Below are 215,155 nucleotides of genomic sequence, written 5' to 3'. Positions count from 1 at the left end.
TGCATCGACCGCACACGAGCCTTGAGGGCCTCACACCGAACGAATTTGCAACCCGGTCACGAATGGACCACAACGTGAACAGCGCTAGCCTATGAATGGGTACATTCAGGGGAGCACGTCACAAGCGGTAGGCTTCATGTTTCTTTTTCAAGCCCGTCAGCTTCGAAAAATCGATGAGTTGGTTTCGGCCTTTGACTTCCTCGAGTCATGCGATGAAGGATTTCGAGCGAAGGTTTTCGAACCCTATGACACCCCTGAACTGCTTGTAGACATTGACTTGCTTATATCCGGCGCGTGGCTAAAGGAGCATGACGCGAACACGATCGACCCAAGCGCACATGCCGCCGCCTACGCACATATGGAACATCTTGCGATTGGGTGGGGAAGGCGCGATCTTGCAGTCGCATGCAGAAAGTACCAAGCAATAATTCTTGACGAGTACGGAAATGACAAAGATGCTGCGTTGTCTCTTCTCGATAAAGGATTAAACGCTTATGGCTCGACGAGTTCCGAGCTTATTCGTGCAAAGGCAAAGGTTCTTTATCGAGCGAACGATCATCAAGCCAGCTTGGAACTGTCCAGCACACTTATCGAGGGCGACGCGCCTCTCAGTGAAACTGAAAAGGCCTTTCTTGGCAGGGAAGCTGCTATTAGTGCGGAGAAGCAAGGCGACTTCAACGTAGCAAGACGCTACTATTTGTTCGGAGCAGTTGCTGCAGAGGCCTGTGGCGTGTCGGACATGATGCCCATGCATATTGGCCTCCTCGCAGATGCAGCTCTGGCTAGTTGGCATGCAGGCGACCGAGAAACTTGTTTGCGTGAGGTGGGGGTCGTGCTGAAAAAGCTAGCGACGCTAGACTCCAAGAGTTCCCTCAGAGCTGCACATTGTCACGCGGTCTCCAGGCACATACTTCTTTGGCTCGATCAAGAAGCCACAGGTGAAGTGCGCTGTATTGCCAACGATGAAATTCCACGAATTTATCCTGGCCTAGTCAGCAACCCAGAGCCGCATCCAGATATCGGAAAGCGCTTCTTACCCGCTCTGGAACTATCTTGGTACATGCTCGCCCAGATTGAAAATCATTGTTTGCTGGATGTCGGCATCACGCGAGGAATTGATGCTCATCTTCCCAAGGGGCCAGTACGGGAAGGGCTAATCCTCCTGACAGAAGGAAAGCTGTACAAGGCGTTTCACACGAGAAACGTCGAGTTGTTTCTCTCAACGCTTGCAGAGACTGTTGCTGAATTTGCGCTTTCCACCATGATTGGTGGAAAGGAAAAAAGCTTCGACGTCGAAAATATTACCTATGGGGCCTTTCCGTCACCAACTGTCGAAGAAATGGACGCCTTAGCCACGTTGACTGAGCAACAAATACTTTCTTTTGCAGCTACGTGCTTTCTGGACAATGACGCCGCGAGCTACGATAGATTGATGACTGCGCTGGCTGCTCCAGAAGGATTTACAAGACGGGACGAACTGGTCGAATGTTTGGCAGGCAGAGCGAATGGAACTGACTACTACACGCGCTATGCAAGCCTTCTTTCTGATGGTCGGAAGACACTCGACCAAGCCTCGCCGCTCTCTCCGAGTCAAGTGTTCGAGCTAGCACTCAAATTGATCGAGACGGGCAAGCTGGCTGGCCAAATTCGTCTTTTATCAAAACAAGCCCTGATTTGGTTGGAGGGGAGGTGGGGCTTCATATGGGAGAGACAAAGATTTCTTCTACGGCAGCCATCGCTTCATGAACGAGACATATCAGATGCATGGGAGCAATATGAACCAAACGAAACGGCGAAGATACTAGTTATCCTTCTTGCAACCTTACCGACACTCGGCATCTCAAATCAAAGCGAGATTAGCGTCGTGCTCGAGGATATGTTGAAAGCGGAGCGTCAATCCATCGCATCCAAGCCCACGCTCGCTGCAACCCAGGATGCAACCCCCGGGCGCTTCAAGCGTGGGCACACCCATAGAGCTACAATCCTAAACGACTGAAATTTAAAGAGAAATTTGGTAGCGGAGGAGGGACTCGAACCCCCGACACAAGGATTATGATTCCTCTGCTCTAACCGGCTGAGCTACTCCGCCCCGTTCACGCCGCGAGGCGGCGCGGTGTCCGGGCAGGCCCGAACCGCAAGGTTGGGCGGATATAGGGTCGCCGCGGCAAGCCTGTCAAGCAAGCTTTCGCCCGCGACGGCGACCGCGGGCGAATTTTTGTGGCCAGGGCGGGCGGCGGCCCGTGGGCTGGGTCTTCGAACCGCTTGTCCGGCCCCTTGTCCGGCTCGGCCGGCGGCGCTCGCGCGGGCAGGGCGGCCTTGCTGCCCCGCGCGCGGCGGCAGTGGACGTGGCCGCGATCGACGACGTCGCAAGCGAACCGGCCGGCGGCGGGCGCCGCGCCCCAGGGGATGGCGGCTCGGCCGGGCCGGTGGCCGGCGGTTTGCGGGAAGCGGGAGAGGGCACGGGCGGGCGAGGTCCCGCACGAGGGAAGACCATAATTTCAAACTTGACTAGTCAACTAGTCTATTTTACCGTGATGGCATGAAACCGATGGCCGCCAGCACGCCCCGCTATCTCGTCCTCGCCGAAGAGCTGCGTGCGCGCATCGAGGGCGGCGTCTTGAAGCCGGGCGATCGGCTGCCGAGCGAGGCGCAGCTTTGCGCGACCAACGGCGTCAGCCGCGGCACCGTCGTACGCGCCATCGAGCAGCTTGTCTCGCAGGGCTTCGTCACCCGACGCCAGGGCGCGGGCAGTTTCGTCGCCAACCGCTCGCTGCACCGCAAGGCCGGCCATCTGTTGAGCTTTTCCCAGACCGCGCGCCAGGACGGGCACCGCTCCGAGCAGCGCCTGCTCGCCTTTCGCCCGGCAGACGACGCCGAGGCGCAGCAATTCGGCGTCGCCGCGCCGGCGCGCCGGCTCGAGCGCGTGCGCCTGATCGACGGCGAGCCGTGCGCGGTCCATGGCTCGGTGATCCCGGCCGCCGTGTGCGAGCGCATCGGTCTTGCCGGCGACGGCGCGGCCGCGTTGCTTAAGGATCCGGACTTTTCGCTCTACGCCCGTTTCGAGGCCGCCGGCCTGGCGGTGCGCGAGGCGCATGAGCGCGTCACCGCGCGGCTGGCGACGGCGGCGGAATGCGCCGTGCTCGCCGTGACCGCGCCGAGCCCGGTCATGGTCGTGTTCCGGACCAGCTACGCGGCCGACAATCTTTTGGTCGAGGCCGTCGAAGCGGTCTATCGCGCCGATTTCTACACCTATGACACCCATCTGGTCCGTGGCGAGCGCCATGCCGGCTCCGGCCTGCGCATCGTCGCTGCGGGAGCGGATTTCTGAACCAAAGGTTGGAGCCAATGGAAAAGGGGAATTTTATGAAAAATCTGACGAAACTGCTTGCCGTGTCGACCGTTCTGAGTGCCGTCGCCGCCCCGCAGGCGGGGGCCGCCGACGTGGCGCCGGCCGCGCTAATCATCGCCCAGGGCGGTCTCGGCGACGGCTCGTGGAACGACACCGCCTATGCCGGCTTCAAGGCCGGGCTCGAAAAGACCGGCGTCGAGGGCCGTCCGATCGAATCCAAGGATGTCGTCGCCCAGGGCGAGGAGATCATGCGCCGCGCCGCCGATGGCGGCTTCGGATTGGTCGTCAGCCTGGAATGGATCCACGGCGAGCCGATGCAGAAGATCGCGCCCGACTATCCCGACACCAATTTCGTCATCATGAACCAGACCCGCGAGGGCGCCAATCTCGCCTCGGTGGTGTTCGCCGAGCATCAGGGCTCCTATCTGGCCGGCGCGCTCGCCGCCCAGGTCACCACCGACACGTCGATCGAGGGCATCAACGCCGATCCGGTGATCGGCGTCATCGGCGGGGTCAAGTCGCCGGGCATCGACAAGTTCATCGTCGGTTACATCCAGGGCGCCAAGGCGGTCAATCCGGATATCGACGTCAAGGTCGCCTATGCCGAATCCTTCGGCGATCCGGCCAAGGGCGAACAGCTCGCCAAGGCGATGTTCGCCGAGGGCGCCGACATCGTCTATCAGGTCGCCGGCGGCACCGGCATCGGCATCATCGAGGCGGCGAAGGCGGAGGGCCGCTACGCGATCGGCGTCGACACCGACCAGGATTCCATGGCGCCCGGCCATGTGCTGACCAGCATGGTCAAGCGCGTCGACGTGGCGGTCGAAAAGATCCTCGAGGACTATGCCGGCGGGGCGTTTCCCGGCGGCCAGGTGCTGACCTTCGGCCTGAAGGAGAACGGCGTGGCCTTGTCCGACATGGAGCACACCAAGGACCGCATTCCCGCCGCCTATCTCGCCAAGGTCGAGGAATTGAAGGCCGGCATCGTCGACGGTTCCGTCGAGGTCTGGGACGTGACCGAGAAGGGCTATCCCGACTTCTACAACTGATCGATCGCCGTCTGGGCCGGGCGTGCGACGCCCGGCCATTCTTCCCGTTGCAAAAAGCCCGGTAAACCGTTTTGGCCGACATCCGAAATCATAGCACCGCGCCGGTGGCCGTGCGGCTGGGCGCGCGCGACGTCGCCAAGAGCTACGGCGCCGTGCGGGCCAATAGCGGCATCACGCTGGAGGTCGCGCCGGCCGAGATTCATGCGATCGTCGGCGAGAACGGCGCCGGCAAGTCGACCCTGATGCGGCTCTTGCAGGGGCTCGAACAGCCCGATGCCGGCAGCATCGTCTTCAACGACCGGCCGATCCGGCTGCGCGACCCCGAGCAGGCGCTCGGTCTCGGCATCGGCATGGTGCACCAGGAATTCATGCTGGCGCCGGAACTGACCCTTTTGGAGAATTTCGTCCTCGGCCACGAGCCGGTGACGGCCGCGCTCCCGCTCGGCCGCCGCATCGACTGGCGCGCGGCGCGCGCGGCCGGCGATGCCCTGGCGGTCAAGACCGACCTGGCGATCGACTGGGACCGCCGTGCCGGCACCGCGCCGGTCCACATCCAGCAATATACCGAAATCCTGCGGCTCTTGCAGCGCGGCATGAAAGTGCTGATCCTCGACGAGCCGACGGCGGTGCTGGCCCCGCAGCAGGCCGACGACCTGTTCACGCTGCTGCGTCAATTGCGCGATCAGGGCACGTCGATCGTCTTCATCAGCCACAAGCTGCGCGAGGTGATCGCGCTCGCCGACCGCGTGACGATCATGCGCCGCGGCCGGGTTGTGGCCTCCTCCCGCATCGACGAGACCGACATCGACACGATGACGCGCCACATCGTCGGCGAGGCCGCGTCTGTCGCACCGCCGGCGGCCGCTGTGCGCGCCGCTGCCGGCGCGCCGGTGCTCGATGTGACGGGGCTGAGCGCGCCAGCGATCGCGGGTTCCCATCCGGTCCGTGCGGTCGATCTTCAGGTGCGCTCCGGCGAGATCGTCGGCATGGCTGGTATTGCCGGCAACGGCCAGGACGAGTTCATCCAGTGCGTCGTCGGCCTGCGCAAGCCGTCTTCGGGCGCGGTGGGCCTTAACGGGCGCGCGCTCGCCGGCCGCGACAATGCCGATTTTCGCGCCGCGGGCCTCGGCTATATCAGCCCCGACCGGGCGCATGAGGGCCTGGCCAAGAGCGCGTCGATCGAGGATAACGTCATGGCTGCGAGCCAGCGCGCGCCGGCCTTCCGCCGCGGTCCGTTCCGCCGCCTGGGCGCCGTGCGGGCCGAGGCATTCCGCCGCCTGTCCCAGCTCAAGGTGCGATTCGGGCGCCTGTCCGATCCGGTCGCCAGCCTGTCGGGCGGCAATCAGCAGCGCCTCGTCTTTGCCCGCGAGATCGCGACCGAGCCGGCGCTGCTCGTCGTCGCCCAGCCGACGCGCGGGGTCGATCTCGGCGGCATCGCCGCCATTCATGCGATCCTGCGCGACTTCGCAGCGCGCGGCGGCGCCGTGCTTCTGGTGTCGGAGGAACTCGACGAGCTGATCGCGCTGTCCGACCGTATCGTGGTGATGGCAGAGGGCGCCATCGTCGGTGAGATCGCCGACGAAACCGCGACGCCGGAGGCGATCGGCCGGCTGATGCTGCAGCAAGACAGTCACGGGGAGGCGGCCAATGGCTGATGCAACCGCGGAGCCGGGGGGCGGCCGGCCGAGCCTGATGCCGGCGCTCGAACGCATGGCCGGCGACATTGCGCGCTTCGCGCTGCCGGTCCTGTTCGCGTTTTTCGTCGGCGCGGTGGTGCTGGCCTTCATCGGCGAAAACCCGCTCGACACCTACGCGCTGATGCTGTCGGAGGGTTTCGGGTCGTCGCGGCGCATTGCCGCCACCCTGTCGGCCGCGACCCCGCTTCTGTTCACCGCCGTTGCCACGGCGATCTGTTTTCGCTCCGGCGTCTTCAATGTCGGCGTCGACGGCGCTTTCGTGCTCGGGGGGCTGGCGGCGGCCGCCGCCGGCGCCCTTTTGCCGGTGGCGTTCGGCTGGTCGATCGCGCCGCTCGCCATGGTGGCCGCGATGGCGGTTGCCGGGGTCTGGCTCTACGTGCCGGGCCTGTTGCTGGCGCGGCTCGACGTCGACGAGGTGGTGTCGACGCTGATGCTCAACTTCATCGCACTGGGCCTGTCCGGCTTCCTGGTCAACACGCTGCTCTTGTCGGAAACCTCCGGCAACAACACCACCGACACCATTCACGACGTGGCCGAACTTTCCAGGCTGATGCCGCCCTCGACGCTTCACAGCGGCTTTCTGATCGGGCTCGCCTGCGTTGCCGCCTATTGGGTGTGGGCGCGCTGGACACCGGCAGGCTACGAGGCCAAGCTGGTCGGCCTCAACCCGCGTTTCGCGCGTGCCGTCGGCATTGCGATCCCCGCCTCCATCGTCCTGGTGATGGCAATCTCGGGCATCGTCGCCGGGCTCGGCGGCGCCAGCCACGCGCTCGGCCAGGTGCACAAATTCTCCGACGGCTTTTCCGCCGGTTACGGTTTCACCGGCATGGCGGTGGCGCTGCTTGCCCGCAATTCTGCCTTCGGCATCGTGTTCGGGGCCGTGCTGTTCGGCGCCTTGGCCTCGGCCGGCACCACCATTCAGCTGTTTTCCGACGTGCCGCTCGACATCGTCAACGTGATCGAGGGCACGGTGATGATCTTCGCGGTGATGGAACTGGGCCGCCTGTCGCTGCGGCGGGGACGGGCCTCATGATGCAGATTGCCGAACAGGTTCTGGCCGCCTCCGTCGTGCTCGCCACGCCGATCCTGCTTGCCGCCATCGGCGGGCTGGTCAACCGCCAGGGCGGCATCGTCAACATCGCGCTGGAAGCCAAAATGCTCGCCGGCGCCTTCGTCGCCGTCATCGTTTCCTCGGCCACGGGCTCCTGGGGTGTCGCGGTCCTGGCCGCGGCCCTCGTTTCGGCGGCGATCGGTTATCTGTTTTCGCTGACGATCACCCGCGCCCGCGCCAACATGATCATCGCCGGTCTCGGCCTCAACGTGCTGGTTGCCGGTTTCGTCGGCTTCATCATGAATGTCGGCTTCGACGCCAGCGGCACCTTGCGCATGCCCGATGTGGAATTGCTGCCCAAATTGCTGCCCGATTCCGTCGCCGCGCTGCCGCTCGTCGGCGAGGTGCTCGCCGATCTCGACCCGCTCACCGTCTTCGCCTGGCTGAGCGTGGCGGCCCTGCCGTTCCTGCTTGCCAATACGCGTCTCGGCCTGCGGCTGCGCGCGGCCGGCAACGCCCCGCACGTCGCTCGCGCGGTCGGGCTGCGCGAAAAGTCGCTGCAGGATCTGGGCACCGCCTTCGCCGGGTTCTATTCGGGTCTTGCCGGCGCGCACCTGGCGTTGGCCTCGATCGGGCTGTTCAACGAGGGGCTGACGGCCGGCCGCGGTTTCATCGCGCTCGCCGCCTTCTACTTCGCCCGCAACCGTCCGGTCGGCACGGCGCTGGTGTGCCTGTTTTTCGGTTTTCTCGATGCGACCCAGATCCGCCTGCAAACGGTGGGCCTGCCGCCGCAACTGATCGGCACCCTGCCATACGCCATGGTCATTCTCGGCCTGTGCCTGACGGCCTGGAACCTGAAAAGAAAGGCGCAAGCATGAGCGAGCCCGCACTGATCGTCATCGACATGCAGAATTCCTTCCTGCATCCGAAAGGGGAAAATTACTATCCGGCCGCGGGCGAGACCATTGAGCCGGTCCGTCGGCTTCTGGACGCCGCCCGCACCGGCAAACGCCTGATCGTCCACACGCTCGACCGCCATCGCCGTGGGCTCGTCGACTTCGAGCAGAAGCGCCTGCCCGAGCATTGCCTCGAAGGTGGTTTCGACGCCGCCTATTTCGAGGGTTTCGGTCCGCTCGCCGACGCGCCGCGCGAGGTCGAGATCGTCAAGCGCCGCTACAGCGCGTTCTTTGCCACCGATCTCGGCCTGATGCTGCGCGAAAACGGCGTCGAGACCGCGATCATCTGCGGCGTCAAGACCAATGTATGCGTGCGCGCGACCTCCCAGGACGCCTTCGCCAACGGTTTTAGGGTGGTGGTGCCGCGCCAGGCCACCAACTCCAACCGCGCCAATCTCCAGGCAGCCTCGCTGGAAGACATCGACCGCTATCTCGGTCATGTCGTCGAGCTCGACGAGGCGCTGTCCCAGCTTGCCGGCGGTTCCGATGGCTGAGGTGGTCATCACCGGTTATGCCAGCCTCGATTACCCCGCGCTGCTCGACGGCACGGTGGCGGGCGACAGCACGACGCAGATCCGCTTTCGCGATCCCGGTGCCTGGCCGCGGCTCGGCGGCTCGCCGGCCTATGCCGGTGCGGCGCTGGCGCGCGGCGGTCATCGGGCGACCCCGATAAGCTGGGTCGCTTCCGACCAGGCCGGCGATACCTATGTGCGCATGACCGGAGAGGCGGGCATGGCGACCGACGCCCTTGCCAGGATCGACGCGCCGCGCTCGCCGATCTCGCTGATGCTCTACCAAGCGGACGGGACCTCGATCTGCCTCTACGATCCCGGTTTCGCCGGCCGCGAGGCTTTGACCCCGGTGCAGTGCCAGCACCTCGCCGAGGCGGCGCACGTGTGCGTGACGGTCGGGCCGGGGCATCTGCTTGCCGAAATCCTCGATCTCGTCGGGCCGGACGCGAGACTCTACTGGGTGGCCAAGAACGACCCGACCTGTTTCACGCCGGCCCTGTGCGCACGGCTTTCGGCGCGCGCGAGCGTCATCTTCTGCAACCAGGCCGAACGCGCCCTGATCACAGCCGGTACCCGCGAAGACGCGATCGTGATCGAGACGATGGGCCGGCGCGGCTATCAGGTCGGCGTCGATGGGCAAAGCCGTTTCGTCGCCGCCGATCCGGTTTCCGTCTCCGATCCGACCGGCGCCGGGGACACCTTCGCCGGCGCCTTCATCGGCGCATATTTGAAAGACGGCGATCCGCACGCCGCCGCGCAGGTCGCGGCCGAGGCGACCCGGCAGATGCTCGAGGTCCGCGGTCGCGCAGAAAGGAGCCTTTCATGAAATCGGCCTGGTATCTGGGCTATTCGCAAGCCGATGTCGGCGACAGGGCGTTGCTGGCCGGCGATCCCGACCGGGTCGACCGCATTGCGCTGTTGCTCGACGACGCCCGGCCGATGCCGGTCAAGCGTGGCCTCAAATCGGTGACCGGAACCTATGCCGGCAAAAAGGTGACGGCGGTCGCCTTCGGCATGGGCGCGCCGATCGCCGCCGTCGTGCTGCACGAACTGGCCGATCTCGGCGTCAAAAGCTTCATGCGCATCGGCACGGCGATGTATTTTGCGCCGGTCGCGCCCGGCGATTTCGTGCTCAGCGACCGCATCGCCTGTTTCGAAGGGACATCCCGGTCCTATGTCAACGATGTCGAGGCGCAGCGCGCCGACGCGGGCCTCAACCGCGCGGTGGCCACGGCGGTCGCAGCCGGCGACGCTCAACTCCACACCGGCACCTTCGCCACCTTCGACGCGTTTTATCGCGACATGTTCGCGCTCGATGCACCGACCCAGGCGCGGGTCGATGCCAATCGCGCCATGCTCGCCGAGCGCGGTGTCGTCGCCGCCGACATGGAGACTTCGGCGCTGGTCAATGCCGCGGCTGCACTCGACGTCCGCTTCACCAGCCTGTGCGTTGGCACGGTCGACGGCGTGACACGCGCCAAGCTGGAGCCGGAGGCGATGGCCGCCGCAGAGCACCGGCTGTTCACGACCGCGCTCAGCGCCATCACATCCCTTTAAACGCGGCCGGCTTGCCGGCCCGCCAATCGATCCAACGGAGCTTCGCATGACCACGATTGCCCAAAACTATTTCGCGCTCGTCATCGAGCGGCTCAACACCGTGATGGAAACCCAGGCCGAGGCCATCGAGGCCGCCGCCGAAATCTGCGCCGAGGCGATTGCCCGCGACAAGCTCGTTTTCACCTTCGGCACCGGCCACGGCTCGTTCGCCGCCATGGAGATGTTCCCGCGCACCGGCACCGTCACCGGCTTCCGGCCGATCGTGGAAAGCACGATGATCTCCTTCCACCGCGTGCTCGGCGACGGTGGCGCGCGCCAGTACCGTTTCATCCACAGCCGCGAAGGCTATGGCGACGCGATCCTGGCCTCGCACCAGCTTGACGGGCAGGACGCCATGCTGATCTTTTCCCATTCCGGCCTCAACGCCGTGACGCTCGACATCGCCGTCGGCGCCAAGGCGCGCGGCATGAAGGTGATCGGCGTGACCTCGGTGCCGCATTCCTCCAGCACGCCCTCGCGCCATAGCTGCGGCAAGCGCCTGTTCGAGCTCGCCGACGTGGTCATCGACACCGGCGTGCCCAAGGGCGACGCGTCGATCCGCATCGACGGTGTGGAGGGCGCGGTGGGCGCCACCTCGACCTCGATCGCGATCGCCGTCGGCCAGGCGATCAACGCCGCCACTGCCGAGAAACTGGCCGGGCGCGGCGTCAAGCCGTTCGTCATGGTTTCGCCCAACACCACCGAAAAGGCCGCCGCCGACGCCCAGAACGACCGCAACTACGCCGAATTGTGGCGCCGCCTGAAGGCGCGCTGAACCGGCGACAGCAACCAATCGGGATAATGACCATGCAACGCGGATTTTTCATCGCCGGGCAATGGCGGTTCTTCGACGATGCCGAGCGTTTCGACATCGCCGAGCCCGCAACCGGCAAACCGGTCGGCACGACGCTGCTGGCCGCCGAGACCCATATCGACCAAGCCGTCGAGGCAGCCGTTGCCGCCGCGCCGGTGATGGCGGAAATGGCGGCCAGCGAGCGCGCGGCGATCCTCGAGCGCACGGCCACGCTGATGATCGAGCGCGAATACGACATGGCGGTGCTCCTGACCCGCGAGCAGGGCAAGCCGGTCGCCGACAATATCAAGGAGATCCGCTTCGGCGCCGAGGTTCTGCGCTATTATGCCGGCGAGGCGGTGCGCCTCGGCGGCTCGTTGCGGCCGGCCTCGGCGCCGGACATCCGCAATCTGGTGACCCGCCACCCGGTCGGCGTCTGCGCGGCGATCGTGCCGTGGAACTATCCGGTCGACCTTTATTGCTGGAAGGTGGGCCCGGCAATCGCCGCCGGCTGTCCGCTGGTGGTCAAAAGCCCGCACGAGACGCCATTCGCGATCGGCATGTTTGTCGACTGCCTCCACGAGGCGGGCCTGCCTGCAGGCGCGATCGCCGATCTGCCGGGGCTCGGCCCGGTCGCCGGCGCCGCCTTGTCGCGCCATCCCAAGATACGCATGATCTCGGCCACCGCCTCGATCGCGGCCGGCCAGGACATCATGCGCAACGCCGCCGGAAATCTGAAGAAAGTCAGCCTCGAACTCGGCGGCCATGCGCCCTTCATCGTCATGCCCGACGCCGACATCGAGGCGGCGGCCAGGGCCGCCCACCGGCGCGGCTTTTCCAACATGGGCCAGATCTGCATTACGGTGAACCGCATCCTGGTGGCGCGCGAGGTGCATCGCGATTTCGCCGACTGCCTGGGCGCGCTCGCCGAGGCGACCGAACTCGGCAATGGGCTCGAGGACGGCGTCGCTTATGGACCGGTGCTCAATCCGTCCGTCATCCGCCGCGTCGAGGCGCACAAGAAGGACGCGCTCGACAAAGGCGCGACCCTGCTTGCCGGCGGGTTCGCGCCCAAGGACGGCGCCTTCGGCCACGGTCATTTCTATCGCCCCACCGTGATCGACAACGCGCCGCTCGACAGCATGCCGATGAGCGAGGAGACCTACGGCCCGCTTGTCGGGATCGCGCCCTTCGACGGCGTCGAGGACATGCTGGCGATGGCCAACGGGCTCGAATACGGGCTTGCCGCCTATCTCTATGGCGGCGATCTCGGCCGGTTGTGGGCGATCGCCGAAAAGCTGGAATTCGGCGCGATCGGCGTCAACGTCAACGACACCAGCGAGCTGCAGGCGCCGTTCGGCGGCTGGAAGATGAGCGGCATGGGGCGTGAGCTCGGACCGGAGGGCCTCGACGCCTTCCTGGAAACCAAACACCTCAAAATGCGGCTGCCCGCCGCGTTCTGAGGGCGTTGCGCGTTCGAAGCCTGCGTTTGGACACGAGGCGCGGCCGGTTCCGGTCGCGCCTTTTTGTATGCGCGGCCGCGCTCGACTCCGGCCGGCGGGCCTGATTATATGTAAATGCACATAATTGTGACCGGCCGTGCAGAAAGCCCGCCCGGAACAGTCGAGGGAGGATCATCATGAAAAAGCTTCTGGGCGTCGTGGCGACGCTCGCGCTTGTCGGTGCGGGCGGTGCGTTCGCGCAGTCGGACGGCCTGGCCGATGCCGTCGAGCGCTCCAAGACGATGGTGCCGAGCCCGCCCTGGGGCGAGGGCGACCAGGTCGGCATGGCCAACGCGCTCGGGCAGGGAACGTGGCTGCGCTGTGCCGCGCACCTGGCCGCGCCGGACGCCAAGGCCTACGAATTGTCGCACGAACGCTCCAACACCATGCCGTTGTCGCCGTTCGGCGTGCCGCTTAAATATGTTTACCGCCCGACGGTCGGCATCCCCGGCACCCTGCACGCCTTCAACGGCGAGCAGGTCGAAAGCGGCGAGCCCGGCGCGCAGGGCACGCAGATGGACGCGCTCGGCCATTTCGCCATCCTGCCCAAGGCCTGGGACGGCCAGGGCGAATTTCCGGCCGGCACGGCGCAGTATTATGGCGGCTACAGCCAGGACGAGGTCAAGCCGGCGCCGGATTCGCCGCTGCTCAAGCTCGGCATCGAGCACGTGCCGCCGATCGTCACCTCGGCCGTTCTGCTGGACGCCAAGGCGCACAATGGCGGCGAGGCGCTGGGCGCCGGCGACCGGGTGACGACCGCCGATATCAAGGCGATGCTTGAAAGCCAGGGGCTGTCCGAGCGCGGCATCCTGCCCGGCGACGTGGTCTACATCCACACCGGCTGGAGCGAGAATTGGCAGGACCCGGCCGGCGATACGCCCTATTACGGCATGGGCCCGGGATTGGCCTATGACGCCGCGCAATATCTGGCCGAAAAGCGCATCGTGCTGCTCGCCCTCGACAATCCCTTTACCGACCCGGTCAACGATGGCGCGCTGCAAGGCAAGGCGGGGCCGCCGGAGGGCGTGCCGGATGGACAGCCTTTCGCCATCCATAGCTTCAATCTGGCCGAGGCCGGCATCCACCAGATCCAGAACGCACGGCTCGGCGACCTGGCGGCCGACAAGGTGTGGACCTCGTGCACGATGATCCTACCGCTGCGCTCGCGCGGCGGCTCGGGCTCGCCGGTGCGGCCGGTCTCCATCGGCGTACCGGGCGCGTGAACTTGAAAGCGGATAGCGGTTCCTGAAAACCGCGTCGCAACAAGACGATAGACGACGATGGTGATTCACTGCATCACCGTCGTCGTGCAGGAGACGAACCTCAGGGCCGGCGCGGAACGATCCGTGCCGGCTGGCCTGGTGCCTCGTCCTTGGCGATATCGTAATTGTCGAGATTACGGGTCATGCGGCGCACCGCCTTTTTCAGCTCCGCCTTCTCCCGGTCGGAAAACCCCATCACCACGCGCTCGGCATGGGCAAGGCTCATGGCACGCACCTTCTCGTAGGCAAGGCGTCCGTCCTCCGTCATCGATACGGTGACGACACGTCCGTCGGGACCGCCGCGCTCGCGCCGCACCAGCGATTGCTGCTCCATGCGCATCACCAGCCGGCTCAGCGTCGACTGCTCGATCATCGCATAGTCGGCAAGATCGTTGATGGTGACCGCGCGCGCCGAATCCAGCACCGCCAGAACGCGCCAGTCGGAGATGCCGAGGCCGTAGGCGCGCAGGTCGCGGTTCAGCATCCGGCTCATCCGGAAGCCGAGCCGGTTGATGAGATAGGGCAGGATGTTTTCCAGCAGTACGGTCCGCCGGCCGCTGTCCGGCTGCGCGTCCGTCTGTTCCGGTTCCGATCGCTCCCGCATTGAAAATCCTGACTACACCTGACCCACGGGGCTCCGACTAGTCGGCTTTGACGCGCGCCGCAAGCGTGTCGCCGGTTTCCGCGAAGGAGCGCACGGTTTCGATGGCGCCGTCGAGGGCGCTGCCATCTTCGTCCTTCAGCGCGGCCTCGCGCAGCCGGCGCAGCCAGTCGCCGCCGTCGTCGCGCGGCGCAAGCAGCGGCACCGTCGCCAGGACCCGGTCGAATTTCGACAGGCCGCGCTGATGCGTGTCGCTGTACCCCTTGATCAGGCGCCGGCATGCGACGATCTCGACCGCGAGGGCATAGTTTTGCGGCGCCATGTGCAGCGCCTGGGTCAGCCATTCGTCGATATGGGCGGTTTCCTTGGCATGGCGCAACAGCCGCCGCCGCCAGCGGCGCAGTCCGGCGAGCGTAAACAAGACGGTGAACCAGATCAGGGAATCGGTGCGCACGCGCCGGCCGCGATTAACCATCCGGTCGAGCCCGGCGAGCAGGCGCGGCCGCGCCTCGACGAACCGGCCGAGGCCCGCCGGCAGCATCGAACAGACCTCTTCGCCGCGCGGGTGCATGAATTCGGTCACCTGCACGAGCGCGTCCGCGGGCGCTTCGACTTCCCGCCTGATGCGCGTGAAGCGGTCGGCCCGGGTCTTGCGGTCGGCGACGCGGATCACGTCGTCATAGGCCATCGCGTTGGCGACATGCTTGGCCGCCGTGACCGACAGCGCCCATTCCCGGCCATCGGCTCCGGTAGCCTTGTCGACCGCCAGCACCGCGTCGAGTCGTTCGAGATAGGCCGCGCCATAGGCGAGATCCTGGAAATCGACCACCTTGGCGAGTCCGCGCGTGGCCATGTCGCGCATGGCATGCGGATAGGCCGCAATCCGCTCGCACAGGTCGCGCCAGCGTTCGAGCAGGTGCGCCGGTCCGCTGGGCGCGGCCATTCCCGCCACCGCCTGCGGCGCATCATCGGCCGCATTGGCCGTTGCGTCCGCATTGCGCGCCCGCTCGAAAGCGGTTTCGAAAGCGCGCAGGCTGGCCTCCACCCCGCGCCCGCCTTTGCGGATCGCGGCCTCGAACGCGGCCCGCTCGAAGGGCAGCGCGCCCGACCCGGCGAGCGCGCCGTACAGGCTCGCCGAAATCATCGTGCCGGCCTCGGCGGCGATCTTGTCCATGTCGAAGCCGATAAACCGCTTGGCCGCCTCCTCGACGGTGGCGAGCACCGTGTCGCCGTCGGCGATGCCGTTGCCGGCGACGATCTTTTCCGAGACGGCGAGCATGCGGTGGGTGGAGGCGATCAGCGTGGTGCGGTCGGGCGTGACCAGGCCGCGTATCACCGCGCGTCCGGCCTCCATCAGTTCGGCGGCGATCACGATGTCGACGTCGCCGGGCGAGGGCATCAGCGCCAGCACCGGCAGCCTGTCGCTGCGCGGCGTCATCTCGATGCTGTAGATCGTGGCGCCGGTGCGCTGGGCGACGCCGGGCACCGAGGTGGTCTGCACCGCATAGCCGCTTTCCTCGGCCGCCTGGACGATCCAGTCGGACAGCACGCCGCCGCCCTGGCCGCCGACGGCCAGGATGGCGAGCTTGACGATGTGCGGATCGGCAATCGGGATTGCCGGGGGCGCGTCGGGACCGATGGCAATAGTCATGCTGCGGCGTCTCCGGCGAAGGTCAGGCGGCGGCGCTGGCGCCAGCCGGCGAGCGCGCGGGTGGCGCGCTGCCGCAGCCGCGTCATGGCACGCTCCAACCGGGTGGGATTGCGGATGACGTCAGCCCGGTAGAAGGAGGGGCACAGCACGGCGGCGTCGGCGACCTCGCCGCAATTGCCGCAGCCCACGCAGGTTTGGTCGATCGCGGCGACGGGATCGTCGCGCAGCGGGTCGTCGAGCGTCTTGACGCTGAGTGAGGGGCAGCCCGACAGCCGCATACAGGCGTGATCGCCCGTGCACACGTCCTCGTCGACGCCGAAGCGCGGCTTGACCACCCGCTTGCCGTCCTTGACCGCCTTGGCCATCAGCGGCTTTTCGCGGCGCTGGCGGTTGAGCATGCATTCCGACGAGGCGACGATCACCTTCGGCCCTTTTTCCGGCGTCGTCAGTGCTTCGGCCAGCGTGTCGCGCATCTTGCCGACATCGTAGGTGCGGTCGATCTGGCGCACCCATTTGACACCGACCCCCCGGACCGCGTCGGCGATCGGATGGTTGGTCGATTTTGAACGGTTCTCGGCCCTCGACGACAGCACGTCCTGCCCGCCGGTGGCCGCGGAGTAATAGTTGTCGACGATCAGAATGACACCGTCGGCCTCGTTGTAGACCGCGTTGCCGATGCTCGACGACAGGCCATTGTGCCAGAAACCGCCATCGCCGATGATCGAGATCGGCCGTTTGCCGCCGCCGCCGTGAAAGGCGGCATTGGAGGCCGGGCCGAGGCCGTAGCCCATCGTGGTGCCGCCGATCTCGAACGGCGGCAGGATCGAGAACAGGTGGCAGCCGATATCGGCGGCGATCTGATGCTTGCCGTGCTCCTGCTCGACCAGTTTCATGGCCGCGAAGATCGGCCGTTCCGGGCAACCGGTACAAAAGCCGGGCGGGCGCTGCGGCACGATCTCGGCCAGCTCCGGCGCGGGCTGCGGCTCCCGCGGGCGGTTCGGCGCCCGGTGCTCGGGCGCCAGCATCTCGGGGCCGTTTTCGCGCAGGAAGCGGCCGACGCCGTCGAGCATGACCTGGCCGGTATATTCGCCGGCCATCGGCAGCGCCGTCTTGCCGATCACGCGGGTCGGGGCGCCGCCGGCATGCAGCATGGCGCCGATCGCCTGCTCGATATAGTTGGGCTGGCCCTCCTCGACGACCAGCACCGCGTCCTTGCCGGCGCAGAACGCCGCGATCTCGTCGTCGATCAGCGGATAGGTGACGTTGAGCACGTAGAGCGGCACCTCGGTGTCGCCGTTAATGTCGGCGAGGCCCAACCGTTGCAGAGCGCGCACGACGGAGTTGTACATCCCGCCCTGCAATATGATGCCGACCTTGCCCGCCTGCGGCCCGAAAAATTCGTTCAGGCCGCGCTCCTTGATGAAGGCCTGCGCGACCGGCCAGCGTTTAGTGATCTTTTCCTGCTCGTGGGCGAAGGCGGCCGGTGGCAGGACGATGCGGTCGGTCTGGCGGCGCGGAGCGTCGACAGCTTCGCGCACGGTCAGCGGCGGGCGGCGGTTGGCCTTGGTCTCGAACGCGCCATAGAGGTGGCAGGCGCGAATGCGTACCTCCAGCATCACCGGCGTGTTGGTGGCCTCGGAAAGTTCGAAGCCGTCCTCGACCGCCTTTACGATCGACGGCAGGTTGGGGCGCGGATCGAGAAGCCATATCTGCGATTTCATCGCGAAGGCGTGGCTGCGCTCCTGCATGATGGAGGAGCCTTCGCCGTAATCCTCGCCGACGATGACCAGCGCGCCGCCGGTCACCCCGCCCGATGCAAGATTGGCGAGGGCGTCGGAGGCGACGTTGGTGCCGACCGTCGATTTGAAGGCGACCGCGCCGCGGATGGGGTAGTGCACCGAGGCGGCCAGCATGGCGGCGGCCGCCGATTCCGATGCATTGGCCTCGTAGCGTACGCCGAGCTCGGCCAGAATGTCCTGCGCGTCGGCGAGCACGTCCATCAGGTGGGAGATCGGTGCCCCCTGATAGCCGCCGACATAACCCACGCCGCATTGCAGCAGCGCCTTGGTGATGGCGAGGATGCCTTCGCCATGAAAGGTTTCGCCGTCGCCCAGACGCAGCTTCTCGACTTCCTTGGCGAAGGAGCGTTCAGCCATCGGTACGACCTCCCCTGTGATCGGTAGGAAGAATTATATTCATCTGCATATATTATTGCCTCTCGCGAAGGCCGGGTCAAACCGGTTGCCGGATCGTTTCCGCTCAGCGCCCGAGTTGGGCCGGCAGCCAGGTTCCGAGCGCAGGAAAGGCGAGCACCAGGATCAGCACGATCAGCTTGGTGATCACGAACGGCGTCACCGCGACGTAGATATGGCGCATCTTGATCCAGCTTGGCGACACACCCTGCATGACGAACAGCAACAGGCCGAACGGCGGCGTCAGAAGCGCGATTTCCATGGTCAGCAGATACATCACCCCCAGGATCAAATCGTCGATGCCGACGGCGCGGGCCAACGGCACGAAAACGGGGATGGTGACCATCAACATGCTCACCTGGTCGACGAAGCAGCCGAGAAAAAGCAGGATCAGGATCATGCCGATCAGGATCTGCAGCGACGACAATTCCATCGTCTGGATCAGGTTGATCAGGCCGTTGGTCGCGCCGCTGAAGGACAGGATCTGGCTAAAGGTCTGGCTGGCGGCGATGATGAACAGGATCATCACCGACAGTTTTACCGTTTCCATCACCGCCACCGACAGGTTCTTCAGGCTGAGCGAGCGGTAGCCGGCGCCGGCCGCGACCGCCGCGATGCAGCCGAGCGCGGCCGACTCGGTCGGTGTGGCGATCCCGGCCAGCAGGCTGCCGATGACGACGACGAAGATGCCTGACAGCGGCAGCACATGGGTGACGAACGGCTTCCACCGCTCCCAGGCCGACATCGGCGGCAGCTCGTCCTGGGGGGCGAGTTCCGGCCGTAGCAGCGCCGACACGACGATGATGGCCACGAAGGCGAGCGACAGGATCAGTGCTGGAACGATGCCGGCGACCAAAAGCCCGGCGATCGAGATGCCGGCCAGGCTGCCGACCAGTACGGCCAGTGCCGAGGGCGGGATCAGCATCGCGATCGCGCCGGAGGCCATGATCGGCCCCAAGGCGAGCGTGGGATGATAGCCGCGCTTGAGCATGGAGGGCAAAAGCGTCGAGCCAAGCATGGCGGTGTTGGCGATGGTCGAGCCCGACAGCGCGGCGAAGATCGTGCCGGCGAATACGGTCACGATCGACAACCGGCCGGGAATACGCGTCACCACGCGTTCGACCGCGTCGATGGCGCTGTGGGCGACTCGCGTCTGGAACAGGATCTCGCCCATCAGAATGAACAGCGGGATCGGCGTGAGCTGAAAGCTGGTGATCGACTGGACCGAGTTGCGTGCCATCTGCACCAGGCCGATCTCGCCGCCGAGAATGACGAACGCGCCGACGAGGTTGACCGCGATGAAGGCGAAGGCGACCGGCAGGCCGGCGGCCAGCAGCGCGACCAGACCGCCGAGCATCAAGAGCAGGATCAATGGCCAATCCATGCGCTAGCGCTCCATGCGGCCGTCGCACGACGCTCGGTCTGAAAGACCGGTCCCGTCCGTCGCGCTGCGCGCCGCATTCGCCGCGAACCGAACTTGAATCATTTTGTGCATGAAAGACCCTAAAGCCCTGTCGCGCTGCGTTTTTCGGGGGCAGTGCCAATCCTGAGCGCGAAGCCGATCGCCAGCAGCAGGGTGCAGGCTGCCGGTGCGGCGAACGTCATCCATTCGGGCACGACGATGATGCCGCGCACCATCGAGCCGCGCTGCAGGGCGCTCGTCAGGGCCTGCAGCAGATACCAGGAAAACGCGGCCGAGACCGCGGCGCCGACGACGTTCATGACCAGGTCGAGGCGCAGCCGCGTGCGCGTCGGCAACAGCATGACCACCAGGTCGACCGCCACATGGGCATTCTTCATCAACACCCACGGCGCCGCCAGGAAGGTTGCCGCCGCGATGCCGTGCTCGGTCATGTCGGTCAGGCCGTGGATAGCGCTGGTGCAGCACGTCCTCAGCGCCACGTCGAGCGCGATCGCGAGAGCTATGGCGGCGAGAATGGCGCCCGCCGCGATGGCGAGCGCCTGGACCACGATCCGATAAAGCGATGTCAGTGCCCGCATCGGCGCCGATCCGTCGACCGATCCCGGTCAGAAGCAGGCCTTGAGCTTGTCGACCGCCTCGGCATTGATCTCGGCGATCGCTGCCCAGCCTTCGTCCTGCGCCGCATTCAGCCAGGCTTCGCGGTCGGCGCCGGAGAATTCGATCACCTCGATACCGGCTTCGGCCTGCGCGGCGGCCTCCTTGGCGTTGATGTCGAGATTGTCGGCGTTCTTGGCCTCGATCCACGCTGCCGCCTTTTCCAGAAGCGCCTTTTGCTCGTCGCCGAGCCCGTTCCAGGTGTCGAGATTGACGATCACGTTGACGTCGACCTGATAGAAACCCGGATCGACCCGGTATTTCGTCTGCTCGTCCCAGCCGAGATCGAGCACGCCCTGGATCGGCCAGCCATAGCCGTCGATCGCGCCGCGCTCGAGCGCGGTATAGACTTCACCCGGCGCGGTGCGCACCAGATTGGCGCCGAGCGCCTTGAACATCGCCTGATAGACCGGCGTGGTGCGGATGGTCAGGCCGTTGAGGTCCGGCTTCTCGATCGGCTTGGTCAGATAGAGGTGGAAATTGACGTTGTCGCCGGTGCGCGCCAGATATTTCACGTTCATCGCCGACTGGTGCATCTCGTCGATGATGTCGTAGCAGCCGTTTTCCCGCTGCTCCTGGATCGTGTTGGTGGCGAGCTTCAACGCGTCGCCTTCCGGCAGCAGGTTTGTGTAGAAGGCGGCGGTGTTGTTGGCCAGGTCGACGACGCCCGAAGACACCGCGTTGCCGAGCTCGAAAGGCGGCACCGCCTCCGGTCCGCCGACCACGTTGATCTGCAGCACGCCCTTGCCGTTTTCGTTGACCCAGTCGACGAAGGCCGCAAACGGCCGCGCGAAGGTCGTTCCGGTCGCGAAGGCGCTCGCCGCCTTCAAGGTCACCTCTTCGGCTGCGGCCGAGCCGGCCAGCATCGCGAAGGCGGCGGTCAGTGCGAGTGTCTTTTTCATGCTTTCCTCCCTGCGGTCCGTTTGGACCAAATTATATTCATTTACATATTTGTTAGTGAGGCTCCGCGCGCCCGTCAACCATGCGCGGCGTGTTGCCGGCGAAATTCGCACGGCGCGCGTGTCGTCCGGCCCGGCCGGTCGTGACGCAGGGCGGGGCCTGGCGACCGGGGCAGGGCGGGCCTGTCGGCGGGGCGTGAAGGGCGGTGTGCCGTCTGTCGGTTCAGTCGGTGTCGGGCGCGCGCTTGCGCAAGAGATAGGTGTCCATCACCCAGCCCGCCTTGTCGCGGGCGGTCGCGCGGGCCTGTGAAATCGCATCGGCCTTTTCGCCAAGCGGTCCGGCGATTGCGCTTTCGCTGTCGGTACCCAGATTGGCGCCCCAGTAGATGTCGACATTGTCCGGCGGCACGCCGCGGAAGGCCTGCACGCCGTCGAGCATGACGACGACGCTGTCGGCGTCGGCGGGAAATTTTTCCGACAGGCGTCGGCCGGTGGTGATGTGGACCGGACCGCCGATCGTATTCAACGGAATCCGGTGTTGCGCCGCCAGGGCCTGGACGCTGGTGATGCCGGGAAAGACCTCGTACTCGAAAGCGATGCGGCCGCGCCGCGCCAGGTGGTCGACAATGCGCAGCGTCGAATCGTAGAGCGAGGGATCGCCCCACACGAGCAGCGCCGCGCAGCCGTTCTCGTCGAGTTCCTCGTCCAGCAGCCGTTCCCAGGTCACCCCGATCGCTGCGTGCCAGTCGTCGACGCTTTGCCGGTAGGACGGCTCGGGCTCCGCGCGTTTCGGTACCTCGTAGCCGACCTCGCGCCAGTTCTCGCGGGTCATGAAACGCCGGCAGATCTCGCGGCGCAGTTCGGCGAGCCCGTCCTTGCCCTGTTTGGCTGGGATGAAAACGACCTCGGCCCTGTTCAGCGCCTTGATCGCCTGAACCGTCATCTGGTCCGGGTCGCCGGCGCCGATGCCGATCACAAGAAGGGTGCGCATGATACCAGGTCCTCCGTCTCAGCCGTCGGAAACGCCGGCCTCGGCGAAGGTGGCCATACCCGCGTGACAGGCGGCCGCCGCGTGCAGGATCATGAGCGCCACGCAGGCGCCGGAAGCCTCGCCGAGCCGCATGCCGAGATCGAGCAGCGGCGACAGCCCGACCGCCTCGAGCAGTCGCCGGTGCCCGGCCTCGGCCGAGACATGGCCGGCGACGGCGTGCGCGAGGCCGCGCGCATGCAATCTTCCAAGCGGCGCGGCGGCGGCGGTGCACACGAACCCGTCCAGAACGACGGGAATGCGGTGATGCCGGGCTGCAAGCGTCGCGCCGAAGATCGCAGCCAGTTCGCGCCCGCCGAGCGCGGCGAGCAGACCGAGCGGGTCGTTGCGGCGCTCGCCATGCCGGGCGAGCCCCGCGTCGATCACGGCAGCCTTGCGTTGTAACCCGGCGTCATCGACGCCGGTGCCGCGTCCGGCCCAATCGGCGCCGGTGCCGCCGAACAGCGCCGCGGCCAGTGCCGCGGCCGCGGTCGTGTTGCCGATCCCCATTTCGCCGAGCGCGATCAGGTCGGCGTCGGGCGATACCGCCGCGTAACCGGTCGAGACCGCGGCGAGAAACGCGGCCTCGTTCATCGCCGGAGCTCCGGTGAAATCGGCCGTTGGCGTGTCGATTGCAAGCGGCACCACTGTCAGTCCCGCGCCGGCGGCATGGGCGAGCTGGTTGATGGCCGCGCCGCCGGCGGAGAAGTTCGCCACCATCTGTGCGGTCACCTCGGCCGGAAAGGCCGAGACGCCGCGCGCGGTGATGCCGTGCGAGCCGGCGAACACGATCACCTCGACCCGGTCGAGTCGGGGTTTTTCGCGCCCCTGCCAGCCGGCGAGCCATACCGCCATGTCCTCCAGCCGGCCGAGACTGCCGGGCGGTTTGGTCAACTGCCCCTGGCGCGCCCGCGCCGCCTCGTCGGCACCGGGATCGGCTTCGGGCAGGTCGCGGCAGGCGGCCTTGAGATGGGCGAGCGTGGAAAAGCCGTTCATGAAAACTCCCGTGGGCCTCAGGCGAGCATGGCGCAGGCGGTCACCAGCACGATGATTTCGCCGCCCTGCTGCAGGGCGCCCAAAACATCGCCGGTGCGTCCGCCGATCTGGCGCATGGCGATCCGCCGCAGACAGAAGACCCACAGCGTGAGCGCCAGGGCGGCCATGACCGCACCGGCAAGGCCCAGCAACAGCAGCGCCACCGCGCCCAACAGGGCGGCGATCTGGACGGTGCGCGTGTCGACGTCGCCGGCGCCGGCCGACATTCCGTCGTGGCGCGCATTCGGCACCAGGCGCATGAAGGCAGGCAACAGCGCGCGCGAGGCCATGTGCGCGGCGATCAGGCCGGCAAGCGCCTCGCCGGGCGTCACCAGCGCGGCGAGAGCAAGCCAGCGTGCGATCAGGCTGAGCGTGAGCGCGCATACGCCATAGGTGCCGATGCGGCTGTCGCGCATGATGGCGAGTTTTGCCTCGCGCTCGCGTCCGCCGCCGAAGCCGTCCGCGACATCGGCAAGCCCGTCCTCGTGCAGCGCACCGGTGACCACGAGCATCGCACCAAGCGCCACGAGTGCCGCGATGTCGGTGAAAAGGCCGAGCCACAGCGCGACGACGAAGGCCAGCCAACCGGTCAGCGCGACCGCCAGCCCGGCCAGCGGTGCGGCCCACAGGCTTTGCGACAGCGAGCGCCCGGCATCTGTCGCAAAGGGAACCGGCAGGCGTGTGAAAAAGCCGAGCGCGGTTGCCATATCGGCCAAAATCTCGTCCGAACGGGGAAGTCCCGCCATTGTCAGGCCCTCGCGATCGCGTGAAAGAACGTGCCCGTGACGGTACCGCGCCGCGCGCCCGATAGGCCGAGCGGATTGCCGGCGCCGTCGGCGATGTCGGCCAGGGCCTCGTCGTCGCCCGCCTGGGTGACGCGCGCGTAATGAAATTCGTGACCGCGCACCGTGTCGCCGGCCCGACCGATGGCGCAGTCGCAACGCAGCCGCGCCTGCCGATAGCCGAGATTGATCTTGCGCTTGGCGAAGCTGGTTTCGTGGCCGAGCAGGCCGAGCATGGCGTGGCCGGCACCGTCGGCATCTTCGATTGCCCGCCCGAGCACCATGAAGCCGCCGCACTCGCCATGGACGGGCCTGGTCGCGGCGAAGGCGTGCATGCCGTCCCTGAAACGGGTGGCCGCGCCAAGTTGGGCGGCGTGCAACTCCGGATAGCCCCCGGGCAGCCAGCAAGCATCGGCGGTTTCGTCCGGTGCCTCGTCGGCGAGCGGCGAAAACGGCAGGATGTCGACCCCGTCAGCGTGCCAAGCAGCCAGCACATGCGGGTAGACGAAAGAAAACGCCGCGTCGCGGGCAATCGCGACCCGCTGTCCGGGCGGAGGCAGGTTCGCTGCGGCGTCGCCGTCGGAAGCAGGCGCGAACGGGCCGGCAAGGTCCATGACCCGGTCGAGATCGATCGATTTTTCCATCGTGTCGGCCAGCCGCTCGATAAAGGCGTCGATGGCCGCGTGCTCGCTTGCCTGCACCAGGCCGAGATGGCGTTCCGGCAACGTCATTTCGGGATTGCGGTAGATGACGCCCACCACCTCGATGCCGATATCCTCCAGCGCTTCGCGCACATAGGTCTCGTGCCGGGGACTTGCGACCTGGTTGAGGATCACGCCGGCGATCCGGACCTGCGGGTCGTGGCTGGCAAAGCCGCGCGCGATCGCGGCGGCGGTCTGCGACTGGCCGGACACGTCGAGCACCAGAAGCACCGGCACGCCGTAGCGCCGCGCCAAATCCGACGCGGCACCCGTGCGGCCGGGCTCGGCGCGGATGCCGTCGAAAAGCCCCATCGCGCTTTCCACGATCACCAGATCGCCGCCATGCGCGGCCGTTCCCGTCAGCGCGTCGAGCAGGGCGGGCGGCATCGCCCAACTGTCGAGATTGACGCCGGGTCGTCCCGTGGCGGCCGCGTGGAAGCCGGGATCGATATAGTCCGGTCCGGATTTGGCACCCCTGACGGCGATACCGCGCCGGCTGAGGGCGCGCAGCAGGCCTATGGTGACACTGGTCTTGCCGGAACCCGAGCGGGCGGCGCCGATGATCAAGGCGCGCGCGGTCATGCGCTTTTGACCAGCTTGACGAACTGACCGAGTTCGGCGCGCATCGACACGATCTCGCCGACCACGATCAGCGCCGGCGAGGCGATGCCGCAAGTGGCCGCCTCGCGCGCGATTGCGGCCAATGTCGACACCAGCACGGTTTCGCCCTCGGTCGTGGCGGCCGCGATCACCGCAGCCGGCGTCGTCGCCGACAGGCCGCCCGCCATCAGGGCCGCGGCAATCGTCTCGAGCCGTCTCAGCCCCATATAGACCACGATCGGCTGGCCGGTGCGGGCGAGCGCCGCCCAGTCGAGATCGTCCGGCGCGCCGGCGGCGTGGCCGGTCGCCAGGATGATCGCCTTGTTCAGGCCGCGCATGGTGGCGGGAATGCCGGCGCTCGCCAGGGCGCCGAAGGCGGAGGTGACGCCCGGCAGGATGCGGAACGGGATTCCGGCCCGGGCAAGCGCCATTGCCTCCTCGCCGCCGCGTCCGAACACGTAGGGGTCGCCGCCCTTCAGCCGCAGGACGCGCTTGCCCCGGCCGGCGAGCGCGATCAACAGCGCGGTGATGTCGTCCTGTGGGGTCGAGGGCTTGCCGCCGCGCTTGCCGACGAAATGCAGGTCGGCATCTTGCGCCGCCTTGAGGATCGACGGGTCGACCAGCGCGTCGTAGACGATCGCGTCGGCCTGGGCGAGCGCGGAAACCACGTCGAGCGTAAGCTGGCCGGCATTGCCCGGGCCCGCCCCGGCAAGCCAGACCTGGCCGACCTTGAACTCGACGATTTCGGGCGCCAGCCGGCCGATCGCGTTCTCGATGCTCATATCGCCTCCCGTCCCCTGAAACGGCGCTGATAGGCCGCGTCGTATAGCGCGCTCTCGCGGAAATCCTCGGCCGCCAGGCCGGGACCGACAAAGATGATCGCCGTGCGTTCGATCGGGTCGTCGGCGATTTGGCGTGCGATTGTGGCGAGGCTGCCGCGAACGATACGCTCCTGCGGCCAACTCGCATGCGCCACCACCGCCACCGGGCAATCGGGGCCGTAGAGCGGGGTCAGTTCCGCCACCACCCGGTCGAGCGCATGGATGGCGAGATGGATGGCCAGCGTGGCGCCGCTCGCGCCGAAAGCCTGCAAGCTCTCGCCCGGCGGCATCTTGGAAGCGCGGCCCGAGACGCGCGTCAGCACCAGGCTTTGCGCGACCTCCGGTATGGTCAGCTCGCGCCCGAGCGCCGCGGCGGCGGCCGAAAAGGCCGGCACGCCGGGCGTGAGTGTATAGGCGATGCCCCTTTTGTCGAGCCGGCGCATCTGCTCGGCGACGGCGCTCCACACCGACAGATCGCCCGAATGCAGGCGCGCGACGTCCTGGCCCTTGGCGTGCGCGTCGACGAAGGCGGCCTCGATCTCGTCAAGCGACAAGGGCGCGGTGTCGCGCACCAGCGCGTCCGGCGGACAATGCTCCAGAAGAGCAGGCGGCACGATCGAGCCGGCGTAGAGACAGACCGGACAGCGCGCGATCAGGTTGCGGCCGCGTACCGTGATCAGGTCGGCCGCGCCGGGGCCGGCGCCGATGAAGTGCACCGTCATGGCCGGCCTCCGGCTTGCGCGACGGCGCAGGTCACCGCGCCGAAAATCGTGCGCGGCGCGAGCAGTTTCGCGCCGGGGCCTGCGGCCGCCAGCGCTGCCGCCTCGGCCAGCGAGGACGATCCGCTCGCCTTGCGCGAGGCGGCCGAGCGCGTCACCAGCGCCGGTTCGACGGCGGCGAGCGCCGGCCCGTCGACCAGAACCACCGTCCGCTCGATCCGTGCGCCGGCTTCGCCGATAGCGCGTTCGTCGCGCTTCATTGTCCCGGTCGCAAGCATGTCGGGCATCGTGCCGGACAGCCCGGCCCGTGTCATGCCGGCCTCGACCGCGGCCAGAACGTCGTTGGCCGACACCCCGCGTCGGCAGCCCAGACCCGCCACGATCATGGCTTGCTCCATGTCCATTGCACGATCGGCATGGCCGGCCGCCAGGCCGTCATCGTGCCGACCGCTCCGGCGCGTTCCACCGACAGCCTGGTCAGGGTGCCGCCGTGGCGCACGCGCAATGCCAACAGCCGGGCTTCCATCTCCAGGGTCACCGCGTTTGCGACCAGCCGTCCGCCCGGTTTCAGCGCCTTCATTGCCGTTTCCATCACGCCCGGCAGCGTGCCGCCGCCGCCGACGAAGACCGCATCGGGCGGTTCCAGGCCGGCAAGCGCGTCCGGCGCAGCACCTTCCGCCACCGCGAGCGCCGGCACACCGATGCGCCGCGCATTGTGGCGGATGGTTTCGGCGCGGGCCGGATCGGATTCGACCGCGACCGCGCGCATGGCCGGATCGGCCAGCATCCATTCGATCGCCACCGAGCCGGACCCCGCGCCGACATCCCACAACAATTGGCCGCGCAGCGGGGCCAGCGCCGACAGGGTCAGCGCGCGGATCTCGCGTTTGGTGATCTGGCCGTCATGCACGAACAGCGCGTCGTCGAGGCCGGCGGCGCGCGGCAAAAGCCTGGCATTGGCGTCGGCCACGGGCTCGATGGCGACCAGGTTGAGCGGGTTGATCGTCTCGGGCAGGGCCGCGCCGGCGTTGAGTGTCGTGATCCGCTCCGCCGGGCCGCCGAGCGCTTCGAGCACGGTCATCCGTGATCGGGAAAACCCGTCGGTCCGCAGCAATTCGGCGATCTCTTCGGGGCCGGTCTCGTCCGAGGTCAGCGCCAGGACGCGCCGGCCCGGCTGCAGCAGCGGGCGCAGATAGTCGACCGGACGGCCGTGCAGCGATACCGTATCGACGTCCTGGAGCGCCCAGCCCAGCCGCGCCGCCGCCAGGCTGAATGCCGAGGGCGCCGGCAGCACCGTCATCTCGCGGGCCGGAAGATGGCGCGCCAGCGTTGCCCCAACGCCGTGGCAGAAAGGATCGCCCGAGGCGAGCACGCAGACCTCTTGACCGCGCAGCGCGCAGACCGCCGCCATTGCCGCATCGAACGGCGAAGGCCAGGAGTGGGCGACACCGGCGATCCGACCCGCGGCGAGCTTCAGGTGCCGCCGGCCGCCGAAGACATGTTCGGCCGTCGCGATCGCGCGCAGCGCCTGCGGCGCGAGCCCGTCGAGCCCGTCTTCGCCGATGCCGACGATCGTCAGCCAGCGTTTTTCGGTTGAGCTGATCGGGCGTGGATCGCTAGATGGCATGATGCAGCACCATATCCTGATCCTCGGCGGAACGGGCGAGGCGCGAAATCTGGCCGCGCGGCTCAAGGGCCGATGCCGGCTCACCCTGTCGCTCGCCGGCCGCACCCGCAATCCGCCAGAGCAGCCCGTGCCGGTGCGTGTCGGCGGCTTCGGCGGCGCGGCCGGCCTTGAGGCATGGCTGCGCCGCGAAGGCGTGACCGTGCTGGTCGACGCGACCCATCCCTTCGCCGCGCGCATCACCGCCAATGCCGCCGCGGCCGCGCGCGCCGCCGGTGTTTCCTTGATTGCGCTGCGCAGGCCTGCCTGGCAGCGGCATGATGGCGATCGCTGGCGCGAGGTCGGCACGGTCGCCGAGGCGGTTGCTGCGCTCGGCACCGCGCCGCGCCGCGTGTTCGTCGCGCTCGGACGCCAGGAACTGGCGCCGCTTCTGTCCGCGCCGCGGCATTTTTATCTCGTGCGCAGCGTCGACCCGGTCGAGCCGCCGCTGGCATTGCCCTCCGTCGCGTATATGCTCGCCCGTGGTCCGTTCGCCGAGGACGGGGAAGAAGCGCTGTTCCGGCGCTACGGCATCGACGCAGTGCTTGCCAAGAATAGCGGCGGCGATGCGACCTACGCCAAGCTTGCCGCCGCCCGCACGCTCGGCATCGAAACCGTATTGGTACGCCGGCCGCCGGTTCCCGCAGACGGCATCACCGTCGCGAGCGTGGACGAGGCGGTACGGGCGCTGGCTCATTCCGTGCCCGCCCTTTCCGCAACCGTTTCCGCCGAGCGCGGCGCGTAGACGAGAGCCGGCCGGCCGGGCCGCTCGATCAGCCGCGTTTCGGCCGATCCGACGATGATGCAGGTCGCCATGTCGGCTTTGGCCGGGTCGGCCTCGCCGAGCGGCATGACGGTGATGGTCTCGTCCGCCCGCCCGGCCGCGCGCCCGAAGATCACCGGCACATGCGCCGGCAGATGCGCGCGCAACAGTTCGAAGGCGCGGCCGAGCTGCCAGGGCCGGGCACGGCTGATCGGGTTGTAGAGCGCGATCACGAACCCGGCCTCGGCCGCCGCCGCCAGTCGGCGTTCCACCAGCGTCCAGGGTTTCAAATTGTCGGACAGGGAGATCGCGCAGAAATCATGGCCGAGCGGCGCGCCGGCCCGGGCCGCGACCGCCAGCATGGCGGTGACGCCGGGCACGACGGTGAGATCGATCGAGCGGTAGCGCGCCGGGCCGGCTTCGATCGCCTCGCAGACCGCCGCCGCCATGGCGAAGACGCCGGGATCGCCGCCCGAAACGACCGCCACCGCGGCACCGCCGGCCGCCATGTCGAGGGCCGCGCGCGCGCGCGCCAGCTCCTCGCGATTGTCGGAGGCGTGGCGCTGCTGGTCTTGCCGCAGCGAAAGCCGGTCGAGATAGGGTCCGTAGCCGAAAAAATGCCCGGCCTCGGCGATCGCCGCGCTTGCTTCCGGCGTGGTCTGGGCCGGATTGCCGGGTCCGGTGCCGATCACGAACAGCCTGCCGGTCATGCGCGCCCCCGCCAGCCCGGTATCAACACGATGGAAAAATACGGCGCTTGCTCGTCGTCGCCCTTGTCGGCAAGCCGTGTTGCGTGCCCATTTTGCATCGTCGCGCGCTCGACGTAAAAGGCGTTGTCGAGCCGGCCGGCATGTTCGAGTGCGCGGCGGATTTTGGGCAGGTTGCGCCCGACCTTCATGATCACGGCGGCGTCTGTGTCGGAAAGCCGGCGCGCAAGTTCGGCCTCCGCCATCGTGCCGGGCAGCACCGTCAACACGTCGTCGCCCTGGGAGATCGGCAGCCCGGTCTGCGACCATGCGCCGGACATCGCGGTGACGCCGGGGATGATGTCGGCCCGGTAGCGTTCGGCCAGCCGCACGTGCAGATGCATGTAGGAACCGTAAAAGAGGGGATCGCCCTCCGACAGCACCGCCACGGTCTGGCCGGCGTCGAGCCGTTCGGCGACGCTGGCAGCGGCCTGTTCGTAAAACCCGTCGATCGCGCGGCGATAGGCGGCCTCGGTCTTGTCGATCTCGGTCGTGACCGGATAAAGCAGCGCCAGTTCGGCGACGTCCGGCCGCAACAAGTCGGCCACGATGCGCCGCGCATTGGAATTGTTGCCGCGCTTGGCGAAATGCGCCACCACGTCGGCGTTTTCGAGCGCGCGCACGGCCTTGACCGTCAACAGTTCGGGATCGCCGGGACCGGTGCCGACGCCGATCAGTCGGCCTGGGCGGGGAGAGGTCACAGGCCCGCCCTCGCCAGCGCGTTGATGCAGGCCGCCGTCATCGCGCTGCCGCCCAGCCGGCCGCGCACGATCGCATAGGGGATGTCGAACGCGTTCGCCGCCAGCGCGTCCTTGGATTCGGCTGCGCCGACGAAGCCGACCGGCATGCCGATGATGGCGGCGGGTTTCGGCGCGCCGGCCGCGATCATGTCGAGCAGATGAAACAGCGCCGTCGGCGCATTGCCGATCGCCACCAGCGCGCCGTCGAGCCGGTCGCGCCACAATTCCAGCGCCGCGGCCGAACGCGTGTTGCCGATCTGTCTTGCAAGGTCGGGGGTGCGTGCATCGCGAAGCGTGCACACCACGGCATTGTCGGCCGGCAGCCGTGCCCTCGTCACCCCGTGCGCCACCATTTCCGCGTCGCACAGGATCGGCGCTCCGCCGGTCAGCGCGGCCCGCGCGGCTTTGACGAAACCCGGCGCGAAGGAAAATTGCGCGGCCGCCTCGACCAGCCCGCAGGCGTGGATCATGCGCACCGCGACGTCGGCCTCGGCGTCGGAAAACCGGGTCAGGTCGGCTTCCTCGCGAATGATCGCGAAGGAGCGTTCGTAGATCGCATTGCCGTCGCGGATATAGTCGGTCGTTGTCATGTCGGGTCCCGGCGAAGCCAAGTGGTAAGCGTGGAGGCGTCCTGGCGGGCCAGGAAGGCGGCGGCGGATTCGTTCGTCTTCCTGTGGCGCGCGAAGGCCGCCGTCAAGCGTGCGAATGCGTCGGCTTCTTCTCCGGCCGCGACCTTGCCGCGCATTTCGTATGCGCCGGCCCTGTCGGCGGTCAGCATGCGGGCCGCGTCGCCACCGAGAAGCGTCCAGCCCGGTCGTGCCGGCTGCGCGCAGCGTTTGGCGCAACCCGAAAGATGCAGCCGCAGCGAGCCGTCCAGCAGGCCGGCCGCCGCCTCGCTGATTGCGGCTGCGGTCTCACGGGTCCGGTAACGGCCGGCGGCACAGGCCGGCCGGCCGGCACAGGCGACGATCGACAGGCGCGGGTCGCTGGGCTCGACGACGAAGCCGAGTTTTTCCGCAGCCTGCCGCACGGTCGAAATCTTGGCGTCGGCCGGCGCCGGCAACATCAGGCCGCGCCCCGGTGCGAAGCGGATTTCGGCAATGCCGGCGCGTTCGGCCGTTGCCGCGAGGCCGGCGAGGGCGTCCGCATGGGCCTGGCCGAAGGCCAGCGCGACGCCCAGGGCGACGCGATCGTCCTTCAGCGCAAACCGGCCGACCGGCAGGGAGGCGGCGGGCGTCCTGGCATCGGTCTCGGCTGCTTCAGCGATGGCGAGGCCGCGCAGCGTGCCTGCAAGCTCGTCGGGCGCGAGATCGCGCCCGCGCGCAGCACCTCCCTTGGCGGCGATCGCCTCAAGCAGCGTCACGATCGCGGCGTGGGCGGCCTCGTCCGTCACAATGCCGAGCACCCGCGCGCGTGCCGCCGTGCCGCCGACCGCAAGCCGCCAGGAGTTCGCATCCAGCGCCGTCAGGCGCAGATCGGCGATCAGGTCGCCGAGCGTCAGGACCCCGCCGCCATCGACGATCACCGAAATTTTCGGGGCCAGTTTCGGCGCCAGGCCGGCGGCGGCGATACCGGCGCGGATCTTTTCTGCCAGCGGGCGCGGATCGGCGGCTTCGCTCGGATCGAGACCGGCGAGCGGCCCGGTTTCGACCGGCACGCCGTCGCGTACGGCGATGCCGAGCCGGTCGACGGCGGCGGCGAAATCGCCAGCCGAACTGGTGGTCAATCCTCGGATCTGCAGGCTGCCGCGCGCCGTCACCTCCATCATCGCGTTGCCGAAGCGCGCCGCTGCCTCGGCAAGGCCGGCAAGCTGGACCGGGCTCACCCCGCCCTGCAAGGGCTGCAGCCGGATAAGCAGCCCGTCGCCGGTTTCCATCGGTACGGCCAGGGACGGGCAGGCGCCGCGCCGCGGGGACGCGTTCATGCCGCCTGCTCCCCGGCGCGTGCTTCCGCGATCAGAGCGGCGAGATCGTCGTCGATGGCGTTGCGGCGCGGATGCCACAGGCCGCGCCGGCGCGCGTCGGCGAAGCGCTGGGCGATCGCGCGCGCGGCGGCCGGGTTTTCCCTGAGCAGGAACGCGCGCACCTGTTCGTCGCCGAGATAGGCCTCGTGCACGGCCTCGATCAGGCTGCCCGGTATCGCCGCCGTGGTCTCGGCAAAACCGACCAGACGATCGACCGTCTCGGCGAATTCGGCCGCTCCGCGCGGGCCATGGCGCATCTGGCCGGCAATGAAGCGCGGATTGACCGCGCGTGCGCGCACCACGCGCGTCACCGCCTCCGCCACCGAACGGGCGCGCGGCCTAGCCGGATCGGTGGTGTCGAGCGCGATCAGGTCGGCCTTGTTGCCGAGCGCGGCCGCGGCGGCGGCGAAACCGCCGATGAAGGCGACGTCGGCCGAGCCCTCGAGAATGTCGCGCCCCGGATCGTCGCCGGTATGGATCAGCAGTGCGGCGTCGGCCACGCGTTCGGCGAAGGCGCCGGGCACCGCCACCGCCTCGCCGTCGGCGCCGCCGAACGCGTGCGAGGTCGCCTCCAGAAACGCCTTGCCGATCTCGGCACGCTCGGCCCATGCGCCGCCGGCAAGCAGGCCTTCGATGCCCGCGCCATAGGCGCCGGGCGAGGAGCCGAAAATCCGCTGCGGCCGTGCGCCGCCATTGCGGCTAGCCTCGGCGAGCGGATTGTCGCCGGCCGCCTCCTCGCGCGCGGCCACCGCGACGACGGCGGCGTCGAGCAGCGCGATCTGGGTCGCGAACATGTCGCGGAACAGGCCGGAAATACGGAAGGTGACGTCGACGCGTGGCCGCCCCAGGCGCGCCGGCGGCAAGACCTCGATGCCGGTCACGCGGCCCGTGGCGGCGTCCCACTGCGGCCGGCAACCCATCAGCGCCAGCCCCTGCGCGATCTCCTCGCCGCCGGTGCGCAGGCTGGCGCTGCCCCACAGATCGATCACCAGCGAGCGCGGCCAGTCGCCGTGATCCTGCAAGTAGCGCCGCAGCACTTCCTCGCTGGCCAGCCGCCCGAGTTCAAAGGCGGTCGGCGTCGGCATGGTGCGCGGATCGGCGGTGTAGAGATTGCGGCCGGTCGGCAGCACGTCGGTGCGGCCCCGCGCCGGCGCGCCGGCAGGGCCGGCCGCGACATGGAGCCCGTCGAGGGCTGCGATCAGCGCGTCGCGTTCGGCGCCGGCGCTGCTTTGCCGGATCGGTTCGTCGTCGAGTGCGGCCGCGCGGCCATAGATGTGCAGCCCGTCCTTGACGGCGAAATCCTTCAGGTCGCACAGCCAGGCGTCGATCTTCATCAGCGCGGCGTCGGGATCGTCGCCCTCCGCAACGCCGGCTTCCGGGGCAAGACCGTTGCGTGCCGCCATCTCCACGATCAGCCCGGCCAGACGGTCGCGCCGGCGCCGGTCGAGCCCGTCGGCCTGGGCGTATTCGTCGACGAGGCGCTCCAGTTCCTGCTGCTCGGGCGACAGGCCGGCACCGGTTAAAGGCGGTGGCAGGTGGCCGATGGTGACGGCCGCGATGCGGCGCTTGGCCTGGGCTGCCTCGCCCGGATTGGAGACGATGAAGGGATAGATCACCGGCAGGCCGCCGGTCACGATTTCGGGAAAGCAGGCGTTTGACAGCGCCACTGTCTTGCCCGGCAGCCATTCGAGCGTGCCGTGCGCGCCGACGTGGACAAGCGCGTGGCACCCGTGCCGCTCCCGCAGCCACAGCCCGAAGGCGAGCAGGTCGTGGCGCGGCGGCAGGGCCGGGTCGTGATAGTCGGCGCGGCGGTCCTCGGCGCGTCCGCGATCGGGGGCGAGCGCCACCGTGACATTGCCGAACGTCGCGGCGCGAAAGCCGAAATCCTCCGATCCGTCGGCGGGCGAGGGCCCCCACGCCGCCTCCACGGCCACACGCGCGGCCTCGGGCAGGGTTTCGAAATGGCGCGCATAGGTCTTGGCCGACACGGCCTTTTCGCCACGTTCGATCAGCCGCAGCAGCTCGCGCGACGTTTCCGGAATGTTCTTAACGTCATAGCCGGCCGCCTTAAGGTCGGCGAGCATGGCCAGGACACTGCCCGGCACGTCGAGCCCGACGGCGTAGCCGGTGCGCCCGGCCGCGCCCGGATAATCGGGGATCAGGATGGCGATGCGGCGTTTTGCGCGCGGCGTCGCCTGAAGCGCCAGAAAGGCGGCGATCCGGTCGGCGAGACCGTCCACACGGTCGGGCTCGGGCCGGTTGACCTGGCCGCGATAGGCGAGCGCGTCGCCGCTATCGACAGCGTCCTTGAAGGAGATCGCCCCGGCGAGGATGCGCCCGTCGAGTTCGGGCAGGACGACATGTATGGCAAGGTCGGCAGGCGCCAGACCGCGCGCGCCGCTCTGCCAGGCTTCGCGCCGCGTCGTGGCGATCACCGCCTGGAACACCGGCACGCCGAGCGCGTCGAACAGCGTTTCGGCGCCGGGTTCCGCACCGCTGGCAAAGGCCGTCGTGGTGACGATGGCGCGCGCCGCCTGCTGCCGCGCCGTATCGGTCAGGAAGGCGCGGACCGCCGGATCCTTCAGGCTGGAGACGAACAGCGGCAGGGCAAACATCCCGCGCGCGGCCATCGCCTCGAAAAGCCGGTCGATCGGCGCGACGTCCTCGGCAAGCAGCATCGAACGGTAAAACAGCAGCGGCACTGTCGCCGCGCCGTCCGGCCGCGCGGCCAGCGCGGTCGCGGCGTCGACCGCGCCGAGGCCGGGACAATAAAACCCGGCCTTGGGCAGCGGTGTCGCCGGTTCGACCTCGATGTCGTGACCGGCGTGCATCGCCATCCGGCGCAGCAGCGCGCGCATGTTCGCCGTCCCGCCCTCGCGGAAATAGGCGAGCAGGCCGGCCTGCTCCTCGGCAGCGATCGTCGACAACGCGGCGAGCCGCTCGTCGGTCTCGCGGCACTCGCCCGGCAACAGTGCCAGCGCGATGCCCCTTTTACGCGCGATCTCGGCCAACCGGTCGCAGCCGTAGCGCCACCAGTCATAGCCGCCCAGAAGCCGCACCAGGATCACTTTCGCCCGGGCGGCGACGCTGTCGAGCCACAGATCGACCGACATCGGGTGGCGCAACTCGCGCAGGCTGGCGAGCCTCAGCGACGGCACCGCCTCGCCTTCGGCCCGCCAGGCGGCGGCCAGCGCCGAAAGATCGCTGTCGGTGAACGACAACGCCACCATGTCGGCCGGCGCCTGGCGCAAGTCGACCGGCTCGATCAGATCGTCGAGCGTCGCGGAACTGGTGGCGAGGATGTGCATCGCGCTGCGGTTCGTCCTCCTATGCCGCCAGGGTCTTTTCGATCGCCTCGCGATCCAGGCCCTTGAGCCCGATCACCACCAGGCGCGTGCCCTTGGCTTCGTCCGGGCCCCAGGCGCGGTCGTAATAATGCGACACGCGCGGTCCCACCGCTTGCACCAGCAGGCGCATCGGCTTGCCCTCGACATGTGCAAAACCCTTGAGCCTCAGCACGCCGGCATTTTCCGCCGCCGTCGTCACCCGGCGCGCCAGCGCGTCGGGATCGGAAATCGCGGGCAGCTCGATCACATGCGTGTCGAAATCGTCGTGCTCGTGGTCGAGCATGCCGTCATGATGCGTGCGCCGGTTTTCGATATCGTCCTCGACCGCCAGCCCCAGCCCGAGCAGCACGGAGGCATCGACCTTGCCGTTGGCGGCCGGCACGATTTTAACCGCGCGCGCAAGGTGGCGCTCCACCGCCGCGCGGGCGCGGCCGGCCTGATTTTCGTCAAGCAGGTCGTTTTTTGACAAAATCACCAGGTCGGCGCAGGCAACCTGATCCTCGAACACTTCCTCGACCGGATCGTCGTGGTCGAGCGTTTCGTCGGCCGCGCGCTGGGCGGCGAGCGCATCCATGTCCGCGGCGACCCGGCCGTCGGCGAGCGCCGGCCCGTCGACCACCGCCACCACGCCGTCGACGGTCACCCGCCCCTTGATCGCCGGCCACTGGAACGCCTGCACCAGCGGTTTGGGCAAGGCCAGGCCGGAGGTCTCGATCAGGATGTGGTCGACTTTCGGCTCGCGCGCCAGGATCTGATCGAGCGCCGGCACGAAATCGTCGGCGACCGTGCAGCAGATGCAGCCATTGGCCAGTTCGAGCACGTTTTCTTGCGGGCAGTTCTCGATGCCGCAGCCTTTCAGGATTTCGCCGTCGATGCCGACATCGCCGAACTCGTTGACGATGATGGCGATACGCCGGCCATTGGCGTTCTCGATCAGGTTGCGGATCAGCGTCGTCTTGCCGGCCCCGAGGAAACCGGTGACGACGGTGCAGGGGACGCGGTCGGCGGAAGCAGTCATGATGAAACCTTTTGGGTTGCGGCAGGGGCGATGGCGGTTGCGGGCGGCAATCTGGAGACGACCCCGCGCTTGAGACATTCGGGCCGTCCGCGCCAGGGCATGAGCCCGTTCTCGGAGGTCTGGAAGAGCTTGGCTCCGGCCACCAGGTCGGCCCCGTTTTCGACCGCGAGGTCGCCGAACACGTAGCTCCAGGCCCCCTCGCGCAACAGCGCCGCGCTCAGCCGGCGCTTGCAATTGCCCAGGCATTCGATCTCCACGATCCGGATGCTGGTATCGTCGCTGGCCGCGCGTGCGGCCTCGGCGAGAAAATGTCCCGGACGCGGCCGGTCGTCGGCGCCGTCCGCGCCGCGGCATGAACTGCACACAAGGATTGTCGCTGTGGCGGGCGTCGGCGCGTCTGCCGTTGCGGCCGGGTCCGTGGCGGACGAATCAGTCCTGTCGTCGAAAGTCAATCGTCGAACTCCTTGCCCGGGTCACCCGCCGGACGGTTAGGATTGCTGTTGCGACGGCAGGTCTCCTGGCTTGCGGGTCGCCGCACCGCGCCGCCTTCCCGGACAAATCCAGTGGCAATCGACGCGAAGCTCGCCGCTCACAGTTGCGGGGACAGCCGCGGAGTTGAAGCCGGTCGCTTCGCACCGCGTTCCCTCTTAGCCCTTCCGCGTGGAAGGGAACCGTCAGGCCGGCATTTAGGCCGCGAGCGCCGGGACTGTCAATCCAAGCTGCGCCAGGCGGCTTGCCGCCGCGTCTCGACTGTAGGAACCTGTCATTTCCGGCTGGATCGCAACGGACGCACACCATGGAAGACCTGATCGGGTTCCTCGTCGCCGGCTTCGTGCTGACCGGCAGTCCGGGTCCCAACACGCTGAGCCTCGCCGCGACAGGCGCCGCGTTCGGTGCCCGGCGCGGCCTCGGCTACATGACGGGACTTCTCCTCGGTATGGTGCTGGTCATGGGGCTGACGGCGAGCGGGGTGATCGCAATCGTCCTGGCCGTGCCCGCGCTCGGGCCCGTGGTGACGGCCGCTGCGGCGGCCTATTTCCTCTATCTCGCCTGGCGTATCGCCAACGCGCCGCCGCTGTCGGAGGCGCGGCAGACAAAACCGGCGCCTTCCGCCGGCGACGGGATCGTGCTTTCCCTGCTCAACCCGAAGGCCTACGCGGCGATGGCGGCGATGTTTACCGGCTTCGTATTGTTTGCCGGTTCCTCCACCGTCGACGCGTTCATCAAGGCCGGATTGCTGCTTGTCATCCTCACCCTGGTCAATACGGTCTGGCTCGCCGGCGGTGCCCTTCTGACCCGAGTTCTGCGCGAGCCGCGGCTCAACCGCATTGTCAACGTCGCCTTCGCCGCGCTGCTGATCCTGTCGGTGGTGCTCGCGCTCAGCATCTGAGCGCGAGCACCACCGACGGCCGGTCCCGGGCCGTGATGTCGGCATCGGGACAGCGGAGCGGGTGAATTGAGGTTTGCGCCCGTTTCGATTTGCGTTATGTTTCCGATCGTCGATGGTTCCCGAGGGAAGAAGGGAATGCGGTGCGGGCCTCGTGCCCAAATCCGCGGCTGCCCCCGCAACTGTAGGCGGCAAGCTCCACCCCACAGGCCACTGAAGCGCTGCTTCGGGAAGGCGGGCAGGGAGCGTCGAGCCGCAAGCCAGGAAACCTGCCGTCGTCGCGAACGCAATGCCAAGGCCCTCGGGTGGAGGGCGAAAGGACAGGACATGAATTCGAACACCACGACCTTGGGCGCACCCGTCTCGACCCGATCCCGGGCCATGCCGTTAGCGATGGCCGCGCTACTCGGGCTTTTTGTCGTCGCGGTTTCGGGCTTCGCCCCGATGGAGGCGGTCCACAATGCCGCCCACGACTATCGCCACTCCATGGCATTTCCCTGCCACTAACGGATTGTTCGACATGTCTGATCTTCGCAACGTCGTGTTCGTCGCGGCGCTCGCCGGACTTTTGGCCGGGCTCGTGCTGACGGCCATGCAGATCTACGCGACCGTGCCGCTGATCCTCCAGGCCGAGACCTTCGAGGGCGCTGGCGGCGACCATCATGGCGAGGCCGCCGTCTCCGAGGCGGAGGATGGCGTGGAAGCCTGGGCGCCGGCCGACGGAATGGAACGAAACCTCTATACGGCACTCGCCGCCATCGTTACCGGTGTCGGATTCGGGCTTTTGCTGGTCGCGGCGTCGGAACTCGCCGGTGGCATCGCCGGCTGGCGTCAGGGTCTCGTCTGGGGTTTTGCCGGTTTCGCCGTTTTCACCCTGGCGCCCGGCCTTGGCCTGCCGCCCGAATTGCCGGCCATGCCGGCTGCCGATCTTGTTGCCCGGCAGATATGGTGGATCGCCACCGTGGCCGCGACCGCGGCCGGCCTGGCGCTGATCGCGTTTCGCGCCTCGGCCGTGTGGGCGGTGGTCGGGGTGGCGCTGATCGTCGCGCCGCATCTGATCGGCGCGCCACAGCCGGTCAGCCACGAATCGCCGGTTCCGGCCGATCTGCATCACCGCTTCGTCGTTGTCGTCACCGTCACCAACCTCGTCTTCTGGCTGGTGCTGGGCGCGGCCGTCGGTGCGCTGCGGCCGCGCTTTTTCGGCCAGGCCGACAATTCGCGGACAAGCTTTGCCTGACAAAGGACGGCTGATCCTGGTGCTTGGTGGTGCGCGCTCGGGCAAGAGCGCGCACGCCGAAACGCTGATCGAGGCGCAGCCGGCGCCTTGGACCTATCTGGCGACCGCGCAGGCCTTCGATGCCGAAATGAGTGAGCGCATCGCCACACATCGGGCCCGGCGCGACCGGCGTTGGTCGACGCACGATGCGCCGCTCGATCTTGTCGGGGCTTTGGCCACGCCGGAGGCCGAAGGGCCGGTTCTGGTCGACTGCCTGACCTTGTGGTTGTCGAACCAGATGCTGGCCGGCCGGGACGTGGAGACCGAGACCGCCGGTCTGGTCGCCGCGCTTGCCGCCCCGCGCGGGTTTTGGGTCGCGGTCGCCAACGAGGTCGGCCTCGGCATCGTGCCGGACAACGCGCTCGCCCGCCGTTTTCGCGACGCGGCCGGGCGCCTCAACCAGGCGGTCGCGGCCGTGGCCGACGAGGTCGTTTTCATGGTCGCCGGACTGCCGATGCGGGTGAAATAGATGAAACAAGTCAGCGAAACCGAGGCCGCGCGCCATCGCGCAAAGATGGAGAAGCGCAAGGCCGTTCAGGACGCCGAAGTGGCGTCGAAAAAGATCGAAAAGGGCCTGCTGATCGTCAATACCGGCCCGGGCAAGGGCAAGTCGACGGCGGCCTTCGGGCTCGCGCTGCGCATGCTCGGCCACGGCCGCAAGGTCGGCGTCGTCCAGTTCGTCAAGGGCGCATGGCACACCGGCGAGAAGGACGCGCTTTTGACCTTCGGCGACAAGGTGGAATGGTATGCGATGGGCGAGGGCTTCACCTGGGAGACCCAGGACCTGAAGCGCGACGTGGCCGCTGCCGAGGCCGCCTGGACCAAAGCCGAGGCATTGATGGCCGATCCCGAAATCGGCCTCGTCATTCTCGACGAGCTCAACATTGCCCTGCGCTACGACTATCTCGACGTGGAAAAGATTGTCGAGGCGCTCAAGGCCCGGCGCGACGATCTGCATGTCGTCGTCACCGGTCGCAACGCCAAGCCCGCCTTGGCGGAGGCCGCGGACCTCGTCACCGAGATGGGGCAGGTCAAGCATCATTTCGCCGCCGGCGTGAAGGCGCAAAAGGGTATCGAGTTCTAGCAATGTCTGTTTGTCGGGCCCGCGAGACGCCGCCATGACGGCCCGTGCGCTGATGTTCCAGGGCACCGGCTCCGATGTCGGCAAGACGCTGGTCGTGGCCGGCCTGGCGCGCGCCCTGACCAAGCGCGGCCTGCGCGTACGTCCGTTCAAGCCGCAGAACATGTCGAACAACGCCGCCGTCACCGCCGACGGCGGCGAGATCGGCCGCGCCCAGGCCTTGCAGGCCCGCGCTGCCGGCGTGACGCCCAGTGTACACATGAACCCGGTTCTGTTGAAGCCGCAGGGCGAGACGGGCGCGCAGATCGTCGTCCAGGGGCGGGTCCGGGGCACCGCGCGCGCGGCCGACTATCAGGGCGTCAAGCCCAGTCTGCTGCCGGCCGTGCTCGACAGTTTCGCGCGTCTGAAGGAAGAGGCCGATATCGTGCTGGTCGAAGGCGCCGGCAGTGCCTCCGAAACCAATCTGCGTGCCAACGACATCGCCAATTTCGGCTTCGCGCGCGCCGCCGACGTGCCGGTGGTGGTGATCGGCGATATCGACCGGGGCGGCGTCATCGCCAGTCTGGTCGGCACCAAAGCGGTGATCGATCCGGCCGACGCCGCGCTCGTCGTCGGGTTTCTCGTCAACCGTTTTCGCGGCGATCCGGCCTTGTTCGTCGACGGCATCAACGAGATTGCGCGGCGTACCGGCTGGGCCTCCTTCGGGCTTTTGTTGCATTTTGCCGACGCCAACCGCCTGCCGGCGGAGGACGCGCTGGCGCTGACCGGCAAGGATCGCCGCGGCCGCGCCGGGGGGCGGGTGAAGGTCGCGGTGCCGATCCTGCCGCATATCTCCAATTTCGACGATCTCGACCCGCTCGAGGCCGAACCCGACGTGGCGTTGACACGGTTGTGGCCAGGCATGCCGGTTCCCGGCGATACCGACTTGGTGCTGCTGGTCGGTTCCAAGTCAACGATCGCGGATCTGGCCGCCCTGCGCGCGGCCGGCTTCGATGTCGATATCGCGGCCCACCGCCGCCGCGGCGGCTTCGTGCTCGGCCTGTGCGGCGGCTACCAGATGCTCGGCCGCACCATCGACGATCCGGACGGCGTCGAAGGGCAGGCAGGACGGGTGAAAGGCCTCGGTTTGCTCGAGGTCGACACCCGCCTGACAGGCGAAAAGGCTTTGGTCGAGGTGCGTGGCGACACGGCCGACGGCGTGCCTTTCCACGGTTATGAGATGCATATCGGCGTCACCGCAGGACCCGATGCCGCACGGCCGTTCGCCGCCATCGCCGGTCGGGCCGACGGCGCGACCGCACCCGACGGTCGCGTCGCGGGAACCTATGTACACGGCCTGTTCGCCGACGATCGCCAGCGCGCCGCCTGGCTGGAGCGTCTCGGCGGCGGCGCATCCGGGCTCGATTACGAGGGCGGCGTCGAAGCCGCGCTCGACGGTCTGGCCGACCACATGGAGGCCCATCTCGACATTGACGGGCTGATCAAAAATGCGCGCTGACCAAGGCGGCGAGCGCGCCGGTCAACAGGATCAACAGCCCGTCCGCCCACCGGTAAAGGGTAAGCGCACGGCGAATATCTGTCGCGTCGGCGCTCCGACGGCCGCCTTGGCCCATCACCGCGTCGTCCACCACATGTCCGCCATAGGAGCGCGGGCCGGCGAGCGCCAGGCCGAGCGCGCCGGCCATCGCCGCCTCCGGCCAGCCGGCATTGGGCGAGCGGTGGTTTTTCGCGTCGCGCCGGACCGCCCGCCAGGCGTTGCGTCCGGACATGGATGGCAGAAGGGCCGCGGCCGCCACCAGCGCCAGTGCCGTCAGCCGCGAGGCCGGCAGGTTGATCAGATCGTCGAAGCGGGCGGCGGCGCGACCGAAGTCCTCGTGGCGCGGTGTGCGGTGACCGATCATCGAATCGGCCGTGTTGACCGCCTTGTAGACCGCGATGCCCGGCAAGCCGGCGAGCGCGAGCCAGACGAGCGGCGCGGTGACGCCGTCGGAGAAGTTTTCCGCCAGACTCTCGATCGCCGCGCGGCTCACCCCGGCCTCGTCGAGCGTGTCGGGATCGCGCCCGACGATCTGCGACACCGCCGCCCGTCCGGCGTCGAGGCCGCCGGTTTCCAGCGCGCCGGCGACGGCCGCGACATGATCGTCGAGGCTTTTTTGCGCGATCAGCGTTGCCGCCAGGCAGGCAGCGAGCGCGAGGGCTATGGAGGCGGGCAGGGTCATAAGCAGCGCCTGCAGGCCCAGCCCGGCGCCGCCGGCGAGCAGCGCAATGGTGACGAGCGCGGCCAGCCCGGCATGCCGGCGACGCGCCGGACTGTCCGTCTCCCGATTCCAGCGCCGGTCGAGACGGTCGATCAGCGCGCCGATCCAGGTCACCGGATGGCCGATCGCCATGAACAGGCGGTCGGGATAGCCGGCGGCCCGCTCGACAAGCAGCGACAGAAAGGCGATGGACAAGAACATGGCGTTGCAACGGGCTGAAAAAAACGCGGTTTGCGATCATGGCGGCAGCCTCGACGCGGCCCGGGCGCTGTTTCCCGATGCGCCGCGACCGTGGGTCGACCTGTCGACCGGCATCAACCCGCACGCCTATCCGCTTTTCGACCTGCCGGCCACCGCTTTTTCGCGCCTGCCCGAGCCGGGCCGGATCGCCGAACTGGCACGCCTTGCCGCCGGCGCCTATCGCGCCGGGCCGGATGCCGCCGTTGTGGCCGCGCCCGGAACCCAGGCCTTGCTGCCGCTTGTGATGCGGCAGATCCCCGCCGGCCGGGCCCGCGTGCTCGGACCGACCTATGCCGAACATGGGCGCTGCGCGCGCCTTGCCGGCCATGCGGTCGAGGAGGTGAGCGATGTCGATGCGCTCTACGACGCCGATCTTGCCGTCATCGTCAACCCGAACAATCCGGATGGCCGCGTCGTCGCACGCGAAACCCTGCTCGCGCTCGCCGGCCATATGCACGCCAAGGGCGGTTTGCTGGTGCTCGACGAGGCGTTCATGGATGTCGGTCCCGCCGCGCATTCTCTCGGCGACGCCTGCGGGGAAGGCGGGGTCGTCGTGCTGCGCTCGTTCGGGAAATTTTTCGGCCTTGCCGGCATCAGGCTCGGCTTTGCACTCGGCGCGCCGGACCTTGTGGCCGGATTGGCCGCTACGCTCGGGCCCTGGGCGGTCTCCGGCCCGACGCTCGAGATCGGCCTGCGGGCGCTGGCGGACCAGGCCTGGCAGACGCGGATGCGCGCCCGGTTGGGGGCCGAGCGTGCGCGTCTCGACGCCGTGCTTGCCACAGCCGGGATCGAGCCCCGCGGCGGCACCGCGCTTTACGCCTTCCTGCGCGATCCGGCCGCGCCGGACCTGTTTGCATGGCTGGGCGCGGCCGGCATTTTCACCCGCCGCTTCCAAGCCCGGCCGGATTGTCTGCGGATCGGCCTGCCCGACGACGACGCCTGGCCACGGCTCGAGGCCGCGCTTGCGGCATGGTCCGCGCGAAACCAGCAAACCGATCCGGCCAAGGAGGCAAAAAAATGATGATCTGGGTCTGCCCCCTGTCGCGTCTCGGCGAGACGATCAGCGCGACCGGCGCGCGCCGGCTGTTGACGCTGCTCAAACACGGAACCCCGTTCGACCGGCCGGCGCCGATCGCCGCCGATCAGCACCTTTTGCTGTCGATGCACGACATCGTCGAGGAAGCGCCAGACATGGTGGCGCCGGCCAGCGCGCATGTCGAAAGCCTGATCGAATTCGGCAGGGGTTGGGATCGGGCCACGCCACTTGTGATCAACTGCTTTGCCGGCATTTCGCGCTCCACCGCCTCCGCCTACATCATCGCCGCCGCCTTGGCGCCCATGCGCGGCGAAGCCGAACTCGCCCGCACATTGCGCCGTCTCTCGCCCTCCGCGACGCCGAATATCCGGCTGGTCGCGCTGGCCGACGAAATTTTGGGGCGCGACGGCCGCATGGTCGAGGCGGTGCGCTCGATCGGTCGTGGCGCCGATGCCTTCGAGGGCGCACCGTTCGCCCTGTCTGTCGACAGCTGAGCCCTTGCGGTTTATGGCGCGGGGTCGGCAAAGGCCGCAATGCGCTGTACCAGCGCGCGTGGCACGCGCAGCCCGTCGCGGTCCGCCGCCGCAACGCGTTCGCGCCGGGCGCGGCCTGGAATATGGATGCCCTCGGCCTCGAGCCGTGCGGCATGGTCGCTGAGCCGGGCAGCGAAGCCTTGACCGAACGCGGCCGGGTCGACCGCCAGCACGAACAGCCCGGTTTGCGGAGAGTCTGGCCCCTGCGTGATCGATGGCGCGTCGAGCGACCAGTTGGCGCCGGTCAGTCCGGCCGCAAGCACTTCCACCATCAGCGCGATATTGGCCCCGCGCGCGCCGCCAAACGCCAGAAGCGCGCCTTCGATCGCCGCGCGGGCGTCCGTTGTCGGCCGGCCCCGGCCGTCGATCGCCCAGCCTTCTGGAATCGATTCGCCCCGTTCGGCGGCCTGCCGCAGCTTGACATAGGCCGTCTGGCTCGACGACTGGTCGATCAGCAGCGTGTCGTCCCCACCAAGCGGCGCGGCGAAGGCGAGCGGGTTGGTACAGTAGACCGGCCGCCGGCCGCCCGCTGCGGTGATCAGCGCCGGGCCGTTGGCGGCGGCCAGTGCGACCAGGCCGGCTTCGGCGAGTTGCTGGGCGAAATAGCCGAGCGCGCCGCAGGTAAAGGCGTTTTTTTGCGCAAAGATCCCCAGGCCGGCCGTGCGCACGGCGGCGATCAGCCGGTCGCGGACGAGCGCGTAGCCGTAATGCGCCGTACCCCGGCGGGCGTCGACATGGAAAATCGACGGCAGCGGCCGTTCGATCGCCGGCTCGGCCCGGCCGTCGATCCGGCCCGCGCGCAGGGCGTCGAGATAGAATTCGAAATGCCCCAGGCCGATGGCGCTGTTGCCTGCGGCTTCGGCGGCAACCGTCGCCCGGGCGAGCGCGGTCGCGGCTCCGTCATGGGCGCCGGCGCCGAGCGCGGCCTCGCGGCACAGGGTTAAGCACTCGGCAGTCGTCAGGATCATGCTGGACATTGGTCTGCTCGCGGCGGATTCGCTGTCGCGACTATCGGCCGGCCGGATCCCGAAGGGTAGGGGGCATGTGGACGAAGGCGCGCATTTCGGCGCGTCTTCACTCGTGTGATGCCGCAACGATTGACATTGCCGGCATGGGGGTACTAGCTCCGCGCACCGAAGCGTGCGGGAAAAATGCTGTCCATGACCAATGTCGCTCTTACCGGTCTGGCCCGTGATCTTGCGCGGCGGGCGGATGAAGGCCGACCCGTGCGCGTCGGCGTGATCGGCTCCGGCGAGATGGGGACCGACCTTGTCACCCAGGCCATGCTGATGCGTGGCATCGAGGTCTGCGCGATCTCGACACGCAGGCCGCATACCGCGCGCGATGCGATCCGCATCGCCTATGGCGACGAGGCGATGGCGCGCGAAGCCGGTACGGCTTCGGCCGCCACGGCGGCGATCGAGGCCGGCAGGATCGCGATCACCTCCAACGAATTGCTCGTCACCAACCCGCTCGTCGACGTGGTGATCGATGCCACCGGCAAGCCCGGCGTCGCCGCGGATTTCGACCTGATGGCGATGGAGCACGGCAAGCACGTGGTGATGATGAATGTCGAAGCCGACGTCACCATCGGCTGCCTGCTCAAACAGGAGGCCGACCGGCTGGGCGTCGTCTACACGGTCGGCGCGGGCGACGAGCCGTCTTCGTGCATGGAACTGATCGAATTCGCTTCCGCGCTCGGCTATTCCATCGTTTCGGCCGGCAAGGGCAAGAACAATCCGCTCAACCACGACGCCGTGCCCGACGACTATGTCGAGGAGGCGACGCGGCGCAACATGAACCCGCGTATGCTGGTGGAGTTCGTCGACGGGTCCAAGACCATGGTCGAGATGGCCGCGATCGCCAACGCCACCGGTCTGGTACCGGACGTTCCCGGCATGCACGGGCCGCGCGCGGACCGAGACGAGATGGTCAAGGTGTTGATCCCCCGGCAGGACGGCGGCATCCTGACGCGCAAGGGCGTGGTCGACTACACGGTCGGCAAGGGCGTCGCACCGGGCGTCTTTGTCATCGTCGAGGCGACCCACCCACGTATCATCGAGCGCATGGACGACCTGCATATCGGCACCGGTCCCTATTACAGCTTCTTCCGGCCCTACCATCTGACCTCGCTCGAAGTTCCGCTGACGGCGGCGCGCATCATGCTGACCGGCAAGCCCGACATGGTGCCGTTGCCGCGTCCCGTGGCCGAAGTCTGCGCGCTCGCCAAGCGCGATCTCGCCGCCGGCGAGGCTTTCGATGCGATCGGCGAGACCTGCTACCGCTCCTTCACCATGACGGTGACCGACGCGCGCGCCCAAAACGCGGTTCCCGTCGGCCTTCTCGAGGGGGGCAAGGTTTTGAAGTCGGTCAAGAAAGGCGAGTTGCTGACCACCGACAATGCCGCGCCGGATCCGAGCACGCGGCTTTATGCGCTGCGCCAACGTCAGGACCAGATGCTGTACGGATAACAAGCGGCCGAAAACCGGGATTCGGGCCCCGATAGGCGCGGCCCGAGCTGAAAATCAAAAAGTCTTGACCGTTTTGGCGCGGGTTTTGCTTCAGGCCTGTGTGCGATGGCGCGCGGCGATGTTTGCGTGTCCGAATGAGGGAGCACGACGGTCAAATGAACCAGAACGACACGGTGGCCCGTATCAGGGCGACACATCGCAGCGCTGCCAAGGCCAATATTCGGCTCGAAACGCTCGATTCCTGGCGCGGCATTTGCGCGTTGCTGGTGGCCGTGATGCATTTTCCGGCCTCCGGCCCGCTCGGCGAAAGCCTGGTCGTGCGCAACGCCTATCTGTTCGTCGACTATTTCTTCGTGCTGTCGGGCTTCGTGATCGCCTATGGATACGGCGCCAAGCTGGCCGAGGGGGTCGATTATCTGCGGTTCGTCGTTCTGCGCATTGGCCGGATCTATCCGCTCCATGTTGCCGTGCTTGCCTTGTTCGTCGCCTTCGAGGCGCTGCGCTGGAGCGTTCCGGCACTGGCCGGAAACGGCCCGGCGCCGTTTACCGACGGCAACAGCCCGTCCGAATTGCTGACGAGCCTCGCCCTTCTCAACGGCATGGGGGTCGATAGCCGGCTGACCTGGAACGGTCCGAGCTGGAGCATCTCGGCCGAGTTCTGGACCTATATTCTCTTCGGCGGGCTTGTGGTGCTGCTCGGGCGCCGCTCCTGGATCGCGCTGGTTGTCGCCGTCGTCATCGGTCCGGTGGTGCTCTACCTGTTTTCGCCCGACTATATGGACGCGACCTGGGATTTAGGTTTCGTGCGCTGCGTCTACGGGTTTTCGCTCGGCGCGCTGCTTTATTTCGCGGCCGGCTCGAAATTGCTGTCGGCCAAGGCGGGCCTGGCGGTACGGCCTGGCGTGGGCGCGGTGGCCGGCGCCAGCGCGCTCGAACTCGCCGCCATCGTCATGGTGGCCGCATTCGTCGCTGTTGCCGGCGACAATGCGGCCGGCATCGCGGCGCCGTTCGTGTTCGCGCTCACCCTATGCGTCTTCGTTCTGGAAGGCGGCATGATCAGCCGACTGCTCAGAACCAGGCTGTTTCTGTGGCTGGGGGCGCTCTCCTACGGCATCTACATCGTGCATATTTTCGTTCAGGCGCGGATGATCAATCTGGCCAGCATCGTGGAGAAGGTCGTGGGGCTCGAGCTGATCGGCACCTTCGAGATCAACGGGCAGGATTTTTACGGTTTTGGCCTCAACGGGCCGGTTTTCGGGACGCTGATGGTGGCGGCGATGATCGTGGCGGTGGTGGCCGTGGCGCTGATCGCGCATTTTGTGATCGAAAAGCCGTTCCAGCGGCTGTCGCGAAAACTCGCCGATGCCCATGTCGGGCACAATCGCACCGCGCGCGCGGTCGGCGGCGCCGTCGCCGCGCCGGTGTTTTTGGGCGCGCCCGTGCGCCCGTAGGGGGAGTTGGCAAAATCGGGTGGCGGGAGCGCCGCCCGGCTATTTCCCGAGCTCGACGGAACGGTCGCGCGCCGCCTCGACAGCCTCGGTGATCAACGCGCGAAGGCGATCCTGGCCCATCAGAACCTGCAAGGCGGCGGCTGTGGTGCCGTTCGGGCTGGTGACCTGTTCGCGCAGGAGGCCGGGTTCGGTCTCGCTTTCGGCTGCCAGCGAGGCGGCACCGAACACGGTCTGCATGGCCAGCAGCTTCGCCGCCTCCGCGGGCAGGCCGACCCGCTCGCCGGCTGCGGTCAGACATTCGATGAAATGAAAAACATAGGCCGGCCCGGAGCCGGACACGGCGGTCACGGCGTCCATCAGGCCTTCGTCTTCGAGCTTCAGCACCCGGCCGCTGACCGAAAGCAGGTCGGCCAGAAAGGTCTCGGCGTCCGGCGCGACCTGCGCGTTGGAGACCGTTACCATCATGCCCTTTCCGATCGCGGCGGGCGTGTTGGGCATACAACGCACGATTGGCGTTTTTTCGCCCAGCAGCGCTTCGAACAACGCAATGCCGATGCCCGCGGCGATCGACACGAATGTCGTGCCGCCGGTCGCGAAACCGCGATAATCGGCTACGACGCTCCGCATCACCTGCGGCTTGACCGCGAAGATAATCAATTCGGGCCGCAAGCCGGCCTGCAAATGAGAGACGTGCTCGGCCACGGCCGCGCCGGTTTGCGAGGCGCGTTGGCGCAGGGTTTCGTTCGGTTCGACGACGGCGATGTCGCCGGCGGCCAGCTTGCCCGATGCCAGCCAGCCCGTAAGCATGGCATGACCCATATTGCCGCATCCGACCAGCACTACTTTCACAGCCACTTGTGATCTCCTCCGGCAGACCCGGCCGCCGCTTCTTCTGGGTGAGGGCCGCAGCAATGCCGTATCGGGCCAGCCGGCGCAACCGGCAATTTCCGCACTCAGCCGGCCGACGAGGAGGGAAACCTGACACGGGCGGCCATGCGCAAGCCCAGGCATGCCATGAGGAAGAAAAGCCAGACCGGATCCACCCGGCGCAGGAAAAAACTTTCGAGGAATGCGTTCAGCGAGGTGAACAGCAGGATCATCATGAAGAAGTCGGACAGGTAGATGTTCTCTTTCAGGCGCGGCGTGCGCATATAGTCCACAAGCGGCACGATCCAGAACGCCATCAGACAGGCGGCCAGCGCCGGCAGTCCCATCAGGACGGCGATGTCGAGATAGCCGTTATGGCCGTGGACGGAGCCGCGAATATCCCAGTCGCGATCGAAGGGTTGCTCCATGAAATAGATGAAAGGCGTGCCCCAAAAGCTCTCATAACCGTAGCCGAACCACGGCTTCTGCGCGATCATGCCGCCGAGAAAGTCCCAAAGGGCCGTGCGTCCGGTATAGGTGAGGTCGGGGGCGACCTGCTGGACAAGGTCTTTCAGCGGCCCGATGAAGACGATCCCCAGCGTCGCCAGCGTTGCTCCGACCATTGTCGTCAGGAAAATCAGCGGCGTCAGGAAGCGCATGCCGACAATGCCCGGCAGGGCGACGAGCACGATCGACAGCGGCACCAGGCCGGCCGTCGTCTTCGAGCCGGTGTTGACCATGAAGATCATGGCAAGCACCAGCAACGTCCCCCCGGCCCAGCGTCGGCCGCGCCGGAAGGCGTAGAGCCCGGCAAAGCTGAGACAGGCCATGACCGGCCCGGCAACGTTCTTGTGCGAGAACGCGCCGCGCCAGAGTCCGGCATGTTGCGGCTCGACGCCGGCTCCCGAGTGGACCGCGGTGCCCGGAAACAGCGCCAGTCCGGCATAGCTGAGCAGGACCGCCGCCAGGCCGGCGACGAGCAGCACCGTCGTAAAGGACTCGGCGTCGCGCGGCAGCACCAGCACGGTGACGATCACCAGCACGCCGATCGCGGTGAAAAGCGCCGCGCGCGCCGCCGAGGGCGGGTCGATGGCGTGCAGGACCGAAAGCGCCAAAAACCCGAACACGATCAGCCACCACGGGCTGAGCATCATCGCCACCACCTTGCGGTCGGTGAGGGTTAGAAGCGAAAATATGGCAAGCAGTCCCAGCGAGCCGAAGCCGATCTGGTTGACGATATCGCCGCCCTCGGCGGCCGGCCCTTCGGGTTGGAACGGGCGGAACGAGATCAGCACGATCGCCAGCACGACGGTCGCCAGCACCGTCGAGATCTGGCGTAGGGTCGTGCCGTCGAGCGGCGCGAACTCAGTTTTTTTCAGCCTGTCTGTATTGCTCATTGGCATAGCCGAATTCGGCGAGAACGCGCCCGAGCGCGACGTAGATGGGGTAGGCGCCGATGGGAAACGAACCGGTGCGCGCCAGGTTCAAGACGCCGCGCAGCGGCGCTGCGCAGAGCAGGGCGAGGCTCTTGGCCGCCACCCGCACGGCGCCGAGCCGATCGCCGGCCCGCCTGCGTTTTTCCACCAGCGTCGAGATCACGCCGTTGCGCAGCGAACGCGCCCTGATCCAGTCGCTTTCCAGACGGCGCGCCGGAATGGTCTCCATGACTGGTGCCTCCGCGCACCATGCGAGCCTGAACCCTTTGCGCGCCGCCCGGCTGAGGAAATCCGAATCGCCGCCGCCCATGAAATTGAAAGCCGGCTCCAGGAACGGCCGCTCCATGGCGTCGAGCACGCGGCGCGAGACAAGCAGATTGCCGGACGAGTAGAGCGCTTCCACTGCCCGCGTCTCGCGATAGGGTGGCGCAAACACCGGGTGATCGGCCCAATGGTCGTTTCCGGTTCCCTCGAAGACCGGCACTTGCGGGCCGCCGACAATGTCTACCCCCAGCCTTTCGGCGGTAGCGACCATGGTCTCGAGCCAATCCGGGCCGGCGATTTCGTCGTCGTCGATCACCAGAACGTGGCTCAGATTGGCAAAGGCGGCCAGCGCGGTCGACCAGCCGGCATTGTAGGCGCTGCAATTGCCGCGCTCCTCCGCCACGATCAAAAGCCCGTTCACCGTGCCATTTTCGAACAGCGGCGCGGCCGCGTCGGCCCCGGCGTGCCGTTCTGCGTCATTTTCCATCACGATCAGCGCGAAGCCGCGTTCGGTGTTCTGGGCGGCGACGGAGCGAATGGTGTCCAGCACCTGTTCGGGCCGGCGAAAGGTCGGCAGGGTGACGGCGATTCGTACCTTGTCCGGCTCGAGTCCGGGCGATTGCGCGACGAGCCGGACGTTTTCGACAGTGGCGAGCGCTTGCATGCTGAGACCTTGGCCGTCCGTTTCGTTCATAAAGCGCGTTGCCTGTTAACGTATGGTTAAGCACTGCGGTGGTTTTGCCGTGCCGTAGCTGCCGTTTTGCCGTCACAAGGCATGTCCCTTGCCTGCTTAAGCAAGACTTCACCGGAGGCTGCTAGGCTCACATTCAGGTAAGCGACATGCATTTGGTTTTTGTTACATCACTCGTCCCCGACGGCGCGCCGACGACCGGCTACGAGATCGCCAATGCCGCGATCATCGCCGCCTTGCGCCGCGCCGGCGCCCGGGTCACCGTGCTCGGCTATACCTGGCCCGGCAAGGCTCCGTCGGACCCGCACAACACCGTCGCGCTCGGATCGGTCGATGTGCGCACCCAGGGCGCGCCGGCGATCCAGAAAATGAAGTGGTTGGCCGGCGCGATGGCGTCGGGCCTGACGGTGTCGTCGGCCAAGATGCGCGCCGCGTCCGAACGGGAACTGCGCGCGGCGCTGAAGCGGATCGGCCCCTTCGACGCCTATGTGCTCAACGCGGTTCAGCTTGCCGGCGCCTACGAGCATCTTTTCACCGACAAGCCGTCGATCTTCGTCGCCCACAATGTCGAGTTTCGTTCCGCTCTGGAAAACGCGGCTGCCGCGCGCGACGTGGTCCAGCGCGCGCTTTTCCGCCGCGAGGCGCGCCTTTTGCGGGCTGTGGAGGAACGGCTGTGCCGGCAGGCCCGCTTTGTCTTCACGCTCGCCGAGCAGGACCGCGAAGCGCTCGGCGTGACCGGGCCGCGCTCGGGGGCGCTGGCGCTGGTGACGCGGGACGAGCCGCCGCGGCCGCGCTCGCGTGAAATCGCCTTCGAGGCCGGCATGATCGGCACCTGGAGCTGGGAGCCGAACCGTATCGGCCTGGACTGGTTCCTGCGCGAGGTGTCGCCACGCCTGCCTGCCGGCTTCCGTGTCAGGATCGCCGGGCACGTGCCTGCGGGGCTTGGACGCGTGCCCGCCGGCGTCGAATTCGTCGGCCGGGTTCCCGATGCGAGCGACTTTGTGCGCCAGGCCGCGGTGGTACCGCTGATCGCGCAGGCCGGAACCGGCGTCCAGCTCAAAACCATCGAGACCTTCGAACTGGGGCTGCCGTCCGTGGCGACGTCGCGTTCGCTGCGCGGCGTTTCCTATCTGCCGTCCAATTGCACGGTGGCCGACGATCCGGACGCGTTCGCTGCCGCCTTGGTTGAGCGTGCGGCCGGGCAGGTCGAGGCTCTCGACGGCTCGGCTTTCCACGCCGGTCAGATACGCGCACTCGACGCCGCCATCGCCACGGGGCTGGACGCGCTCGGTGTTGCCCGGGGCGAGGTGGCGGCATGAGCATGCAGTCCCTCACCACGGCGGTCGAAAACCCTTCGCAGCAGCGGCGGAAGGATATTCTCGGTGTTAACGTCGCGCCCTTCGACCGGGCCGAGGCGATCGCCTTCCTGGCGCGCCGCATCCGCGAGCGGCGTTTCACCAAGATCGGCTTCCTCAACGCTCATATCGCCAACGTCGCCAGCACCGATGCGCGCTTCGCTGCCCTGTTGTCCGATTTCGTGGTGCTGGCGGACGGCGTCGGCGTCGATGTGGCGGCGAAGATCCTCTACGGCGCCCCGTTCCCCGCCAATCTCAACGGCACCGATTTCATTCCCGCCTTCCTGAAGTCGCAGCAAGAGCCGCTGACGATCGGGCTGCTTGGAGCGAGTAGGGACAATGTCGAGCAGGCGGCCGCGCGCCTGCAAGCGATGATGCCGCAACATCGCGTCACCGTCATTCACGACGGGTTTTTCGATACCGCGGCCGAAGACGAGATCTTGGCGCGTCTTGGCCGGTTGCGCCCCGATGTGCTTCTGGTGGCGATGGGCGTGCCGCGCCAGGAATACTGGATCGACGGTCGGCTCAGCGCGGACCATTGCACTACCGCGTTCGCGGTCGGCGCGCTGTTCGACTTCTTAAGCGGCGCGGTCCCGCGCGCGCCGTCATGGGTGCGCTGGCTGCGCCTGGAATGGCTGTTTCGGCTCGGCCTGGAGCCTTCGCGCCTGTGGCGTCGCTATATCGTCGGCAATCCGCTGTTTTTGTTTCGGGTCCTGATGCAAAGATTGCGGCGTGCGGGGCCGGCTGCGTGAACGTGGCCGTCCATCCGCGGAACGAGGCGCCGGCCGCCGCGCAAGCCGTGGGCACCAGCGCGCTGGTGACGGCCAGCTATGCGCCGGATTTCGAGCGCTGCCGTCTATTGTGCGAAACCATCGACCGCCACGTTACCGGCCACAGCCGGCACTACATCCTGGTCGCGCATGCCGACGTACCGCTTTTTCGCGCGCTCGAAACCACCAACCGGGTGGTGATCGACGAGCGCGATATCCTGCCCGCCTGGCTGCGGGTGGTGCCCGACCCGACCAGCCTTTTCCGGCGCAAATTCTGGCTGTCGATGCGCACCAAGCCGTTGCGCGGCTGGCATGTGCAGCAATTGCGCCGCATCGCGATCGCCGCCCACGCCGACGAGGACGCGCTGGTCTATTGCGATTCGGACGTGGTGATTTTGAAGGATTTCGACTGCGCTCGCTTCTGGAAGGACGGGCAGGTGCGCCTGTTCCGGCGCGACGACGCGCTTCGCGGTCCTGTGGACGGCGATCAGAAAATCTGGTCGGAAAACGCAGCGAGGGTACTCGGTATCGAGGCCCCGGCGGTCGCGCCGCACGACTATATCGCCACCTTCATCGCCTGGCGGCGCGACGCGGTCGTGTCGATGTGCGAGCGGATCGAGCGCATCAGCGGCCGCCATTGGGTGGCGGCGATCGGCGCGGAGCGGAAATTTTCCGAATGCATGATCTACGGGCGTTATGTCGACGAGGTCATCAAGGGCCGCGGCCATTTCCTCTCCGGCGAGGAACTGTGCCGGGTCTATTGGCGCGGCCCGCGCCTGACGTCGGCGACGGTGCGGGCCTTCGTGGACGGGATGGATCCAGGCCAGGTGGCGATCGGAATGCAGTCTTTCATCGGCACCGACATGGACCTGATCCGCGATCTGGTGCGCGCCGCAGAAGGCCGCTAGCTTGGCTTGGCCCCGGTCGCCGTTGCCCCGTGCGTCAAGCGCGTTTTGCCGGCCGTCTTAACGCGCTATAGGTCAGCGTCGTCGAAGCAAGATAAAGCACCGCGAAAGCGGCGTTCAGCATCAGCACCAACTGCTGGGCGTCCGGCCCGTTAAGCAGCAGATAACCGAGCACGAGCGCTTTGGCCCCGGCCAGAAGCGCTAGGTTTATGGCACGCAACAACATCTGACCGCGCGCGAACAGCAATTCGGCCTGATATTCGATCAGGTTGCGCAGCCCTGGCACCGCGAGCGCGAGAATGACCAGTGGCGCGGCCTGCGATACGTTCTTGCCCAGGATCGTCGGATAAAAATGCAGCACCAGCGCAAGCGCGGCCAGCCCCAGCGTGGAAACGGCTAGGATGCCGGCTTCGAAGCCGACGCGCAGCCACAGTTTCGACAGCGTTTCGGGGGCGCGCATCACCCGTTGCACGAGCAGCATGGTGAACGTGCGGATCGGGATCGCGGTCAGGTCGACCAGCCGCATGACGATCGCGTAGATGCCGGCAAGATGCGGCCCGCCCAGAGCGAGCACCAGCAGCTTGTCCAACTCCATCTGCAGATAAAACAGAAGTTCCGCACCCGCCACGTAGAGCGCGTCGGCAAGCCGCGACCAGTAGAGTGCCGGCCGCAGCCGCAGCCGCTGGCGCGGCCAGAAGAAGACGAGCGCGATCGCCAGACAGATCCCGTTCGCCGCCAGGTAATAATAGACCCAGTCGCCGAGCGTGGGCGTGGCCGCAAAGGCGAACAGCGCGGCTGCGGCCGCGCGCAGCGCCGTTCCGGAAATTACAAGCACGGCCGCGGCCGCGAAGCGGTTCAGCCCGTTATTGACGATAACCACCGTCTCGACCAAACGCCAAAGCAGCGCCTCGGACACGATCACCAGCGCGAAGGTCGCAAGCGGCAGCTCGCCGGCAAAGAAAATCGCGTGCGTGAGCCAGCTCGCGGCCGCGAGCGCGGGAAGCGACAGCGCCGTCATCAACAGGAACCCGCCGGCGAAGGTGCCCAGCAGGCGCGGTTTGACGGTCGCTATCCGATAGAGCGAGGACACGAAGCCGAAACCGACGATGCGCGACAGCATCACACCGGCGGCCGAGGCGGTGGCGAAGAGTCCGAACTCGGCGATCGACAGGGCGTTGGCCAGCACGACGAAGTAGAGCAGCGAGAAGACGAGGCGACCGAGCGAACCGCTCACCGCCGTCAGGTAGTTGCGCACCAAGGCGGTTCGCGAGGTCAGAAAATCGGAAATGCGGTCCATCGCACCGGCCCTGGCGGCGGTGGCGTCGATGCCGGATTGCGGTGCCATAGGCCCTGGTGTCCTGCCTTTTCGAAAGCAGCGTATCGATGAAACATTAACGTGCGGTTTTGTCGTCCTGCGCGCTGCCGTGAAACCGGCTCCATGGGGGCGTTAAAAATTAAGCAAATTAACTTTTTGTTTCCCATGGCTGTTTAGCGTGCCTTAACGATTGGCGCCGGCGGGCGTTGCAACTTATCCGAGACGTGCGAACCGATGCCTGCATTCGACCACCGCGACCGCAAGAAGCGAAAAGGGTCTCTCCTGGCCCTTGTCGATCCGCAGGCGGACGCGTCGCGTGCGCAGGGCGCGACCGCCGGCCGCAAGCCGGCGACCTCTTCCGACGCCCCGACGGTGTCCCCGGCCGAACGCCACGAGGTCGCGCGCTCGAGCCGCGAGGCGGGCCATAGTTCGCTGATCCAGGCTTTGGCCTCGTCGCGCGCGTCCACCGCCTCGGAGGCTAAGGCGACGATCGGGGATGGGCCGCGAACGAACGAGGAGCGCGACGCCAGGCCCGAGTGGCCGCAGCGCCGGGCCGGCGGCGTAGACGCGCCTGGGGGCGAGACCTACAGGGGGGCGCCGGCCGACGGTCCGGATACGACAAACGCCTCCCGGCGTCGGGGCTTCCAGCCTGTCTCTTCAGTCGACGACGGCGATTCCCAATGGCGGCCGCTGATCGATCCGATGGCCGTTATCGGCGGCGTCTTCAACTCGAAAGGCCTGATAGCCGCCACGACGGTTTGCGGGGCGCTGCTGGGCGTGTTCATCGCCTTGTCGACGCCGAAGGAGTACCAGGCGATCGCCGAGATGCTGGTCGACCCGCGCGACATCAAGTTCGTCGACCGCGATCTGACGTCCGGCGGCCTGCCGTCCGACGCGACCCTGGCGCTGGTGGAAAACCAGGTGCGGGTCATCCTTTCCGGCACCGTGATGAACAAGACCGTCGCCAGGCTCAATCTGGTCCAGGATCCCGAGTTCAACGGCGAGGGCGGTGGCGGCGGCCTGGGCAGCCTGTTTTCCGGGCTGACATCCCTGATTTCGTTCTCCGGCGGCGGCGGCGAGGGGGCAAATGCCAACCGCCATGCGATAACGGTGGAGAACCTCTACAGCGCCGTCGATGCCGAGCGCGGCGGCAAGACCTTCGTCATCTCCATCGCCGCCAAATCGCAAAGCCCGCAGAAGGCGGCCCTGATCGCCAACACCGTCACCGAGGTGTTCCTGGAAGCCTACGGCGATTTGCAGTCCGGCACGGCCGGCAAGGCCTCGGACGAACTGTCGTCCCGATTGTCAGAATTGCGCGCCGGAGTCGAGGAAGCGGAACGCAAAATCGAAGCCTTCAAGGCCGAAAACGACATCGTCGACGCCCAGGGTCGCCTGATCAGCGACGATGAGATCATCAAGCTCAACGACCAGCTCACCACCGCGCGCGCCCGCACGCTTGAACTCAATGCGCGTGCGGAGTCGGCGCGTTCGATCTCGGTCGATACCATCTTGACGGGAAACTTGCCCGAGCAGATCAACTCTCCGGTTCTGACCGAAATGCGGGCGCAATATTCGACCCTTCGCCAGGAGGCCGACCGGCTCGGCGCCAAGCTCGGCCCCCGGCATCCAGAACGCGCCGCGGTCGAGGCCCAGCTTGCCAGCGCGCGTCAGCAGATCTCGCAGGAACTGCGCCTGGTCGCCCAGTCGATCCAAGTCGACCTCAAACGGGCTGTGCAGCTCGAGCAGGAACTGGCCGCGCGTCTTGCGCAGCTCAAGGCGCGCCAGGCCAATCTCAGCGACGAGTTGGTGACGGTGCGCGAGCTGGAACGCGAAGCCGCCGCCAAACGGGCCGTGTACGAGACGTTCTTGATGCGCGCCCGCGAGACCGGGGAGCAAAAGGACATCAACGCCGTCAATATCAGCGTGATCTCCGAAGCCACGCCGCCGCTCGAACCGACCGGCATGTCGCGCAAGACGATGACGGTACTCGTCACGATGTTGGGATTTGGCGCCGGCGTTGGACTTGGCGCGGCCCGTGGCGCCTATGACAGTTTTCGCGCCACTCTTGGCAGCAGAACGTCCGCCGCGCCCGACCGGACGCCTGCCCCCGTCTCGCCGGCGCCGCGCCACGCGCGAGCGCCTATCGAGCGGCGGCGCGAGGAGGGCGACGAACCTGAAGACGATGGCGCTCTCGCCCCAACAACCCAGTCGCCGCAGCCCGATGTTGTAGAGGCTTCCGGCTCCGAGTCCCGTCACCGCGAATCCAGTGCAACCGAACCCGTCGCCGCCGCGACGGAGACCGCCGAGGAGGCAGATATGCACCGAATGCCGGACTATTCAGCTTGGCAAACATCACGTTCGCCTGAAACGGCCGACAATGCTCACGGCCCTCAAGGGCCCTATTGGTACGACCCGGCCACCGGCGCTCATTATCCCGCGCCCGGCTCGGCCTATGGCTGGCATCCGGCTTTCGCCGGCGAGCCCGGTTCCGCGTCCGCCGCGCCGATCCATAGCTCCGCGCCGCAATCCTATCATCCTTGGGGCCCGGCCGGACCTGGCTATCCGCCCGCACCGCCGGCCTATTGGGCCCACCCGGCGCCGCAGACGGTGCCCTACTGGCCCGTTCCGCAGCATCATGCCCCGTCGTGGCAGCATCAGGCGCCGCCGCAGGCAGGCCCGGCCGACAGGGGGCCTGCGCCCCATGCCGACGCCGCTGCTCGCCCCGCCATGGACACGCCCGTCGAGGCACAGGAGCATGACAGCGCGGCAATCAACGAAATCCGCGAGAGCCTGCGCGAGTTCCGCGAAGCCCTGCGCGAGCTCAGTGAGAATCGCGGCCGCCGTCGCTTCATCTGACGGCTTTCGCGTTTACGGCACGCCGCGACGCAATGGCAGGTATCGTCCGTGCCGATTGTCGCATAAAGCTCCCGGATCGAATGGATTCGGGGGAGCGTCGAATGGCCGAACTGATAGAGGGGCGCAAGGTCGCGGACGAAGTCGTCGCGACCGTGAAGGAGGGGGCTGAGAGCCTGCGCGCGCAGGCTGGCGTCGTGCCTGGCATCGCGGTGGTGATCGTCGGTTCCGACCCGGCCAGCCAGGTCTATGTGGCCTCGAAGTCCAGAAAGGCCAAGGAATGCGGCTTCCATTCCGTGCAGCACGAACTGGCCGAGGACACCGATGAAGCAACGCTTCTTACTCTGATCGCCGACCTCAATGCCGACCCGGCCATTCACGGCATTCTGGTTCAACTGCCCTTGCCCGCTCATATCGATGCGGGTCGTGTCATTCAGTCGATCGACCCGGACAAGGATGTCGACGGCTTTCATTTCATCAATGTCGGCAAGCTCTCCACCGGCGAAACAGATAGCGCCTTCGTGCCGTGTACGCCGGCCGGCTCGATGATCCTGACGCAGCGTGTGCGCGGCCACGATCTGTCTGGCCTCAATGCCGTCGTCGTTGGCCGCTCGAACATAGTCGGCAAGCCGATGGCCAATCTGCTTTTGGCGGCCAACGCAACCGTGACCATCGCCCACAGCCGGACCCGCGATCTCGCTGCGCTGTGCCGCACGGCCGACATTCTCGTGGCCGCGGTGGGCCGGCCGCAGATGGTCGAGGGCGACTGGATCAAGCCGGGCGCCACCGTGATCGATGTCGGCATCAACCGGATTCCTGCGCCCGAGAAGGGCGAGGGCAAGACGCGTCTGGTCGGCGATGTCGACTTCGAGGCGGCTTGCGCGCAGGCCGGGGCGATCACGCCGGTGCCGGGCGGCGTCGGACCGATGACGATCGCCATGCTGATGGCCAACACGCTGGTCTCGGCCTGCCGGCGCGCCGGCGTCGCCGCGCCGTCCTTCTAGCGGCCGCCGCCGCGTCGACAGGGCGCGCGCAGCGGCGGGGGCCGGTGCGGCAATGCTTGTAATTCGGCCGTATCCGGAGTATGGAGCCGACCGAATCCCGAACAATCGAAGCTGAAAGGGGCATTGATGGCCCGCGTCACCGTTGAAGACTGTATCGATAAGGTCGAAAACCGTTTCGAGCTGGTACTCCTGTCCGGTCACCGCGCTCGGCAGATTTCCCAGGGCGCGGCGATCACGGTCGATCGCGACAACGACAAGAACCCTGTCGTGGCGCTGCGCGAGATCGCCGACCAGACGCTGTCGCCCGGCGATCTGAAGGAAGACCTGATCCACTCCCTGCAAAAGCATGTCGAGGTCGACGAGCCCGAGGCGGACGAGCCGGCCGTGATCGAGCAGGACGAGGCCGCGTCGCCGATCGCCGAGGCGGCGCCGAGCGAGGACGAGCCGGTTTCCTTCGACCGGATGAGCGAAGAAGAGCTTCTGGCCGGCATCGAAGGCCTGGTTCCGCCGGAGAAAAGCGACGATTTCTGATGGCGAGGCGTCTTGCCCCCTACCGGGGGCGGCCGCTCGTGTATAATTATGACATGCGCCGTGTCGCCGCGGCGCATGTTTCGTTTGCGGAGCCGGCCTGACGATGATGCGCCAGTATGAGCTTGTCGAGCGTGTGCAGCGCTACAAGCCCGACGTCAACGAGGCGCTTCTGAACAAGGCCTATGTCTATGCCATGCAAAAGCATGGCCACCAGAAGCGTGCCTCCGGCGACCCGTATTTTTCGCATCCGCTCGAGGTCGCCGCGATTCTGGTCGACATGCATCTCGACGAATCGACCATCGCCGTTGCCCTGCTGCACGACACGATCGAGGACACCACCGCCACACGTCAGGAAATCGACGAGCTGTTCGGCAAGGACATGGGCAAGCTGGTCGACGGTCTGACCAAGCTCAAGAAGCTCGACCTCGTTTCCAAGAAGGCCGAGCAGGCGGAAAATCTGCGCAAGCTGTTGCTGGCCATCTCCGAAGACGTGCGCGTGCTGCTGGTCAAGCTGGCCGACCGGCTGCACAATATGCGCACGCTTGACCACGTGCCGGAGCACAAGCGCCTGCGCATTGCCGAGGAAACCATGGACATCTATGCCCCGCTGGCCGGGCGCATGGGCATGCAGGACATGCGCGAGGAGCTCGAGGAACTCGCCTTCAAGCATATCAATCCGGGCGGCTATCGGGCGGTGACCGAGCGCCTTACGGAAATCTTCGAGCGCAATCGCGGCGTCATCGGCGAGATCGAGTCCGCCCTGTCGGCGCTGTTTGCCGAATACGACATCAAGGCGGAGGTGAAGAGCCGCCAGAAAAAGCCCTGGTCGGTGTTTCGCAAGATGGAGACCAAGGCGCTTTCCTTCGAGCAGCTTTCCGACATTTTCGGCTTTCGTGTGCTGGTCGACGGCGTGGAGGATTGTTACAGGGCGCTGTGCGCCATCCACACCACCTGGTCGATGGTGCCCGGCCGCTTCAAGGATTACATCTCGACGCCGAAGCAGAACGACTATCGCTCCATCCACACCACCATCGTCGGGCCCTCTCGCCAGCGCGTGGAACTGCAGATCCGCACCTACGCCATGGACCGGGTCGCAGAATATGGCGTCGCGGCCCATTCCATCTACAAGGATCTCGGCAGTAAGCCGAACGGCGCCGGCCATGCGATCTCCACCGAGACGAACGCCTATGCCTGGCTCCGCCGCACCATCGAGGCGTTGTCGGAAGGCGACAATCCCGAGGAATTTCTGGAAAATACCCGGCTGGAGATGTTCCAGGACCAGGTGTTCTGCTTCACGCCCAAGGGCAAGCTGATCGCCCTGCCGCGCGGCGCGACACCGATCGATTTCGCCTACGCCGTCCACACCGATGTCGGAGACACCTGTGTGGGCGCCAAGGTCAACGGCCGCATCATGCCGTTGATGACGGAGCTCAAGAACGGCGACGAGGTCGACATCATCCGTTCCAAAGCGCAGGTGCCACCGGCGGCCTGGGAACAGGTGGTCGTCACCGGCAAGGCGCGCTCGGCCATCAGGCGCGCCACGCGCGCCGCGATCCGCAAGCAATATTCCGGCCTCGGCACGCGCATCCTCGAACGGGCCTTCGAGCGGGCCGGCCACACCTATTCGCGCGATCAGTTGAAGCCGGTGCTGCACCGCCTGGCGCGCAAGGACATCGAGGACGTGGTTGCGGCGGTCGGACGCGGCGAGTTGTCCTCGCCCGACGTGCTGCGCGCCGTGTTTCCCGACTACAAGGACGAGCGCGTGACCGCGGCGCCGCGCCCGCGCGAGGAAGGCTGGTTCAACCTGCGCAACGCCGCCGGCATGCTGTTCAAGATTCCCGGCCGGTCGGCCAAGAAGGAGGACGCGCAGAAGCGCAAGAAAAAGCTCTCCGAGGACGGCGCCCTGCCGATTCGCGGCGTCGCCGGCGACCTTCCCGTGCGTTTCGCTCCCGAGGGCGCGGTTCCGGGCGACCGCATCGTCGGCATCATGCAGCCGGGCTCCGGCATCACCATCTACCCGATCCAGTCGCCTTCGCTGACCGCCTTCGACGACCAGCCGGAGCGTTGGATCGACGTGCGCTGGGATATCCTCGAAGGCACCAATGAACGCTTTCCCGCGCGCATTTCGGTCACCGCGATCAACGAGCCGGGGTCGTTGGCCGAAATCGCCCAAGTGATCGCCTCCAACGATGCCAACATCCACAAATTGTCGATGGTGCGCACCGCCCCCGATTTCACCGAAATGGTGTTCGATCTCGAGGTTTGGGACCTCAAACATCTCAACCGGCTGCTCGGGCAGTTGCGCGACACGCCGTCCGTCAGCGAAGGACATCGTGTCAACGGCTAGGGTGATTGCGCCCGACGACGAACCGCACAGGGAGCGCGTGCCGGCGCTGTGACGGATATCGATGTTGGCGATGCCACATTGCGGGGCTATATCTTTGTTAAGCGGGTGATGGGATGGTTGCCTGGCCGGGTTGGGCCCGGCGGCGGCGTTCGGACATGGTTCCGATCCCGATTTCCGCGAACGAGCCGGGGTGGTTGATCGATGTTGTTTCGGCGTAGAAAGCCGGCGGACATGTGGGAGCGAACACGCACATTCGTGTGGCCGCGTCGCTCTTTCTGGCGCTCGGCCCAATACTACGTCAAACGCGTCCTGCGCCTTAATGCGACGCCGCACGCCATCGCCGCCGGCATCGCCTCGGGCGTGTTCGTCTCCTTCCTGCCCTTTCTCGGGTTTCATTTCGTTTTCGCCGCCGTGTTCGCCTGGCTTCTCGCCGGCAATTTGCTTGCCTCGGCGATCGGAACCGCCATCGGCAATCCGATCACCTTTCCGCTTATCTGGGCCAGCACCTTCGAATTCGGCAGCTTCCTTCTCGGCAGCGGTCAGCCCGGAGCCTCGGCGACGATCCATTTCGGGCGCATGCTGCGCCATCTCGAATTTTCCCAGCTCTGGGACCCGCTCCTGAAACCGATGACGGCCGGCGGCATCCCGCTCGGCATGGCATTCGCGCTCGGTTTTTACCTTGTGACCCGCTGGGGCGTGGCCGCCTTTCGGCGCCAGCGCCAGCGTCGCCTCGCCGAGCGGGCCATGCGCCGCGCCGTACGGCCGGCCGACGGGGCGGTTGCGCGCGGATGATTGTCGGTCTCGGGTCCGATCTGATCGACATCCGTCGCATCGAACGCTCGCTCGCGCGCTACGGACGACGCTTCACGCAGCGCATCTTCACCGAGACCGAGCGAACGAAATCGGAGGGGCGCAAACACCGCGCGGCTTCCTACGCCAAGCGCTTCGCGGCCAAGGAGGCCTGCGCCAAGGCGCTGGGGACGGGGATCGCGGAGGGGGTGTTCTGGAACGAGATGGGCGTGGTCAATCTCGACGGCGGCCGCCCGACCATGGAGCTTACCGGCGGCGCGGCGGCGCGGCTGCGCATGATTTTGCCACCGGGCCACGAGGCGCGGATCCACCTCACCATCACCGACGACCATCCGTTGGCCCAGGCGTTCGTGATCATCGAGGCGGTTCGTGCCGAATAAGTGCCACGATCGCGATGTTTGCCGCAGGCGGCCGGGCAATGCCGTTGCTCCGCGCCGCGCAAGCCGATAAGACCGGTCGGCTGACTGATTTGAGGACAAAATGAGCGTGGCTGACAAATCGCGGAAAAAATCTGGCGGGCTGGGCGAGACTGTCAACGTCATCGTCCAGGCGCTGCTGTTGGCCCTGGTGATCAGGACATTTCTGTTTCAGCCGTTTTCGATTCCGTCCGGGTCGATGCGCCCGACGCTTCTGGAGGGCGACTATCTCTTCGTGACCAAATGGGCCTATGGCTATTCTAGGCATTCGCTGCCGTTTTCGCCCGGTCTGTTCGAAGGCCGCATCTGGGACGGTGCGCCCGAGCGCGGCGACGTGGCGGTATTCAAATATCCGCCCAATCCGGCGCTCGACTACATCAAGCGCGTCATTGGCCTGCCGGGCGACCGTATCCAGATGCGCGAGGGTCAACTTTACATCAATGGCGAGCCCGTGGTTCGCGAAAAGACCGGCCAGATCGACAATCCGGACATCACCGAGGTCAACCGCCCGGTCGATGTCTATCGCGAGACCCTGCCCAACGGCGTCTCCTACGATACGCTGGACGTGACGCCGAACGGCATCAGCGACGACACGCGCGAATTCGTCGTGCCGGACGGACATTATTTCATGATGGGCGACAATCGCGACAATTCCGCCGACAGCCGCGTGTTCGGCTTCGTGCCGGAGGAAAATCTGGTCGGCCGCGCCAACATCATCTTCTTTTCCATCTCCGGCGGCGCCAGCCCGCTCGAGATTTGGAAATGGCCGAGCCAGATTCGCCCGACGCGCCTGTTCAACATGATCAGATGACGGCCAGAAAACGCTTTTCCGGGCCGGCGTTGGTCGACGCGCTGCGTGAGCGCACAGGGTATGCTTTCAACGATCTCGAGCGGCTCGAGCGCGCGCTGACGCATTCGAGCGCCCGGCGCCGGTCAGGTGCGGATTACGAACGGCTCGAATTTCTCGGCGACCGCGTGCTCGGGCTGGTCGTGGCCGATCTTCTGTTTCACGCCTTCCCCGGCGCGCCCGAGGGGGAACTGGCGCTTCGGCTCAACGCGCTGGTCAGCGGCGAGGCCTGCGCCGAGGTCGCCGAGGAGATCGGCCTGGCCGATTTCATCCGCGCCGAATCGGGGCTCAAATCCGCGTCGGGGCGCAAGGGGCGCAGCACCCGCGCCGACGTCATGGAAGCGCTGATCGCCGCGATCTATCTCGACGGCGGGCTCGATGCTGTGCGGCCCTTCATCCTGAGATATTGGGAGCCGCGCAGCCGCAAGGCGCAAGGGGCTGAGCGCGATGCCAAGACCGCGTTGCAGGAATGGGCCCACCAGGCCGCAGGCACGACGCCGGCCTACCAGCTTGACGGCCGCGAAGGCCCCGATCACGAGCCGCTGTTCACCGTCAGCGTCAGGGTCGGCGACCTTGCCCCGGCCAGGGGCAGCGGCCGCGCCAAGCGCGAGGCGGAGCAGGCCGCGGCTGCCGCGATGCTGGTGCGCGAGGGCGTATGGGAAAAGACGGAACCGGCACAGTGACCGAAAACACCGAACGCACCGGCACGTCGACGCATTCCGGCTTCGTGGCGCTGGTGGGCGCACCGAATGCGGGCAAGTCGACGCTGATCAACCAACTGGTCGGCACCAAGGTTTCGATCGTCACCCATAAGGTGCAAACGACGCGCGCGATCGTGCGCGGCATCGCCATTCACGGCAATGCCCAGATCGTGTTCGTCGACACGCCCGGCATCTTCAAGCCGCGCCGCCGCCTCGACCGGGCGATGGTCAGCACGGCCTGGGGCGGGGCCAGGGACGCCGATATCGTTGTGGTCATGATCGATGCCGAGCGTGGAATCAGAGGCGACGCGGAGGCGCTGCTCGACCGGGTCGGTGAAATCTCGCAACCGATGGTGCTGGTTCTAAACAAGGTCGACCGGGTCAAGCGGGAGACCTTGCTGGCACTGGCCGCGGCTGCGAACGAAAAGGCGGCTTTCTCGCGCACCTTCATGATCTCCGCGCTGACCGGCTCGGGCTGCGACGATCTGCTCGACTACCTCGCCGAAACCCTACCGCAAGGCCCGTGGTATTATCCGCAGGATCAGATTTCGGACCTGCCGATGCGTCAGCTCGCCGCCGAGATCACCCGCGAAAAGCTCTATCTGCGCCTGCATCAGGAACTGCCCTATTCCTCGCATGTCGAAACCGAGACATGGGAGGAAAAGCCGGACGGCTCGGTGCGAATCGAGCAGGTGATCTATGTCGAGCGCGACAGCCAGAAGAAGATCGTGCTCGGTCACAAGGGCGAGACGATCAAGGCGATCGGCAGCGCCGCGCGCAAGGAAATCGCCGAGGTGCTGGAGCAGAAGGTGCACCTGTTCCTGTTCGTCAAAGTGCGCGAGAACTGGGGCGACGACCCGGATCGCTATCGCGAAATGGGGCTCGACTATCCGGGCTGATCGCGCCGGCATCAGTTAATCTATGTTTATGTTAAATTGATCGCCATCGTCCTTTGCCGGCGGCGCGATCGATGACGAGTGAATGGTTTTACCTGGTCCTGACCTGCGTGCTGCTTGCCGTGCTCCGGATTCCCTTCATCTACTGTCAGGCGACGCATGTGGCTGATTGATGCCGAAGGAATATGTCGAGGACCGCCACGCCGAGGTGCTGGGCTGGATACGCCGCGCCGACCGCGACCATCTCAATCTCGTGGAACAATAGGGCACCTTCGCCGGGCTGGTCGTCGTCGCCCTCCTGGTGCTGGTCGTCTACGCGATCGATCTTCTCGTCAGCTTCGAATGGGCTGCGGCTTCCGTCGATTGACCGGCCCGGCCGGTCTTGCCTTCCGGATGAAATCGGTTCACGCATCGGCAATGGAATGGCGTGACGAGGGCATCATCATCGGTTCGCGCCGGCACGGCGAGACCAGCCTCATTCTGGAGGTGATGACGCGCGCCCATGGCCGACATCTCGGTCTGGTGCGCGGCGGGCGTTCGCGCAAGCAGCAGCCGCTGCTGCAGGCGGGAAACCGTGTCGAACTGGCCTGGCGGGCACGGCTCGACGAGCATCTCGGCACCTATCAGGTCGAGGCGTTGGAACTGAACGCGGCCCGGCTCCTGTCGGGCGCCTGCGCCGTCTACGGTCTGCAGACCCTGTCCGCGCATCTGCGGCTTTTGCCCGAGCGCGACCCGCATCCCCGGCTTTTCGAGACGCTGGGCGTGATCCTGCGGCATCTCGACGACGAGGCCCTGGCGGCCGAACTGATCGTGCGTTTCGAACTGCTGATCCTCGACGAACTCGGTTTCGGGCTCGATTTGTCGCGCTGCGCGGCCACCGGCGCGGTCGAGGATCTGGTCTACGTTTCGCCCAAATCCGGGCGCGCGGTGTCGCGCCTGGCCGGCGAGCCTTATGCCGACCGGCTACTGCCGCTGCCGGCATTCCTGCACGCGCGGGCCGGACGCGGCGGCGATCCCGACGCGGTCGAGGCCGCGTTCCGCCTGACCGGCTATTTTTTCACCCGGCATGTCTACGAGCCGCGCGGCATCGCGCCGCCGCAGACCAGGGCCGGTTTTTTGGCGGCGCTCAGGCGAAGCCGGGCCGCGACGGCTGTCGCAGTGAACGAGGAGACCTGAATGAGCGCGGTGGAACTGTATCCCGGTCACATCTCTCCGCTCGGTGTCGGCACGATCCCGCACGAGGATATCGAAAATCACACCGGGCTGGAGCTTCTGCAGCGTATCGTCGACGGGGCCTATCCCGCGCCGCCGATCGGCGCGACCTTGAATTACGGCCTGGTCGAGGTCTCCGAGGGGCGCGCGGTGTTTCGAGGCGTGCCGAGCGAGCGCCATCTGAACCCGCTCGGCGGCGTCCATGGCGGCTGGGCGGCGACCTTGCTCGATTCGGCCCTGGCCTGTGCTGTACAGACGCTGCTGGCCAAGGGCGAGGCCTACACGACCGCCGAGTTCAAGGTGAACCTGACCCGCCCGATCACGCCCGGGACCGGCGAGGTGGTCTGCGAGGGCGTCGTCGTGCACAAGGGCCGCACGCTGGCGGTTTCCGAAGCCAAGCTTCTTGACGCCAGCGGCAAGCTTCTCGCCTTCGGCACCGAAACCTGCTCGATCTTTCCGGCGCGCAATCTGCGTCCGCGCTGATTTCTATTCGGCCGCGGCCAGTCCTGGCCGCTCGACCGCCTGTTCCCTGATCGGCCAGTGCACGATGGCCGCGAACAGGCCGAGCGCGACACCCAGCCACCACACCGCGTCATAGGAGCCGTAGAGGTCGTAGAGATAGCCGCCCAGCCACACGCCCAGGAACGAGCCGATCTGGTGCGACAGGAAGACGAACCCGCCCAGCATGCCGAGATGGCGGGTGCCGAACATGATGGCGACCAGCGCGTTGGTCGGTGGCACCGTCGACAGCCACAACAGCCCCATGACGATGGCGAACACGACGACGCTCGCCGGCGATTGCGGCAAGAGCAGAAATGCCGTCACCAGCACCGAACGGCCGATATAGATCCAGGCCAGGAAGATCGGCTTGGAATAACGTTGGCCGATGAAGCCGGAGGCGAGCGAACCGATAATGTTGAAAAAGCCGATCAGGGCGAGGGCAATCACCGCGTAGCGGGCCTCGATGCCGATATCGGAAATATAGGCGGGAAAATGCGCGGTGATGAAGGCGACCTGGAAACCGCAGACGAAGAAGCCGGACACCAGAAGCAGATAGCTGTGATGGCCGAAAGCCTCGCGCAGGGCCTGGCCGGTCGTCTGATCGATCTCGGCCTGGCTGTTGCTGCCGCTCGACGAATTGCCGCGCAAAGGAATCGCCAATAGCGGAATGGCCAGCATCATCACGCTCATGACGACCAGCGTGTCGTGCCAGCCGTAGGCGTCGATCAGCCCCTGGCTCAGCGGGGCGAACAGGAACATGCCGGCCGAGCCGGCGGCGGTGCCGATGCCGAAGGCGAGGCTGCGGCCCTCCGGCGGCACATTGCGGGCAAAGGCTGCCAGCACGATGCCGAACGAGCCCGAGGCGACTCCGAGCCCCACCAGCAGGCCACCGCCGATATGCAGCATGGTCGCGCTCTCGGCGCCCGCCATCAGATAGAGCCCGGCGGCATACATCGCGCCTGACAGGGCGAGCACCCGCCAGGTGCCGAATTTGTCGGCAATTGCGCCGAACAGCGGCGTGCCCAGCCCCCAGGCCAGGTTTTGGATCGCCATTGCCAGGCCGAACGTGGTGCGGTCCCAGCCCTTTTCGGCCAGCATGGGCAGTTGAAAAAAACCCATCGCCGAGCGCGGGCCGAAGGTCAGCGCCGCGATCAGGCCGCCGCAAATGATGATGAGCCAGGGCAGGGCGGACCGACTCGCGGCGGGACTGGACGGAATGGCCATGTGGGGAGAGCTCCTGTTCGCATGGATTTTACCGATCGGCCGGGTTCATTCCAGCGAATAGAGCGCGTTATGTAGATCAATTTTTTTGATGAAAGGCGCGGGCGCTTGGTGGCGCGCCCGGCACCGCTAGGGATCAGTCCTTGTCCTGACCGATCAGGTGCACGTCGCGCTGCGGGAAGGGAATCGAAATACCCTTGTCGTCGAAGGCGAGCTTGGCGGCCTTGGTCACGTCGAGCTTGGTCTGGAACCAGTCCGGCGTCTTGGTCCAGTAACGCGCCGTCACCGCCACCGCGCTGTCGCCGAGTTCGCTGACGAACGTGGCCGGTGCCGGTTCCGAAAGCACGCGCTTGTCGCCGTCGATCAGCCCGGCCAGCGTCGCCTGGGCCAGGTCGATGTCGTCGCCGTAACCGATGCCGATCGTCACGTCCGCCCGGCGCAGCGCGTTGCGCGTATAGTTGGTGACCGGCGAATTCCATAATTCGCTGTTGGGGGCCAGCACGAACAGCCCGTCGACCGTCTTCAGCTCGGTCGCGAACAGCCCGATCTCCACGATGGAGCCCGAAACGCTGCCGGCATCGACATATTCGCCGACCCGGAACGGCCTGAGCACCAGCAGCATGATGCCGGCTGCGATGTTCTGCAGGGTGCCCTGCAGGGCAAGGCCGATGGCCAGGCCGGCGGCGCCGAGCGCGGCCAGGATGCTGGCGGTCTGGACGCCGAATTGCGCCAGAACGGCGACGACGGTGATGACCAACACGCCGTAGCGTGCCGTCTTTGACAGGAACTTCTTCAGCGTCTCGTCGAAGCCGCGCACCCCGCCCAGCCCGCGATAGGCCGAGCGTTCGACCACCCCGGCGACGATGAAGCCGGCGATCAGCAGGATCACCGCGCCCAGGACCGAGAAGGAATATTCGACGGCGAGCGCGCCCGCCTGCTCCAGCCCGGCGCCGAGCGCCGCCATCAGGCCGGTTGCGTTTTCTCCGATCGTGTCCATGGGTGTCCTTCGCGACTGTGTGATTTGGCCGGCATTAGACCGGATCGCGTTCCGGCTTGAAAGGCCGCCCGCTACAAAAGCGGCACGCGCCGCCAGGTCGCGCGATACCGGGGTTTCTCGCTTGCGAGCGGCACCGCTCGTCCACAGGTTTCGCCACACTTCCGTCGCAATTCGGGCGCGTTGGCAGTCCTCAGCCTGCGCCGCATGACGACCCGGTGCAGGCGGCTCCAAGGGCGGAGCCACCGGGTCGCCCATGGATCAAGACGCAGGCATGTCTTCGCGCGTTCGCCCGGCCGTTGGCGCCGATATCGATGCACTGGTGGCTATCGAGCAGGCCGCTTTTGCGGGCGATCGGATATCGCGCCGTTCCTTTCGCCAGTTGATCGAACGCGAGACCGCGGCCGCCTTTGTCGCCGAGGTGGCAGGACGCGTCGCCGGTTATGCGATGGTGCTGTTTCGCAAGGGGAGCGGCGTTGCCAGGCTCTATTCGATCGCGCGGGCCTCCGATCGGCCCGGGCTTGGGCCGCTGCTGCTCCAGACGGCGGAAAACGCGGCCTATGACCGCGAAAGGCTCCTCCTGCGGCTCGAGGTGCGCGAGGACAATCACCGGGCGATCGCACTCTACAGGCAGAACGGCTATCGCCGCATCGGCCGCGAACCCGGCTATTATCATGACGGCATTGCGGCGCTGCGTTTCGAAAAGACGCTGCGCGGCGCGCATCCGCCGGTAACCGGCGTTCCCTATTACCGGCAGAGCTGGGACTTCACCTGTGGGCCGTGCTGCCTGATGATGGCCGCCGGCCATTTTCTGCCCGGCTACGAGGCCGACCACACCGCCGAACTGCGGCTGTGGCGCCAGGCGACGACGGTGTTCATGATGTCGGGCGCCGGCGGCTGCGAACCGTTCGGCCTGGCGGTGGCCGCGCACGATGTCGGCCTGTCTGCCGAAATTTTCGTGTCGGCCGTCGGTCCGCTTTTCCTGCAATCCGTGCGCAGCCACGAAAAGCGCTCGGTGATGGAAGTGGCCCAGGCCGATTTCCGCCGGCGCGCCGCGGCCCTCGACATTCCCACGCACACGCGCGCCTTTTCGCTGGACGATATCCGCGCCTGTCTGTCGGGCGGCGGTCTCGCGATGGTGCTGGTGAGCGGGTATCTGATGTTCGGCCAGAAGGTGCCGCACTGGGTGCTTGTCATCGCCGACGATGGCACGCATGTCACGATCCACGATCCCTGGGTCGAGGACGAGCGCGGCGAAACCATGACCGACGCGGCCGGCATCCCCGTGCCCTACGCGATTTTCATGCGCATGGCGCAGTTCGGCAGCGACGGGTTGCGCGCCGCGGTGATGCTCAAACGGCACGAGGAACGATGAGCTGGGTCATTCTCACGGGCAGGCGCAACGACCTCGGCCCGGCCGCCACGCCGCACAAGATCATCACCAACCGCGATTACCTCGCCCATCCGGCGCTGTTTCGCGGCCAGCGGCCGAAGGTCATCAACCTGTCGAACAGCTATGCCTATCAAAGCCGCGGCTACTACGCCTCGTTGCTCGCTTCCTCGCGGGGGCATCGCGTAATCCCCTCGGTCGAGACGATCATCGACCTGTCGGAGCGCAAGCTCTACGAAAACGCGCTGCCGGAACTCGAACAGGCGCTGAATCGGTGCCGCAAGGAGCTCGGCGGCATGGTGCCGGCGCGACTGACGGTGTTCTTCGGGATCGCGCCGACCAAGGCGACCGACCGCTTCGCGCGCCTGCTGTTCGATTGGTTTCGGGCGCCGGCGCTCGAGGTGACGATCGAGGATCGTGCCGGCTGGGCGGCGATCCGCAAGATCGGCTTTCTGCCGCTGGCCCGCATGAAGCCGGACGAGCAGGCGCGCTTCGTCGCCTGCCTGGCCACTTATACCGGCCGTGAGTGGCGCGAGACGAAATCGCGGACGGTGGCGCGCTACACGTTCGCCACGCTGATCGACCCCAACGAGGAGCTGCCGCCCTCGCAGGTGGCCTCGTTGCGCCACTGGGCGAGGGTGGCCGCCAGGATGGGGGTCGAGGTCGAGCCGGTGACGAAGAAGGATCTGGCTCGTCTTGCCAACTATGATGCGCTGTTCATCCGCGAGACGACGGCAATCTCCAACCACACCTACCGTTTCGCCCGGCGCGCCCAGCAGGAGGGCATGCCGGTCATCGACGACCCGTTGTCGATGATCCGCTGCACCAACAAGGTCTATCTCAACGAGCTGATGGAGCTCAACAAAGTACCGGTGCCGCCGACGGTGATGATCGCAAGCCTCGCCGATCTCGACACCGCCGCGAGCCGGCTCGGCTTTCCGCTGGTGCTGAAGATCCCTGACGGCGCCTTTTCGCGCGGGGTGAAAAAGGCGGCCGACGAGCGTGCGCTCAAGGAGCTTGCCGGCCATTGGCTGCGCGAATCCGACCTTCTGATCGCGCAGAAATTTCTGCCGACCGAGTTCGACTGGCGCATTGGCGTGCTCGGCGGCAAGCCTCTGTTCGCGGTCCAGTATCTGATGGCGAAAAAACACTGGCAGATTGTCAATCACGACCGCAGGGGCAAACCCGTTCAGGGCGGGTTCAAGGCCTTCACCCTGCGCGACACGCCCGCCGGCGTGATCGATGTCGCCGTGCGCGCGGCGCGCTGCATCGGCGACGGGCTCTACGGTGTCGACCTCAAGGAAACGCCGGACGGCGTGTTCGTCATCGAGGTCAACGACAATCCCAATCTCGACCATGGCTGCGAGGACGCCGGCGAGAAGGACGCAGTCTGGACGCGTCTGACGCAGTGGTTTCTCGATCGGTTGGAGCGATAGGCCAGGTTCCGGATCGTGGCAGCGTGCCGCTGGCTTCAGCCGGCCTCGATCGCCTCGAAACGCGCCACGAACGCGCGTTGCGCTTCGCTTGCCGGTTTCGGCGCGAGGTCGAGCATGGCGGCCGTAAAGCCGCGCGGCCGGCCGAAAAACTTCGCCGCCTCGCTTTCGGAAAACCCCGCCAGTTCCGTCGCCTCGAAATAGGCGGCGATCTGGTCGGCGCGCTTGATGGCTTTTCTCAGCGTCTCGGGCAGTTTCGCCGGCAGGCCGTAGCGCAGATGAATAGCCGCCTGGATGCGGTTCTCCACCTCCTTGTAGCCGCCGCCCACGACGGCCTTGAACGGCGAGATCATGTCGCCGATCACATATTCGGCGCCGTCATGCAGCAGGGCGGCCAGGCGCGGGCTGCGCCCCTGCCGGCCAGGGGTCTGGGCGAGGATCGCTTCCACCAGCAGCGAGTGCTGCGCCACCGAAAAGGCGTGGTCGCCGTGGGTCTGCCCGTTCCAGCGCGCCACGCGCGCCAGCCCGTGGGCGATGTCGACAATCTCGATGTCGAGCGGCGAGGGGTCGAGCAGGTCGAGCCGGCGTCCCGACAGCATACGTTGCCAGGCGCGTCCCGGCGCGCTGGCGGTCACTGCGCGGCTCCATCGGACTTCGGTTCGGGAAAGGAAAAATCCATGCCGGGCGGGATTTCTAGCGTCACCGCGACGTCGCTGGCGCTGATCGCCGTGCCGGCGTCGATCGCCGCCTTGGCCCGGTCGATGCGTACAATCGCCAGGCCGTTTTCGCCGGCCACCGAGCCGAGCGTGCCGATCGCGCGTCCATCGGCGGTCACCGGCGTGCCGGGCGCAGGCAGCGGCGACCGCGCACGTGCGATCAACAGGCGCCGCCGCGCGGTGCCGCGATGTTGCATGCGGCTGACCACTTCCTGGCCGACGAAACAGCCTTTGCGCAGCCCGACCCCGCCGTTCTGGTCGAACAGGACGTCATGCGGAAAGGCGTCGCCGAGCGTGTAGTCGGCGCCGTTTTCGGCCACGCCATGCTCGATCCGCAGCCGCGTCCAGGCCTCTTGCCCGGTGTCAGCCGGCGCGTCGGGCGCGGCGTGGTGATAGCGCCGTACCACAAGTTCTGCGGGGAAGCGGCTGTCGTCGAGCGCGCCTGAATCGGTTTCTAAACCAGGTGACTCAAGACGTGAGCCGTCCGAATCATTTTGCCAGGAAACAAGCACAGGGCATTGATCCTGTTTGGTTATCTCCACCTTGGCGCGAAGCTTGTAAAGCATCAGACGGCGCAGGAAATCGTCCGCGATGTCGGCGCGGCACTCCAGCACGAACCCTTGTTCGCCATCGCGGGCGATCAGGAAGTCGAACAGGATTTTACCCTGCGGGGTCAACAGCGCACCGGGTTTTGCCGCGCCCTGACCCAGCGAGGTCAGATCGGGCGTGACCACGTTCTGGAGCAGGGTTTCGGCGTCGGCACCGGCCACCGTAATCAGGGCGCGGTCGTCAAGACGGATAATCGGCATCAACAAAATCGGCCTGTGATTGAATACCCCGCCTAGGTAGGCCGGGCCGGCCGGAGGGGCAAGGGGAGAGCAGCGGCCCGGCCCGCCGGGGCACGCCCCGCTAGCCGTCGGTTTTGGCGTTGCCGCGTCGGCGCAATTGTGCTGCCAGATTGCGCAGGCGTTCCGCACCCTGGGCGCTGAGCCCGCCGCCGGCATAGTCGCGGCGCACGGCCTGTTCCAGGTCGTCGGCGATCGTGTCGAGCGTCGTGGTGTCGCGCAACGCCGGATCGTGCAGCTCGAACAGGTTGATCCAGCGGTCTGTGCCGCGGCCGAAATGCATCAGCCGATCGAAATAGACGTCCGGGTCGCGCCTGGAAAAGGCACCGGCGATCGCGGCCAGGATGGAAAGCGGGCTCATCACCACGTCGCGCAGCCCGTCGGCGAAGAGTTTTATCTGGAAGACGGCGACGCGGCGAAGCATGCCTGCGCGCGAGCGGCCGCGTTGAAAGCTATGTTCGAAAGGCGGAGCGAGTTGGTCTCGCGCGCTCATCACGGTTCTCCCTCTTGCCTTGTCATATGGGTGCGCCGGCACCGCTTGCAAGGCGCAAGGGCTCAGTCGCCGGCCACGAAAAACACCCAGCGGCCCTCCGGGGTGATGCCGACGCGATAGAAATTATAGCCACCGAAATTCTTCATGTCCTCGTAGTCGCCGGCGGTGACGAGCTCGAACAGTTCCACCCGCTGCGGTGGCGTCAGCGCGTCGAGCGGCATCGAGAAGAAGTAGGGCCAGACATAGATCTCGTTCGGCGTGCCGGCATCGAGATGGACGTAGCCGGCATCCAGAACTTCGAGCAGGATGGCGAGGATTTCCTGGCCGTCGGCATCGCCCGACGCCTGGCGCAAAAAATCGATCGGATCGCCCTCGACGGCGCCGAAGGAAAGCTGGGTGCCCTTCGGGCCCGGACCGATCAGCGGCCTCAACGCCTCCAGGTCGCCGCTGCGGCAGGCCGACATGATCAGCCCGTGCATGCGCCGTACCGGTTCGGGCAGCCGGTCGAGATCGTAGAGGATCTCCGGAAGCGCCTGGTCGTCAGCGGCAGCCTCGGTGCCGTCATCCTCGCCCGGAACCTCCGGTTGCGGTGTCTCCACCGTGTCCGCGGGCGTGTCGGGCAATGGAAAGCGCTCGATCGGGTCGGGCAGGGGAACGGTTTCGACCGGCTGGTCGGCGGGCCCGGCCTCATCGCCCGCATCCTCGGGCGCCGGGTCCGGCATCTCATTGCGTTTGAGTTCGCTGAGCGCCACCTTTGCGCCGACCGTGACTGCGGTCGCGCCGGCCTCGGCTTTTGATGTCGCAAGGCTCATGCCCGCGGCCGCCAGAAGCAGCGCCAGCGCCCATCGCCTTTTCGGTCCGGCCCATGATCGTCCTGTCGATGCGCTCAGCATGCGGTCTGGATCGCCTGGCTTGGTCCTTGTCCCGGACGAGGCGTCAGTGGCAGGAGCGGGAATGTTCGAATTCGCCGCTGACCACTTTTTCGCGAATCTTTTCGATCAGTCCGAGCGCGACATCCTCGTTACAGGATCGCAGCAATTCCTCAAATGCCGTGGTCAGCGCCGCCTCGGCGATGATCTCCGGCTCGATTCCGGCCGAAAGGCCCTCGGCCCAGGCTTCCGTCTGACTTTCGATCGCGGTCAGGCGCTTTTCTTCGCGAATCAGCGCGTCAATCTCGCCGCTGCCGTGTTCCATGTAGCATTCCACCCTTTCAGCGGTGCGCCGAATCGGCTCCGCCGGCCGTCGTCCCTTAATGTCCCGTTAATCTTTTAGCATATGCGGAACGGCTTGCACGCCGCGCTTGCGGAAAAAGTTAACGGAGCCTTAATTGCCGAACATTGCCGCGGTATCGCGCGACAACGCCTCGCCCTCCTTCATGTAGCGCTCGATCGCCGCCATGGTCGATTCGGTGCAGGTCACATGCGTCTCGGCGAAGGAACGGTAGCCGCGATTGAAGCGCGCGACGAAGCGGGCCCGCTTGTCCGCGGATGGATTTTCGCTCGCCAGCAGCGCCTCCATCTGCTCGCGCCACAAATTGCCCGTCTCTCCGCACAGATTGCGCAGATAATGCAGCGAACCCAGCACCTCGGCGAGCCGCAACAGCCGCTCTTCATACGGCGCGTCGACGGCGCGCGCCGGTATGGCCGTCAGTGTCGAAAGCGCCAGAACGGCGTAGAGAAGGGCGGTTGTCACGCGCATGGTCATCGATCCTGGCCGCTGATTTTGTCACCAGCAAGACCGGCCGCCACGCCGGTTCCCGCCAGCATGGCGTCGACGGCGCTGCGCATCGACGGCGGCATGGCAAGCGCGCGCGCCTCGTAGAGCGAATACCAGCCGACCGTTTCGGCATCGTCGGCCGCGACCGCCTCGCCGCCGGCATAATCGGCCGCAAACACCGTCAGTCGGAATGTCGATGGGTGGTCGCTGGCCGCCGGCAGGTCGACGACCTGGTGCACGACGAGCGCACCCGCCGAAAGCCCGGTTTCTTCCCTCAGTTCGCGCCGCGCGGCTTCCTCGAGCGTCTCGCCGGCCTCCACCCGGCCGCCGGGAAAGGCATAGACGCCCTTCGACGGCGCGCGTGCGCGCCGCACCAGCAACAGCCGGTCGCCGCGCCTGAGCGCGACCGACACGGCCAGTATGGGCGCTTCAACATGTCTCATGGCCGCAACAGGTAGCCGTCCGCGCGCCGCCGCGCAATCTGTGCCGGCGCCGGCTTGACGCGGGCACCGCCGGCGGCGACCCTGTCGCCATGTGTGGACGGTTTGCATTGACGGCGACGCTCGACGAGGTCGAGACGTTTTTGGGCGTGGCCGGCGGCGAGGATTTCCCGCCGCGCTACAACATCGCCCCGACCCAGCCGGTCCTGGCCGCGCTCGCCGGCCCGCCGCGCCAGCCGGGTTCGAACCTGCCCGACAGGCAGGCGCTGCTTGTGCGCTGGGGGTTCATTCCTGCGTGGGCCAAGAACCAGACGGACCTGCCGCTGCTCATCAATGCGCGCTCGGAGACCGCGGCGGAAAAAAACACCTTTAAGGCCGCCATGCGCCATCGCCGGGCGTTGATCCCGGCCTCCGGCTTTTTCGAATGGAAGCGCCGGGACAAGGCAAAGGCGCAGCCTTATTTCGTGCGGCCGCGCGAGGGCGGGCTGGTCGGCTTTGGCGGGCTGATGGAAACCTATCTCGATCCCGGCGGATCGGAACTCGACACGGCGGCGATCCTGACCACGGCCGCGAACGCTAAGATCGCCGATATCCACCACCGTATGCCGGTGGTGATCCGCCCTGAGCATTTTTCGCGCTGGCTCGACTGCCGCTCTTACCGTCCGGCCGATGTCGCCGATCTTCTGAGCCCGGTCGAGCCCGGCTTCTTCGAGGCGATCCCGATTTCCGACAAGGTCAACAAGGTTGCCAATGCCGGCGCGGATATCCTGGAACCGGTCGCGCTTGCGCCCGCAACCGGCCTTGGCGAGGCGCCCGCTTCGCCCGCTCAGGCCGCGGGAGCCCAACTCGACCTGTTTTGACGGCGTCCGCGCAAGGCGCGGTGGCGCGTGGCTAAGCCGTCCGGCCGGTGGCCGAAACGCCGTTGTTCTCTTTCGCCTTCAGGCAGATCAGGGCCGCCAGAACGGCCGCCGGGCCGATGGCGCGATACTTGCTGGTGAGTGCTTGATCCTCGGCGCGCTGGCGTTCGCGTTCGGCTTCGATCGTGGTGCGTGGCATGGCGTTTTTGAACCTGTCTCGTTCTCGTTCGCGGCAACCGCTGAACGGCCGCCACTTGGGTCTCGATTGCGACCGAAACGTGGCAGTTGCCGCTCTGTTTCCCAGGGTGCGGTGATTCCGCTTAACGGAGGGTTTCTTGCGGGCCCACTGTTGCGTTCCGACAACATGTCCGGCGTCGGCGGCGCGCCAATTCGTCTTGACGGTGGGCGTCGCGGGGGCGATAAAGCCGGCCATGAAAACGCTTGGCGCCATTATCGGCATCTGCATTTGTGGCTAGCGCCCCGCTGGCCCGGTCGTTTTCGTTCCTCTTCACGGTTGAGAAAAACGCCCCGGCCAGTCGGCGGGCGACGGATTTCGGGTAGCGGCCGGCCGGTTCCGGCGGCCGGTGGTGAAGGAAAAACGCATGTCTGAGGCCTTTCGCGGACTACGCCTCTACAACACGCTGAGCCGGGAGAAGGAGGATTTCATCCCCCTCGATCCGGACAATGTGCGCCTTTATGTCTGCGGGCCGACGGTCTACGATTTCGCCCATATCGGCAATGCCCGCCCCGTCATCGTCTTCGACGTGCTTTACCGGCTGCTGCGCCATCTCTACGGCGCCGACCACGTCACCTATGTGCGCAACATCACCGACGTCGACGACAAGATCAACGCGCGCGCGTTGCGCGATTTCGGCGCGGAGATCGGCGCCGGCCGGCTGAGCCTCAATCAGGCGATCGGCAAGGTGACGCAAAAGACGGCCGACCAGTTTCACGAGGACGTCAAGGCGCTCGGCTGCCTCGAGCCTGATTTCGAACCCCGCGCGACCGAATTCGTACTGCCGCGCGACGACGGCAAGACCGACATGGTCGGCTTGATTCAAACGCTCATCGAACGCGGCCATGCCTATGCGGCGAAAGGCGAAATCCTGTTCGATACCGCCTCCATGCCCGATTATGGCCGCCTCTCGCGGCGCAGGCTGGAGGACCAGCAGGCCGGCGCGCGCGTGGCGGTCGAGGCCCATAAGAAGACCCCGGCCGATTTCGTGTTGTGGAAACAGTCGTCCAGCGACGAGCCCGGCTGGGACGCGACCTTCGTCATCGACGGCGCGCGCACGACCATTCGCGGCCGGCCCGGCTGGCACATCGAGTGCTCGGCGATGTCGGCGGCCTATCTCGGCGAGGTCTTCGACATTCACGGTGGCGGGCTTGACCTGATCTTCCCGCATCACGAGAACGAAATCGCCCAGTCGCGCTGTGCCCACGGCACCCAGGCGATGGCGCGCTACTGGATGCATAACGGCTTCCTGCAGGTCGAGGGCCGCAAGATGTCGAAGTCGGAGGGCAATTTCGTCACCATCCACGATCTGCTGCACACCGAAAAATTCGGCGGCCGCAAATGGCCCGGCGCGGTCTTGCGGCTCGCCATGCTGATGACCCATTACCGCGAGCCGATCGACTTTTCCGTGCGTAAACTGGAGGAAGCGGAAGTGGTCCTGATGAAGTGGAATACTTGGACAGAAGGAGTGGACCGAGCCCAACTTCATCGTAGTTACGATCAAACAGAGCCGCTGCTATCAAATTATGTCGAAGGGATTGTTCGGTTGCTATCCGACGATCTGAATATGCCGGCCGTAATCTCTGACATGCACAGCAACATCAGTATGGGGCAGGGCCTAACTGGTGGAGGTCCAAATTCGCTTGCTGCTTCTCTGATTCTCCTCGGGTTTGAGAGTCTGGTAGGCGCACGATGGCCCGCATATGAGATGCGACTGGAACTGGGGGAGCTGAAAGCGGCTGTCGAACGCCGCCTCGCCTTCATCCGCGACAAAAACTGGGCCGAGGCCGACCGCATCCGCGAGGAACTGGCGGCTCAAGGCATTCAGTTGAAGGACGGCAAGGACCCCGAGACCGGCGAGCGCGTTACCACCTGGGAGGTGAAGCGGTGAGGGCGGCGTTGAGGCGTGGAGGAGGCACGCGATGAGCCTCGACAACAAGCCGGTCTATGCCGGCGGCTGCCAGTGCGGCGCGGTGCGCTTTCGTGTCGAGGGCGCGCTCGGCGAGGCGTCGGTGTGCCATTGTCGCATGTGCCAGAAGGCGAGCGGCAATTTTTTCCTGCCGCTGGTGTCCGTGCGCGCCGCCCGGCTCGAATGGACCCGTGCCGAACCGAATCGGTTTCGTTCGTCCAATCACGTGCGGCGCGGCTTTTGCGAAAAATGCGGCACGCCGCTCACCTACGAGGCGCCGGATGGCGTGGCGCTCGCCATCGCCGCCTTCGACCAGCCCGAAGAGATCGCGCCCGTCGTCCAGTGGGGCGTGGAGGCCAAGCTGCCTTACGTGGACGCCCTGCGCGACCTGCCCGGCCGCACGACGCTGGAGGATGAAGCAGCCGGCACGTTCCTGCACGAAATCGCCTCCTTCCAGCATCCCGACCACGACACCGAAACCTGGCCGCCGGAGGACGAGCGATGAGCGATCCCATTACCGGCGGTTGCCAGTGTGGCGCGGTGCGGTTTCGCGCCGGCGGTCTCGGTCGCGCTTCCTTGTGTCATTGCCGCATGTGCCAGAAGGCGTTCGGCGGCTTTTACGGGCCGCTGGTGACGGCGCTGGGGCTCGAATGGACACGTGCCGCCCCGGCGCGGTTCGCAAGTTCCAATCTGGTCCGGCGCGGCTTCTGCCAAAAATGCGGCACGCCGCTGAGTTATGAATATGATGGCGGCGTCGAGATCGCCATCGGTGCGCTCGACGATCCCACGCTGGCCGCACCCGTTGTCCAGTTCAACCCGGCCGACAAGCTGGCCTTCGTCGAAACGCTTCACGGCTTGCCGTGGCGGGTCGCCGGCGAAAGCCCGGCCGCCGAGGCTTTCATGGCTTCGGTCGAAAGCCACCAGCATCCCGACCGCGACACCGAAACCTGGCCGCCGGAAGGTTCGTCATGACCGCGTTGCGCATGCTTTATCCCGAGATCGAACCGTTCGAAACCGGACGGCTCGATGTCGGCGACGGCCATGGCATCTATTGGGAACGCGCCGGCACAAAGGGTGCCAAACCGGCCGTCTTCCTGCATGGCGGGCCGGGCGGCGGCATCGCGCCGGCGCATCGGCGCCTGTTCGATCCGGCCCGCTACGACGTGCTGTTGTTCGACCAGCGCGGCTGCGGTCGCTCGACCCCGCACGCCTCGCTCGAGGCCAACACCACCTGGCATCTGGTCGCCGACATCGAACGGTTGCGCGCGATGGTTGGGGTCGAAAAATGGCAGGTCTTTGGCGGTTCCTGGGGCTCCACCCTGGCGCTCGCCTATGCCCAGGCCCACCCCGGGCGTGTTTCTGAACTGGTTCTGCGCGGCATCTACCTGCTGACCCAGGCCGAGCTTTCCTGGTATTATCAGTTCGGCGTGTCGGAAATGTTTCCCGACAAGTGGGAGCGGTTCGTCGCCCCGATCCCGCAGGCCGAGCGGGCCGACATGATGGGCGCCTATCGCAGGCGCCTGACCGGCGCCGACCGGGCCGCGCGGATCGAGGCGGCCAAGGCCTGGAGCCTGTGGGAAGGCGAGACGATCACGCTCCTGCCCGAACCCGCCACCAGCGGCAAGTTCGGCGAGGACGATTTCGCGCTCGCTTTCGCCCGTATCGAGAACCACTATTTCGTTCATGGCGGCTGGCTCGACGAGGGACAGTTGCTGCGCGACGCCGGCCGGCTCGCCGACATTCCCGGCGTCATCGTCCACGGCCGCTACGACATGCCCTGTCCGGCCAAAAACGCCTGGGCCTTGCACAAGGCCTGGCCGCGGGCCGAATTCCATCTGGTGGAGGGCGCCGGCCATGCCTTCTCCGAACCCGGCATTCTCGACCGTCTTATCCGCGCCACCGACAGTTTTGCGGACAGACCATGACGCCGCGCCACGCGGCCCTGTTTCGGACATCTGATATGACAAAACAGCGCATCTATCTCTTCGACACCACGCTCCGGGACGGCCAGCAGACGCCCGGCATCGACTTTTCGGTCGAGGACAAGATCGCCATCGCCGCGCTTCTGGATGATTTCGGCATCGACTATGTCGAAGGCGGCTATCCGGGCGCCAACCCGACCGATACGGCGTTTTTTGCCGAAAAGCGTACGGTCCGCTCGGCCTTCGTCGCCTTCGGCATGACCAAGCGGGCCGGCGTCTCCGCCTCCAACGATCCGGGGCTGGCGGCGCTGATCGCCTCGGCCTCCGACGCGGTCTGTTTCGTCGCCAAGAGCTGGGACTACCACGTGCGCGTCGCGCTTGGCTGCACCAACGAGGAAAATCTCGACTCGATCCGTGCCTCGGTCGCCGCGGCGGTCGCCGCCGGCAAAGAGCCGATGCTTGATTGCGAGCATTTCTTCGACGGTTACAAGGCCAATCCCGACTATGCGCTCGCCTGCGTCCGGGCGGCCCACGAGGCCGGTGCGCGCTGGGTGGTGTTGTGCGACACCAATGGTGGCACTCAGCCGGCCGAAATTCGCGGGATCGTCGAAAGCGTGATCGCCGCCGGCATCCCCGGCGATCGGCTGGGCATTCATGCCCATGACGATACCGGGCAGGCGGTGGCCAATTCGCTGGCCGCGATCGAGGCCGGCGTGCGCCAGGTGCAGGGGACGCTGAACGGTATCGGCGAGCGCTGCGGCAACGCCAATCTGGTCTCGCTGATCCCGACGCTGATGCTCAAGCCGGTCTACGCCGACCGCTTCGAGACCGGCCTGTCGACCGAAGCGCTCTCCGGCATTTCGCGTCTCAGCCACGCCTTCGACGAATTGCTCAACCGCGCGCCGGAGCCGCAGGCCCCTTATGTCGGCGCGTCGGCCTTTGCCACCAAGGCCGGCATCCATGCCTCGGCGCTGTTGAAGGAGCCGCAGACCTATGAACACGTGCCGCCGGAGGCCGTCGGCAATGCGCGGCGCGTCATGATCTCCGACCAGGGCGGCAAGGCGAATTTCATCGCCGAGCTGAAGCGCCGCGGCATCGCGGTCGCAAAGGACGATCCGCGTCTTGACACGTTGATCGCGCTGGTCAAGGAGCGGGAGGCGTCGGGCTATGCCTATGAAGGCGCGGACGCCAGTTTCGAGCTTCTGGCGCGGCGTACGCTCGGCCGGGTGCCGGACTTTTTCGCGGTCGATTCCTTCCGCTGCATGGTCGAACGCCGTTTCGACGCCAACGGCCAGTTGAAGACCGTGTCGGAGGCAATCGTGCGCGTGACGGTCGATGGCGAAACCAAGCTCTCGGTGGCCGAGGGGCACGGGCCGGTCAACGCGCTCGACATCGCGCTGCGCAAGGATCTCGGCATTTTCCAGAACGAGATCGCCGACATGGAATTGGTCGACTACAAGGTGCGCATCCTCAACGGCGGCACGGAAGCGGTGACCCGCGTGCTGATCGAATCGCATGACGGCGCCGGCGCGCGCTGGTGGACGGTGGGTGTGTCCGACAACATCATCGACGCCTCTTTCCAGGCACTGATGGATTCGATCGTCTACAAGCTGATCAAGAATCGCGAAGCGCAAACCCTGGCCGCGGCACAGTAGGCCAGAAGCGGTTTCACCGCTGATCCATGCGGACATGCCGTTGACCGCGCGTGGGGTCAGGGCGCATAGCACCAATATGACAGTCGACACGGCTCCGGCCGAAAACGCCGCCGCGCGCGGTTTTGCCTTTGCCTTCAGCGCCTATTTCCTGTGGGGGCTTCTGCCGCTCTACCTCAAGCTGGTGGGCCATGTTCCGGCTGTCGAGGTGCTCGCCCACCGTGTCCTCTGGTCGGTGCCGCTCGCCGGCATGGTGCTGATCCTGCTCGGCCGAACCGCCGATGTGAAGGCCGCCCTGCGCTCGCCGCGCACGCTCGCAATGGCCACGCTCACCGCCGCCCTGATCTCGGTCAATTGGGGCGTCTATGTCTGGGCGATCGCGGCCGAACGCACGGTCGAGGCCTCGCTCGGCTACTACATCAATCCGCTGGTCAGCGTGCTGATGGGAGCGGTGTTCTTGAAGGAGCGGCTGTCGCGCCTGCAGATGGTCGCCATCGCGCTCGCCGCGGCCGCCGTCGCGTTGTTGACGGTCAGAGCTGGCGGCCTGCCGTGGGTATCGCTGGTGTTAGCCTTCTCCTTCGCCGTCTACGGCTTTTTCCGCAAGACGCTGCCCATCGGGCCGAGCCAGGGTTTTTTCCTCGAAGTGATGGTGCTGTGTCTGCCCGCGCTCGCCTATATCGCCTGGCTGGCCATGCGCGGCGAGGGGCATTTCGTGCTGACGGCGCCGGCCGACATGCTGTTGCTCGTCGGCTGCGGGGTGGTCACGGCCGGGCCGCTGATGCTGTACGGTTTCGGTGCCAAACTGTTGCGGCTGTCGACCATCGGCATCATGCAATATATCGCTCCGAGCATGATCTTCCTGCTCGCCGTGTTCGTGTTTGGCGAACCCTTCGGCGAAACCCGTCTGCTGGCCTTCGGCCTGATCTGGATCGCGCTGGCGCTCTACAGCTGGTCGATGTACCGCGATCGCGGCACGCCGGCATAGGGAACGCGCCCGGCTTCACGCCGCCTCCGGCTACAAGCCTTCCCGGACGGGGCTGAAACGCTAGAGTCGGTTGATCACCTGGCGGTCGCCGCGCGCGTCCTGGCCTGCCGACGTTTCGGCGACCAGTGTCGGGACGATGTCGTCGACCCGGTCGATGACCAGCGGCCGCACGCGGTCGCCCGTATGGACGAAACCTTCGGCGCGCATATGGTCGAGCAGCGCCAGCATCGGATCCCAGAAGCCGTCCAGATTGGCAAACACGATCGGTTTGGAATGGCGCCCGAGCTGGGCCCAGGTCATGATCTCGACGATTTCCTCCAGCGTGCCGATGCCGCCGGGCAGTGCCACGAAAGCGTCGGATTTTTCGAACATGATATGTTTGCGCTGGTGCATGTCCTCGGTGGTGACGAGTTCGTCGAGCTGGGCAAGGGCGTCTTCGGTGGCCTCCTTGTTCATCAGAAAGCGCGGGATGATGCCGGTCACCTTGCCGCCGGCGCCCATCGCGCCGGACGCGACCGCGCCCATCACGCCCTTGGCGCCGCCGCCATAGACGAGGCGCAGGCCGGCCGCGCCGATCGCTCCGCCGAGCGCCGCCCCGGCCTCGACATAGCGGGCGGAGCTGCCTGCAGATGAACCACAATAAACGCAGATCGAATGAATGCTTTTCATGGTCGCGATTGGTGATCCCCCGGGCTTCGCGGGTCAAGTGCCGCATGCCGTTTTTCTTGTCGCACCGCGGAAAACAGGATAAATCGTCCCTAATCGGCAAAGGACCGCACTCACGATGGTGATTTCGCCGCTCAAGGCGCTTCTGTTTCTGACCGGTGTCTCCGCCGCTGCCGTGTCGACCGCCTATATTAGCGGCGCGTTCGACGGTTTCTTGAAGGAGCCGCCGGCTATGGTCGCGGCCCTGCCGGATGATGGCGCGGCTGCAAAGGCCGATCGCACCGCAAACCGGAATGGGCCCGCCAAGGATGCGCCCTCGGCCGGTCCGGACGTTGAGGGCGAGGCGCAAGCTCCTGAAAACAAAGATATTTTGCCGCCGAGTTTCGATCTGGTTCGTGTCGAGCCGGACGGGTCCGTCGTTTTTGCCGGCAAGGCCGCGCCGGAAGCTTCGGTCGAGATCATCGCCGGATCGCGGGTGATCGCCAAGGCGACCGCGAGCCTGGAGGGCAACTTCGCCGTCATCCTCGACGATCCGCTCGAGCCGGGGAACTACCAGATCGTGCTGCGCTCCACGACGCCCGACAATGTCGTCGCCACCTCCGTCGAAACCGCGGTGGTCGCGATTCCGGAGACCGAATCAGGGCAGGTTCTGGCGCTGGTGGAGGAGCCGGGCAAGCCGAGCAAGCTGATCACCGTGCCCGAGGGTACGGCGACCGAGGACGCAACGGAAGGGGAGGAGGCGACCGATCTCGTCGCGCCCGAACCCCCTGTTCAGGACCCGACGCGGGCGGAGGAGGAAATCGCGTCCGAGCAGCCGGCGCCGGAGGTGCGGACCGACGCGCCGGCCGACGCGGATGCCCAAAATGAGCGTGCGGCGACGCAGGCGGACGAGACGCCGGCCGAAAACGATGGTACCGAGCCCGCCGATCCGCCGGCCACCGCCGACAGGCCTGATGCCGCGGCGGAGGAGCCGGTCGCGGTGGCGGCAGCCGATCGCGCGTCCGAGATGGCCGAGGACGTTGAAGCCGCGGACCCCGCCGAAGCCGCGGACCCCGCCGAGGCGGCGGTGGCACTGCCAGCCGATGAGAAGCCCGCGCCCGCCGATAAACCCGCCGACAAGGCTGCGCCGCAGGTGCGGGTCGAGGCCGTCGAGATCGAGGGGCGTCAGGTCTTCGTGGCCGGCACGGGCGCGCCCGGTCTGATCGTCAGGGTCTATGCCAACGCCATCCTGCTCGGCGAGACGGAAGTGTCGGCCTCCGGCCGTTTCCTGATCGAGACCGAGCGCGATCTGCCGGTCGGCGACTATATCGTGCGCGCCGATCTGCTCGATGATGGGGGCCGCAAGGTCGTGGCCCGCGCCGCCGTGCCGTTCCAGCGCGAACCGGGCGAGGCCGTGGCCGCCGTGGCGCCTTTGCCGTCCGAGGCCGAGAACCCCGCCGAGACGGCACGTGCCGAAGAGGCGCCCGTCGTCGACGAGCCTGCCGATGCGCCGGCGCAGCGGCCGCAGGCGACGGCCGAAACCGTGGCGCCCGCAGCCAACGGCGAAACCGCGGCGGACCAGGACGGCGACGCCGGCGAGGCAGTCGTTGCGGCGCACACCGAACCGGCAGCGCCCGCGGTCGAGGAGGTGCTGGCGCCGAAGCTGCAATCGGTACAGAGTGCGGTGATTATCCGCCGCGGCGACACGCTTTGGCGGATATCGCGGCGGGTCTATGGTCGCGGCGTGCGTTATTCCACGATCTATCTCGCCAATGAGGACCAGATCGAAGATCCCGACCGTATCTGGCCGGGGCAGGTGTTCCGCGTTCCGGATACGTCGGATGACGGTGAAGAAGCCGACATGCAGGCGCTCGAGGACCAGATGACCACGATCGAGGCTAGCGGCGGAGCGACGACCGCCGTCGAATAGCGACGCGGTCGGTCAGAACCTTGCGCCGGATGAATTCATCGTTTATCGTCGATATACGATGAATAATCTCGACATTCCCGGCGCCCCGGCCCGCGTGCAGCGCGATCTGCCTGAACTCGCCGCCGGCTTCGCGGCGCTGGCGCACCCGGCGCGGCTGCGCATTCTGTGTCATCTGGCCTGTCGGGAAGCCTGCTGTTGCCGCGAGATCGTCGATGCGTTCGATCTGGCGCAGTCGACCGTCTCGCAGCATCTCAAAGTGCTGGTCGATGCCGGTCTGGTGCGGTACGTCCCGGAAAACCGCCGCTCGCGCTACATGGTCGATCGGGACGCGCTGGCGCGCCTCGAGGGGCGGATGTCGACCTTTCTGTCCTCGTGCTGTGCCTGAACCCGGCGCGGTCGCAATTCCATCCAGGGAGCCTTGATTGGCCGACAAAACCGTTTCCGCCGATTCCGGCGCCACGCTGAAGACCCTGCGCAATCTGTGGCCCTACATGTGGCCGGCCGACCGCGCCGACCTGAAAATGCGTGTGGTGTGGGCGAGCTTTTTCCTGGTCGCGGCCAAGCTCGTGCTGCTGATGGTGCCGTTCTTCTTCAAATGGGCCACCGACGCGCTCGCCGGCGACGGGGGCGAGCCTTCTTATCTGCCGGCGTTTCTGCTCGCGCCGGTGATGCTGGTCGTCGCCTACAATGTCGTGCGGCTGGTGCAATGGGGCTTCAACCAGCTCCGCGATGCCCTGTTTGCCAGGGTCGGTCAGCATGCCGTGCGCCAGCTCGCCTACAAGACCTTCGTGCATCTGCACGCCTTGTCGCTGCGTTTTCATCTGGAGCGCCGCACCGGCGGCCTGTCGCGGGTTATCGAGCGTGGCGTCAAGGGCATCGAGACGATCGTGCGCTTCACCATCCTGAACACGGTGCCGACGATCCTGGAATTCGCCCTGGTGGCGGTGGTGTTTGCCTTCGTCTACGGCCTTGCCTATGTCGCCGTCATCGCCGCCACCGTGTGGGCCTATACCTGGTTCACGGTGCGCGCCAGCGACTGGCGGATCGCCATCCGCAAGGAGATGAACGACTCCGACACCGACGCCAACACCAAGGCGGTCGATTCGCTGCTGAATTTCGAGACTGTCAAATATTTCAACAACGAGGCCATGGAGGCGCGCCGTTTCGATCGCTCGATGGCGCGCTACGAAAGTGCGGCCACCAAGACCTGGACCTCGCTCGGCTGGCTGAATTTCGGCCAAGGTGCCATCTTCGGCGTCGGCATGACCGTCATCATGGTGATGTCGGCGCGCGAAGTGATCGCCGGCACGCACACGATCGGCGATTTCGTGTTCGTCAACGCCATGCTGATGCAGCTTTCCGTGCCGCTCAATTTCATCGGTTTCATCTATCGCGAGATCCGCCAGGGGCTGACCGACATCGAGCAGATGTTCGACTTGCTCGACGTGCCGCAGGAAATCAGTGACCGGCCCGGCGCGCACGACCTCGCTGCAGGGCAGGGCGCGATCCGCTTCGAGGACGTGCGGTTTTCCTACGACGCAAGCCGGCCGATCCTCAAGGGCATCAGTTTCGAGGTGCCGCCGGGCAAGACGGTGGCCATCGTCGGCCCGTCGGGTGCGGGAAAGTCGACTATCTCGCGGCTCCTGTTCCGCTTCTACGACATCCAGGAGGGCCGCATCACCGTCGATGGCCAGGATGTGCGCGACGTTACCCAAAAGAGCCTCAGGGCCGCGATCGGCATGGTGCCGCAGGACACGGTGCTGTTCAACGACACCATCGCCTATAATATCCGCTACGGCCGCATCGATGCCACCGACGAGGAAGTGCGCAAGGCGGCCGAACTGGCGCAGATTTCCGGTTTCATCGAGCAATTGCCGGGTGGCTACAAGGCCATGGTCGGCGAGCGCGGCCTAAAACTGTCCGGCGGCGAAAAACAGCGCGTCGCCATTGCCCGCACGATTTTGAAGGCACCGCCGATCCTGATCCTCGACGAAGCGACGTCGGCGCTCGACACCCATACCGAGCAGGAAATCCAGGCGGCGCTCGATCTGGTCAGCCAGGGTCGCACCACATTGGTGATCGCCCATCGCCTGTCGACAGTGATCGGCGCCGACGAGATTATCGTCCTCAAGGACGGCCTGATCGCCGAGCGCGGCACCCACCGCGCCCTGCTTGATGCCGGCGGGCTCTACGCGGCGATGTGGGACCGCCAGCGCGAAGCGACGGAGGCCGAGGAGCGTTTGCGCCGCGCCCGCGAGACCGACGAGATGGGTGTCGTGGTGCGCCGCCGCACGCCGGAAATCGATCCCGTCCGCGATTGACGCGTCTCACGCGCCGCGTTGCGGGCGACGGGTGTTTCGGTTAAGCCTCCGGCTCTGACGAAACCGGAGCCAGTCGACGGCGATGAGCCTGCAGCAATCGATCCGCAACGCATTCGTGCCCGTGCATCGCGAGGGCTGGCCGTTCATCGGCGCCTTCGCTGGCGCGGCGATCGTTCTCGGCGTGTTTTCCACCAGCCTGTTCTGGATAGGCGCCATTCTGACGGCCTGGTGCGCCTATTTCTTCCGCGATCCCGAGCGCGTCACCCCGGTCGACGACCGTCTGGCCATCAGCCCGGCCGACGGTATCGTTTCGGCCGTCGGGCCGGCCGTTCCGCCGCGCGAGCTTGGCCTGGGCGCCGGCGAGATGCTGCGCATCTCCGTATTCATGAACGTCTTTTCCTGCCACGTGAACCGGGCGCCGGTACGCGGGCGGCTGTCGCGCATCGAGCACCGGGCCGGCAAGTTCCTGAATGCCGAGCTCGACAAGGCGAGCCAGGAAAACGAGCGCAACGGGCTCGTCATCGAAAGCCCCCACGGCAGCGTGGCCACCGTGCAGATCGCCGGCCTGATCGCGCGCCGTATCGTTTGCTGGGCCGAGGAGGGCACCGACACCGCCGTCGGTGAACGCATCGGCCTGATTCGCTTCGGCTCCAGGGTCGACGTATTCCTGCCGGAGGGCGCGGTGGCGCGCGTGGCGATCGGCCAGACGGCGATCGCCGGCGAGACGGTCATCGCCGAATTCGGGGCGCCGCGCGTCGCGCCGCTGGTCAGGGTGTCCTGACCGGTGCCGTTTACCGGCAAATCGCACGATGGGAGCGGGCACAAGACGCCCGATCCGCGCGGGCCGGGCATCCGCGAGATCCCGTTGCGCATGGTGGTGCCCAATCTGGTTACCGTGCTTGCGATTTGCGCCGGTCTGACCGGAATCCGCCTTGCCTTTGAACAGCGCATCGAACTGGCCGTGGCGATGGTGCTTCTGGCCGCTTTCCTCGACGGCGTCGACGGCCGCGTGGCGCGTGCCCTCAAGGCGACCTCGAAATTCGGCGCGGAAATGGATTCGCTTGCCGACATCGTCAATTTCGGCGTCGCGCCCGCCTTGGTGCTCTATGCATTCCTGTTGGACGGCGCCGGCGCGCCGGGTTGGATCGCAGCGCTCCTGTTTGCGATCGCCTGCGGCCTCAGGCTGGCGCGCTTCAATGTCATGGACCACGATCCCAACCGCGCCTCGGGCTGGCGGGCCGGCTATTTCGTCGGTGTGCCCGCACCGGCGGGCGCCATGCTGGTGCTCCTGCCGGCCTATCTCAGCTTTCTCGGTGTCGAGCACGGCGCCGTCTTTGCCGGTCTTTCCAGCGTCTTCACGCTGCTGGTCGCCTGTCTTCTGGTCAGCCGCGTGCCGGTCTGGTCGGGCAAGAATGTCGGCCGCGTCCGCGGCGACGTGGTCATGCCGCTGATCCTGGCGATCGTGTCCTACGTGCTGCTTTTGATCAATTATCCCTGGCATACGATGAGCGTGACCGCCATCGCCTATCTCGCCTTCATTCCGCTGAGCTGGCACTTCTACCGGCGCCGCGAAGCGCGCGAGCGGGCCACGGAACCCGCCTGACACGGACGCACTTTGCCGCGTCGCATCGTTTTCTCCCCGCAAGCAACAAGGAGTTTTGCAATGTCCATTCGTCGTCTCGAGCCCGGCAAGCGCATGAGCCAGGCCGTCATCCACGGTAACACCGTCTATCTGGCCGGCCAGGTTGGGACCCCGGGCAAGAGCGTCGCCGACCAGACCAGGGATGCGCTCGCCGCCGTCGAGCGTCATCTGGCCGCGGCCGGATCCGACAAGTCGAAGATCCTCCAGGCGACGATCTGGATGTCCGACATGCGCGATTTCGCCGCCATGAACGAGGTCTGGGATGCCTGGGTCGATCCCGAGAACCCGCCGGCGCGCGCCACCGGAGAGGCACGGCTTGCGACCGCGCAGCACCTGGTCGAGGTGATCGTCATCGCCGCGCTCTGAACCGGGCCATCGGCCTGGCGTTCAGCCAATACCAGCAAGGGCGGCCCAGCGGCCGCCCTTCGACGTTTCAGGCCGCGCGATATTGCGGCGTCGAGGCCAGATAGCGCGCATAGGCGTCGGCGTTCGGCGGGGCGAGGTTTTCGGCCACCGGATTGCGCTTCTTCTTGCGCGCGCCCATGTCCGCCAGCAATTCGTCGAAATGCTTGAAGTGATAGGGGGCCACGCACAGGCCGCCATAGACACCGGCCGCCGGCCGTTCCGTGCGCTTCCATTGAAGCATCATGTCGATATTGCGGTTCATCTCCTCGGCGCTCGGCTGATGGGCGAGCATGCCGTCGGCATAGCGCACCAGCCAGTTGGCGGCGAGTTCGGCGCAAAGCACTGTACAGAAGGAGGAGTTGAACCCGACAAACCCCATGTCCGGCAGATCCGGATTGGCGATGATGCGATAGAGCCGGTACTGGCCGTCGGGCTCGACCAGCTTCTTGCGGTATTCCTCCGGCAGGAAGGGCACGCCGAGCTTCCAGCCGACGGCGAGGATCGCCATGTCGGCGGCCACCCGCTCGCCCCCGGTCAAAACCACCGTGCCGGGCTCGTAACGGTCGAACGTGCCCTGCACGGCGCGGATACGGCCGTCGGCGACCATATCGAAAAAGCCGGGCGTGACGATCGGCACCGAGCAGTTAATGCCGCGTTCGATCGGCTCCTTGGGTCTCAGCCCGGTTTTCTTGAGCTTGAGCTGGATCGACAGGAGGCTTTCCAGTGCCCGCCAGTTGGCCCACACGAACGGTTTGGCGAGCGCGTGATTGAGCCTGGCCATCGTCGACTGGCCCCAGCCGGGAAACATTTTTTCCTGCGCCCGGATGTAGAGAATGCGCTTGAAGTTGATCAGCCCGCCGATGAAGTAGGGCACGCGCCACACCGTCTCCAGATAGACGATCGTGACCGCTTCCGCGCCCGACTTGACTGCGTTGACGGCGATGTCGGTGGCCGATTTGGAAAAGCCGAGCACCACCACCTTCTTGCCCTTGAGCATGGCCGGATCGGTATAGTCTGACGAGTGCATCACCTGCCCGCCGGCTTCCACGAACGCGTCCTGGCCGGGGTGGGTCAGAATGTTTTTTTCCGAAAACTGGCCCGTACAGACGGCGACGAAGTCGAACGTCTCCGTTCCGGCCGTGCCGTCGGCGCCTTCCAGAGCCAGCGTCCAGCCCTTGCGGCCGTCGGCGCGCCGCTCCATGGCTGCAACACGCGTTTCGTAGCGGATCAGCGGTGTCAGACCGTTCTCGTGGGCGTAGTCGGTCAGATAGGCGTGGACCTGGGGTCCCTTCGGCCATTCCGGATAATGGTCCGGCATCGGCTTGCCCGTATAGCGGTAAAGATCCTTCGGGCTTTGTGTCTGGACGTCTGGGTAGGAACGCGACGGCTCCCACACCCCGCCCAGCGCGTGGCTGCGCTCGATGACGGTGACGGCATGCCCGCGCTCCTTGAACGCCTTGGCCGCGGCCAAGCCGCTGACGCCCGCGCCGATAACGGCGACTTTCTTCTTCTCGACCATGGTGGTTCCCCGGATTTTGGGCGGTCCTTTGGCCACGGCTCCGCCGGCGGCGCGCCATGCACGCCGCGGGCGACCGTTTCCGGCGGCCGCCGCCTTTGCTGCCCGTAAGGTTCAGTCGTTGGCTTCGGGAGGAAGGAAGTCGACCGCGTGTTCGGCGGAGATTTTCACGACTTCGTCCGGGTCGCTCAGGTCGTGCAGCCGGTTGAACAGCGCTTCGAGTTCGCCGGCCGGCGACACCCAGAACAGCGCCCGCGCGGGCTTGTCCGACTTGTTGAAATAGCCGTGCGGAATGCCGCGCGGCATGCGCACCAGATCGCCAGCCTTGGCCTTGGACCATTCGCCGTCGAGTTTCAGGTCGAGTTCGCCTTCCTGGACCAGAATGAACTCGTCCTGGGTCGGATGGATGTGGACCGGCACGAACTGGCCCGGATCGCTGTTGGTTTCGAAGGCGAATGTGGACGCGCACGACGCTTTCGGAAAATAGACCTGGCCGAGAATGTTCCAGGTGGTGCCGTTGAAGCCGGTGCCGTTGCGCGTGATGCCCTTGTCGAGGTCGTCAGCCATATCGTTCTCCCATTGTGTGCGAGAAGGCGCCTTCAGCCGGACGCCTGTGTTCTCGTTGTCAGATTAGGCACGACCGGCGTACGATTTCTGTCCGGATTGCGAGCCGACTATCCAAAAAACGAAAAAAACGCTCCGCTGCGGCCGAATGAAGCGACGAAAACTTGGATGGTGGCCCAACGATGCTACACTGTTCGGATGAGGGCTGAAGAAGGTTCCCGCCACGCGCCTCCTCTTTCCGGTCACGTCCTGTTCGAGACGGTCGACCTGGACTGCGCGCGCGAACGGGTCGCGCGGATTTTTTGCAATCATCGCCTGGAGATCGTCGGCGACGGCGCCGCCTTTCACGCCACCCAGCACCATGCGCCCGGCAGCATGATCTCCCTTAATTACATCAGCTACGGCGCCGACGTGATGATCGATCCCGGCGCGCTGGACAGTTTTTACCTGATCCAGATGCCGATCGCCGGCGCGGCGACCATCTGCAACGGGCGCAAGCAGTTCCTGACCGGGCTGGAGACGGCCTCGATCCTCAATGCCGATCTCGAGACGCGCATGCATTGGTGGCGCGGCTGCGGACAATTGCTGGTCCAGATTCGCAAGGCGCCGTTCATGGCTTTCGCCGAACGCCTATGCGACCGTGCGCTGCCCGGACCGATCATCTTCGATCCGCAGATCGATTTCTCCCGTCCCGAAATGCGCGAATGGCGCCGGCTCGCCGAGCGGCTTTTCCAGGCCGCCGAATGCGGCCCAGGCTGGACGACCGGACTCCAGGCCGCCTACAACGAGCAGCGCTTGCTGGAGACGTTCCTGCGCGGCCAGCCGAGCAACATGTCGATCTTTCTCGAACACGGACCGGAAGGCGCTACACCGCGCCATCTGCGCCGGGCCGAGGAATTCCTGCGCGCCAATTGCCATCGCCCCATCACCCTCCTCGACGTCGCCGAGGCGGCCGAGGTGACGCCGCGTACGCTGCAGCTCGCCTTCAAGGCGCGCCACGGCCTGTCGCCTATGCACGCCCTGCAGCGCGAGCGCCTGCGGCGGGTGCGTTTCGATCTGCAGCAAGGCGGCGATGGCGTATCGGTCACCGACATCGCGCTGAAATGGGGATTTTCCCATCTCGGCCGGTTTTCCGCCGCCTATCGCCGCGAATTCGGCGAATTACCACGCGAAACCACGCGGCGGACTGCGGCTTCTTCGTAAAAATAGATGGTTTTGGCTCGAAAATAGATGTTTTTCTGGCTCGGTCGCGGTCCGTATCTGTGACCGTCGGACGACACGGGAAAATATTCGCCGGGTGATCTCGCCGACACGTTTGCGGTTTCGCGCCCGATCGTCTACCGGGCCTTCGGCGGTCGGCCGGAGAACCCGGCGTGGCGGCCACGCGGTGCCATCGTCTTTGTTCAATTCCGTCAGTGCAGCATGAACAATCGTTACGCAAGACTCGCGTCCTGGGTCTACAATCTCGACAAGCCGGTCGGCCGTTCGTTCGGCGACGTGGAGTACTACCGGCAGCGCCTTGAGCCGTGCCGGGGACCCGTTCTCGAGCCCGCGGTGGGGAACGGCCGCGTTTTCGTTCCGCTCCTGGAAGCCGGGTTTGCGATGGAGGGCTTCGATGCGTCGGACGAGATGCTGGCCTATTGCCGCGATGAATGCCGAAGGCGCAACCTGTCCGCCCGGCTGACCAGGCAGACTTTTGCGGATTTTCGTTACGAGAGCGCGTTTTCGGCGATCATCGTCCCCGCCGGGTCGTTTCAACTGGTCACGGATGTGGTCGTGGCGACTGCCGTATTGGAGCGGTTTTTCGACCATCTGGCTCCCGGCGGAAAATTGCTGCTGGATCTCGACCCGGTCAGTGCTTTTCTGGAACCGGCCGGCTCGGTTCGAAGCTGGACGACGCCGGATGGCGATCTGCTGACGCTTACCGAACAACGGGTCGAAACGGACTGTGTCGCGCAGACCACTCTCGCCCATCTGCGCTACGATCATTGGCGCGACGGCCGTCTGCTGGCGAGCGAACTCGATTTGTTCAAGCTGCGGTGGTGGGGTGTCGGGGAATTCTCCCTGTTTTTGCAGGGTGCCGGTTTCGTCGACGTGGTGGCATCGGGCAATTACCAGCACGGGCGACGACCGCGCAACGGCGACGACAGCATCAGCTTCGAAGCCTACCGGCCGGCATAGCGGCGTCGCCGCGCCGGACCTGCTCCGACTGCCCGTTGGTTACCCATCGTGGCAAGGCCCGAATTTTTTTGAGGGCACCGTGAACCTTTCGCCGCGTCGCGACGACCAATCGATATTGGCAACGCACAAAACGGAGGGACGACATGTCTGCCAAACTCTTCAAACTGACCCATCTCTTCACCGCGACCGCGATCCTGGCCGGCTCGCTGGCTGCGACCGACATCGCGTCCGCCCGCGACGGTGGTGGCCCCGATCGCAGCTATTCGAGCACGATCGAGATCGGCGACAAGCCCGCCGCGGCGCCGCAGAAAAAGGAAGCCAAAAAGCCGTCGAAGCCGAAGAAAAAGCGCAATGGCTTTGACGATCCCGCCAAAATCATCCAGATGGGCGGCGCGCCGCGCCGGGTCGGGCTGAGCGTGATCGGCGGCGTGGTCGGCGATTTCTCCTGCACCGTCGTGTGGTGCATTTTCGACAAGGGGTTTGGCATGGATACGCGCTACACCCCCGGCGATGTGACGCGCCAGGTGCTCGGCGGCAAGCCGGCCAAACGCGCCCGCCGCGTCAAGCAGGAGGTCGAGCACGACAAGGCGAATTGCCGGCAATGCCAGCGCGAGGCCGAAGGCGAGCGCCGTCTGGCTGCCTGGCGGGCCAAGCAGAAGGCCAAGCGCGACGCGGCGATGAAATATTGGCGCGAAAAGGCGCAGAAGCGCGAGGAACTGCACCGTCGCTATGGCTCGAACGGCTACACGCGGTTCGGCGGGGACTACCAGATGCAGCTCGGCCGCTGATTTGAAGACAGCGCCGCGACGAGGCCCCGGACGGCGCATCCGGGGCCTTTTTATGCTCTGCTATGTGCAAGGCCCGAAAACGGTCAGTCGGTCGCGAAGCAGTAAAACAGGCCGTCGCCGCCCGTACTCCGCAATGCCTCCTGGCTGCAGCCGCGCGAGGGATGCGATGAATTCCAAGATTTCGACGGCGCGTCGTCGCGCAAACCCATGCGGTCGTGATGGCCGACGATCGCCTGGCCGTCGCCGCTGGCCGTCCAGTTCGCGCAGGTCGCGGCCGCCGCCGTACCGTCGGGGTTGGAGCCGGTCAGGATGTCGTGCCGATTGGGCTGGTCGCCGCGGCCGTTTATCGCGGCGCCGTTTTCGTCGAGCCCGGTCTGCTTATTGATCGCGTTGGCGTCGCTATGCAGCGCGGCCACGTTGTCGGCGATCTTGTCGCCCTTGGCGTTGTACCATGGGCCGGTGCCGATGCGATCGCGCGCGTTTTCGGCGTCGGTCGACAGATAGGCGCGCCAGGTCTTGCCGGTTGCGCCCGCCGCCGCGGCCAGGCTGGCGCAATGCGCGTCCGCGCCGGCGAGCCCGCCGAGATCCGCGCCGTTGCCGGGGCCGGCGCTGGTGATGAAGAAACTCATCGCGTTGTCCTGCGCCTGCGCGCCGGCCAGGGTGGCGAATGTCGAGATGGCGACTGTCAAAACCAGGCGTTTCATGGCGTTCCTCCGCACACGGTGTTGCGCCCCCGGATCAGTGTCCGGCGGCTTCCCGTGCAGCGCCAGTCACGTTCGCGTGTAGGAGAGCCTGCCTATTGCGGCTTCTGCCAGGCGGTGAAACGGCCGAGTTCGACATCCCAGATCTTTCCGGTCTCGGTGATGTCGAGGCCGGCCAGCGGCACGATTTGCGCAGCCACCTCGGTCGGATGCGGCAGGGTGTCGGGATCCTCGCCCGGCATTGCCTGTGCCCGCATGGCGGTGCGCGCCACGCCGGGATTGACGATATTGACCCTGAGCGGCGTGTTTTTGGTTTCGTCGGCCCAGGAACGCGCCAGCGCCTCGACGGCGGCCTTCGAGGCCGCGTAGGGGCCCCAATAGGCGCGCGCCGAATGCGCGGCCCCCGACGACAGCACGATCGCCCGTCCGGCGTCGGCGGCGCGCAGCAGCGGGTCGAGCGAGCGGATCAGCCGCCATGTCGCGGTCACGTTGAGCGTCATCACCTTCTCGAACACCTTGGCCTCGACATGGCCAATCGGCGCAACGACGCCAAGCACGCCGGCATTGGCGACCAGAATGTCGAGCTTGCCCCAGCGTTCGTGGATCGCACCGCCGAGCCGGTCGATACCGGCCATGTCGGCCAGGTCGAGCGGCACCAGCGTTGCCTCGCCCTTGCCGGTACGAGCATGCTCGGCCTTGATCTCGTCGTCGAGCTCCTCGAGGCCGCCGACGGTGCGCGCGACCGCGATCACGTGCGCGCCGGCCGCCGCCATCTGCTTGGCGATATGATAGCCAATGCCGCGCGAGGCGCCGGTGACGAGCGCCAGGCGCCCGGTAAGGTCAGGGGAGGAGGTCACGTCGGGGCTGCTTCTCTTAGAATTGCGCGCGCGAGGCGAGGATGGAAAGCTGGCGCACATTGTCGGCGCCCTCGTGATCGAGCAGCCGGGTCGGGTAGTCGCGCGTGAAGCAGGCGTCGCAGAATTGCGGGGCCTCGCTGTCGCGCGCGGCCTCGCCGACCGCTCGGTAGAGCCCGTCGATCGACAGGAAACCCAGCGAATCGACCCGGATGAAATCGCGCATTTCCTCGATCGACATGCGCGAGGCGAGCAGCTTCGCCGTCTCCGGTGTGTCGACGCCGTAAAAACACGAGGCGCGCGTCGGCGGCGAGGCGATGCGCATATGCACTTCCTTGGCGCCGGCGTCGCGCACCATCTGCACGATCTTCTGCGAGGTGGTGCCGCGCACGATCGAATCGTCGACCAACACCACCCGCTTGCCCTCGATCGTGCGCCGGTTGGCATTGTGTTTCAGCTTCACGCCCATGTGGCGGATCGAATCGCCCGGCTGGATGAAGGTTCGACCGACATAGTGGTTGCGGATGATGCCGAGCTCGAAGGGCAGGGTGGCCGCCTGGGCAAAGCCGATCGCCGCCGGCGTGCCCGAATCCGGCACCGGCACCACCAGATCCGCTTCGACCGGGCATTCGCGCGCCAGTTCCATGCCGATATTCTTGCGCACGTCGTAGACGTTGCGGCCCTCGACCGAGGAGTCCGGCCGCGCGAAATAGACATATTCGAAGATGCAGAAGCGCGGCCGCACCTCGCCGAACGGAAAATGGCTTTCCACGCCCTTTTTGGTGATCACCACCATCTCGCCCGGCTTGATGTCGCGCACGAAACGCGCCCCGATAATGTCGAGGGCGCAGGTCTCCGATGCGAGAATCCATGCCCCGTCGAGATCGCCCAGCACCAGCGGGCGGATGCCAAGCGGGTCGCGGCAGCCGATCATCTTCTTCGACGACAGCGCCACCAGCGAGAACGCGCCCTCGAGCTGGCGCACGGCTTCGGTGAACCGGGCGTTGAAATCCTTCTCCTGGCTGGTCGCGACCAGATGAAGCAGGGTCTCGGTATCCGAGGTCGACGAGAAAATCGCGCCCTGTTTCTGCAGGTTGCGCTGCACGGTCATGGCGTTGGTGATGTTGCCGTTATGGGCCACGGCAAAGCCGCCATCGGCCAGTTCGGCAAATAGCGGCTGGATGTTGCGGATGCCCGAGCCGCCGGTGGTGGCGTAACGCGTATGGCCGATCGCGCGGTTGCCTTTCAGGCTGTCGATCACCGCCTGCTTGGTAAAGGTGTCGCCGATCAGTCCGACATGGCGCTCGACGTGGAACTGGCTGCCGTCGAAGGAGACGATGCCGGCCGCCTCCTGGCCTCGGTGCTGAAGCGCGTGCAGGCCGAGCGTGACGATCGCCGCCGCGTCCTGGCGCCCGAATATGCCGAACACGCCGCATTCGTCGTGGAAATGATCGTCCGCTTCCGCGGCCGCGCTCCGCTCGCGCTCATCCCCGCCAACGGGCCTCGCAAGCATGTCCGTCATGACAGCCGCCTTTCACTTGACCGATACGCGGTGCCGTCCGCGTTGCCGCCGGCTCGACTGTGGCCGGATGTTCAGCCGTCGTCGCTGCTGGTGATCTTCTTCAGGATCGAGTTTTCCGGATCGTCCGGAAGCAGCGTCTGCAGCCTTTCGCCGATTCCTTCAAGCAACGGCAGCGACTTGGCTTGCGCCACCCAGGTCGGTCGGTTTTCGCCGACCAGCCAGTTGAAGAACAACAAGGCGACCGCGATCACCAGAATGCCGCGTGCGGCGCCGTAGACGAAACCGAGCGTGCGGTCGAGGGCGCCAACGCGACTGTCTATGATGAAGTCGGCGATCTTCATCGTGATGACCGACACGACGATCAGCGCGACGAAAAACACGATCGCCGCCGCCGCCGCAAGAGCGATCTGCGCATTGTCGATATAGGGCGTCACGTAAGGCAGCACCAAGGGATAGAAGAAATAGGCCGCCGCCGCGGCCGCCGCCCAGGACGCGATCGACAGGATTTCGCGCGAAAAGCCGCGCACCATGGCCAGCACGGCCGACACGAGTGTGAAACCGATTAGGATTCCGTCAAGCAGCGTGATCGGCATCAGAGTTCCACTCCCAGTGACCCACGGGCGTCCGTTTGAAGCAAGGTGTCAATCCTCGTCGCGTCCTCGTTTCGAGCCCGCGATCCGGGCCACCAGATCGGCAAGCGCGCCGGGCTGGAAGGATCGCGCCGCGATGCCCCCGGCGATATCTCCGCTGCCGGCGGGCATGACCGCTTGGGCAAAGCCGAGCTTCTCGGCCTCCTTCAGCCGCTGCTGCGCATGCGCGACAGGTCTAACGGCGCCCGAAAGGCTGATTTCGCCGAAATAGACACAATCCGCGGGAAGGGCAAGCCCGACCAGCGAGGAAACCAGCGCCGCGGCGACCGCGAGATCGGCGGCCGGCTCGGAAATGCGATAGCCGCCGGCGACGTTGAGATAGACGTCATTGGTGGAAAACCGCACGCCGCAATGGGCCTCCAGCACCGCGAGCACCATGGAAAGCCGCGGAGAATCCCAGCCGACCACGGCGCGGCGCGGCGTGCCGAGCGGCGAGGGAGCCACCAGCGCCTGGATTTCCACCAGTACCGGCCGGGTGCCTTCCATGCCGGCAAACACCGCCGCGCCCGGCGCCTGGGCCGTGCGCTCGCCCAAAAACAGTTCGGACGGGTTGGAGACCTCGCGCAGGCCCCGGTCCGACATTTCGAACACGCCGATCTCGTCGGTCGGGCCGAAGCGGTTCTTAACCGTTCTGAGGATGCGATAGTGGTGCCCGCCTTCGCCCTCGAAATAGAGCACCCCGTCGACCATATGCTCGACGACGCGCGGACCCGCGATCTGGCCATCCTTGGTGACGTGGCCGACAAGCACCACGGCCGCGCCGGTCGATTTGGCGTAACGGATCAGCGCCTGGGCGGAGGCGCGCACCTGGGTGACGGTGCCCGGCGCGGAATCGGCCATGTCGGTCCACAGCGTCTGGATCGAATCGATGATCAGAAGGTCCGGCCGTCTGCCCTCTGCGATGGTGGCCAGAATATCCTCGACATTCGTTTCCGCCGCCAGTTCGACCGGCGCATCGGCGGCCTGCAGGCGCTGGGCCCGCAGCCTGATCTGGGCCACGGCTTCCTCGCCCGAGACATAGACCACGCGGTGGCCCTGGCGTGCCAGCGCGCCGGCGGCCTGGGTGAGCAGGGTCGATTTGCCGATGCCGGGGTCGCCGCCGATCAGCAGCGCCGAGCCGCGCACGAAACCGCCGCCGGTGGCCCGGTCGAGCTCGTCGATGCCCGAAGCGATGCGCGGCGCGTCCTCGATCTCGCCCGAAAGTGTCGTCAACGCCACCGCACGGCCGGGGCGCGCCTTGCGCGTTGCGGCCGGCCCTGAGCCGATGCCGCCCGAGGTCCCTTCCTCGACCAGCGTGTTCCACTCGCCGCAGGCGTCGCATTTGCCGGCCCAGCGCGAATGCACGCTGCCGCAATTCTGGCAGATGAACTGGATGCGCGCGCGCGCCATCAGTTCCCGTCTCCGTTCGTGCTGCTTTCAGCCGCCGGCCCGATATAGGTGCGGTGGTGGCGCCGGCCGAGCCCGGTCAACAATTCGTAGGAGATCGTCCCGGCCGCCGTCGCGGCTTCCTCGATATCGACGTTCGGGCCGAAGAACTCGATCCGGTCGCCGACCGTGAGCGCCCCGTCCTCCACGTCGGTGATGTCGAACATGGTCATGTCCATGGTGACGCGGCCGAGCACGGGCACGCGCCGCCCGCCCGCGAAACCGTGCCCGCCGCCGGTGACCTCGCGCAGCGGCACGCCCGCGCCCGACAGCGCGCGCGGCAGGCCGTCGGCATAGCCGGCCGCGCAGATCGCAACACGGCTGTCGCGCTGCACCACCGCCGCGGCGCCGTAGCTCACCGCCTCGCCGGCGCGCGCCTGGCGGATTTGCACGATCCGCGCCTCCACGCACACGACCGGTTCCAGGCCCGTTCCCGACAATCCGCCGTAGAGCGCGATGCCGGGCCTGATCAGGTCGAAATGATAGGCGCTGCCAAGCCCGATCCCGGCCGAATTGGCCAGGCTCGCCTCGACGCCGCCAAAGAACCGACGAGCCGCCGTGAACGCGTCGAGTTGGCGTCGGTTGAGCGGATGGTCGGGATGGTCCGCAGCGGCGAGATGGCTCATCACCAGCACGGGATTGAGGGCGCCGGTCAGCGCATTTTCCTCTGCCAGCGTCTTGGCCTGCTCGAGCGTCAGTCCGAGCCGGTTCATGCCGGTGTCGACATGGATCGCGCACGGATGGGCAACGCCATCGGTGTTGCAGAACCCTTCCCAGATCGCCGTTTCGCGGCGCGAATTGAGCACCGGGATCAGCTTCGCTTCGGCATAGGCCTGGGCCGCCTCGCGGCCGAACAGCCCGCCGAGGACGAAGATCCGGGCCTGCGGGGCCGCCCGGCGCACCGCGCGGCCTTCATCCGGCCAGGCGACGAAAAACGTGTCGCAGCCGGCTGCGGCAAGCGCGGGGACGGCCTGGGCGATTCCGATCCCATAGGCGTCGGCCTTGACCACGCCGGCCGTGCGCGCCGTCGGGGCCTGGGCCGCCAGGGCGCGGTAATTGTGCTGCAGCGCGCGCAAATCGATGGTGGCGAACGCGCCGGCGAGCCGGGCGTCGGTCCCGGTTTCGTGAATGCTGATCGTGTCTGACACTTTTTAACTCGAATTAACTCGAAACGCCGGCCTACTCGAAACGCTCGGGAAGGCGATCTTCCTCGGCCAGGTCGGAGAAGCGCGTGAACTGGCCCTCGAAGGCGAGTTCCACGGTTCCTGTGGGGCCGTGGCGCTGCTTGGCGACGATCAGTTCGGCCTTGCCCTTCACCCGCTCGAACTTCATCCGCCACTCCTCGTATTCGGGCGTGCCTTCCTCCGGCTCCTTGTTCTGCATGTAATATTCGTCGCGATAGACGAACAGCACCACGTCGGCATCCTGCTCGATCGAGCCCGATTCGCGCAGGTCGGCGAGCTGCGGGCGCTTGTCGTCGCGGTTTTCGACCTGGCGCGAGAGCTGCGACAGCGCGATGATCGGCACCTGCAGTTCCTTGGCCAGCGCCTTCAGCCCGGTGGTGATCTCGGTGATTTCCTGGACCCGGTTCTGCGCCGCGCGCGCGCTCGTGCCCTGCATGAGCTGAACATAGTCGATGACGATCACGTCGAGGCCGCGCTGGCGCTTGAGGCGTCTGGCGCGGGCGGCGAGCTGGGCGATCGAGATGCCGCCGGTCTGGTCGATATAAAGCGGGGTCTTTTCCATCATCTGCGAGCAGGCGACGAGCTTTTCGAACTCGGTCTCCGTGATCTCGCCGCGGCGGATCTTCGACGACGAGATTTCCGTCTGCTCGGAGATGATGCGGGTGGCGAGCTGTTCGGACGACATTTCGAGCGAAAAGAAGCCGACCACGCCGCCATTGGCGGCCTTGAACGAGCCATCGGCCTGCTGCGCCGGCGTGTAGGCGGCGGCGACGTTGAAGGCGATATTGGTCGCCAGCGACGTCTTGCCCATCGCAGGTCGCCCGGCCAGGATGATCAGGTCGGAGGGCTGCAGCCCGCCCAGTCGGCCGTCAATATCGCGAAAACCCGTCGAGATGCCCGAGAGATGGCCGTCGCGCATATAGGCGGCGTTGGCCATGTCGATCGCGGTCTTGACGGCGTCGGTAAAACTCTCGAAGCCGCCATCGTAGCGTCCGGTTTCGGCAAGCTCGAACAGGCGGCGCTCGGCGTCCTCGATCTGGTCGGCGGGCGACATGTCGACCGGCGCGTCGAAGGCGATGTTGACCATGTCCTCGCCGACCGTGATCAGCGCCCGGCGCGTGGCCAGGTCGTAGATCGCACGCCCGTAATCGGAGGCGTTGATGACCGTGACGGCCTCCGCGGCCAGGCGCGCGAGGTAATGCGCCACCGTCATGTCGCCGACTTTTTCCTCCGCCGGCAGGAAGGTCTTCATCGTCACCGGGTTGGCGGTCTTGCCCATGCGGATCAGTTCGCCCGCGACCTCGAAGATCTTGCGGTGCAGCGGCTCGAAGAAATGACCCGGCTTCAGGAAATCCGACACCCGGTAGAAGGCGTCGTTGTTGACCAGAATCGCGCCGAGCAGCGCCTGCTCGGCCTCGATATTGTGCGGCGGCTCGCGATAGAGCGGCGTTTCCGGCGCGCCGAGCTTGTGGACTGCTTCTGCCATGATTCCCTTCGGCCCCTGTCGGCCTTTCGGTACCAGAACCGGTTAACGAATGGTGAAGTAAAAGCGTTCACCGCACGCAATTCACACGCGTCCACAGGACAATTCGCGCGGCGCGTCACAAACTGATTGACCGAATCACATTCTACCACCGACGGCCGCCGGCTTCCCGTTTGCGCCGTGGCGCCGGCAGGAACTACGACGGCGTGCGCTTGCGCTTTTGCGCGGCGGCCGGGTCGGGCGGTCGGCGCTCGTCGGCATCGGCCAGCCTGTCTTCGGCGACGCCGATATAGTCGCGGGTCACCGGCAGGGTGTCGTTGCGGCGTGTGAGCTGGATCTGGAACACCATCAGATCCTGCCAGCGGAAACCGGCCTCCGAGCCGGCGAGATAAAATTCCCACATCCGGCAGAACCGTTCGTCGTAAATCTCGCGCACGCGGTCGCGGTTGGCGGCAAAACGCTGGCGCCAGTGCTTGAGCGTCTCGGCGTAATGAAGGCGCAGTATCTCGACGTCGGTGACCTGCAGGCCCGAGCGCTCGATCGCCGGCAGCACTTCCGAGAGTGCGGGAATGTAGCCGCCGGGAAAAATATGCTTGCGGATGAAGGGCGTGGTCGTCGATGGCGGCCCCGAGCGGCCGATCGAGTGCAGCGCCATAACGCCGTCCGGTTTCAGGATCGTCGCACACTTGTCGAAGAAGGCGCGGTAATGATTGACGCCGACATGCTCGAACATGCCGACCGAAACGATGCGGTCGAAGCGCTCGCCGAGCTTGCGGTAGTCCCTGAGCTCGAAATGGGCCCGGCCCTCCAGCCTTTCCTGCTGTGCGCGCTCGGAGGCGATCGCCAACTGTTCCTCCGACAGGGTGATGCCCAAGACGTCGACATCGAAATTGCGGGCGAGATAGAGGCCGAGCCCGCCGAAACCGCATCCGATGTCCAGCACGGTCTGTCCGGGCGTGAGCGCCAGCTTGGCGGCGAGGTGGCGTTTCTTGGCCTCCTGGGCCTCCTCGAGCGTCATGTCCGGCCGCGCAAAATAGGCGCAGGAATACTGCAGGTCTCGATCGAGAAAGAGCTGGTAGAGTTCGCGCGAAAGGTCGTAGTGCCGGCGCACGTTGCGTCGGGCGCGTTCGGTCGTGTTGAATTGCTGCAACCGCCTCAGCCCGTGCCGGAAACCGTCGGCCATCCGGGTCCACAAGGCGCCGACATCCAGGGTCGGGGAGTTTTGGTAGATCACCTGCAAAAGGTCGAGCAGATCGCCTTCCAGAAGGTCGATCTCGCCATTCATGTAGCTCTCGGGCAGGGCGAGCACCGGGTCGAAGGTGATGGCGCGCTCGGCATGGGCGGAATGGATGGCGACCGTCACGCGAGGTCCGCTCTGGTCGCCGAACGAGGCCGACCGGCCCCTGTGGTCGATCACGGTCAGATTGCCCGTCCGGATCAGACGTTCGATAAGGCTGCGCAAAAACACGTTCATGGGAGCAGCACCTCCCGCAACAGTCACTTTGGATCACCCGTACCCGAGAATGTGGGAACAGCCGTCCTTCGATCAAGAAAAAATGCCCGGAATTCGCATCCCGGGCATTGATCCTGAACGGTTTTTTTTCTGTATCAGACCGTTTGATCGCCCTCGTCGAACCCTTCGCCGTCCTCGTTCGGGTCGAAGAAACTGTCCGGGCGAGCGTTTTCGTTGATGTCGTCGCCGTAGATCGCTTCCGCCGAATCCAGCTTCTCGCCGGCTGCCTGGCGTTCGGCCTCGTCGGTGGAGCGCGCGATGTTCATGGTCACGGTCACCTCGACTTCCGGGTGAAGCGCAATGATGACGTTGGTCAGCCCGATCGCCTTGATCGGCTGGTTGAGCTCGACCTGGTTGCGATTGACCGAAAAGCCCTCTTCGGCCAGCAGGTCGGCGATGTCGCGCGGGGACACCGAACCATAGAGCTGGCCGGTTTCGCCGGCCGCACGCACGATGATGAAGGACATACCGTCGAGGCGCTCGGCGATCTTTTCGGCTTCGGACTTGCGCTCCAGGTCGCGCGCTTCGAGCTGGACGCGCTGGCTTTCGAACTTTTTCTTGTTGGCTTCGTTGGCGCGCAGCGCCTTGCCCTGCGGCAGCAGGAAATTGCGGGCGTAGCCGTCGCGCACCTTGACTGTTTCGCCCATCTGGCCGAGCCGTGCGATGCGTTCGAGAAGAATGACTTCCATCGTATCAATCCTTGTTTCGGGCGCCTTTGCGGCGCGGGCCGGATTGCGGGAAGCCGAATGGCGGCATGGTCGCCGTCCTGTCGCTGTCCTGCCATCCGGCAGTTAGGGGCATGGGCCCCAGCCCGGGATTTTCGTTCGATCCGTCCGTACCGCGCCCGTCGCGGGGGACTGGCGCCGCCTGGCGGCGGCGCCGAGGAGCCTTAGCGGACCACGTAGGGCAGAAGGCCGAGGAAACGCGCGCGCTTGATCGCCTTGGCGAGTTCGCGCTGCTTCTTCTGGCTGACTGCGGTGATGCGCGAGGGCACGATCTTGCCGCGCTCGGAAATATAGCGCTGCAGCAGCTTTACGTCCTTGTAGTCGATCTTCGGCGCGTTGGAGCCGGAGAACGGGCAGGTCTTGCGCCGGCGATGAAAGGGGCGCCGGGTCGGGATCTGGTTGATGTCGACCATTGTCGTGCTCCTTAGGACTGTTCGCGCGGCCGGCGCGGGCCGCGATCGCCACGGCCGCCGAAGCGGTCGCCGCGATCGTCGCGGTCGCGCTTCTGCATCATCGCCGAGGGGCCTTCCTCATGCGCGTCGACGCGGATGGTCATGAAGCGCAACACGTCTTCCGACAGGCCCATCTGGCGCTCCATCTCGTTGATGGCGGCAGCCGGTGCGCTCAGGTCCATGAGCGTGAAATAGGCCTTGCGGTTTTTCTTGATGCGGTAGGTCAGGGACTTCAGTCCCCAGTTTTCCACCCGGCCGACCGATCCGCCATTGGCTTCCACGACACCCTTGTACTGTTCGACAAGCGCGTCGATCTGCTGCTGCGACAGATCCTGCCGGGCAAGGAACACATGTTCGTAAAGAGCCATTGTTTCTTTGCCTTTCTTCCGTTTCGCTCTCCCGGCAACCAGCGGCTAAGCCTCTGCGACTTGTCTTTGCCCGCTCTGGCGGGAGAAGAAAGGCGCATGGTCGAGACGGTCGAGAGCGGAGACACGGGAGGCGGAAGGCCTTTTGCCTTCACACGCGGAGCGAATTTTCAAAGGAAATGCGCGCACGGCCCTCCGTTCAGCCCCCAACTGGACCGGCAGAGTGAGCGCGCTTATACAGGTTTTTGCCAATCTGGCAAGCGCAGGTAGTGTCTCAGTTTGAAATCTGACGCCGCGCACGCGGTTGTCGCACCCCGGCCCGAACTCCTATATGCTTACCGGAAAGCATGGGAGGCGATATGGACAAATATGAAGTGTCTTGGGGCCCCGAAGGCGAAGCGCCCACACGGACAGAGATCGTAACAGCTGAAGGCCACGAGGACGCAATCAAAAAGGTTCTGGAGCCGTTCAAAACGGACCCACACTCTGTTGACGCCCAAATTTGGAACGTCAAATCCCGAAAGGTTTCCGATGCCGACCGGACCTAAAGGTCAGAAGCGCCCCGCCGACGTGATTGGCAATGCCGTGAAGGTCATGCGCATTGCGACCGGTGAGGACGAAGACGAAACGCCAGACGACGGCAAGGACGCCGCCGCGAAGGAACTCGGCGCTAAGGGCGGCAAGAAGCGCGCCGCCAATCTGTCACCGGAGCGGCGCGCGGAGATCGCCCGGAAGGCTGCTGAAAAGCGATGGGCCAAGAAGCCCTAACTCCTTCGGCGGTCACTTAGAGAGACAACGTTCCCCTGTGAGCCACCAATCCCCGGCTTAAGGACGGGTTCCGGTCGTTCATGCACGGGCGCACCCAACGTGCCCACTGGGAGATCGGCAATTTCCTCGAGATCGTCTACCGGGAATGGTAGGGCAGCGCGGATATCGGCTACTGTTTGGACCTTTTCGTTCAGTAGCATCTCGAAGCTGCGGCGGATTAGATAGGGTTCCTCCTTCTCTGTCTTACCGTCAAAGGGTTCGCCTTTCCTCCATCCGCGCCGAGTGTAATTCATCCACATCCGCTTGGACTGGAAGTCGTCCAAAATATCCAGCGAACTCAAGCGCATGATCATTGCCGCAACCGATGTGCCCCATCGTTCCTTGAGACTAACCATACCGTCCAGCGTTGGCGCATAAAGCTCGTCCAAGAAGTCCTGCTCAGGAAGCAGCATGAAGCTAGCAAACGCATCTGCCTGTTTTTCCAGAAGCTTATACGTCGCTCTGTTGTTCAGGTGCGCATGGGTGACGTTCCGGTGAAAAAGGATGTGGGCCAGCTCGTGCAACGCATCAAACCGTTGCCGCGCGGCACTCGCTTTGTCGCGTGACAGCATGATGAACGGGATGCCGAACTTGTCCGACCATTGCGAAAAGGCATCGACCTTTTCTGCATTGACGTGAATCCGCGAAACCAGAATGCCGCTGGCTTCAACTCTCTCCAGAACGTCGGGAAGCGGGCCACGCCGAACGTTCCATTCACTCCGCAGGGTATTTGCCGCATCCTCAACAAAATCACGAGAAATGCTCAGCGGATCGCTGGGCACATCAAAATCCACCAAATCGAGCGCGGGGAAATCGAAGAAGTCGCCCAAATAATCAACGACTTCTTTGAGCCAATCCAACCGAACCGACGCCCTATCGAGATCGCCCGCCTGCGCGGTCAGCTTGGACCGCCAGAAAACAGGCCGACTATCATCGAAGCGCTGGGCAAGGAAAAAGTATTGCCTCGGAATCCCAAGGGTTGAAGAGAGCTTGTCTACCGTCTCATGGCGCGGCGTCTGATGACCGTTTTCATACTTGCTGAGCGATTGAACGCTAACATGGATCATGCTGGCGAGATCACTGGCAGTGATGCCGCGCGCGCGTCTAGCCTCGCTGAGACGAGTTCCAACAAATCCTGTAGCTATGCTCATGCTTTTTTCGAACCCGCATCCTTGTCCCGCCTCCAAGTCGGAACCGTGCGGTCCTCCTTCTTAGCTTTCTCGTCTGCCGGATACAGGGCAATGATCTCAGGAACGCCAACAGAGAGTGCCCATGACTTCATGGTACGATCCGGAACGCAAAACATGAGTGTGCCGAGCTTCTGCTCGTCCTCACTGAACCGCCGCCCAACCGGCGTGTGGGCAAACAGCGCATAGAATTCCTTCGCGGAGTAGATCTCGGCAGAATCATCAAGCGGCAACCTAGGACAGTTTGCTGCTTCCGCAAGCGCATCCCTGAATTTCGCCGGCTGCGGCAAATCGCCAGCCCTCGGCACGTATGATTGCGTCAAGCCAAAAGCCCCAGCCGTGACGTAGGTATGATGCCATTTGTTGTAGGGCAATTCCTTTGCAGTGACGTTCAGACCGTGGGCCGCGGCGGCTTCGTGCAGTTCCCAATCGATCCGGAAACACCGATCCTGATTCAGTTTGAATATCCGCTGCTCAGCTAGAGTGGTCACATTGTGGGCCACGGCCGAAAACTCTTCGAGATATGCCCGCCGGATACGATCCAAGGCCTCCATCAGAAACGCCTTCGGAAAACTCCTCGTAGCTTGCGCGAGGATGTGTTGGCGCATCTGCTCTTCGTCCGTAGCCATTCCGACATGCCCTTGTGCGATTTGCCTGAAGCGTCGAAATTTGTTTATAGCTTAAAGTCTTTGGCGTCAATAGGCGGATTGGCTTAAACAATATGCTTGACACTAAGCATAAAAGTTCACATATTAAAGGCGTGAACAAGCTGCCCCTGAAAACCCGCGTCCAAATTCTCTCTATGCTCTGCGAGGGATCGTCCATGCGCTCGATCTCGCGCGTTGCGGACGTGTCGATCAACACGGTTTCAAAGCTGCTGGTCGATGCCGGCATGTTCTGCGCCGATCTGCACGACCGCGAAGTCCGCGACGTAAAGGCAAAGCGCGTCCAGTGTGACGAAATCTGGTCGTTTGTCGGCGCGAAGGCGAAGAACGTTCCGAACATGAAGCAGCCCGTGGAAGGCGCTGGCGACGTGTGGACCTGGACCGCACTAGACAGCGACAGCAAGCTGATTGTCTCTTGGCTCGTCGGCGGGCGCGACAGCGACTATGCGTTGGCGTTCATGGATGACGTTCGCGACCGCCTTGCCAATCGCGTCCAGCTTACGACGGACGGTCATTCGGTCTATCTTAATGCGGTCGAAGAAGCGTTCGGCGCTGATATCGACTATGCAATGCTGGTGAAGCAGTACGGCGAGCCGGAAGGCTCCAAGCGGTCGCCTGAACGCCGCTACAGCCCCGCTGTGTGCACTGGCGCAAAGAAGACCCGCATTGAGGGATCGCCCGACCCGGTGCACGTCAGCACGTCACATGTGGAGCGCGCCAACCTGACGATGCGCATGGCCAACCGCCGCTTTACCCGCCTGACGAGTGCGTTCTCGAAGAAATTCGAGAACCACGTGCACATGGTCGCGATCTATACGGTCTGGTACAACTTCATCAAGATGCACAAGACGCTGCGCATGACGCCTGCAATGGCCGCTGGCGTGACCGACAAGCTCTGGTCGATGGATGATCTGGTCGCGATGATGGACGCCGTTGCGCCAAAGCCGGGACCGCGCGGGTCATACAAGAAACGGAAGTCAGCAGCATGAAGAAGTTTGCCTCAGAAATTTATGCCGCAGTTCGTTCTGGCCGGCTCCGCGAGCCGTTCAGCGCAAGAGAGGTCAAGGCCGCCTGTCCAGGTTGGGCCGACAACACATATCGCGTATTTCTATCCAAACATGCCGTTGGCAACGGGAGAACGACCGAGCTTTTTGTTCGGATCGCCCCCGGTCGTTACCGGCTCATGATTTCAAACTGAGACACTACCCAAGCGCGGGCGTCTAGCCGGCAACGGTATATAGGCCGATCGTGTAGGCGACGTAGGCGGCCAGCATGACGAAGCCGGTGGTGCGGCCCAGCCGGTCGCGCAAGACCAGCATCGCGGCGAAGGCGAGACTGATCGCGAGCACCAGCGGAACGTCGACCTGCCAGAACCGTTCGGAGATCGGCAGCGGCGCGACCAGCGCCGTCACGCCCAATATGCCCAGTATGTTGAAAATATTCGATCCCACGATGTTGCCGATGGCAACGCCCGCCCGGCCGCGCCAGGCGGCCACCACCGAGGTCGCGAGTTCGGGCAGGCTGGTGCCGATGGCGACGATCGACAGGCCGACCACGGCTTCCGAAACCCCGAGCGCCAGGGCGATGGCGCTGGCGCCCTCGACCAGCAGATCGGCACCCACGAACAGCAGCGCCAGACCCGCCGCAAGCAGCGTGGCGGCGAGCCAGGCCGGTTTTTTCGGCGCGACCACGACGCTGCCGCCATCGGCTTCACCGCCGTTCCGGCTGGCACGGTAATGAGCGTAGAGATAGGCGACCAGAAACAGCACCAGCAGCAGGCCGCCCCAAGTCGGCAGCACGCCAAAGGCGGCAGCCAGCAACAGCAGCGCCGTGGCGATAAGCATCAACAGCACGTCACGGCGCACATCCGCGCCCCAGCCGCCGGACGGGGCGAGCACCGCCGTCACGCCGCCGATCAGAAGCAGGTTGGCCATGTTGGACCCGACGACATTGCCGATGGCGATTTCGGGCCGGCCTTTCAGGGCAGCCTCGACGGAGACCAGCAATTCCGGCATCGACGTGCCGAATCCGACCACGGTGAGGCCGATCACCAGTTCCGTGACGCCGAACCGCCTGGCCGCCGAAACCGCGCCGCGCACGAGAAGTTCGCCGCCGCCGAACAACAGAATGAAACCGACGATGACGAAGACGATATCGCGCACGGACGAGCATTTCCCCTGTTTGCCGCCAAGCCCCTTGCGCGGTCGCGCTAAGATGGGGAGGGCGATCCGGCCATGCAAGGCCGCTTGCCGTCGGCGCGCGGCCGGGCGGGGGGCTGGATCATCCGATTTTCTTTTGCGCGCCGCCGACGATCGTGCAAAACGGCGGCAAGGGAACGCAGAAACGCCGAAACGAGCCGGAGGAGAAAACAACATGCCGATCGTCAACCGGATTGCCGAGTTTCATCAGGATGTCACCGCGTGGCGCCGCGACATCCACGCCCATCCCGAACTGCAGTTCGATGTCCATCGCACGGCGGCGCTCGTCGCCGACAAGCTCAAGTCATTCGGGGTCGACGAAGTCGTCACCGGCATCGGGCGCACGGGGGTGGTCGGCGTCATTCGTGGCCGCAAGACGGAGTCCGGCAGGACGATCGGCCTGCGCGCCGACATGGATGCCCTGCCGATCCAGGAGGCGGTCGAGCGGCCTTACAAGTCCACGACGCCGGGTGTCATGCATGCCTGCGGCCATGACGGCCACATCGCCATGCTTTTGGGCGCGGCGCGCTACCTTGCCGAAACGCGCAATTTCGATGGCACTGCGGTGGTCATCTTCCAGCCCGCCGAGGAGGGCGGCGGCGGTGGTCGCGTCATGGTCGAGGAAGGCATGATGGATCGGTTCTCGATCGACGAGGTCTACGGCATGCACAACGCGCCGGGGATTCCGTTCGGCCAGTTCGCGCTCAGGAGCGGCTCGATGATGGCCGCGGCCGACATGTTCGTGATCGACATCGAAGGCGTGGGCGGGCATGCCGCGCGCCCGCAGCGCTGCATCGACACCACGCTTGTCGGCGCGCATATCATGACCGCCTTGCAGTCGGTCGTGTCGCGCAGCGTCGATCCGGTGGAGGCGGCGGTGATCTCGGTGACGACGTTCAAGGCGGGCGACGCCTTCAACGTCATTCCGCAGACCGCGCGGCTCACCGGCACGGCGCGCACCCTGTCGCCGGAAGTGCGCGACCTTCTGGAAGAACGCATGGCGCAGGTGGTCGAAAACACCGCCGCCGCTTTCGGCGCCAAGGCCACGCTCGACTATCAGCGCCACTACCCGGTCTTGTCCAACCATGCCCGCGAGGCCGGTTTCGCAGCCGACGTGGCGCGCCAGGTGGCCGGCGACAAGGTCGACACCGAAACGCCGCAGGTCATGGGCGGCGAGGATTTCGCGTTCATGCTGGAGGCGCGGCCGGGCGCCTTCATCTATCTTGGCCAGGGCGACACCCAATATCTCCACCATCCCGAATACGATTTCGACGACGAGATCATCCCGATCGGCTGCTCCTACTGGGCAAGGCTGGTGGAGACCGCCTTGCCGGCCGGCTGAGAAGGGATCGCCCCGGCGCTCCCGCTCGCGGCCTCCTGGTGATTGTCTGCCCGGCCTTGACTTCGCGGTCCGTCCTGCCGCACAGGCAGCGCGAGACAATCGAAGGGGAGATACCGCCCGATGGCGATCGCATTCACCTTTCCCGGCCAGGGTAGCCAGGCCGTCGGCATGGGCCGCGAGCTGGCCGAGGCCTTCCCCGAGGCCCGTGCCGTCTTCGAAGAGGTCGACGAGGCGCTGGGCGAGAAGTTGTCGACGCTGATGTGGGAGGGACCGGAGGACAGGCTGACGCTGACGGCGAACGCGCAGCCGGCGCTGATGGCCGTCTCCATCGCCGCCTTGCGCGCCATGCAGGCGCGCGGGCTGGTGCTGGAGGACAAGGTCGACTATCTCGCCGGCCATTCCCTGGGCGAATATTCGGCCTTGTGTGCGGCCGGCGTCTTCTCGCTTGCCGATACCGCGCGCCTGCTGCGTATCCGCGGCAATGCCATGCAGGCGGCGGTGCCACCGGGCGAGGGTGCCATGGCGGCGATCCTGGGCCTGGACGACGCCGAGGTCGAAGCCGCCTGCCAGGCGGCCGGCAACGGGGTTTGCCAGATCGCCAACGACAATGGCGGCGGCCAGATCGTCATCTCCGGCGCAAAGGCGGCTGTCGAAGCCGCAGCCGCGCTGTGCACCGAAAAGGGCGCCAAGCGCGCCATCATGCTGCCGGTTTCCGCGCCGTTCCATTCCGCGCTGATGGCGCCGGCCGCCGAGGCCATGCGCACGGCCCTGGCCGAGGTGGCGATGCAGGCGCCCGCCATCGCGGTGGTGGCCAACGTCACCGTCACCCCGCTCACCGATCCTGACGAGATCGCACGGCGCCTGGTCGAGCAGGTCACCGGCCGCGTACGCTGGCGCGAGACGGTGGAGTTTTTCGCCGGCAACGGCGTGACCGGGCTTTACGAGATCGGCGCCGGCAAGGTGCTGTCGGGGCTTGCCCGCCGCATCGACCGCACGCTGGCGACCGCCAGCGTCGGCACCCCGGCCGATATCGACGCGGCGCTCGCCGCCTTGTAACGAACCATCGCGGCCACGCCCTGCCGGCCGCGCGGGCTGGCCTCGGAGCCCAGCAGGAGACGAACCATGCTTGATCTCACCGGCCGCAAGGCCCTCATCACCGGCGCTTCCGGCGGCATCGGCGAGGCGGTTGCCCGCCTGCTGCACGCCCAGGGCGCCAATGTCGGCTTGCACGGAACCCGTGTCGAAAAGCTCGAGGCCCTTGCCGGCGAGCTCGGCGAGCGTGTGACGATCTTTCCGGCCGATCTGTCCGACCGCGCTGCCGTCAAGGCGCTGGGCCAGAAGGCCGAAGCCGAACTCGACGGCGTCGATATTCTCGTCAACAATGCCGGCATCACCCGCGACGGCTTGTTCGTGCGCATGTCGGACGACGACTGGGATGCTGTTTTAGAGGTCAATCTGACCGCCGTCTTCCGCCTGACGCGCGAACTCACCCATCCGATGATGCGCCGCCGCTTCGGCCGCATCGTCAACATTACCTCCGTCGTCGGCGTCACCGGCAATCCCGGCCAGGCCAATTACTGCGCCTCCAAGGCCGGCATGATCGGCTTCTCGAAATCGCTGGCGCAGGAAGTGGCGAGCCGTAACATCACCGTCAATTGCGTGGCGCCCGGCTTCATCGAATCGGCGATGACCGGCAAGCTCAACGACAAGCAGCGTGACGCGATCATGGGGGCGATCCCGATGAAGCGCATGGGAACCGGCGCCGAGGTTGCCGCTGCCGTGGCCTTTCTCGCCTCCACCGAGGCGGCCTATATGACGGGACAGACCCTGCACGTGAACGGCGGCATGGCGATGATTTGAGCCCGCCGCGCCGTTGATTCGGCCGTCGTCGTCCGCGGGCGCCGAAATGGCGGCAATGCGCTTCTTTGCGGCGTGTTTTCGCCTTTGCCGGTCCGGGTTTTCATGGTATGCGGCCCGGCAAACTGGCGATCCGGGCACTGTCCGCCGTGCGTTTTGCGCCGGTTTTTTGTCCGGAGAAGCCGTGGCCGGTCATGCCGGCGTGGCGCGATCTTTCAACTTGATTAGCGGGCATCCTGCCGCTAACGAAGACCAACTTGAACCGAAGTCGAGGGTTTCCAAATGAGCGACACCGCAGAGCGCGTCAAAAAAATCGTTGTAGAGCATCTTGGCGTTGAAGCCGACAAGGTCACCGAGGGCGCGAGCTTTATCGACGATCTTGGCGCGGACAGCCTGGACACCGTCGAACTGGTCATGGCCTTCGAGGAAGAGTTCGGCGTGGAGATCCCCGACGACGCGGCCGAGACGATCCTGACCGTGGGCGATGCGGTCAAGTATATCGACAAAGCCTCCGCCTAACGGCAGCCTTCGGGCAATTCCGCAAAATATCCGTGGTGGTTGAGTGATGAGACGAGTCGTCGTCACGGGAATGGGTCTCGTTTCCCCCTTCGGGGTGGGCGTTGAGCATTCCTGGCGCCGTCTTTTGTCGGGTGAAAGCGCGGCACGGCGGGTCGAGCATTTCGAGACCGACGATCTGCCGTGCAAAATCGCCAATGTCGTTCCGCGGGGCGACGGCAGCGATGCCACGTTCAATCCCGACCATGTGCTCGAGCCCAAGGAACAGCGCAAAGTCGGCGATTTCATCCTCTACGGCATCGCCGCCGCCGACGAGGCGCTGAAGGATTCGGGCTGGGCGCCGAAAACGCCGGACGACCAGAACGCCACCGGCGTGATGATCGGTTCCGGCATCGGCGGCGTCGAGGGCATCGCCGAAAACGCACTCATCCTGCGTGATCGCGGCCCACGCCGCATCAGCCCGTTCTTCATTCCCGGCAATATCATCAATCTGGTTTCGGGTCAGGTCTCGATCCGGCACGGCCTGAAGGGGCCGAACCATGCCGTGGTCACGGCCTGTTCGACCGGAGCGCATGCGATCGGCGACGCGGCGCGGCTGATCGCCTACGGCGACGCCGAGGTGATGCTGGCCGGCGGCGCGGAAGCGCCGATCAACCGTTTGTCACTCGCCGGCTTCGCGGCCTGCCGGGCCTTGTCCACCGCCTACAACGACACGCCGCAAAAGGCCTCGCGTCCCTATGATCGCGACCGTGACGGGTTCGTGATGGGCGAGGGGGCCGGCGTGGTCGTGCTTGAGGAACTGGAGCACGCCAAGGCGCGCGGCGCGCGGATTTACGCCGAAATCATCGGTTATGGTCTAAGCGGCGACGCTTTCCATATCACCGCCCCGTCCGAAGACGGCGACGGCGCCTATCGCTGCATGAGCGCGGCTCTCAAACGCGCCGGCCTGACGCCCGGCGACGTCGACTATATCAACGCGCACGGCACCTCGACCATGGCCGACACGATCGAGCTGGGCGCGGTCGAGCGCCTGGTGGGCGATGCGGCCTCGGGGATCGCCATGTCGTCGACCAAATCCTCCATCGGCCATCTTCTGGGCGCGGCCGGGGCGGCCGAGGCGATCTTTTCCATCCTGGCTATCCGCGACAACAAGGCGCCGGCGACCATCAATCTGGAAAATCCGTCCGTCGAAACCGCGCTCGATCTGGTGCCCAATCGGCCCAAGGACCGGACGATCGATGTGGCGCTGTCGAACTCTTTCGGCTTCGGGGGCACCAATGCTTCGCTCGTTTTCCGCCGCCATGATGGCTAAACGGCTGCGCCGGTCGTCAATTTTGCCATATTCATCGCTAGTCCTTGCAACGTCCCGGCGGGACGGCGTCGGGTTTTGGCATAACGGAGAAGCGTGACGGCCGATGACTACGGAACCGGCGAACGAAACCACTTTCGGCAACAGGAACGAGGCGCCGAAGCCGATCGTGCCGAAATCCGCGAGCGAAGCGCTGCGTCCCGAACAGGGCACCCCGCCGCCGCGGCGCTCGCAGGGCTCGCGCAACCAGGTCGTCGTGTTCATGAATTTCGTCATGTCGACGGTTATCTTCGTGGTTCTGGTCGCCGGTCTCGCCGTCTATCTGGGCAAGCGAGAGTTCGACAGTCCCGGTCCTGCGCAAAGCACCGAGATGGTGCTGGTCAAGCCGGCAACGAGCGTTTCGGAGATTGCCTTGATGCTGGAGCGGCGCAATCTGATCAGCGACCGCAACGTGTTCCGGCTGGGCGTGAGGGCCGCCGGCGCCGACGACGCCCTCAAGGCGGGCGAGTATGAGATCAAGGCCGGCGCCTCCATGCGCGACATCATGGATCTGTTGGTCAGCGGACGCTCGGTGCTCTATTCGCTGACCGTTCCCGAGGGACTGACGGTCAACCAGGCCTTTGATCGGATCGCCAAGCACGAAGCGCTGACCGGCGAGATGCCGGCCGAGCTGCCGCCGGAAGGCGCGCTGGTTGCCGACACGCAGCGTTTCACGCGCGGAACAACGCGCGCCGAACTGATCGAAAAGATGATCGCCGACCAGAAAAGCCTGGTCGAAGAGGTTTGGGAACGCCGCGTCGAGGGCCTGCCGCTGGAGACGATCGACGAATTCGTGACACTCGCCTCGATCGTGGAAAAGGAGACCGGCCGCGCCGACGAACGGCCGCGCGTTGCCGCGGTGTTCATCAACCGGCTGCGGCGCGGCATGCGGCTCCAGTCCGATCCGACGATCGTCTACGGCCTGTTCGGCGGCGAAGGCAAGCCGTCCGACCGGCCGATCTACCGCTCCGACATCGACAAGCTGACCCCCTACAACACCTATCTGATCGACGGGCTGCCGCCCACGCCGATCGCCACGCCCGGCCGCGCCGCGCTGGAGGCGGTCGCCAACCCGTCAAAGACCGACGAGTACTATTTCGTGGCCGACGGCACGGGAGGGCATGTGTTCGCCAAGACGCTGGACGAGCACAATGAAAACGTTGCGCGCTGGCGCGAGATCGAGAAGAAGAGACGGGACCAGGCGGACGAAACCGGTCAGGACGGGACCGGCTCGAACTGACCTAACGCCGGGGGGCGGGGGGAGTGATGGCGCTACAAAGCATGACGGGCTTTGCCCGTGCGGCGGCCGATCGGGACGGCACCGCCATTTCCTGGGAGGTGCGTTCGGTCAATGGCCGCGGCCTCGACGTGCGCCTGCGGCTACCGTCCGGCTTCGAACGGCTCGAACTGCCGGCCAAGCAGGCGGTGCAGCGCCGGTTCTCGCGCGGCAACGTCCAGGCCACGCTGGTCGTCAGCCGGCAGCCGGGGCTGGCGCAACCCGTCGTCAACGAGGCCTTCCTGCGCGATGTTGCCGGCCTTGCCCGGCGTCTGGAAGAGCAATTCGGCTGCTCGCCGGCTTCCGCCGACGGGCTGCTTGCGCTGCGCGGCGTGCTCGACATCCCGGACACGGTCGAGGACGAGGAGGGGCGCGAAGCCCTCGACGCGGTCATCATGACCGCGTTCGACAGCGTATTGGAGGATCTGGAGGCCGCGCGTCTGGCGGAGGGCGAACAGCTCGCCGTCGTGCTCGAAGACCACGTCGCCGCGATCGAGAAATACACCCGCGATGCCGAAGCCGATCCCTCGCGCGAGCCGGCGGCCATTCGCGAGCGTATCGCCATGCAGGTCGGATTGCTGCTCGACGCGGCCTCCGGCCTCGACGAACAGCGTCTGCACACCGAAGCCGCCCTTCTGGCCACGCGCGCCGACATCCGCGAGGAGCTCGATCGCCTGAAAGCCCATGTCGCGACGGCGCGGCAATTGCTGAAGAAAGGTGGCGCTGTCGGGCGCAAGCTCGATTTTTTGGCGCAGGAGTTCAATCGCGAATCGAATACGCTGTGTTCGAAGTCCAATGCGACGTCGGTCACCGCCATCGGGCTCGAACTGAAGGCCGTCGTCGATCAGTTTCGCGAACAGGTTCAGAATCTGGAGTAGCCCATGGGCGCCATGCAGCCCGCCTTGTCAATTCGCCGTCGCGGCTTGATGCTGGTTTTGTCCTCGCCGTCCGGCGCGGGCAAGTCGACGATTGCGCGCAGCCTGCTCGAAAACGATGGCGGGCTGGAATTGTCGGTCAGCGTGACGACCCGACCGCGGCGCGGCAGCGAGATCGACGGCGTGCATTATCATTTTCTGTCGACGCGGGATTTCGAGCGCATGCGCGACACCGATGCGCTGCTGGAATCCGCCGAGGTGCACGGCAATTTCTACGGTACGCCGCGCGAGCCGGTCGAGATCGCCATGGATGAAGGCCGCGACATGCTGTTCGATATCGACTGGCAGGGCGCCGAACAGCTCAAGGCGACGATGCCGGCCGACATCGTATCGATCTTCATCCTGCCGCCGTCGATGACCGAACTGAAATCGCGATTGCGCCGGCGAGCGGAGGATTCCGACACCACCATCCAGACCAGGCTCGAGAATGCGCGTTCCGAAATCGAACATTGGCGCGACTACGACTATGTCGTGGTCAATGACGATCTCGATCGCGCCTACGCCGCCGTGCGCGCTATCGTTGTCGCCGAACGCCTGAAACGCGATCGCCGGCCGGGCCTGTTCGATTTCGTCAGCGGGCTGCTTGACGAGCGGACCGAATAATAGGGCCGGCTCAGCCCTCGAGCGCGTTGGCCAAAGCGACGAACTCCGCGATCGACAGGGTTTCGGCCCGCCGCGTCGGCTCGATCCCGGCCTTTTGCAGCAGCGTTTCGCCACCGAGCGCCTTCAGGCTTTGACGCAGCATTTTTCGGCGTTGGCCGAATGCGGCCTGGGTGATCCGCGCAAGTCGCTTGGCCTCGCATGCCAACGGCGCGGATCGCGGTGTCAGGTGGACAACCGCCGAGGTGATCTTGGGCGGCGGGGTAAAGGCCTCGCGCGGCACGGTGAAGGCGATTCGGGCCGAGCTGCGCCAGCCGGCGAGAACGCCGAGCCGTCCGTAGGCACTTTCACCGGGCATTGCCACGATCCGCTCGGCGACCTCACGCTGAAACATCAATGTCATCGAGACGTAGAATGGGGGCCAGGGCTCGACGGTGAGCCAGCGCACCAACAGCTCGGTACCGATATTGTAGGGTAGGTTGGCCACGATCCGTACCGGCCCGGCACCTGCCGCGAGTGTGGCGAAATCGGTCCTGAGCGCATCACCGGCAACGATCTCGAGCCGGCCCGGATAGTGGCGCTCAATTTCCTGAAGGGCCGCTAGACAGCGTTCGTCGCGCTCGATGGCGATCACCCTTTTGGCCTCATTCGCCAGAAGCGCCCGTGTCAGCCCGCCGGGACCGGGGCCGACCTCGATCACCGTGGTCCCGGAAAGGTCGCCCGCTGTGCGTGCGATCTTGTCGGTCAGGTTGAGATCGAGCAGAAAATTCTGGCCGAGCGATTTTTTCGCAGCAAGCCCGTGCTGCTGGATGACCTCGCGCAGGGGAGGCAGGCCGTCGCGCGTCATGCAGCCTTATGTCCGGCTTCCGTCGTCGCCAGTCGCGCCGCCAGGTGCAGCGCGGCAACGAGACTGTCGGCGCGCGCTGCGCCCGTGCCGGCGATCGCGAAGGCTGTGCCGTGGTCGGGAGAGGTACGCACGAAAGGCAGGCCGAGCGTGACATTGACCGTCTTGTCGAAGGCCAGCGCTTTGGCCGGTATCAAGGCCTGATCGTGATACATGCAAAGCGCGGCGTCGTAGCTGTGCCGCGCCTCGGCGTGAAACAGCGTGTCGGCCGGCAGCGGACCGCGCGCGTCGATCCCTTCCGCACGCAGCGCGTCGACTGCGGGCCGCACGATGTCGATATCCTCGCGGCCCATTGCGCCGTCTTCTCCAGCATGCGGGTTGAGCCCGGCCACCGCGAGGCGCGGGCTGGCGATGGCGAAACGACGCGCCAGGTCGCCGGCCGTGATTTGGCCGGTTTCCACGATCAGCGCCGTCGTAAGCCGGGCCGGGACGGCGGCGAGCGGGATATGGATGGTGACCGGCACGGCGCGTAGTTCCGGCCCGGCAAGCATCATCACCGGTCTGGCCGGCATGCCGGTAGCTTTTTGCGCCAGATGGGCCAGAAACTCGGTATGGCCGGGAAAGGCGAAACCGGCGTCGTAAAGCGGCTTCTTGGCGATCGGTCCGGTGACGATCGCGCCGGCCGCGCCCGAAAGTGTGTCGGCAACGCCACGTTCGATCGCCTCGATGATGCCGGCGGCATTGGCCGAGGACGGCGCGCCCGGCCTGTCGGTCAGACGGTTGTGGAGCGGCACGACCGGTAGCGCCGTTTCGAAGTCGCCCGCCGCCGAGGCGGGGTCGGACGGCTTGAAACGGATCGACAGACCCAAGCTGCGCGCGCGCACGGCAAGCTGCTCGGCATCACCCAGCACATAGAACGGCGGCAGGGCATAGTGCGCGCGCGCAGCCCAGGCCGCCAGCGCGATATCGGGTCCGATGCCGGAAGGATCGCCGCATGTCAGGGCAAGCGGGCGTCGCTGTTCAGCGCTCAATGATGCTGGCTTTCTCGCGCAGTTCCTTGAGATATTTCTCGGAAAGCTCGGCCGCCTTCTTGTCGAGTTCGCCTTCGTTTTCGAACACCATCTGGGCGACGCGGTCATCCGAAATCTCGCGCGTGCTGCAAATGCCGATGAATTCAACACCGCGCTCGGTTTCGCGGATCTTGGTCGCCTGGCCGGGTTTGGTTTCCAGGATCAGGCTCTTCCAGTCCGGCGGCAGTTCCGGCGCGATCACCCGGCCCAGGTCACGGACGGTAACGTCGACGAGGCCCTTGGCGAACTCACGCGTATTCTGGCAGTTGTTGAAGCGGCCGCGCATGGCGTTGGCTTCCTTCTTGCGCCGGCTGAGCAGCGATTTGCGTTCGGCCGAAGGGATGACGAAAATCACCTGCTGCAGCATATACTCGGTCGCCGTCGGCTTGTTGCCGCCATCCTGCAGCATGCGATGGGCCGCGTCCTGCTCGGTGAGGCGTTCCGTCGCGCGGAACCGGGCGCCCAGCGCCCGGTTCCAGCCGATCTGGGAGCGGATGAAGTCCTTGAAATGGCTCTTCGTCACGCCCGATTGGGCCATGATCTGATCGAGCTGGCTTTTCGACAGCTTGTTGCCGGAGGCAAACCGTCCATAGGCCGCGTCGACATCGGCATCGGGAACCCGGATGTTGAGTCGGTTGATCTCGATATTCTTCAGCGTCTGCTCGATCATCTCGTCCGAGGCATTGGCCGAGCGGCGTTGCAGCCGCAAAAACGCCTTGCGCCGGGCGATATCGTAGCTCGTCACCGGCACATTGTTGACGATGTAGCGGATTTCGCTCGCTTGCGCCGGTGTCGTGGCCACGCTGGCCAGACAGGTCATGAACCCGAAAAGCAGGATAAAGCCGGTTCCGGCGATCCGATTCAATGCAGGTCGCATGGCTGAGCTCCGTGTCTCATTCTTTCGCGGTCCCTCTTGGGGGGCCTTCGGTGTTCTACCCCACAAATGTCGTGCTTGGCCTATACGGCGAAAGCATGACGAACGGGCCCGCATCAGTTTGTGCCGAACGCATTCGTAGACGTGGACGTTCCGAAATCTCCGAGCGTGCGGAACGAGATATTGAAGCCGAACCCGTAGGACACGTCCTTGGAGATGGTGTTTTGCGTGCGCGAGAACGTCATGCCGTAGGTGAAGCACTCGTCGTCATAGAGGAACCCGAACGAGCTGTTGGCAAGCGTCGAGGAGGCGAGGTCATAGGTGCCCGAAGCGTAAACGCTCCAATAGTCGTGCAGGCGCGCCCGGCCGCCGAGCGTCACCTCCTGGCGATCCTGCGGGAAACCGTAGAGCGGTTGCGCCTGGATGAAGGTGTAGCTTGCGTTGATACTATGGCGGTCGATCGGGATGGACACGCTGGTTTCGGCACGGCGTACTTCAAGGCTCTGTTCGTCGAAGCGGCCGCCGGCACTGAAGACCACGCCGCCCGGCGAGGCGAACCCGGCCATGGCGACGAAGTCGGACACGTCCGTTTCCAGGCCCGAATAGGCACCCACATTGACCAGGTCCGGCGCGGCGAACGGATTGCGTCCGGCCAGGTGATAGGACTGGCCGACGATCGCGTTGGCCGTCCAGCCGTTGGCGAAGCTGCCCGAATAGCGCAGGCCGAGATTGGCGCGGGTGCCGCTTTCGATCAGGTCGTAGCCGGAGAATTTGTCGCGCTCGAACAGGGTCGAGGCGTCGAAGACCAGGCTTTGCGCGTCTTCGTTGGGAATGCCGAGCGTCGAGCCGTAGCCGACATCCGGCCGGACGAAAAGCTGCGCCATCGGTTCCAGCACATGGCTGGCACTCGACGTGGAGAACAGGATCGGCCAACGCGCCTCCAGGCCCGCCGTCGCCATCGCACGGAAATAGGACGAGCGTATATCGGCCGCCACGGCACCGTAGGCGGTGCCGTCATGCGTATAAGCGGCACCGGTCAGCCCCCCGGTCATGGCCGCGATCGCAGCGTTCGAGCCGGCGCTCGCGTCCACGCCGATACCGTCGGCGCGTGCATGCAGAAGCGGCGTCACCAGCAGGCCGCCCGACGTCACGATGGTTTTCTTCCACTCGGCCTCGGCCGTCACGCGGCCGGACCAGCCGCGTATGCCGGGCAGCGCCGGCCTGCCGGGCAGGAAATCCCGCCGCATACGGCCCACGACCTGGGTGTTGACGTCGAAGCTCAACTCGCCGCCGGCCACCGGCTCGTCCACCGTATAGGCATAGTCGAAGGACGGCAGTACCCAGGGTTGCCGCGGATCCCGCGCCGACGGGTGCGCGGCCGGGAGCACTTCCTGAGCCTGGAATTTGTAGAATCGGAGGTCGAAATAATTGCGGTCGTTGAGGCCGGTCAGATAGATTTCGTTCCGGCGTATCGCCTCCGAATAGCCATCCAGCAGATAGGTGTTGGCGAAGTTCGGATCGGACTGCACCAGAACATCCCAACCGAACGTCCAGCGGGGATTGATGGTGAACTTGCCCTTGGTGCCCGCCATGAGGCGGGTCTTGACCGTTCTGTCGACATAGCCCGGTTTGAACGCGGTCGGCTGCTTCTGGCTGATGCCGGCGATTTTCAGCGAATACTCGCCAGAATTGAATTTCTGGCGCCAGTCGGCTTCGGCCATAAAGCCCTGGCGCGAATAATATGTGCTTTTCACCGTCAGGTCGTAGGTCGGCGAAAAGGCGAAGAAATAGGGTAGCGTGACGCTGGCGCCCAACTCGCTCTTGAAGCCGATGCCGGGAAACAGGAAGCCGCTTTTGCGCTTCACGCTCGAATCGGCCATCTCGAACGCCGGCAACTGCGCGATCGGCAGGCCGAAAAACTCGAAGCGCGGTCGCTGGAAGCGGATCGTTTTGGCGTCCTTGTTCCAGATGATCTTGCGCGACTTGATTCGCCAGATCGGCGCCTTGTCCGGCTTGTCCTCGCATGGTTCGCAGGCCGTGTAGATGCCGTTGACGAATGTGGTCACGGTGCCGGCTTTGCGCTCGGCGCTTTCGGCGCCGAAATAGGTCTTCTCGGCCGTTTCCACGCTCAGGGCATTGATGAACCCGTCCCGGAAATCGTCGGTGACGTCGATATGATCGGAAAAGATCCGGTTGCCGTCACGGTCGACGATTTCCACGTCGCCGTCGGCCACCAGACGGCCCGTGGCCTGATTGTAGATCACGCGGCGGGCAACCATGCGGTTGCCGCCGTAGTCGATCCGCACCGACCCCTCTGCGGTCACCGTCTGGTTGATATTGTCGTAGATCAGCGTGTCGGCTTCCAACAGGAGCTGGTCGGCGGGGCCGACGCTGACATTCAAGCCGTCCAGGGACTGTGCTTGGGCGCGCGGAATATCGACGATGCCGGCAAGACACAGCAGGGCGAGCGCCGTGGCGCTTGTGCCAAGGCGGATGCGTGGGTGCCCGTCACCGCTACCCCTCCTGAACCCCACTAACCGTCCTCCTTGTGCAGCAGGAACGTTACCCCGAACAATGCTGCAATAACCACAGGCAACCACGCCGCAACGATCGGCGGCACGATACCCGCGCTGCCGAACGCCTTGACCAAGGTCGAGACGACATAAAGCAGAAAGCCGGCGAGGATGCCACCCAGAATCAGGGTGCCGGATTGGCCGAGCCGGACAAATCGCATCGAAACCGTTGCCGCGATCAGCGTCATTGCGACCAGTAGTGGCGGAAGTGCCACAAGTGAATGATAATGCATCGAAAAAGCGTTAACGGAATAGCCGTACGCCTTGGCGGTTTCGATCTTTCTGCCGAGTTCGTAAAACGGCGTGGCCTCCGGCCGTGCCAGCCGCTGCTCGACGAATTCCGGCCGGAGATTGGTGAGGACCCGCGCGTTTTTGACGCTTTCGGGTTTGGCGCCGGATTTGAAGCGGCGAACCTGTTCCAGTTCCCAATAGCCGTCGCGCAGATAGGCGCGTGCGGCGTCCTGCCGCTCAATGATGTTGCCGTCTTCGCCGATGCGGATGAAGACGGCGTCGGACAGCGTAAGCCCGCTGTTGAGGACCGCGCGGGCGCCGACGATCGTCTGGCCTTCCTCGGTGCGCTGGCGCAGCCAGGGTGCCGAGGCCGCCGACACGACATTCGATTCGCCCGAGCGCAGCGTCGTTTCGATCTCCTCGACCTTCGCGAGCCCGTTGGCGGCGATCGGGTTGAGCGCGATGATCGTCGAGAGACCGAACAGGAACGCCCCCACGCAGATCGGAAACAGGAACTGCCAGGCCGAAACGCCGGCCGCGCGCGTGACGACCAACTCGTATTTCCTGTTGAGCGAGATCAGTGTCGTCATCGCCGAAAACAATGCCACGAAGGGTATCGTCTGCTGCAGCACCATCGGCACCCGAAGCGCGCTCATGGTCATGCCCAATTGCAGTGAATAGCCGGGCAGGCCGCTGAACCGGCTCGATTGCTCGGTGAAGTCGATGATGAAGACCAGCGCGAAAATACCGGCCAGGAACCAGCCGGTGATGACGAGATAGCGTCGGAAAAAATACTGCCCCAGCGTCCAGCCGATCATCCGCTGCCCCTTTCCAGGGAGTGACGGGTCCCGGGCCAGCGCAGGGCACGCGCGCGCATGCGCAGTGCCGTAAAGAAATGCGCCAACCGATCCAACCAGGAGGCCGGCAATTCGAGGGTTTTGCTTGCGGCGATCAGATAACAGGCAAAAGCGGCGTTCAAGATCGGCACCGCGTAGATCAGGGGCACGAAGGCGGTGACGGTTTCGGCCTTGTTGGCGACGAAATATCCCTCCCAACGCACCAGAAGCGCAATCGAGATCGCGGTGACCATCGGATGGATGCGCGCCTGGCGGTGCGAGCGCGCGTCGCCGGCAGCCGCCAGCGCCAGCAACGCAAACACCAGCGAATAGCTCCATTCCGAAAGGCGGCGGTGAAGCTCTGCGTAGAAGAAGGGCGGACTCCATTGCAGGTAGGCGTCGTTCGGATCCGGGTTGAACAAATAGCCGAGCGTGCGGTCCTTCGGCCAAATCTGGACCGTCTTGCCCGTAGGCGCGAATTCCGAGAGGTCGAACGCATAGGATGCAAAACGGACCACCGAAACGTCGCCGCCTGGTGTCTTGCGGTGCACTTCGCCGTCGATCATGAACAGGAACTGCTGGTCGCCGCGTTGCTGAACCTCGCCTTGTTTAGCGTAATAATAAAGATCGAGGTCCTTCTTGCGCGAATCGGCGACGAATATCCCGCCCATCCGTCCGTTCGGCAGGCGTTCGGCGACCTGGACGAAGAGGCCCTCCTGAACCTTGCGGAAGTTGCCTTCCTGGATGACGGAGGACAGCAGGTCGGCATGGGCGCTGGCCACCAGAGTGCGGGTGCGTTGTCTGGCCGTCGGCTCGACCCAGTTGTCGACCGCGAACGAAAGCGCGCTTGCCAGTGCGGCCAGAACCAACATCGGCTTGAGGATCGTGCCGCGCGAGCTGCCGGCCGCGGCAATTACGGCGAGCTCGGAATCCTGATTCATCGCCGATAGGGTCTGCGAAATTCCGATGATGATGGCGAACGGCATCACGACCGGTATCACGGTCGGCAAGAGCAGCGTGGCCAGCTCGAGAAACGTGCCGGCGGTCTGGCCGCTGTCGGTGACGATGTTGACCCGTGCGAGAATCTGCGTGGTCCACGCCATGGCGAGCGCAACCAGCAGCGCCGCGCCCGAAATCTTCAAGGCGCGGTAGAAGATGTATCTCTCGACGAGTTTCATCGCGAAAGCGGTGCGTCCCTATGATTCGCGCGCGTCACGCTTCAACCCCGCCGAGCAAATTAGGCGCCCGTCGGCCTTCACACAAGCGCATGCTGCGGGCTGTTCGTCCCGGTCCCATACACGATGGTGCGCAATCAGGGCTAAAAAATAGCGAAGGAGCGCGGTTAACGATCGGTAAAACGGCTTGTTTTCCGCGCCGCGCTTGCCAGGCAAAGCCGGACTTTTTAGGGTCGGTCCGCTTTCATCGTCGCGCACGCCGCGCCCCTCCGGCCATTCGGGAACATCCATGCCTCACGCACCCAAGATCAGCTTTGCCAAGTTTTCCGCGCCCAAGAAGGGGGCGGTGGTGGTCGTCGTAAATGACGACAATGCTCTCGGCGACCAGGCGCGCGCCCTGGACGCGGCCGGTATCGTGCCGAAGGCCGCCAATATTGCCGAGTTCAAGGGCAAATTGGCCTCTGTTCTGGATGTGCTGACACCCGAAGGCACGCCGTTCGACCGCTTTGCCGTCGTTGGCGCGGGGCCGCTCGACAAGCGCGACGAAAAGGCCTGGATGCGTATCGGCGGTGGCGCGTGGTCGCTGGTGAAGAAATCGGCCGATGCCGCCGTCATCCTCGACATGAAGGACGAAGAACCGGATGCCGACGCGGCGGCAGCCTTCGCGCTCGGGCTGATGCTGCGCGCCTATGGCTTCGACAAATACAAGACCCGCAAGGACAAGGACGAGGGCGCCAAGGACAAGCCGGTGCGGGTGACGATCCAATGTGCGAACCCGTCCAAGGCGCGCAAGGCGTTCGCTTCCGTCGAGGCCGTCGCCGGCGGCGTCAACCTGGCGCGCGACCTGGTCAACGAACCCGCCAACGTGCTCGGACCGGTCGAGTTCGCCGATCGTGCCAAGGCGCTGGAGGCGCTCGGGGTCAAAGTCGAGATTTTGACCGAGAAGGAGTTGAAGAAGCTCGGCATGGGTGCGCTTCTGGGGGTTGCCCAGGGCTCGGCCCGCCCGCCGCGTCTTGCCGTGATGCAGTGGAATGGTGGCAAGGCGAAGGACAAGCCGGTCGCCTTTGTCGGCAAGGGGGTGGTGTTCGATTCGGGCGGCATCTCGATCAAGCCGGCCGCAGGCATGGAGGACATGAAGGGCGATATGGGCGGCGCGGCCGCGGTTGCCGGCCTCATGCACACGCTGGCCGCCCGCAAGGCCAAGGCCAATGTCGTCGGCATTGTCGGGCTGGTCGAAAACATGCTCGACGGCAACGCCCAGCGGCCGGGCGACATCGTCACCTCCATGTCGGGCCAGACCATCGAGGTGCTCAACACCGATGCCGAGGGCCGCCTCGTGCTGGCCGACGCGCTGTGGTACTGCAACGAGCGCTTCGCGCCGCAATTCATGGTCAATCTCGCCACGCTTACCGGCGCCATCATGATCGCGCTCGGCCAGGAGCATGCCGGCCTGTTTTCCAACGACGATGCGCTCGCCGAGCATCTGTCGACGGCGGGCACGGCGACCGGCGAAAAATTGTGGCGCATGCCGCTCGGGCCCGAATACGACAAGCTGATCGATTCCAAGAACGCCGACATGAAGAATATTGGCGGCCGTTTCGGGGGAGCGATCACCGCCGCGCAGTTCCTGCAGCGTTTCGTCAAGGAAACGCCCTGGGCGCATCTCGACATTGCCGGCACCGCCATGGGCTCGCCGTCAAACGACATCAATCAATCCTGGGGATCGGGTTTCGGGGTCCGGCTGCTCGACCGTCTGGTCAGGGACAATTACGAGGCGTGACGGAGGTTCTGTTCTACCACTTGACCGATTCGACCCTCGAGGACGCCTTGCCCGGCCTCCTCGAGCGGTCTCTGGCCCGCGGCTGGTCGGTGGTGGTCCAGACCGGAAGCGAGGAGCGCCGCGACGCGCTCGACCAGCATCTGTGGACGTGGCGCGACGATTCCTTCATCGGCCACGGAACCGATCGCGAGCCGAATGCGAGCGACCAGCCGGTGCTCTTGACCACCGGCCCGGACAATCCCAACGCAGCCGCGATCCGGTTTCTGGTCGACGGCGCCGAACCGCCGGCACTCGACGGTTACGAGCGCGCGGTGATCATGTTTGACGGCCACGATCAGGCGCATGTCGAGGCCGCCCGGCGTCACTGGAAGGCCGTCAAGGCGGCCGGTCACCAGGCCACGTATTGGCAGCAGACGCCGGAACGGGGCTGGGAGCGCAAGGCCTGACGGACGATTTCGAGCGCCGCCGAGAGGCGGCCAGAACCCGGGTGAACCGGCGCGACGACGCCAAGTCGGCGGCCGGATCCGATCGGCAGGATTTTTTCGAAGCGGTCTATGAAGAGGCGGGCGGCGATGCCGCCGGTGTTCCCTGGGCCGATCTCGCGCCCAAGCCCGAACTCGTCGACTGGCTGACGGACAATCCAGGCAATGGGCGGCGGGCGATCGACGTCGCCTGCGGGCTGGGCGACAATGCCGAGGCGATCGCGGCGGCCGGATACCAAACGCTCGCCTTCGACGCCTCGCGCACGGCGATCGAATGGGCTCAAAAACGTTTCCCCGGCTCGCCGGTCGCCTATCGCGTCGCCGACCTCTTCGATCCGCCGGGCGACTGGCTGGCCGGCTTCGATCTCGTGCATGAGTGCTACACCGTCCAGTCCGTCGCGCCGGCCATGCAGCGCGACCTCATCGGTGCCATCGCGGCTCTGGTCGCGCCGGGCGGCAGGCTTTTGGTCTATACGCGGCTGCGCCCGCGCGACAGCGTGCCGGACGGACCGCCCTGGCCGCTGACGCTCGACCAGGCCGGGCGTTTTGCCGAGTTCGGCCTGCACCGCGAGCACGAGAACCGTTTCGAGATCAGCCGGCCCGGACGTACGATCCCGCATCTGTTCGCCACCTGGCGCAAACCCTGACATGCGGCAGGGGGAGGCGCGCCGGCGCCGTTGTGGACATTGATTTTCCCGCATGCCAAACCGCCGCGGCGGGGGATATTGCGATGCGTTTTTTCTTCCTGATCATTCTTGTGGCCGGTATCGCGCTCGGGATCGGCTATCCCTGGGCGGTCGACAACGTCTCCGGCTACGAGATCGGCCGTTACAAGGTTTATGATCGCGCGTCGGGCTTTGAGCCTGCCGAGGTGGCGCTCGCGCCGTCTGAAGCCCCGGTTCGGGTCCTCGTCGACCTGACCGCCGCCGGCGAGTTCCGGCCGAGTGACAGGCTCACCGTGCTTACCGTCACCGCATCGACCGGCGGGGCGACCGTTTTCGCCGAGACCGTGACCTTCCTTGGCGTGCCGCCGCGCCCCGACAGTCCGCAAGTCGCCGGCTACGTCTATCGCGACGAGGTCGGCATCATCGATCCGGTGAACGGCGACGCGCGTTATATCTTCACAGTCGGACCGGGCGACGCCGACGGCATCGTGATGGCGCGCGTCGAACTGGTTCTGCGCGCCGGCGCCTTCGATCTGGATCCGCGCGCAGTTCCCGCCGGTTACATCCTGATGGCGGTCGGCTTCGTCGGCCTGGTGGCGGCGTTTCGGTTGCGCGGCCGCAAAAAAACCGCCGCGGACAACGGCAAGACACGCCGTTGGGGGCGGGGCAAGGACGACTGACGGCCGCGCGTCGGCGATGCGGTCGGCTCAGATCGCGTCGAAATTGCCCGAGCGACCCTTGCCGGCCGAAAACCGCGCCGCCCCGTCTGCACCTTCCGATCGGAAGGCGGCGGCGCTTTTCCATTCATTGGCGAGCGCCGGCGCTTGGTCGAGCGACCATTGCTCCAGCGCGGATTTGCGGTCGGCGCGCATGCAGGCCTGCGGAAAGCGCGCGATCTCGGCCGCCAACGCGAGAGCGGTTGCACGTGCCTCGCCCTGCTTGCACAGCCGGTTGGCAAGCCCGATCGCCGCGCATTCGGCCGCGTCCACTTTGCGGCCGGTCAGGATCAGGTCCATGGCCCGGCCATGGCCGACGATGCGCGGCAGGCGTATCGTGCCGCCGTCGATCAAAGGCACGCCCCAGCGCCGGCAATAGACCCCCATATAGGCGGTTTCCTCCATCACCCGCAGGTCGCACCACAGCGCGAGTTCCATGCCGCCGGCCACCGCCGCGCCGGAAATCGCCGCGATCAGCGGTTTCGACAGCGAAAGCCGGGTCGGTCCCATCGGCGCCTTGCGCGGCTGGTCGTCGCGTCCGTCGAAGGACGCATCGAGATCGTGGGTGGCGAACCATTCCTCGTCCATGCCGCCGGCAGCATGCTTGAGGTCGAATCCGGCGCAGAAGTTTCCACCGGCGCCCGTCAGAACGGCGACCTTCTGACTGTCGTCGCGTTCGAAGGCGATAAAGGCGGAAAACAGAGCCTCGGCCATCGCCGGATTGACGGCATTGCGTGCCTCGGCACGGTCGATCGTCACCACGGTGATCGCGCCGTCGCGTTCGGTCCTGATGTTCATTGCGCCATCCCCTCCTCATACTGTGCCGACAGCGTCAGCCACAGTTCTTCGTGGCGGGCGAGCTGGTCGGCAAGTTCGGAGCGCTCCTTGCCGAGTGTCGCCACCTTGGCGGAATCTCGCTCGTAAAGCGCAGGGTTGGCAAGTTCGTTCTCGATCGCCTCGAGACGCTTGCGCGTGCGGTCGATCAGTCCTTCCGTGGCCTTGATCTGCTTGGCGACCGGTTCCAGGGCGCGTCGGCGTTCGGCCGCCTCGCGTCGCTTCTCCGCCTTGGAGGCCTTGTCGGCCTCGCGCCGGTCGCGCCGGTCGCTCGTCCCGCCGGTCACCAGGCTTCGATAGTCGCCGATGTCGCCCTCATAGGGCGCGACGGTGCCGTCATTGACCAGCCACAGCCGCTCGGCGGTGGCCTCGATCAGATGGCGGTCGTGCGAGATCAGGATCACCGCGCCCTCGAAATCGTTCAGGGCCTCGATCAGCGAATGGCGTGAATCGATGTCGAGATGGTTGGTCGGCTCGTCGAGGATGAACAGGTTCGGACCTTCGATGGTGGCCAGCCCCATCAAAAGACGCGCCTTCTCGCCGCCGGACAGATCTTTGGCGGGCGTGTTCATCTTTTCCGTCGCCAGGCCCATCTGCGCGACCCGGGAGCGCACCTTGGCCTCGGGCAGGGCGGGCAACAGACGGCGCACGTGCTCGATCGCGTTTTCGTCCGGGCGCAGATCGTCGAGCTGATGCTGGGCGAACATCGACACGTTGAGCTGCGGTGCGAGTGTCATCTTCCCGCCGTCGAGCGTCAGCCGACCGGCGAGCAGCTTGGCGAAGGTCGACTTGCCGTTGCCATTGGCGCCCAGAAGCGCGATGCGGTCGTCCTCGTCGATACGCATCGACAGGTTTTTCAGGATCGGTTTGCCCGGCTGGTAGCCGACCGAGCCGTTTTCGATCGCCACGATCGGTGAGGCGACCTTGCGCTCCGGCGCGGGAAAGGAGAATGGCCGCACGGTCTGGTTGACCACGGCCGCGATCGTGCCCATGCGCTCGAGCGCCTTGAGACGCGACTGGGCCTGGCGCGCCTTGGAGGCCTTGTAGCGAAAGCGCTCGACAAAGGCCTCCATGTGCTTGCGCTGGGCGTCCTGCTTGGCGCGCGCCTTTTCCTGCAGCGCCTGCTTTTCGGCCAGTTGGCGTTCGAACTGATCGTAGCCGCCGCGCCAGAAGGTCAGCTTGTGCTGGTCGAGATGCACGATCGAGTTCACCGCCCGGTTGAGCAGATCGCGATCATGGCTGATCAGCAGCACCGTATGCGGGTAGCGCGTCAGATAGTTTTCCAGCCACAGCGTGCCTTCCAGGTCGAGATAGTTGGTCGGCTCGTCGAGTAGCAGCAGGTCCGGCTCGGCAAACAACACCGCGGCGAGCGCGACGCGCATGCGCCAGCCGCCCGAAAACGACGAGGCCGACCTTTTCTGCGCCGCCTCGTCGAAGCCGAGCCCGGCCAGAATGGTCGCCGCGCGCGCTTCGGCCGAATGGGCGTCGATATCGGCCAGCCGCATGTGGATTTCGCCGATCCTGTGCGGGTCCGTCGTGGTGCGCTCCTCGGCCAAGAGCGCGGTGCGCTCCCTGTCGGCCGCCAGAACGATGTCGATCAGCGGCTCTTCGGTCCCTGGCGCCTCCTGCGCGACCTGGCCGATGCGGGCGTTTTTCGGCAGCGAGATCGAGCCGCTCTCGATCTGCGCCTCGCCGGTGATGGCGCGAAACAGGCTTGTCTTGCCGGTGCCGTTGCGTCCCACCAGGCCGGCCTTCGCACCGCCGGGCAGCGAGAGCGAGGCGTGGTCGATGAGAAGGCGCCCGGCAATGCGCAGCGAAAGATCGTTGATGGTAATCATGGCCGCGGGGTTGTGGCCGAGCGCGCGCGCGGATGCAAGGGGGAAGACATCGCATGCAATTGGCGCGGCGATGCCGTCAGGCGAATTCCCGCCCGTCCTCTGTGCGCTGGAAATAGATCATGTCGAGCGAGGGCGGCGTTCTTCCCAAGAGCGACAGGATGGCGTGGGCGTGGCCGCGATGGTGGGTTTGGTGGTTGAAGAAATGGGCCATCGCCGGCGCCAGCCTCTGGCTGACCGTCTTCATGTCGGTGACGGTGACATAGGTGAAGCGGCCGGCGAGCGCGGTGTCGGAGAGGCTTTCCACCCAGGCGCTGATGCGTGCGTCTTCGGCCTCGCGCGCCAGGCGCAGCGGCGTCAGGTTCGGATGGATGATGGCGTCGAGCGACTTCGGCGCCTCGCCCTGGGCGGTGAAACGCTTCATCCAGATACGGTCGGCGACCAGGATGTGGTTCAACGTGCCCAGCATCGATTTGAAGAACACGCCGGTGTCGTGACCGAATTCGGCGTCGGTCAAATCGGCGGCCGCGTCGTAGAGCGTGGCGTTTGCCCAACGATTATAGGCCGCCATCATGCGAAAATGCCGCTTCATCGGTTTCTTTCCGGTGACGAATGATCGAAAGTCCCTCCTAGCACCGGTCCGGGAGCCACTCCATGGCAATTCTGCTCTATGAACTCGTCGGCGCCGATCCGGCGCGCCCCTTCAGCCCGCATTGCTGGAAGGCGGCGATGGCGCTCGCCCACAAATCCCTGCCGTTCGAAAGCGTCGCGACGCCGTTCACCAAGGTCGCCACGATCGAAAACGGCTCCGGCAGAACGGTGCCGTTGATCCGCGACGGCGACAGGCTCGTCGGCGATTCCTTCGAGATCGCGCTTTATCTGGAAAAAACCTATCCGGATCGCCCGACGCTGTTCGGCGGTGCCGGCGGTCAGGCGATGGCGCGGTTTTTCGAACGCTGGACCCAGACGGTCGTGCACGGCTTCATCGGCGGTGCGCTGCTTGCCGACATCAATGCCTGTCTGGCCGCGCCGGACCAGGCCTATTTTCGGCGCTCGCGCGAGGCCCGGTTCGGCAAGACCCTGGAGGAGGCCGGCGCCGACAGGCACGAAGGCCTGCAGGAATTTCGCAGGCAGTTGGAACCCTTGCGCGCCACGCTTGCCGTCCAGCCTTTCCTGGGCGGGCAGGGACCGCTCTTTTGCGACTATATCGTCTTCGGCGCGTTCCAATGGGCGCGTGTCGTTTCGTCGTTCCAACTGCTTGATGCCGCAGACCCCGTCGCTGCGTGGCTCGAACGCTGCCTGGCGCTTCACGACGGCCTGGCCGGACGCGTGCCGGCGGCTGCTTGAACGGCTCTTGGCAAGGCGCGGGGCGGCTTGTATAGAGCCGCGACCTTCCCCGCATCTTTCAAAGGAACATTCGATGGCGATCGAACGCACTTTTTCCATGATCAAGCCCGACGCGACGCGTCGCAACCTGACCGGCGCCATCACCGCCATGCTCGAGGAAGCCGGCCTGCGCGTCGTCGCCTCCAAGCGCGTGTGGATGAGCCGTCGCGAAGCCGAGGGTTTCTACGCGGTGCACAAGGAGCGCCCGTTTTTCGACGAGCTGTGCGAGTTCATGTCGTCGGGTCCGACCGTGGTCCAGGTTCTGGAAGGCGAAAATGCGATCGCCAAAAACCGCGAAGTGATGGGCGCGACCAATCCGGCCGATGCCGCCGAGGGCACGATCCGCAAGGTTCATGCCCGTTCGATCGGCGAGAATTCGGTGCACGGCTCGGATGCGCCGGAAACCGCCGCGCAGGAGATCAAATACTGGTTCTCCGACATCGAGATCGTCGGCTGAGGCCGAGTGCCCGTCAGTCCGTAGACCGAAAAGACCGGCCGCGCGCCGGTCTTTTTTTATGTTCGCTCCGGTGTTCATCGGCCGATACGGTCACGCCTGTGCCCGCAAGGCGTCGTCTACCGAGGCGGCGGTTTCCGGCGCGCGCGCGAATTCCAGGAAAGCCGTTTCGGGCATGGCGGCCGCGTAGAGATAACCCTGGAACAGGTCGCAGCCGAACGCATACAGAAACGCTTCCTGGCTGCGGGTCTCGACATGTTCGGCCACCGCATCCAGACCGAGAGTGTTGGCCATGGCCAGGATAGTGCGCACCAGCGCGCGGTCGCCATCCGAGTTTTCGATATCCCGCACGAAACTGCCGTCGATCTTGACCTCGTCGAAGGGCAGCGATTTCAGCCGGGCCAGCGACGAATAGCCGATGCCGAAATCGTCGAGCGAAAAGCGCAGGCCGCTGCTCTTCAGCGCGTTCATCCGGTTGGCGACGAGCGTCTGGTCGGTCGCCATCACGTGTTCGGTGAATTCGATCGTCAAGCGCGAAGCCTCGATCGCGTGTTCTTCGAGCAGGTTTTCGAGGAAAGATACGAATTGCGGGCCGGAGAACGACTGCACGCTGACATTGAGCGACAGGCCCAGCCCGGCCGTTTCGGGGTTTTGCTGCCAGCCGGCGAGTGTTTTCACCCCGCTTGCCAGCACGAAACGGCAAAGCTGATGCGTTAATCCGGCTTGTTCGGCCAAGGCGATGAAGCGGTCCGGCGGCACCATGCCGAGCCGCGGATGGCGCCAACGCAACAGCCCTTCGGCGCCGGCGACGCGCCCCTCGCGGTCGATCTGCGGCTGAAACTGCAGCTCCAGCGTCTTCTCCTCCAGGGCTCGGCGAAAATCTTCCAGCAGCGTGAAACGCTCCTGTTCGCCGTTCATCCAGCGTTCGTCGAACAGCGCCAGGCCGTCGCGTCCCGCCCCCTTGGCCTGATACATGGCGATGTCGGCGCGCTTGAGCAGGTCGTCGCCGGCCGTGTCGTGTTCGCCGAACACGACCACGCCCATGCTGGCGGACGAGCTGTGGCGTAACTCGCCGCGCTCGAAGGGGCGTCTCAGTGCCGATAGCATCTTGTTGCCGGCTATGATGGCCTGCGACGCCGCGGCGGCCTCGCTGTCGCCCAGCCCGTCGAGAATGACCACGAACTCGTCGCCGCCCATGCGGGCGACGGTATCGGTCTCGCGCACGCATTGGCGCAGGCGGCTGGATATCTCGACGAGATAGTCGTCACCGATATCGTGGCCCTGGGTGTCGTTGAGCGACTTGAAATTATCGAGATCGATGAAGAACAGCGCGCCGGGCTTGCGCGTACGCCGGCAGGTCTTGGCCGAGCGCGCGATGCGCTCGGCCAGGAGGCGCCGGTTCGGCAGTTTGGTCAGCGGATCGTAGAAAGCCAATTCTTCGATTTCGAGCGCCTGGCGCTTGCGCAGCGAAATGTCCGACACGTAGCCGTGCCAACTCACCTGGCCGTCGTTCAGCCGTTCCGGCTTGGCGCTCATGCGCAGCCATTTTTCCTTGCCGGTCGCGGTGGTGATGCGAAATTCGTGATCGAGCGGCTCCATCGTGTCGTAGGAGGTGCGGAAGGCGCCGAAATAGGCTTTGCGGTCGTCCGGGTTCACGAAACGGGCAAAAAGCTGGCGCCCGGCGGTAATTTCCTCGATCGGGACCTCGAGCAGGTTTTCGAAACCGTCGCTCAGATAGTTGACCGTGATATCGAAACTGCGGCCCCTGACGATCTGAAACAAGCCGCCCGGCAGGTTGCTGGTCAGCTTCTGGAACTGTTCTTCCAGCCGCAGGCGCGTGACCGTTTCGGTGATCTCGCGCACCGAGCCTTCGTAATAAAGCGGCCTCCCGGTGCGCCGGTGATGGACGATCCGTGCCGATTCCGTGATCCATATCCGTTCGCGCGTCTTGTGCCGGTATATTTCCGATACGAAATCCTCGACATAACCGTCCCGTTGCAGGATCTCGCGGAACTCGTCGCGCCGCTTCGGATCGACATACCATTCCGAGGCGATGTTCTTGACGGCGGCGAGCAGTTCCGCCTCCGTTTCATAGCCGTTGAGCTTGACGAGCGCCCGGTTGGCGCTCAATTGCCGTCCGTCAAGGCTGGAGCGGTAGATGCCTTCGGACAGGTTTTCCACCAGGCTGGACAGGTTGCGGTGTTCGTCGCGCCACTGGCGGCACCGTCCGCGATAGTGAATGACGGCCGCGGTCAGGCCGGCCAGGCATGCGGCCGCGCCCGCGGTCGCGGCGGGAAGCATGAAGCCTTCTATGGCGCTGAAATTCTCCAGCAAATTCGCAGATCCCCGTCCCGTGCGCGTCATTATTGTTTGATCGCACCGTAAAAAGTCGGGGTTGCAAAAGGTCTAATCGGCAGAAAACTTCGCGCTTATGATTAAGCGCTGCTTAGCGATCCGCGGCAGAAGGCTCGCGCCACCGCTGCGTAGCCTCGTCGTCGATGTCGCGCGCCTCCACCCAACCTCCCTCGGAGCCGTCGCTGCGGTGTTCCTTTTTCCAGAACGGAGCGCGGGTTTTCAGGAAATCCATCATGAAGGCGGCCGCGTCGAAGGCAGCCTGGCGGTGCCGGGAGGCGGCAAGCACGGCGACGATATTGTCGCCGGGGCGGACCTTTCCGTAGCGGTGGATGACCCTCAGTCCCGAAAGCGGCCAGCGCTCGACCGCCTGGCGGGCGATACGGCGGATTTCGGCGTCGGCCATGCCCGGATAATGTTCCAGTTCGAGCGCGGCCAGCGTGCCCGCCTCGTCGCGGCACAGGCCGGTGAATGTGACGAGCGCGCCGATATCGGTGCGGCCCGCGCACAGTGCGGCGCTCTCGTGGGCGAGATCGAAATCCTCGCGCTGGATGCGCACGGCCGGTTCGATCGGGGCGCTCACCGCCTTACCCGCCCGTCATCGGCGGAAACAGCGCGATCTCGCGCGCGCCCTCGATGCGCGCGTCGTGAGCGACATGTTCCTGATTGATGGCGACACGGATCGCCGAGGCGTGCTTGAGGGCGGTTTCGTATTCCTCGCCGCGGCCTGCAAGCCAGCTTAGCAGGCCGGCCACCGTGACGACGTCGTCAGGCAGGTCGACCTCCTCCTCGGCGTGTCCGATCCGCTCGCGCACCCAGGCGAAATAGACCAGTTTCATGGCGCGGCCTCAATCGATGATGTGTTTCAAACCGGCGCGGAAATAATCGTAGCCAGTATAAAGCGTCACCAGGGCCGAAATCCACAGCAGCGTGATACCGATCTCGATCGTATAGGGCAGCAGTTTCGCGCCCGCCGGTCCGGCCAGCAGGAAGCCGATCGCGATCATCTGGATGGTGGTCTTCCATTTTGCCAGCCGCGTCACCGGCACGCTCACCTTCAGTTCGGCCAGATATTCGCGCAGGCCCGAGACCAGGATTTCGCGGCACAGGATGATGATCGCCGCCCACAGCGACCAGCCATGGATGGTGCGCGCGGGATCGGCGGCCAGCAACAGCAGGCAGGTCGAGACCAGAAGCTTGTCTGCGATCGGGTCGAGCATCCTGCCGATATTGGAGGTTTGTTGCCAGATGCGCGCCAGGTAGCCGTCCAGATAGTCGGTCACGCTGGCGGCCATGAACAGGCCGAGCGCGCTCCAGCGGGCGAAGTCGCTGGAACGCAGCCGGCCTTCCAGGAAAAAGCACAGCACGATCAGCGGCACGGCGAGGATGCGCCCGTAGGTCAGGATGTTCGGCAGGTTGAAAGCGCGGTTGGACATGAAATGGCAACACCGTTAAACCCGCCCACTCAAACCAGAAGCGGGCGCTCGCGGTCAACATCGCGGAAAGGGCGCGCGCGCACAATGGGCCAAGGCGACGCGGGTCATCCCCTGTCGTGGAAGTGATCGTAAATCTGCCTGGCCATGGCCTCGGAAATGCCGTCCACCGTCATCAGGTCCTCCACGCCGGCCCGGCTCACCGCCTTGGCGGTGCCGAAATGGTGCAGCAAAGCGCGTTTTCGGGCCGGTCCGATGCCACCGATCTCGTCGAGGGGGTTCTTCACCATCTCCTTCTTGCGCCGGGCCCTGTGGGAACCGATCGCAAAGCGATGCGCCTCGTCGCGCAGCCGCTGGGTGAAATAGAGCACCGGATCGCGTGGCGGCAGCATGAAGGGCGGCCGCCCGTCGACGAAAAACCGCTCGCGCCCAGCCTCGCGGTCGACACCCTTGGCGACGCCGATCGCGGTAACGCGCTCGGCGATGCCCAGTTCGGCGAAGACGGCGCGCACGGCGTTCATCTGGCCCTGGCCGCCGTCTATCAGCACCAGATCGGGCCAGGCGGGCAGGCCGTCGGCCAGGTCCTGCGTTTCGGTCTCGGCCCCGGCCTCGTCCGGCCGCTCCTTCAAAAGACGCGTGAAGCGCCGCGTGAGCACCTCCCGCATCATGCCGAAATCGTCGCCGGGTGCGATATCGGTCGAACGGATGTTGAACTTGCGGTAATGCGCCTTGGCAAATCCCTCCGGGCCAGCGACGATCATCGCGCCGACGGCGTTGGTGCCCATGATGTGGGAATTGTCATAGACCTCGATGCGCCGCGGCGGGGTTTCCAGGTTGAAGGTCTCTGCCAGCCCCGTCAGCAGGCGCGCCTGCGAGGAAGTTTCGGCCAGCCGGCGCCCGAGCGCCTCGCGTGCGTTCTGCAGCGCGTGGTCGACCAGGTCCTTCTTTTCGCCGCGGCGCGGAACGCCGATCGTCACCTTGCGGCCGGCCTTGGCCGACAAGGCGGCGGCCAGCAGGTCCTGCTCTTCGACCGCGTGGGTGAGCAGGATCGCGCGCGGGCAGGGCTTGTCGTCGTAAAACTGCGTCAGAAAGGCGCCGAGCACCTCCTGCGGGCCGAGCGCGGGGTCGGCCTTGGGAAAATAGGCGCGGTTGCCCCAGTTCTGGCCGGTGCGGAAGAAAAACACCTCAATGCAGCTTTGCCCGCCTTCCTGATGGATGGCGAACACGTCGGCCTCCTCGACCGATTGGGGATTGATGCCCTGATGGCTCTGGACATGGCTCAGCGCCGACAGTCGGTCGCGCAGCACGGCCGCGCGCTCGAAATCGAGCCGTTCCGCCGCCTCCTGCATGGCCGCGGAAATTTCAGCCTTCACCTTCTGGCTCCGGCCGGACAAGAAGGCCTTGGCCTCGTCCACCAGCGCGGCGTAACCCTCGTCGCTGATCTCGCCGGTGCACGGCGCCGAGCAGCGCTTGATCTGGTGGAGCAGGCAGGGGCGGGTGCGGCTTTCGAACACCGAATCGGTGCAACTCCTGAGCAGGAAGGCCCGCTCCAGCGCGTTGATCGTGCGCCCGACCGCACCCGCCGAGGCGAAGGGACCGAAATACTCGCCCTTGCGCGAGCGTGCGCCGCGATGCTTGAAGATGCCGGGTGCGCGATGGTCGCCGGTGATCAGAATGTAGGGAAAGGATTTGTCGTCGCGCAACAGCACGTTGAAGCGTGGCCGCAGGCGCTTGATGAGATTGGCTTCGAGCAGCAACGCCTCGATCTCGGTGCGGGTGACGACGAATTCCATCGCGGCCGTCTCGCGCGCCATGCGGGCGATGCGGTTGGTATGGCCGCGGCCCTGGGCATAATTGTTGACCCGCTTCTTGAGATTGCGCGCCTTGCCGACGTAAAGCACGTCGCCGGCGGCGTTCATCATCCGATATACGCCGGGGGCGTTGGGCAGCCGCTTGACGAATTCGCCGATCAGTTCGAGGCCGCTCTTGTCGCCGGTGTTTTCCGCGCCGGAGGTCCAGTCGATCGGCCCGCTGGCGATCGCGGCCGCCGCGATCGGTTCCTCATCGCGGCTTTCGCCGGACGGGTTGGCGGGATCGGGATCGTGTCTGGATGTCATTCGCGCATGCCTGTCACATCGGGTGTCTGCCAGGCAAGATGCTGGCCGCCGTCGAGCGCGATCATCTGGCCGGTTATCGACGGTGTTTGCCACAAATAGCGTATCGTGGCGCCGAACTCCGTCAGCAGAGGACCGCGCTTGAGCGGCAGCGCGTCGGTCTGGGCGCGAAAGTCGGAGACGGCTTGGCGCGCGTTCTTCAGTGTCGGGCCGGGGCCGATCGCATTGACCCGGATACGCGGTGCCAGGCCTTGGGCCATGGTTCGCGTCGCCGTCCACAAGGCCGATTTCGACAGCGTGTAGGAAAAGAATTGCGGTGTCAGCTTCCAGATCCGCTGGTCGATGACGTTGACGACGAGCCCGTCGCCGTCGGCGGGCAATGCCTTGGCCATGGTCGAGGTCAGCGCCACCGGCGCTTTCAGGTGCAGGGCAAAGTGCCGGTCCCATCGTTCCCAGTCGGGATCGGCCGGACTGTCGTCGTCGAAGGCGGAGGCGTTGTTGACCAGCAGGCGCACCGGCCCAAGCGCATCGGCGGCCGCGGCGATCAACCCGGCACCGGCGTCAGGGTCGCACAGATCCGCCGGCAGCACGACGGCTTTTCCGCCGGCCCGGCCGATCGCGTCGGCAAGCCGGTCGGCCTCCTCGCGGGCGCGGTTGCAGTGGATGGCCACACCAAACCCGTTGGCGGCGAGGTCCTCAACGATCGCCGCGCCGATGCGCCTGGCGCCGCCGGTGACAAGGGCTGTTGGCCCGTTTTCGGCCATGGGTCCGTTCACTCCCGTTAACACCGCCGAAATATATGCGGCAAAATTACGATTGAAAGGCGCACTGTCGTCGCGTCCACCTTTCCATATCGTGGCCGGCCACAACGGTTCGGCCTGTTCGCCAGAAGTTTTTCTGTAGCAATTTCAATATGATGATGCGGTATCTTGAATCACCGTTTGCGCCTTGCCGGGCGCCTGTTGCTGAAACGTCACGTCAAATTTCGGCCGCATAGCGGCCAGCCAATGACCAGATTTTCGGTACCTTTCAGCCAGATTCAAACCCGACATTCGCCGCAGCCGGACCCGCCCGTTCCTCCCACACGGTCCGGTGCGCGTTCATGCGGGGGAAGACGGTCTCGTCCTCCGCCGAGTGACCAAGGAGAGAAGATGATGCGTACCAAAACCAATCACGCCCGCTCGATCGCCGCTGCGGTCGGAGCCGTCGCCCTTTTCGGCGTTGCGTCGGCCCAGGCCGCCGACGTCATTGACCAGACGCCGGTGGCGCCGCTGCCGGTCGAAGAGGTGCCGGTCTACACCTGGTCCGGCGGCTATGTCGGTGCCTATGGCGGCTATGGCTTCAGCGGCCGTACCCGCGCGCCGGGCAATTCCATCAATACCGACGGTTTCCAGGGTGGCGCCTTCGGGGGCTGGAACGTTCAGGAAGGCATGTTCGTCTACGGTGCGGAAGCCGATATCGGCTATAACGGCAACGAGGGCACCAATGCCGGTCTGACATCGCAGTCGGGCGTCGACGGCACGCTGCGCGCGCGCCTCGGCGTCGCGTTGAGCGACCGCGTGCTGGTCTACGGCACCGCCGGTGGCGCCGCAGGCCGGCTCGAAGTGTCCGACGCGACCACGTCCGACACCAACACCATGCTGGGTTGGACGGCCGGCGTCGGCACCGACATCAAGCTGACCGACCGGATTTTCGCGCGCGGCGAATACCGCTATGTCGACTATGGCGACAAGGACTTTTCGCTGTCTGGCGGCCCGACCTCGATCGACGCCAGCGAGAACAAGATTCTGTTCGGTCTCGGCATGAAATTCTGATCCGAACGGCAGCACGAAACCAAAACAGACCGGCCGGGCGTTTCGCGCCCGGCCTTTTTGCGCCGGGCAGGCATTGCGCCAATGGCTGGCGCGATTTGCAGGCTTCGCCGGTTTTGGAACAACGCGCCTTGGCAAGGTGGCCGTGCAGAACTGCCCGGCCGTGACGCCCGCGTTACGACGCGGCAGGCAGCAGCGCGGCCAGGTCTGGATATTTGTCGTCGAACCGTTTCATCCAGTTCTTCAGCCTGGTCCGCCCGCGCATCCAGTCGGTGCCGAAGCGCAGTTCCAGATAACCGAGCACCGCCCTGATCGCGATATGGCCGCAATGGATGCGTCGCCCGAGTTTCGGCGGCTCGGCATTCAACCGGTCGAGTGCCCGCTCCACCTTCGCCCATTGCCGGTCGAGCCAGGGTTGGTGCACCTTGTCCGGCGGATGGAAGCGCCGTTCGTAGACGTGGGCCAGCAGGCAGTCGGTCATGCCGTCGGCCAGCGCCTCCATGCATTCGGCCTCGGTGCGTTTAACAGCATTGCGCGGAAAGACCGCGTTCTTGGAAATCCGGTTCAAATATTGGGTGATCGCGCGGCTGTCGTAGAGCGCGAACCCGTCTTCGGTCAAAAGCACAGGGATTTTGCCGAGCGGATTGGCGTCGATCAGAAGATCGGGTTCGGCGCCGGTGTCGACCGGTACCGCCTCGAACGGCACCTGCGCCAGCGTGGCTGCCATGCGAACCTTGGCCGAATAGGGCGAGGGCGGAGCGTAAAGAATGCGGATCATGACGGTGTCGGCCTCGTGATTCTTCGTTGAAACGGTCCGCTGCGCGTGCGGGCGCTCAACGCACGACCCGGCAGCGGCCGTCATAGACCTTCCAGCGGTCGAAGCCCGACACGCAGAATTCCACGCCGTCGCCGATGCCCGCGAAACCCATTCCGTCCTCGATCAGGTACCAGATAGTCCGCCGTCGCCCGTCCGACAGCACCGCCGTCGCCCCGCAATAGCGGCGCGCGATCGGCCTGTTCTCGCGCCAGGGCAGGTAACGCCGCTCGTGCACGCGCCGAAAGTCGACGATCTCCACGTCGGGCAGATTTGGCACGTGGCGGACCTGGTGGCGGAATTTCGTCGTGATGCGCGACAGGATGGCGCTGTCGCCGCACGCACGTGGCGTCAGATCGTGGGCGCTTGCCGGAACGGCCCACATCAACACGCCCGCAAGCAGCGACAACGCAAAACCGATGCGGACGGGTCGGACCATTCTCGTTACTCCGAGTCGGGCTGGACGGGAGGCGCACTGTGATGAATAGGCGTGGCCTGGTCAAGCTGCGCCGGGCCGTGTTGTCGGCTCCGGCCGTTGTGATAGGCTCCGCACCAGGCTGTCTTTCGGGACGGTTTTTTGGGGGGACGCGATGACGGAACCGGCATCGGCCGTGCTGGAACGCCTGTTTCGGGCGCTCGAGGCGCGGGACAAACAGGCCGCGCTGGCCTGCTTTGCCGAGGACGCCCGGCTGTTCGACCCGCATTACCCCAGCCCGCAGATGAACGGCCGCGCCGAAATCGAAGCCGGTCTCGACTGGGGCTTGTCGGTCATGCGCCAGTTCGGCTTCACCACCATCCATTTGTTTGAGGGGCGCGACGCGGTGAGCGGCGCCGTGGAGGTCGACACCAGCCACGTGCTGAAAAACGGTCAGGCGCTGAACTTTCCGCAGGTCTTCGTCTTCGAGACACGCGACGGGTTGATTTCGCGACTGCGCGCTTACGAGCCCTACGGGCCGAACGGTCTGGGCGGTATCTTTCTCGGCGTTGCACGGCTGCGGCGCAAGCTGTTCGGCTGACGTCTCAGTCCTCCCGCGCCGCGTCCTCACCGGCCAGATGCTCGATCCGCCACGACGCGGTGTTGTCCTCGGCGAGCAGCACGGCCAGGGTCGGTAGAATGGTCTGCATCTCCTCCTCCAGCAGAAAAGGCGGGTTGACGACCACCAGGCCGGACCCGTCGAGCCTGGGTTCGGGGGAGGGGCCGCGCACCGACAAGGAGACGTCGAGAATGCGCGCAATCCCGGCGTGGCGCAGGCGGTCGCGAAAGCGCGCCACCGCGGCGTGGTCCTTGATCGGATACCACAGCGCGTAGATGCCGCCCGGCCAGCGCCGATAGGCCTTGGCAAGGCCGTCGACGATGCGGTCGAACTCGCCTTCGCGCTCGAACGGCGGATCGACCAGAACCAGCCCGCGCTTTTCCTTCGGCGGCACATGCGCGCCGAGCGCCAGCCAGCCGTCGAGTTCGATGACCCGCACCTGGTAGTCGCCGTCGAAGCGCGTTTTCAGCGCAAACGCCTCCTGCGGATGCAGTTCGATCGCCGTCAGCCGGTCGCGGCCGCGCAGCAGGTGGCGCGTGATTTCCGGCGAGCCCGGATAAAACCGCAGCGGCTCGGCCGGGTTGAGCGCCGCCACGGCCTCGAGATAGGGCGCGAGCAGGGTTTTCGCCGGCTCGGCCAGGTCGGCCTGCGCCAGTTTGGCGATGCCGTTGCGCCATTCGCCGGTCTTCTGCGCTTCTTCCGAGGACAGATCGTAAAGGCCCGCGCCGGCATGGGTGTCGATCACCCGAAACGGTTTGTCCTTGCGCTTGAGATAGTCGAGGATGCGCGTCAGCACCGCGTGTTTGACCACGTCGGCGAAATTGCCCGCGTGATAGCCGTGGCGATAGTTCATACGCTCAACCCGTCTTCATAAACGCACCACCGTCGGCGTTGTCGACGGGGTGGACCGATTCTTTTTCGCCGGGATGGCTGTTGTCCAACCGCCAAACCCGGTAGTTTTGCGGCATGAACCAGCACGCCAAGATCGCGATCGGCCACACGGCCTGCCCGCACGACTGCCCCTCGACCTGCGCGCTCGACGTGGAGCTTCTCGACAGCGGCCGCATCGGCCGCGTGCACGGCGCGCGTGACAACACCTATACCGCAGGCGTGATCTGCGCCAAGGTCGCGCGTTACGCCGAACGCGTCCACCATCCCGACCGGCTTTTGAAGCCGCTGGTGCGCGCCGGCGCCAAGGGCGAGGGCGCTTGGAAGGAGGCGAGTTGGGAGGCCGCGCTCGATCTGGTGGCGGAAAAGTTCCTCGCCGCCGAGGCGCGTTTCGGCAGCGAGACGGTCTGGCCCTATCAATATGCCGGCACGATGGGGCTGGTGCAGCGTGATTCTATCCATCGTCTGCGTCACGCCAAAAAATATTCCGGCTTCTTCGAATCGATCTGCACCAATCTCGCCTGGACGGGTTTCGTCATGGGCGCGGGCGCGCTGCGCGGCGCCGATCCGCGCGAAATGGCGAAATCGGACTGCGTCGTCATCTGGGGCACCAACGCTGTCGCCACTCAGGTCAACGTCATGACCCACGCCATTCGCGCGCGCAAGGAACGCGGAGCCAAGATCGTGGTGATCGACGTCTACGACAACGCCACCATGAAGCAGGCCGATCTCGGCCTGGTGCTCAGGCCGGGCACGGATGGCGCACTCGCCTGCGCGGTCATGCATGTCCTGTTTCGCGACGGCCTTGCCGACCGGCCCTATCTGGAAAAATACACCGACGATCCGGCCGGGCTCGAGGCGCATCTGGCCTCGCGCACGCCGCAATGGGCTGCCGCGATTACCGGTCTCACGGTTGACGAGATCGAGACTTTCGCCCGGCTGGTCGGCACCACCAAACGCAGCTTTTTCCGCCTCGGTTACGGTTTCGCGCGCCAGCGCAACGGCGCCGTCAACATGCATGCCGCCCTGTCGATCGCAGCGGTCACCGGCGCCTGGCAGTACGAGGGCGGCGGCGCCTTTCACTCCAATTCGGGCATTTTCCGGCTCGACAAGACATTGTTGGAGGGGGTGAAGCTTGCGGATCCGCGCATCCGCATGCTCGACCAGTCGCAGATCGGGCGCATCCTGACTGGGGATGCCGAGGCGCTGCGCCACGGCCCGCCTGTCACCGCGATGCTGATCCAAAACACCAATCCGGCCAATGTCTGCCCCGAGCAGCGGTTGGTGAAACAAGGTTTCCTGCGCGAGGACCTATTTGCCTGCGTGCACGAGCAGTTCATGACCGAGACGGCAGCGCTTGCCGATGTCGTCCTGCCGGCCACCATGTTCCTCGAACATGACGACATCTATCGCGGCGGCGGCCATCAGCACATCATCCTCGGCCCGAAACTGATCGATCCGCCCGCCGGGCCGCGTCCCAATCTCGATGTCATTGAGGGCCTGGCCGAACGGCTCGGCGTCGCCGACCGTCCGGGCTTCGGCATCAGCGCGCGCGCTCATATCGACGTCATGCTCGCCAAGCGCGGCCTGGGCGATTTCGACGCTCTCGCCGGCGGGCGCTGGGTGGACCTGCAGCCGGACTTCGACACCGCCCATTTCCTGACCGGTTTCGGCCACGCGGACGGAAAATTCCGTTTCCGGCCCGACTGGACCGGCACGGCCGCTCCCGCCAAGCCGCCGAAATCTCTGGGCGCTTTCGGGCCGCACGACAGGCTGCCCGTCTTTCCCGACCATGTCGGTGTGATCGAGGAGGCGGACGACACCCATCCCTTCCGGCTTGCGACATCGCCGGCGCGTTCGTTCCTGAATTCCAGTTTTTCCGAGACCCCGAGCGCGAAAAAGCGCGAAGGGCGGCCGGAAATCATGCTTCATCCCGACGACGCCGCCGAAATCGGCATAAAAGATGGAGACCGCGTCGAGATCGGCAATCCGCGCGGCGAGATCGTGCTGCACGCCAGGCTTTTCGGCGGCGTGAAGCGTGGGGTCGCTGTCGCGGAAGGGATTTGGCCCAATGCCGCGCATGAGCGCGGCGAGGGCATCAACGTCTTGACCGGCGCCGATGCGCCCGCGCCCTATGGCGGGGCGGCGTTCCACGACAATCGCGTGTGGATCCGGCCGGCCGGCTGAGCTTTACTTCGCCGTCAGTCGGCCGATGCCGCCCTTGGCCTGGAACTGGCACCGCGCTTGCGCAGATGATAGGTCAGCGCCAGTTGCAGGCAGTGGCGCAGTTCCGCCTCCGGCAGTGCGTCGTCGGACCCAAAATGGAGGGCGCGGTTGCCGACGCAGCGCAGCGTCGACGGATAGAGCTCCGAAAAGCGTTCCACCAGGCCGGTATGGCAGATGAAATAAAGCGCGTATCCGTCCTGATCGCCGAGCGCGCCCAGGCGAATCGTGCTGCCGCTGCGCGAACGCGTGGTGAGATAGGCCGGCTGGCCCCATTTCAGCGTCTCCTCGAGCGCGCCGACGCCTTCGGTAGTCGCGGCGGTTTCAAGGATGAGGCGTCGAAGATGCAGCAGCCGGTTTCGCAAGGCAGGCGGCCATGCCGCGAAGACCGCGCGCACCGCATCGTCTGCAATCGGCGGCGTTGTCGTCGTGTCGGTCATCGACCCTCGTCCCCTGTGCTGCGTTGGATCGGGTGCGGTTCCTCCTCGCCCGAAGCTCCGGCCGCCTCAGGGCGTGAAGCGGGCCAGGTGCTCCAGATCGGCGATCGCGGCAGGCTCGGACTGTGGCGGCGCCGGCGAAAAAAGTTGCGCCTCGGGATCGCCATCGTCAGTGCCGGAAAACACCGCCCTGCCGTCGCGCATCGACGCCTGTCCGCGCGCCACCATCGCCAGTGCCATCGCATAAAGCTTGTGCTCGGCCAGAAGCACGCGCACGGCCAGCGAATTTTCGCTGTCGCTCGACAACACCGGCACCGCCGCCTGGGCGATGATCGGGCCGTCATCCATGGTTTCTGTGACGAAATGGACGGTGCAACCGTGGAGGCGCACGCCTTGCGCCAGCGCTCGGCGATGGGTGTTCAGGCCCGGAAAGGCCGGCAGCAGGGACGGGTGGATGTTGATCATCCGGCCTTCCCAGGTCGCCACGAAGCGGGGCGTCAAAAGCCGCATATAGCCGGCCAGGCAGACGATGTCGGGCTTGTATTCGCCGAGCGCGCGGCCGATTTCGGCCTCGTGCGCGGCCCGGTCGGCATAGTCGCGATGCGGGATCGCGACCGTTTCGATACCGTGTCCGCGGGCGATCTGCAGGCCGGCCGCGTCCGGCTCGTTGCTGATCACCGCGACGATCTCGGCCGGGAAGTCGGCAGCGGCCGCCGCCGCGATCAGCGCTTCCATGTTGGAGCCGCGCCCGGAGATCAGGATGGCCACACGCCGGCGCGCCCTCATAACGCGATCGTCCCGCGATAGATCACGCCGGCATCGCGCCGCGGCACGATCCGTCCGATCGAGGTCACGGTTTCGCCGGCCTGGTTGAGCACGGCGGCGACCTGTGCGGCCTGGCCGGCCGCTACCACCGCGATCATGCCGATCCCGCAATTGAAGGTGCGCAGCATTTCTTCATCGGCCACGCCGCCCTCGCGCTGCAGCCAGCCGAACACCGGCGGTGCATCGATCGCGTCCAGGTCGATCTCGGCCGACCAGTCCCCGGTCAGCACACGCGGAATGTTGTCGGGAAAGCCGCCGCCGGTAATGTGGGCCAGCGCCTTGATGCCGTGCGTGCCGCGCACCGCGTTCAGCAGCGGCTTGACGTAGATCCGGGTCGGTTCGAGCAGCGCCTCGGCCAGCGTCCGCTCCGGCGCGAACGGGGCGGGCGCGTCACAGGCCAGGCCGGCCTTGTCGACAATCCGGCGCACCAGCGAGAACCCGTTCGAATGCACGCCCGACGACGACAGGCCCAGGATCACGTCGCCCTCGGCAATGTCGTCGGTCGGCAGCAACTGGCCGCGTTCGGCCGCCCCAACCGCAAAACCGGCCAGATCGTAGTCGCCGTCGCGGTAAAGGCCGGGCATTTCCGCGCTTTCGCCGCCGATCAGCGCGCAGCCGGCCTGGCGGCAGCCGGCCGCGATGCCCGAAACGATCGCGGCACCCTGGTCCGGGTCGAGCCGGCCAGTGGCGAAGTAATCGAGGAAAAACAGCGGTTCGGCGCCCTGCACGACGAGGTCGTTGACGCACATCGCCACCAGGTCGATGCCGACCGTGTCGTGAATGCCGGCCTCGATCGCCACTTTCAGCTTGGTGCCGACCCCGTCATTGGCCGCTACCAGCACCGGATCGCTGAAGCCGGCGGCCTTCAGGTCGAACAGGCCGCCGAAACCGCCGATCTCGCCGTCGGCGCCGGGGCGCCGCGTGGAGCGGACCAGCGGCTTGATCTTGTCGACCAGGGCGTTGCCGGCGTCGATGTCCACGCCGGCCTCGGCGTAGGTGAGACCGTTCTTGCCCTGGCTCATGGCGTTTCCCGTCGCTTCGGCCGCCGGCACGTCGCCGCCGGCGGACCCTGTCAGGCGGCTCTTCGCATGAAGGCGCCCGGGCTGCAAGGCCGGCCCCGGCCCGCCCGCCGCCATCAACGGATTTATCCCGTGCGGCGCTCCCGGCTTGAAGGCCGGTCCGAAACCGTCCATCTATCGGCACGAGATTTCGCGACCGGTCCGGAGAGCCATCGTGACCATACCAAATGTGATCACCATTCTGCGCTTTTTTCTGGTGCCGGCCGTGGTGTTCGCGCTGCTGACCGACAAGATGGGTTGGGCGTTGGCCGGCTTCGTGATCGCCGGCGTGTCCGATGGGGTCGATGGTTTCATCGCCCGTCAGTTCGACCAGCGTTCCGAGCTTGGCGCCTATCTCGACCCGATGGCCGACAAGCTGCTCTTGGTGTCGGTTTTCGTCGTGCTCGGCTACATGGGCGAACTGCCTCTATGGCTGGTGATCGCGGCGGTCTCGCGCGACGCGCTGATCGTGGCGGCGGTGCTGTTGTCGACCATCATGGGCAATCCGGTCGAGGTAAAGCCGCTTTTCGTCTCCAAGGCCAACACCGCCGTCCAGATCGTTCTGGCGGCGCTGGTTCTGGCGGAACTGGCCTTCGACGGTCAGGCCGGCGCGCTGCGCGGCGCACTGGTCATTGTCTCCGGCCTCTTGACCCTGGCTTCGGCTGCGGCCTATCTCGTGGCTTGGCTCCGGCACATGAACGATTATGGCGAAAGCGCGAACCCAGGCGAGTGAGAACCACAACGAGGCGTACCGCGTCGCGGCCGCCTCGCTGCGTCGTCAGGTTCTGTTCTGGATGATCGCGGCCGCGCTGCTGATCCTGTTCCTGCTCATTTTCAGCTCCATCCTGCTGCCCTTCGTCGCCGGCATGGTGCTGGCCTATTTTCTCGATCCGGTCGCCGACAAGCTGGAAAGCTACGGCCTGTCCAGGCTTGCCGCCACCATCGTCATCCTGATCGGGTTTCTGCTTGCCTTCGTGCTGGCGCTGATGGTGATCGTGCCGATCCTGGCGACTCAGCTCGCCGATTTCGGCGCCAAGCTGCCGGACTATTTTTCGCGCCTTCAGTCCCTGGTCATGAACATTGACCCGGCCTGGCTGGAACGCACGATCGGCGTCAATTCGCAAAGCCTGCGCGAGGCGCTGAGCTCGCTGATCAGTTCCGGCGCCGGCTTTTTGACCGGGCTGTTCCAGTCGTTGTGGTCGTCGGGCATGGCGATCATCAACATTGCCGGCCTTCTGGTCGTCACCCCGGTGGTCGCCTTCTACATGCTGCTCGACTGGGATCGGATGATCGAGACCGTCGACGGCTGGGTGCCGCGCGAGCATGTCGGCACGGTGCGCCAGCTCGCCACAGACATCAACACCGCCACCGCCGGCTTCCTGCGCGGGCAGGGCACTTTGTGCCTCATCCTCGGCGTCATGTACGCGGTCGGCCTGACGGTGGTCGGGCTCAATTTCGGCCTGCTGATCGGTCTGGTCGCCGGGTTGATCAGTTTCATTCCCTATATCGGCTCCCTGGTCGGTCTGACGCTGTCGGTCGGGGTCGCCTTCGTCCAGTTCTGGCCGGATTGGATGATGGTGGCGGCCGTGGCCGCGATCTTCTTCGGCGGCCAGTTCATCGAGGGCAACATTTTGCAGCCCAAGCTGGTCGGCAAGAGCGTCGGCCTGCATCCGGTCTGGCTGATGTTCGCGCTGTTCGCCTTCGGCACGCTGTTCGGCTTCGTCGGGCTTTTGATCGCCGTTCCGGCCGCCGCCGCGGTGGCGGTGCTGGTCCGCTTCGCGCTCGCCCGCTACCTCGCCTCGCCCATGTATCGGGGCCATGGAACGTCCGGCGAGTGACCGGCCGGGTTTGAGAATGTCCGCTACGCCTCCACCCCGGCAATTGCCGCTCGATCTCGGCCATCGGGCCGACTATTCGCGCGATCACCTGATCGTTTCGGACGCCAACGCGGCCGCGGTCGCCATGATCGACCGCTGGCCGGACTGGCCCGCGCCGGTGGTCGTCTTGGCGGGGCCGACCGGCTCGGGCAAGACGCATTTGGCCGATATCTGGAGGGCGCGGGCGGCCGCTATCGCGCCGGCGGTCGGCGATATCGCGGCGGTCGATCCGGCCGTGCTCGCCGAGCGCCCCATCCTGGTCGACGGCATCGCGCCCGGCGCCTTCGACGAGACGGCGCTGTTTCACCTGATCAACGCCGTACGCGCGGCCGGATCGAGCCTGCTTTTGACCTCGCGTCATTTCCCGGCGGCCTGGGGCATCGGGCTTGCCGATCTCAACTCCCGCCTGAAGGCGGCGACGCTGGTCGAGATCGGCGAACCAGACGATAGGCTGCTCGCCGGCGTCATCACAAAACTCTTCGCCGACCGGCAAATCGAGATCGAGCGCCATGTCGTGCAGTATCTGATTGCCCGCATCGAGCGGTCGCTGTCGACCGCGAACCGGGTGGTCGAGCGGCTCGACCGCGCCGCGATGGAGCAGAAATGCCGGATTTCGCGGGCGCTGGCGGCCCAGGTGATCGGCGCCATCGACGCCGGGCAGGGCGGGCTCGACCTGTGAGTGCGGCGGGCCGCGCCGCTGCAAAAGCGGTTGCGGTCGGCGCGCGACCTGTGTATCCCACGGCCTCCGTCGGGTCGCGGAGCGTAGCGCAGCCTGGTAGCGCATCTGGTTTGGGACCAGAGGGTCGCAGGTTCAAATCCTGCCGCTCCGACCATTTTTTCAAGGTACGACCCGGGTTCGGCCCGCATGATTGACGGCCGCTCCGGCCGGAGACCGGATGCCGATCTTGCCACGGCCGGCAGATCGCGCGCCGCGCGGGCTTGGCAAACGGCCTGATTCTGGCTAGGGCAGTGCCGACAGTCGCATTCGCGTCAAAAAGCAGGAAACACCGATGTCTGCCCGCATCTACAGCCCGGCCAAGACCGCCATGCAGTCCGGCAAGGCCAAGACCGGACGCTGGATTCTCGAATTCGAGCCCGAAAAGCCGCGCAAGATCGATCCGCTGATGGGCTATACCAGCTCGGCCGACATGAAGAGCCAGATCAAGCTCTCCTTCGAGACCCGCGAAGAAGCCGTCGCCTACGCTAAGAAACAGGGCGTGGCCTTCCGCGTCGAGGAGCCGAAGGAACTGCGCCGGCGCCAGATTACCTATGCGGAGAATTTCCGCTATGACCGCAAGACGCCCTGGACGCATTGAGGTGTTCACGCTGCGCGCGGTGCGGCCGTGCGCCGCGACGGTCCCGTAGCTCAGCTGGATAGAGCACCGGCCTTCTAAGCCGATGGTCGCAGGTTCGAGTCCTGCCGGGATCGCCAGCTATTTCATGTACGACCCGGAGAGATAGGTAACAGATTGTACCTAAGACATGGGTGACAATCTCGAGCCGAACGGGTTGCCGATGGTCTGCAAGGTTCTCTGTTCCAGGTCGATATATCCCACATCATAGTGCATGAAGCTGACGAGCCAAATGCCGTCGTCGACTTCTTTAATGCCGAGCCTCTGGCCGGCGTGCACGGCCGAGACGTTGATCTTCTTTCTTGCCATGCAGATGCGGCCGCATGCGGTGACGAGGATGTCCCTGTCGTGGAAGGGGTAGTCCGCCTCCGGCAGGCCACGATAGGCTCTTGAAGCGGGCGTGTAGCGTTCGGCCGGCGTCTTCATGGCGAGCGCCTCGTGGGGGCGCTCTTCGTTGAACTCGCTGACGATCGATCGAAGCGGTCCTGCTGCTGGAGCACGTTCATGCCCGGCGGGCGCGCCGTCTCGGCCTTGAGGGTCCGGTGCATGCGCTCGTGACGGCCGTTCTGTTGCGGGTGGCCGGGCCTGATGCGCTCGATCGCGGTACCGAGCCTCAGTCACCACACCGACAGCTTCGACAGATTGTAGAGCCCGTTGGGCGACGCAAACGGCAGGCCGTTGTCGCTGCGGATGGCGGCGGGCAGGCCGCGCTCCTGGAACAGGCGCACGAAGGCCTCGATGACCGGAGCCTCCCTCGTGCTCTCAAGGGCTTCGCAGCAAAGGATCATGCGCAAGGCCTGGTCGCTCACCGTCAAAGGGTAACAGGTGCGGCCGTCGCCGGTCTTGAACTCGCCCTTGAAGTCGGCGCACCATAGATCGTTGGGTGCCGCCGCCTGCGACAGCACCGTGCCCTCGGCCTTGAAGCGCCGCCGCTGACGGGCGCGCTTGACCAGGCCATGGCGGTCGAGCACGGCGTGCACCGTCGACTTGGCGGGAATGCGAACCTCGCCCGCCAGCCTGCGCACCAGCAACTCCCTGATCTTCCTGGCGCCCCAATGCGGCTTGCCGCGCTTGGTCTCCACGATCAGCCGCTCGATCTGGTCGGGCAACTGGTTGGCGTAGCGCACCGGACGCCGCGAGCGGTCGCAAAGCGCCTCCAGCCCTTCCTGACGGTAGCGGTCCCAGATGTTGTAGCCGGTCTTGCGCGAGATCCCGAACTGGCGGCACACATCGCTCATCCCTTCCCCATCGAGAAGGCGAGCCACAAAGCGTAGACGTTCTTCCATAACCGAACTCTCTCTCCACGGCATCAACACCTCCGGCAAAGCCAAAAGTGTTACCCATGTGTCCGGTACAAAACGTCACCTATCTCTCGGGTCGCTCAGGTCGCTCAAAGGCGGCGAACTGTGGCACCCCGAGTACTACCTCAATAGCCGTGAAAGCATTCGGATTCACCACCACTCCTACAGCCGGCCCGCTATCCGCGAGTTTTGCATGGTTCGCCGAGGGTTATTAGATGGAATCACCGTTCAATAACGTAGCGTTGTATCCATCCCATTTGTCGTCCGAGACCGCGACTGCTTTCGGGGCTGTCGTCGCTGGATACGATTAATTTCCAGTTACAATGTTGATGGCGGGTCTTACGAGCAGCCGTGCAAATTCATGAACCTGAACGAGATCGCGCGGGAAGAACTCGTCAAGCGCAAGGCATCTAAGGAAATCCCGGAAGACCAGGAAATCGTGGAAGTACTCGGCGACATCTACTTGATTACATTGATATGACTGACTAAGAATTTCTCTTTCGATAAACAGAAACCGGGCGGCGGGGCGTAATCCTCATTCTGTCCGGCCCGCGTGGAGCGAGAGAGTGTCGAAGGCAGAAGTTATAGATTTTTGGGACCGTGCATCGTGCGGCGAAGAACTGTATCTTAGCGAGGGCGACTACCAAGCCCAGGCTGACGAGCGATATAGGCTTGAGCCCTACATCAAAACTTTCATCGAACCGGAAAGGTGGAGCGGCGCAAAAGTTTTGGAGATTGGGGTGGGGCTGGGCGCCGATCACCAACTGCTTGCCGAAAGTGGAGCGGTTCTATCGGGCGTCGATTTGACGCCGCGCGCGATCCAGCATACGAAGGAACGGTTTCGGCGTCTTGGACTCAAATCGGACCTGCGCGTCGCTGACGCCGAGAACTTGCCGTTTGAAGACGCGACATTCGACATGGTGTATTCGTGGGGCGTCATCCACCACTCCCCAGACACCTACAAGTCCGTCCGCGAGATTTTCCGAGTTCTGAAGCCGAACGGCACCATGAAGGTGATGATCTACCACAAGTGGAGCCTGATCGGGCTGATGTTGTGGCTTCGCTACGGCTTGGCGATCGGGCGGCCATGGCGGTCACTCGATGATATCTACGCCTGTCACCTCGAAAGTCCCGGCACCAAGGCGTATTCGCGCCGCTATGCGCGCGAAACCTTGTTCATGAACACGCCCGGCCTCAAGATCGCGACCCTTCTGACGCATGGCGACTTGCTGGAAAGCGAGGCCGGCCAGCGCCACCGCGGCGCGCTGCTGACGCTGGCCAGGAGATTGTGGCCGCGCTGGTTTTTCCGGAGGTTCTTTCCCGATAGCGGTCTGTTCATGCTGATCGAGGCGCGGAAGTACGCTTTCGGCGATCCACATCCCCTCCCAGAATTATCTGACGCGCCGAGATGACGGCAGGCAAGACGAAGAACGCGAAACCGTGGGCGTATGTCAGGGCTCCTAGGAACGGAACCTGGGTGAAATAGTAGGCCAGCAGCGAAACGGCGATCCCGATTCCGACGAAGGCAGGTCCCGAACCGGTGGCTATCAGCGCCGAGCCGGCCCCCAGCGTCAGTCCGACGACAATCAGGATGAGAACGGAATAGGCAAGGCCGGCTTCGCCGTAGGCAGACACATGCGCGGCGGCGGGGGCAAAACCTCCAACCCATGTCACGCTCGGATACATCGCGTCGAAGATCTTGCGTGGCAGCACACATGACGGTGCAGGAAGAAGCGGTAAGCTGTTAGTCTCAATGCCGCAGCGTTCACGCGGGTCGGCAAATACCGCGACATAGAACGGATACGCCGAACCCATTCGAAAGATGACGCTTTCAGCAGTGCTTTTTGCCGCCCAAGCATATCTGGCAGCCCATGAGAAATCCGAGATTTTTGGACCAGTAGGCAACGCGGGCGCCTCAGGCTTTGGCGGCACCGTTTTTACGTTTTTCGGCTCTCCAGAAGGCGACTCGGCCTCGTGGGGCGCGGGTGGGGCGGGCTTCGGCTTATCATCGATATTTGGCGACGCCGGCGCTGGGGCTGGTTTTGGCGCTTGGGCCGCGACCTCCGGTTTGGGTGTATCGACTTGATCTCCTTCGACATAGAATCCCCCGATAAGGCTTTGTAGCGACAGGAACGTACCTACCGCCGCAACGGCGATGACTGGCAGTAGGAGCCAGCCGCGTCGGGAGAAAATCACCGCCAGACCCATCATGCCAAAGTAGATTACCAAAGGAAGTTTCATATAGATTGAAAAGGTCAAATAATAGCAGGCTGCGAAAGTACCCAGCAGGCCGACGAAATCGACCCAGGTCCATGTTCTGAGCAGTTTGGCGAGAAAGAGCGCCGAGCACATCGGCAAGATCGCATAAACCACCGCATAAAACAGAAAGCCGGCCGCTTCGATAATCGCTACGCGGCGCGCGATGAAGGCCGGGTAGCTCAATTCTTCAAACAGCAGGCCCGGCACCCAGTGGCCGATCGAATAGAGCGTCCAGAAGCAGTAGAGAAACCCCGTCGCTGAAAGAAGGAGCAGCGAGGTGGAAGATATGTCGGCTCTTGCGTTTGGAGCTGCCGAGCGGGTCATTCTGTATCCTACCAAGCCTGCAGCCGGAACCACGGCGAAGGGCAAGAGCAGCAAGGCCCAATAGGTGGGGGAGCCGATGTGGGCGGCTACGTCGTCCGGCAGCCAACCCGTGAAGCTCCGCATCGCCTGCTGACCCTCGGGCATTGTGGCGAGCACTGCGCCAGCGCCTGTCAGTACTGACCAGGCTCCGAAAAAGATGAGAAACGGCAAAAGCACGATCGCGCGTTTCATCATGCTAGCACTGATCCTCTGTTTCCGCGGTGGCGCGCAAATTACCCATCCCGATTGCGTCTGACAATATCCGAGAGAGAAGATCAAGATCTGCAATTATACGGCGGCTCTTCCGGCTATTATGAAACGGAATTTTGCGACGAAAACGGGGCGATATTCTAAACGAAAATGTTCGATGACACGGGCTGCGCGTTTCCCCGCCTCCAACAGGAGCGGCAGGCACCGCGGCGATGAATGTGGGATATTCCGTCTTCAAGCTCTGGTTACGGCGTCCGCCGTTCAGCCCGATCCGGCCGCCGCCAGCCCGCGCTGGAGGTCGGCCTTGATGTCGGCGACGTCCTCGAGCCCGATCTGCAGCCGGATCAGCGGGCCGCCATAGTCTTTCTTGGCCACCGTGCGGTCGCCGAGCCAGACATGCACGGCGAGGCTTTCGTAGCCGCCCCAGGAATAGCCGAGCCCGAATAGGGTCAGCGCGTCGAGAAAGGCATGCGCCTTTTCCGTGCCGCCGCCATCGAGCACGATCGAGAAAATCCCGCTCGCACCGGAAAAGTCGCGTTTCCAAATCGCGTGGCCGGGATGGCTTTCGAGACCGGGATGCAGCACCCGGGCAACGCCGTCGCGGCCTTCCAGCCAGTGCGCGAGTTCGAGCGCGCTCTGCTGGTGGCGTTCGAGCCGCACGCCCATCGTGCGCAGGCCGCGCAGCACCTGGTAGACGTCGTCGGGGCCGGCGCAGGCGCCGAGCGTGTGATGGGTCGCAAGCAGCTTGGGCCAGTGTTCGGCATTGGCCGACACGGTGCCCAAGAGCACGTCGGAATGGCCGGCGGGATATTTGGTCGCGGCATGGATCGAAATGTCGACGCCGTGCTCGAGCGGGCGAAAATAGACCGGCGTCGCCCAGGTGTTGTCCATCATCACCACAGCACCCCATTGCTTGGCCGCCTTGGCGATCGCGGGAATGTCCTGCATCTCGAACGTGTTGGACCCCGGCGCCTCGGTGAACACCACGCGCGTGTTGGACTTCATCAGCGAGGCGATGCCCGCGCCGATCTCCGGCGCGTAATATTGCACCTCGACGCCGAGCCGGGTGAGCATCGTATCGGCGAAATTGCGGGTCGGATGGTAGACGGAATCAACGATCAGCACATGATCCCCGGCCGACAGGAAGGTGAGGAGAGGCACCGTCACCGCCGCCAGGCCGGAGGGTACGACGATCGTGCCGGCGGAGCCCTCGAGCGCGTCGATCGCCTCGGCCAGCGCATCGCTGGTCGGCGTGCCGCGCGTGCCGTAGGTGTATTTCTGATCGCGCGCGGCCATGGTCGCGGCGTCGGGGAAAAGCACCGTCGAGGCATGTACGACGGGCGGGTTGACGAATCCGAAAAAGTCGCGCGGATCGTTCCCGCAATGTGTCAGGAGGGTGTTGATCCCCGGCGTCGGCGTCTTGGTGTTCATCGGTCCTCGCATGGGTTGCGACCGTGCAAGCCTTAGTCGCGGCGCGGGCGTGAGGCAATATCGCAGGCCGGCTGAACCAAGGATTGCCCCGCGCTGGCCTTCCCGACGCCGCCAAGGCTTGTCAGGCCGGCGCCGTTTGGTGCATGGCTGGCCGCGCGGACAGGAACCGCGTTGCGCGAAATCGGCAAAAAGGAAAAAGAATCCGGATGACACGAGGTGCAGGTGCGTATTGGGCCTATCTGCGCGAGGCGCATGACCGGTTCTGGGCGCCGCCGCTCAGGCAGGACGGGGCCTCGGCCTGGTCCAACCGCATGACGCTTGTCGCGGTCGTCGGCGTCTACGCCATCTTCCTGCTGCATTTTTTGGATTCGACCCTAATCGACTATGTCCGCAGCACCAGCCCGGTCTTCGTCGATCTCAGCGCCAGGTTCACCGACGTCGCCAAGTCGACGGTCTATCTCGTCGTCGCGCTGGCGGTATTTTTGCTGGCCGGGGTGGTGGATTGGCGCCGGGCCGAACGGAAATGGAAGCCGGTCTGGGCGAAACTGTCGGGCCAGGCAGGTTTCGTGTTCCTGGCCATCGCGGTCTCCGGCCTCTTTACGAATCTGGTCAAACTGATCGTCGGCCGTGCCCGGCCGAAATTCCTCGACACGCTCGGTCCGGCCCATTTCGATCCGTTTTCGCCCGGTTACGATTTCGCCTCCTTTCCGTCCGGCCACGCCCAGGTGGCCGGCGTCTTGACCATGGTTTTGCTGCTGTGGTTTCCGCGCGCCGCCGTCGCGATTTTGCCGCTCGGGCTGATCCTGGCTTCGATGCGCATCGGTGTGGCCGCTCACTACCCGACCGACGTCGTCGCCGGCTTCCTGGTGGGAACGCTTTACACGCTGTTCCTGGCGCGCTGGCTGGCCTTGCGCGGCATCGTGTTTCGCCTGCCGCCGGGGCGTTTTTGGCCCCGTCCGCGTTTCCGCAAGGCGTTCAGGAGCCTGTGGTCGCGCCCGGTTCGTGCCGGCTCGCCGTTTCGCGGATGAGTTGTAGGACCCCGGTTGAGCCAAAAACCGCTTCGCAGACCCTCCAACGGTTTCTAATCCTGCCATTCACCCTTGACCAAAAGGTCAGAATGGCCTTCGATGCGCCGGTGAGCGGGAGGTGCAGAACAACGTCCGTCGACACGGCGTTGGTCCGGGTGGGTTCCGGGCGAAATGCTCAGCTTCCGAGAGGGAAAAACAACGGGGATCGAGACCCCGGGAAAACAGAAAAGGGTTCCATTATGACAGCCAAACTTCTGACCGGCGTATTTGGCGCGGCGGTTCTCGGGCTCGCCGCATCCGCAGCATCCGCCGCCACGCTCGACGACGTGAAGTCCAAGGGCTTCGTCCAGTGCGGCGTCAATACCGGTCTTGCCGGTTTCGCCGCCCCCAACGACCAGGGCGAATGGTCGGGCTTTGACGTCGATATCTGCAAGGCGGTCGCCGCGGCCGTTTTCGGCGATGCGACCAAGGTGAAGTACACGCCCACCACGGCGAAGGAACGCTTCACCGCGCTGCAGTCCGGCGAGATCGACATGCTGTCGCGCAATACCACCTGGACGCTCAGCCGCGACACCTCGCTCGGCTTCAACTTTGCCGGCGTCAACTATTATGACGGCCAGGGTTTCATGATCAACGCCAAGAAACTGCCCGGCGTCAATTCCGCGCTGCAGCTTTCCGGCGCTTCGGTCTGCGTGCAGACCGGCACCACGACGGAGCTCAATCTCTCCGACTATTTCCGTGCCAACAAGATGGAATACAATCCCGTCGTGTTCGAAAAGCTCGAGGAGGTCAACGCCGCCTACGATTCGGGCCGCTGCGACGTCTACACCACCGATCAGTCGGGCCTGTATTCGATCCGGCTGACCTTGTCGGCGCCCGACGATCACGTGGTGCTTCCCGAGATCATCTCCAAGGAGCCGCTCGGCCCGGTCGTGCGCCAGGGCGACGACCAATGGTTCGACATCGTCAAGTGGACGCTGAACGCGATGATCATCGCCGAGGAACTCGGCATCACCCAGACCAACGTTGACGAGATGAAGGGATCCGACAATCCCGAGATCAAGCGCGTGTTGGGCATGGAGCCGGATTCCACGCTCGCGGCCGATCTCGGTCTCGACAAGGAATGGGTCGTCAACGTCATCAAGGCGGTCGGCAATTACGGCGAGAGCTTCGAGCGCAATATCGGCCAGGACAGCCCGCTCAAGATCGCCCGTGGCCTGAATCAGCTCTGGACCAAGGGTGGCATCCTCTACGCTCCCCCGATCCGCTGATCTTTTCCTGGACCACCGGGAGGCGCTCCCACGTGCCTCCCGGCTATCAGGGTCGGGAGGGATCAGATGGCCAGTCAGGACACTGTCCGCGACGACGGCGTAGCGAAGGCCTCGTTGCTTTATGACCCGAAGGTTCGCGGGATCGTCTTTCAGGTCCTCGTCTTCGTAGGGTTGTTCGCGTTCGTCTACTGGATCGTGGGCAACACGATCGAGAATCTCCAGCGTTCCAACATTTCCTCCGGGTTCGGTTTTCTGAGCGGGCGCAGCGGCTTTGACGTCGCCACCAGCCTGATTGCCTACGATTCGGATTCCACCTATGGCCGCGCGCTCGTCGTCGGCCTGTTGAACACCCTCGTCGTTGCCGTTCTCGGCATCTTCACCGCCTCGCTGATCGGCTTCCTGATCGGTGTCGGACGCCTGTCGCGCAACTGGCTGGTGCGCAAGATCTGCACGGTCTATGTCGAGGTGTTCCGCAATATCCCGCCGCTGCTGGTGATCTTCTTCTGGTATTTCGGCGTCCTGTCCGTGCTGCCGCTGCCACGCGATTCGATCGGCCTGCCCTTCGGCTCCTATCTCAACAGTCGCGGCTTTTTCTTCCCCCGGCCGGTCTGGGGCGAAGGCGCCTGGCTGATCGCCCTGGCCTTGGTGGTGGCGCTCGCCATGATCTTTTTCGTCAGGCGGCGCGCAGTCGCGCGCCAGATGGCGACCGGCCAGCAATTTCCGGTTTTATGGACCTCGCTCGCATTGCTTGTCGGCCTGCCTCTTTTGGCATTCGCGCTGACCGGCTTCCCGCTCAGCTTCGAGTTTCCGCAATTGTCGACCTTCAATCTGGTCGGTGGCATTTCGGTGAAGCCCGAATTCCTGGCGCTCTATCTCGCCCTGTCCTTCTACACCGCCTCCTTCATCGCCGAGATCGTGCGCGCGGGCATTCTCGGCATCAGCAAGGGCCAGACCGAAGCGTCCTATGCCTTGGGGCTGCGGTCGGGAACGACATTGCGCCTCGTCATCATCCCGCAGGCTTTGCGCATCATCATTCCGCCGCTGACCAGCCAATATCTGAACCTGACCAAGAATTCGTCGCTGGCGATCGCGATCGGCTATCCCGATCTGGTCGCCATCGGCGGCACGATCCTCAACCAGACCGGCCAGGCGATCGAGGTCGTCGCCATCTGGATGGTCGTCTATCTCGGGCTCAGTCTTGCCACCTCGGTATTCATGAACTGGTTCAACGCCCGTATGGCGCTGGTGGAGCGGTAACATGCAGGAACACGACCTTTCCTTCGTGCGCGCCGAACTCGTCGCCAACCAGCCGGCGCCGAGAGGCGAGAAGGGGTTCGGCCACTGGCTGCGCAAGAACCTGTTCGCAACCCCGTTCGACGGCGTGCTGACGGTTCTGGCGCTGCTGTTTATCGCCTATTCGTTGCCGCCGCTTTTGAACTGGGCCTTCGTCGACGCGCAATGGACGGGCAGCGACCGCTCCTTCTGCGCCACCGTGGCCCAGGGCGGCATCCAGCCCGATGGGTGGTCGGGCGCCTGCTGGGCGTTTGTCGGGGCCAAGTTCCAGCAATTCCTATACGGGCGCTATCCGCTCGACGAGCGCTGGCGCGTTGCCCTGACCGGCCTCATGTTCGTGCTCTTGATCGTGCCGCTGCTCATTCCCCGCGTGCCGCACAAGGCGCTCAACGCGGCCCTGCTTTTCGTCGTGTTTCCGGTCGTCGCCTTTTTCCTTCTGGTCGGCGGCTGGTTCGGCCTGGACTATGTCGAAACGCCGCTGTGGGGCGGTCTGATGGTCACGCTGGTGCTGTCCTTTGTCGGTATCGCCGTCTCGCTGCCGCTCGGCATCGTGCTCGCGCTCGGCCGGCGGTCGCACATGCCGGTGGTCAAGATGATCTGCGTCATCTTCATCGAGACCGTGCGCGGCGTGCCGCTGGTCACGGTACTGTTCATGGCCAGCGTCATGCTGCCGCTCTTCCTGCCGGCCGGCGTCACCTTCGACAAATTCCTGCGTGCGTTGATCGGTGTGGCCCTGTTTGCGTCGGCCTATATGGCCGAAGTGGTGCGCGGCGGCCTGCAGGCGATCCCCAAGGGCCAGTACGAGGGGGCGGATTCGCTCGGCCTCGGCTATTGGCAGAAAATGGGCCTGATCGTTTTGCCGCAGGCGCTCAAGCTGGTCATTCCCGGCATCGTCAACACCTTTATCGGGCTCTTCAAGGATACAAGCCTGGTCTACATTATCGGCATGTTCGATCTTCTGGGCGCCGTGCGACAGAACTTTTCGGATGCCACCTGGGCTTCGCCGCAGACACCGATGACGGGACTTGTTTTCGCGGGTTTCGTCTTTTGGTGCTTCTGTTTCGGCATGTCGCGCTACTCGATCTTCATGGAAAGGCTTCTCGACACGGGTCACAAACGATAACCGAGATCCACGGCCACGAATGACAAAAAAGGGGAAACTCGATGGCTAGCGAAAATGCTGTCGGCGCCGAGGAGATCGCCGTCGACAGGTCCAAAATGCAGGTGTCCGACACGGACGTGGCGATCGAGATCGTCGGCATGCACAAATGGTACGGCGAGTTCCATGTGCTCAAGGACATCAATCTCAAGGTCATGCGCGGCGAGCGCATCGTGGTCTGCGGCCCGTCCGGTTCGGGCAAGTCGACGATGATCCGCTGCATCAACCGCCTCGAGGAGCACCAGAAGGGCAAGATCGTCGTCGACGGCATCGAGCTTACCAACGATCTGAAGAAGATCGACGAGGTCCGCCGCGAGGTCGGCATGGTGTTTCAGCATTTTAACCTGTTCCCGCACCTCACCATTCTGGAGAACTGCACGCTGGCGCCGATTTGGGTGCGCAAAACCCCGAAAAAGGAGGCCGAGGCGACGGCCATGCATTTCCTGGAGCGAGTCAAGATCCCCGAGCAGGCCGACAAATATCCCGGACAGCTTTCCGGCGGCCAGCAGCAGCGCGTGGCGATCGCGCGCTCGCTGTGCATGAACCCGCGCATCATGTTGTTCGACGAACCGACTTCGGCGCTCGATCCGGAAATGATCAAGGAAGTGCTGGACACGATGGTCGGCCTCGCCGAGGAGGGCATGACCATGATCTGCGTCACGCACGAGATGGGGTTCGCGCGCGAGGTCGCCAACCGGGTTATTTTCATGGATCAGGGCCAGATCGTCGAGCAGAACACGCCCGACAAGTTTTTCGACAACCCCCAGCACGAGCGCACGAAACTGTTCCTGAGCCAGATCCTGCATTGATTGGCCGGATCTGATGGTGCGCGGGGACGCCGGCCGCTCCCCACCGGTCCGGCTCAGCCCGAGGACTGCGTGACGTCCTGGCCGTAGAGCCAGTCGAGGTCGGCGGCCAGGCGCGTGCCGGAGCGTCGTTTGAGCACGAAATTGCGCACCAGCGCCACCGGCCCGGATGCGTTCCAGGCAAACCGGTTGAGCGCACCGCGTTGCTCGACGCGCAGCACCCGCGGCCGGCGCTCGGTTTCGTAAATTTGCAGGGCCAGCGGGATGTCGTCTTCATGGCGCGCGACGATGCCGGCCAGCACCTCGGCGTCCTCGATCGCCATTGCCGCGCCCTGTGCGGCGAACGGGGTCATGGCGTGCGCGGCATCGCCGATCAGCGCGACGCCTTCCGGGCGGGTCCACGGTCCCTTGGCGTCGACGACGTGCAGCGGCCAACTCGTCCAGCTTCCCGCATTTTCCACGAGTTCAAAAAGCGGTTTCGCTGCCCCGCTCACGGCATTTCTCAAGACGGTGGAATCGGTGCCGGCCGCCCAGCTGAGGCTTTGCGCGTCGCCTTTCGTCACCGCCACGAGATTGACCGCTGCTCCGGCGCGGATCGGATAGGCCACGATGTGAAACTGCGGATGCAGGAAGGCCGTTACCACGTTCGCGCCGATCAGCCGATCGGCAAAGCCCGTGCCCGAGCCGCGCCGCAGAGTCGTGCGCCAGGCGATGAGCCCGGTGAAGGAATCGTCCATGCCGTCGAGCGCGATCCCGCGCAGCGTCGACCACACGCCGTCGCTCGCAAGCAGCAATCCGCCGCTGGCTTCGTCGATCGCGCCGTTGCGGTCGACCGACAGCGTGATGCCGTGTGCATGAAAGGCGGCGTCGCGTACGGCCGCCCCAGTCGTGATGGTGATGTTGGGATCCTGCTCGGCGCGCGCCAGAAGCGCGCTTTGCAGGTCGGCGCGATGGACGGTCAGATAGGGCGCGCCCCAGCGCCGCTCGGCGGCCTGTCCGAGCGGGACGCGGCCAAGCTCCACGAGCCCGCGCGCATCGCGCAACACGACGGCCTGTGGCCTGACGGCGGCCGGCAGAAGCCGGTCGAGCACGCCGAGGCGGCGCAGAAGCCGTGTCGCGTTGGGCGAAAGCTGCAGTCCGGCGCCGATCTCGGCGAAACCTGGTGCCCGCTCGAAAAGCCGCACCGAATAGCCGCGCTTTGCAAAGGCAATCGCTGCCGTCAGGCCGGCAATGCCGCCGCCGGCCACGAGCACCTGAAGCGATGGCGGGGAGGTCTTCACGGGGAAGACCGCCTCGTGCTCACGCCGCCTGCGGGCGGTAGAAACAGCCTGCCGGGCTGGTGTCTTCCGCGTTCAGCGCGGCGTTGAAGCGATAGAGCGTCGAGCAGTACGGGCAGACCAGTTCGTCCTCGTCGCCCATGTCGAGAAAGACATGCGGATGATCGAAGGGATCCGACGCGCCGACGCACATGAATTCCTTCACGCCGATCTCGACTGCCGCATGCCCGGCGTCGTTCTGGAAGTGCGGGATGGAATGGCCGGCCATCTGTCTGCTCCTCAAGGATCTTTCCGCTGCGCGTGACACGCGCCTCGCCTTTGTATCATATTCGGCGTATTTGCAAGGCTGGCGTCCGGCGCGCGCACGCCGGCGGCGCGCCGGAAAACTGGCAATGAATCGCCGCCCGTGCAACATGAAATCGAATTGAGTGCGGTGATGAACGAACTAAAGCCCGTCCACAGCGAATTCCAGCAGGACGTCTCGACCGTCGCCGAGCTGGGCGAGGACACGCCCGAGCGGTTCGTCAATCGCGAGTTTTCCTGGTTGCAGTTCAACCGCCGGGTGCTCGACGAGGCCCAGAACCCGCGGCACGCGCTGCTCGAGCGGGTGCGGTTTTTGTCGATCTCGGCCGCCAATCTCGACGAGTTCTTCATGGTCCGGGTCGCTGGGCTCGCCGGCCAGGTCCGTGAGGGCATTGCGTTGCGCAGTCCCGACGGGCGCACGCCCGAGCAGCAGCTCGAGCAGGTGTTGCGCGAGGTCGAGCGTCTCCAGAACGACCAGCGCCAGTCGCTCGCAACGCTGATGGAGCTCCTGGAGACGGAGAATATCGAGGTCGTGCGCGGTGCCGCGCTGTCGCCGGCGGAAAAGGCCGTGCTGGAGGAACATTTCCTCGAATCGATCTTTCCGGTGCTCACCCCGCTGTCGATCGATCCGGCCCACCCGTTCCCCTTCATTCCCAATCTGGGTTTTTCGATCGCCTTGCAGTTGTCGCGGCGCAAGGACGGCGCGGAGATGACGGCGCTGTTGCGCCTGCCGGTGGCGCTGAAGCGTTTCATTCGCCTGCCGGCGGAGCGTCCCGACGTGCGTTTCATCACGCTCGAACAGGTCGTGGGCCTGTTCATCGACCAGCTGTTTCCGGGCTACAAGGTCACGGGGTCGGGCACGTTCCGCATCATTCGCGACAGCGATATCGAGGTTGAGGAGGAGGCCGAGGATCTGGTGCGGCTGTTTGAGACCGCGCTCAAGCGGCGCCGGCGCGGCTCCGTGATCCGCATCGAATTCGAACGCGAGATGCCGGCTGCGCTACGCGATTTCGTCGCCGGCGAACTCGGCGTCCTGCCTGGCCGCATCAGCGTGTTGGAGGGGCCGCTGGCGCTGAGCCAGATTTCGGAGATCGTCTCGGTGCCGCGCGACGATCTGAAATTTCCGCCCTACAATCCGCGTTTTCCCGAGCGTATTCGCGATCATGGCGGCGATTGCCTGGCCGCCATTCGCGAAAAGGACATCATCGTCCACCACCCCTACGAATCCTTCGACGTGGTCGTTCAGTTTCTGCGCCAGGCCGCGCAGGATCCCGAGGTTGTGGCCATCAAGCAGACGCTTTATCGCACGTCCAACGACAGCCCGATCGTGCGCGCCCTGATCGACGCGGCGGAGGCCGGCAAGTCCGTCACCGCGCTGGTCGAGCTCAAGGCACGCTTCGACGAGGAGGCCAATATACGCTGGGCGCGCGACCTCGAGCGCGCCGGCGTGCAGGTCGTCTTCGGTTTTCTGGAGTTGAAGACCCACGCCAAGATGTCGCTGGTCGTGCGGCGCGAGGACCAGAAACTGCGCAATTACGTGCATCTGGGCACGGGCAATTATCACCCCATCACCGCACGCATCTACACAGATTTGTCCTATTTCACCTGCGATCCCGAGATCGCGCGCGACGTGGCGCAGGTGTTCAATTTCATCACCGGCTATGCCGAGCCGGATCGCGAGATGCGGTTGGCGATCTCGCCCTTCACGCTGCGCGAGCGCATCCTGCACCACATCACCGACGAGGTCGCGCATGCGCGCGCCGGCCGGCCCGGCCAGATATGGATGAAGATGAACGCGCTGGTCGACCCCGCGATCATCGACGCGCTTTACGGTGCCAGCCAGGTCGGCGTCGAGATCGACTTGGTTATTCGCGGCATCTGCTGCCTGCGGCCGCAGGTCGCCGGCTTGTCGGACAATATCCGTGTCAAGTCGATCGTCGGGCGCTTTCTCGAGCACAGCCGCATCTTCTGCTTCGGCAACGGCCACGGCCTGCCTTCCGACGAGGCGGTGCTGTATTTCTCGTCCGCCGATCTGATGCCGCGCAATCTCGATCGGCGCGTCGAGGCGCTGGTGCCGATCACCAACCCAACTGTGCATGAACAGGTGCTCGACCAGATCATGCTGGGAAATATCATGGACAACCAGCAGAGTTTCGAAATATTGCCGGACGGAACGTCGCGCCGCATGGCGCCGGAAGACGGGGAAGAGCCCTTCAATGCTCAGGAATATTTCATGACCAATCCAAGCCTGTCCGGGCGCGGAGACGCGCTGAAATCGAATGCCCCGAAACGCATCGTCCAGCATGGTCGGCGCAAGAAGGCCAGGCAAGCCCCTTCCTGATGATCGTGACATCCCAGGGGCGGCTTCAGGACCGCCATCCGCTTTCGGTCATCGATATTGGCTCCAACTCGATCCGCTTGGTCGTCTACGAGGGCATCGCCCGGGCCCCGACCGTTTTGTTCAACGAAAAGATGCTGGCCGGGCTCGGCAAGGCGATCGTGTCGACCGGCCGTCTCGACAGCGACGCGGTCCGGCGCGCGGTCGACGAACTGCGCCGTTTTCGTGCGCTGTCTGAGCAGGCCGGTGCGGAAGCACTTCACGTCATCGCCACCGCGGCGGCGCGCGAGGCCGAAAACGGCGCCGATTTCATCGAACGCGCCGAAACCATTCTCGGCGTGCCCATCCAGGTCCTGAGCGGCCGTGAGGAAGCGCATTTTTCCGCGCTCGGCATCATTTCGAGCTTCTATCAGGCCGACGGCATTGCCGGCGACCTGGGCGGTGGCAGCCTCGAACTTGTCGACGTCAGACGCGACACGATCGGCGACGGCATCACACTGCCGCTCGGTGGGTTGCGCCTGCAGGACATGTCCAAGGGCTCCGTCGCCGCTGCGGCACGCATCGCGCGGCGCGAGATCGCGCGGGCGACATTGCTGAAGGGCGGGGAGGGGCGGAATTTCTACTGTGTCGGCGGCACCTGGCGAAATCTCGCCCGGCTGCACATGCACGTGACGGACTATCCGCTGCACGTGATGCACAATTACGAGATGGATGTCGACGGCTCCGCCGCCTTTCTCAAGCGCGTCGCGCGCGGTGACATCGACAAGATGAAGGGCATCCAGCACATCTCGAAAAACCGTCGCGCGCTTCTGCCTTACGGCGCGGCCGTGCTTCAGGAAATCATCCGGGTGATGAAACCCGGCAAGATCGTCATTTCCGGCCTCGGCGTGCGCGAAGGCTATCTTTATTCGCTGCTCGGCGAAAACGCGCGCCGCTCCGACCCGCTTCTTTCGGCGGCCGAGGAACTGGCCGTGCTGCGCGCCCGTTCCGTCACCCATGCCCGAGAACTCGCCGACTGGACCGGCACGGCGTTTGCGGCTTTCGGGCTCGAGGAAACCGAGGAGGAGGCGCGCTACCGACGCGCGGCCTGCCTACTGGCCGATATCGGCTGGCGGGCCCATCCCGACTATCGCGGGACCCAATCGCTCAACATCATTGCCCACGGCTCCTTCATCGGGGTCAGCCACCCGGGGCGTGCCTATATCGCGCTGGCCAATCTCTACCGGCACGAAGGTTTGTTCAACGACGCTGCCGCGCCCGAAATGCGCGCTCTGGCCACGCCGCGCCTATTGGAGCGCGCGCGGATGCTGGGCGGGTTGCTGCGCGTCGTCTACCTGCTCTCGGCCTCGATGCCCGGCGTCATTCCCAAACTGCGCTGGGTGGCCAACGGCAAGGATGGCCTGGCGCTCGAAATCCCCAGGTCGCACGGCGCCTTGATGGGCGAACGGCCGGAGGGGCGGCTTCAGCAGCTCGCCAAGCTCAGCGGCCGTCCGCTGGAACTGCGCCTGGAGAGCGAGGATGAACCGCGCTAAGGCGCTTGTCCTGCCTCGACCAAAAAGGGCTACCCAAGCCGGGCCCTTTGGGGCGGGGCAGTCCCGAAGCCTGAGCCGAGATGCGCCTCAAATCGGCCCGACCGTTGAGAGGCGCGCCACGGGAGCGCGGGTTACGGCTCGAAGATGGCGACTTTCCTGTCCTCGAAGCGTAGAGCGAGTTCGCCGCGCACCAGCTTGAGGGCCGTTTCGCCGAACACTTCGCGCCGCCAGCCATGCAGGGCCGGCACGTCGGCCTGCGTGCCGTTGGCCGCTATGCGCTCGATATCGTCACCCGAGGCGAGCATTTTCGCCGCCACGCCCTGTTTCTCGGCGACGTGCTTCAAAAGCACCTTCAACAGCTCGACCGCGGCACCCGTGCCCTCCGGCAGTTGCTGCTGTTTGGGCAGGCGCGGCATCTCCTCGCGCGGCAGCGCCAGGGCGGCATTCACCGCCTCCAGCACGCCGGCTGCCGCGCTCGAGCGTTCCCAGCCCTTCGGGATCGTGCGGAGCCGCGCCAGCGCGGCCTGGTCCTGCGGCTGCTGGACGGCGATTTCGCTGAGCGCGTCGTCCTTGAGAATGCGTCCGCGCGGCACGTTTTTCTCGCGTGCCTCCAGTTCCCGCCAGGTCGCGACCGATTTCAACACGGCCAGCTCGAGCGGCTTGCGCAGACGCACGCGAAGGCGTTTCCAGGCGTGTTCCGGGTCCGGCGCATAAGTCTCGCGGGTGGTCAGGACCTGCATTTCTTCGTTCAGCCAATGGGCGCGGCCCTCGCGGTCGAGCTCGTCGCGCAGATGGCGGTAAACGTCGATCAGATGGGTCACGTCGGCCAGCGCGTAGGCGAGCTGGCGCTCGGTCAGCGGGCGGCGGCGCCAGTCGGTGAAGCGCGACGACTTGTCGATGCGCTCGCCGGTGATCTTCTGGACGAGCTGTTCGTAGGACACGCTGTCACCGAAGCCGCACACCATGGCCGCGACCTGGGTGTCGAAAAGCGGCTGCGGCACCAGATCGCCGCGATGCACAACGATCTCGATGTCCTGGCGGGCGGCGTGAAACACCTTGGTGACGCGCTCATTGCCCATCAGATCGAAGAAAGGTCCCAGATCGATACCGGGAGCGAGCGGGTCGACGAGTGCCGTCATGCCCGGCGCGGCCATCTGGATCAGGCACAATTCCGGCCAGAAGGTGGTTTCGCGGATGAATTCGGTGTCGACGGTGACGAAGTCGGACTTCGAAAGGCTTGCAACGGTGTCGGCGAGCTCGGCCGTGGTCGTAATCACATGCATAACCGGTCTTTAGTGCCGTTTATCGTCAGATGGAAGCCGTTTGATGGAATGGTTTTGACCTTCGGGCAGCCTGAAGTCCCCGGCGTGAAGGCGATGCGGGCGGGCAACGTGATGATGCGGGACCCTTTATGGGCCGTCGTCGCCGTGGCGCGCCTCGTCGCGGCGCCTGGCCAGCCGGGCGAACGCCGTCGAGGTTCGCAACAGCGCGGTGAAGCGGCTTCGCTGCTCGGCCGGAACGCTTCCGCGCGTCAGCATGCGGTGCACGATGATCGCGATCAACGCGGCATAGATGACGGCGGAAAACGCGAACAGATAGCGCGGGCCGAACCATTCCATAGCGGTCGAGGCGGCATAGGGGCCGCCGATCGCGCCGAAAGAGTAAAACAGCATCAGTGCCGCGTTGACGAGCACGAACTCGTCCTTGCCGGCGCGATCGTTGGCGTGCGCGGCCGACAGCGAAAACAGCGGCATGGCGAAGGCGCCGAAGATGAAAACCAGCACGAAATTGGCGAACGGCCCGGCGCCGGCGAAGAACACCAGCGCCAGCGCGGCGCCCAGCGCGCCGGCGGCGGTCATCAGCAGCACCGCGCGCCGTTCCCACCGGTCCGACAGGTAGCCGAGCGGGTACTGGATCAGCGCGCCGCCGACGATGCCGGCGCTGACGAAAGTCACCACATTGGTGACCGACATGCCGATCTGTTCGGCATAGACCGGGCTCAAGGTGCGAAAGGCGCTGTTGGTGATGCCGACCGCCACGCAGCCGATCACCCCGACAGGCGAGATGCGCCAGACCCGGCCGAGATCGAGCCGGACATCGGCGGGCGGGACGGGGTTCGAGCGGTCGCCGAGCGAGACCGGCACCAGCGACAGCGTGATCATGATCGACATCACCGCGAACACAGAAAACCCGTCGGCGCCGAAGACCGGGATCAGGAATTGCGCGCCGGTGACGGCGCCGATGTCGATGATACGGTAGAACGCCAACACGCGCGCCCGGTCGCGGTTGGCGACGCCGGAATTGAGCCAGCTTTCGATGACGGTAAACAGCCCAGCGAAGCAGAACCCGCTGGCAAACCGGATCGCCGACCAGGTGGCCGGATCGATCATCAGCACAAGAAGCAGGGTTCCGGCCGACGCGATCGCGGCCAGCGCGGAAAAGGCGCGCACATGGCCCACCGCCTTCATGATGCGCGAGATCGCCAGGCAGCCGAGCAGGAAGCCGCCGAAATAGGCCGTGCCCATCAGCCCGATGGTCGACGGCGTGAAGCCCTCCTGCGCGCCGCGCAGCGCGATCAGCGTGCCTTGCAGCCCGTTGCCGCCGAGCAGGATGCCGGCGGCGATCAGCAACGGAATGAGGGGGCGGATGGAGGACATGGACCGCAGGTGCGGGAGGAATCGGACGCCAGTGATCATGCCGCGATTTTGCGCTGCCCGTTAGTGCCAATCGGACCTATTCGGTTGCGAAAACGTCACGTCATGCGCTTTGGCCGGGTCGGGTGTCAGTCGGTGGCCTCGGCATCGGCCAGCATGCCGTCGACCAGATGGATGCGCCGGTCCATGCGCCCGGCCATTTCCATGTCGTGGGTGACCACGAGCACCGTCTTGCCCTGTTCGCGCACCAGCGCCTGCAGGATCGAAAACACCTGCTCGGAGCTTTTCGAATCCAGGCTGCCGGTTGGTTCGTCGGCCAGAAGCAGCGCGGGATCGTTGGCGAGCGAGCGTGCCACCGCGACCCGCTGGCGTTGGCCGCCGGAGAGCTGGAACGGTTTTTTGTGCACATGGTCTTCGAGCCCGAGCGAGGCGAGCAGGGCCTCGGCGCGGTCGTTTATCTCCCCCCGCGTCAACCGGCCCAACTTGCGCATCGGGATCGCTATATTGTCGCGGGCGGAGAATTCCGGCAGCAGGAAATGGAACTGGAACACGAACCCCATCTTGTCCAGCCGCAGCCGCGCGCGGGCGGCCTCGTCCATCTCGCCGCAATTACGTCCGTCGACACTCAGCCGTCCGGATGTCGGCAAATCGAGCAGGCCGAGCAGGTAGAGCAGGGATGATTTGCCCGATCCGGACGGGCCGGTGATGGCGACGAACTCGCCCGGATCGATCGAAAGGCTGACATCCTTGACCAGCGTGACCGGTACGGTCTCGGGCAGGATGCGGGTCAGCCCGTCGGCCTCGATCAACGCGCTCATGACGCCCCCCGGATGATGTCGACCGGATTGAGCCGCGCCGCGCGCCGGGCCGGCAGGTAGCCGGCAACCGCCGCCGAGCCAAGGGCGAAGACGCTGGCGATGGCGTAGTGCAGCGCGCTCCAGGCGATCGGCAGATTGGTGATTTCCTGGCCGCCGGCGTCGAGTTCGAAACGCACCGAGGCGAGCGCGGTGGTCAGCGCGAAGCCGAGCGCCCAGCCGAGCGCGGAGCCAGCCCCGCCGATCGCCAGGCCCTCGATGATGAACATGCGCTGCATGTCATTTTGCGAAAATCCCAGCGATTTCATGATGGCGATGTCGCGCGCCTTCTCGTGGGTGATGGTGGACACGATGTTGAAAATGCCGAAGCCGGCCACAAGCATGATCGCCGCAACGACCGTGTACATGATGACGTTGCGCACGACGAAAGCCTCCATGATGCCCTCGCTGGCCTCCTGCCAGGCCACCGCCTTGTAGCCCAGTTCGGCCTCGATGCGTCGGGCGATCGGCGGCGATGAGAACGGGTCGTCGAGCTTGACGCGGATATCGTTGATGGCGTTGGCGCGTTCCGACAGGATCTGCGCGTTCTTCAGAAGAATATAGGCTTCGCCCTCGTCGCGCGCGGTCGTGCCGGTGTGGAACAGGCCGACGATGCGGAACGCGCGCGACAGGCCGGTCGACGACACCGCCGAGACCGTGTCGCCGAGCCGGGCGCCGAGCTTGTCGGCCATGCGGTCGCCCATGACGATGTTGTTGCCGCCCGAGCCGAGCGCGATGAAACTTCCGGCGACGAAATCGCCGACGATCGGCGAGACCGCCCGTTCGGTTGTCGGGTCGACCCCAACGATTGAGGCGCCGGCCTCGCGTCCGACGTAACGCACCACACCCTGCGTTCTCAGGCTTGCCGAATAATGCCCGGGAAGCCAGGCGTCGAGCCAGGCCATGGCGGCGGTGGGATTGATGATGCCGCGCCGGTCGTCGGGCGGTCTCAACCCGGATATCTGCGCGGCGGCGAAGCGGTCCTCGGCCGGCTGGCGTTTCGAGGTCCGGCGCTCGTCGGTGATCTGCACATGCGGCATGGTGTCGATCAGTTGCTCGACGAAATCGTCCTGACCGCCCTGCATCAGGGCGGCCATGGCGATGGAAAAGCCGACCCCGACGGCTACCCCGATCACGGCGACGAAGGTCTGGCGTCCGCGCCCGACAATGTGCGTCAGCGCGATGTCGAGGATCAGGCGCATCAGCCGCCCGCGCCGGCCCGCACGCGCTGGCCGTCCTCGATCGCCTCCGGAAAGGGCGAGATCACGCGCGCCGCCTCGTCGACCCCGCCGAGTACTTCGATGTGGGTCGTGCCGCGAATGCCGGTTTCGAGCGCTTTTTGGCGCGCCGTGTCGCCCTCGACCACGAAAGCCGTGTCGTCGCTGACGGCCAGGGTCGGCAAAAGCAGGGCCTGGCGCGACACTCGCACCACGATGTTGACGTCGACCGACATGCCGATGCGCAGCGGCGTGACGGCGGGCAGGGCAAGGCGCACGCGGTAGGTCTTGGTCACCGGATCGCCCTTTGGCGTGATGCTGTCGACCGTGGCTTCAAGCGTGCGGCCGGCGAAGGCGTCGGCGCGCAGCAGCGCCTGCTGACCGGTCTCCACGCGTGGAATGTCCTCCTCGTTGACCTCGGCCACGATGATCAGCGGCGAGGGGCGCCCGACCCAGAACAGCACCATTCCGGGTTCGCCGATTTCGCCGACCTCGGCATCCTGGCGCAGAACCACGCCGTCGCTGGGAGCGGTCAGCACGTAGTTGGCGATCCGCGCCTCCTGGCCGGCGATCAGCGCTTCGAGCTGCGCGACCGCCGAATGCGCCCGGTCGAGTTCGGTCTGGTTGACGACATTGCGTTCGACCAGCAGCGCGATACGGTCGCGCTCGGCGGCCGCCAGCGCATGGCGCACCTTCAGTTCCGCAAGCACGGCGGCGGCCTCGGTGTCGTCGAGGCGCACCAGCTCGTCGCCCTCGGCGACGCGTTCACCCTCGCAATTGCACACCCACACGATGCGCTCGCGCACCAGCGCCGTCACCTTGGCCCAGTTCCGCGGCTCAACGATGCCGGCGGCGTAGACGATCTCGGCGGCGTCGCCGCGCGTCGGTGACACGGTTGCGACCGCAAGCGGCCGCGACCAGTACCAGTAGGCGCCGAACGCGACTGCGGCGGCAACCGCCAAAAGACCAAGGATACGGACGGCTCTCACGATGGCTTCTCCGGCAGGCGACCCTGTATTGATACGCTATTCTAGCTCTTAACAGGCCAAACCCTATTGTGGGCACTCATCATGCGCACCCGGGCGATGCCTTGATCTGAGACAAGTGACCGGGCCCCCGTCGGCTGTTGGGAACGCCCACCGGCCCCCGGGCTGCCCCGTCGTCACCTTGACAAAACGCCCCGCCCATGCGCTTTTCGCGCCACTTTCCGGACCAGGCGGCGCAACGCCGGTCCCCCATGAATCCACAGACCGGAATTTCCCTCATGCACCGCTATCGCAGCCACACCTGCGCCCAACTGAGAAAAGCCGATGTCGGCGCGGCCGTTCGTCTTGCCGGATGGGTTCACCGCGTCCGCGACCATGGCGGCCTGTTGTTCATCGACCTGCGCGACCATTTCGGCCTGACGCAGATCGTCGCCGATCCCGATTCGCCGTCGTTCAAGACGGCCGAGACGGTGCGCGGCGAATGGGTGATCCGCGTCGACGGCGAGGTCAAGGCGCGTACCGAAGACACCGTCAATGCGAACCTGCCGACCGGCGAGGTGGAGATTTTCGCGCGCGACATCGAGGTGCTGTCGCAGGCCAGGGAACTGCCGCTGCCGGTCTTCGGCGAGCCTGACTATCCCGAGGACATAAGGCTGAAATACCGTTTCCTCGACCTGCGTCGCGAGACCCTGCACAAGAACATCGTCGCGCGCACGAAAATCATCGCCGAGATGCGCCGTGCGATGGGCGAGGTCGGCTTCACCGAATATTCGACCCCGATCCTGACCGCGTCTTCGCCTGAGGGCGCGCGCGACTTCCTGGTTCCCTCGCGCCTGCACGAGGGCCAGTTCTACGCGCTGCCGCAGGCGCCGCAGATCTACAAGCAGTTGATCATGGTGTCGGGCTTCGACCGTTATTTCCAGATCGCGCCCTGTTTTCGCGACGAGGATCCGCGCGCCGACCGCCTGCCGGGCGAGTTTTACCAGCTCGATCTCGAAATGAGCTTTGTCGAGCAGGAAGACGTGTTTTCGACCATGGAACCGGTCATGCGCGGCATTTTCGAGAAATTCGCCGACGGCAAGCCGGTGACGGACGTTTTTCCGCGCATTCCCTATGACGAGGCGATGCGCAAATACGGGTCCGACAAGCCGGACCTCAGAAACCCGATCGAGATGCAGGATGTGTCGGAGCATTTCCGCGGCTCCGGCTTCAAGGTCTTCGCCAACATCCTGGCCAATGACGACAAGGCCGAGGTCTGGGCGATCCCGGCCAGGACCGGCGGCAGCCGCGCCTTCTGCGACCGGATGAACTCCTGGGCCCAGGGCGAGGGCCAGCCGGGCCTCGGCTACATCTTTTGGCGCAAGGAAGGCGAGGGGCTGGAAGGTGCCGGTCCTATCGCTAAAAACATCGGGCCTGAGCGCACTGAGGCGATCCGCACCCAGCTCGGCCTCGAAGACGGCGACGCCTGCTTCTTCGTCGCCGGCAGCCCGAAGAAATTCGCCGCCTTCGCGGGCAGCGCGCGTACCCGCGCCGGCGAGGAGCTGAACCTGGTCGACCGCGACCGTTTCGAACTCGCCTGGATCGTCGACTTCCCGTTCTACGAATGGAACGAAGAGGAAAAGAAGGTCGATTTCGGCCACAACCCCTTCACCATGCCGCAGGGCGGGCTGGAGGCGCTGGAAAACGCTGAGCCGCTGTCGATCAAGGCCTACCAGTACGATCTCGTCTGCAACGGGTTCGAGATTGCATCGGGCGGCATTCGTAACCATCTTGTCGATGTGATGGTCAAGGCGTTCGAGATCGTCGGCTTCGACCGCGCCACCGTGGAGGAGCGTTTCGGTGGTCTCTACCGGGCGTTCCAGTATGGCGCGCCGCCCCATGGCGGCATGGCTGCCGGCATCGACCGCATCATCATGCTTCTGGTCGGGGCGAAGAACCTGCGCGAGGTGACGATGTTCCCGATGAACCAGCAGGCGCAGGACCTGCTGATGGGCGCGCCGTCGCCCGCCATGCCGCAGCAACTGCGCGACCTCAATCTGCGGGTGGTTGCGCCACCGAAGGAGTAGCGATCGCTTGCACACGGACTGGCGTATCGTCGCCGGGTTTCCCGAAGTGCTCCGCGGCCAGGCCGCGGCGCTCTATTTCGAGGCCTTTTCCGGCAAGATCGGCGGCGTGCTTGGCCGCGACGGCCGCGGCGAGCGTTTCGTCGCCTCGGTGATCGATCCGGCGTTTTGCCTGTCGGCCGTCAGCGGCGACGGCGCCACGCTGCTCGGCATTGCCGGCTTCAAGACAAAAGACGGCGCCATGGTCGGCGGCGGCCTTGCCGAGATGGCGGCCGTCTACGGCTGGGTCGGCGCGGTGTTGCGTGGGGTCTTGCTGTCGGCGCTGGAGCGCGACCTGGCCGATGGCCAATTGTTGATGGACGGCATCGCCGTTGCCCCGCAGGCGCGTGGCCTCGGCATCGGATCGGCGCTGCTCGATGCGGTCTGCCAGCACGCGCTGAAGTGCGGCGTTGCCGAACTGCGCCTCGACGTGATCGACACCAATCCGCGCGCCAGGTCGCTTTACGAGCGCAAGGGGTTTGCGGCTGGCCCCACCAGTCAAACCGGCCTACTGCGCCATGTTTTCGGGTTTTCGTCGGCCACGACCATGGTTCGGACGCTGGCGTGATGGGGGCGGCCGGCAAACACGGTCCGCGTATTCTCTTGACCGGGTTCGGTCCCTTTCCGGGCGCTCCGGTCAATCCGACCGAGGCTTTGGTCGCGGAACTGACCGCTGCGCCGCCGCGCTTCGACATCCCATGCACGCTGCGCATGGCGGTACTCGACGTCGATTATGCCACGATCGCCACCCAGCTCTCGGCCATCGGCCGCGATTTTTTGCCCGATATCGCCATTCATTTCGGGCTGGCCGCGGAGTGTCGCGGCTTTCGCCTCGAGCGCCTGGCCCGCAACAGCCATGCCGGCGCGCGCCCCGATCGGGCAGGCGGCCTGCCGGACGCCGAACGGATTTGCGCCGGTCCGCCGACGCTGTCCTCCAGCCTGCCGCTCGCGGCGATCGCCATTGCGCTCGGCGGGCACGATCTTCCGGTCGAATGGTCTGACGATGCCGGCGGTTATTTGTGCAACACGGTCTTTGCCCTGTCGCGCGCCGGGGTCTGCGACGGGCTCGATCCGGCGATGAGCGGTTTCGTCCACGTGCCAATGGCGGGCGAGGGGTCGCAATTCCGCCTGACGCCTGTTGCTCTGCGCGATGGCGCATGCGTGATCGTACAGACCTGCCTGCAGCATTGGGCGTCTGGCCGGCGCGGCCAATAGCGACAGGTTTGCAGGCTGCGGGACGTGCGCAGCCCAAGCGGCGGCAGATGTCAGCATTTTTGCCTCTGCGCGTGCGGAAATCGCCTGCGTCTGCTATAGGCGTCTGCCCGCGATGCGGCCACCCGGCCGTCTTGTCTCAGGATCCGGACCGGCCCCATGAACGATGTCTCGCCCGCGGGCAAACAGCCTCTTGACGATACCGCCGCGCAACCCGCCATATCCGCGCGCGGCCTGGTCAAGCATTTCGGTGCCGTGCGTGCGGTCGACGGCATCGACCTCGACGTGCCGCGCGGCATGATCTTCGCCGTGCTCGGCCCCAACGGTGCCGGCAAGACGACGCTGATGCGCATGCTCGCCACGCTTTCGCGGCCCGACGCCGGGACGGCGAGCGTTCTCGGCCGCGACCTGGTGAACGAACCGGCCGAGGTGCGCGCCGTCATCGCCATGACCGGTCAGTTCGCCTCGCTCGACGAGGATCTGACCGGCCGCGAGAACTTGTTGATGCTGGCGCGTCTGTGGGGCTTTCGCGGCCGCGCCGCCAAGTCGCGCGCCGACGAGCTTCTGGACGCCTTCGAGCTCGCCGATGCCGGTCACAAGCAGGTCAAGGATTATTCGGGCGGCATGCGACGCCGGCTCGACATCGCCGCGTCGCTGGTCGTCACGCCGGGCGTGCTGTTTCTCGACGAGCCGACCACCGGCCTCGACCCCAAGGCGCGCAAGGCGGTCTGGCGCATGATCCGCGGTCTGGCGGATGCCGGCGTCACCATTCTGCTGACGACCCAGTATCTGGAGGAGGCCGACCAGCTCGCCGCCCGCATCGCCGTCATCGATCATGGCCGCAAGATCGCCGAAGGCACCAGCCGCGAACTGAAGGCGCAGACCGGCTCCGGGTTCTTGCATGTCGCGCTCGCCGACCGCGAACGGCTCGACGAGGCCGCGCGGCTGTTGGAGGCCCGCTTGGCCAGCCCGGTCCAGACCAGCGTGGAGGGCGCGCAATTGTCGGTTATGGCCGGCAGCGCCGAGATCGCCAGCCAGGCGATCGCGGCACTGATTGAAGCGGGGATCGAGCCGTCCGATTTTTCCATGGGCCAGCCCAGTCTCGACGAGGTGTTTTTCGCGCTCACCGGACAGGGTGTGGAGAGCGATCCGGTAGTGGAGGACGAGCGATGAGCCGAACCCGTGCCCTGGCGGCCGCCTTGCATGGCGTTGAGCGTCCGCGCCGTCCCTCGGCATTTTCCAATGCGCTGGTCTTTGCCTGGCGGGCGGTGTTAAAATTCAAGCACGTGCCCGAGCAGCTTTTCGATCTGGTGATGACGCCGATCATGTTCACGCTGCTGTTCACCTTCGTGTTCGGCGGCGCGCTCGCCGGCTCGACCGGCGATTATCTGCAGTTCTTTCTGCCCGGCATCCTGGTGCAGACCGTGGTCTTCAACGCGGTCTATTCCGGCATGGGCCTGTCGACCGATCTCGGCAAGGGTCTCTTCGACCGCTTCCGCTCGTTGCCGGTCTGGCCGCTGGCGCCGTTCGCCGGATTGATGGTCGGCGACATGCTGCGCCATCTGATCGCCGCGGCGATCATTTTGACGATCGGGCTGATCCTCGGCTATCAGCCCGAGACCGGTATCGTCGGTGTGGCGGCTTCCTTCGCGCTGTTGGTCGCGATCGGCTTCGGTACGGGCTGGATCTTCCTCGTCCTCGGCCTTTTGATCCGCACGCCGACGACGGTGATGACCGTCGGCTTCACCTTCCTGTTCCCGGTCGTGTTCGCCTCCAACATCATGGTCGATCCCGCCACCATGCCCGGCTGGCTGCATACCTTCGTCGATATCAACCCGGTTTCCTTGATGACGACGGCGATGCGCGGTCTGATGAACGGCGGCGTGACGGTGCACGAAATCGGCCTGGCGCTGTTTGCGCCGGCGCTCCTGACCGTCGTGCTGGCGCCGACCACCTTGTGGCTCTACATGCGCCGGTAAGACCGGACAAAAAGACGGCCCGGCACAGAATGCCGGGCCGTGTCGGTTCGGTTTCGAGAACCGCCTTTATTCGTTTGCGGTGATTTTCAGGCCGAGCTGCTGCGGCAGCGCCTGCGGCGCGGTCATCGCTCCGGCCGCGACCATGGCGAACGGCAGCGGGTTCTGCGGTGCCACGCGCACTTCGAGGCTCTGCGGATCGTCGAGGAACTTGCCTACCGCCGCGGAGACCGCCGCCGTCAATTCGGGATTGTTGAGCTGCGCCATGGCGAAGGGCAGGACCGCCTTGGCCTGGTTGACGATGTCGGCCGGCTTGGCGCCCTGCTGCGCGGCGACGAATTCGAGCGTCTTTTGCGTCAGCGTGTCGTCGTCGAAGCGCAAGGTGGCGCCGTTGAGCGTCAATTGCTGCATCAGGCCGAGCATGGCCATGCCCTGCGCCGACTGGTCCTGGCCTTCGTTTTCAGCCATTTTGGCCTGAATGTCGCGCAGCGCCTTTATGAATTCGGCCGTGTAGCCGCCAATGTCGAAGGTCATTCCGATCGTGCCGGCCTGATCGACGGCGATGTCGTACTGGTCGAGTACCATGCGCCCGTCGGTCGGGGACCACGAGCCGGACAGTTCCAGATAGCCGTTGATGGTTTCGTAGCCAAGCGCTTGCACGACGGCCTTGGCCTGGGGATCCTCGATCGTGGTCAGGTCGGCGGTGAATTTTTCCGCGGCGCCGCTGAATTCCAGTGGCGCATCGTCGCTGAGCGGCGACATTTCCACATGAAGCTGCTCGAGCGTGAACAGCGGCCGGCCTTCCCGCGTCACTCTCAGAAGGTTCATGTCGGCACTTTCATAAGCCCCGACCATGGCGGCGATGCTGTCGTCGCCGACGGCCGGCAATTCGAGGCCGGTGACGCTGATGCCGTCGATGGCCACGTCCACGTCTTCACTGGAGAAGGCGTAGGACGGCATCGCCAGGGTGCCGACGACGATCGTGTCCCCGTCCTCGCTGATGTCGGCAAGCTCGATGTTGCCGAGCGGCAAGGCCTCGTCGGTACCGGCAGGTTTGACCGTGACGCCCTGCAACGTCATCCGCGTGCCGTCGCCGGCAATGTTGCTCCAGGATGCCTCCACGCCCTGTTTTTCCATCATCGCCTTGAGGCGCGCCGCCACCTCGTCGGCATCGGCGGCCAGGGCTGTGTGCGGCATGTAGGCCGCCATCAGTCCGGCGCAGGCCAAAATGTGGGGGCGTAGACGTGGGTAAGACATGAATTTGTTCCCTGAGTTGGCTCGATGTCCCTTTGTGCCAATCTACGGCGAACAAATGGACCGGATAATGTCAAAATGCGGAAAACGCCGCGATTTCAGTGAATTTGCTCACTTTGGACGATATTCGACCGCACGGCCATAGGTTTGCGCGGATTTCGCAGATGGATCGGAGAGCGCTTATATACCGGGAAAGCTGGGGGCATAAAGCCGTTCCGGCGCGCGCCCACTTGCCCGGCGATACCTACTCCATTAACCGGAAAACATGGGAAAAAGCCTGATTCCGCCCGGTGGCGATGGCGGTGACGCGATCGAGCCCGTCGACCTCAAGAACGCGCTCGAGGAACGCTACCTCGCCTATGCGCTGTCGACCATCATGCATCGTGCCTTGCCGGATGTGCGCGACGGGCTGAAACCCGTCCATCGCCGCATCATGCATACGATGCGCCTGCTGCGGCTCAACCCCGAGCAGGGCTTCGCCAAATGCGCCCGCATCGTCGGCGAGGTGATGGGCAAGTTCCACCCGCATAGCGACCAGGCGATCTACGACGCGCTGGTGCGTCTGGCCCAGTCCTTTTCCATGCGCTACCCCTTGGTCGACGGCCAGGGCAATTTCGGCAATATCGACGGCGATAGCGCGGCGGCGATGCGCTATACCGAGGCGCGCATGACCCAGGTGTCGCCGCTGCTTTTGGAGGGGATCGCCGAGGACGCGGTCGACTTCAGGCCCACCTACAACGAAGAGGAGGAGGAACCGGTCGTTTTGCCGGGGGCTTTCCCGAACCTGCTCGCCAACGGTTCCTCGGGCATTGCCGTGGGCATGGCGACCTCGATCCCGTCGCACAACGTTGCCGAGATTTGCGACGCCGCGCTGCATCTGATCGACAATCCTCAGGCGAGTGTTGCCGAGCTGCTCAAATTCGTCGAGGGACCGGATTTTCCCACCGGCGGCGTCATCGTCGACGACCGGGCCTCGATCCTCGACGCCTACGAGACCGGCCGTGGCGCCTTCCGTGTGCGCTCGCGCTGGCACCAGGAGGACCAGGGGCGCGGCACCTGGATCGCGGTCGTCACCGAAATCCCGTTCGGGGTTCAGAAGTCGCGGCTGATCGAAAAGACCGCCGAACTGCTCTTGGCTCGAAAACTGCCGCTGCTTGAGGATATTCGCGACGAAAGCGCGGAGGATGTGCGCATCGTCCTGGTGCCCAAGAGCCGCACGGTCGATCCCGCGCTGCTGATGGAATCGCTGTTCAAGCTGTCGGAGTTCGAAAGCCGCTTTTCCCTCAACATGAACGTCCTGACGCGCGGGCGGGTGCCCAACGTCCTGTCGCTCGCCGGGGTGCTCAGGGAATGGCTGGACCACCGCAAGGAGGTTCTGGTTCGCCGCTCGCGTCACCGGCTGGGCGAGATCGAGCGGCGGCTGGAGATTCTGGCCGGCTATCTGATCGCCTACCTCAACATCGACGAGGTGATCCGCATCATCCGCGAGGAGGATGAGCCGAAAAAAGTGATGATGGCGCGCTGGGATCTCACCGATACCCAGACCGAAGCGATCTTGAACATGCGCCTGCGCGCTCTGCGCAAGCTCGAGGAGTTCGAGATCCGCAAGGAGTTCGACCAGCTCACCGACGAAAAGGCCAAGATCGAGGCCTTGCTCGCATCCGAGGCCAAGCAATGGCGTACGGTGGCCTGGGAAATCGGGGAGATCCGCGAGACATTCGGACCCGAAAAGAACCCCGATCTCGGCAAGCGGCGTACCACCTTCTCCGAGGCTCCCGATCACGACCTGTCCGACATTCACCAGGCGATGATCGAAAAGGAGCCCGTCACCGTCGTGGTGTCGGAAAAGGGGTGGCTCCGAGCGATGAAGGGTCATTTGTCGGACCTGTCCAGCCTGTCCTTCAAGGAAGGCGACAAGCTCAAGCTCGCCTTCCACGCCCAGACCACCGACAAGGTGCTGATCTTCACCACCGGCGGCAAGTTCTACACGATCGGTGCCGACCGGCTGCCGGGTGGGCGCGGCCACGGCGAGCCGGTGCGCATCATCGTCGACATGGACAACGACCAGGCGATCGTCACCGCCTTCGCCCACGATCCCGCGCGCAAACTGCTTTTGGCATCCTGGGCCGGCAACGGTTTCGTGGTGCCGGAGGCCGAAGTCGTGGCCAACACCCGCAAGGGCAGGCAGGTCATGAACGTCAAGGCGCCGGACGAGGCAAAGCTGTGCGTTCCCGTCTCCGGCGACCATGTCGCCGTCGTCGGGGAAAACCGCAAGCTGCTGGTGTTCGCGCTCGACGAGGTGCCCGAACTCACCCGTGGCAAGGGCGTGCGCCTGCAAAAATACAAGGATGGCGGCATTGCCGACATCAAGACCTTCGCCATGGAGGAGGGCTTGTCCTGGAAGGATTCGGCCGACCGCACCTTCACCCGTGTCCGCGAGGAGTTGACGGAGTGGATGGGCGCGCGCGCCGGGGCCGGCCGCATGGCGCCGAAAGGCTTTCCGCGCACCGGAAAATTCGGCTGAACGCGGCGCGCTGTCGCCGGTACGTTTCCGCGGGTCCAGGACAGAACGCCGCCGCGCGCGGCGGCCACGGTGCAGCAAAACGCCGCCCCGCGCCCGGCGTCTTTTTCGCCGCGGGGCGTTGCGGGCGGTAGCCGGTCTCGGCTAGTAAGGCCGGCAGACCGAAGGCCCGGACGCGCGTTGCCGTCAGGCCCGGCGCGAATTTCCGAACCAATGACGGGCAATCTTGCGAGGCGACCACCAGGGCCGATGATCCAGACGCCGTATTATCTGATCGACAAGTCGAAGCTCTTGCGCAACCTCGAAAAGATCGCCCATGTGCGCGAACGCTCGGGTGCGAAGGCGCTGCTGGCGCTGAAATGCTTCGCCACCTGGTCGGTCTTCGATCTGATGCGCGACTACATGGACGGCACGACCTCGTCGTCGCTCTACGAGGTCAGGCTCGGCCGCGAGAAATTCGGTGGCGAGACCCACGCCTATTCGGTTGCCTATGCCGATCACGAGATCGATGCCGTGGTCGGCCATGCCGACAAGATCATTTTCAATTCGATCGGCCAGCTCGACCGGTTCGAGGCGGCCGCCGCCGGCATTGTGCGCGGCCTGCGTCTCAATCCGGGCGTCAGCAGTTCCGGTTTCGACCTCGCCGATCCGGCGCGGCAATTCAGCCGGCTCGGCGAATGGGACGCCGAGCGCATCGCCGCCGTGCTCGACCGCGTTTCCGGCTTCATGATCCACAACAACTGCGAAAACGCCGATTTCGCGCTGTTCGATCGCATGCTGGGCGAGATCGAAACCCGCTTCGGCGAACTGCTCGGCCATGTCGACTGGGTCAGTCTCGGCGGCGGCATCCATTTCACCGGCGAGGCCTATCCGCTCGATGCTTTCTGCGACCGCCTGTCGGCGTTTGCCGACCGTTTCGGGGTCCAGGTCTATCTGGAGCCGGGCGAAGCTGCGGTGACGAACTCGACCACGCTCGAAGTGTCCGTGCTCGACACGCTGTTCAACGGCAAGCACCTGGCGATCGTGGATTCCTCGATCGAGGCCCACATGCTCGACCTCTTGATCTACCGCGAGCGGGCCACGATCCGCCCCGATTCCGGCCCGCACAGTTACATGATCTGCGGAAAGTCCTGCCTGGCCGGCGATATTTTCGGCGAATTCCGCTTCGAGAAGGAACTGTCAATCGGCGACCGGATTTCGATCCAGGACGCCGCCGGCTACACCATGGTCAAGAAAAACTGGTTCAACGGCGTGAACATGCCCGCGATCGCCGTGCGCCAGCTCGACGGCAGCGTCGATGTCATCAGGACGTTTTCGTTCGATGACTATGTGGCCAGCCTGTCCTAACCGACACGCCGGCGCCTCGGCGCCGGATCATGTTTGTTTCCAACGATGGAGTTGAACGCGTCAGGATGAAAAAGAATGTCTTGATCGTCGGCGCCGGCGGCGTCGCCCAGGTGGTGGCTCATAAATGTGCCCAGAACAACGATGTGCTCGGCGATATCCATATCGCCTCGCGCACCGTGGAAAAATGTCAGGCCATTATCGACAGCGTGCGCGAAAAGGGCAGCCTCAAGCAGGACGGCGTGCTCGAGGCGCACGCGCTCGACGCGCTCGACGTCGCGGCCACCAGGGCGCTGATCGAGAGCACAGGCGTCCAGATCGTCATCAATGTCGGCTCTGCCTTCGTCAACATGTCGGTGATGTCGGCCTGTCTGGAAACCGGCGTGGCCTATCTCGACACGGCCATCCACGAGGATCCGGCCAAGGTCTGCGAGACGCCGCCCTGGTACGCCAACTACGAATGGAAGCGGCGCAAGGAGTGCGAGGACAAGGGCGTGACCGCCATTCTCGGCGTCGGTTTCGATCCGGGCGTCGTCAACGCCTATGCAGCGCTGGCCAACAACGAGTATTTCGATCGGATCGACTCGATCGACATCATCGACGTCAATGCCGGCAGCCACAATCGCTGGTTCTCGACCAATTTCGATCCCGAGATCAATTTCCGCGAGTTCACCGGCCAGGTCTGGTCGTGGCAGGACAGCAAATGGACCTCCAACCAGATGTTCGAGGTTCGCAAGGTCTGGGATCTGCCGGTCGTCGGCGAAAGCCAGACCTTTATGACCGGCCATGACGAGATCCATTCCCTGTCGCAGAACCTGAACGTGCCGGACGTCCGTTTCTGGATGGGCTTCGGCGAACGTTACATCACCGTCTTCACCGTGCTGAAGAATCTCGGCTTGTTGTCGGAACAGCCGGTGACGACCGCCGAGGGGCTCGAGGTGGTGCCGCTCAAGGTGGTCAAGGCGGTGCTGCCGGATCCGGCCTCGCTGGCGCCGCACTACACTGGCAACACCTGCATCGGCGATCTCGTCAAGGGCGAGAAGGACGGCAAGCCGCGCGAGGTCTTGATCTACAATATCTGCGATCACAAGGCCTGCTACGAGGAGGTCGGCAGTCAGGCGATTTCCTATACTGCGGGCGTGCCGCCGGTCGCCGCCGCCATGCTGATCGCCGACGGCACCTGGGACGTGCAGAAAATGGTCAATGTCGAGGAACTGCCGCCGCAGCCCTTCCTCGGCCTGTTGAACCGGATCGGCCTGCCGACGCGGCTGCGCGAGGGCGACAAGGACGTCGCGCTCGATTTCTAGCCGCTCAGGTCCTGTCCGGATAGGACGTCGGATCGCAGAAACGATTCGAAATCAGTCTGTTCGGACGCTGCGCTGATTCGGTTCTTGAACGCAGCGGCCCCCTAGCGAACCGCCGGCCATGAGCCGGCGGTTTTTTTCTGACGCCTCACGATGCCGTGGTAGTCGTTGCGCCGGACTGTTCGAGCAAGGTTCGCAGCGGTCCGGTCTCGCCGGCGCGCATGCGTCCGTCCTCGCGCACGAACACGGCGCGCAGTTCGAAACCCTCGACCACAAGCCGCTCACCCACCGTGCCGCGGTAACCGAGCCGCAGCGTCTTGCGGTTCCAAGCCTCCACGGCAAGTGCCATCTCCAGCACGTCGCCCTCCGTTGCCGGTGAACGGAAACTGGCCCCCGAATCGACCAGTCCCACCCCGACGCTGCCCAGAGCCTCGCAAAGCCGGGCATGGCTGCCGGCTGCGGCGCGGAACCAGGCGTGACAGGTCGCGTCGAACCAGCGGTAAAAATTGGGGTAGAAGACGATTCCGGCCGGATCGCAGTCGCCGAAGCTGATCTGGAAACGTGTGGTGAAGGCGGGCGTTTTCATGTTTGTCCGTGCGATCGATGGCGTTGCAGTGTGTAGCGGGCGGCGGCCTCTTTTACCAAGCATGACGGCGCATTGCATTGATAGCCTGTCCGTGGCCGGCTGTCGTCCAATGTGCCGAAGACAGGGCGCCGGCCGGCCCTGGCGGGCGCCAGAGCCCGTCACGCGGCTGCAATAATTCCGTCATTGATACGGGCTAGATATTTGCAGCATTGTGCGGGTTTGCGGCCGGGCGAGCCCGTGCGCAGGAAAGATGAGGGATATGATGCACAGCACCGATGGCGGCAAGGACTGGCTCGAGGCTGAGCTTGCCGACACGCTCGACGAGGATTACGAGCTCGAGCTGTCGGAACCGGCCCTGTCGTTGGAGATCCGCAAGGTCTACAAGAAGGCCCACCCGGACACGATCGACAGGCAGACCTATTTCCGCGAGCTGATCCGCCTTCAGTCGGAGCTGATCAAGCTGCAGGACTGGGTCGCCCATCACAAGAAGAAGATCGTGGTGATCTTCGAGGGGCGCGACTCGGCCGGCAAGGGCGGGGTCATCAAACGCATCACCCAGCGGCTCAATCCGCGCATCGCCAGGGTGGTCGCTCTGCCTGCGCCAACCGAGCGCGAGACCTCGCAATGGTATTTCCAGCGCTACGTCCCGCATCTTCCGGCGGGCGGCGAGATCGTCCTGTTCGACCGCTCCTGGTACAATCGCGCCGGCGTCGAACGGGTGATGGGCTTCGCCACGCCCGACCAGGTCGAGGAATTTTTCCGCGACGTGCCGGAGTTCGAACGCATGTTGGTGCGTTCGGGTATCTTGCTAGTGAAATATTGGTTCTCGATCACCGACGAGGAGCAGCAGATGCGCTTTCTGATGCGCATCCACGATCCGATGAAACAGTGGAAACTCTCGCCGATGGACCTGCAAAGCCGGGTGCGCTGGGAAGGCTACACCAAAGCCAAGGAGGAGATGTTCGCCCGCACCAACATCTCCGAGGCGCCGTGGTACATCGTGGAGGGCAACGACAAGAAGCGTGCGCGGCTGAATTGCATCGACCACCTGCTCAACCAGGTGCCCTACGAGCCGATCCCGCACGAGGAGATCGCCTTGCCGGAGCGTGTCTTCAATCCCAATTATGAGCGCAAAGTGCTGCCGCCCGAACTCTACGTGCCGCAGAAATACTGAAACGCTAGCCCGGCCGCTCAGGCCGGGTGACGCACCGCCAGAGCGGCGCGCCGGCGCCGGCCGTCGTGCAATTGCCACAGCGAATGCGCGATCAGCGTGACGACCAGGATCGCGCCGCCGGTTATCGAGGCCGCCGTCGGCACCTCGGCGAAGATCATCCACACCCAGACCGGCGCCAGCACCGTCTCCAGCAGATAGAACATCGCCACTTCCGGACCGGAAATATATTTCGGGCCGGTCGCCAGGCAGAAAAACGAGATCGGCATGATGACGGCGCCGTTGAACAGGATCCACCACGGCGCCTCGACCCGGTAGCCGGTCTTGGCGACCATGAGGACCGAAATCACGAACGGCAGCGACACCGCCACCAGCGCGGTAAAGCCCATATCCTTGCCGGTCGCCCGCGAGATCGTAATCGCGGTGGCCAGCATGAAGGCCGAGGCGAGCGCAAACAGGTCGCCGACCAGGTTGCCGGTGCCGATGCCATCATAGACGATGATCAGCATGCCAACCAGCATCAGCGCCATGGCGATCAGTGTGGCCGGGCGCGGGCGCTCCTTCAAAAACAGCCACGACAGCAGCGCGGCGAACATGGTGTTGAAGGCGAGCAGGAAGACCAGATCGGCGGTCGTGGTGTTGTAGACGGCCATGATGAAGGTCACCGAGGAGGCCGCGTAGAGTGCGGCCACCATCAGCCCGGCGCGACCGGGAATCAGCGCCGGGGCGTTGCCGCGCAGCAACCGCCAGGCCAGCCAGATGGTGAGCGCGGCGACGACGGTCGTGCCGCTGCGCAGCATCAGGATCGACCAAGGATCGCCGTCGGCGAGACGGATCAGCGGTATGTCGATGGTCAGCGTCATGCCGCCGATCGCCGTAATCAAAAGGCCCTTGGTGTGGTGGTTGGTGGAAGCGGTCATGGCAGGGGCGGCTGATCCGATTGAAAACAGTTCGATTTGCGGAGAGCTTAGCCCGGTTTGGCCAGCGCACTACCCGGCCGGGCGCGACAAGTGTTTCAGCGTTTTGCCTTGCACAATGCCGGTTCCGTTACAGCAAGCCGCAATGTCGTGTCCTGCCCGTCAGGCGCAGGCGCCGTCGTAGCGTTCCCACCCTTTTGGACCGAGATGCTCCTGCGGCTGGTAGCGTATTTTGTAATCCATCTTCGACGAGCCGTGCACCCAGTAGCCGAGATAGACATGCGGCAGGCCGGCCGTGCGCGCCCGCGCGATGTGGTCGAGGATCATGTACGTGCCGAGCGAGCGCTCTTCCTGGCTCGGATCGTAGAAGGAATAGACCATCGACAATCCGTCGGCCATCGTGTCGGACAGCGCCACGGCGATCAGTTCCCCCTGGCCGGTGCCGGTGATGAAGCTGTCAGGGCCGCGGCGGCGATATTCGATGATCTTGGTCTCGACATGGGTGTCCTCGACCATCATGGCGTAGTCGAGCACGGTCATGTCCGACATGCCGCCCTTGCGGTGGCGGGCATCAAGATAGGCGCGAAACAGTGAATATTGTTCGGTGGTCGGTTCCGCGTCGTGCACCGCGCCGATCAGGTCGGCGTTTTTGTGCATGACCCGTTTCATGTTCTTCGACGGGCGGAACTCCTCGGCCAGGATGCGTACCGACACGCAGGCCCGGCAGGTTTCGCAGGCAGGCCGGTAGGCGATGTTCTGAGAGCGGCGAAACCCGCCTTGCGTAAGCAGGTCGTTGAGTTCGGGCGCTTTCTCGCCGACCAGATGCGTGAACACTTTGCGCTCGAACTGCCCGTCAATATAGGGGCAGGGCGAAGGCGCTGTCAGGAAGAACTGCGGCGACTGGGTCGGATGCTGCGTCATGGTTTCCGATATCTGCGGACAATCCATAGCTTGGACGGCGCGCGCAAAACGTCAACCTTTTCTTGGACTTTGCCAAGGCCAAATGTCATCAGAAAAATTGAACAGAGCCTGCATGCGGCACAACCGGCCGACAGGCCGCTAACGCTCGGCGCGTGTCACCACAGTGCCCAGCAGCAGGTCGTGCAGCGTACGCTTGCGGTCGGCAAACAACGAGACCAGCAGTATCAGGGGCGTCAGGATCGCGTTGCCGGCCCAAAAAAGCACGGTGTGAACCACTGCCAGGAGACCGTCGACGGGGCGTTCGTCGAGCCGGTCCAGGCGCAGGCCCATCAACTGCATGCCGGGCGTGGCCTGTTTCGCGCCGCCGAGCGTGCTCCAGATATAGATCAGCGCCACGATCGGGCCAAGAACGCCGAACAGCGCCCAGCCCAGGCCGAGCGTCAAGACGCCGAGCAGGAGCACCAGGACCGCGAAGGGGATCACAAGCAAGCCGATGAACAGATAATCGAGCAGGAAGGCAAAGACCCGGCGTGTGCGCACGCCCTCATAGACGCGCCAGTCGTCAAGCCGCGAAGCCAAAATATCGCCGTCGAGAATATTGTCGCTCATCCTGTCCTTTCCTGGGCTGCGGTTCGCGCGCCACCCGTCGAAGATGGGGATCGTCCGGCCGAAATCAAGAATTGCGAAGGGCTGCCGCCGTCACGCCGCGCCGCGCGGCCTGCGTAGGGCCGAGCCGGCGACGCCCAGCCAGCCGAGGATCATCAGCGTTCCGCCCGCCGGCGCGGCCATTGCGAAAAGCCTGGTGTCGGCAAAGTGCCGCATCAGCAGGTCGCCGGCGAACAGCAGGACGCCGGCAAGCAGAACCAGTCCGGCCGCGTGAGCCAGGCGTTCGCATGACAGGAGCCCGAGCGTCAGCAGGGCAGGGGCGTGAAAAAGCAGGAATTGCGCCGCGGTCGCCACATTGCCGCCGCCGGCATGCGCGGCCACCGCCGACAGCGCCACGCCCGCGGCGCCGATCAGTCCCGCGGCCAGGATGAGCAGACGCGCCGCGCTCATCGGGGCGCGCCTCGTCGCATCGCAGCGTCTGACGAAAACCCTGTCGCCGCCATCATCTTTCCGAAAGCACCCGCGCCACCTGCGGCGCGAAATAGGTCAGGATGCCGTCGCAGCCGGCGCGCTTCAGGCACAGCAGCGATTCCATCATCGCGCGGTCTTCGTCGATCCAGCCATTGGCGCCGGCCGCCTTGATCATCGCGTATTCACCCGACACCTGGTAGGCGAAGGTGGGCATGGCGAACGCCTCCTTCAGCCTGCGGACGATGTCGAGATAGGGCAGGCCGGGCTTGACCATGATCATGTCGGCGCCTTCGGCGAGGTCCTGCTCGGCTTCGCGCACCGCCTCGTCGGAATTGGCGTGATCGAGATAATAGGTCTGCTTGTCGCCCTTGAGCAGGCCGGCCGTGCCAACCGCCTCGCGATAGGGGCCGTAGAAGGACGAGGCGAACTTGGTCGCGTAGGACATGATCGCCACGTCCTGGAAGCCGTTGGCGTCGAGCGCGTCGCGCACTGCGCCGATGCGCCCGTCCATCATGTCCGACGGCGCGATCACATCGGCGCCGCTTGCTGCCTGCAGCACGGCCGCCTCGGCGATCTGCGCCACCGATTCGTCATTGACGATGATGCCCTCGCGCAGGATGCCGTCGTGGCCATGGTCGGTGAACGGGTCCAGCGCGGCGTCGGTGATGATCCCGATTTCCGGCACGGCCTGTTTGATCGCCCGGCTCGCCTTGTTGAGGATGTTGTCGGCGTCGAGGATGTGCGAGCCGGTCCGGTCGCGCCGGTCGCGCTCGATATTGGGGAAGGTGGCGACCGCTGGGATGCCGAGTTTCGCGGCTTCCTCGACCTGGGCGACCGCCAGGTCGAGCGTCATGCGGTAGACGCCGGGCATGGCGGCGATTTCCTCGCGTCGGTTCTCGCCCTCGATGACGAAGATCGGCCAGATCAAATCGTCGACCGTCAAGCGGTTCTCGCGCACCATGCGGCGCGACCAGTCTGTCTTGCGCAGGCGCCGCAGGCGCCGGCTTGCAGTGATCTCGTCGACGCTGCGTGCGCCGGTCTTGGTGTCGCGAAACATGCGGTTCATGGCGCACTCCATGGCGGGGGGCGATTTCCGGGCGAGGGATAGCATGGGTGCGGCGGCGCACAAAGCCGCTTTAGGGCCGTCGATGACGGCTTTGGCGCCGGCGAGATTGACGCCGGCGCGGCCGCCGCATAAGCCTCGGCATCGGGCGAGGTGTGCCGGATCGAGTGGTGCGACGACCTGGCCGCGCAGACGACGCGAGGGACGACCGGCATGGATTTCGGCGGTGGCGAGGAGATACGTTTCGAAAAGCTTGGTGCGGCCGGGGTGGTGACGCTGACGCGCCCCAAGGCGCTCAACGCCGTCACCCACGCCATGGTGCTTGCGCTGACAAGAGCGCTCGCCGCCTGGGCAGACGATCCTGAGATCGCGCTGATCGTCATCAAGGCCGAGGGCAGGGCCTTTTCCGCCGGCGGCGATATCTTGCACATCTACGAGGCCGGACGCGCCGGCGATCCGCCGCTCGACTTTTTCGCCGACGAATACCGTCTCAACCTCGCCATCGCGCGCTTCCCTAAACCCTATGTCGCCCTGATCGACGGTATCGCTATGGGCGGTGGCGTCGGTGTGTCGTTCCATGGCACCCACAGGCTGATGAGCGAGAACGCTGTCTTCGCCATGCCCGAAGTCGGCATCGGTTTTTTCCCGGATGTCGGCGGCAGCTACATCCTGCCGCGGCTGAAAGACCGCTTCGGCCTCTATCTCGGTCTGACCGGCGCCCGCATCCGCCAGGGCGATGCACTGTGGAGCGGGCTTGCGAGCCATGCCGTCAGACAGGCCGATCTGGAGGCGATCCTGGCCGCGCTCGCAGAAAGCGGTGATGCCGACGCGGTTACCGCGCGCTACGCGCAGACGGTGCCGGGCGAGACCGCGGCCGATGCGGTGGCCGCGATTGCCCGCCATTTCGCGCCGGACGATTTCGACCAAACCCTGACGTCACTGCGCCGCGACGCCGAGGCCGGCGAGGATTTCGCCGTCGCGACGCTGGAGACGTTTTCCAAGCGTTCGCCCACCAGCCTGCGCGTTGCCCATCGCCAGATCACACAGGGCGCGACCATGGGCATGGCAGCCTGTATGCGCATGGAGTTTCGCATCGTCAGCCGTATGTTGACGGGACACGATTTCTACGAGGGCATTCGCGCGGCCATTATCGACAAGGGCGCCACGCCGGTGTGGCAGCCGGCGACACTCGAGGCGGTGACGCCGGACGTCGTGGACGCCTATTTCGCACCACTTGAGCGGGACCTGGAGTTGTGAGCGAGGACGGCGTCGATGTCGCCGCCTGGCGGCCGGGACTAATCGAGGCGGCGTTTCCCTGGTTCCTGCGCATCGTCGCCGCCTACAGCCTGATGTTCGGGGTCGCGTACTGGGTCCGGCTGATCGGCTATTATGACGGCCCGCTCTGGCGCTTCGACACCATGCCGGTGGAATGGCAGGTCGCCTCGGTGTCGCTGTCGGTGCTTTTTCCGTTCGCCGGCATCGGCCTGTGGATGACGGCCTCCTGGGGGCCGGTGATCTGGTTCCTGTGCGCGGCGATGGAGACGACGATGTATTGGGGTTTTCCCGACATGTTCGGCCATCGACCGCTGATAGCCGTGTCGCACCTGCTCGTTGCGTTGATTTACATTGCCTTCCGCGTCGGCATCGCGCTGCAGCGCCGCAACGCTCGAATTGATTGAAAATTGTGCCGCGCGGATTGGGAGAAAATTAACGCATCTTTTGATCTCCGGTCCGTAATCGCTTGTTAAGGCTGAGGTTTAAGTCGAATTTTATTCGTCTGCGCTAGGGTCGGCGCCAAGGTGAAAACAAAAACAATCACCGGGCGTCAAACAAGAGGCAAAAGACGATGAACAAGTCACGACAGGCCCCGCAGGCCGTCCCGACCGAGGGCGAGGGACCCGAAGCGATCCGCACGCTCTATCTGGAATCGCTGCAGCTGGTGGAGCGTCTTCATCGCCGCCTGCTCGATGTGATCAAGGACGAGTTCGAGCGTAACGGCCGCTCCGACATCAACGCGATCCAGGCGCTGCTGCTGTTTAATATCGGCAATGCGGAGCTGACGGCGGGCGAGCTGCGCTCGCGCGGCTACTATCTCGGCTCGAACGTATCCTACAATCTGAAGAAGCTGGTCGATCTCGGTTTCATCAACCATCAGCGCTCGCGGGTCGACCGCCGCTCGGTGCGGGTCAGCCTGACGGCGAAGGGCCAGGAGATCGCCGAGGTGGTCGGCAATCTCTACAATCGCCATATCGGCTCGATCGAGCAGGTCGGCGGTATCAATATCGAGGAATTCCGCCAGATGAATCGCGCCCTGCAGCGACTGGACCGGTTCTGGAACGACACCATCGCCTATCGGATGTAGTCGCTCTTCGCCTCGGTTTGGATATGTCGAACGGGTCGGTGCCGGGCGCCGGCCCGTCGTCTTTTCGGCCTCTCACGCATATGTGTCGCGTCGGGGCCTTCTTGCCGCCATATTCTTTCGTGTAGGAACGTCCGGGGTCGCAGGTCGCGCTTGGGGTCGCGTTTGACGGGTAGGCGCTTTGTTAACCACGCGCTTTTAGGATCGACCCTTGATTGCGATGGCGCGCCCCGAGAGTGCGCACAACACGAATAATGAGGCTGACTGGCACGATGAAGACGGATCGCCGCACGTTCCTTGTTGGCGCGGGCCTGGCCGCCGCGTCCTTGTCCACGGTGCCCGCGCGCGCGCAACAGGATGTCATTAGGGATCTGATCCTGTCGCCGAAGCGCGGTGCCTGGGACGATCAGTTCGACGCTCGCGCCAGCAGCGGCGAGAAAGTGGCCTCGAACCTGCCGATTCTCAGCCCGCAGACCGTCGGCCATGTCGAGCAGGCGATCGCGCAATATTCCGCTATCGTGGCCCGCGGCGGCTGGCCGATGGTGCCGGCAACCAAGAAATTGCGCCTCGGTGTGGTCGACCGCGACGTGGAGGCGCTGCGCCGTCGGCTGATGATTTCCGGTGACCTGGCCCAGAGCGCGGGCATGTCGTCGGCCTTCGACACCTATGTCGACACCGCCGTCAAACGCTTCCAGACGCGCCACGGGCTGCCCGCCGACGGGGTGCTCGGCCGCTACACTTTCGCCGCCATGAACGTATCGGCGCCCGTGCGCCTGGGCCAGCTCGAAACCAATATCGTGCGGCTGCGGTCGATGTCGGGTTTCCTTGGCGACCGCTATGTGATGGTCAATATCCCCGCTGCCCAGATCGAGGCGGTCGAGAATTCGCGCGTCGTGCTGCGCCATACCGCCATCGTCGGCAAGATCGACCGTCAGACGCCGATCCTCAATTCCAAGATCAACGAGGTGATCGTCAATCCGTACTGGAACGCGCCGGTGTCGATCGTGCGCCGGGACATCATTCCGCTGGTGCGCAAGAACCCGAACTATCTCGCCGAAAACAATATCCGCATCCTCGGGCCGGGCGGCACCGAGGTCGATCCGGCCACCATCGACTGGTCGACGGAGGAGGCCGCCAAGCTGCGCTTCCGCCAGGATCCTGGCAAGATCAACGCCATGGCGTCGGTGAAGATCAACTTTCCCAATCCGCATGCCGTCTACATGCACGACACGCCGCAGCAGGGCCTGTTCAATAAGCTGATGCGCTTCGATTCGTCCGGCTGCGTGCGCGTCCAGAACGTACGCGATCTCGTCACCTGGCTGCTACGCGATACCGATGGCTGGAACCGCCAGCGTTTCGAGCAGACCATCAAGACGGGCGAGAGCACGCCGGTGGCGCTGGCAGCGCCGGTGCCGGTCTATTTCACCTATGTTTCGGCCTGGTCGACCGGCGATCAGGTGGTGCATTTCCGCGACGACATTTATGGCCGCGACGGTGTCGACGAGTTGATGATCTCGTCCGCCCTCTAAAGGCCGGACCCCTTTCATCCGATCGAGGCCTTCCCGGTTTCCGGGGAGGCCTTTTTCATGTCCGCGCCGGCCTGTTTTCGCCCGGTGGGCCGTGGCCGGGCGTGCCCCCGCGCGTGCGACCTGCTGCGGCGCGCACGCGCCGGCAAATTTCGCGCCGGCCGCGTGGAAGCCCGCTGCGAAGTGTGTTAATGCGCCCGCACATCCCTGAACCATCTCGACATGAGGACCGTTCACTATGGCTACTGCCACTGCCGTATCGCCCGCTGCCGACAGCTTCTTCAACAGCCCGCTCGCGGACGTTGATCCGGAAATCTTCGGCGCGATCGGCAAGGAACTCGGTCGCCAGCGCCACGAAATCGAGCTGATCGCGTCGGAAAACATCGTCTCCAGGGCAGTGCTCGAGGCGCAGGGCTCGATCATGACCAACAAATACGCCGAGGGCTATCCGGGCAAGCGCTATTATGGCGGCTGTCAGTTCGTCGACATCGCCGAAGAACTGGCGATCGAGCGCGCCAAGCAGCTCTTCGGCTGTCAGTTCGCCAATGTGCAGCCCAATTCCGGGTCGCAGATGAATCAGGCCGTGTTTCTGGCTCTGCTACAGCCCGGCGATACTTTTATGGGCCTCGACCTGAATTCCGGCGGTCACCTCACGCACGGCTCACCCGTCAATATGTCGGGAAAATGGTTCAACGTCGTCTCCTACGGCGTGCGCGAAGACGACCACCTGCTCGACATGGACGAGGTCGAACGCCTGGCGCATGAGCACAAGCCCAAGCTGATTTTGGCCGGCGGCACCGCCTATTCGCGCTTCTGGGACTGGAAGCGCTTCCGCGAGATCGCCGACGCGGTTGGCGCCTGGCTGATGGTCGACATGGCCCACATTGCCGGCCTTGTTGCCGGTGGCGTGCATCCCTCGCCGGTGCCGCACGCCCATGTCGTGACCACCACCACTCACAAATCGTTGCGCGGGCCGCGCGGCGGCATGATCCTGACCAATGACGAGGCGATTGCGAAAAAGGTGAACTCTGCCGTGTTCCCGGGGTTGCAGGGCGGGCCGCTGATGCATGTCATCGCCGCCAAGGCCGTCGCTTTCCGCGAGGCGCTTCAGCCCGAGTTCCAGACCTATGCGCGCGACGTGGCCGCCAATGCCAAGGCGCTCGCCGCCAGCCTCAAGGAGACTGGCCTCGACATCGTCTCGGGCGGCACCGACAACCATTTGATGCTGGTCGACTTGCGGCCGAAAAACGCCACCGGCAAGCGCGCCGAGGCGGCCCTCGGCCGCGCCAACATCACCTGCAACAAGAACGGCATCCCCTTCGATCCGGAAAAGCCGTTCGTCACTTCCGGCATCCGGCTTGGCACCCCCGCCGGAACCACGCGCGGGTTCGGCCAGGCCGAGTTCGGCGAGATCGGCAATCTGATTGCCGAGGTGCTGGACGGTCTCAAGGCGTCGAATTCCGACGAGGGCAACGCGGCCGTGGAAGCCGCGGTCAAGGACAAGGTGGTCGCGCTGACAGAACGCTTCCCGCTCTATCCCTATCTCGGCTGACGCCGGCCTGCCGCCAATAACCACGACGAGGGATCGCGATGCGTTGCCCCTATTGCCAGTCTGAAGACACGGCCGTGAAGGATTCCCGTCCGGCCGAGGACGGCGCCGTGATCCGCCGCCGCCGCGTGTGCCCGGATTGCGGCGGGCGCTTCACCACGTTCGAGCGGGTGCAGCTTCGCGATCTCGTCGTCGTCAAGCGGTCGGGCCGCAAGGTGCCGTTCGACCGCGACAAGCTGATCCGTTCCTTCGATATCGCGCTCAGGAAACGCAATGTCGAACCGGAACGGATCGAGCGTGCGGTTTCCGGCATCGTGCGCCAGCTCGAGAGCTCGGGCGAGACCGAGATCGCCTCCGACCAGATCGGCCGGCTCGTCATGGAGGCGCTGAAGTCGCTCGACGATGTCGCCTATGTCCGCTTCGCCTCCGTCTACCGCAATTTCCGCGAGGCGAAGGATTTTCACGAATTGCTCGGCGAATTGGGCGGCGAGGAAGTCGCCCGCGAACCGTGACGGCGCCCTCTCCCGCCGGCGAGGGCCCGGCCGCGCTCGATCGGCGTTTCATGGCCGCCGCCATCCGCTTGTCGCGCCGTAATCTCGGTCTCACCGCGACGAATCCTTCGGTCGCCACCCTGATCGTCGCCGACGACGGCAACGCGCCGGTGATCGTCGGTCGCGGGGTCACGGCGCGCGGCGGTCGGCCCCATGCCGAAACCGAGGCGTTGGCCGAGGCCGGCGAGCGCGCGCGCGGGGCGACCGCCTATGTCACGCTCGAGCCCTGCGCCCATCATGGCCGTACGCCGCCATGCGCTTCGGCGCTGATCGCGGCTGGAATCGCGCGCGTCGTCGGCGCCGCGAGTGATCCCGACCCGCGCGTCTCCGGCAAGGGGTACGCCATGCTGCGGGCCGCCGGCATCGAGGTCGTGGAGGCCGTGCTGGCCGATCGCGCTGGCGACGTGATGGCCGGATACCTAACGCGTTCCCTGAAAAAACGCCCGGAAGTGATTCTGAAGCTGGCCGTTTCCTCCGACGGCATGATCGGACGCACCGGGCAGGGGCAACTGCCGATCACCGGTCCGGTCGCGCGTGCTCAGGTCCACCTTATGCGTGCGGAAACCGACGCCGTCATGGTCGGCATCGGTACGGCGCTGGCCGACGATCCCGAACTGACCTGCCGGCTGCCCGGTCTTGAGGAGCGCTCGCCGGTGCGCATCGTGCTCGACAGTGGCGCGCGCCTGCCCGTAACATCGAAGCTGGTGGCGCAGGCCGCCCGGGTCCCGCTGCTGGTCGCCGCCTGCGCCTCGGCGCCGCAGGCGCGGCGCCGAGCGCTGACGCGGGCCGGTGTGGGCCTGCTTGCCACCGAGGAATTCGACGGCGCGGTCGCGCTGCCGGAGCTTCTGGAGGATCTGGCCGCCCAGGGCATGTCGAGCATCATGGTCGAGGGCGGCGCCAATACCGCCAGAGGTTTTTTGGCCGAACGGCTGGTCGACCGCATCGCCCTGTTCACCGGGCCGGACCCGGTCGGCCCGGGTGGCATCGCCGCACCGTTCGACCGCGATACGCTGCCCGAGGGATTTCGTGTCCTGCGGCGCGCCCGTTTCGGCACCGACGATTATGTTGAACTTGTGAGGACGGCGTGAATGTTTACCGGAATCGTCAGCGATATCGGCCGCGTCGTCGACATTCGCCCGCTTTCGCAGGGCCGGCGTGTCCGCATCGAGACGGCCTATGATCCCGCCACGATCGATATCGGCGCCTCCATCGCCTGCGCGGGCGTGTGCCTGACGGTGGTGGCGCTGCCCGATGCCGGTTCGAACGCGCGTTGGTTTGAGGTCGAGGCCTGGGAGGAGGCGCTGCGGCTGACGACCGTGGCTGAATGGCGCCAGGACACGCGGCTCAATCTGGAACGCGCCTTGAGGCTCGGCGACGAACTCGGCGGCCATATCGTGTCGGGTCACGTCGACGGCCTGGCCGAGATCGTGGACCGAAAGGACGAGGGCGACGCGGTGCGTTTCACCTTGGAGGCGCCGTCGGCGCTCGCGCGGTTTATCGCGCCCAAGGGATCGGTCGCCCTCGACGGCACGTCGCTGACGGTCAACCGTGTGGAGGGCGCGCGCTTCGACGTGCTGTTAATCCAGCATTCGCTCGCCGTCACCACGTGGGGGGAGCGCCAGCGCGGCGATCGCGTCAACCTGGAGGTCGACACGATGGCGCGTTATGCCGCACGCTTGGCCGAGACCGCGCCCGACGGCGGATAGTCCGCGCCTTTGCGGTGTCCCCGGCCCGTATGGCGCAAACAAACTTGCGCCGCACGCGCTGCCGCCGGCACTTTGTGTCCAATCATCGCCGCCGCCGGCTGGCCCGCAAACTCGCGCTTGCGTGCCAACGCGGTTCGGCCTAAGTCAGCCGCTCACGCGGAGAGACCCCATGAGCGCTACCAGAAAAAAACATCTGTTGATCGTGGAGGCGCGCTTCTACGACCAGATTTCGGATGCGCTGCTGGAGGGGGCCAAGGCCGCGTGCGAGGAGGCCGGCGCCAGCTATGACGTCGTCACCGTGCCGGGTGCGCTCGAGGTCCCCGCGGTCATCGCTTTCGCGCTCGACGGCGCCGAGGAGGGCGGCACCGACTATGACGGTTTTGTCGCGCTGGGCTGCGTCATCCGTGGCGAGACCTATCATTTCGACATCGTTGCCAATGAATCCTCCCGCGCCCTGACGGGCCTCGCTGTCGAGGAATCGATCGCCATCGGCAACGGCATCCTCACCGTCGAGAACGAGGAACAGGCCTGGGCGCGCGCCAGGCGCACGGAAGGCGACAAGGGCGGTTTTGCCGCGCGTGCGGCGCTGACCATGATCGCCGTGCGCGAAAGGCTCGGAGCCTGACCGTGACCGCGCCCACCGACAACGACAAATCGCTGGGGCGCTCCGCGAACAAGCGCGGCGCGGCGCGGCTCGCCGCCGTCCAGGCGCTTTATCAGATGGACGTCGCCGGCAGCGGCCTTTTGGAGACGACCGCCGAATACGAAGCCTTCCGTCTCGGCAAGGAACTCGACGGCGCGCTCTATCGCGAGGCCGATCCGCAGTGGTTCCGCGCCATTCTGGCCGGCGTCGTGGAAAACCAGAAGACGGTCGATCCGGTGATCCGCCAGGCCCTGACCGAGGACTGGCCGCTGTCACGCCTGGACACGACCTTGCGCGCCATTCTGCGCGCCGCCGTTTTCGAATTGATGAAACGCGCCGACGTGCCGGTCGCCGTCATCGTGTCCGAATATGTCGATATCGCCAAGGCCTTCTACGTCGAGGAGGAGCCGAAGCTGGTCAATGCCGTGCTCGACCGCGTCTCGCGGCGCTTGCGTGGCGAGGGGCGGGGCAGGGACGCCTGATGACGGTCGAAGCGCAGGCACGCGAAGCGCGTCGCACCGCGCTCATCCTTGCCGCATCCAATGCGATTGTCGGCGCCGCCGCCCCGGTCTCGATTTCGATCGGCGGGCTGGCCGGCCACTACCTGCTCGGCGCGGACAAGTCGCTCGCCACCGCGCCGGTCACGGCCTATACGGTCGGTGTCGCGCTCGGCGCCTTGCCGCTCGCCTGGCTGGTGCGCCGCTTCGGACAGCGCAACGGTTTTCTGTCCGGCACGCTGGCCACCGCGTCTGGCGGCGCGCTTGCCACCTTCGCCCTGTTCCGTGGCGATTTCTGGCTGTTTTCGCTCGGGCTGTTGATCATCGGTATCGGCGGGGCGTCGGTCCAGCAATACCGCTTCGCCGCCGCCGACAACGCGCCCGCCCAGTTCAAGGCGCGGGCAATTTCCACCGTACTTGCCGGCGGCGTTGTGATGGCGATCGTCGGCCCGCAGGTCGTTATCTTTACCCGAAACCTGTTTGCTCCGGTCATGTTCGCCGGCTCGTTTGCCGCCGTGATCGGCCTGGCCGCGCTCGGAGCCGTCATTTTGTCCTTCCTGCGCCTGCATGATCGCCAGGCCGTGGCGTCGGCAAAAATGGATGCGCCGGTTCGCCCGCTCGGCACCATTTTTTCGCAGCCGCGTTTCATCGTCGCGCTGGTGTGCGCGGTCGGCTCCTACGCGCTGATGACGTTTGTCATGACCGGCGCGCCGCTTGCCATGGTTGGCTGCGGCTTTTCGCCCGACGAGGCCGCGCTCGGCATTTCCTGGCACGTGATGGCGATGTTTGCTCCGAGCTTTTTTACCGGCCGGCTGATCGCCCGCTTCGGCAAGGAGGCCATCGTGGCGACCGGTCTGATCCTGCTCGTCGGCTGCGCCGTCGTGGCCCTGTCCGGCATCGCGCTGTGGCAGTTCTGGAGCGCACTGATCCTGCTCGGCGTGGGCTGGAATTTCGGCTTTATCGGCGCCACCGCGATGGTCTCGGAGACCTATACCGACGCCGAGAAGGGCAAGGTCCAGGGCGTCCACGATTTTCTTTTGTTCGGCTCCGTCGCCTTCGCCTCGCTGATGTCGGGCCAGGTCTACAACGCCTGGGGATGGGACATGCTCAACTGGATCATCTTCCCGGTCGTGTTCGTGTGTATCGCCGCGCTCGTCGTGCTCGGCCTGTCCGCGCGGCGCAAGGTCTCGGCCTGACGCGCCACGTCGCTGCGTGCCCGTCGCGCGTCCGTTCGGCGTTAGCCGCCGCGCGGCGCATTCGTGGCGAAAGCGGGGCAAAACTCTAACAAAACCTTGACGTTGCCCTGGCCGTTTCGCATAAGCCGCGGCGACTGGTCGGAATCCGCCATGTCTCGGCGGTGACCGATCTTCCTTCAACGGCCCAGGGAGGGGTTTTCTGGGCCAAACTCGAGGAAATTGGCAATGACAATACTGTATGTGGTCATCGCCTGCGGCCTTCTCTCTGTCCTTTACGCCATCTGGGCGACGCAATCGGTCCTTGCGGCCGATCAGGGCAATGAGCGCATGCAGGAAATCGCCGGCGCTATTCGGGAGGGGGCGCAGGCTTATCTGAACAGGCAGTACACCACCATCGCAATCGTCGGTGTCGTCGTGTTCCTGCTGGCCTGGTGGCTGCTGTCGGGCGCGGCCGCGGTCGGTTTCCTGATCGGCGCGATCTTGTCGGGTGCCGCAGGCTTCATCGGCATGCACGTGTCGGTCCGTGCCAATGTGCGCACAGCACAGGCGGCCTCCAACAGCCTGGCGGCCGGTCTCGACATCGCGTTCAAGTCCGGTGCCATCACCGGCATGCTCGTCGCCGGCCTCGCGCTGCTCGGCGTCGCCGTCTATTATTACGTGCTGATCGGCCCGATGGGCCACGCGCCGTCCGACCGCGCCGTCATCGACGCCCTGGTCTCGCTCGGCTTCGGCGCCTCGCTGATCTCGATCTTCGCCCGGCTCGGCGGCGGCATCTTCACCAAGGGTGCGGATGTCGGCGGCGATCTCGTCGGCAAGGTCGAAGCCGGCATCCCGGAGGACGATCCGCGCAACCCGGCCACCATCGCCGACAATGTCGGCGACAATGTCGGTGACTGTGCCGGCATGGCCGCCGACCTGTTCGAGACCTACGCGGTGACGGTCGTCGCCACCATGGTGCTCGGCGCCATCTTCTTCGGCGGCACCGAGGTTCTGGGCAGCGTCATGCTTTATCCGCTGGCGATCTGCGGCGCGTGCATCATCACCTCGGTGGTCGGTACGTTCTTCGTCAAGCTCGGCGCCAACGGCTCGATCATGGGCGCGCTCTACAAGGGCCTGATCGTGACCGGCATCTTGACCGTCATCGGCATCGGCGCCGCGACCTCGCTGACCATCGGCTGGGGCGACCTTGCGCTTGCCAACGGCACCACCGTCAACGGCACCAACCTGTTCGTGTGCGGCGTCGTCGGCCTGGTCGTGACCGGGCTGATCGTGGTGATCACCGAATATTACACCGGCACCAACAAGCGCCCGGTCAACTCGATCGCGCAGGCGTCGGTCACCGGCCACGGCACAAACGTCATTCAGGGGCTGGCCGTCTCGCTCGAGGCGACAGCCCTGCCGGCGATCGTCATCATCGCCGGCATCATCTCTACCTTCCAGCTCGCCGGCCTGTTCGGCACCGCGATCGCGGTCACCACCATGCTCGGCCTCGCCGGCATGATCGTCGCGCTCGACGCTTTCGGCCCGGTCACCGACAATGCCGGCGGCATTGCCGAAATGTCGGATTTGCCGCCGGAAGTGCGCCAGACCACCGACGCGCTCGACGCGGTTGGCAACACCACCAAGGCGGTCACCAAGGGCTATGCGATCGGCTCGGCCGGTCTCGGCGCCCTGGTGCTGTTTGCGGCCTATTCCTACGATCTGGAATATTTCGCCGCCAACAGCGCGACCTTCCCCTATTTCGCCGATATGGGCGACGTCTCGTTCTCGCTGTCCAACCCCTATGTGGTGGCCGGCCTGATCTTCGGCGGCCTGATCCCCTACCTGTTCGGCGGTATCGCCATGACGGCCGTCGGTCGCGCGGCGGGCTCGATCGTGGAGGAGGTGCGTCGGCAGTTCCGCGACGATCCGGGCATCATGAAAGGCACGTCCAAGCCGAACTATGCGCGTGCCGTCGATCTGCTCACCAAGGCGGCGATCAAGGAAATGATCATCCCGTCCCTGTTGCCGGTTCTGGCGCCGCTGGTGGTCTATTTCGGCGTCTACCTGATCTCCGGCTCCAAGGCTTCCGCCTTCGCCGCGCTCGGTGCGTCGCTGTTGGGCGTCATCGTCAATGGCCTGTTCGTCGCGATTTCGATGACGTCCGGCGGCGGTGCGTGGGACAACGCCAAGAAGAGCTTCGAGGACGGCTTCGTCGACAAGGACGGCGTCAAGCACGAAAAGGGCTCCGACGCGCACAAAGCCTCCGTCACCGGCGACACGGTGGGCGATCCCTACAAGGACACGGCCGGTCCGGCCGTCAACCCGGCCATCAAGATCACCAACATCGTCGCCCTGCTGCTGCTCGCCGTCCTGGCGCACTGACAGCAGACAAGCGACATCAAGCAAAAACCCCGCGGGAGCGATCCCGCGGGGTTTTCGTTTGGTTTGGCGGTCCGGCTTTGGCTGCCGTCGACCCGGGTTCGGGATTAGCCCGGCGGGCCGCCGAACGGACCGTTGGGCGGCGGCTTGCCGCTGCCGAGGCCGGACAGGAGACGTCCGACGAACGTGTGGTCCTTGCCGCCGGTCGGCGTGGTCCTGGACACGAAGTCGAACACCTTGCCGTCCTGCAGCCCGTAATTGGACAGGCTCGCCACGCGGCCGTCATCGCCGAAATAGACGGCCAGAACCCGCTGGTCGACCAGGCGCGGGCGCATGAAGGCGACCGGGCGCACCCGCTTTTGCGAGATGTAATAAAAAACCTCGTTGTCGAACGTCGCCGTGGTTGAGGGCGTGCCGAGCGCCAGCAACACCTGCTCGCGGCTGGAGCCGGCCGGCACCAGCTCGAGCGCCTCCTCGTCGACCACATAGCCCTGGGTGAGGGTTTCGCGCGGATTCAGGGTCTGGGCGGCGTTGCAGCCGGCAAGCGGCAGGATTCCGGCCGCCAGGGCGGCAAGGAGGTAGCGCCGGCGTTTGTCCCCATTGAAATTGACTGGAAGCAACGACATCTCCATGAAAGACGCTTCGCGACTTGCGCCGCAGCGCGAACTCGGTAAACCAGCTTACACGCCGATGCAACAGGCCCACTCTCGTGAGGCGGACCAGGGAGTGATCCGGCATGCTCAAACAACTACTCGGCCTCGCCCCGAAACCGAACCAGGCCGTGGTCGAAAAACTCTACCGGCAAATCGTGGCGGCGGCGCGGCAGCCGGTTCCTTATGAAAGCTGGTCGGTGCCCGATACGCCGCTCGGCCGCTTCGAGATGCTGTCCCTGCATGTTTTTTTGCTGATGCACCGGGCGCGGCCGGACGGCGCGCCGCTGTCGGAACTGGTGCAGGATCTGACCGACGAGTTCTTCCGCGACGTCGACCATTCGCTACGGGAACTCGGCATCGGTGACCTGGGCATTGCCAAGCGCGTGAAAAAACTGGCGCGCATGTTCTACGGCCGCGCCGGCGCCTATGGCGAGGCGATCGAGTCGGGCGACCGGAGCGCACTTGCGGCCGCGCTGGCGCGCAATATCCGGCCCGACATTGCCGAGTGGCAGGGCGCCGCGCCGCTGGCCGATTATGTGATGGCCGCGCATCTGGCACTGGCCGGCCAGGACAGCGAAAGCCTGCTGCGCGGCGAGATCGCCTTCCCGACGGCCGCGGAGCGCAAGACCGAGGCGTGAGACGATGACGGACAGTGTCGAAAGCCCGCTCTCCTTTCGGGTCAACATCCGTACGCTGCCGCGCAAGGGCATGCCGGTTTCGATCGTTGCCGATGGGGATCAAAAGGCGGCCCTGGCCGTCACCCACGGCCTGCAGGCGGTGCGCGATTTTCGCGCGATGCTGAACGTATCGGCCTGGCGCGCTGACGGCGTGCGGGTGGTCGGCACCGTTTCGGCCGACATCGTGCAGACCTGCGTGGTGACGCTTGAGCCGCTTGAGGCTCGGGTGGAGGAAGCGCTTGAGGCGCTGTTCGTGCCCGAAACCTCGCGCCTGGCCCGGCCGGCGCTGTCGGCGGAGGGCGAAATCCTCCTCGACCCGGAGGGCCAGGACGCGCCGGAGACGTTTTCGGGCGATTCGATCGATGTCGGTGCGCTTGCCGAACAATATTTCGCGCTCGGCCTCGATCCTTACCCGCGCTGCGAGAACGCGCCGATGTCGCAGATTGCCGAAGGCCCGTCGGATTCCCAGGAGCAGGAATCGCCCTTCGCGAAATTGCTTTCCTTGAAGCGCAAAAGCTGACAACTGTGCGCTTTGTTCCGGCGAATCCGGTTGTGCCGGCTTTCAAAAGCGCTATTTTCGCCGGGCTTTCGGAGGTTCGACCATCGTCAGATATGAGATGAGACAGGCGTGATCAGGATATCCATTGACGCCATGGGCGGCGACCACGGACCGTCCGTCATCATTCCGGGCATCCAAAAGGTGGTCGAGCGGCGCCCCGACGCGCGTTTCATGCTGTTCGGGCGTGAGGACGCCGTGGTTCCCGTCCTGGACAAACATCCGCGCGTGCGCGCGGTTTCGGATTTCGTGCACTGCGAGGTCGCCGTGCGCATGGACGACAAGCCGAGCCAGGCGCTGCGCCAGGGACGGTGGAAGTCCTCGATGTGGAAGGCGATCGAAGCCGTCAAGAAGGGCGAGGCCGACGTGTGCGTGTCGGCCGGCAATACCGGCGCGCTGATGGCCATGTCGAAATTCTGCCTGCGCACCATGGCCGACATCGAACGCCCTGCGATCGCCGCCATCTGGCCGACCGTTCGCGGCGAAAGCATCGTGCTCGACGTCGGCGCCACCATTGGCGCCGATGCCCATCAACTGATCGATTTTTCGATCTTGGGCGCGGCGATGGCGCGCGCCTTGTTCGATCTCGAGCGGCCGACCATCGGCCTGCTCAATGTCGGCGTCGAGGAGATCAAGGGGCAGGAAGACGTGCGCGAAGCGGGCCGGCTGTTGCGCGAGGCTGATCTCAGGACGATGGATTATCACGGGTTCGTCGAAGGCGATGATATCGGAAAAGGCTCCGTGGACGTCGTCGTCACCGAAGGCTTCGCCGGCAACATCGCCCTGAAATCGGCCGAGGGTACGGCCAAGCAGTTGGCCGAATATCTGCGCAGCGCCATGAGCCGCACGCTTTTCGCCAGGATCGGTTATGTTTTCGCGCGCTCCGCCTTTCAGCGCCTGCGTGAGAAAATGGATGTCCGCAAGATCAATGGCGGCGTGTTCCTGGGGCTGAACGGCATCGTCGTCAAAAGCCATGGCGGCACTGACGATGAGGGTTTCGCCGCCGCCGTGGAACTCGGTTACGATATGGCGCGCAACGGCCTGATCGAGAAGATCAGGGCCGATCTCGACCTTTTTCATTCTCAGCGGTCGGCCGGCGAGCGCGCGGGCAAACAAACCGCCACGGGCGATATTTAGGAATACAGGAATGATACGATCAGTCGTGCGCGGCGTCGGAACCGCATTGCCTCGGCGTGTCATGCGCAACGCCGACTTCGAGGGCATGGTCGAGACCTCCGACGAGTGGATCGTCCAGCGCACCGGCATTCGTCAGCGCCATATCGCCTCAGACGACGAGACCACGGCCTCTCTCGGCGAGGCGGCGGCGCGCAACGCGCTCGCCGCTGCCGGCATGACGCCCGACGACATCGATCTGATCGTGCTGGCGACGTCGACGCCCAACCACACCTTTCCCGCGACCGCCGTCGAGATCCAGGAGCGCCTGGGCATGCATCACGGCTTCGCCTTCGATCAGCAGGCCGTGTGCTCGGGCTTCGTCTATGCCATGACGACGGCCGACCTCTATATCCGCGGCGGGCAGGCGAGGCGGGTTCTCGTCATCGGGTCCGAGACCTTTTCGCGGATTCTCGACTGGAGCGACCGCACCACCTGCGTCCTGTTCGGCGACGGTGCCGGCGCGGTGGTCCTGGAAGCGACGGAGGGGCAGGGCACGGTGGCCGACCGCGGCATCCTGGCCGCAAGCCTTAGGTCTGACGGCGCACACAAGGACAAGCTCTATGTCGATGGCGGGCCTTCCTCCACCGGCACGGTCGGCCATCTGCGCATGCAGGGACGCGAGGTCTTCAAGCATGCCGTGGCCATGATCACCGACGTCGTCGAAGCGACCTTCGCCGCCGGCGGCGTGAGCGCGGACGATCTCGACTGGTTCGTTCCCCATCAGGCCAACAAGCGCATCATCGACGCCTCGGCCAAGAAGCTGGGCATCGCCGAGGACAAGGTGGTGACCACGGTCCATCTGCACGGCAACACCTCGGCGGCCTCCGTGCCGCTCGCTTTGGGTTGCGCGGTGGGCGACGGGCGGATTCGCCAGGGTGACCTGGTCCTGCTCGAGGCAATGGGCGGCGGATTCACCTGGGGCGCGGTGCTGCTACGATGGTAGAGGCGCCGTCGTGCCTGCCGGTTCTTGACCTGGGTGCGCTGATTCCCTAACGTCCCTTCGGTTTTGAATAATCTAGCAATTCTGAGCGAGACTGGACGACCGAATGGGGGGAAAGACCATTACGCGCGCCGATCTGGCTGAATCGGTCTACCGCAAAGTGGGGCTGTCGCGGACCGAATCGGCACAGCTGGTCGAAATGGTGCTCGACGAGATCTGCGACGCGGTGGTGCGCGGCGAGACCGTGAAGCTGTCTTCCTTCGCCACGTTTCAGGTGCGCGAGAAGAACGAACGCATTGGCCGCAATCCCAAGACCGGCGAGGAAGTACCGATCCTGCCGCGCAAGGTCATGACTTTCAAAGCCTCCAATGTGCTCAAGAGCCGCATTCTGCGCGCGCACAAGGCGCTGCGCGTCAAAGGCGAAAAGAAATAAAATCGCCGCCGATCGGTTCGGGCCGGATCGCCGTGCGTCGGCAGTGCCGCGCCCTGGATGGCCGCGCCGAGCATTGGCGCCGGTATGCCGGGACCGCGCAACGGCTTGAATATTTTTGCGCAAACCGCTGAAATAGGGACCGAATCGGAGGAACGTCCTTGCTGGAGCATGCCATGGACAAGAGCCCCGACGCGTTCAGAACCATTAGCGAAGTGGCCGAGGATCTCGACCTGCCGCAACATGTGCTGCGGTTCTGGGAAACCCGCTTCGCCCAGATCAAGCCGATGAAGCGCGGCGGCGGGCGGCGCTATTACCGTCCGCAGGATGTCGATCTGATCAAGGGCATCAAGCGCATGCTTTACGATCAGGGATACACGATCAAGGGCGTTCAGAAATTGCTGCGTGAAAACGGCGTCCAGTTCGTGGCCGCCATCGGCGCCGGCGACCTCGCCGCCGCGGAGGCGATCACCAAGCGCAAGCAGGCCGAGGCACCGGCTCCGGCCGCCCCCAAACCCGCCGACGACGAGATGCTGGTCGGCGAGCCCAAGGCCAAGCCGAGTCGCCGGTTTTTCGGGCTGGGCAAGGCCGACGAGGAGAGCCCCGTCCAGGGCGAGGGCAGGCTTTCGCGTGACAACCGGGCGCTCCTGCAGGAGGCGCTGTTCGACCTTCTGGAATGCAAGCGCCTGCTCGATCAGGTGCGCTGAGGCGATCGTCGCTGAGAGCGTTTCCAGGCGAAGTGGAAGCCGGTTCGCCGTTCGGAAACGCGTCAAACAATAAGGTGGGGCCGCTGTGCGATTCCGCGAAAAGCAGAACGGCTCTGGGTGAAAGGGGAAACCGGGTCGCCGATCAAAACGGGTTGGGACAATAAGGTGGGGCCGCTCTGCGATTCCGTGAACAGCGGATCGATTCTAAAGCCTTCGGCGGTTGGCCCGCCTAGCCGTCATTGGCGGCGTTGAGCTCTTCCGGCCGCAGCCCGTGATCCGTCTCTGCCGGGAACACGGTTTGTGAAATGGTCGGCCGCCGTTTGACCACGAACGGCTCCATCGCCGTCAGCAGGCGCTGGACGCCCGGCGTGCGCCGGTGCGCGGCCAGTGCCGACCGGTTGGCATAGAGCGCGCTGACGATGAACCGGCGGGCGATCGGCCGGCCGTCCTCGTCGATCGGCCGCAGAAGCTCGAAACGCAGGCAGCCCGGTTCGTCGTCGAGCGTGCGACGGGCATGCTCGCCCATCAGCGCGCAGAATTCGGCTTCGCCGCCCTCGACCGTTTCATATTCGACGATGATGCTGTACGCGCTCACGCTGTGCTCCCGGGCCTGTGCGATGCGAGCATAGCGCGCGCGGCCAAAGGGCCGCAACGCCTGTCCACGAGGCGGCATCGCCCCGGCGACAGTGTCACCCATGTCTTAGGTACAGACTGTTACCTATGTCTCCGGGTCGTACCCAAAATAGCTGGCGATCCCGGCAGGACTCGAACCTGCGACCATCGGCTTAGAAGGCCGGTGCTCTATCCAGCTGAGCTACGGGACCGTCGCGGCGCACGGCGGCACCGCGCGCAGCGTGAACACCTCAATGCGTCCAGGGCGTCTTGCGGTCATAGCGGAAATTCTCCGCATAGGAAATCTGGCGCCGGCGCAGTTCCTTCGGCTCCTCGACGCGGAAGGCCACGCCCTGTTTCTTAGCGTAGGCGACGGCTTCTTCGCGGGTCTCGAAGGAGAGCTTGATCTGGCTCTTCATGTCGGCCGAGCTGGTATAGCCCATCAGCGGATCGATCTTGCGCGGCTCTTCGGGCTCGAATTCGAGAATCCAGCGTCCGGTCTTGGCCTTGCCGGACTGCATGGCAGTCTTGGCCGGGCTGTAAATGCGGGCAGACATCGGTGTTTCCTGCTTTTTGACGCGAATGCGACTGTCGGCACTGCCCTAGCCAGAATCAGGCCGTTTGCCAAGCCCGCGCGGCGCGCGATCTGCCGGCCGTGGCAAGATCGGCATCCGGTCTCCGGCCGGACCGGCCGTCAATCACGCGGGCCGAACCTGAGTCGTACCATGAGCGACCCGAGACATGGGTAACAAAACGTACCGGACACATGGGTAACACTTTTGGCTTTGCCGGAGGTGTTGATGCCGTGGAGAGAAAGTTCGGTTATGGAGGAACGTCTTCGATTTGTTGCCCGCCTTCTGGAGGGCGAGAGCATGAGCGCCGTGTGCCGGTCTTTCGGGATATCCCGAAAGACCGGCTACAAAATCTTCGGCCGCTACAAGGCCGAGGGGCTGGAAGCTTTGTGCGACCGCTCGCGGCGGCCGGTGCGCTACGCCAACCAGCTGCCCGACCAGATCGAGCGGCTGATCGTCGAGTGCAAGCGCGACAAGCCGCACTGGGGCGCCAGGAAGATCAGGGAGCTTCTGGTCAGGAAACTGGCCGGCGATGTGCGCATTCCGGCAAACAGCACGGTGCACGCGGTGCTCGACCGCCACGGCCTGGTCAAGCGCGCCCGGCAAAGGCGACGCAACAAGGCTGCAGGCACGCCACTGTCGCAGGCCGCCCAGCCCAACGATCTGTGGTGCGCCGACTTCAAGGGCGAGTTCAAACTCGGCAACCGGCGATACTGTTACCCCCTGACGGTCACCGACCAGGCCTCGCGCTACCTGCTTCTGGTCGAAGCCCTTGAATCGACCAGGCAGGATCCGGTCATCGAGGCCTTTGTCCGCCTCTTCAAGGAGCGCGGCCTGCCGATGGCTATCCGAAGCGACAACGGTGTGCCCTTCGCCTCCCCCAACGGGCTCTACAATTTGTCTAAGCTGTCGGTGTGGTGGCTCAGGCTCGGCATTGCGATCGAGCGCATCAGGCCGGGCCAGCCGCAGCAGAACGGCCGACACGAACGTATGCATCGCACCTTGAAGCAGGAGACCAGTCGGCCGCCGGGCATCAACGCCCTGCAGCAGCAGGACCGTTTCGATGCCTTCGTCAGCGAGTTCAACGAGGAAAGGCCGCATGAGGCCATCGACATGAGGGTTCCGGCCGAGGCCTACGCAGCCTCTTCAAGGCCCTATGATGGCCTGCCCGACCTGGACTACCCCTTCCACGACACGGACATCATGGTCACCGCATGCGGGCGCATTTGCATGCACAGAAAGAAAATCAACGTCTCGACCGTGCTCGCCGGTCACAGGCTCGGCATCAAGGAGGTCGACGACGGAATTCGGCTGTTGAGCTTCATGCACTATGATCTGGGATATATCGACCTGGAACAGAGGACCTTGCAAACCATCGACAACCCGTTCGGCTCGAGATTGTCACCCATGTGTTAGGTACAATCTGTTACCCATGTCTCCGGGTCGTACCCTTAAAAAATGGTCGGAGCGGCGGGATTCGAACCCACGACCCCTTGACCCCCAGTCAAGTGCGCTACCGGGCTGCGCTACGCTCCGAACCGGAGCAAGCCTTAAAGGCTCGACCATGCGCGTGCAAGCGAAAAACGGCCGTCGATCGCAGTTGCGCTGGGGAACTCTCAGTCGGTCGTGCCGGCCGAGTTTTGCGGTTGTGCGACCGGCAGGCTGACGGTGAATGCGGCGCCGCCCTGGGGGCTCTCGGCCACCGTCAGCGTGCCGCCGAAACCGGTCACGATCTGCCGGCTGATGGCGAGCCCGAGCCCGGCGCCGGTC

210 protein-coding genes, 5 tRNA genes, 2 pseudogenes and 2 riboswitches are annotated in these 215,155 nt (G+C 65.4%); of the genes and pseudogenes, 117 read left to right on the top strand and 100 right to left on the bottom strand.

Features of this window, described 5'->3' with window-relative positions; translation table 11 throughout:
• Positions 1-136 precede the first annotated feature (136 nt).
• Positions 137-1,996, top strand: a complete 1,860-nt coding sequence (locus C7T96_RS23930; RefSeq protein ID WP_146149202.1) for a hypothetical protein — start codon at positions 137-139, stop codon at positions 1,994-1,996.
• Positions 1,997-2,012: 16 nt separating this feature from the next.
• Here C7T96_RS23930 and C7T96_RS17195 read toward each other — a convergent pair.
• A tRNA-Met gene (locus C7T96_RS17195) sits at positions 2,013-2,089 on the bottom strand.
• Between the two features lie 450 nt (positions 2,090-2,539).
• Here C7T96_RS17195 and C7T96_RS17190 point away from each other — a divergent pair.
• From C7T96_RS17190 to C7T96_RS17140, 11 genes are all read left to right on the top strand, one after another.
• Positions 2,540-3,328 carry a GntR family transcriptional regulator gene (locus tag C7T96_RS17190; RefSeq protein ID WP_106572466.1) on the top strand — a complete coding sequence of 263 codons (789 nt, stop codon included), beginning with the start codon at positions 2,540-2,542 and terminating at the stop codon, positions 3,326-3,328.
• 35 nt (positions 3,329-3,363) lie between these two features.
• On the top strand, positions 3,364-4,398 hold the full coding sequence (locus C7T96_RS17185; RefSeq protein ID WP_106572465.1) for a BMP family ABC transporter substrate-binding protein: 1,035 nt from the start codon (positions 3,364-3,366) through the stop codon (positions 4,396-4,398).
• Between the two features lie 104 nt (positions 4,399-4,502).
• Positions 4,503-6,053, top strand: a complete 1,551-nt coding sequence (locus tag C7T96_RS17180; RefSeq protein WP_158264403.1) for an ABC transporter ATP-binding protein — start codon at positions 4,503-4,505, stop codon at positions 6,051-6,053.
• Positions 6,046-7,128 carry an ABC transporter permease gene (locus C7T96_RS17175; protein WP_106572463.1) on the top strand — a complete coding sequence of 361 codons (1,083 nt, stop codon included), beginning with the start codon at positions 6,046-6,048 and terminating at the stop codon, positions 7,126-7,128. Before C7T96_RS17180 ends, C7T96_RS17175 begins: the two co-directional genes overlap by 8 nt.
• Positions 7,125-8,024 carry an ABC transporter permease gene (locus tag C7T96_RS17170; protein WP_245414160.1) on the top strand — a complete coding sequence of 300 codons (900 nt, stop codon included), beginning with the start codon at positions 7,125-7,127 and terminating at the stop codon, positions 8,022-8,024. The genes C7T96_RS17175 and C7T96_RS17170 overlap by 4 nt, the downstream gene beginning before the upstream one ends.
• Positions 8,021-8,596, top strand: a complete 576-nt coding sequence (locus C7T96_RS17165) for an isochorismatase family cysteine hydrolase (protein WP_106572462.1) — start codon at positions 8,021-8,023, stop codon at positions 8,594-8,596. Before C7T96_RS17170 ends, C7T96_RS17165 begins: the two co-directional genes overlap by 4 nt.
• Positions 8,589-9,440 (top strand): carbohydrate kinase family protein, encoded by an 852-nt coding sequence (locus tag C7T96_RS17160; protein ID WP_158264402.1) that lies wholly within the window; start codon positions 8,589-8,591, stop codon positions 9,438-9,440. Before C7T96_RS17165 ends, C7T96_RS17160 begins: the two co-directional genes overlap by 8 nt.
• Complete coding sequence (locus tag C7T96_RS17155) at positions 9,437-10,171, top strand: uridine phosphorylase (protein ID WP_106572460.1); 735 nt, start codon at positions 9,437-9,439, stop codon at positions 10,169-10,171. Before C7T96_RS17160 ends, C7T96_RS17155 begins: the two co-directional genes overlap by 4 nt.
• Positions 10,172-10,217: 46 nt before the next feature.
• Entirely contained in the window at positions 10,218-10,985 is a 768-nt protein-coding gene (locus C7T96_RS17150) for a sugar isomerase domain-containing protein (protein WP_106572459.1), read from the top strand.
• A 32-nt stretch (positions 10,986-11,017) separates the two neighbouring features.
• Complete coding sequence (locus C7T96_RS17145) at positions 11,018-12,466, top strand: aldehyde dehydrogenase family protein (RefSeq protein WP_106572492.1); 1,449 nt, start codon at positions 11,018-11,020, stop codon at positions 12,464-12,466.
• Positions 12,467-12,642: 176 nt separating this feature from the next.
• A complete protein-coding gene (locus C7T96_RS17140) occupies positions 12,643-13,728 on the top strand; it encodes a cyclase family protein (RefSeq protein WP_106572458.1) in 1,086 nt (361 codons plus the stop codon).
• A 100-nt stretch (positions 13,729-13,828) separates the two neighbouring features.
• Here C7T96_RS17140 and C7T96_RS17135 read toward each other — a convergent pair whose 3' ends face one another.
• The 14 genes from C7T96_RS17135 to cbiE all read right to left on the bottom strand — a co-directional run bounded on the left by C7T96_RS17135 (position 13,829) and on the right by cbiE (position 28,499).
• Complete coding sequence (locus C7T96_RS17135; protein ID WP_106572457.1) at positions 13,829-14,371, bottom strand: MarR family transcriptional regulator; 543 nt, start codon at positions 14,369-14,371, stop codon at positions 13,829-13,831.
• Between the two features lie 37 nt (positions 14,372-14,408).
• A complete protein-coding gene (locus C7T96_RS17130) occupies positions 14,409-16,019 on the bottom strand; it encodes an indolepyruvate oxidoreductase subunit beta family protein (RefSeq protein ID WP_106572456.1) in 1,611 nt (536 codons plus the stop codon).
• Positions 16,016-18,175, bottom strand: coding sequence for an indolepyruvate ferredoxin oxidoreductase subunit alpha (locus C7T96_RS17125; protein ID WP_106572455.1), 2,160 nt, complete (start codon positions 18,173-18,175; stop codon positions 16,016-16,018). The genes C7T96_RS17130 and C7T96_RS17125 overlap by 4 nt, the downstream gene beginning before the upstream one ends.
• Positions 18,176-18,278: 103 nt before the next feature.
• Entirely contained in the window at positions 18,279-19,595 is a 1,317-nt protein-coding gene (locus C7T96_RS17120) for a TRAP transporter large permease (protein WP_106572454.1), read from the bottom strand.
• 119 nt (positions 19,596-19,714) lie between these two features.
• The gene (locus tag C7T96_RS17115; protein ID WP_106572453.1) at positions 19,715-20,212 is read right to left on the bottom strand and encodes a TRAP transporter small permease; all 498 of its coding nucleotides are present in this window, start codon (positions 20,210-20,212) and stop codon (positions 19,715-19,717) included.
• A gap of 27 nt (positions 20,213-20,239) precedes the next feature.
• On the bottom strand, positions 20,240-21,190 hold the full coding sequence (gene dctP, locus C7T96_RS17110; RefSeq protein ID WP_106572452.1) for a TRAP transporter substrate-binding protein DctP: 951 nt from the start codon (positions 21,188-21,190) through the stop codon (positions 20,240-20,242).
• A gap of 220 nt (positions 21,191-21,410) precedes the next feature.
• Positions 21,411-22,178 carry a precorrin-6A synthase (deacetylating) gene (cobF, locus tag C7T96_RS17105; protein WP_106572451.1) on the bottom strand — a complete coding sequence of 256 codons (768 nt, stop codon included), beginning with the start codon at positions 22,176-22,178 and terminating at the stop codon, positions 21,411-21,413.
• A gap of 18 nt (positions 22,179-22,196) precedes the next feature.
• On the bottom strand, positions 22,197-23,210 hold the full coding sequence (gene cobT / locus C7T96_RS17100) for a nicotinate-nucleotide--dimethylbenzimidazole phosphoribosyltransferase (protein ID WP_106572450.1): 1,014 nt from the start codon (positions 23,208-23,210) through the stop codon (positions 22,197-22,199).
• Between the two features lie 17 nt (positions 23,211-23,227).
• Complete coding sequence (cobS, locus tag C7T96_RS17095) at positions 23,228-23,995, bottom strand: adenosylcobinamide-GDP ribazoletransferase (protein ID WP_106572449.1); 768 nt, start codon at positions 23,993-23,995, stop codon at positions 23,228-23,230.
• Between the two features lie 2 nt (positions 23,996-23,997).
• On the bottom strand, positions 23,998-25,314 hold the full coding sequence (locus tag C7T96_RS17090; RefSeq protein WP_106572448.1) for a cobyrinate a,c-diamide synthase: 1,317 nt from the start codon (positions 25,312-25,314) through the stop codon (positions 23,998-24,000).
• On the bottom strand, positions 25,311-26,114 hold the full coding sequence (gene cobA / locus C7T96_RS17085; RefSeq protein WP_106572447.1) for a uroporphyrinogen-III C-methyltransferase: 804 nt from the start codon (positions 26,112-26,114) through the stop codon (positions 25,311-25,313). Before cobA ends, C7T96_RS17090 begins: the two co-directional genes overlap by 4 nt.
• Positions 26,111-26,875: a precorrin-4 C(11)-methyltransferase gene (gene cobM, locus C7T96_RS17080; RefSeq protein WP_106572446.1), complete on the bottom strand. Its 765-nt coding sequence runs from the start codon at positions 26,873-26,875 to the stop codon at positions 26,111-26,113. Before cobM ends, cobA begins: the two co-directional genes overlap by 4 nt.
• Positions 26,872-27,276, bottom strand: a complete 405-nt coding sequence (locus tag C7T96_RS17075) for a cobalamin biosynthesis protein (protein ID WP_106572445.1) — start codon at positions 27,274-27,276, stop codon at positions 26,872-26,874. Before C7T96_RS17075 ends, cobM begins: the two co-directional genes overlap by 4 nt.
• On the bottom strand, positions 27,255-28,499 hold the full coding sequence (cbiE, locus tag C7T96_RS17070; RefSeq protein WP_106572444.1) for a precorrin-6y C5,15-methyltransferase (decarboxylating) subunit CbiE: 1,245 nt from the start codon (positions 28,497-28,499) through the stop codon (positions 27,255-27,257). Before cbiE ends, C7T96_RS17075 begins: the two co-directional genes overlap by 22 nt.
• Before the next feature lies 1 nt (position 28,500).
• Between cbiE and C7T96_RS17065 the strand changes: the two genes are divergently transcribed.
• Positions 28,501-29,280, top strand: a complete 780-nt coding sequence (locus C7T96_RS17065; RefSeq protein WP_106572443.1) for a cobalt-precorrin-6A reductase — start codon at positions 28,501-28,503, stop codon at positions 29,278-29,280.
• On the opposite strand, the gene C7T96_RS17060 is transcribed toward C7T96_RS17065, so the two are convergent.
• From C7T96_RS17060 to C7T96_RS17030, 7 genes are read right to left on the bottom strand one after another with little or no spacing between them, the layout of a single operon-like run.
• Positions 29,229-30,008 carry a precorrin-3B C(17)-methyltransferase gene (locus C7T96_RS17060; RefSeq protein WP_106572442.1) on the bottom strand — a complete coding sequence of 260 codons (780 nt, stop codon included), beginning with the start codon at positions 30,006-30,008 and terminating at the stop codon, positions 29,229-29,231. The genes C7T96_RS17065 and C7T96_RS17060 overlap by 52 nt on opposite strands.
• Complete coding sequence (locus C7T96_RS17055; protein WP_106572441.1) at positions 30,005-30,745, bottom strand: precorrin-2 C(20)-methyltransferase; 741 nt, start codon at positions 30,743-30,745, stop codon at positions 30,005-30,007. The genes C7T96_RS17060 and C7T96_RS17055 overlap by 4 nt, the downstream gene beginning before the upstream one ends.
• Positions 30,742-31,374 (bottom strand): precorrin-8X methylmutase, encoded by a 633-nt coding sequence (locus C7T96_RS17050; RefSeq protein ID WP_106572440.1) that lies wholly within the window; start codon positions 31,372-31,374, stop codon positions 30,742-30,744. Before C7T96_RS17050 ends, C7T96_RS17055 begins: the two co-directional genes overlap by 4 nt.
• Positions 31,371-32,708, bottom strand: a complete 1,338-nt coding sequence (cobG, locus tag C7T96_RS17045) for a precorrin-3B synthase (protein WP_106572439.1) — start codon at positions 32,706-32,708, stop codon at positions 31,371-31,373. Before cobG ends, C7T96_RS17050 begins: the two co-directional genes overlap by 4 nt.
• Complete coding sequence (gene cobN, locus C7T96_RS17040) at positions 32,705-36,055, bottom strand: cobaltochelatase subunit CobN (protein WP_106572438.1); 3,351 nt, start codon at positions 36,053-36,055, stop codon at positions 32,705-32,707. The genes cobG and cobN overlap by 4 nt, the downstream gene beginning before the upstream one ends.
• A gap of 19 nt (positions 36,056-36,074) precedes the next feature.
• A complete protein-coding gene (cobW, locus tag C7T96_RS17035) occupies positions 36,075-37,112 on the bottom strand; it encodes a cobalamin biosynthesis protein CobW (RefSeq protein ID WP_106572437.1) in 1,038 nt (345 codons plus the stop codon).
• The gene (locus C7T96_RS17030) at positions 37,109-37,477 is read right to left on the bottom strand and encodes a DUF1636 domain-containing protein (protein ID WP_348627254.1); all 369 of its coding nucleotides are present in this window, start codon (positions 37,475-37,477) and stop codon (positions 37,109-37,111) included. Before C7T96_RS17030 ends, cobW begins: the two co-directional genes overlap by 4 nt.
• 124 nt (positions 37,478-37,601) lie before the next feature.
• Positions 37,602-37,803, bottom strand: a riboswitch (cobalamin riboswitch).
• 105 nt (positions 37,804-37,908) lie between these two features.
• Between C7T96_RS17030 and C7T96_RS17025 the strand changes: the two genes are divergently transcribed.
• The 6 genes from C7T96_RS17025 to C7T96_RS17000 all read left to right on the top strand — a co-directional run bounded on the left by C7T96_RS17025 (position 37,909) and on the right by C7T96_RS17000 (position 42,354).
• Entirely contained in the window at positions 37,909-38,502 is a 594-nt protein-coding gene (locus C7T96_RS17025; RefSeq protein ID WP_106572435.1) for a LysE family transporter, read from the top strand.
• 96 nt (positions 38,503-38,598) lie between these two features.
• A riboswitch (cobalamin riboswitch) is annotated at positions 38,599-38,791 on the top strand.
• 35 nt (positions 38,792-38,826) lie between these two features.
• A complete protein-coding gene (locus C7T96_RS17020) occupies positions 38,827-39,006 on the top strand; it encodes a CbtB domain-containing protein (RefSeq protein ID WP_106572434.1) in 180 nt (59 codons plus the stop codon).
• A gap of 13 nt (positions 39,007-39,019) precedes the next feature.
• Entirely contained in the window at positions 39,020-39,736 is a 717-nt protein-coding gene (locus C7T96_RS17015) for a CbtA family protein (RefSeq protein WP_106572491.1), read from the top strand.
• On the top strand, positions 39,729-40,244 hold the full coding sequence (gene cobU, locus C7T96_RS17010; protein WP_106572433.1) for a bifunctional adenosylcobinamide kinase/adenosylcobinamide-phosphate guanylyltransferase: 516 nt from the start codon (positions 39,729-39,731) through the stop codon (positions 40,242-40,244). The genes C7T96_RS17015 and cobU overlap by 8 nt, the downstream gene beginning before the upstream one ends.
• Positions 40,245-40,859 (top strand): cob(I)yrinic acid a,c-diamide adenosyltransferase, encoded by a 615-nt coding sequence (cobO, locus tag C7T96_RS17005; protein ID WP_106572432.1) that lies wholly within the window; start codon positions 40,245-40,247, stop codon positions 40,857-40,859.
• A gap of 34 nt (positions 40,860-40,893) precedes the next feature.
• Positions 40,894-42,354, top strand: coding sequence for a cobyric acid synthase (locus C7T96_RS17000; RefSeq protein ID WP_106572431.1), 1,461 nt, complete (start codon positions 40,894-40,896; stop codon positions 42,352-42,354).
• Here the strand turns inward: C7T96_RS17000 and cbiB are convergent.
• On the bottom strand, positions 42,338-43,315 hold the full coding sequence (gene cbiB, locus C7T96_RS16995; protein WP_106572430.1) for an adenosylcobinamide-phosphate synthase CbiB: 978 nt from the start codon (positions 43,313-43,315) through the stop codon (positions 42,338-42,340). The genes C7T96_RS17000 and cbiB overlap by 17 nt on opposite strands.
• On the opposite strand from cbiB, the gene cobD reads away from it, so the two are divergent.
• Positions 43,314-44,375, top strand: coding sequence for a threonine-phosphate decarboxylase CobD (cobD, locus tag C7T96_RS16990; protein WP_106572429.1), 1,062 nt, complete (start codon positions 43,314-43,316; stop codon positions 44,373-44,375). The two genes, cbiB and cobD, sit on opposite strands and share 2 nt — an antisense overlap.
• On the top strand, positions 44,375-44,884 hold the full coding sequence (locus C7T96_RS16985; RefSeq protein WP_106572490.1) for a tyrosine phosphatase family protein: 510 nt from the start codon (positions 44,375-44,377) through the stop codon (positions 44,882-44,884). The genes cobD and C7T96_RS16985 overlap by 1 nt, the downstream gene beginning before the upstream one ends.
• A gap of 11 nt (positions 44,885-44,895) precedes the next feature.
• Here the strand turns inward: C7T96_RS16985 and C7T96_RS16980 are convergent, their stop codons facing one another.
• The gene (locus C7T96_RS16980; RefSeq protein WP_348627253.1) at positions 44,896-45,900 is read right to left on the bottom strand and encodes an Ldh family oxidoreductase; all 1,005 of its coding nucleotides are present in this window, start codon (positions 45,898-45,900) and stop codon (positions 44,896-44,898) included.
• Positions 45,901-46,083: 183 nt separating this feature from the next.
• On the opposite strand from C7T96_RS16980, the gene C7T96_RS16975 reads away from it, so the two are divergent.
• On the top strand, positions 46,084-47,394 hold the full coding sequence (locus C7T96_RS16975) for an NAD(P)H-dependent oxidoreductase (protein ID WP_106572488.1): 1,311 nt from the start codon (positions 46,084-46,086) through the stop codon (positions 47,392-47,394).
• A gap of 155 nt (positions 47,395-47,549) precedes the next feature.
• Entirely contained in the window at positions 47,550-48,845 is a 1,296-nt protein-coding gene (locus C7T96_RS16970; protein WP_158264401.1) for an acyltransferase, read from the top strand.
• A gap of 39 nt (positions 48,846-48,884) precedes the next feature.
• Here the strand turns inward: C7T96_RS16970 and proC are convergent, their stop codons facing one another.
• The 3 genes from proC to C7T96_RS16955 form a co-directional block, all read right to left on the bottom strand.
• On the bottom strand, positions 48,885-49,700 hold the full coding sequence (gene proC, locus C7T96_RS16965) for a pyrroline-5-carboxylate reductase (protein ID WP_106572427.1): 816 nt from the start codon (positions 49,698-49,700) through the stop codon (positions 48,885-48,887).
• A 98-nt stretch (positions 49,701-49,798) separates the two neighbouring features.
• A complete protein-coding gene (locus tag C7T96_RS16960; RefSeq protein WP_106572426.1) occupies positions 49,799-51,109 on the bottom strand; it encodes an O-antigen ligase in 1,311 nt (436 codons plus the stop codon).
• On the bottom strand, positions 51,078-52,076 hold the full coding sequence (locus C7T96_RS16955) for a glycosyltransferase (RefSeq protein WP_106572487.1): 999 nt from the start codon (positions 52,074-52,076) through the stop codon (positions 51,078-51,080). Before C7T96_RS16955 ends, C7T96_RS16960 begins: the two co-directional genes overlap by 32 nt.
• Before the next feature lie 176 nt (positions 52,077-52,252).
• Between C7T96_RS16955 and C7T96_RS16950 the strand changes: the two genes are divergently transcribed.
• Genes C7T96_RS16950 through C7T96_RS16940 form a run of 3 tightly spaced genes read left to right on the top strand, consistent with a single transcriptional unit; the run spans position 52,253 to position 55,136 of the window.
• Positions 52,253-53,422, top strand: coding sequence for a glycosyltransferase family 4 protein (locus tag C7T96_RS16950; RefSeq protein WP_106572425.1), 1,170 nt, complete (start codon positions 52,253-52,255; stop codon positions 53,420-53,422).
• Entirely contained in the window at positions 53,419-54,210 is a 792-nt protein-coding gene (locus C7T96_RS16945; protein WP_106572424.1) for a WecB/TagA/CpsF family glycosyltransferase, read from the top strand. Before C7T96_RS16950 ends, C7T96_RS16945 begins: the two co-directional genes overlap by 4 nt.
• The gene (locus C7T96_RS16940; protein WP_245414159.1) at positions 54,207-55,136 is read left to right on the top strand and encodes a DUF6492 family protein; all 930 of its coding nucleotides are present in this window, start codon (positions 54,207-54,209) and stop codon (positions 55,134-55,136) included. The genes C7T96_RS16945 and C7T96_RS16940 overlap by 4 nt, the downstream gene beginning before the upstream one ends.
• A gap of 34 nt (positions 55,137-55,170) precedes the next feature.
• On the opposite strand, the gene C7T96_RS16935 is transcribed toward C7T96_RS16940, so the two are convergent.
• Entirely contained in the window at positions 55,171-56,430 is a 1,260-nt protein-coding gene (locus C7T96_RS16935; RefSeq protein ID WP_106572485.1) for a transporter, read from the bottom strand.
• 252 nt (positions 56,431-56,682) lie between these two features.
• Between C7T96_RS16935 and C7T96_RS16930 the strand changes: the two genes are divergently transcribed.
• The 11 genes from C7T96_RS16930 to C7T96_RS16880 all read left to right on the top strand — a co-directional run bounded on the left by C7T96_RS16930 (position 56,683) and on the right by C7T96_RS16880 (position 68,548).
• A complete protein-coding gene (locus tag C7T96_RS16930; protein WP_106572423.1) occupies positions 56,683-59,304 on the top strand; it encodes a succinoglycan biosynthesis protein exop in 2,622 nt (873 codons plus the stop codon).
• A gap of 101 nt (positions 59,305-59,405) precedes the next feature.
• Complete coding sequence (gene folD / locus C7T96_RS16925) at positions 59,406-60,305, top strand: bifunctional methylenetetrahydrofolate dehydrogenase/methenyltetrahydrofolate cyclohydrolase FolD (protein ID WP_106572422.1); 900 nt, start codon at positions 59,406-59,408, stop codon at positions 60,303-60,305.
• A gap of 126 nt (positions 60,306-60,431) precedes the next feature.
• Positions 60,432-60,836 (top strand): DNA-directed RNA polymerase subunit omega, encoded by a 405-nt coding sequence (gene rpoZ, locus C7T96_RS16920; protein ID WP_106572421.1) that lies wholly within the window; start codon positions 60,432-60,434, stop codon positions 60,834-60,836.
• Positions 60,837-60,939: 103 nt separating this feature from the next.
• The gene (locus C7T96_RS16915; protein WP_106572420.1) at positions 60,940-63,183 is read left to right on the top strand and encodes a bifunctional (p)ppGpp synthetase/guanosine-3',5'-bis(diphosphate) 3'-pyrophosphohydrolase; all 2,244 of its coding nucleotides are present in this window, start codon (positions 60,940-60,942) and stop codon (positions 63,181-63,183) included.
• Between the two features lie 231 nt (positions 63,184-63,414).
• Entirely contained in the window at positions 63,415-63,975 is a 561-nt protein-coding gene (locus C7T96_RS16910) for a DUF2062 domain-containing protein (protein ID WP_338036292.1), read from the top strand.
• A complete protein-coding gene (acpS, locus tag C7T96_RS16905) occupies positions 63,972-64,373 on the top strand; it encodes a holo-ACP synthase (protein ID WP_106572418.1) in 402 nt (133 codons plus the stop codon). Before C7T96_RS16910 ends, acpS begins: the two co-directional genes overlap by 4 nt.
• 100 nt (positions 64,374-64,473) lie before the next feature.
• The gene (gene lepB / locus C7T96_RS16900) at positions 64,474-65,220 is read left to right on the top strand and encodes a signal peptidase I (protein WP_106572417.1); all 747 of its coding nucleotides are present in this window, start codon (positions 64,474-64,476) and stop codon (positions 65,218-65,220) included.
• Positions 65,217-65,939 (top strand): ribonuclease III, encoded by a 723-nt coding sequence (gene rnc / locus C7T96_RS16895; RefSeq protein WP_106572416.1) that lies wholly within the window; start codon positions 65,217-65,219, stop codon positions 65,937-65,939. The genes lepB and rnc overlap by 4 nt, the downstream gene beginning before the upstream one ends.
• Positions 65,936-66,856, top strand: coding sequence for a GTPase Era (era, locus tag C7T96_RS16890; RefSeq protein WP_238719727.1), 921 nt, complete (start codon positions 65,936-65,938; stop codon positions 66,854-66,856). Before rnc ends, era begins: the two co-directional genes overlap by 4 nt.
• Positions 66,857-67,270: 414 nt before the next feature.
• Positions 67,271-68,029 carry a DNA repair protein RecO gene (gene recO, locus C7T96_RS16885; protein ID WP_106572414.1) on the top strand — a complete coding sequence of 253 codons (759 nt, stop codon included), beginning with the start codon at positions 67,271-67,273 and terminating at the stop codon, positions 68,027-68,029.
• On the top strand, positions 68,030-68,548 hold the full coding sequence (locus C7T96_RS16880; protein ID WP_106572413.1) for a PaaI family thioesterase: 519 nt from the start codon (positions 68,030-68,032) through the stop codon (positions 68,546-68,548). It begins immediately after the preceding gene.
• Between the two features lie 3 nt (positions 68,549-68,551).
• On the opposite strand, the gene C7T96_RS16875 is transcribed toward C7T96_RS16880, so the two are convergent.
• Positions 68,552-69,790, bottom strand: a complete 1,239-nt coding sequence (locus tag C7T96_RS16875; RefSeq protein WP_106572412.1) for an MFS transporter — start codon at positions 69,788-69,790, stop codon at positions 68,552-68,554.
• 133 nt (positions 69,791-69,923) lie between these two features.
• The gene (locus C7T96_RS16870; RefSeq protein ID WP_106572484.1) at positions 69,924-70,751 is read right to left on the bottom strand and encodes a mechanosensitive ion channel domain-containing protein; all 828 of its coding nucleotides are present in this window, start codon (positions 70,749-70,751) and stop codon (positions 69,924-69,926) included.
• Between the two features lie 304 nt (positions 70,752-71,055).
• Between C7T96_RS16870 and C7T96_RS16865 the strand changes: the two genes are divergently transcribed.
• Together C7T96_RS16865 and C7T96_RS16860 are read left to right on the top strand one after the other, a co-directional pair.
• Positions 71,056-72,156, top strand: coding sequence for a GNAT family N-acetyltransferase/peptidase C39 family protein (locus C7T96_RS16865; protein WP_106572483.1), 1,101 nt, complete (start codon positions 71,056-71,058; stop codon positions 72,154-72,156).
• A complete protein-coding gene (locus C7T96_RS16860) occupies positions 72,153-73,607 on the top strand; it encodes a RimK family protein (RefSeq protein WP_106572411.1) in 1,455 nt (484 codons plus the stop codon). The genes C7T96_RS16865 and C7T96_RS16860 overlap by 4 nt, the downstream gene beginning before the upstream one ends.
• A 35-nt stretch (positions 73,608-73,642) precedes the next feature.
• Here C7T96_RS16860 and C7T96_RS16855 read toward each other — a convergent pair whose 3' ends face one another.
• The 7 genes from C7T96_RS16855 to C7T96_RS16825 all read right to left on the bottom strand — a co-directional run bounded on the left by C7T96_RS16855 (position 73,643) and on the right by C7T96_RS16825 (position 77,817).
• Positions 73,643-74,203, bottom strand: coding sequence for an HD family hydrolase (locus C7T96_RS16855; protein ID WP_106572410.1), 561 nt, complete (start codon positions 74,201-74,203; stop codon positions 73,643-73,645).
• A 32-nt stretch (positions 74,204-74,235) separates the two neighbouring features.
• Positions 74,236-75,129 (bottom strand): folate-binding protein YgfZ, encoded by an 894-nt coding sequence (locus C7T96_RS16850; protein WP_106572409.1) that lies wholly within the window; start codon positions 75,127-75,129, stop codon positions 74,236-74,238.
• Positions 75,130-75,229: 100 nt separating this feature from the next.
• Complete coding sequence (locus tag C7T96_RS16845; protein ID WP_106572408.1) at positions 75,230-75,658, bottom strand: hypothetical protein; 429 nt, start codon at positions 75,656-75,658, stop codon at positions 75,230-75,232.
• Between the two features lie 62 nt (positions 75,659-75,720).
• Positions 75,721-76,551: a hypothetical protein gene (locus tag C7T96_RS16840; protein ID WP_106572407.1), complete on the bottom strand. Its 831-nt coding sequence runs from the start codon at positions 76,549-76,551 to the stop codon at positions 75,721-75,723.
• Positions 76,552-76,594: 43 nt separating this feature from the next.
• Positions 76,595-76,852, bottom strand: coding sequence for a hypothetical protein (locus tag C7T96_RS16835; protein ID WP_106572406.1), 258 nt, complete (start codon positions 76,850-76,852; stop codon positions 76,595-76,597).
• A 129-nt stretch (positions 76,853-76,981) separates the two neighbouring features.
• On the bottom strand, positions 76,982-77,356 hold the full coding sequence (locus C7T96_RS16830) for a TIGR02301 family protein (RefSeq protein ID WP_106572482.1): 375 nt from the start codon (positions 77,354-77,356) through the stop codon (positions 76,982-76,984).
• A gap of 2 nt (positions 77,357-77,358) precedes the next feature.
• Complete coding sequence (locus tag C7T96_RS16825; protein WP_106572405.1) at positions 77,359-77,817, bottom strand: NUDIX domain-containing protein; 459 nt, start codon at positions 77,815-77,817, stop codon at positions 77,359-77,361.
• An 89-nt stretch (positions 77,818-77,906) separates the two neighbouring features.
• Between C7T96_RS16825 and C7T96_RS16820 the strand changes: the two genes are divergently transcribed.
• Positions 77,907-78,674, top strand: coding sequence for an SOS response-associated peptidase (locus C7T96_RS16820; RefSeq protein WP_106572404.1), 768 nt, complete (start codon positions 77,907-77,909; stop codon positions 78,672-78,674).
• 31 nt (positions 78,675-78,705) lie between these two features.
• Here C7T96_RS16820 and C7T96_RS24390 read toward each other — a convergent pair whose 3' ends face one another.
• Positions 78,706-79,137, bottom strand: coding sequence for a hypothetical protein (locus tag C7T96_RS24390; protein ID WP_238719729.1), 432 nt, complete (start codon positions 79,135-79,137; stop codon positions 78,706-78,708).
• A 136-nt stretch (positions 79,138-79,273) separates the two neighbouring features.
• On the opposite strand from C7T96_RS24390, the gene cysS reads away from it, so the two are divergent.
• The 6 genes from cysS (at position 79,274) to rarD (ending at position 85,374) form a co-directional block, all read left to right on the top strand.
• Positions 79,274-80,797, top strand: a complete 1,524-nt coding sequence (gene cysS, locus C7T96_RS16810; protein WP_106572402.1) for a cysteine--tRNA ligase — start codon at positions 79,274-79,276, stop codon at positions 80,795-80,797.
• Between the two features lie 31 nt (positions 80,798-80,828).
• A complete protein-coding gene (locus tag C7T96_RS16805; RefSeq protein WP_106572401.1) occupies positions 80,829-81,320 on the top strand; it encodes a GFA family protein in 492 nt (163 codons plus the stop codon).
• Positions 81,317-81,787, top strand: a complete 471-nt coding sequence (locus tag C7T96_RS16800) for a GFA family protein (RefSeq protein WP_106572400.1) — start codon at positions 81,317-81,319, stop codon at positions 81,785-81,787. Before C7T96_RS16805 ends, C7T96_RS16800 begins: the two co-directional genes overlap by 4 nt.
• Positions 81,784-82,740, top strand: a complete 957-nt coding sequence (gene pip, locus C7T96_RS16795; RefSeq protein ID WP_106572399.1) for a prolyl aminopeptidase — start codon at positions 81,784-81,786, stop codon at positions 82,738-82,740. Before C7T96_RS16800 ends, pip begins: the two co-directional genes overlap by 4 nt.
• A 35-nt stretch (positions 82,741-82,775) precedes the next feature.
• Entirely contained in the window at positions 82,776-84,392 is a 1,617-nt protein-coding gene (gene cimA / locus C7T96_RS16790; protein WP_106572398.1) for a citramalate synthase, read from the top strand.
• A 76-nt stretch (positions 84,393-84,468) separates the two neighbouring features.
• On the top strand, positions 84,469-85,374 hold the full coding sequence (gene rarD / locus C7T96_RS16785) for an EamA family transporter RarD (protein WP_106572397.1): 906 nt from the start codon (positions 84,469-84,471) through the stop codon (positions 85,372-85,374).
• Positions 85,375-85,434: 60 nt separating this feature from the next.
• Here rarD and C7T96_RS16780 read toward each other — a convergent pair whose 3' ends face one another.
• Positions 85,435-86,043, bottom strand: coding sequence for a TIGR00730 family Rossman fold protein (locus C7T96_RS16780; protein ID WP_106572396.1), 609 nt, complete (start codon positions 86,041-86,043; stop codon positions 85,435-85,437).
• A gap of 115 nt (positions 86,044-86,158) precedes the next feature.
• Between C7T96_RS16780 and C7T96_RS16775 the strand changes: the two genes are divergently transcribed.
• From C7T96_RS16775 to C7T96_RS16750, 6 genes and pseudogenes are all read left to right on the top strand, one after another.
• Positions 86,159-87,949 carry a LysM peptidoglycan-binding domain-containing protein gene (locus C7T96_RS16775; RefSeq protein ID WP_106572395.1) on the top strand — a complete coding sequence of 597 codons (1,791 nt, stop codon included), beginning with the start codon at positions 86,159-86,161 and terminating at the stop codon, positions 87,947-87,949.
• Between the two features lie 58 nt (positions 87,950-88,007).
• On the top strand, positions 88,008-88,334 hold the full coding sequence (locus tag C7T96_RS16770) for a metalloregulator ArsR/SmtB family transcription factor (protein ID WP_106572394.1): 327 nt from the start codon (positions 88,008-88,010) through the stop codon (positions 88,332-88,334).
• 37 nt (positions 88,335-88,371) lie between these two features.
• A complete protein-coding gene (locus C7T96_RS16765; protein WP_238719730.1) occupies positions 88,372-90,270 on the top strand; it encodes an ABC transporter ATP-binding protein/permease in 1,899 nt (632 codons plus the stop codon).
• Between the two features lie 79 nt (positions 90,271-90,349).
• Positions 90,350-91,051 (top strand): annotated as a pseudogene (locus tag C7T96_RS16760) (phosphatidylserine decarboxylase); the annotation flags it as partial.
• Between the two features lie 3 nt (positions 91,052-91,054).
• Positions 91,055-91,873, top strand: coding sequence for a CDP-diacylglycerol--serine O-phosphatidyltransferase (gene pssA / locus C7T96_RS16755; protein ID WP_238719731.1), 819 nt, complete (start codon positions 91,055-91,057; stop codon positions 91,871-91,873).
• A 60-nt stretch (positions 91,874-91,933) separates the two neighbouring features.
• Positions 91,934-92,278, top strand: coding sequence for a RidA family protein (locus C7T96_RS16750; protein WP_106572392.1), 345 nt, complete (start codon positions 91,934-91,936; stop codon positions 92,276-92,278).
• A gap of 67 nt (positions 92,279-92,345) precedes the next feature.
• On the opposite strand, the gene C7T96_RS16745 is transcribed toward C7T96_RS16750, so the two are convergent.
• Positions 92,346-93,836, bottom strand: coding sequence for an NAD(P)/FAD-dependent oxidoreductase (locus C7T96_RS16745; RefSeq protein ID WP_106572391.1), 1,491 nt, complete (start codon positions 93,834-93,836; stop codon positions 92,346-92,348).
• Between the two features lie 111 nt (positions 93,837-93,947).
• Positions 93,948-94,400, bottom strand: a complete 453-nt coding sequence (locus C7T96_RS16740) for a cupin domain-containing protein (protein WP_106572390.1) — start codon at positions 94,398-94,400, stop codon at positions 93,948-93,950.
• A 195-nt stretch (positions 94,401-94,595) separates the two neighbouring features.
• Between C7T96_RS16740 and C7T96_RS16735 the strand changes: the two genes are divergently transcribed.
• The 3 genes from C7T96_RS16735 to C7T96_RS16725 all read left to right on the top strand — a co-directional run bounded on the left by C7T96_RS16735 (position 94,596) and on the right by C7T96_RS16725 (position 97,366).
• Positions 94,596-95,600, top strand: a complete 1,005-nt coding sequence (locus C7T96_RS16735) for an AraC family transcriptional regulator (protein WP_106572389.1) — start codon at positions 94,596-94,598, stop codon at positions 95,598-95,600.
• Between the two features lie 219 nt (positions 95,601-95,819).
• Entirely contained in the window at positions 95,820-96,578 is a 759-nt protein-coding gene (locus C7T96_RS16730) for a class I SAM-dependent methyltransferase (RefSeq protein ID WP_106572388.1), read from the top strand.
• Between the two features lie 143 nt (positions 96,579-96,721).
• Positions 96,722-97,366, top strand: a complete 645-nt coding sequence (locus tag C7T96_RS16725; protein WP_106572387.1) for a hypothetical protein — start codon at positions 96,722-96,724, stop codon at positions 97,364-97,366.
• Positions 97,367-97,449: 83 nt separating this feature from the next.
• On the opposite strand, the gene C7T96_RS16720 is transcribed toward C7T96_RS16725, so the two are convergent.
• From C7T96_RS16720 to rpsF, 11 genes are all read right to left on the bottom strand, one after another.
• Positions 97,450-98,070, bottom strand: coding sequence for a hypothetical protein (locus C7T96_RS16720; protein WP_106572386.1), 621 nt, complete (start codon positions 98,068-98,070; stop codon positions 97,450-97,452).
• A 92-nt stretch (positions 98,071-98,162) separates the two neighbouring features.
• On the bottom strand, positions 98,163-98,924 hold the full coding sequence (locus C7T96_RS16715; RefSeq protein WP_245414158.1) for an SDR family NAD(P)-dependent oxidoreductase: 762 nt from the start codon (positions 98,922-98,924) through the stop codon (positions 98,163-98,165).
• 16 nt (positions 98,925-98,940) lie between these two features.
• Positions 98,941-100,443, bottom strand: a complete 1,503-nt coding sequence (gene purF, locus C7T96_RS16710; RefSeq protein WP_238719733.1) for an amidophosphoribosyltransferase — start codon at positions 100,441-100,443, stop codon at positions 98,941-98,943.
• Between the two features lie 71 nt (positions 100,444-100,514).
• Positions 100,515-101,036, bottom strand: a complete 522-nt coding sequence (locus C7T96_RS16705; protein ID WP_106572384.1) for a CvpA family protein — start codon at positions 101,034-101,036, stop codon at positions 100,515-100,517.
• Positions 101,037-101,084: 48 nt separating this feature from the next.
• Positions 101,085-102,482, bottom strand: coding sequence for a DNA repair protein RadA (gene radA / locus C7T96_RS16700; protein WP_106572383.1), 1,398 nt, complete (start codon positions 102,480-102,482; stop codon positions 101,085-101,087).
• The gene (gene alr, locus C7T96_RS16695) at positions 102,482-103,666 is read right to left on the bottom strand and encodes an alanine racemase (protein WP_245414157.1); all 1,185 of its coding nucleotides are present in this window, start codon (positions 103,664-103,666) and stop codon (positions 102,482-102,484) included. The genes radA and alr overlap by 1 nt, the downstream gene beginning before the upstream one ends.
• Before the next feature lie 31 nt (positions 103,667-103,697).
• Positions 103,698-105,188: a replicative DNA helicase gene (locus C7T96_RS16690; protein WP_106572382.1), complete on the bottom strand. Its 1,491-nt coding sequence runs from the start codon at positions 105,186-105,188 to the stop codon at positions 103,698-103,700.
• Between the two features lie 193 nt (positions 105,189-105,381).
• On the bottom strand, positions 105,382-106,659 hold the full coding sequence (locus C7T96_RS16685) for a cyclopropane-fatty-acyl-phospholipid synthase family protein (RefSeq protein WP_106572381.1): 1,278 nt from the start codon (positions 106,657-106,659) through the stop codon (positions 105,382-105,384).
• A 134-nt stretch (positions 106,660-106,793) separates the two neighbouring features.
• Positions 106,794-107,387 (bottom strand): 50S ribosomal protein L9, encoded by a 594-nt coding sequence (rplI, locus tag C7T96_RS16680; RefSeq protein WP_106572380.1) that lies wholly within the window; start codon positions 107,385-107,387, stop codon positions 106,794-106,796.
• A gap of 200 nt (positions 107,388-107,587) precedes the next feature.
• Positions 107,588-107,836, bottom strand: a complete 249-nt coding sequence (gene rpsR, locus C7T96_RS16675) for a 30S ribosomal protein S18 (protein WP_106572379.1) — start codon at positions 107,834-107,836, stop codon at positions 107,588-107,590.
• Between the two features lie 11 nt (positions 107,837-107,847).
• Positions 107,848-108,243, bottom strand: a complete 396-nt coding sequence (gene rpsF, locus C7T96_RS16670) for a 30S ribosomal protein S6 (protein WP_106572378.1) — start codon at positions 108,241-108,243, stop codon at positions 107,848-107,850.
• 528 nt (positions 108,244-108,771) lie between these two features.
• Here rpsF and C7T96_RS16665 point away from each other — a divergent pair.
• Positions 108,772-109,008: an RNA-binding protein gene (locus tag C7T96_RS16665; protein WP_106572377.1), complete on the top strand. Its 237-nt coding sequence runs from the start codon at positions 108,772-108,774 to the stop codon at positions 109,006-109,008.
• On the opposite strand, the gene C7T96_RS16660 is transcribed toward C7T96_RS16665, so the two are convergent.
• Both C7T96_RS16660 and C7T96_RS16655 read right to left on the bottom strand, forming a co-directional pair.
• Positions 109,005-110,198 (bottom strand): XRE family transcriptional regulator, encoded by a 1,194-nt coding sequence (locus C7T96_RS16660; protein ID WP_106572376.1) that lies wholly within the window; start codon positions 110,196-110,198, stop codon positions 109,005-109,007. The two genes, C7T96_RS16665 and C7T96_RS16660, sit on opposite strands and share 4 nt — an antisense overlap.
• Positions 110,195-110,863: a hypothetical protein gene (locus tag C7T96_RS16655; RefSeq protein WP_106572375.1), complete on the bottom strand. Its 669-nt coding sequence runs from the start codon at positions 110,861-110,863 to the stop codon at positions 110,195-110,197. Before C7T96_RS16655 ends, C7T96_RS16660 begins: the two co-directional genes overlap by 4 nt.
• A 131-nt stretch (positions 110,864-110,994) precedes the next feature.
• Between C7T96_RS16655 and C7T96_RS16650 the strand changes: the two genes are divergently transcribed.
• Complete coding sequence (locus tag C7T96_RS16650) at positions 110,995-111,888, top strand: DDE-type integrase/transposase/recombinase (RefSeq protein ID WP_199190505.1); 894 nt, start codon at positions 110,995-110,997, stop codon at positions 111,886-111,888.
• Positions 111,885-112,097, top strand: coding sequence for a hypothetical protein (locus tag C7T96_RS23925; protein WP_146149201.1), 213 nt, complete (start codon positions 111,885-111,887; stop codon positions 112,095-112,097). The genes C7T96_RS16650 and C7T96_RS23925 overlap by 4 nt, the downstream gene beginning before the upstream one ends.
• Before the next feature lie 22 nt (positions 112,098-112,119).
• On the opposite strand, the gene C7T96_RS16645 is transcribed toward C7T96_RS23925, so the two are convergent.
• Complete coding sequence (locus C7T96_RS16645; RefSeq protein WP_238719735.1) at positions 112,120-113,061, bottom strand: calcium/sodium antiporter; 942 nt, start codon at positions 113,059-113,061, stop codon at positions 112,120-112,122.
• 211 nt (positions 113,062-113,272) lie between these two features.
• On the opposite strand from C7T96_RS16645, the gene C7T96_RS16640 reads away from it, so the two are divergent.
• The 8 genes from C7T96_RS16640 to gmk all read left to right on the top strand — a co-directional run bounded on the left by C7T96_RS16640 (position 113,273) and on the right by gmk (position 120,974).
• Complete coding sequence (locus C7T96_RS16640) at positions 113,273-114,439, top strand: M20 aminoacylase family protein (protein ID WP_106572372.1); 1,167 nt, start codon at positions 113,273-113,275, stop codon at positions 114,437-114,439.
• A 120-nt stretch (positions 114,440-114,559) separates the two neighbouring features.
• The gene (gene fabD, locus C7T96_RS16635; RefSeq protein WP_106572371.1) at positions 114,560-115,495 is read left to right on the top strand and encodes an ACP S-malonyltransferase; all 936 of its coding nucleotides are present in this window, start codon (positions 114,560-114,562) and stop codon (positions 115,493-115,495) included.
• Between the two features lie 66 nt (positions 115,496-115,561).
• Positions 115,562-116,299: a 3-oxoacyl-[acyl-carrier-protein] reductase gene (fabG, locus tag C7T96_RS16630; RefSeq protein WP_106572370.1), complete on the top strand. Its 738-nt coding sequence runs from the start codon at positions 115,562-115,564 to the stop codon at positions 116,297-116,299.
• Between the two features lie 279 nt (positions 116,300-116,578).
• A complete protein-coding gene (locus C7T96_RS16625) occupies positions 116,579-116,815 on the top strand; it encodes an acyl carrier protein (protein ID WP_106572369.1) in 237 nt (78 codons plus the stop codon).
• Between the two features lie 46 nt (positions 116,816-116,861).
• A complete protein-coding gene (fabF, locus tag C7T96_RS16620) occupies positions 116,862-118,124 on the top strand; it encodes a beta-ketoacyl-ACP synthase II (RefSeq protein WP_106572368.1) in 1,263 nt (420 codons plus the stop codon).
• A 103-nt stretch (positions 118,125-118,227) separates the two neighbouring features.
• Positions 118,228-119,400: an endolytic transglycosylase MltG gene (gene mltG, locus C7T96_RS16615; RefSeq protein WP_106572367.1), complete on the top strand. Its 1,173-nt coding sequence runs from the start codon at positions 118,228-118,230 to the stop codon at positions 119,398-119,400.
• 26 nt (positions 119,401-119,426) lie between these two features.
• A complete protein-coding gene (locus C7T96_RS16610) occupies positions 119,427-120,314 on the top strand; it encodes a YicC/YloC family endoribonuclease (protein WP_106572366.1) in 888 nt (295 codons plus the stop codon).
• Between the two features lie 3 nt (positions 120,315-120,317).
• A complete protein-coding gene (gmk, locus tag C7T96_RS16605; protein ID WP_106572365.1) occupies positions 120,318-120,974 on the top strand; it encodes a guanylate kinase in 657 nt (218 codons plus the stop codon).
• 10 nt (positions 120,975-120,984) lie between these two features.
• Here the strand turns inward: gmk and rsmA are convergent, their stop codons facing one another.
• From rsmA to C7T96_RS23915, 7 genes are all read right to left on the bottom strand, one after another.
• Entirely contained in the window at positions 120,985-121,818 is an 834-nt protein-coding gene (gene rsmA / locus C7T96_RS16600) for a 16S rRNA (adenine(1518)-N(6)/adenine(1519)-N(6))-dimethyltransferase RsmA (protein ID WP_106572364.1), read from the bottom strand.
• On the bottom strand, positions 121,815-122,846 hold the full coding sequence (pdxA, locus tag C7T96_RS16595) for a 4-hydroxythreonine-4-phosphate dehydrogenase PdxA (protein ID WP_348627252.1): 1,032 nt from the start codon (positions 122,844-122,846) through the stop codon (positions 121,815-121,817). Before pdxA ends, rsmA begins: the two co-directional genes overlap by 4 nt.
• A complete protein-coding gene (locus C7T96_RS23920; protein ID WP_127597533.1) occupies positions 122,836-123,705 on the bottom strand; it encodes a peptidylprolyl isomerase in 870 nt (289 codons plus the stop codon). The genes pdxA and C7T96_RS23920 overlap by 11 nt, the downstream gene beginning before the upstream one ends.
• 170 nt (positions 123,706-123,875) lie before the next feature.
• Entirely contained in the window at positions 123,876-126,293 is a 2,418-nt protein-coding gene (locus C7T96_RS16590; protein ID WP_238719736.1) for an LPS-assembly protein LptD, read from the bottom strand.
• Positions 126,293-127,381 carry an LPS export ABC transporter permease LptG gene (lptG, locus tag C7T96_RS16585; RefSeq protein ID WP_106572362.1) on the bottom strand — a complete coding sequence of 363 codons (1,089 nt, stop codon included), beginning with the start codon at positions 127,379-127,381 and terminating at the stop codon, positions 126,293-126,295. The genes C7T96_RS16590 and lptG overlap by 1 nt, the downstream gene beginning before the upstream one ends.
• Positions 127,378-128,577 carry an LPS export ABC transporter permease LptF gene (gene lptF, locus C7T96_RS16580; RefSeq protein WP_106572361.1) on the bottom strand — a complete coding sequence of 400 codons (1,200 nt, stop codon included), beginning with the start codon at positions 128,575-128,577 and terminating at the stop codon, positions 127,378-127,380. Before lptF ends, lptG begins: the two co-directional genes overlap by 4 nt.
• An 18-nt stretch (positions 128,578-128,595) precedes the next feature.
• Positions 128,596-128,865: a hypothetical protein gene (locus C7T96_RS23915; protein ID WP_146149200.1), complete on the bottom strand. Its 270-nt coding sequence runs from the start codon at positions 128,863-128,865 to the stop codon at positions 128,596-128,598.
• Between C7T96_RS23915 and C7T96_RS16575 the strand changes: the two genes are divergently transcribed.
• The 4 genes from C7T96_RS16575 to C7T96_RS16560 all read left to right on the top strand — a co-directional run bounded on the left by C7T96_RS16575 (position 128,864) and on the right by C7T96_RS16560 (position 132,181).
• A complete protein-coding gene (locus C7T96_RS16575; protein WP_106572360.1) occupies positions 128,864-130,354 on the top strand; it encodes a leucyl aminopeptidase in 1,491 nt (496 codons plus the stop codon). The two genes, C7T96_RS23915 and C7T96_RS16575, sit on opposite strands and share 2 nt — an antisense overlap.
• Complete coding sequence (locus C7T96_RS16570) at positions 130,351-130,800, top strand: DNA polymerase III subunit chi (RefSeq protein ID WP_106572359.1); 450 nt, start codon at positions 130,351-130,353, stop codon at positions 130,798-130,800. Before C7T96_RS16575 ends, C7T96_RS16570 begins: the two co-directional genes overlap by 4 nt.
• Positions 130,758-131,483, top strand: a complete 726-nt coding sequence (locus C7T96_RS16565; RefSeq protein WP_199190502.1) for a class I SAM-dependent methyltransferase — start codon at positions 130,758-130,760, stop codon at positions 131,481-131,483. The genes C7T96_RS16570 and C7T96_RS16565 overlap by 43 nt, the downstream gene beginning before the upstream one ends.
• An 83-nt stretch (positions 131,484-131,566) precedes the next feature.
• Positions 131,567-132,181, top strand: coding sequence for a hypothetical protein (locus C7T96_RS16560; RefSeq protein ID WP_127597089.1), 615 nt, complete (start codon positions 131,567-131,569; stop codon positions 132,179-132,181).
• A gap of 27 nt (positions 132,182-132,208) precedes the next feature.
• Here the strand turns inward: C7T96_RS16560 and C7T96_RS16555 are convergent, their stop codons facing one another.
• The 3 genes from C7T96_RS16555 to C7T96_RS16545 form a co-directional block, all read right to left on the bottom strand.
• A complete protein-coding gene (locus C7T96_RS16555; RefSeq protein ID WP_106572357.1) occupies positions 132,209-133,015 on the bottom strand; it encodes a crotonase/enoyl-CoA hydratase family protein in 807 nt (268 codons plus the stop codon).
• Positions 133,012-134,889, bottom strand: a complete 1,878-nt coding sequence (locus C7T96_RS16550; protein WP_106572356.1) for an ABC-F family ATP-binding cassette domain-containing protein — start codon at positions 134,887-134,889, stop codon at positions 133,012-133,014. Before C7T96_RS16550 ends, C7T96_RS16555 begins: the two co-directional genes overlap by 4 nt.
• Before the next feature lie 76 nt (positions 134,890-134,965).
• The gene (locus C7T96_RS16545; protein WP_106572355.1) at positions 134,966-135,478 is read right to left on the bottom strand and encodes a DinB family protein; all 513 of its coding nucleotides are present in this window, start codon (positions 135,476-135,478) and stop codon (positions 134,966-134,968) included.
• Between the two features lie 62 nt (positions 135,479-135,540).
• Between C7T96_RS16545 and C7T96_RS16540 the strand changes: the two genes are divergently transcribed.
• Together C7T96_RS16540 and ndk are read left to right on the top strand one after the other, a co-directional pair.
• Positions 135,541-136,233 (top strand): glutathione S-transferase family protein, encoded by a 693-nt coding sequence (locus tag C7T96_RS16540; protein ID WP_106572354.1) that lies wholly within the window; start codon positions 135,541-135,543, stop codon positions 136,231-136,233.
• Between the two features lie 73 nt (positions 136,234-136,306).
• Positions 136,307-136,729, top strand: a complete 423-nt coding sequence (gene ndk, locus C7T96_RS16535; protein ID WP_106572353.1) for a nucleoside-diphosphate kinase — start codon at positions 136,307-136,309, stop codon at positions 136,727-136,729.
• A 90-nt stretch (positions 136,730-136,819) separates the two neighbouring features.
• Here ndk and C7T96_RS16530 read toward each other — a convergent pair whose 3' ends face one another.
• The 6 genes from C7T96_RS16530 to C7T96_RS16505 form a co-directional block, all read right to left on the bottom strand.
• Complete coding sequence (locus C7T96_RS16530) at positions 136,820-139,060, bottom strand: EAL domain-containing protein (RefSeq protein WP_158264400.1); 2,241 nt, start codon at positions 139,058-139,060, stop codon at positions 136,820-136,822.
• Between the two features lie 112 nt (positions 139,061-139,172).
• Entirely contained in the window at positions 139,173-139,661 is a 489-nt protein-coding gene (locus C7T96_RS16525) for a molybdenum cofactor biosynthesis protein MoaE (protein ID WP_106572351.1), read from the bottom strand.
• Positions 139,662-139,665: 4 nt separating this feature from the next.
• A complete protein-coding gene (gene moaD / locus C7T96_RS16520) occupies positions 139,666-139,917 on the bottom strand; it encodes a molybdopterin converting factor subunit 1 (RefSeq protein ID WP_106572350.1) in 252 nt (83 codons plus the stop codon).
• 9 nt (positions 139,918-139,926) lie between these two features.
• Positions 139,927-140,514: a CDP-diacylglycerol--glycerol-3-phosphate 3-phosphatidyltransferase gene (gene pgsA, locus C7T96_RS16515; RefSeq protein ID WP_106572349.1), complete on the bottom strand. Its 588-nt coding sequence runs from the start codon at positions 140,512-140,514 to the stop codon at positions 139,927-139,929.
• Between the two features lie 104 nt (positions 140,515-140,618).
• On the bottom strand, positions 140,619-142,628 hold the full coding sequence (gene uvrC / locus C7T96_RS16510; RefSeq protein ID WP_199190501.1) for an excinuclease ABC subunit UvrC: 2,010 nt from the start codon (positions 142,626-142,628) through the stop codon (positions 140,619-140,621).
• Positions 142,625-143,389 carry an SDR family oxidoreductase gene (locus C7T96_RS16505; protein WP_106572347.1) on the bottom strand — a complete coding sequence of 255 codons (765 nt, stop codon included), beginning with the start codon at positions 143,387-143,389 and terminating at the stop codon, positions 142,625-142,627. Before C7T96_RS16505 ends, uvrC begins: the two co-directional genes overlap by 4 nt.
• Before the next feature lie 387 nt (positions 143,390-143,776).
• Here C7T96_RS16505 and C7T96_RS16500 point away from each other — a divergent pair, with 387 nt between their 5' ends.
• On the top strand, positions 143,777-144,439 hold the full coding sequence (locus tag C7T96_RS16500) for an outer membrane protein (RefSeq protein WP_348627251.1): 663 nt from the start codon (positions 143,777-143,779) through the stop codon (positions 144,437-144,439).
• A 172-nt stretch (positions 144,440-144,611) separates the two neighbouring features.
• Here C7T96_RS16500 and C7T96_RS16495 read toward each other — a convergent pair whose 3' ends face one another.
• Positions 144,612-145,214: a glutathione S-transferase family protein gene (locus C7T96_RS16495; RefSeq protein ID WP_106572474.1), complete on the bottom strand. Its 603-nt coding sequence runs from the start codon at positions 145,212-145,214 to the stop codon at positions 144,612-144,614.
• A 55-nt stretch (positions 145,215-145,269) separates the two neighbouring features.
• Positions 145,270-145,635 carry a hypothetical protein gene (locus C7T96_RS16490; protein WP_245414162.1) on the bottom strand — a complete coding sequence of 122 codons (366 nt, stop codon included), beginning with the start codon at positions 145,633-145,635 and terminating at the stop codon, positions 145,270-145,272.
• Between the two features lie 205 nt (positions 145,636-145,840).
• Here C7T96_RS16490 and C7T96_RS16485 point away from each other — a divergent pair, with 205 nt between their 5' ends.
• Complete coding sequence (locus C7T96_RS16485; RefSeq protein WP_106572345.1) at positions 145,841-146,266, top strand: nuclear transport factor 2 family protein; 426 nt, start codon at positions 145,841-145,843, stop codon at positions 146,264-146,266.
• A gap of 4 nt (positions 146,267-146,270) precedes the next feature.
• Here the strand turns inward: C7T96_RS16485 and C7T96_RS16480 are convergent, their stop codons facing one another.
• The gene (locus C7T96_RS16480; RefSeq protein WP_106572344.1) at positions 146,271-147,137 is read right to left on the bottom strand and encodes a 23S rRNA (adenine(2030)-N(6))-methyltransferase RlmJ; all 867 of its coding nucleotides are present in this window, start codon (positions 147,135-147,137) and stop codon (positions 146,271-146,273) included.
• A 113-nt stretch (positions 147,138-147,250) separates the two neighbouring features.
• Here C7T96_RS16480 and C7T96_RS16475 point away from each other — a divergent pair, with 113 nt between their 5' ends.
• A complete protein-coding gene (locus tag C7T96_RS16475; protein ID WP_106572343.1) occupies positions 147,251-149,359 on the top strand; it encodes a molybdopterin oxidoreductase family protein in 2,109 nt (702 codons plus the stop codon).
• Positions 149,360-149,373: 14 nt separating this feature from the next.
• Here the strand turns inward: C7T96_RS16475 and C7T96_RS16470 are convergent, their stop codons facing one another.
• From C7T96_RS16470 to purM, 3 genes are all read right to left on the bottom strand, one after another.
• Positions 149,374-149,835: a DUF1801 domain-containing protein gene (locus C7T96_RS16470; RefSeq protein ID WP_106572342.1), complete on the bottom strand. Its 462-nt coding sequence runs from the start codon at positions 149,833-149,835 to the stop codon at positions 149,374-149,376.
• Positions 149,836-149,901: 66 nt separating this feature from the next.
• Positions 149,902-150,618 (bottom strand): phosphoribosylglycinamide formyltransferase, encoded by a 717-nt coding sequence (gene purN, locus C7T96_RS16465; protein ID WP_106572341.1) that lies wholly within the window; start codon positions 150,616-150,618, stop codon positions 149,902-149,904.
• Entirely contained in the window at positions 150,615-151,679 is a 1,065-nt protein-coding gene (purM, locus tag C7T96_RS16460; RefSeq protein ID WP_106572473.1) for a phosphoribosylformylglycinamidine cyclo-ligase, read from the bottom strand. The genes purN and purM overlap by 4 nt, the downstream gene beginning before the upstream one ends.
• A 211-nt stretch (positions 151,680-151,890) precedes the next feature.
• On the opposite strand from purM, the gene C7T96_RS16455 reads away from it, so the two are divergent.
• From C7T96_RS16455 to C7T96_RS16430, 6 genes are all read left to right on the top strand, one after another.
• Complete coding sequence (locus tag C7T96_RS16455; protein WP_106572340.1) at positions 151,891-152,448, top strand: CDP-alcohol phosphatidyltransferase family protein; 558 nt, start codon at positions 151,891-151,893, stop codon at positions 152,446-152,448.
• On the top strand, positions 152,420-153,553 hold the full coding sequence (locus C7T96_RS16450; protein ID WP_106572339.1) for an AI-2E family transporter: 1,134 nt from the start codon (positions 152,420-152,422) through the stop codon (positions 153,551-153,553). The genes C7T96_RS16455 and C7T96_RS16450 overlap by 29 nt, the downstream gene beginning before the upstream one ends.
• A gap of 16 nt (positions 153,554-153,569) precedes the next feature.
• Entirely contained in the window at positions 153,570-154,271 is a 702-nt protein-coding gene (gene hdaA / locus C7T96_RS16445) for a DnaA regulatory inactivator HdaA (protein ID WP_106572338.1), read from the top strand.
• A gap of 77 nt (positions 154,272-154,348) precedes the next feature.
• Positions 154,349-154,425, top strand: a tRNA-Pro gene (locus C7T96_RS16440).
• Between the two features lie 177 nt (positions 154,426-154,602).
• Positions 154,603-154,908, top strand: coding sequence for an ETC complex I subunit (locus C7T96_RS16435; protein WP_106572337.1), 306 nt, complete (start codon positions 154,603-154,605; stop codon positions 154,906-154,908).
• Between the two features lie 39 nt (positions 154,909-154,947).
• Positions 154,948-155,024: transfer RNA gene (locus tag C7T96_RS16430), tRNA-Arg, on the top strand.
• 43 nt (positions 155,025-155,067) lie between these two features.
• On the opposite strand, the pseudogene C7T96_RS16425 reads toward C7T96_RS16430, so the two are convergent.
• Positions 155,068-156,254: pseudogene (locus tag C7T96_RS16425) on the bottom strand (IS481 family transposase).
• A gap of 557 nt (positions 156,255-156,811) precedes the next feature.
• Here C7T96_RS16425 and C7T96_RS16420 point away from each other — a divergent pair.
• Positions 156,812-157,657 carry a class I SAM-dependent methyltransferase gene (locus tag C7T96_RS16420; RefSeq protein ID WP_199190500.1) on the top strand — a complete coding sequence of 282 codons (846 nt, stop codon included), beginning with the start codon at positions 156,812-156,814 and terminating at the stop codon, positions 157,655-157,657.
• Here C7T96_RS16420 and C7T96_RS16415 read toward each other — a convergent pair.
• Both C7T96_RS16415 and C7T96_RS16410 read right to left on the bottom strand, forming a co-directional pair.
• Positions 157,581-159,062 carry a hypothetical protein gene (locus C7T96_RS16415; RefSeq protein WP_106572335.1) on the bottom strand — a complete coding sequence of 494 codons (1,482 nt, stop codon included), beginning with the start codon at positions 159,060-159,062 and terminating at the stop codon, positions 157,581-157,583. The two genes, C7T96_RS16420 and C7T96_RS16415, sit on opposite strands and share 77 nt — an antisense overlap.
• Positions 159,063-159,338: 276 nt before the next feature.
• Positions 159,339-160,508 (bottom strand): cystathionine beta-lyase, encoded by a 1,170-nt coding sequence (locus C7T96_RS16410; protein WP_199190499.1) that lies wholly within the window; start codon positions 160,506-160,508, stop codon positions 159,339-159,341.
• Positions 160,509-160,714: 206 nt separating this feature from the next.
• Here C7T96_RS16410 and C7T96_RS16405 point away from each other — a divergent pair, with 206 nt between their 5' ends.
• The 5 genes from C7T96_RS16405 to C7T96_RS16385 all read left to right on the top strand — a co-directional run bounded on the left by C7T96_RS16405 (position 160,715) and on the right by C7T96_RS16385 (position 166,068).
• Positions 160,715-161,536: a phosphatase PAP2 family protein gene (locus C7T96_RS16405; RefSeq protein WP_158264399.1), complete on the top strand. Its 822-nt coding sequence runs from the start codon at positions 160,715-160,717 to the stop codon at positions 161,534-161,536.
• Positions 161,537-161,775: 239 nt separating this feature from the next.
• Positions 161,776-162,807, top strand: coding sequence for an amino acid ABC transporter substrate-binding protein (locus tag C7T96_RS16400; RefSeq protein WP_106572332.1), 1,032 nt, complete (start codon positions 161,776-161,778; stop codon positions 162,805-162,807).
• A gap of 66 nt (positions 162,808-162,873) precedes the next feature.
• A complete protein-coding gene (locus tag C7T96_RS16395) occupies positions 162,874-164,064 on the top strand; it encodes an amino acid ABC transporter permease (protein WP_106572331.1) in 1,191 nt (396 codons plus the stop codon).
• A 1-nt stretch (position 164,065) separates the two neighbouring features.
• Entirely contained in the window at positions 164,066-165,223 is a 1,158-nt protein-coding gene (locus C7T96_RS16390) for an amino acid ABC transporter permease (RefSeq protein WP_106572330.1), read from the top strand.
• Between the two features lie 41 nt (positions 165,224-165,264).
• Positions 165,265-166,068, top strand: a complete 804-nt coding sequence (locus C7T96_RS16385; RefSeq protein WP_106572329.1) for an amino acid ABC transporter ATP-binding protein — start codon at positions 165,265-165,267, stop codon at positions 166,066-166,068.
• Between the two features lie 53 nt (positions 166,069-166,121).
• On the opposite strand, the gene C7T96_RS16380 is transcribed toward C7T96_RS16385, so the two are convergent.
• Positions 166,122-167,345: an FAD-dependent monooxygenase gene (locus C7T96_RS16380; RefSeq protein ID WP_106572328.1), complete on the bottom strand. Its 1,224-nt coding sequence runs from the start codon at positions 167,343-167,345 to the stop codon at positions 166,122-166,124.
• A 19-nt stretch (positions 167,346-167,364) separates the two neighbouring features.
• The gene (locus C7T96_RS16375; protein ID WP_106572327.1) at positions 167,365-167,610 is read right to left on the bottom strand and encodes a zinc-finger domain-containing protein; all 246 of its coding nucleotides are present in this window, start codon (positions 167,608-167,610) and stop codon (positions 167,365-167,367) included.
• A gap of 168 nt (positions 167,611-167,778) precedes the next feature.
• Here C7T96_RS16375 and C7T96_RS16370 point away from each other — a divergent pair, with 168 nt between their 5' ends.
• Both C7T96_RS16370 and ppx read left to right on the top strand, forming a co-directional pair.
• Complete coding sequence (locus C7T96_RS16370) at positions 167,779-169,986, top strand: RNA degradosome polyphosphate kinase (RefSeq protein WP_106572326.1); 2,208 nt, start codon at positions 167,779-167,781, stop codon at positions 169,984-169,986.
• Positions 169,986-171,515 (top strand): exopolyphosphatase, encoded by a 1,530-nt coding sequence (gene ppx / locus C7T96_RS16365; protein WP_106572325.1) that lies wholly within the window; start codon positions 169,986-169,988, stop codon positions 171,513-171,515. Before C7T96_RS16370 ends, ppx begins: the two co-directional genes overlap by 1 nt.
• A 131-nt stretch (positions 171,516-171,646) precedes the next feature.
• On the opposite strand, the gene rnd is transcribed toward ppx, so the two are convergent.
• The 5 genes from rnd to C7T96_RS16340 form a co-directional block, all read right to left on the bottom strand.
• Entirely contained in the window at positions 171,647-172,798 is a 1,152-nt protein-coding gene (rnd, locus tag C7T96_RS16360) for a ribonuclease D (RefSeq protein WP_106572324.1), read from the bottom strand.
• A 126-nt stretch (positions 172,799-172,924) separates the two neighbouring features.
• Positions 172,925-174,172 carry an MFS transporter gene (locus C7T96_RS16355; protein WP_106572472.1) on the bottom strand — a complete coding sequence of 416 codons (1,248 nt, stop codon included), beginning with the start codon at positions 174,170-174,172 and terminating at the stop codon, positions 172,925-172,927.
• Positions 174,173-174,297: 125 nt separating this feature from the next.
• Complete coding sequence (locus tag C7T96_RS16350) at positions 174,298-174,987, bottom strand: ABC transporter ATP-binding protein (protein ID WP_106572323.1); 690 nt, start codon at positions 174,985-174,987, stop codon at positions 174,298-174,300.
• Positions 174,984-176,225: an ABC transporter permease gene (locus tag C7T96_RS16345; protein ID WP_106572322.1), complete on the bottom strand. Its 1,242-nt coding sequence runs from the start codon at positions 176,223-176,225 to the stop codon at positions 174,984-174,986. Before C7T96_RS16345 ends, C7T96_RS16350 begins: the two co-directional genes overlap by 4 nt.
• The gene (locus C7T96_RS16340; RefSeq protein ID WP_106572321.1) at positions 176,225-177,229 is read right to left on the bottom strand and encodes an efflux RND transporter periplasmic adaptor subunit; all 1,005 of its coding nucleotides are present in this window, start codon (positions 177,227-177,229) and stop codon (positions 176,225-176,227) included. Before C7T96_RS16340 ends, C7T96_RS16345 begins: the two co-directional genes overlap by 1 nt.
• 275 nt (positions 177,230-177,504) lie before the next feature.
• Between C7T96_RS16340 and aspS the strand changes: the two genes are divergently transcribed.
• From aspS to C7T96_RS16315, 5 genes are all read left to right on the top strand, one after another.
• On the top strand, positions 177,505-179,292 hold the full coding sequence (gene aspS / locus C7T96_RS16335) for an aspartate--tRNA ligase (protein WP_106572471.1): 1,788 nt from the start codon (positions 177,505-177,507) through the stop codon (positions 179,290-179,292).
• Positions 179,293-179,299: 7 nt separating this feature from the next.
• Positions 179,300-179,896, top strand: coding sequence for a GNAT family N-acetyltransferase (locus C7T96_RS16330; protein WP_106572320.1), 597 nt, complete (start codon positions 179,300-179,302; stop codon positions 179,894-179,896).
• Positions 179,896-180,543, top strand: a complete 648-nt coding sequence (locus tag C7T96_RS16325) for a hypothetical protein (RefSeq protein WP_106572319.1) — start codon at positions 179,896-179,898, stop codon at positions 180,541-180,543. Before C7T96_RS16330 ends, C7T96_RS16325 begins: the two co-directional genes overlap by 1 nt.
• Before the next feature lie 156 nt (positions 180,544-180,699).
• Complete coding sequence (locus C7T96_RS16320; RefSeq protein ID WP_106572318.1) at positions 180,700-181,713, top strand: ATP-binding cassette domain-containing protein; 1,014 nt, start codon at positions 180,700-180,702, stop codon at positions 181,711-181,713.
• Entirely contained in the window at positions 181,710-182,519 is an 810-nt protein-coding gene (locus C7T96_RS16315; RefSeq protein ID WP_106572317.1) for an ABC transporter permease, read from the top strand. Before C7T96_RS16320 ends, C7T96_RS16315 begins: the two co-directional genes overlap by 4 nt.
• A gap of 66 nt (positions 182,520-182,585) precedes the next feature.
• Here the strand turns inward: C7T96_RS16315 and C7T96_RS16310 are convergent, their stop codons facing one another.
• Positions 182,586-183,773: a hypothetical protein gene (locus C7T96_RS16310; protein ID WP_146149198.1), complete on the bottom strand. Its 1,188-nt coding sequence runs from the start codon at positions 183,771-183,773 to the stop codon at positions 182,586-182,588.
• Positions 183,774-184,035: 262 nt separating this feature from the next.
• Between C7T96_RS16310 and parC the strand changes: the two genes are divergently transcribed.
• The 3 genes from parC (at position 184,036) to C7T96_RS16295 (ending at position 188,942) form a co-directional block, all read left to right on the top strand.
• Positions 184,036-186,294, top strand: a complete 2,259-nt coding sequence (parC, locus tag C7T96_RS16305) for a DNA topoisomerase IV subunit A (protein ID WP_106572315.1) — start codon at positions 184,036-184,038, stop codon at positions 186,292-186,294.
• Positions 186,295-186,540: 246 nt separating this feature from the next.
• Positions 186,541-187,638: a carboxynorspermidine decarboxylase gene (locus C7T96_RS16300; protein ID WP_106572314.1), complete on the top strand. Its 1,098-nt coding sequence runs from the start codon at positions 186,541-186,543 to the stop codon at positions 187,636-187,638.
• 65 nt (positions 187,639-187,703) lie between these two features.
• Positions 187,704-188,942, top strand: a complete 1,239-nt coding sequence (locus C7T96_RS16295) for a saccharopine dehydrogenase family protein (protein WP_106572313.1) — start codon at positions 187,704-187,706, stop codon at positions 188,940-188,942.
• 145 nt (positions 188,943-189,087) lie between these two features.
• Here C7T96_RS16295 and C7T96_RS16290 read toward each other — a convergent pair whose 3' ends face one another.
• Positions 189,088-189,525, bottom strand: coding sequence for an acyl-CoA thioesterase (locus C7T96_RS16290; protein WP_158264398.1), 438 nt, complete (start codon positions 189,523-189,525; stop codon positions 189,088-189,090).
• Positions 189,526-189,784: 259 nt separating this feature from the next.
• Here C7T96_RS16290 and ppk2 point away from each other — a divergent pair, with 259 nt between their 5' ends.
• The gene (gene ppk2, locus C7T96_RS16285) at positions 189,785-190,699 is read left to right on the top strand and encodes a polyphosphate kinase 2 (RefSeq protein ID WP_106572311.1); all 915 of its coding nucleotides are present in this window, start codon (positions 189,785-189,787) and stop codon (positions 190,697-190,699) included.
• A 17-nt stretch (positions 190,700-190,716) separates the two neighbouring features.
• Here the strand turns inward: ppk2 and C7T96_RS16280 are convergent, their stop codons facing one another.
• The 5 genes from C7T96_RS16280 to hemB form a co-directional block, all read right to left on the bottom strand.
• Complete coding sequence (locus C7T96_RS16280) at positions 190,717-191,616, bottom strand: DMT family transporter (RefSeq protein WP_106572310.1); 900 nt, start codon at positions 191,614-191,616, stop codon at positions 190,717-190,719.
• Positions 191,617-191,775: 159 nt separating this feature from the next.
• A complete protein-coding gene (locus C7T96_RS16275; protein WP_106572309.1) occupies positions 191,776-192,534 on the bottom strand; it encodes an arginyltransferase in 759 nt (252 codons plus the stop codon).
• 138 nt (positions 192,535-192,672) lie between these two features.
• Positions 192,673-193,143 carry an RDD family protein gene (locus C7T96_RS16270; protein WP_106572308.1) on the bottom strand — a complete coding sequence of 157 codons (471 nt, stop codon included), beginning with the start codon at positions 193,141-193,143 and terminating at the stop codon, positions 192,673-192,675.
• Between the two features lie 90 nt (positions 193,144-193,233).
• Positions 193,234-193,590 carry a DUF423 domain-containing protein gene (locus tag C7T96_RS16265; RefSeq protein ID WP_106572307.1) on the bottom strand — a complete coding sequence of 119 codons (357 nt, stop codon included), beginning with the start codon at positions 193,588-193,590 and terminating at the stop codon, positions 193,234-193,236.
• Positions 193,591-193,642: 52 nt separating this feature from the next.
• On the bottom strand, positions 193,643-194,677 hold the full coding sequence (hemB, locus tag C7T96_RS16260; protein WP_106572306.1) for a porphobilinogen synthase: 1,035 nt from the start codon (positions 194,675-194,677) through the stop codon (positions 193,643-193,645).
• 210 nt (positions 194,678-194,887) lie between these two features.
• Between hemB and C7T96_RS16255 the strand changes: the two genes are divergently transcribed.
• The 12 genes from C7T96_RS16255 (at position 194,888) to C7T96_RS16200 (ending at position 207,065) form a co-directional block, all read left to right on the top strand.
• On the top strand, positions 194,888-195,931 hold the full coding sequence (locus C7T96_RS16255; protein WP_106572305.1) for an enoyl-CoA hydratase/isomerase family protein: 1,044 nt from the start codon (positions 194,888-194,890) through the stop codon (positions 195,929-195,931).
• The gene (locus C7T96_RS16250; protein ID WP_106572304.1) at positions 195,928-196,353 is read left to right on the top strand and encodes a DUF6163 family protein; all 426 of its coding nucleotides are present in this window, start codon (positions 195,928-195,930) and stop codon (positions 196,351-196,353) included. The genes C7T96_RS16255 and C7T96_RS16250 overlap by 4 nt, the downstream gene beginning before the upstream one ends.
• Before the next feature lie 167 nt (positions 196,354-196,520).
• On the top strand, positions 196,521-197,036 hold the full coding sequence (locus C7T96_RS16245; protein ID WP_106572303.1) for a MarR family winged helix-turn-helix transcriptional regulator: 516 nt from the start codon (positions 196,521-196,523) through the stop codon (positions 197,034-197,036).
• Between the two features lie 269 nt (positions 197,037-197,305).
• Complete coding sequence (locus C7T96_RS16240; protein ID WP_106572470.1) at positions 197,306-198,562, top strand: L,D-transpeptidase family protein; 1,257 nt, start codon at positions 197,306-197,308, stop codon at positions 198,560-198,562.
• Positions 198,563-198,797: 235 nt separating this feature from the next.
• Entirely contained in the window at positions 198,798-200,111 is a 1,314-nt protein-coding gene (gene glyA / locus C7T96_RS16235; RefSeq protein WP_106572302.1) for a serine hydroxymethyltransferase, read from the top strand.
• Between the two features lie 38 nt (positions 200,112-200,149).
• On the top strand, positions 200,150-200,620 hold the full coding sequence (gene nrdR / locus C7T96_RS16230) for a transcriptional regulator NrdR (protein WP_106572301.1): 471 nt from the start codon (positions 200,150-200,152) through the stop codon (positions 200,618-200,620).
• Positions 200,621-200,670: 50 nt separating this feature from the next.
• Positions 200,671-201,747 carry a bifunctional diaminohydroxyphosphoribosylaminopyrimidine deaminase/5-amino-6-(5-phosphoribosylamino)uracil reductase RibD gene (ribD, locus tag C7T96_RS16225; RefSeq protein ID WP_106572469.1) on the top strand — a complete coding sequence of 359 codons (1,077 nt, stop codon included), beginning with the start codon at positions 200,671-200,673 and terminating at the stop codon, positions 201,745-201,747.
• Positions 201,748-202,365, top strand: a complete 618-nt coding sequence (locus C7T96_RS16220; RefSeq protein WP_106572300.1) for a riboflavin synthase — start codon at positions 201,748-201,750, stop codon at positions 202,363-202,365.
• A gap of 169 nt (positions 202,366-202,534) precedes the next feature.
• A complete protein-coding gene (locus C7T96_RS16215) occupies positions 202,535-202,990 on the top strand; it encodes a 6,7-dimethyl-8-ribityllumazine synthase (protein ID WP_106572299.1) in 456 nt (151 codons plus the stop codon).
• Positions 202,991-202,992: 2 nt separating this feature from the next.
• Positions 202,993-203,490 (top strand): transcription antitermination factor NusB, encoded by a 498-nt coding sequence (gene nusB, locus C7T96_RS16210; RefSeq protein WP_106572298.1) that lies wholly within the window; start codon positions 202,993-202,995, stop codon positions 203,488-203,490.
• On the top strand, positions 203,490-204,701 hold the full coding sequence (locus C7T96_RS16205; RefSeq protein WP_106572297.1) for an MFS transporter: 1,212 nt from the start codon (positions 203,490-203,492) through the stop codon (positions 204,699-204,701). Before nusB ends, C7T96_RS16205 begins: the two co-directional genes overlap by 1 nt.
• 225 nt (positions 204,702-204,926) lie before the next feature.
• The gene (locus tag C7T96_RS16200; protein WP_106572296.1) at positions 204,927-207,065 is read left to right on the top strand and encodes a sodium-translocating pyrophosphatase; all 2,139 of its coding nucleotides are present in this window, start codon (positions 204,927-204,929) and stop codon (positions 207,063-207,065) included.
• A 104-nt stretch (positions 207,066-207,169) separates the two neighbouring features.
• Here the strand turns inward: C7T96_RS16200 and C7T96_RS16195 are convergent, their stop codons facing one another.
• Positions 207,170-207,694 carry an outer membrane protein assembly factor BamE gene (locus C7T96_RS16195; protein ID WP_106572295.1) on the bottom strand — a complete coding sequence of 175 codons (525 nt, stop codon included), beginning with the start codon at positions 207,692-207,694 and terminating at the stop codon, positions 207,170-207,172.
• Positions 207,695-207,798: 104 nt separating this feature from the next.
• Here C7T96_RS16195 and C7T96_RS16185 point away from each other — a divergent pair, with 104 nt between their 5' ends.
• The 6 genes from C7T96_RS16185 to C7T96_RS16160 all read left to right on the top strand — a co-directional run bounded on the left by C7T96_RS16185 (position 207,799) and on the right by C7T96_RS16160 (position 212,201).
• Complete coding sequence (locus C7T96_RS16185; RefSeq protein ID WP_106572293.1) at positions 207,799-208,353, top strand: ubiquinol-cytochrome C chaperone family protein; 555 nt, start codon at positions 207,799-207,801, stop codon at positions 208,351-208,353.
• A gap of 4 nt (positions 208,354-208,357) precedes the next feature.
• The gene (locus tag C7T96_RS16180; protein WP_106572292.1) at positions 208,358-208,912 is read left to right on the top strand and encodes a DUF177 domain-containing protein; all 555 of its coding nucleotides are present in this window, start codon (positions 208,358-208,360) and stop codon (positions 208,910-208,912) included.
• Between the two features lie 108 nt (positions 208,913-209,020).
• Positions 209,021-210,085, top strand: coding sequence for a phosphate acyltransferase PlsX (gene plsX / locus C7T96_RS16175; RefSeq protein WP_106572291.1), 1,065 nt, complete (start codon positions 209,021-209,023; stop codon positions 210,083-210,085).
• A gap of 10 nt (positions 210,086-210,095) precedes the next feature.
• The gene (locus C7T96_RS16170; RefSeq protein WP_106572290.1) at positions 210,096-211,067 is read left to right on the top strand and encodes a beta-ketoacyl-ACP synthase III; all 972 of its coding nucleotides are present in this window, start codon (positions 210,096-210,098) and stop codon (positions 211,065-211,067) included.
• A 103-nt stretch (positions 211,068-211,170) separates the two neighbouring features.
• Positions 211,171-211,497, top strand: a complete 327-nt coding sequence (locus tag C7T96_RS16165) for an integration host factor subunit alpha (protein WP_106572289.1) — start codon at positions 211,171-211,173, stop codon at positions 211,495-211,497.
• Between the two features lie 173 nt (positions 211,498-211,670).
• Positions 211,671-212,201, top strand: a complete 531-nt coding sequence (locus C7T96_RS16160) for a MerR family transcriptional regulator (RefSeq protein WP_106572468.1) — start codon at positions 211,671-211,673, stop codon at positions 212,199-212,201.
• A 229-nt stretch (positions 212,202-212,430) separates the two neighbouring features.
• Here C7T96_RS16160 and C7T96_RS16155 read toward each other — a convergent pair whose 3' ends face one another.
• From C7T96_RS16155 to C7T96_RS16145, 3 genes are all read right to left on the bottom strand, one after another.
• Positions 212,431-212,796 (bottom strand): antibiotic biosynthesis monooxygenase, encoded by a 366-nt coding sequence (locus C7T96_RS16155; protein WP_238719739.1) that lies wholly within the window; start codon positions 212,794-212,796, stop codon positions 212,431-212,433.
• A 152-nt stretch (positions 212,797-212,948) separates the two neighbouring features.
• Positions 212,949-213,025: transfer RNA gene (locus tag C7T96_RS16150), tRNA-Arg, on the bottom strand.
• A 39-nt stretch (positions 213,026-213,064) separates the two neighbouring features.
• Positions 213,065-213,370, bottom strand: coding sequence for an ETC complex I subunit (locus tag C7T96_RS16145; RefSeq protein WP_106572288.1), 306 nt, complete (start codon positions 213,368-213,370; stop codon positions 213,065-213,067).
• Between the two features lie 243 nt (positions 213,371-213,613).
• Here C7T96_RS16145 and C7T96_RS16140 point away from each other — a divergent pair, with 243 nt between their 5' ends.
• A complete protein-coding gene (locus C7T96_RS16140) occupies positions 213,614-214,801 on the top strand; it encodes an IS481 family transposase (protein WP_106572287.1) in 1,188 nt (395 codons plus the stop codon).
• A gap of 43 nt (positions 214,802-214,844) precedes the next feature.
• Here the strand turns inward: C7T96_RS16140 and C7T96_RS16135 are convergent.
• Positions 214,845-214,921 (bottom strand) — tRNA-Pro (locus C7T96_RS16135).
• Between the two features lie 80 nt (positions 214,922-215,001).
• The coding region (locus tag C7T96_RS16130) for an ATP-binding protein (protein ID WP_146149197.1) at positions 215,002-215,155 on the bottom strand (154 nt) is incomplete at its 5' end.

The organism is Nitratireductor sp. StC3 (assembly GCF_003015025.1).
GTDB classification, from domain to species: Bacteria; Pseudomonadota; Alphaproteobacteria; order Rhizobiales; family Rhizobiaceae; genus Mangrovimarina; species Mangrovimarina alexandrii.
The sequence above is the reverse complement of the archived record's forward strand: the minus strand, read 5'-3'. Positions and strand labels throughout refer to the sequence as shown.

Excerpts from the sequence above, each read along its gene's own strand:
- C7T96_RS16200 (WP_106572296.1), top strand. The coding sequence starts at position 204,927 with ATGACAATACTGTATGTGGTCATCGCCTGCGGCCTTCTCTCTGTCCTT.
- uvrC (WP_199190501.1), bottom strand. The coding sequence starts at position 142,628 with ATGACATCCAGACACGATCCCGATCCCGCCAACCCGTCCGGCGAAAGC.
- C7T96_RS16960 (WP_106572426.1), bottom strand. The coding sequence starts at position 51,109 with ATGAGCAATACAGACAGGCTGAAAAAAACTGAGTTCGCGCCGCTCGAC.
- C7T96_RS16500 (WP_348627251.1), top strand. The coding sequence starts at position 143,777 with ATGATGCGTACCAAAACCAATCACGCCCGCTCGATCGCCGCTGCGGTC.
- C7T96_RS16915 (WP_106572420.1), top strand. The coding sequence starts at position 60,940 with ATGATGCGCCAGTATGAGCTTGTCGAGCGTGTGCAGCGCTACAAGCCC.
- C7T96_RS16280 (WP_106572310.1), bottom strand. The coding sequence starts at position 191,616 with ATGACCGCTTCCACCAACCACCACACCAAGGGCCTTTTGATTACGGCG.
- C7T96_RS16985 (WP_106572490.1), top strand. The coding sequence starts at position 44,375 with ATGATCTGGGTCTGCCCCCTGTCGCGTCTCGGCGAGACGATCAGCGCG.
- purF (WP_238719733.1), bottom strand. The coding sequence starts at position 100,443 with ATGACGGACATGCTTGCGAGGCCCGTTGGCGGGGATGAGCGCGAGCGG.
- C7T96_RS17145 (WP_106572492.1), top strand. The coding sequence starts at position 11,018 with ATGCAACGCGGATTTTTCATCGCCGGGCAATGGCGGTTCTTCGACGAT.
- radA (WP_106572383.1), bottom strand. The coding sequence starts at position 102,482 with ATGGCGCGCGCGCGCATCCAGTTCATCTGCCAGAATTGCGGCAGCGTG.
- C7T96_RS17115 (WP_106572453.1), bottom strand. The coding sequence starts at position 20,212 with ATGCGGGCACTGACATCGCTTTATCGGATCGTGGTCCAGGCGCTCGCC.
- rnc (WP_106572416.1), top strand. The coding sequence starts at position 65,217 with ATGACGGCCAGAAAACGCTTTTCCGGGCCGGCGTTGGTCGACGCGCTG.
- aspS (WP_106572471.1), top strand. The coding sequence starts at position 177,505 with ATGCACCGCTATCGCAGCCACACCTGCGCCCAACTGAGAAAAGCCGAT.
- C7T96_RS17120 (WP_106572454.1), bottom strand. The coding sequence starts at position 19,595 with ATGGATTGGCCATTGATCCTGCTCTTGATGCTCGGCGGTCTGGTCGCG.
- rplI (WP_106572380.1), bottom strand. The coding sequence starts at position 107,387 with ATGGAAGTCATTCTTCTCGAACGCATCGCACGGCTCGGCCAGATGGGC.
- C7T96_RS23930 (WP_146149202.1), top strand. The coding sequence starts at position 137 with ATGTTTCTTTTTCAAGCCCGTCAGCTTCGAAAAATCGATGAGTTGGTT.
- lptG (WP_106572362.1), bottom strand. The coding sequence starts at position 127,381 with ATGATCGGCTGGACGCTGGGGCAGTATTTTTTCCGACGCTATCTCGTC.
- C7T96_RS16475 (WP_106572343.1), top strand. The coding sequence starts at position 147,251 with ATGAACCAGCACGCCAAGATCGCGATCGGCCACACGGCCTGCCCGCAC.
- C7T96_RS16485 (WP_106572345.1), top strand. The coding sequence starts at position 145,841 with ATGACGGAACCGGCATCGGCCGTGCTGGAACGCCTGTTTCGGGCGCTC.
- C7T96_RS16255 (WP_106572305.1), top strand. The coding sequence starts at position 194,888 with ATGGATTTCGGCGGTGGCGAGGAGATACGTTTCGAAAAGCTTGGTGCG.
- C7T96_RS16975 (WP_106572488.1), top strand. The coding sequence starts at position 46,084 with ATGACCAATGTCGCTCTTACCGGTCTGGCCCGTGATCTTGCGCGGCGG.
- rarD (WP_106572397.1), top strand. The coding sequence starts at position 84,469 with ATGACAGTCGACACGGCTCCGGCCGAAAACGCCGCCGCGCGCGGTTTT.
- C7T96_RS16805 (WP_106572401.1), top strand. The coding sequence starts at position 80,829 with ATGAGCCTCGACAACAAGCCGGTCTATGCCGGCGGCTGCCAGTGCGGC.
- rsmA (WP_106572364.1), bottom strand. The coding sequence starts at position 121,818 with ATGACGCGCGACGGCCTGCCTCCCCTGCGCGAGGTCATCCAGCAGCAC.
- C7T96_RS16300 (WP_106572314.1), top strand. The coding sequence starts at position 186,541 with ATGATCCAGACGCCGTATTATCTGATCGACAAGTCGAAGCTCTTGCGC.
- C7T96_RS16480 (WP_106572344.1), bottom strand. The coding sequence starts at position 147,137 with ATGAACTATCGCCACGGCTATCACGCGGGCAATTTCGCCGACGTGGTC.
- C7T96_RS16720 (WP_106572386.1), bottom strand. The coding sequence starts at position 98,070 with ATGAAACGCCTGGTTTTGACAGTCGCCATCTCGACATTCGCCACCCTG.
- C7T96_RS16470 (WP_106572342.1), bottom strand. The coding sequence starts at position 149,835 with ATGACCGACACGACGACAACGCCGCCGATTGCAGACGATGCGGTGCGC.
- C7T96_RS24390 (WP_238719729.1), bottom strand. The coding sequence starts at position 79,137 with ATGCAGATGCCGATAATGGCGCCAAGCGTTTTCATGGCCGGCTTTATC.
- C7T96_RS17155 (WP_106572460.1), top strand. The coding sequence starts at position 9,437 with ATGAAATCGGCCTGGTATCTGGGCTATTCGCAAGCCGATGTCGGCGAC.
- C7T96_RS16295 (WP_106572313.1), top strand. The coding sequence starts at position 187,704 with ATGAAAAAGAATGTCTTGATCGTCGGCGCCGGCGGCGTCGCCCAGGTG.
- C7T96_RS17160 (WP_158264402.1), top strand. The coding sequence starts at position 8,589 with ATGGCTGAGGTGGTCATCACCGGTTATGCCAGCCTCGATTACCCCGCG.
- fabD (WP_106572371.1), top strand. The coding sequence starts at position 114,560 with ATGGCGATCGCATTCACCTTTCCCGGCCAGGGTAGCCAGGCCGTCGGC.
- C7T96_RS16315 (WP_106572317.1), top strand. The coding sequence starts at position 181,710 with ATGAGCCGAACCCGTGCCCTGGCGGCCGCCTTGCATGGCGTTGAGCGT.
- cobD (WP_106572429.1), top strand. The coding sequence starts at position 43,314 with ATGGCGTTGCAACGGGCTGAAAAAAACGCGGTTTGCGATCATGGCGGC.
- C7T96_RS16735 (WP_106572389.1), top strand. The coding sequence starts at position 94,596 with ATGAGGGCTGAAGAAGGTTCCCGCCACGCGCCTCCTCTTTCCGGTCAC.
- C7T96_RS16545 (WP_106572355.1), bottom strand. The coding sequence starts at position 135,478 with ATGAAGCGGCATTTTCGCATGATGGCGGCCTATAATCGTTGGGCAAAC.
- cobT (WP_106572450.1), bottom strand. The coding sequence starts at position 23,210 with ATGAACGGCTTTTCCACGCTCGCCCATCTCAAGGCCGCCTGCCGCGAC.
- C7T96_RS16400 (WP_106572332.1), top strand. The coding sequence starts at position 161,776 with ATGACAGCCAAACTTCTGACCGGCGTATTTGGCGCGGCGGTTCTCGGG.
- cbiB (WP_106572430.1), bottom strand. The coding sequence starts at position 43,315 with ATGTTCTTGTCCATCGCCTTTCTGTCGCTGCTTGTCGAGCGGGCCGCC.
- C7T96_RS16665 (WP_106572377.1), top strand. The coding sequence starts at position 108,772 with ATGCCGACCGGACCTAAAGGTCAGAAGCGCCCCGCCGACGTGATTGGC.
- ppx (WP_106572325.1), top strand. The coding sequence starts at position 169,986 with ATGATCGTGACATCCCAGGGGCGGCTTCAGGACCGCCATCCGCTTTCG.
- C7T96_RS17150 (WP_106572459.1), top strand. The coding sequence starts at position 10,218 with ATGACCACGATTGCCCAAAACTATTTCGCGCTCGTCATCGAGCGGCTC.
- C7T96_RS16955 (WP_106572487.1), bottom strand. The coding sequence starts at position 52,076 with ATGCAAGCGCTCGCCACTGTCGAAAACGTCCGGCTCGTCGCGCAATCG.
- C7T96_RS16170 (WP_106572290.1), top strand. The coding sequence starts at position 210,096 with ATGATACGATCAGTCGTGCGCGGCGTCGGAACCGCATTGCCTCGGCGT.
- C7T96_RS16860 (WP_106572411.1), top strand. The coding sequence starts at position 72,153 with ATGAGCTGGGTCATTCTCACGGGCAGGCGCAACGACCTCGGCCCGGCC.
- purM (WP_106572473.1), bottom strand. The coding sequence starts at position 151,679 with ATGAGCCAGGGCAAGAACGGTCTCACCTACGCCGAGGCCGGCGTGGAC.
- C7T96_RS16310 (WP_146149198.1), bottom strand. The coding sequence starts at position 183,773 with ATGTCTTACCCACGTCTACGCCCCCACATTTTGGCCTGCGCCGGACTG.
- C7T96_RS16875 (WP_106572412.1), bottom strand. The coding sequence starts at position 69,790 with ATGGCCATTCCGTCCAGTCCCGCCGCGAGTCGGTCCGCCCTGCCCTGG.
- C7T96_RS16405 (WP_158264399.1), top strand. The coding sequence starts at position 160,715 with ATGACACGAGGTGCAGGTGCGTATTGGGCCTATCTGCGCGAGGCGCAT.
- C7T96_RS16540 (WP_106572354.1), top strand. The coding sequence starts at position 135,541 with ATGGCAATTCTGCTCTATGAACTCGTCGGCGCCGATCCGGCGCGCCCC.
- C7T96_RS17190 (WP_106572466.1), top strand. The coding sequence starts at position 2,540 with ATGAAACCGATGGCCGCCAGCACGCCCCGCTATCTCGTCCTCGCCGAA.
- C7T96_RS16775 (WP_106572395.1), top strand. The coding sequence starts at position 86,159 with ATGGTGATTTCGCCGCTCAAGGCGCTTCTGTTTCTGACCGGTGTCTCC.
- cobW (WP_106572437.1), bottom strand. The coding sequence starts at position 37,112 with ATGACTGCTTCCGCCGACCGCGTCCCCTGCACCGTCGTCACCGGTTTC.
- C7T96_RS16830 (WP_106572482.1), bottom strand. The coding sequence starts at position 77,356 with ATGCGCGTGACAACCGCCCTTCTCTACGCCGTTCTGGCGCTTTCGACA.
- C7T96_RS16935 (WP_106572485.1), bottom strand. The coding sequence starts at position 56,430 with ATGGACCGCATTTCCGATTTTCTGACCTCGCGAACCGCCTTGGTGCGC.
- C7T96_RS17135 (WP_106572457.1), bottom strand. The coding sequence starts at position 14,371 with ATGCGGGAGCGATCGGAACCGGAACAGACGGACGCGCAGCCGGACAGC.
- C7T96_RS16825 (WP_106572405.1), bottom strand. The coding sequence starts at position 77,817 with ATGAGACATGTTGAAGCGCCCATACTGGCCGTGTCGGTCGCGCTCAGG.
- C7T96_RS23925 (WP_146149201.1), top strand. The coding sequence starts at position 111,885 with ATGAAGAAGTTTGCCTCAGAAATTTATGCCGCAGTTCGTTCTGGCCGG.
- cobN (WP_106572438.1), bottom strand. The coding sequence starts at position 36,055 with ATGCACATCCTCGCCACCAGTTCCGCGACGCTCGACGATCTGATCGAG.
- rpsF (WP_106572378.1), bottom strand. The coding sequence starts at position 108,243 with ATGGCTCTTTACGAACATGTGTTCCTTGCCCGGCAGGATCTGTCGCAG.
- ndk (WP_106572353.1), top strand. The coding sequence starts at position 136,307 with ATGGCGATCGAACGCACTTTTTCCATGATCAAGCCCGACGCGACGCGT.
- C7T96_RS16165 (WP_106572289.1), top strand. The coding sequence starts at position 211,171 with ATGGGGGGAAAGACCATTACGCGCGCCGATCTGGCTGAATCGGTCTAC.
- pgsA (WP_106572349.1), bottom strand. The coding sequence starts at position 140,514 with ATGTCCAACCGCGCTTTCAACCTGCCGAACATCCTGACCTACGGGCGC.
- C7T96_RS17140 (WP_106572458.1), top strand. The coding sequence starts at position 12,643 with ATGAAAAAGCTTCTGGGCGTCGTGGCGACGCTCGCGCTTGTCGGTGCG.
- C7T96_RS16835 (WP_106572406.1), bottom strand. The coding sequence starts at position 76,852 with ATGGAACACGGCAGCGGCGAGATTGACGCGCTGATTCGCGAAGAAAAG.
- hemB (WP_106572306.1), bottom strand. The coding sequence starts at position 194,677 with ATGAACCGCATGTTTCGCGACACCAAGACCGGCGCACGCAGCGTCGAC.
- cobM (WP_106572446.1), bottom strand. The coding sequence starts at position 26,875 with ATGACGGTGCACTTCATCGGCGCCGGCCCCGGCGCGGCCGACCTGATC.
- C7T96_RS16490 (WP_245414162.1), bottom strand. The coding sequence starts at position 145,635 with ATGTGGGCCGTTCCGGCAAGCGCCCACGATCTGACGCCACGTGCGTGC.
- C7T96_RS16195 (WP_106572295.1), bottom strand. The coding sequence starts at position 207,694 with ATGGAGATGTCGTTGCTTCCAGTCAATTTCAATGGGGACAAACGCCGG.
- C7T96_RS16145 (WP_106572288.1), bottom strand. The coding sequence starts at position 213,370 with ATGTCTGCCCGCATTTACAGCCCGGCCAAGACTGCCATGCAGTCCGGC.
- gmk (WP_106572365.1), top strand. The coding sequence starts at position 120,318 with ATGGGCGCCATGCAGCCCGCCTTGTCAATTCGCCGTCGCGGCTTGATG.
- C7T96_RS17015 (WP_106572491.1), top strand. The coding sequence starts at position 39,020 with ATGTCTGATCTTCGCAACGTCGTGTTCGTCGCGGCGCTCGCCGGACTT.
- C7T96_RS16290 (WP_158264398.1), bottom strand. The coding sequence starts at position 189,525 with ATGAAAACGCCCGCCTTCACCACACGTTTCCAGATCAGCTTCGGCGAC.
- C7T96_RS16370 (WP_106572326.1), top strand. The coding sequence starts at position 167,779 with ATGAACGAACTAAAGCCCGTCCACAGCGAATTCCAGCAGGACGTCTCG.
- C7T96_RS16320 (WP_106572318.1), top strand. The coding sequence starts at position 180,700 with ATGAACGATGTCTCGCCCGCGGGCAAACAGCCTCTTGACGATACCGCC.
- hdaA (WP_106572338.1), top strand. The coding sequence starts at position 153,570 with ATGTCCGCTACGCCTCCACCCCGGCAATTGCCGCTCGATCTCGGCCAT.
- C7T96_RS16350 (WP_106572323.1), bottom strand. The coding sequence starts at position 174,987 with ATGAGCGCGTTGATCGAGGCCGACGGGCTGACCCGCATCCTGCCCGAG.
- C7T96_RS16780 (WP_106572396.1), bottom strand. The coding sequence starts at position 86,043 with ATGAAAAGCATTCATTCGATCTGCGTTTATTGTGGTTCATCTGCAGGC.
- nrdR (WP_106572301.1), top strand. The coding sequence starts at position 200,150 with ATGCGTTGCCCCTATTGCCAGTCTGAAGACACGGCCGTGAAGGATTCC.
- C7T96_RS16345 (WP_106572322.1), bottom strand. The coding sequence starts at position 176,225 with ATGCGCCTGATCCTCGACATCGCGCTGACGCACATTGTCGGGCGCGGA.
- C7T96_RS16745 (WP_106572391.1), bottom strand. The coding sequence starts at position 93,836 with ATGGTCGAGAAGAAGAAAGTCGCCGTTATCGGCGCGGGCGTCAGCGGC.
- C7T96_RS16505 (WP_106572347.1), bottom strand. The coding sequence starts at position 143,389 with ATGGCCGAAAACGGGCCAACAGCCCTTGTCACCGGCGGCGCCAGGCGC.
- C7T96_RS16205 (WP_106572297.1), top strand. The coding sequence starts at position 203,490 with ATGACGGTCGAAGCGCAGGCACGCGAAGCGCGTCGCACCGCGCTCATC.
- C7T96_RS17130 (WP_106572456.1), bottom strand. The coding sequence starts at position 16,019 with ATGACTATTGCCATCGGTCCCGACGCGCCCCCGGCAATCCCGATTGCC.
- C7T96_RS16390 (WP_106572330.1), top strand. The coding sequence starts at position 164,066 with ATGCAGGAACACGACCTTTCCTTCGTGCGCGCCGAACTCGTCGCCAAC.
- cobS (WP_106572449.1), bottom strand. The coding sequence starts at position 23,995 with ATGGCGGGACTTCCCCGTTCGGACGAGATTTTGGCCGATATGGCAACC.
- C7T96_RS16575 (WP_106572360.1), top strand. The coding sequence starts at position 128,864 with ATGCCTCACGCACCCAAGATCAGCTTTGCCAAGTTTTCCGCGCCCAAG.
- C7T96_RS16355 (WP_106572472.1), bottom strand. The coding sequence starts at position 174,172 with ATGTCCTCCATCCGCCCCCTCATTCCGTTGCTGATCGCCGCCGGCATC.
- C7T96_RS16270 (WP_106572308.1), bottom strand. The coding sequence starts at position 193,143 with ATGAGCGACAATATTCTCGACGGCGATATTTTGGCTTCGCGGCTTGAC.
- C7T96_RS16185 (WP_106572293.1), top strand. The coding sequence starts at position 207,799 with ATGCTCAAACAACTACTCGGCCTCGCCCCGAAACCGAACCAGGCCGTG.
- C7T96_RS16820 (WP_106572404.1), top strand. The coding sequence starts at position 77,907 with ATGTGTGGACGGTTTGCATTGACGGCGACGCTCGACGAGGTCGAGACG.
- folD (WP_106572422.1), top strand. The coding sequence starts at position 59,406 with ATGGCCGAACTGATAGAGGGGCGCAAGGTCGCGGACGAAGTCGTCGCG.
- C7T96_RS16845 (WP_106572408.1), bottom strand. The coding sequence starts at position 75,658 with ATGAGCGCGCGAGACCAACTCGCTCCGCCTTTCGAACATAGCTTTCAA.
- recO (WP_106572414.1), top strand. The coding sequence starts at position 67,271 with ATGGAATGGCGTGACGAGGGCATCATCATCGGTTCGCGCCGGCACGGC.
- C7T96_RS16415 (WP_106572335.1), bottom strand. The coding sequence starts at position 159,062 with ATGATGAAACGCGCGATCGTGCTTTTGCCGTTTCTCATCTTTTTCGGA.
- fabF (WP_106572368.1), top strand. The coding sequence starts at position 116,862 with ATGAGACGAGTCGTCGTCACGGGAATGGGTCTCGTTTCCCCCTTCGGG.
- mltG (WP_106572367.1), top strand. The coding sequence starts at position 118,228 with ATGACTACGGAACCGGCGAACGAAACCACTTTCGGCAACAGGAACGAG.
- C7T96_RS17065 (WP_106572443.1), top strand. The coding sequence starts at position 28,501 with ATGCAGCACCATATCCTGATCCTCGGCGGAACGGGCGAGGCGCGAAAT.
- C7T96_RS16740 (WP_106572390.1), bottom strand. The coding sequence starts at position 94,400 with ATGGCTGACGACCTCGACAAGGGCATCACGCGCAACGGCACCGGCTTC.
- C7T96_RS16730 (WP_106572388.1), top strand. The coding sequence starts at position 95,820 with ATGAACAATCGTTACGCAAGACTCGCGTCCTGGGTCTACAATCTCGAC.
- dctP (WP_106572452.1), bottom strand. The coding sequence starts at position 21,190 with ATGAAAAAGACACTCGCACTGACCGCCGCCTTCGCGATGCTGGCCGGC.
- C7T96_RS16240 (WP_106572470.1), top strand. The coding sequence starts at position 197,306 with ATGAAGACGGATCGCCGCACGTTCCTTGTTGGCGCGGGCCTGGCCGCC.
- C7T96_RS16610 (WP_106572366.1), top strand. The coding sequence starts at position 119,427 with ATGGCGCTACAAAGCATGACGGGCTTTGCCCGTGCGGCGGCCGATCGG.
- C7T96_RS16385 (WP_106572329.1), top strand. The coding sequence starts at position 165,265 with ATGGCTAGCGAAAATGCTGTCGGCGCCGAGGAGATCGCCGTCGACAGG.
- C7T96_RS16930 (WP_106572423.1), top strand. The coding sequence starts at position 56,683 with ATGCCTGCATTCGACCACCGCGACCGCAAGAAGCGAAAAGGGTCTCTC.
- C7T96_RS16435 (WP_106572337.1), top strand. The coding sequence starts at position 154,603 with ATGTCTGCCCGCATCTACAGCCCGGCCAAGACCGCCATGCAGTCCGGC.
- C7T96_RS23920 (WP_127597533.1), bottom strand. The coding sequence starts at position 123,705 with ATGACCTGTCTGGCCAGCGTGGCCACGACACCGGCGCAAGCGAGCGAA.
- C7T96_RS17000 (WP_106572431.1), top strand. The coding sequence starts at position 40,894 with ATGACGGCCCGTGCGCTGATGTTCCAGGGCACCGGCTCCGATGTCGGC.
- ppk2 (WP_106572311.1), top strand. The coding sequence starts at position 189,785 with ATGATGCACAGCACCGATGGCGGCAAGGACTGGCTCGAGGCTGAGCTT.
- C7T96_RS17175 (WP_106572463.1), top strand. The coding sequence starts at position 6,046 with ATGGCTGATGCAACCGCGGAGCCGGGGGGCGGCCGGCCGAGCCTGATG.
- moaD (WP_106572350.1), bottom strand. The coding sequence starts at position 139,917 with ATGAAACTGGTCTATTTCGCCTGGGTGCGCGAGCGGATCGGACACGCC.
- fabG (WP_106572370.1), top strand. The coding sequence starts at position 115,562 with ATGCTTGATCTCACCGGCCGCAAGGCCCTCATCACCGGCGCTTCCGGC.
- C7T96_RS17090 (WP_106572448.1), bottom strand. The coding sequence starts at position 25,314 with ATGACCGCGCGCGCCTTGATCATCGGCGCCGCCCGCTCGGGTTCCGGC.
- lptF (WP_106572361.1), bottom strand. The coding sequence starts at position 128,577 with ATGAAACTCGTCGAGAGATACATCTTCTACCGCGCCTTGAAGATTTCG.
- C7T96_RS17075 (WP_106572445.1), bottom strand. The coding sequence starts at position 27,276 with ATGGACATGGAGCAAGCCATGATCGTGGCGGGTCTGGGCTGCCGACGC.
- cysS (WP_106572402.1), top strand. The coding sequence starts at position 79,274 with ATGTCTGAGGCCTTTCGCGGACTACGCCTCTACAACACGCTGAGCCGG.
- C7T96_RS16690 (WP_106572382.1), bottom strand. The coding sequence starts at position 105,188 with ATGGCAGAAGCAGTCCACAAGCTCGGCGCGCCGGAAACGCCGCTCTAT.
- C7T96_RS17170 (WP_245414160.1), top strand. The coding sequence starts at position 7,125 with ATGATGCAGATTGCCGAACAGGTTCTGGCCGCCTCCGTCGTGCTCGCC.
- C7T96_RS16560 (WP_127597089.1), top strand. The coding sequence starts at position 131,567 with ATGCGTTTTTTCTTCCTGATCATTCTTGTGGCCGGTATCGCGCTCGGG.
- C7T96_RS16160 (WP_106572468.1), top strand. The coding sequence starts at position 211,671 with ATGGACAAGAGCCCCGACGCGTTCAGAACCATTAGCGAAGTGGCCGAG.
- C7T96_RS17125 (WP_106572455.1), bottom strand. The coding sequence starts at position 18,175 with ATGGCTGAACGCTCCTTCGCCAAGGAAGTCGAGAAGCTGCGTCTGGGC.
- C7T96_RS16865 (WP_106572483.1), top strand. The coding sequence starts at position 71,056 with ATGTCTTCGCGCGTTCGCCCGGCCGTTGGCGCCGATATCGATGCACTG.
- C7T96_RS16970 (WP_158264401.1), top strand. The coding sequence starts at position 47,550 with ATGAACCAGAACGACACGGTGGCCCGTATCAGGGCGACACATCGCAGC.
- C7T96_RS16215 (WP_106572299.1), top strand. The coding sequence starts at position 202,535 with ATGAGCGCTACCAGAAAAAAACATCTGTTGATCGTGGAGGCGCGCTTC.
- C7T96_RS16180 (WP_106572292.1), top strand. The coding sequence starts at position 208,358 with ATGACGGACAGTGTCGAAAGCCCGCTCTCCTTTCGGGTCAACATCCGT.
- C7T96_RS16395 (WP_106572331.1), top strand. The coding sequence starts at position 162,874 with ATGGCCAGTCAGGACACTGTCCGCGACGACGGCGTAGCGAAGGCCTCG.
- C7T96_RS16705 (WP_106572384.1), bottom strand. The coding sequence starts at position 101,036 with ATGCCGATCACGCTGCTTGACGGAATCCTAATCGGTTTCACACTCGTG.
- C7T96_RS16410 (WP_199190499.1), bottom strand. The coding sequence starts at position 160,508 with ATGAACACCAAGACGCCGACGCCGGGGATCAACACCCTCCTGACACAT.
- rpoZ (WP_106572421.1), top strand. The coding sequence starts at position 60,432 with ATGGCCCGCGTCACCGTTGAAGACTGTATCGATAAGGTCGAAAACCGT.
- C7T96_RS16725 (WP_106572387.1), top strand. The coding sequence starts at position 96,722 with ATGTCTGCCAAACTCTTCAAACTGACCCATCTCTTCACCGCGACCGCG.
- C7T96_RS16880 (WP_106572413.1), top strand. The coding sequence starts at position 68,030 with ATGAGCGCGGTGGAACTGTATCCCGGTCACATCTCTCCGCTCGGTGTC.
- C7T96_RS16685 (WP_106572381.1), bottom strand. The coding sequence starts at position 106,659 with ATGAACGTGTTTTTGCGCAGCCTTATCGAACGTCTGATCCGGACGGGC.
- C7T96_RS16945 (WP_106572424.1), top strand. The coding sequence starts at position 53,419 with ATGAGCATGCAGTCCCTCACCACGGCGGTCGAAAACCCTTCGCAGCAG.
- C7T96_RS17185 (WP_106572465.1), top strand. The coding sequence starts at position 3,364 with ATGAAAAATCTGACGAAACTGCTTGCCGTGTCGACCGTTCTGAGTGCC.
- C7T96_RS16640 (WP_106572372.1), top strand. The coding sequence starts at position 113,273 with ATGCCGATCGTCAACCGGATTGCCGAGTTTCATCAGGATGTCACCGCG.
- C7T96_RS16325 (WP_106572319.1), top strand. The coding sequence starts at position 179,896 with ATGGGGGCGGCCGGCAAACACGGTCCGCGTATTCTCTTGACCGGGTTC.
- C7T96_RS16850 (WP_106572409.1), bottom strand. The coding sequence starts at position 75,129 with ATGCCGATTATCCGTCTTGACGACCGCGCCCTGATTACGGTGGCCGGT.
- C7T96_RS16770 (WP_106572394.1), top strand. The coding sequence starts at position 88,008 with ATGAATAATCTCGACATTCCCGGCGCCCCGGCCCGCGTGCAGCGCGAT.
- C7T96_RS16275 (WP_106572309.1), bottom strand. The coding sequence starts at position 192,534 with ATGACGCAGCATCCGACCCAGTCGCCGCAGTTCTTCCTGACAGCGCCT.
- cobF (WP_106572451.1), bottom strand. The coding sequence starts at position 22,178 with ATGCGCACCCTTCTTGTGATCGGCATCGGCGCCGGCGACCCGGACCAG.
- C7T96_RS16220 (WP_106572300.1), top strand. The coding sequence starts at position 201,748 with ATGTTTACCGGAATCGTCAGCGATATCGGCCGCGTCGTCGACATTCGC.
- C7T96_RS16980 (WP_348627253.1), bottom strand. The coding sequence starts at position 45,900 with ATGTCCAGCATGATCCTGACGACTGCCGAGTGCTTAACCCTGTGCCGC.
- C7T96_RS16655 (WP_106572375.1), bottom strand. The coding sequence starts at position 110,863 with ATGGCTACGGACGAAGAGCAGATGCGCCAACACATCCTCGCGCAAGCT.
- C7T96_RS16245 (WP_106572303.1), top strand. The coding sequence starts at position 196,521 with ATGAACAAGTCACGACAGGCCCCGCAGGCCGTCCCGACCGAGGGCGAG.
- cobO (WP_106572432.1), top strand. The coding sequence starts at position 40,245 with ATGAAACAAGTCAGCGAAACCGAGGCCGCGCGCCATCGCGCAAAGATG.
- C7T96_RS23915 (WP_146149200.1), bottom strand. The coding sequence starts at position 128,865 with ATGGATGTTCCCGAATGGCCGGAGGGGCGCGGCGTGCGCGACGATGAA.
- cobA (WP_106572447.1), bottom strand. The coding sequence starts at position 26,114 with ATGAGCATCGAGAACGCGATCGGCCGGCTGGCGCCCGAAATCGTCGAG.
- C7T96_RS16950 (WP_106572425.1), top strand. The coding sequence starts at position 52,253 with ATGCATTTGGTTTTTGTTACATCACTCGTCCCCGACGGCGCGCCGACG.
- rpsR (WP_106572379.1), bottom strand. The coding sequence starts at position 107,836 with ATGGTCGACATCAACCAGATCCCGACCCGGCGCCCCTTTCATCGCCGG.
- C7T96_RS16855 (WP_106572410.1), bottom strand. The coding sequence starts at position 74,203 with ATGCTGTCGGGACGCCGGCTCGACCTGCTCGACCCCTCGCCGCTCGAC.
- parC (WP_106572315.1), top strand. The coding sequence starts at position 184,036 with ATGGGAAAAAGCCTGATTCCGCCCGGTGGCGATGGCGGTGACGCGATC.
- C7T96_RS16750 (WP_106572392.1), top strand. The coding sequence starts at position 91,934 with ATGTCCATTCGTCGTCTCGAGCCCGGCAAGCGCATGAGCCAGGCCGTC.
- lepB (WP_106572417.1), top strand. The coding sequence starts at position 64,474 with ATGAGCGTGGCTGACAAATCGCGGAAAAAATCTGGCGGGCTGGGCGAG.
- cobG (WP_106572439.1), bottom strand. The coding sequence starts at position 32,708 with ATGAACGCGTCCCCGCGGCGCGGCGCCTGCCCGTCCCTGGCCGTACCG.
- C7T96_RS16800 (WP_106572400.1), top strand. The coding sequence starts at position 81,317 with ATGAGCGATCCCATTACCGGCGGTTGCCAGTGTGGCGCGGTGCGGTTT.
- C7T96_RS17050 (WP_106572440.1), bottom strand. The coding sequence starts at position 31,374 with ATGACAACGACCGACTATATCCGCGACGGCAATGCGATCTACGAACGC.
- pip (WP_106572399.1), top strand. The coding sequence starts at position 81,784 with ATGACCGCGTTGCGCATGCTTTATCCCGAGATCGAACCGTTCGAAACC.
- C7T96_RS16660 (WP_106572376.1), bottom strand. The coding sequence starts at position 110,198 with ATGAGCATAGCTACAGGATTTGTTGGAACTCGTCTCAGCGAGGCTAGA.
- C7T96_RS17025 (WP_106572435.1), top strand. The coding sequence starts at position 37,909 with ATGGAAGACCTGATCGGGTTCCTCGTCGCCGGCTTCGTGCTGACCGGC.
- cimA (WP_106572398.1), top strand. The coding sequence starts at position 82,776 with ATGACAAAACAGCGCATCTATCTCTTCGACACCACGCTCCGGGACGGC.
- C7T96_RS16870 (WP_106572484.1), bottom strand. The coding sequence starts at position 70,751 with ATGGCGGCGCTCGGCGCCGGGCTGGAGCAGGCGGGCGCGCTCGCCGTC.
- C7T96_RS16840 (WP_106572407.1), bottom strand. The coding sequence starts at position 76,551 with ATGCTGAGCGCATCGACAGGACGATCATGGGCCGGACCGAAAAGGCGA.
- C7T96_RS16450 (WP_106572339.1), top strand. The coding sequence starts at position 152,420 with ATGGCGAAAGCGCGAACCCAGGCGAGTGAGAACCACAACGAGGCGTAC.
- acpS (WP_106572418.1), top strand. The coding sequence starts at position 63,972 with ATGATTGTCGGTCTCGGGTCCGATCTGATCGACATCCGTCGCATCGAA.
- C7T96_RS16555 (WP_106572357.1), bottom strand. The coding sequence starts at position 133,015 with ATGAACATCAGGACCGAACGCGACGGCGCGATCACCGTGGTGACGATC.
- rnd (WP_106572324.1), bottom strand. The coding sequence starts at position 172,798 with ATGCATGTGATTACGACCACGGCCGAGCTCGCCGACACCGTTGCAAGC.
- cbiE (WP_106572444.1), bottom strand. The coding sequence starts at position 28,499 with ATGCCATCTAGCGATCCACGCCCGATCAGCTCAACCGAAAAACGCTGG.
- ribD (WP_106572469.1), top strand. The coding sequence starts at position 200,671 with ATGGCCGCCGCCATCCGCTTGTCGCGCCGTAATCTCGGTCTCACCGCG.
- C7T96_RS17060 (WP_106572442.1), bottom strand. The coding sequence starts at position 30,008 with ATGACCGGCAGGCTGTTCGTGATCGGCACCGGACCCGGCAATCCGGCC.
- C7T96_RS16550 (WP_106572356.1), bottom strand. The coding sequence starts at position 134,889 with ATGATTACCATCAACGATCTTTCGCTGCGCATTGCCGGGCGCCTTCTC.
- C7T96_RS17020 (WP_106572434.1), top strand. The coding sequence starts at position 38,827 with ATGAATTCGAACACCACGACCTTGGGCGCACCCGTCTCGACCCGATCC.
- C7T96_RS17165 (WP_106572462.1), top strand. The coding sequence starts at position 8,021 with ATGAGCGAGCCCGCACTGATCGTCATCGACATGCAGAATTCCTTCCTG.
- C7T96_RS16910 (WP_338036292.1), top strand. The coding sequence starts at position 63,415 with ATGTGGGAGCGAACACGCACATTCGTGTGGCCGCGTCGCTCTTTCTGG.
- C7T96_RS16375 (WP_106572327.1), bottom strand. The coding sequence starts at position 167,610 with ATGGCCGGCCATTCCATCCCGCACTTCCAGAACGACGCCGGGCATGCG.
- C7T96_RS16265 (WP_106572307.1), bottom strand. The coding sequence starts at position 193,590 with ATGAGCGCGGCGCGTCTGCTCATCCTGGCCGCGGGACTGATCGGCGCC.
- C7T96_RS16495 (WP_106572474.1), bottom strand. The coding sequence starts at position 145,214 with ATGATCCGCATTCTTTACGCTCCGCCCTCGCCCTATTCGGCCAAGGTT.
- purN (WP_106572341.1), bottom strand. The coding sequence starts at position 150,618 with ATGAGGGCGCGCCGGCGTGTGGCCATCCTGATCTCCGGGCGCGGCTCC.
- C7T96_RS16140 (WP_106572287.1), top strand. The coding sequence starts at position 213,614 with ATGCCGTGGAGAGAAAGTTCGGTTATGGAGGAACGTCTTCGATTTGTT.
- glyA (WP_106572302.1), top strand. The coding sequence starts at position 198,798 with ATGGCTACTGCCACTGCCGTATCGCCCGCTGCCGACAGCTTCTTCAAC.
- C7T96_RS16625 (WP_106572369.1), top strand. The coding sequence starts at position 116,579 with ATGAGCGACACCGCAGAGCGCGTCAAAAAAATCGTTGTAGAGCATCTT.